Consider the following 230,686-nt stretch of genomic DNA (forward strand, 5'->3'; position numbering starts at 1 on the left):
TATTTACAAGATGCTCACTGATTAAGAATTATTTGGAACCGTTTTAACCTTAGTAATCATAATCTTTCGAATCTGATGGGCTTCCATTTTCTTAACCTCAAAAGTCACATGATCATAATTAAGGGTTGAGCCAACTTCGACATTTGGATCCTCGGCAAGAATCCATCCGCCGATTGTATCGATTCCTTCTTCTTCGATGTCAATTTGAAATTGCTGATTCACATGAGAGATCAGTAATTTGCCATCAACGAGAGCCTGATCAGGATTAATACGTTTAATTAGCGGCTCTTCGCCTTCGTCGTACTCATCTCGAATTTCTCCGACGATTTCTTCCAGAATATCTTCAACGGTGACAAGACCTGATGTGCCGCCATACTCATCAGTGAGAATGGCCATATGAATGCTTTCTTTCTGCATGCGTTCAAAAAGCGTGCGAATCGGCATCGTTTCAAGCACGGATAGAATCGGACGAATATAGTGATCCATCGGTTGAAGATCTTTGTTCAGCACATCGGTGAACATGTCCTTAATATTAATCATGCCGACGACATGGTCTTTATCTTCTTCTACAAGTGGGAAACGAGTAAACTTTTCGTTATGCAGCGTTTGAAGCGACTCTTCAAACGGATCTTCTTTGTAGATACAGACTATTTCGGTTCGCGGCACCATAATTTCTCGAGCAGTTCGTTCATCAAAATCAAAGATGCGTGTCATATAACGTAATTCGCCTTGACTGATTTCCCCGCTTTTAAAGCTGTCGGCCAGTGTAAGCCTCAATTCGCCTTCGGTCAGTGCGCTGTCATGCTGATCTTCAGGTTTAACGCCAAGCAGGCGGATAACTCCGTTTGACAATGTGTTAAGCAGCCATACAAATGGGAAGAGCAGGCGATGTATCCAAATAAGAGGATAGGCAATGTTCAGTGTAATTTGCTCCGCTTTGTGGATCGCAATTCCTTTAGGTGCTAATTCACCAAGAACCACGCTGGCAAACGTGATCAGGAAAAAGCCGGTCAGCACTGAAAGGGTATGAATTAACGCGTTATTCAAGCCAAACAACTGAAATACAGGATTAAATAGGTGGGCAACTGCCGGTTCCCCAATCCAGCCGAGGACAAGCGCAGTAACCGAAATACCGAGTTGTGTTGTTGACAGGTAAGCATTTAATTCATCTACAATTTTCTTTGAAGCAGCAGCACGCTTGTTGCCCAGCTTGATTAGTTCATTCAAGCGGGTGGGGCGAATTTTAACAATCGCAAATTCTGCAGCTACGAAAAAAGCAGTTAATATAATTAAAAAAATGACGATTAATAAGCCAATGGTATCGTCCAAATGAGCCCTGAGTATTGTCATGAATACCCAGGTTTCACCTCCAAATAAATAATCGAATTACACTATTTCAGTATACACGAAAAATGGAATGCTTTGAAAGAAGAAACACAATCTTTGCAAGTGGTTACTCATTTTATAGAAAAATGCCCGACGGTTGGATACCGTCGGGCATTTTCATAATCTGTTAATCAGCAAACAAATGCAGCGCCAACAATAATTAACAGGATGAACAATACAACGATGAGCGCAAACCCACTACCGCAGGATGTGCCACCTACAGGATAAGAAGGGTAGCCGCCACCGCAGCCGCAGCCTTCACTTGCACCACCATATGGAGCATTTGACGGATATCCGCCGAAACCAAAGTTGCCCATTCAAGTCACTCCTTTATCACGAGATATGATATTCTATGTTAACCAGGGGTATTTGGCGATGAAATAAACGCCCAATCCTTGAATCTATGCGAATGCCTATTTGTTGGTTGAACATTTATGTTCCCTTTTTTATTTTAGAAAAGGGAAAATCCGAGTTTCAAGCAGCACGCAAAGGCGCGTTGTTTCGTAAGATTTCATCGCCAGTTGCTTGACAAGAGCGTATGATTACCCCAACCTTGTGATTGAGTATGTTGTGATTTGGAGGAATAATAGATGGGAAAAATGGATGAACAAATAATTGTTGTAGGCAGATCTGATTTATTCGGAGCTGGAGACAGCAGCCTTGTTTTTCAAGGAACAGAGCGATACGAACAATCGGTTGCCACGTTAAAGAAAAGAATGTCTGACCACTTTTTGGTTATGCGACGGGGCGATGCGGAAGAGAATCCGTTATACAAGCAGCCTATTCCATATGCAGTGTTGAAGAAAGGTGAGCGCTATTTTACATATAAGCGGTTAGGCGGAGGCGGCGAAGAACGCCTTTATGGAAAATTATCGATCGGGGTCGGAGGACATATGAATGAAGTTAAGGGCGCAGATGATTTTCAGCAAGTCCTTGCTCAGAATTTGGATCGAGAAATCAATGAGGAATTAATTGTACAGAATGCCGAAACCGCAGACATGAAAACCATTGGTTTAATTAATGATGATAAATCTGAAGTCGGCAAAGTTCACATCGGAGTTCTTGTCGTCATCGTCTTGCCGAATGATGCTCAAGTCGATGTTCGTGAAAAGGACAAATTGGAAGGAAGCTGGAATACACTTGATGAATTAAGAAACCCTGATGTTTATGATCGAATGGAGAGCTGGTCCGGCTTTGCAATCGATGCACTGTCTCATGTGTGAGCGTCAAACAAACCTAATTTTGTGAAAAGAATTTCATTTTGCTTTTAGCAATCGAGTGCAGCGCTATACTAAAATGGCTGACAAATAATGGCCTGCAGATTTGTATGAATGAACATGCAAAATGGCAGGGGTGCCAAAAAGACAGGCGGATATTTATGAACGAAGAACTACTACTCTGCATTATTGTTCCTTGTTTCAATGAAGAAGCTGTACTGCCAGAAACAATAAAGGTATTGACCGGGATCCTTAATTCTTTGTCAGAGACGGGCACGATCAGCCGGAAGAGTTTTATCCTCTTTGTCGATGACGGAAGCTCGGACAAAACGTGGCAGCTTGTAAGTGCACGCGCTGAAACTGTTCCGTCAATACAAGGATTAAGGCTGAGCAGAAATTTTGGGCATCAGAATGCGCTTATTGCAGGTATTGAAACGGTGAATAAAGAAGCGGATTGTGTCATCACTATTGATGCTGATTTGCAAGATGATGCCCGAATGATTCCTGCGTTTGTTTACAAGTATCTGGAGGGATCTGATGTCGTCTACGGAGTACGGAAACGGCGTGATCAAGATACATTCTTTAAAAAAAATACTGCACGTGTTTTTTATAAACTCATGGCTAAAATGGGAGTTAACCTGGTACCGAACCATGCGGATTTTCGTTTGCTCAGCCGAAGAGCGGTACAGGAATTCATGCGCTATCAAGAAGAGAACCTCTTTATTCGAGGCATTATCCCGTTGCTCGGCTTCAAATCGTCTAAAGTGTATTATGACCGCCAAAAACGGTATGCAGGTGAATCAAAGTATCCGTTGAAGAAAATGCTTGCATTCGCAGTCGACGGCATTACTTCATTCAGCATTGTGCCAATTAAATTGGTGATGAGTATCGGCTTTCTTTTTGTATTGATTGGAGGCGCAATTGCTGCTTATGCGTTGATCAATTGGTTTCTAGATCATACAATTAGCGGCTGGACTTCACTGATTTTGTCGATCTGGATGATTGGCGGTATGCAGCTCATGGCAATCGGCGTGATTGGCGAATACATTGGCAAGATCTTCACGGAAACAAAAAAGAGACCACGGTATACTATAGAAATCAATACACTGCACAATAAAAAATTAAGTGAAAAGGATAAGTTCCATGAGTAGCCGAAGTAGAGGGCAGTACATTGATCAAAAAATAAAAAAAGATAATTTAAAATGGCGATGGATCAAACAAGCATTTATTTTTGGCTCCGTTGGCGTGAGTAACACGGCAGTTGATTTTATTGTATTTTTTGTACTGGCACATTTTTTCTCCATTTTTTATGCAGCTGCACAGGTTCTGTCGTATGGCGCCGGTATGCTGAATAGTTATATTTGGAATTCCAAAATTACGTTCTCAGAATCCAAACGGTCGCTTTCACGATTGATTCGATTTATTGTTCTGAATCTCGCTGTACTGGGCATCACTTTGCTGGCTATGCACAGCATGTTGTTTCTGCCTCTGTACATAAATAAATTAATCAGTACACTCATTGGTTTAAGTGTTAACTTTTTGTTAAGTAAATTATGGGTGTTTAGAGCCTAAATGCGGCGCACCGATTGACATTTAGGGACGCAAAATGTAGAATGCTTGTATTCATACGTGCCATTGAATTAGAGCTTATGTCGAACCATTAAAGGTGAGTGTTTGACAGGTCATATAAGCCTGTATTTTTGATTTGATAAACTGCGTTTGGGCAGAATAAATGTTGTGTAGACACTTTAGTTACTGTTATGGATTGATGGGCTTGCGCACATTGTGATTTTTAAGGAGAGCGAATTAAATTGAAAAGAATTTTAACCTACGGCACCTTTGACTTATTGCACTATGGACATATCAATTTATTGAGACGCGCGAAGGAACTTGGCGATTATCTAATTGTCGGGCTCTCGACGGATGAGTTTAATGCCGTGAAACATAAAGAGGCCTACCACAGCTATGAGAACCGCAAGTTGATTCTCGAAGCGATTCGCTATGTCGATAAGGTAATCCCTGAAAAGGATTGGGACCAGAAGATCGCCGATGTTAAAGATAATGATGTGGATATCTTTGTCATGGGTGATGACTGGAAGGGAAAATTTGATTTTCTGAAAGATTATTGTGAAGTTGTTTATCTGCCGCGTACAGTTGGTATTTCAACCACAAAGATCAAACATGATTTGTTTACTGTGAAAAATGGCTAAGGAATTTCTGATTAACTGTTATCTTGTTTTTTTTAAAGTCATTTTTACGCTCTGCAAAATTTTTAGGCTTCACAGGAAGATCGTTTTTGTCTGTTCTTATACAGACAATAATCAATTTGTCTATGATGAAATGAAGCACAGAGGATCTGAAACAGAAGTTGTTTTTCTGTGCCGAGGAAAAGCTGTTTTCACTCATTTCGGCAGCACAGGTGAAATGGTGATTCCGTTTGAAACCATGAATATATGGCAGTTTGTTCGCTCAGCTTATCATTTGGCGACAGCGAAACTGGTTGTGGTTGATAATTATTTCGGTTTTCTTTCGGTGGTCAATTTTAAAAAAGATGTATTATGCATCCAGCTTTGGCATGCATGCGGAGCTTTTAAGACGTTTGGTTTAAAAGATCATTCAGTTACCTTTAGGTCTGCGCGTGCGCGTGCGCGGTTTTCAACCGTATATCGGCACTTTGATAAGATTGTTGTCGGTTCCGATGCCATGGAGGCGATTTTTAGGCAGTCCTTCGGTTTAGGTGATGCCCATTTCATTCATTTGGGGATACCGCGAACCGATCTTTTTTTTGATTTAAAGAAGCAGGCAGAGATAAAAGATTCGTTAAACAAAATGAGTTCGGGCAAGAAAATCATCTTATATGCACCAACTTTCAGAGATCAGCCTCTGGAGGAGCTTGGACTCGATTTAAATAGGATGGAGGAAGAACTCAGCAAAGATTACGTGCTGATTCTTCGTCTGCACCCTTCTGACAGAGGAAAAATGATTAATCTCAGCTGGGATCATAAGTTTTTAATTGATGGTTCCAAATGGAACAGCGTAAACGAGTTACTGCTCGGTACGGATCTTTTAGTGACTGATTATTCATCCATTCCCTTTGAATTTGCATTGCTGAATCGTCCGATGATCTTTTTCCCATATGATTTGAATTCTTATGAAAAAAACAGGGGATTATGGGAAAATTATGAGCAAATGGTTCCAGGGCCAGTTGCGAACTCCACTGATGAAGTCATTCGGCTGATTAAGCGTGACACCTTTGACTTGCGGCAAATTGCGGCTTTTTCGGAGAAATGGAATCGCTATTCAACGGGTCAGTCGAGCAGTAAGATTGTGGATTATTTGACTGCCTGTATGAACAAATGAATGGAGTAATGGTCATAGTGGTTACAACCAATAAAAAAAACAAGAAGAGTAAAAATGAATGGATAGATCCTACTACATCTAGGAGGAGCAGGGGAAATGATCAGTGAGCAAGCCGAAAAACAGATAAAAAAATTAATAAAACCACGGATTTTAAGTTTTGAGGCGAGTCCGGGAGAATGGAACGTCACCATTCGTTTCAATCCAATGGCAGATGAAAGTTACATAAAACGCATGGAAATACACGTGTGCGATCGTTTTGGCGATGCTGCGTTTGTATTTCCTATTGAGTCTGTGAGCAAAGACGAAAATGACTATTGGGATGCAAAGATCAAAATTATGTTGCCGGCAATTCAGAATCGCTTGTTTGAACGCGACTATTGGGACTTTTTCATATCTGTACCTGTAGACCAGTCGTTATTAGATCAGGTCTATTCAAATTTGGACGAAGCTCAGACTGAAGAGATGGAGATTGTTGATCGAAGTGAGCTCGAAGAGGGTTTTCGCTTGACTATTCGCTTGCATGCACTGCGACCGCTGCAACCGCTCGATTTGTTTAGCCTCTATAATGAAGAGCAAGACAAAATGCTCATTCCTTTTTATACAAAAAAGAATGGCCTTTCACTGCGTGTTGAGGAAGTTCACGTAATGGCTCGAATTGATCGTGCGGAGATCAGCAGAACTTTTATGCTTACTCTCGAAGGACATGTTGTTTTCCCGTTTTCTGATGTGCTTTCGCAGCCTGATATCCAAAAGAAAATCATGCTTTTAAACAGCGAAGAAGAGGTCATTGCGGAATGGCGGACTGAGAATGTAGAACGTCCGGATTTAACAGAGGCTGCCGCATCTTTAAATCGTAATTATGATTGGGCAGGTTTTTCTCTTGCCATTGATCTCAAGCCCATTGCATCGCAGTTTGCTGATATCGAAGAGCCCGTTTATCTGTATTTCAGGCTGGAACTGACTCACAAAAAGAACGGGATGCTGTATTCTGAACGTCCAGTGCGTATTCTTGCCAGACATAAGGTGATCACTGGCCGCCACATCATTAAACTGAATGGATTGAAGAAGAGCCTGATTGTGAAGCGAAATCGCAATCACAGCCTTGCTTTCCGCATCGCGCCGTATACCGTGGCTGATGCACTTAAAGGGAAAGCAAGACGCGGCTTGAATCGTGTAAAGAAGAGCAGAGTATTTACATCTCTTTATCACCGAACATTTCAAGCCCTTTCTCATCTGCCGATGAAAAAGAATTTAGTGATGTTTGAGAGCTTTTTCGGTCGCCAATACAGTTGCAATCCGCGTGCGATCTATGAGTATATGCGTGAGCATTGCCCTGAATATCAATTGATCTGGAGCGCTAACGCCAAGTATACAGAATTGTTTGAACAGCATCAATTGCCGTACGTCAAGCGTTTTTCATGGAAATGGCTGATGCTCATGACCCGTGCTAATTATTGGGTGACGAATGTGCGCTTACCGCTTTGGATGTCAAAACCGAAACACACGATTTATCTTCAAACATGGCATGGAACACCATTAAAACGACTAGCTTTGGATATGGAAGAAGTACACATGCCAGGAACAAATACTGAGAAGTACAAACGGAATTTTCTGGCAGAGTCTGCTCGGTGGGATTATTTAATATCACCAAACCGGTATTCATCGGAAATTTTTGCTCGTGCGTTCGGCTTTGAGAATACAATGATCGAGTCCGGCTATCCACGCAACGATTTTCTATATCAGAAGAATAATCAAGAAACGATCGATGCAATTAAGGATCGAATTGGCTTGCCAAAAGATAAGAAAGTTATTTTATACGCACCGACATGGCGTGATAATCAATTCTATGGTAAAGGTCGTTATCGTTTTGAATTGGATCTGGATCTGCGACGCATGCAAAAGGAACTTGGAGAAGATTTCATAATCATCATGCGCATGCACTACTTGATTGCTGATAACCTTGATTTAACTGAATATGAAGGATTTGCTTATGATTATTCACATCATGAGGACATTAGTGAACTTTACATGATCTCTGATCTCTTGATTACGGACTATTCATCCGTTTTCTTTGATTTTGCGAATTTAAGACGGCCAATGATTTTCTTTACGTATGATATTGATGACTATCGTGATCACCTGCGCGGCTTTTATTTTGAATTTGAACAGAAAGCACCAGGACCGCTTGTTTTGACAACAGAGGAAGTAATTCAGGCTGTGCAGAACATTGCAGCATCCGGATTTGCCGTATCTGATCGTTTTGATGCATTTTTTGATAAGTTCTGCTCGCTTGAAAACGGGCATTCTTCGGAAAAGGTAGTGAAAACTGTATTTAAATAAGATTGATTAGTTCAAATGGAATCAAGCAATGTTAAAGAAGTTGTTCCTAAGTCGAATATTTGGCTTTGAAACAGCTTTTTTTTCGAAAATCGGAAATTTTAATCATTGTTATAAGTGTAGAAAAAATGTCATAAAATTAGGGAATTATTGTCTTAAAATACGCTTACAAATTTTGAAAGGTGGTATAGTATAGGTGTAGTAAGTTAAAGAGTTTTGGAAGGTTGGTGATGATTATGTATAAGATTCTCGTTCCTGTTGATGGTTCTGAGCCGGCAAACCGCGCTGTTCATGAAGCAGTTTCGATCGCTTCAGGAAAGAAGGATGCCGAAATTACATTACTTTATGTGAGCCCATCTCCAGTCTATTTTCCTTTCTATTCTATGGTCGGTCCATCACTGGATGCGGATGTCAAAGAGGTTGAAGAAAGAGAAGGAAATCAGATGCTCGACGACACTATCGAAAAAGCATCTAAAGATACATCTGTGACGTTCCGCAAAAAACATCTTTACGGTATTGCGGCACAAGAAATTTGTGATTATGCAAATGATACGAAGAAAGATTTAATTATTATGGGCAACCGAGGAATGGGTGCATTTGGACAGATGATCCTAGGGAGTGTCAGCAATAAAGTGCTTCAACTCGCGCAATGCCCGGTTATGATCGTCAAATAATTAATTTTTACTGATATGGTTAACAACCTTTGCAAATATCGTCATTGCAGAGGTTTTTTATTTTTTTATCCTTTATACTTGAAAGTCAAAGAAGGTCAGATTATAATATAGTCATAAGGTCAAATAAGGTCAAAAGAATCCAAATCCTAATTGACATTAAATCAAACTGAAGGAGGTTTGATCTTATGCTTTGTGATGAGTGTAAATTAAATCAAGCAGTTGTTGAAATGAATGTAATGATTAATGGACAGCAAAAACATCTTCATCTTTGTGAGGAGTGCTACGCAAAAATGAAAAATAATTTTAATATGCCTTCATTTTTTCAGGGCGGCGGGTCGCCATTTGATGATTTATTCCGCAGCTTTATTCAACCGTCAATGGCCTCCGGTGAAAATAGAGCTCAGGAAAACGGTTTGAATTTTGACGGGATGAACGGAAAGTCAGCGGGAGGTGGCGGCGGTGGTCACCGTCGTGGCGGATTTCTGGATCAAGTCGGAAGAAATCTGACCGAAGCTGCACGACAGGGAAAAATTGATCCGGTCATTGGTCGTGAGCGCGAAGTTCAATTAGTTATTGAAACGCTAAATAGAAGAAATAAAAATAATCCGGTCCTTATCGGAGAGCCAGGTGTTGGTAAGACAGCGATTGCTGAAGGACTCGCTTTAAAGATTACCGAAGGAAAGGTACCTGCAAAGCTGGCAAATAAAGAAATTTATCTGATTGATGTTGCTTCCTTAGTTGCGGGTACAGGAATCAGAGGTCAATTTGAGCAGCGAATGAAACAGTTGATGGCTGAGATTGAAAAGCGGAAGAACTGCATTGTCTTTATCGATGAAGTACACTTGCTCGTCGGAGCCGGGTCTGCAGAAGGCGGATCTATGGATGCAGGAAATATTTTGAAGCCGGCACTTGCTCGTGGCGAATTGCAAATTATCGGCGCGACGACCTTGAATGAATACCGCAAAATTGAAAAAGATGCAGCTTTGGAGCGGCGTTTCCAGCCGGTCATTGTCAATGAGCCGACTCAGGAACAGACCATTCAGATCTTAAAAGGCATTCAATCGAAGTATGAAAAGTACCATCATGTTCGGTATACGGATGAAGCAATCAAGGCATGCGTGGCGCTGTCGGCGCGATACATTCAGGATCGTTTTCTTCCGGATAAAGCAATTGACCTAATGGATGAGTCGGGGTCTAAGGTTAATTTGAATCTTACTCCTGTTGATACAGAGAGTGTTAAGAAGAAAATTGAAGAGATCTCTGCGGCTAAGGCAGAAGCGACAAAAAATGAGCAATTTGAAACTGCTGCACGTCTTCGTGATCAAGAACATGCGTATCAGAAGCAGTTGGAACAGTTGGAGAAAATCAAAGCCAATGGTTCTGAATTGCCCGTTACCGGCAAAGATGCGGTTGTTGATGATGTACTGATTCAGCAAATTGTTGAGACACGTACAGGGATTCCGGTTCGCAAATTGCAGGCTGATGAACAAAACAAAATGCGTAATTTGGCTGACCGCCTCAATGCAAAAGTAATCGGTCAAAGCGAAGCCGTCCAAAAAGTATCACGTGCCATTCGCCGCAATCGCACAGGCTTTCGCAAAACAACACGTCCAATTGGTTCGTTCTTGTTTGTAGGACCAACCGGTGTCGGAAAGACCGAGCTTGCAAAAACGCTTGCTGAAGAAATGTTTGGTGAACGCGATTCAATGATCCGTCTTGATATGAGTGAATACATGGAAAAGCACTCAGTGTCTCGTTTAATCGGAGCACCTCCGGGTTATGTAGGCCATGACGAAGCCGGACAGCTTACTGAGAAAGTTCGTCGCAAACCATACAGCATTATTTTGCTTGATGAGATTGAGAAAGCACATCCGGACGTAATGCACATCTTTCTGCAAATCTTGGATGATGGTCGCTTGACAGACAGCCAGGGAAGAACGGTAAGCTTCAAAGATACGGTTATTATCATGACAAGCAACGCCGGGATAAAGAATAAATCTGCTTCGGTCGGTTTTGGAACAACAAGCAGTCGTGAAGATATGATTAAACAGCTTGAAGATTATTTCCAGCCTGAATTTTTGAACCGTTTGGATGGAATTATCAAATTCAATGCATTGAAAAAAGAAGATTTGCTTTCCATTGTCGATCTAATGTTAGGTGATATCCGCGTGGCAGCTTCTGAACAGGGCATCGAGTTGAGTGTCACGGATGCAGCGAAAAAGAAATTGGCAGAGCTCGGTTACAATCCCGAATTTGGCGCACGACCATTGCGTCGGGTTCTTGAAGAGAAGGTTGAGGATCAAATTTCCGACTTGCTTATTGACCATGGTAATGCGAAGAAAATGAACGTTGATGAGAGTGATGGAGACATCAAAGTAACTGTTGAATAAATCAATTCGAAAAAAGCACTTGCAAAGCAGTGCTTTTTTCTTTTACTGAAGCAAATAGTTTCAATGATAAGAACGCATGAATAAGATTGTAGGATAAGTCAAAGTTTACGAATCAGTTCGTTATTGAAAATTTGACAGGAATCAAAAAAAGTGGCAGAATGACTATACATTATATAGTGAAAAACAATGACAGGAATAAGTAGCGGTCGAAACGGCTATTAAGAGAGCAGGCGGTTTGGTGCGAGCCTTGCAGCAATCGATGCAGCGAATTACCTCCTCGAGTATCTTCTGTGAACATATATTCAATTAGTAGCAGAGGACGGTTGCAGCCGTTATGAGTTAATTAAGTGACTGTTTTTTTATCAGTTAACAAGGATGGTACCGTGCGATCAGCGCTCCTTTTTAAGGAGCGCTTTTTATTTTTTTAACTTTTAGCAGTAACTTTTTTAACATGAAAGAGATTCAATTTAATTAGGAAAGGTTGAACCAATTATGGATATTATTGATGATTTAAAGTATCGAGGTTTAATTAATCAAGTATCGGATGAAACAGCATTGCGTGAGGCATTGAAGAAGCCGCTGACCTTCTATTGCGGTTTTGACCCAACTGCAAACAGTCTGCATGCAGGAAACTTACTCGTCATTGTAATCATGATGCGTCTGCAGAAAGCAGGGCATCATCCAATTGCTGTTGTCGGTGGCGGTACAGGTATGATCGGCGATCCAAGCGGTCGTTCAACGGAAAGGCAGCTGAATACAAAAGAGGTAGTGGACAGCTATGCAGAGAGCTTGAAAGGTCAATTGAATCGTTTTCTACATTTTGATGAAGGAAATGCGACCTTTGTTAATAACGCAGAATGGCTTAATTCATTGTCCGCAATTGAATTTCTACGAGATGTCGGCAAATATTTCACACTGAATTATATGCTGTCCAAAGATTCCGTGCAGACAAGGCTGGAAGCAGGTATTTCGTTTACTGAATTCTCATATATGCTGTTGCAATCTTTTGATTACCTCAACCTTTATGAGAAAAAACATTGCAGAATGCAGGTCGGAGGCAGCGATCAATGGGGCAACATCACTGCCGGTTTGGAATTAATTCGGAAGCGCGGCCATGAAGAACAAGCATTTGCCATGACCTTTCCTTTAATCACAAAGAGCGACGGTACTAAATTCGGCAAATCAATGGGCGGAGCAATCTGGTTGGATCCTGAGCGCACAACCCCGTATGAATGGTACCAATTCTGGTTCAATGCATCAGATGATGATGTCGTTAACTTCTTAAAATATTTTACGTTCTTAACGAAAGCTGAAATTGAAGCATTGGCTAAAGAGGTCAAGGAACACCCGGAAGAACGAAAGGCTCAAAAAACACTTGCTAAAGAAATGACCATTCTGGTCCATGGTGAACATGCATTGCAGCAGGCAGAACACATTTCAAAAGCGCTGTTCAGCGGCGATGTTGCACAACTGAGCGGAGAGGAAATTAAGCAGGGCTTTAAAGATGTACCGACATTTAACGCGACAACCAAAGAGGCGGTCAGGCTGCTTGATTTGCTTGTTGAAGCTGGTGTTGTATCTTCCAAACGTCAAGCACGCGAAGATATTTCTAATGGCGCAATTTATATTAACGGGGTGCGTTGCATGGATTTGAATGCACAGGTGACGAATGATGATCGAATTGACGATGAATATGTTATTGTCCGCCGTGGCAAGAAAAAATACACATTAATACAATTCTAATTTTTTCTAAGTTATGCAAAATAAATTGAAGTTTTAGGACGGGATTGTATCACATGGTATACTAAGTGTAGTTGATACATGCTTTAGAGCTATGGGTATTCAGCTACCAATTCAGATTGCGGTTAAGGAGGGGCTAAATAATGGCTTCAGAAAATGAAAAGTGTACATGCAGCGGTACTGGCATTAAGGAGCTGGTGCTTGGCGGAATTATTGGCGGCGCGATCGGTGCATCTATTGCTTTGCTGTTTGCTCCGAAATCAGGAGCTGAGATGCGCAAGGACCTTTCTGTAAGGGAAATCGTAGACAGCGGTGTTGACAAAGTAAAACAAGCGACAACGAGCCTGCTTCATAAAGATGACGAGCCGTTCAGCTAAGTTAGAATCATTAAGCAAATAATAAAAGAGCTCTTCAAGCAGACAGTGCAAATCTACTTGGAGAGCTCTTTTTAACATGGCCGCTGTTAGGGTTCATACCTTTAATCACTTTTATTAGCTCATTATAATTTAATAAACCGTTTTAACTAGCCGAGGAATCTCTACTAGCAAATAAATCAATTGTTTGCTTCCTATTTTACACAATAGGTCGTTTTGGAGGGAAGTTCCAAACAGTTTAATTGGCCACCGAACACGCAGCCGCCATCTATGCCGATTATATTATTCTTTCCAAAAAAAACGTCGCTCGTTTCGTGAAGATTCAACGTTGGCGTATGCCCGAAAATAACAGTCTTATCCCCCTGATAGCCCTCAAAGAATGGTGTGCGAATCCACAAAAAGGTTGTCTCATCGGTGTCCTTTAACTCTTTTTCAGGATCGACTCCTGCATGAACGAAAAAGTAATGTTCCGTTTCAGCATAAACGTTTAAGTGCTGAATCCATTCTAAATCGTCCTGGAGCTCATCCGGTAGCGAAAGCGTTCCATTCTGAACGTCCTTATAGACATTCTCAATGGATAAACCGTAACTCGACAAGGTTTGTGCGCCGCCATTTGCAGCCCAATGAGAAACAGCTTCAGTGCTTTCCCCGACAAGCGCTTTTTCCATCATATCCTCGTGATTGCCCTTTAGAGTAATCGCACCTTCTTTTTCAAGTTGGCGTGCTTTTTTTATTACTTCTTTTGGATTCTGTCCACGGTCGACATAATCCCCTAACAAGAAGAGCAGATCCTCTTCAAGTGAATAATTAACTTTATCGAGTAACGCATTAAACGCGTCGATCTGACCATGCATATCACTGATTACAAGCAAGCGTTTGACTGTCTGCAAACCAATAACCTCTCTTTCTATAACTATCATAGACAAATTACAATCTATTATGCAAGCTTTGATAGAACCAAAGAGAAATATACCTCATCATCAATAAAAATTGATACCTTTTCATTTTACCAAGTACTCACCTTTCAAAAAGTAAAAAAAAGAAAAGCCCTGTTAAGGGCTCGTTATTTTTTCGTTTGAGTGGAAGAGACACCGTAGTTTGAGTCAGGTGGAATCTTTTGATCAGTATTATAGTTGATTTTTGATACATCAGGTGCAACAAATCCTTTAGGATGATAAAAGCGCAGCAGGTCACCATAAATAACCTTGTCTGAGTAGTCAAGCATCTTTTTAGCCATATCTTCATATGGCTTTCCAAGTGAGTCCTCAACTTTCTTGCCATCGTTATTAGCATAGACATTTCCGCCGACAATTGAATATTTGTTCGTAATGACATCACCATTGCGGAAAGGAATAATTTGACGATGTTGCTTTGAAAAAAGATCTGTTCCAAACTGAATGTAGTTTTTGGTATTAATACCGAGCAGACTCATCAGTGTCGGTCTTACATCAACTTCTCCGCCATAGGTTGAAACTGTACCACCTGCTACCTTAGGAATATGAATAAACAGTGGTACTTTCTGCAACTGAGCGTTATCGAAAGGAGTTATTTCATCTTTGCCTAGTACTTTCGCCATGGCATCGTTATGATTTTCTGAGAGACCATAATGGTCACCATACATAATAATCACCGTGTTATCAAAGAGACCGGCCTTTTTTAAGTCTGTGAAAAATTGCTCAACAGCCTGATCCATGTAATTGGCAGACTGAAAATAATTATTAACAACACTGTCACCAAAGTCTCCAGGCTGAAACGTTGTGTCCTCTTTGTCCATGCCGAACGGGAAGTGATTAGACAGAAGGATTAATTTGCTGTAGAACGGCTGCTTCAGATTCGAAAGATAAGGTATTGTTTCCTTAAGAAACGGTTTATCCTTCATGCCGTAATTCTTTGTGTTTTCAGCACTCATATCATAATACTTAGAATCGAAGAAACGCTCATAACCAAGTGATTTATACATTTGATCACGATTCCAAAATGACTTGACATTACCATGAAATACCGCAGTCTCATAGCCGCGCTGATTCATCATTGCAGGAGCAGCCTGATACGTATTTAGTCCTTTCATCTGGAATACAGGTCCCTGCGAGAGAGGAAAGAGCGAATTTTCCATCATGAATTCAGCGTCGGATGTCTTACCTGAGCCGGTTTGATGATAAAAATTCTTAAAATAGGTGGTGTCATCGGCGCCTGCCGTTAGCTTGTTTAAAAAAGGCGTAACTTCTTGACCATTAGGCATTTTGTAGTTGATGGCAAAGCTCTGCAAAGATTCCAAGGATATATAAATGACATTCATTCCCTTGGCTTTTGCATAATAGTTCGGGTTCGGAGCGGCGAAATTTGATTTGGTGAAATTTTGAATATCATTAATATCGCTGCTGTCTGCCATCGCTCTCTGAGCATTTGAGCGGGCATTCTGAATGGTATCATAGATTGCAAAATTATAAGCGCCTAAATATTTTACAATATAGTTCCGATCAAATGTTCGGCTAAGCAGTTCCGGCCGGTCGGTTTCCGCAAGGCTTAAGTTAACAATGAAAACCATGACTGCGGAAACAAAGACAGTAAAGATTGCGCGAATGTTCCATCGCTCAGCAGACGGGCGAGCGATTCTAAAGAGAACGAGACTAAGAACAATTAAAGTATCGATGAAAAATAAAACGTCGTATCCATTCATCAACGACGCAATGCTTCCTCCTAAGTCACCGGCATTGCCCGTTGATTGAGTCATCGTAGAGAATGTAATGAAATCACTAAAGAAGCGGTAGTAAACAATGTTTGCATACAGCCAGAATGATAGGACAAAATTAATAATGATTAGCAGCCATTGCTGCAAGCGTCCCTTAAAAATAATAGCGATACCAAAAAATAAAAGTGCAGAACTTACCGGATTTAGAAAGAGCAGAAATTGCTGCATCTTATCGTTGACACCGAGGTTAAACTGAGTTAAGTAGACAAAGTAAGTTTTTAGCCAAAATAGGATGACTGTGAGCAAGAAGAATGCATATTTTTTTGTTAGTATACGTTGTCCGCCAGTAAATAATTGCTTCACGTTTGTTCAACCTCCTGAAATCAAGGTAAATGATTCAACTAAGGTACTATTCACATCTAAATTTAAAATCGTTATAGTCCCAAATTATATCATACGGATTAATATGAAGTTATATTAAAAATGTGTAAAAAAAAATACACGGAAAACCTTCAATAATTTTATATCATTTTAATTTAAAGTCAAGAAATGTATGCACTAAATCCTGTACCATTATTTAAATTTCAAAAGAAGAACTTGTCCAACAGCGAAATTAACATTATATATAGGAAAGAAGTGGAATTTTGTCATAATCTTGGATTAAAAAAATCAATCCGGAACATCAGATTGATGTGTGTTGTTTGGTTGATGGATGCCGTTAACCTTTATGTGGTTATCGTGCTTCACGAAGCCGTTTTAATTTCTGCTCATTTTTTCCAACATTTTTCAGCAGTGAAGGATATCGAACCATTAGCATCGTGTAACGACCAAATAAAAATCCAGAGATAAATATGAAGTAAATAATAAAGCTCGAAGAACCATTTAATGAAGGAGTCATTGACAAGTAATGGATTGATAGGGATTTGAGCGCAAAACGAATGGGTATTGACAGCGACCAAGTTAATACCGACATGATGGATCCAGAAAGATACCATGCGCCGTCATGATTTAAAAGCGGGGTAAAACGACCTTGGATCAATCCGAGCCCGAATGAAAAACACAAAGTTGTAACGATCATGATCCAGTCAATGAGCGGCAATGGCTGCATAGTGGAAAGTGCACAAACCGCGCAAAATAACAATGCCAGTGGTTGCCGATAAAGACGGCCGGTTAATGGTTTTTCTCTAAACTGGTTGTAGAGAACAGTTGTCAGCAAAACCGAACCAAAGATAAGAAACATGGCATTTACCTCCGCTCATTTTGTTCTACTTAGTTAATGTATGTCACGTTCAAATTGTCCTATTCCTTTCATTTGTTGTCCCAATAAATTCTTTTTCTGAAAAATTTATTTAAATGACAAATTTATTACAAAGGAAAAATGATTTAATTCGTGGGATATCGAGCTAATGTTACAATTATATTTCATTTCGACATATAAGCTTAATATCAGTTTGAAAAGGTAGGGTGCTATAATTAAAAAGTCGATAAAGAGAAAATAATAGAACCTAATAAAATGTACGGTAAAAAAAGAGAATGATTGTTTTGGGGAGGAACTAGGCCGATCATGAAAATGAATAAGAAAAAAGCAACCGTGACACTGGCACTGACGTTCGGACTGACATATACTTCGATTGCTCCATCAGTTACATACGCTTCACCATCATTAAGTGATATTAATAACAAAACTTCTGCTCAAAAATCACTGAGAGATCAGCTGACTAAGCAGCAGCAAGCCATTCAGAATGAACTTGCCGAGATGAATAAGAAACAGTTGAAACTGACAAGCGAAATCAGTGATGGACAGGCACAGATTAATCAAAATAATGATCAGATTAGTGCCTTGAAAGCTGAAATAACTGAAATCAATAAACGAATTGAAAAACGAAAAGCACTGTTAAATGATCGTTTAGTTTCGATCTATAAGAATGGCGGATCTGTAAATTACTTAGATGTCTTACTGGGTTCCAAAAATTTCGGGGATTTTATTGACCGTACCTTTGCACTAACAACGATTACGAACCAGGATCAAAAAATTATTACTGATCAAAAGAATGATCAAGTCGCTGTGAAAACAAAGAAAGCAAGTGTTGAGAGAAAACAAGCAGCCAATGTTGCACGTTTGGAAAAGCTGAAGAATACGTTAACTGAAGTTGTTGCACTTCAGGAAAAGAAGAAAATTGCTTCTAAGGCATTGGATCAAAAGCAAGCCAGTGTATCAGCTCAACTCGCTTCTTTAGCAAGTGCTGCAGAAGACCTGAAACGTGCATCGATCAAACCGGTTTCTTATAATCCATCCAGTGAATCTACTGATTCGAACAGTTCAAGCAGCTCAAGTAACTCAAGCAGTTCAACAGCTAGTGATTCTTCATCAAATAGTAGCAGTTCATCAAATGATTCAGCACAGTCTCAGCCTGTTAGTCTGTCAGCATCCGTTGCGACAGGGGGCATTTCCGGTATCCTTGGTTATGGCAATCGATTTATTGGCAGGTCGACTTACGTATTTGGTGCTTCCAATCCTGCAGCTGGTCAGTTTGACTGCTCTGGCTTCGTTCATGCTGCATTTGCGGCAAATGGCATTGGAGTCGGTCGATCAACAGGTGCACTGGTAAGTCAAGGCAGTGCGGTAAGCTTTGCCTCTGCACGTCCTGGTGATCTCGTATTCTTCGATACATATAAAACGAATGGTCATGTTGGTATTTATCTAGGTGGCGGACGCTTCATTGGTTCCCAGAGCAGCACCGGCGTTGCCATTGTAAGCATGGACAACTCATACTGGAAATCACATTTCCGCGGTGTAGTTCGTAGAATCCTTAACTAATTCATTCCCAAATATAAAATTTTTAAAACACAAGCTTAGTTGCTTGTGTTTTTTAATTTGTCATAAAATCAGCGAAATATAACAAATATGACAGCTGTCATAAAAGAAATATGATATGTGAGACTATGCGTGCTGCAAATCATTGGCTATTCTTTTTGTAGTGGTATTATTTCAATAATAAAGAAGGCGGAATGATGAACACTTTTCCGCTGGTTAAACATTTTTTGCGTGTCATGATGTATTACAAAATTAATTTGATCTTTACCCTCGGAGTGCCAATTGGATCAATCATTTATACGATGCGTCCCTTTATCTTCCATACGTCGGATCAGCAGATTGTCCAGAATCATGTGTTTTACTGGATTAGCTACATGGTTGTTCTTTATGCCATAATTAACAGCGGCCCTTCATTAGTTGTTCTAAGAGAAGATCAATTTCTAAAAATGTTTCTATTCATTTCAGGGAATGTCTGCTCGATCATTTATGCCAAATACATATCACAATTTATTTTACTCACTCTATCCGTTCTAATCTTGGATATTCTTAGCTGTTTTTTATTCGATCTGCCAATAATAAAACTGTTGATTCAATCCTTTCTGCTGATTATTCTAAGCAGTCCGCCAATATTTTTTCTCTTTCTTTTCTTTGCAGCTCTACGCTTGCGACAGGAAACAATGATCCCGTTAACTAATATACTGATTTTCTGCTTTATTTTCATGTCGGTCAATCAAATAAATCGTGCTTTATCATTCATCAACCCCATTGATTATGCCTTTCAGATCGCAAGATTTTTGTTTGATGGAACATCTATCCATGGGTTTCAGATTTGGCTTTCGATCACAATAACTTGTTTCTATTTGTTTATTGGTTTATTTTCTTTAAAAAAAATACAGTTCTTACCGATTTTTAGAAATTGAGGTGAAACGCATGAAAATAGAACATTTGAATTTTAGGTATCGGCAAAATGATCGCTTAATTTTTGACGATCTATCATTTAATCTCGTGCAAGGGAAGACGCATTTTTTACTTGGAATGAATGGAGAAGGAAAATCGACTCTTCTTGATGCCTTCGCAGGTTTGCTCAATGTTGATGCGGCTATTCTGAATCCAATCCAAAGAAATGAAATACTCTATCAGATCCAAGGAGTTCCTATTCTAAGCACGATAAAAGGTAAAGATCTTGCTGAATTGATTTTATGCGGGAGCGGTCAATACAGGAGTGGGGATTTATCACCAGAGATGTGTAGCGAACTTTTTGATGATCCGAGTGCATTAAGAAAAATCACCTATTTGTGGGATATGCAATATGGCAAGATGTCCCCTGGAGAGCGTCGCTGGCTGACTATCGTTCTGTATTGTCTGATTGATAAATCCTTGTATCTTTTTGATGAGCCAACCGCCGGTGTTGATCTCTATTCCGGAATGCAAATCGCACAGTCGATTCGTCGATTGCAGGAGAGGAGAGGAAAGACAGTGGTTTATGCCACCCATCAGCTTCAAGATCTTAAATGGTTTGAAGATTACCAGGTGCATGTTCTAGATAAAGGAAAAATCATCATTGACGAAAATGAACGGCATTGGATACAAGCGTGCAGAGAAAATAAAATGCCTATTTGCGTGCGTATTATCGATGAATGGGAAATGTCATGAGATTAAGCTTCAGTTTTTTTGAAAATAATCGAATTTTTATTTAACTTGTTTACTGACTTTTTATTAACATGTATTCTAAAGAAAAGCCGCTTAGAGAGAGGGCGCGAAGATTGAAAATATTTCCAAAAGCGACAGGCCCATATCCCTATCTTTGGATACTGATTATTTTTCCTCAATTCTTTATTAATGTTTGGCAGGCCGATCATTTATCGGAAAAAGTGATTGGGTTGATTGCAGGACTTGTACTGCTTTATGTCTTTCGGCAGATGTACTGGCTTGAGTACACGACGCTACTTGTCCATTTTTTATTAGGTGTCGCTGCACTCGTCGTTGCCTCAGTAACTCTCGATTCTGCCATAATGCTCCTTTACGGCATTAGTTTTGTTTTTCTTTTCGGTTATATTGAACGTGTGAGAGACTTGGCGATTGGAATTGCGGGACTAGCCGCGGCTTACCTGTCGGTGTCGCAAATCATTGATGGTTGGCCGTTAGCTTTTATTTATCATGATCAGGTCTTTTTTTTCCTATTAGAAGCTGCCATTCCGATCGCAATTTTTCTTCACGAGCGAACAAAAAATTTGCATCATCAGCTTGCCCAGGCGAATGAACAGATTGTTGCCTTGGTTAAGGAACAAGAGCGTGGACGTCTTGCACGTGATCTTCATGATACACTGGGGCACACGTTGACGATGATTATTCTTAAAAGCGAGCTTGCCTTTCGATTGATTGATAAGGATGCGGGTCGTGCCAAATCAGAGATCGGAGAAATAGAACGAATTACTCGATCGGCTTTGGGACAAACGCGGGAGATTGTTGCGTCCATTCGTCATCATTCGCTAGCAGAGGAACTAAATGAAACGAAGTATTTTCTTGAAACAAAAGGCATTTCAGTGATTATTCATAATCCGGAAAAATGGCCGCGGCTTCAGGCAGCCGATGAGACAATGCTGAGCCTTGCGTTCCGTGAAGCAATCACTAATGTCGTCAGGCACAGTGCTGCCAAGCATTGCATCATTCAGGCGGCGATTGATGGTCATAAATTAATTCTTGAGGTTATTGATGACGGGATCGGCATTCGAAACAAGGATACAAGAGGAAACGGCTTGCACACAATGCAAGAACGAATGCATTTGATTGGGGGAGCAGTGGATGTGCGGACAAAAGATAAAGGAACGCTCCTTCGTTTTTCTCTGCCGTTAAATGAACAAAAGGTGGTTGAAGAAAAATGAAATTATTAATCGCTGAGGATCAAGGAATGCTTCGTGGCGCGCTTGCTCAGTTGCTCGAAATGGAAAAGGATTTTGAGGTTGTGGGCCAGACAGGTAATGGCAGAGAAGCATTTGAGCTCGTTCGACGGTTGAGCCCGGATCTTATGATTGCAGATATCGAAATGCCGGAGATGACTGGACTCGAGATTGCCGAAAAACTTAAGGATGCGGATACGCCGTGCAAAACAGTCATTGTGACGACATTCGCACGCCCAGGTTACCTTGAACGCGCAATGAAAGCTGGGGTAGCAGGATACATATTAAAGGATGAACCGATTAATGAGCTTATTGCGCATTTGAGGCTCATAAACGATGGAGGCAGGTTTATTAGTCCTGAACTGGCGACAGCTTTTTATTTTTCCGATACAAATCCATTAACGAATCGTGAACAAGAGGTCCTGTGTCAAGCCTTCTCCGGTTACGAAACGAAGCAGATTGCAAGCATACTTCATTTATCAGGCGGAACCGTCCGCAACTATTTATCAACCGCCATTCAGAAGCTTAACGCGCATTCGAGGCAGGAGGCTGCCAAAAAAGCGAAAGAAAATGGCTGGATTTGAATGCAAAAATCAAAGAAACCAGTGCAAAACAGGTTGAACTTATAGTCACCTTTTCTCTTTTTTTAATTATATTGCTCTTTTAAAATGTTAGCGAACCTTAACATGTAGCGGATTAACTGCGTTCTTTATAATTTCATATATCCATTAGGTACTTCACAGTGATGATGAAAACAGATCTGAGTTTTTGTCGAAAAATGTGCAAAGGCCGCTGCAGAAGTGGACATGACCGAATAGGATATAGAAAAATAGAGGGGGATGCAGTATGTTTATTCTCATCGTTGTCATGTTTATTCTCCTTGTCATCGTTGGTCTTTTCTATTAAATAGGGAAAGATTTAATGATAAACCGGTGTTCATTTAAAAATGAAATTCCGGCTTTTTTTTATGCAAAATTTTTATGAGAGTATGGAAGACATGGTATCAATAAATTTTTTATGAACTGCTTCTTCCAAACTAGTGTTTAGTCGACAAAAAAACCCCGTTCAGTATTTGCGTGAAATGTGTGACAATAAAGGTATCTTATTTAAGCGAAAGGAAGTGCCAACTGCTATGCCAAACATCGTTTCTTTCAAATTCAACCCAAGGGAACTGAAACTAAACAAATTCATTGATTTTTATGGTTATTGCGCGCAATGGAATCAAAATATTTATGTTTATGGGAAAAATGAAGCACAAAAGGTTCATCGTCTGTCAGAGCTGCTCTCCTTTATTTTGTTTTCCCATGATGAGGAGTGCCTGATCGTTATCGAAGGAAGCGGAATTGATCAAACAAAGGACTATATTACAAAACATTTAGCAGGTGTTCAGACTGCCTGAGCAAAGATTTCCTGACCAAGACGGATGCATTTGAAAATGTGACAAACTCGTGAATTATCTTTTCAATATGGTATAGTATGAGTAGTGTAAATTCATATTGAAAGGCTAGGAGTTGCATGACAACAATTGAACAGATAAGAACAGCACCGATCAGTCCTGAAAATGATCCGTGGGAAGCTTACTTTGATATGGAGCATTACGGACACTTAGAACTGACGAATGTGGAGTTTACCACGACGACGCTCTGCAACATGCGATGTGAGCATTGCGCGGTAGGATACACATTGCAGAAACGTGATCCAAATGCTCTTCCGTTAGACTTGATTTTCAAACGACTTGATGAAGCAAAGAATCTGCACGCTTTAAGTATTACAGGTGGCGAACCGATGCTGTCACTCAAGTCAGTAAAAGAATATGTGGTGCCCATCTTAAAGTATGCGCACGAACGCGGCTTGAGAACTCAGATCAATTCGAACCTGACGCTTGACCTTGCGCGGTATGAACTGATTATCCCATATCTTGACGTGCTTCATATTTCCTTTAACTATGGAAGTTTCGAAGATTATTCCAATATAGGTTTCGCAGTAATGGAGAAGAAGCCGAAAATTGAAGCACAACAATTGTTTTTTAATCGTATGATTGAAAATGCACGAGAATTGACTGCTCGCGGAGTGATTGTTTCAGCGGAAACGATGATTAATAAACGAACTCTGCCGCATCTTGAACGGATTCATGAACAAGTGGTGGCGATGGGGTGTCAACGTCACGAAGTACATCCGATGTATCCTAGCGATTTTGCCAGCGTATTACAAGTTGCTTCGCTTGATGAAATTCGATCAGGTATTCATCGTTTGCTTGATTGTCGTGATCAGAACGTATGGATGCTGTTTGGGACCTTGCCTTTTTACCCATGCAACAAAAATGAGAAAGATCTGGCGTTACTTGAACGTCTGTATCACGAGAAAAATGTGACTGTTCGTAATGACCCTGACGGCAGGTCAAGACTTAACGTCAACATTTTTGATGGAAATATTATTGTCACTGACTTTGCCGATGCACCGGCACTGGGCAACATTAAAACAACAACACTGGAAAATGCCTATCAACACTGGTTGACGACTCCACTTGCAAAATCGTTGAATTGTCACTGTCCAGCAGTAAAATGTCTTGGTCCCAATGTGCTTGTCAAAAATACTTATTATAAAGATGTTGATTTTATGAAACGGAAAGCACTTATTTCGCGGTGATTTCCGCATATATAAAAAGGTCCTCTGCATGATTTGATTGCAGAGGACCTTTTTTCTTATTGAATACCTAATACTGCTCTGAGATAAAGTCGGAGCGCATCAATCTGAGTTGGGGCACCAACCGTTTTATGCCCCAGTAGAGCTGCTTCTAAAGCAATTCCATCTGTTGTGTTAATGAAAAAGCGTGTAATGTCTTCAATAGGCTGCTGCGGAATGAACTCACCACGACGGACACCTTCTTGAAAAATGCGAGAGAAAATGTTTTGTCCCTTCAGGTAACGATTTCTTAAATACGTTTTTCGTTCTTCATTGCGCCATCCGGTGACGAAGTATTCATAGACCGCTATAGAAAAAGGAGTGCCTGCCTCATGTGATAGTGCTTCTAAATAATCTTGAACTGCATCCCACATTTTTGTGTGTTTCTGTATAAGTGAATTTATAAATTTCTCGAAATCTGTGTTGTTTTCTTCCAATAATGCGCGCATCATGGCCTCAGTGCTTGAAAAGTATTGATAAACCCCGCCGCGGCTCATCCCGGTTTCATTTACAATATCCTGCATCGTGGCCGGTTCAAAACCTTTATTGGAAAAAACAATTTGAGCGGCCTGAAGAATTTGCTTTCTTCGTTGCGCAAAATGAGCTTCACTCACCTTTGGCATCGTCACCCCTCCTGCTTTTTCAGTATATCACAATCAACTCTTTATCGATCATGAGCTTGGTGTATCACCGGCGCGAGTTTCACTCAAATTAAGGCTATATGTTCCTGTGCCAAGTTTATCTGGTTCAGGCATCTGGCGCAAGATCGGCAGAACGAGCCAATAGAGAGAAACAAATAAGAGACTTGCCCCAATACTTATGAAAATAGGACCAACACCCCATAGATGTGCTATTTGTCCTCCAAATAAAGATCCAAGCGGCATGGCACATCCGCCTGCACTGATCATTATGGTATAGATTTGTGCTAAGTGTTTTTGTGGAACAGCCTTCTGCAACGCTGAAACAAAAAGAATATTAGTCATGCCGGTTGGAATCAGACTTGCTGCATATAAGATAAGTGACAGACTGTTCAATGGTGTAAAATAAGAGATCAGCCATGAGATTCCAGATAAGAAAAAACCGAAAATAATTAGCTTTCCTAGCGAGCATTTTTTGAATAATGGCGCAGTCGCCGCGCCGATGAGTATGCCAATTGTTTCCGCCGATTGATAAAAGCCATACCATTGCGCGCCGCCGCGTTCTGCGGCATAAGCGGGCAATGTGGCGTTGAGCATTCCGAAGACCAGATTGGCAATAACGGTTGCCGGTATAAATTGGATAATAAATGAGCCGCATACCATTTTTAATCCGGAAGTGAGATTTTTCCAATACTTGTATAAATTTTTCTTCAGATCTGTTGATTTATCCGCTTCCTTTTGGATTTCCATTGTTCTTTTAATCAGAAGAAAGCAGACGATACTGCAGCAATTGAAGATAATTGACAAAAGATAGAGCGTTAAGGGTGAAATAAAGACAATCAAAATACCTGCAAGACTAGTGAAGATGATGGAGAATGCTTGATAACTCACGTTCATCAGAGCGTTTGCTGAGGCGTACTTTCCTTCTTGAACAAATTCCGGAATTAAGGACATTTCCGCAGGATTACTGAACATACCTAAAACAGCGACGACAGGCGTGAGCACGATGAGCGCTGCTGCAGAGTGCCAAAAAACAGTAAACATTACATAAGTGATGACTACTGAGATAATTTGACCGAGCTCGGTCATCCAAAGCAATCTTTTTTTATTCAACCGATCAACAAGCGGTCCGACCAAAAATTGAAACATCATGGGAGCGAGCGCAAGAAAGCCGACTATGCCAGTGTAAAAAGTGTTTTGAGTCAGGTGGTAAATGGACCAAATCAGTGAAACGTTGTACAAACTCATTCCAATTGTACTGAGTGAGCGTCCTGAAAGCAGTTTCCAAAAATTAATCGACATATAATTCATCTCCAACAAAGTAATAATGACACCGATGTCGTTATTATAAACGACACTTGTGTCATTTTCAATGCGTATTTAGAAATAAATTTTGTAAACGTATTATGTTGTTTTTATTTCAATGAGCAGCAAATAAGATGAAAAAATAATTCCGTGTTTTAAGATCGTTGAGAATGAAACCGCATAATTGCTGGTTAATGTGAATTTCGTCGAAAAATGTGTTAATCTTTTTTTAACAATTCGAAAACGGATTGTAAATCTATTGTGTTCTGTTAAAATGGAAATTGGGCTCTTTTTCAGTCGTGATGGCATTGAAATTGAATGTTGTAAATTTTTTTCTGTGCGACTCGTTAAAAAAATAATTTTAATTATGATATGGAGAGGTGGACTTTGTGCACTTTTTGTCGAAAAATGACAAGTTTTTGAATATGCTTTCAATCATCTCACTTAATCTAGAGGATGCAGCTAAATTTTTTGATGAAAGTAAAATTAAAAATGAAGCTGACTTACACGAGTTTTCTCAGAAAATGAAAAACTTTGAACGTAAAGGAGATTCTTACGTTCATGAACTTATCATTGCTCTAAATAAGACCTTTGTCACTCCTTTGCAACGTGAAGATATTTTGGAATTAGCAATGAAAATGGACAGTGTCCTGGATGGATTTGAAGAATGGTCAATGCGACTTGAAATATATGGGATTTCTCATGCTGATGAATATATGGTTGAGTTTGTCGGCATTTTATATGAATCCTGTAAGGAAATTAATCAGGCCATCACATTGATGAGTAAAAAGAACTTGTCAGGTATTCGAAACAGCGTCATCAAAATCAATGATTATGAAACTCAGTGCGACGATCTGCTTGTTAAATGCATTACAAATTTATTTAAGAATGAAAAAGATGCAATTAAGATCATTCAGTATAAAGAATTATACGAAATGTTGGAAAGCGTTGCCGATAGCTGTGAAGATGTTGCCGACACATTGGAAACAATCATGATGCGAAACGCATGATTCCGTCTTTGTGCCCGTTTCTTTGTGGGGAAATCTTTCCGCAATGATTACGATTGAAAATCAATGAATGACTGAGCAATTCCTGAAAACCACGCATTCATTTTTTACGAGGAAAGGGTTTTATGATCATGGAAAGTTTGTTTGCGTTGACGCTGATGATTGTGTTTTTGGCGTTTATGTTTGATTTTATTAATGGCTTTCACGATACTGCAAATACGATAGCCACCTCTGTTTCTACACGTGCTTTGCGCCCAAGGGTTGCAATTATTTTGGCAGGTACCATGAATTTCCTTGGGGCCATTACATTTACGGGTGTAGCCCAAACAATCAGCAAGGGGGTTATTGACCCATTTACCATTAAAGATGAAACGACTGGTTTAATCATTGTAATGGCGGCGCTGATCAGCTCAATTTTATGGAATCTTGCAACATGGTATTTAGGTGTGCCCAGCAGTTCGTCTCATGCAATTATCGGTTCCCTGGCGGGTGCGGGGATATCTGCGCTTGGCTTTGGCTCTTTAAACTATCAAGGATTTATTGAGATTTTCGAAGCGCTGATTTTCTCACCGATTGCGGCGTTTACAATTGGCTTTATTGTCATGAAACTTTTCACGCTCATCTTCCATAACTTTTCGTTAGTGAAGACAAATCGTCACTTTAGGATTTTTCAAATATTCACAGCGGCATTGCAATCTTTTGCTCATGGAACAAATGATGCTCAGAAAACAATGGGGATTATTACGATGGCTCTGGTGGCATCAAATTATTTGACAAAAGTTGAAATACCTATGTGGGTACGTGTTGCTGCCGGACTTGCTATGGCGATGGGAACATCGGTAGGCGGCTGGCGTATTATTCACACGGTAGGAAGTAAAATCATGAAAATTCAACCGATTAATGGAGCAGCTGCCGATCTATCTTCTGCTACAATTATTTTTGGATTTACATTTATCCATTTTCCGGTCAGTACAACGCATGTTATTACTTCTTCTATATTAGGCGTTGGTTCAGCGGAACGTGTTAGAGGCGTAAACTGGGGAATGGCATTGAATATTGTCATCACGTGGGTCATTACGCTGCCTTTTACAGCGATTGTTGCTGCTGTGATTTATCGGCTATTGAATTGGATTCTTTAATTAAGTATGTTAAATCGGCTCGTTGATACGAGCTTCTTTTTTTATAAGATAAAAGAGTATATAAATAAATGGATAGTTTTTAGAATGAGCTCTGCTGAAAACATGCCGAGCGAGTAATCACAAATAATAAAATTCTTCTCATAGTGGGTTAATATTTCATGATAACGATTACAAAAAGAGGCAAATAAAAAATGAATGCCGGCCAGAAGCCGGGAAGAGCTAGGGGCGAAAGGAAGTACGGTGACTCTATCTCAGACCTGTGCGCTTTGAGAAATCGCTGAACATTTTTCTTGAACTTCAACAATCATTAAATCAAGTTCTTGACTGCAAAGTAACGTTTGTTCGGCATACAGGCCATACTTTTTAGCGGTATCCAATAAATTTTTCCGCTTATTCTCAATAGCTTCAGAGTAAACGCTACTATTTTCCTGGTAAATAAGTACCTCTGATAACTCAGACATGAACAAAAAGCCCTCCTTGAGCATCAACATCTAGCAATATTAAATATATTATAGCATGTCTCTTTTGTTTGTCTACCAAATGTAGCAGGCATAATGAGAATGGGGAGGTTCAGCTAAGAGATTGATCACGTATCGTTGGAGGGAAAGACTTTGAAATTATCTGATCTTGAATTAATTACTGTATTATCGGACGAAGGAAGTATGAGAAAAGCCTCTGAACGACTTTTTGTTTCACAACCTGCATTGAGTCAGAGACTGCAGTCTATTGAGCGCCAATGGAATGCTCAATTATTCATTCGATCAAAACGAGGAGTTGTACTAACATCAGAAGGTGAGATTGTCGAACAATTTGCACGGGAAATGCTTGAACGTGCTGCAGAGACACGTGCCGAGATTCAAACTCATAAATCTGAGATTCATGGTACGTTAAAACTGGCTGTATCATCGGTCAATGGGCAGTATTGGCTTCCTGATGTGCTTAAGGCTTTTGTTGAACAGCATCCGCTTGTGAAAATCTCCTTGACGACAGGCTGGTCAAGCGAAATATTGGAGCATATGTACCGTGCGGCTTGCCATGTAGCAATTGTTCGCGGAATGCCGAAATGGGGTGGAGGAAAGCTGCACCTGTTTTCCGATCCGCTTAATTTTGTGGATTCGAAGATTTCAACGTTGGGTGAATTGAATTATGAAGAAAGACCCTATATTCAATTCCGCAGCGACTCATCCTATGATCAAGTGATCCAGAATTGGTGGCATTCACAAAACCTCAGGGTTCCGGTACGCACAATAATGGTTGATCAGATTGAGACGTGTAAACTCATGGTCACACACGGCATTGGTTATTCAGTTCTGCCGTCACTCAGTCTCACGGAACAGGACATCATTAATCGCATACCGTTGTTAGACGCCCATAGCAATCCTATTTATAGAGAGAATTGGCTGCTGTACGATCAAGAAACGCTTAGCCTTAAACAGGTGCATGCCTTTGTGAGCCTGGTAAAACATAGACTTTTCACATAAAATTCGATAATATAGCAAGTGAAACGACTAATTAGGAGGAACAAAAATGGAGCAGATGGATGCTTATGAAATTATTTCATTTTTGAAAAACAGTGTTAAGAAAACACCGGTAAAAGTTTACATAAAAGGCGATTTAGCGTCTTTATCCTTCGGTGAACAGGTTCATGCGTTTATTAGCGGACATGCAGGTACAATAATAGGCGACTGGCAGGAAATTGAGCCTGTACTCACAGCGAATAAGGACAAGATCGAAGATTATATTGTAGAAAATAATGCGCGTAACTCAGCGGTCCCGTTACTTGATCTTAAGGGAATTGAAGCACGTATTGAACCTGGAGCGTTAATTCGTGAAAAAGTTGAAATAGGCAAACAAGCAGTTATTATGATGGGAGCCGTCATAAATATTGGCGCAGTAGTCGGGGATGGCACGATGATTGATATGAACGCAGTTCTTGGCGGACGAGCAACGGTAGGAAAAAATTGTCATATTGGTGCAGGAGCAGTTCTCGCCGGTGTTGTTGAACCGCCTTCCGCACAACCTGTTGTCATCGAGGATGATGTTCTTGTCGGTGCGAATGCGGTTGTTCTTGAAGGTGTGCATATCGGCAAAGGAGCGGTTGTTGCTGCAGGAGCAATCGTAACAAAAGATGTTCCTGCAAATACCGTAGTCGTCGGTGCGCCAGCACGTGTGCTGAAAACAATTGATGAGAAGACACGTTCCAAAACAGAAATTATGCAGGACTTGCGTCAATTATAATAAATACGGGTGATTGCTCGCATAATGGGAAGGGATCAACAATGGATTATATTGCGATCAGGCGCGCGTTGCACCAGATACCGGAACTTGGATTTGAAGAAGTGGAAACGCAGGCATTCCTGCTGGATCAAATTAAGAAACTTCCGCAAGATCGAATACAAATAAAAAAGTGGAAAACCGGATTGTTTGTCCACATTTCCGGTACTGATCCTTCAAGACTCATCGGATTTCGTACTGACATTGACGCGCTCCCGGTCAAAGAAAATACTGGGTACTCGTTTCAGTCAAAGCATGAAGGAAACATGCATGCGTGTGGGCATGATTTCCATATGACCATTGCACTTGGCGCTCTGGAAAATATTGTACTTCATCCGGTTAAAGAGAATGTCTTATTTATTTTCCAGCCCGCTGAAGAAGGCCCAGGTGGAGCACTTCCGATGATGGCCAGTGAGGAATTTAAGGCGTGGAAACCGGACTTGATTTTCGCTTTACATGTGTCACCGGATTTTCCGGCTGGTACAGTTGCCACAAAGGAAGGTATTCTATTTGCTAATACATCCGAATTGTTTATCGACTTCCGTGGAAAAGGCGGACATGCAGCTAATCCGCATCTGACTCACGATACAATTGTTGCGGCGAGCCAATTTATCGTCGGACTTCAAACAATTGTTGCCCGACGAGTTAATCCGCTTCATTCAGCGGTGCTCACAATCGGGAAAATAACAGGCGGCTTTAAACAGAATATTATTGCAGAATATGCCCGCGTTGAAGGTACGATTCGAACATTAAGCCAAGACACCATGACATTGATTAAAGAGGACATTGAGCGCCATGTAAAGGCAACTGAGATTGCTTACCAATGTAAGGGCGTCATTGATTACGGAGCAAATTATTACCAAGTATTCAACCGCAAAACATATGTGGATCCATTCATCAGCTTTTGCGAAAAGAACAAATTTCCATATGTGATTTGCGATGACGCAATGACCGGAGAGGATTTTGGCTATTTCTTAAAAGAATTGCCGGGATTCATGTTCTGGCTTGGTGTTGGGCAAACATCAAGTCTGCATTCTGCTGATTTCAAGCCTGATGAGGCAGCACTTGCCCAAGGAGTGAAGGTAGTCAGCACCTATATAAGAGATGGCGTTTAATTAAATCAGTACATTTCCAGAGCGAATTTATTTTTCGCTCTTTTTTTATTTCACCTTTAAGCGTATTAATGGGAGAACAACGTGTAACGTGTTATCATTTATCTTGAATGAATCAAAGAAAATGGGGAATCATATTATTTGATAATATTTATTTTAAATGATAATATATTTTACTGATTACATTTATTAATTATTGATACATAAGTATTTTATGCTAATTTAAATTAATTATTAATTAACATTGACTTAAAATAAAGTCCATACTATAATAATGTCATAGCCTCATTTTGAGTGAGGAAAGAAGATAATTTTCAGGAGGAATGATTAAAATATGGTAGAACGTCTTGTAAGTGCAAAGGCCCCTTTGTTTAATCTTGATAGTGTGAATGCGGATGGCTCTTTCGGCAAAGCAAATTTGGAAGAGAACATCAAAGCCGGCAAATGGACGATCTTCTTCTTTTACCCAATGGATTTCACATTTGTATGTCCGACTGAAATTACTGCCTTCAGTGATCGTTACGATGAATTCAAAGCACTGGGAGCAGATATAATTGGATGTTCCTGTGATACAATCTATACACACCAAGCATGGATGAAGACTTCAAGAAGAGAAGGCGGCATTGGTAAAATCAACTTCAGTTTAGCTGCAGACCACACACATGAAGTTGCTGAAAAATATGGCGTACTCATTCCTGAAGAAGGCGTTGCACTTCGTGGATTGTTTATTATCAGTCCTGAAGGCGATCTTCGCTACTCAGTTGTTAATGACAATAACATCGGCCGCGACGTTGATGAAACACTTCGTGTACTTCAAGCGCTTCAATCAGGCGGACTGTGCCCGGCAAATTGGCATCCCGGTGACGAAACGCTGCATGTGTGATTTCAGATATTAAAATCAATGATATAAACTGGCAGCTCATTGCTGCTCATAAAAAACAGGGTAATCGGCTTAAGATTGCCCTGTTTCTTTGCGTATAAGAGTTACTGCACTAGATTTCTCCAGGGATCGAGTTCGCTGACGGGTCAGATGTTTAACCAGCCAAGCAATTAAATTTTTATTAGTCTGAATGAAAGGCTTGGAAGGCAGGTCATTAATGAGCCTATAAAATTCATAATCAGTAGTTCCAAAGATTACAAATAAGAGCGAATGACTTGTTGTTTGCTCTCGTTCTGATAAAATTGTCGTTATTGTAAAAGATATTTATATTTTTTAACCTGCGTTTTATGCATGGGCAGGGTAGGGAGAGGAAGGCGTACATTGGAGATATTTAAAAAGCTTAAGCAATTTTATTGGCCGGATCGTCATTATTTGTTCGGCTCACTTTTATTTCTGATACTGAGCAGTGCGATTACAATTGTTTATCCGATTGTCTTGCAGCTTACAATTGATCAAGCGGTGATTCGTCAGAGATTTTCACTTGTTCCAATGTTATCTTTAGGATTTGTAATTATCATGGCTGTTAAGGGATTATCAAGCTATTTCAGCCAGTATTGGGGCGATATGTTCGGAGTGAGTTCGGTTTTTCGCTTGAGAGAAGCACTTTACAAGAAACTGCAGTATCTGCCGTATCACTACTATGACAATGCGAAAACCGGAGATTTGATGTCACGTCTGACAGCTGATGTCGAGGGCTTTCGTTTTTTTCTTTCGGCAGGATTTACTCAGCTGGTTAATTTTGTTGTTCTTGTAGGATTCAGCCTTGCTCTGATGTTTTATTATTCTTGGGAATTGGCGCTTGTTACTTTAGCAATGACGCCTTTTCTCTGTGTCAGTGTATTTCGTTTTGATAAACGTGTACATCCGGCATTTCGAAAAATTAGGCGTTCACTTGCAAGCATGAATACACGCGTTCAAGAAAATATTAGCGGCATGAATACAATTAAATCACTCGGACGAGAAAACTTTGAAATTGATCGTTTCGCTAAAAACAATCAAACATACAGAACGAGAAACCTAATAACAGCAGATATTTGGGCAAAATACTTTCCACTCATGGAACTGATTGGCAATATCAGCGTGGTTCTGCTGCTTGCTCTTGGTGGTTATTTTGTCATGAGCGGAAGACTGGCTCCCGGTGCCTTGGTTGCCTTTTTCAGTCTTGTCTGGTATATCATGGATCCGCTGATGAATCTCGGATTTATGATCAATACCTTCTCTCAGTCGAAAGCGTCGGGAGAACGGTTGCTGCAAATTCTTGATGAAAAAAGCGATATTACGTCACCTGATCACCCTTTTCAAAAAGAACATCTTGCTGGGGATGTTGCATTCCGTAATGTGTCGCTGATCTACCCGAATGAAAAAACGACAGCACTCAGTCATATAAGCTTCGAAGCGAAATCAGGAAACATTATTGGACTGATGGGAGCAACAGGTTCTGGAAAAACAAGCATTACTCAATTAATCGGCAGATTTTATGATACGACCAGCGGCGAGGTATTGGTCGATGGATGCCCGGTTAAATCGTATGATTTAAAGTGCCTTAGGAAAAATATCGGCTATGTGTTCCAAGAAAACTTTCTCTTTTCTTCAACCATTCGCGACAATATTGCTTATGGCAAACCTGATGCGACACTGGATGAAGTGATCAGAGCGGCAAAGCGTGCTGAGGCGGATGAATTTATACAAAGCCTTCCAAACGGTTATGACACCGTGCTGGGAGAAAGAGGTATGGGACTGTCCGGTGGTCAAAAACAGCGAATTTCTATTGCACGTGCGCTTCTTGTCAATCCAAGTATTTTAATTCTTGATGATGCAACAAGTGCCGTCGATATGCGGACGGAAGGATTAATTCAAAAAGCATTCAAAGAATTAATGAAAGGGCGAACAACGTTTATTATTGCCCATCGTATTTCCTCGCTTCAGATGGCAGATCAAATTCTCGTACTTGAGCATGGACGAATTAAAGAGCGCGGTACGCATAAAGAATTGGTACAGCAAGAAGGAATCTATCGGCGAATTTATAATATTCAGTACAAAGATCGCGATCTTGTGAAACAACAAGTCGTCCGAGAAGGGAGAAGTCGATGATGAAGAGCGGAACACAGAAAGAACGATTCTTTTATCCGGAAGATCGGGTCATTGAAAAGCCATTTAACTGGAAACAACTGCTTCGTCTTTTAAATTACTTGAAACCTTATTTGAAAACGCTGATTCCTAAAGCAATTGCAGCAATGATTGTCTCGACGGCTGTTCGGCTGATTATTCCGATTATCATTGGTGTTTATGCGTTTGACCGAGCGATTAACGCGAAGAACTACACCTTACTTTATTGGCTGGTTGCGATTACCGCACTACTCTATGGAATATCATTTGTGAGCAATTGGTACCGGATTCGTACAACAAATCAACTTGGTCAGTATGTGATTCATGATTTGCGTGAACGTTTATTTAATCATATTCAATATCTTTCACATCGCTTTTTTGATTCAAGGTCTGCCGGTTCAATTCTCGTCCGAGTCATAAATGACGTGAATTCAATGCAGGATTTATTTACGAACGGTGTCATTAATACATTGATGGATGTTGTTACTTTGATTGGTATCTTTGTGATCCTCTTTGTACTCAGCCCACCATTGGCAGTTGCGGTATTACTTGTTATTCCGCTGATGTTCTTCATTTCAACGAAGCTGCGACGCAGTATTCGACGTTCATGGCAAAAGGTACGTATGAAAATGTCGAAGCTGAACTCTCATTTGAATGAGAGTATTCAGGGTATACGTGTGACGCAGTCATTTACACAGGAAAGAGAGAATCGAGCATATTTCAACGGTGTGAATACGGAGAACTTTTTGGCATGGCAGGAAGCATCTAAGAAAAATGCAATGTTTCGTCCTTTTGTTGATTTGTCCAATGCAGTAGGATCGGCTATTCTCATCTGGTTTGGTGTATTTCTCATTCACAGGAACTCAATAGAAATAGGCACATTCGTTTCGTTCGCATTTTATCTCGGTATGTTCTGGGGACCGATTTCCCGACTTGGTCAGGTGTATAATCAACTGCTTGTTGCGATGGCTTCCTCAGAGCGGATTTTTGAATTTCTTGATGAAAAGCCAAGTGTGCCTAATAAAAAAAATGGAATAAGCATGAAGAACATCTATGGAACAATTGATTTTGATCAGGTAGAATTCAGGTACGATGGGTCAAGAAAAGCACTCAAGGGAATTACGTTCCATATTCCGGCGGGAGCGACTTGGGCATTGGTTGGGCATACCGGTTCGGGGAAAACAACAATTGCGAACTTGATTAGTCGCTTCTATGATGTGACGGCCGGTCAAGTGCGTTTTGATGGTGTGGATGTCCGTGACCTTGATTTGCGTGAACTGCGTGCAAGTGTCGGAACGGTGATTCAGGAAACCTATGTATTTTCCGGTACAATCATGGAAAATATTCGTTTTGGCAAGCCTGATGCATCTGACGAAGAGGTAATGCAAGCGGCAAAAGCAATTGGTGCGGATACTTTTATTCAAGGATTGCCTGAGGGATATCAGACTGAGGTTGAGGAACGTGGGAATATTCTTTCGGTCGGAGAGCGTCAGCTGCTTTCATTCGCACGTGCGCTGCTCTCAGACCCGAAAATTCTCATTCTCGATGAGGCAACAGCAAGTATTGATACGGAAACAGAAATGGTCATTCAAACGGCTCTAAAGCAACTGCTTAAGGGAAGAACATCCATTATCATTGCCCACCGATTGTCCACAATTCGCGACTCTGATCAAATTGTTGTGCTTAATGAAGGTGAAATTGTTGAAAAAGGCAACCATCAAGAACTTATGGACCTTCGAGGCAGGTATTTTGATTTGGTACTCAGTCAGTATAATGCTCTTGATGGGGTCTCTTAATTTCAAGTAAACTAAGAGCACGCAGCGATGGCCATTGGTTGTTTTTTCTACTTACGGATGGATCAAGCCGGGAACGATTTATTTCTCGTTGTTTTTAAGACGGTGAAATAAAACCGTACTTGACAAGAACAATTCACTACTGGATGAAGATTATCAATTCTTTGGTATAATGGGAAGGCAGGTGTCGAAGGATCTTTTGACCTGCGGACTGGAGTGGAAGGATCATGATGCAACAATTGATCCTGGTTGTGCTGTGGGTAGTCGTTTATGGGTATATGATTACGGCATCCATTGATTTTGGCACAGGATTCTATTTATTTTACGGTCAGAGTATTAAGCATTTGGACTATCTCTATGCACCGCTTCAAAAATGGCTGTCACCAGTATCGGAGTTAATGAATATAGGATTCGTTTTGATTTTCACGGCAATTATTGGTTTGTCTCCAGAGATGATTCTCAATTTCCAAACACCGCTCGTATTCTGCGGAGTACTGGCTATCTTTTTAACAGTACTCAAGGGAACATTCTTTGCTTTGACTGAACTGTTGCCAAAAGAGAATAGGATGCGAAGCGTTTTTTTAGCTGGAAATGGTATAACCGGTATCTTAATTCCTGCGGTTCTGAGTATCGCATTGGTGATTAGTGAAGGCGGTTTTTCCGATGTTGGTGCAAGAGGGCTGCTTCCATTTATCATACGCCTTCTTTCTAATTTCTATTTTTGGTCGGTCATGATTGTTGCGATCATCAGTATCTTTTACATAAGTGCCATGCACTTGGTTCTCTTTGCTTCGAAGATTGGAGATCATGAATTAACCGTGCATTTTAGAAATAAGGTACTTTTTCTGAGTATGCCTATGGTTTTTGCTAGCGGATTAGTTTTTCTTGGACTTGAAATGCAAAACCCTGAACATTTCTTGCGTACGTTAGACTATTCATGGATGTTCATGTTTTCGCTTATCAGTCTGCTTAGTGCTGTGACACTTGTATTCCTGAAGAAGTATCAGTGGATTTTTACACTTGTCATGCTTCAGTATTTTTTTGCGTTGTTCGGATATACGGTTTCTCACTTTCCTTATTTAATCTATCCGGATATTCTGATGGATCATCAGCTGTCTGCATGGGCACAATCACCTTGGTTTTTCTTCATCGCGTTGATCATTGCGATTGCAGCACTCATAGGAATGATCGCTTTGAGAGAGAAGCGGGTATTGCGCGAGCTTGCCATCCCAAAATATAAATAATACAAAAGCACAGCGACCCTTTATCAGGCTGCTGTGCTTTTTTGTTCTTCTGAATTTATTTACTGTTTTCGACTTGCTTATTTACCTTTTCATCGACTTCCATAATAATCGGAAGAATCATTGGTCTGCGACGTGTTCGTTCATAAAGAAACGGAGCTAAACTATCTGTAATTTCTCCTTTAATTTCCGACCACTGCAAAGACTTTCTTTGAATAACTTCTTGCAAACGAGAGGCAAGCAAGCTTTGCGCTTCATTGATCAGATCGCCGGATTCGCGCATATAAACGAAGCCTCGAGAAATAATGTCAGGCCCAGCCAGTATCTTGTGTGCCTCAATATCAGCACTGACAACAACAATGACCAGTCCTTCTTCCGAGAGAATTTTACGATCACGCAAGACGATGTTGCCGATGTCTCCAATTCCACTGCCGTCGATATAAACGGAACCTGATGTTATTTTTCCAGTGACTCTTGCTGAATTTTGGTCAAGGGCGAGCACATCACCAATATTCATAATAAACGAGTGATCATACGGAATACCGCAAGCATGAGCTGTCTCAACATGCTTTTTCAGCATTCGATATTCGCCGTGAATCGGCATGAAGAACTTTGGCTTCAGCAAACGAAGCATGAGTTTTTCTTCTTCTTGACCGCCATGCCCTGAGGTATGAATGTTGCTCAATTTTCCATGAATGACGTCAGCACCTGCTCTGTAAAGCTGGTTAATTGTACGATTGATGCTGACCTTGTTCCCCGGAATCGGAGAAGAGGAGAAAATCACTGTATCGCCCGGCTGGACTTGGATCTGGCGATGTGTACCGTTCGCGATTCGAGACAAAGCAGCCATTGGCTCGCCTTGACTCCCAGTACACAAAATAGTGACCTCCTGATCAGGTAAATGATTGATTTGCTGGTGTTCAATAAACGTATCCTTTGGAGCTTGAACATAGCCGAGCTCTTCGCCGATTGTTATTGCAGCTTCCATGCTGCGCCCGAACACAGCGATTTTACGCCCCGTAGCAACCGCGGCATCGACAACTTGTTGAAGCCGATGGATATTGGACGCAAAGGTAGCGAATATAATTCGACCGTCCACTTTGCGAAAAATATCTTTAATATTCTCGCCGACTTCCCGTTCAGTCATCGTGAATCCGGGTACTTCAGCGTTTGTGCTGTCGGACATGAGGCAGAGGACGCCTTCTTTGCCGATCTCAGCCATTTTCGTCAAGTTGGCAATTTGTCCGCCGACGGGAGTGAAATCAAATTTAAAATCACCGGTTTCAACAATATTACCCTGAGGTGTCTTCACAACAACCCCATAGGAATCGGGAATACTGTGAGTCGTTCGAAAGAAACTGACCGATGTTTTTTGAAACTTGATGACATCGTCTTCCGTGATTTCGTGGATCACGGTTTGACGTAGAAGATTATGTTCATCCAGTTTATTTCGAATTAATCCTGCCGCAAGTTTTCCGGCATAGATTGGTACATTAACCGCACGCAACAAATAAGGAACACCGCCAATATGGTCTTCATGACCATGCGTGATGAATAGTCCCTTAATTTTATCGGCGTTCTTCACCAAGTAGCTGTAGTCAGGAATCACATAATCAATACCAAGCAGTTCATCCTCGGGAAACTTGATGCCGGCATCAATAACAATGATTTCATCCTGAAATTGAACAGCATAGGTGTTCTTGCCGATTTCTCCCAGTCCGCCAAGAGAGAATACGGCAGTTTGATGGTTTTTAACAAATTTCATAGGGTTACAGCTTCTCCAATTTGAATTCAGCAGACTTTTTTTCATATTCGAGAAATTTACCTGTAAGTGGTTGAATAAATTCTACGTTATATGGTTTGTCTGCCATTTTTTTGCGAACGTCGCGAACGTCGCTTGCTTCAAGATAGAGTGTCTCTGTTTGCTCGCGTACCGGGACCTCGTCTCTTGATTCTTGATACAATACTTTATAAATCATGGTTCATACTCCTTCCAGAAAAATGTTCTACAAATCATTATATATGAAATGCTGATCTTTTTCACTGTCTAGCTCTGTTTCTGCGTGAATTCAAAAGATTTGATTGTCATTTTTGCCAGTTTGAATTTAGCTTTAACAAGCAATAAAAAATCATACCCGATTTACGAAAATAGTCCTCGGAACTGATATAATGAATTGGGAAAAAGATTCTAAATGCTGTTATGCGTGTTGGATTGGCCTAATCGTCTTATTCAACAGAAGGAGGATTATACGTTTGACGAAGCCTAAAATTGTTTTTTTTGATATTGATGATACTTTGTACGATCAGAATAAATCGGTTCCGGATTCCACAGCGGAAGCGATTAATAATTTACAAGAGCAAGGAATAATTACTGCGATTGCAACCGGTCGTTCCCCGTTCATGTTCCGAGCATTGCGTGAGCAATTAGATATTCACTCTTTTGTCAGTATTAACGGCTCCTATGTCGTTCACAATGACGTGCCGGTGTACACGAATCCATTAGCTTCTGATGTATTGGATGCACTCGTGTCACAGACTAGAGAAATTGGCTGGTCGCTGGCATTTGTAACTGAAGAATTGTTGAAAATGGATGGCGAAGCTGATAGCAAGGCACGGATAAGCATTGAAAGCTTAAAGCTCCCGATTTCCTTTCCTGAAAGTGATCCCCATTTTTTTGAACACCACGAAATATATCAAGGTTTGCTTTTTTACTCAGAGAATGATGATGCGCGCTTTCTTCAAAACGCACCGTTTAATCAGTTTCGTTATGTACGCTGGCATCAATACGGGGTGGATGTTATTCCAAAATTGGGATCAAAAGCTGAGGGGATCAAGCAGCTGTTAAACAAGCTGAATCTTACACCTGATGAAGCTTGTGCTTTTGGCGACGGTAATAATGATGTTGAGATGCTTTCTTATGTGGGTACCGGTATTGCAATGGGGAACGCAGTTGAAAAAGCTAAAAAATCTGCGGATCTTGTGACCACTCCGGTTCACCAGAACGGAATTTATAATGGATTAAAGCAGATTGGCCTGTTGTAATTTTATTAGTAAACAAAGAGGATCGCAAAACGCGATCCTCTTTGTTTGTCAAACATTTAATAAATATCTTTTTCCATGACGTGATCCGGAATTTTAAACGGATCTTCTTTATTAATCCGATCATAGAAGAGAATACCGTCCAAATGGTCAATTTCATGCTGGATTGCAATTGCAGGATAACCTTTAAGACGAAGCGTAACAGGCTTACCATCAATATCGAATGCCTTAACTTTGACTCGAGCATGACGCGGTACAAAGCCCGGCACTTCACGATCAACAGATAGGCAGCCTTCACCGCCCTCCAAATAAGTGTTTTCAATTGAATGGCTGATGACTTTCGGATTAAAGAGCATGTATTCATAATGCTTGCCGTTTTCATCATCCAAGTACAGTGCAATTATCCGTTTGCTGAGTGCAATTTGAGGGGCAGCTAACCCGATCCCCGCGCGCAGTCCATATTTTTTAGCAACTTTTTCATCCTGACTGTTTTTCAGAAATTCCAGCATCTGTCTCACTGTGTTTTTTTCTTCATCCGTTGCCGGGAGGGGAACTTCTTTCGCAACTTGTCTCAGAATGGGATTTCCTTCCCTAATTATGTCGTTCATTGTAATCATGAATTAAGTCACTCCTTCAACCAATTCAATAAAGCGTCGAAAATGTCTGTTCACTTTATTTCTAATCTGTTACTAGTGTATCATTAATAATTCCTAATGTTTACTCTCCTGTTTTGATTTGTGCTTTTATTTCTAAGAAGGTATGAAATAACCGTTAAACCGTTACGTTTGACTTCATTGAATGACATATTATAAACTAAAATTAGAAAAGAATGATGGATTGATCACATATCTACGGAGTTATTTATCCACTTTTGATTGAAGATGAATTGAAGGCGTGAATGATGAAATAGTTATGTTGAGAAATCTTTATCGCTGTAAGCGCTTAAGTGATATATGTCTCTTTTTAAGATCGCAAGAAAACACGCATACTGATGGGAAGAGGTGAGGGACTTGCCTGTGAATTATTCTGGAAAGATCGAAGACTTTTTTCCAACGTTACGTATTCTTAACGTGCAAGGGCATGTCGTAGACAATCAAAGAAAGCCTGAAATGACTAATGACCAATTACGGGAACTAATGCGGCGTATGGTCTATACGAGAATCTGGGATCAGCGTGCGCTTTCATTGAATAGACAAGGAAGGCTAGGATTTTATGCACCTGTGGCCGGTCAAGAAGCGTCAATGGTTGCCAGTCAATTTGCAATGGACAAGGGAGATTGGCTGCTCCCTTCTTATCGTGATATTCCACAGCTTGTTTGGCATGGCCTCCCGCTTTATAAAGCGTTTCTTTATTCGAAAGGACATTTTGAAGGCGGACAATATCCGAAAGAACTTAATGCAGTTATGCCCCAAATCATTATTGGAGCCCAGGCAACACAGACTGCAGGAATCGCACTTGGTTTAAAGAAACGCGGAAAATCACAAATTGCGTTTTGTTACTTTGGCGATGGCGCGACGTCGCAAGGCGATGTTTATGAAGCAATGAATTTTGCTGGCGTTTATAAGGCACCGGCTGTGTTTATCTGTCAAAATAATCGATTTGCTATTTCTGTACCAGTGGAAAAACAGACGGCAGCAGAGACGTTGGCACAGAAGGCCGTTGCTGCCGGAATCAGAGGTATTCAAGTTGACGGAATGGACCCGCTTGCTGTCTATGCTGCGGCAAAAGAAGCACGTGAGCATGCAATTGCCGGAAAAGGACCGACATTGATTGAAACACTAACCTATCGTTATGGACCACATACGATGGCCGGCGATGACCCGACACGATACCGTACAGATGAATTAACAAATGAATGGGAGAAGCAGGATCCGCTCGTTCGTTTTCGCCTATACCTTGAGCAGCAAGGGATCTGGTCGCGTGAAGATGAAGAACAAACGTCAGAGCAGGCAAAAAAAGACGTGGCAAAAGCACTGAAACAAGCGGACGGCGTTCCAAAGCAAAAAGTTACCGATTTGCTTGGCAATATGTATGAAAAGCCAACGCAAGCTATTAAAGAACAGATTGAGCAGTATAGTGCGCGGGAAGGGGATCAGCGATGACACAAATGACGATGATCCAAGCGATTACGGACGCTATGCGAACGGAACTTCGCAATGATGAGAATGTACTTGTATTTGGAGAAGACGTGGCGAAAAACGGCGGTGTTTTTCGAGCAACGGAAGGACTCTATGACGAATTCGGCGAGGAGCGTGTTTTTGACACACCTCTAGCCGAATCTGGTATTGGAGGACTTGCACTTGGGCTCGCGCTGCAAAACTATAGGCCAATCATGGAGATCCAGTTCTTTGGGTTTGTATTCGAGGCAATGGACAGTGTTGCCTCGCAGCTTGCACGTTTGAGATATCGGTCCGGCGGTATGTATCACGCGCCGGTTACGGTTCGTTCGCCATTTGGAGGAGGAGTGAAAACCCCGGAACTGCATGCGGATAACCTCGAAGGACTTTTCGCGCAATGTCCCGGTCTAAAGGTTGTTATTCCATCAAATCCTTATGATGCTAAAGGTTTGCTGATTTCTGCAATTCGCGACAACGACCCTGTTATTTTTTTGGAACATATGAAGCTTTATCGTTCGTTCAGGGAAGAAGTACCTGAAGATGCATATACAATTGAAATCGGCAAAGCCAAAATTGTCCGAGAAGGAAAAGATATCTCAATTATTACCTACGGAGCAATGGTGCGTACCGCATTCAAGGCGGCTGAGCAACTAAGCAAAGAAGGCATTGAATGCGAACTAATTGATCTTCGGACAATCAGTCCGCTGGATACGGAGACAATAACGAATTCAATTAAAAAGACAAATCGAGCAGTTGTTGTACAAGAAGCCCAAAAACAGGCGGGTATTGGGGCTCAAGTGATTGCGGAAATAAATGATCGGGCATTGCTTCACCTTGACGCACCGGTGGGAAGAGTAACTGCTCCGGATTCCGTTTTTCCTTTCGCTGCTGCGGAGGATGTCTGGCTGCCGAATGAAAAAGATATTATAGACAAAGTGAAAGAAACAATAACCTTCTAATCCTTTTATATAAGCATCTGTCGAGATACCACATCGCGCAAGAGACGGATCTTTTCATTACTGCCGCAACGTGAATGTGCAGAGGTATTGTCTTTTAAGAAAAATGGTTACGCAGATATATTGTTCGAGGAAGCGAAAGGAGTGTGACGCCGTTGACCTACTTGTTTAAATTACCGGATATCGGTGAAGGGATTCATGAAGGCGAAATTCTTAAGTGGTTCGTAAAACCAGGCGATATGGTGCATGAGGATGATCCCTTGGCAGAGGTCCAAAACGACAAGGCAGTTGTTGAAATTCCCTCTCCGGTGAATGGAACGGTTCTGGAATTAAAGGCTGAGGAAGGCCAAGTTGTTGAAGTAGGAACAGTCGTTGTTACACTTCAATCTGATGAAGAAGGTGCTGAATCTGTTGATGAAAGCACTGCTCCTAATGAGGAAAATGTTCAACATTCAGCTGTAGAAACCGAGCGAGACGAAATAAAGGTGAATCGTTCCGGTAACACAGATGGCAGCAATCGTGTCATTGCCATGCCGTCCGTTCGAAAATATGCAAGGGACAAAAATATTGATTTGAATCAAGTAAACGGGACCGGTCGGAATGGTCGGGTACTCAAAGAAGATATTGATCAATTTCTCATTGCTCCGGAGGAAAAAGAGGAGACAACTCCATCGCTTCAAACAGAGGCCATTGACGAGAGCAGTGAGGGGCATCAGACTTCACCTGACGTTAAGAGGAGTGCTTTGGAAACCCGTGAACGATTCAGCGGTATTCGAAGGGCAATTGCGCGAGCAACAACACACTCGATGCAGAATGCGCCGCATGTCACAATTATGGACGATGTAGATGTAACGAAACTTGTTGCACATCGCAAGCAATTTAAAGAAGAGGCACAGGATCTTGGCGTAAAATTAACCTATTTACCGTATATTGTAAAGGTGCTTGTTTCCGCGCTGAGGGACTTTCCGGTGTTGAATGCCTCACTTGACGAAGAGAACCAGGAAATAATCTATAAACATTACTATAATATCGGCATTGCGACTAATACTGATGCGGGGCTGGTTGTTCCGGTGATCAAGCATGCCGAATCAAAATCGTTGTACGCGATCGCAACTGAAATTCAGCAGTTTGCAGAAAAAGCGCGTAACGGTAAATTGACTTCTGAGGATATGAATGGCGGAACCTGTACGATTTCAAATATTGGTTCAGAAGGCGGCCAGTGGTTCACTCCTGTTATTAATCAGCCCGAATCCGCTATCCTTGGGGTCGGAAGAATTTCTGAAAAAGCCATCGTTCGCGATGGGGAAATTGTTGCTGCACCTATGCTTGCTCTGTCTATGAGCTTTGATCACCGTCTCATCGATGGTGCGACTGCTCAGAGGGCAATGAACAAAATAAAAAGGCTGTTATTCGATCCGCAACGCCTTATTTTGGAGGGGTAGAGATGGTAGTAGGGGAATTTACAACAGAAGTGGATACGGTTGTCATTGGTGCTGGTCCCGGCGGTTATGTCGCGGCTATTCGAGCTGCCCAGCTGGGACAAAAAGTTATTGTCATTGAAAAAGAGCACGTTGGAGGTGTCTGCCTGAATGTCGGCTGTATCCCTTCAAAAGCATTGATATCAGCGAGCCATCGCTTTGAACAAATGAATCACTCTGAGACCTACGGCATTAAAGCTGAGCATGTAACTGTTGATTTTCTTAAGGTTCAGGAGTGGAAGGGCTCGGTCGTGGAACGGTTAACTGGTGGTGTAAAAGGCCTTTTTAAGGCACATGGTATTGAACTCGTTGAGGGCGAAGCTTTGTTTGTTGATACGGATGTTGTGCGCGTGAACCATGGCTATGAGTCTTCACGATATAAATTTAATCATTGCATTATTGCTACAGGTTCGAGTCCAATCGAAATACCTGGTTTTAAATGGAGTGACCGAGTCCTTTCATCAACTGGAGCACTTGCTTTAAAAGAAGTTCCTAAGAAAATGGTCGTTATCGGTGGCGGTTATATTGGTATTGAATTAAGCTCGGCATTTGCCGGATTTGGCACTGAAGTCGTTATTCTTGAAGGAACCCCATCCATTTTGCCGGCATTTGAAAAGCGGTTAATTGCTCCGGTGAAAAAGAAACTGAAACAAAAAGGAGTGACCATTTACACGAATGCGCTTGCCAAAGGCGTAGAAGAATCGGCAAGTGGTGTTTCAGTGACTGCGGAAGTGAAGGGCAAAGCACAAGTTTTTGATGCGGACTATGTGATGGTGACTGTTGGGCGACGTTCAAATACAAAGGACCTTGGTTTGGACTTGGCAGGCATCGAGTTGGCTGAGCGCGGATTAATCAAGGTTGATAAACAAGGCAAGACGACGAATGATAAAATTTACGCAATCGGCGATATTGTAGCAGGCTTAGCCCTGGCTCATAAGGCATCATACGAGGGAAAAATTGCTGCTGAAGCAATAAGCGGAGAGGCTTCCGAAGTTGATTATCATGCCATGCCGGCCGTCGTTTTCTCGGATCCTGAAATTGCTTCTGTTGGATTATCTGAGGAGGAGGCAGTTAAAGAAGGTTATGAAGTGAAAGCCGGACAGTTCCCGTTTGCTGCAAATGGGCGTGCACTCTCACTTGGCGAATCGGACGGTTTCTTGAAGATCGTTTCCCGTGCTTCAGACGGGTTGGTACTCGGCGCTCAGATTGTCGGTACAAACGCAAGCGATATGATTGCAGAATTCGGCTTAGCGATTGAATCAGGAATGACCGTTGAAGATATCGCGTTAACCATTCATGCACACCCGACATTAGGTGAAATTGCAATGGAGGCAGCGGATGTGGTGCTCGGACATCCGATCCATATTGCAAAATAAACAGATATAGTTTACGGCCTGGGTACTTTTGCACCCAGGCCGTTTTTCATCCAGTGTATCTTCAAGAAACCGTGACTTCGGAGCATGTTCGTGCCAATGTATAAAGCGGCTTTAATGTTTCCGTTTGTTCTTCCAAATAATCGGCTAGCTCATCAATGTTTTTCTTAATCGCTTCATTCTTTGGAATGACAACGCCGCAAAGTAATTCCGCCTTTTTTACCGTTTTCAGGCGAAGAAACATTTGACTCAGTTTTTCTTCATTAAGATCATGGTGAAGGCGATATTCATCTTTCATATGATCTGCAGACCAGGCATAATGGGCCGGTGTTTTTCTCATAAGTTCTGGGACCTTGCTGAGCAACGCTTCACCGAGGCGAGCTTTATCAGGATATTCCTCAATGACTGCCAGCCAGAAGAAGAGGTGCGTCGGCCAAATACCAAATTGGAAATGGGGATATTTTTTGTATCCGCGTTTGTCCTGCGCGAGTGCCAGCCAAGTGCTGTCCGGTGGATTAACCGTTCGGCGTGCATGACGAGCGATATGCGGATAAAAAGGCATTTCTGCATCGGCACTTTTATTCAAATACGGAATCACTCGATCGGCGATCATACTGAATTTTGGCTGCACATTTTCACGAATTGCGTGCATTCGGTTTTCCAAACCGGGCAAGCTCATAAGTTTAAATTCTTGCTCTGTAAAGCCATTTTGTGACATCATATCCACTCCTTTTGCGGGTGATCTCTTTTCATAGTGTACCACAGTCCCGCATGCAAAAATGGGTTTGTCACTTTTCAAGAACCGTCAATTTTATGGCAATACGCACGGTCTTTCAGCATAAACTAAAGAAAACAGTATCCATCGTTCAGCTAAGTACAGTATTGAAACAAAGAACCCCCTTTTTGAACTAAAAATTGAAGGGATGTGGCATCCGCCATGAAACAGATTAGTCAGACTCTGAACAGGAAGGATGCGGAAAGAAGAATTCCCCAAGTGCGTATTGCAATTGATCGGGAGCTGACACTGCTGCATAAAGCGCTGATAAAAAAGGATGACAAAACAATTCATCGATGCAAACAGAAGCTTGAAGTTCTTCGTCGGGAAATGTTGCTTCTCGAAATATAATTAATAGACAGACCTGTATTTATTGATTTAAATAATAAACAAATTCAATGACATGATCACCGCTGGCCGAAGCGGTGATTTTTCTTTTTTTTATTAAATGATGTACTATTATTTTAATGAACCAAATGCAAGCATCAGAAGAACGTGCAGGAACGGAGTGACAACAGATGGTAAATCGAGACTGGACAGTTCTTGGAGAAAAAGTGACCAGTTGGATCAATGAAGCAGCGGATCAATTACGTGCGTCATTATCCAAACCGCTTGAAGTCAGTGAAAAAAGTGCTCATAACGATCTCGTAACGAATATGGATCGTTCGATTGAACAATTTTTGATCGGAAAAATCCGAGCGGATTATCCTAATGACAAGATTATTTCTGAAGAAGGTTACGGAGACGGGGTAAAAGATAAACGTGGTGTTTTATGGCTTCTCGATCCGATTGACGGCACCTTGAATTTCGTAATGCAGAAGCGATTTTTTGCTATATCGATTGGCATCTATGAAAATGGAAACGGAAAAGCAGCGTTCATTTATGACGTTATGGCTGATGAATTATTTCACTGCATCACTGGAAGCGGTGCCTATCAAAATACAAGAAAATTGTCTGCTCTTACAGACATTGCAATTGACGATGCGCTGATTGACCTCAGTCCGACGTGGTTGAAACCAAATCGGAGAATTCACGAAGAAATAATGACTGAGATTGTCAGGCGCAGCAGCGGAACCCGAGCATACGGTGCAGCATCTCTGGAACTCGCTTATGTTGCAGCAGGTTATTTGGATGCCTACTTCACAATGCGACTCTCACCGTGGGATTATGGGGCGGGCTTAATACTCTTGACGGAAGTCGGTGGCCTTTGCTCTAGAGCAGACGGCAGCCCTATTGATATTTTGACAAAACAATCTGTGCTTGCCGCACGTCCTGGTCTTCATCAGTATATGTCCGATCATATTCGTGAACAAGTGAATCAGGGCAGATTTATTAAAGAACCTGAATAATTTTGTATCCTGTTACTGTTTGTTTTCGTCATTTTTTTGTTGCACAGCCTTTAGCAGAAAACCGAGCCACATGAAAAGAATGACGGCAAATGCGCAAAGCAGAGTAAAAAGCGGACGTGTGAAGATCATTCCTGCAACGATTCCGACCAAACTCATAGCTACAAGAAAAATAAGCAAATATATTGATATACGGAACATGTGATCACCTCATAAAGATATGATAAAGCGTATTAGGAAAAAGCACAAAGAAAACAAATAAAATGAAATTAAATTTCGATGGCAACAGAAAAAATTGACAACTAACGGTTTCTTGTGAGAGAATAATTTGCATGTGTATGTTTCGGCTATCTCACGCGAAGCGATTGGATATTATGAGGAGAGTAAAGAATAAATGACAAAATTTAGGGAAGAATTGCGGAATATCGCGATTATCGCACACGTCGACCACGGAAAAACCACTTTGGTTGATAAATTGTTGATGCAATCGGGAACTTTCCGTAAGAATCAGCACATTAACGAACGCGCAATGGACTCGAACGCAATTGAACGGGAACGCGGCATTACAATATTGGCGAAGAACACGAGTCTTTCTTACAAAGACCATACAATAAATATTGTGGATACGCCCGGGCACGCCGATTTTGGCGGTGAAGTTGAACGAATTATGAAGATGGTAGACAGCGTTCTTTTACTTGTTGACGCTTATGAAGGATGTATGCCGCAAACACGATTTGTATTGAAGAAAGCCTTGGAAGAACATCTGAAGCCAATTGTTGTCGTCAATAAGATCGATAAGCCAATGGCAAGACCTGCTGAAGTTGTTGATGAAGTTATTGACTTGTTTATCGATCTCGGTGCTAATGAAGATCAACTGGAATTCCCTGTTGTGTATACATCAGCTGTAAATGGTGTTGCGGGTACAGATCCGGAACATGTTGATCAGGATATGAGTGTTGTTTTGGATATGATTCTGAAATATGCACCTGCTCCGGTTGATAATCGTGACGAAAGCTTGCAGTTCCAAGTTACGATGCTTGATTATAACGACTATGTTGGCCGTATCGGGATCGGCCGTATTTATCGCGGCAAGATTAAACTTGGTGAAGAAGCTGTTTTGGTTAAAGATGCTGGAAAAAGTGTTGAAAAGTTCCGAATCACTAAGTTATTCGGTTATCATGCTCTGAAAAGAACAGAAATTGAAGAAGCATGCTCCGGAGATATTATCGCGATTACCGGTGTTTCGGATATTGATATTGGTGATACGATCAATGATGTCGACAAAGTGGACCCGCTGGCCCCACTGCGTATTGACGAACCGACCTTAAAAATGACCTTTCTGCCTAACACGAGTCCATTTGCGGGTCAGGAAGGCGATCATGTAACGAGCCGGAAGATTGAAGATCGTCTGATGTCTGAAATGGAACGTGATGTCAGTCTGAAAGTTGAATCCGCATCTGACTCTCATGATTCTTGGGTAGTGTCTGGACGAGGCGAACTTCATTTGTCCATCCTGATTGAAACGATGCGTCGTGAAGGCTATGAATTGTCTGTCTCGAAACCAAGCGTTATCACAAAAGAAGTTGACGGAAAGCTATGTGAACCTTATGAAGATGTTCAAATCGACGTACCTGAAGAATATTTAGGCGCAGTCATTGAATCAATGGGCAAACGTAAAGCTGAATTGAAAGACATGAGGCAGGAACAACCAGGACAGACACGTCTGACTTTCATAATTCCTTCTCGTGGCTTGATTGGCTATAACCGTCAGTTCATGGCCGATACACGCGGTTATGGAATTCTGAACCATACGTTTGATCACTTCGCACCGTTCATCAAAGAAGAAATTGGCGGACGCCGTAATGGTGTGCTCATTTCAATGGATCAAGGTCAGACAACTGCTTATTCTCTGGCGGCTCTTGAAGATCGCGGTGAAATGTTTGTTGGTCCTGGTGTCAATGTATATGAGGGCATGATCGTTGGTGAACATAACCGCGAAAGCGATTTGACGGTAAACGTAACGAAAGCAAAACACGCATCCAACGTACGTTCTTCCAATAAGGATCAAACGGTAACGTTGAAGGAAGCACGTAAATTGTCTCTTGAAGATTCACTATCCTATTTGAATGATGATGAATATTGCGAAATTACACCGAAGAGTGTGCGTATGCGCAAAAAAATTCTGAATAAGGGTGAACGTGAACGTTTCGAAAGACGTGGAAGCAAAATTCCTAAGTTTAATGGCTGATCTTCAAAACTTAAAACATAAAAAACGGCTGCGACTTTTAGTCGGCACCCAACAAAGAAGCATCAAGGAACATTCAGATTGGGCAGTCGGCAAATGTCAAGGAACGTATAAAAAAAACGGACAATCGGCGTAAAGCTGTTTGTCCGCTTTTTTTTCAGGCGAAGAAAATTTAGCGTTTTGCCTTGCTGGTACGACATTAAGGTCATAAGATCCGCGATTGGGTGATCAGGTTAGAGGCCAATCTGAGAAATAAACGGAAAAATTCCGCTTATCGAATCGAAAAACGTGAAAATGGAGGGCTTTTCTGTGCATAAGCGGAAAAATTACCCTTATTTACCTGTAAAACAGGCGCCATGATGCAAATAAGCGGAAAATCTCCGCTTATTTTACTCGTGTGCGCCCGGCATGGACGACAGCTTGGCGGTGAAAGTCCGCTATAGGCTTGGCAGTAGGGACTGTTAGCTAAAGGTAAGGGGTCCATTGTGAGGAGGAATCTGAAGGAAGCCGGAGGCAAAGCTAGGCATTGATCATGATGAATCCTTGAAACTGGCGGCGAGCCGAAAGGGATACTGGCGTCTTTCTCAGAAAAACGATGCACCGGGCTGTGACGAACAAAAAGCTCACTTGTTGGGGTATGAAAGATTGGCTTCAACAGTATGAGCGTCTGCACGCAAGCTAAGGAACCGCCGTATACGGATCCGTACGTACGGTGGTGTGAGAGGTCGGAGAAATTATCTCCTCCTACTCGATTAGTTAATTAAGGTTCAAAATGATTTGTTAGAAAACTTGCCGATTGGCAAGCCTTGGCGCAGACAGAGGCTTGGTTACGCTTACGCTCGTTTCTTTTAAATGTTGACTTATACTTTCCTACCAGTGTGAAATAGAAATGTCTGTTCAAGCACAGTAAAAACCGGGCGATTTCTGTCCGGTTTTTCTAATGAGGGGAGGATTAAGCTGTAAGGGTGACTGCCTCTATTATTTCTTTTCTATATTATGCATTTACAATTGGTCCGCAATTTGTGAATTGAAAATGATCAATTTCAAACTTTTCATTCTTTTGATTTATAACTTTGTGAACCATTTGTCTGCTTTCGATAAATTCATCGGTAACGATCACAAAAAATTGCTTGTCTCCTTTCAACACCAAATAAAATTCCTTATCTATATTTTTCACGTTGTTGATTATGTTAGGGATTCCGAATGGCGCATCAGTCAAAAATCCTACTAAGTTATCAATTATTTTTTCCTGTTTCGTATTCTTCTGAATTCCCATCAACGTATGAATTACGGCATTTGGATATTTTTCCCGCACAACCTTATCTTTTATTACTTTTTTTCTCTTCCTGCCGTATTGAGACAGGGTAATTGATTCCCTAATTATGGATTTTTCCAAACGTTCTTTATCGTCTAATAAATAATCAACACTAATGCCAAGTAAGTTTGAAATTAATTTTAAGTTTTCAACATCTGGAATGCCTTTGTCTGTTTCCCATTTTGTAACAGCCTGGCGAGATACCATCAGCTTGCTTGCCAATTCCTCTTGAGTAAGTCCACCCGCTGCTCTTGCCTCTTTAATTTTTTCACCTAAAGTCATAAAGTACTACCTCCTTAAATCGAACGATTCGAGCATTTAACTTGCTACACGTTCATTGTACTATGGAATTAATTTTTATTAAGAAACGCTTTGTATCATCTTTGCAACGTTGCGTAGCATTCCAAAATTAATATTTGGATGCCTACGCAAAGGTGAAAGGTGGCGGCATGGCAGAACTGACTGGGCACGAAGAACAGGCTCTGGCGTCGACTGTTTCCTTACCACGGGGAAAACACCTACCGAAATCAATGAGTCATTGTTCACGCTCCAGACAAGGGCAGCCGAAATTAAGTGCAGCAGGTAGAAGTCTATTATAGCTGTATTGGTGTGATTGTACTTCTGGAAATGAACGAAAGAAACAGCATACGCCATAGACCCAATTGACTATGGCGTATGCTGAACAAATACTTCTTTATTGTGGACGTAGCTTATAGCGCAAACTTTTTCTGTTCTCATCATAATTGACTGTTCTTTAATCAGGAACGTTTGCTTTTCTTTTTCTCTTCGCTTATAGGAAGGTGCAACGTAAACTTTCCGGTCGCCCAACGAGCGCGGGTCCGTTCGCCAATTCTTTTGTTGCACGAATCACAGAGATACGTATGAATCGGCCGATTTTTGAGCCGCTTAGCGATCGCGGATTGATTATCGATTTGACAGAGCTTTTCACATAGAGCGCATTTAACTTGCATGAAAAAACCTCCTTGGAGATAGTATAGCAGGTTTTGGTATAGTTAGTGAAGTACGGCAGGCTAGAGCCGTGTGACTAGTTGATCATATACAAAGGTGAATTGTGATTAATCTTGCATTTTAGCATAACAGAGGGTAAGATAAAATTTAGGCAAGCAATTGAGACAAGGGGGGAGCAGAATGTCAGTCGAAATAAAGATAGGCAAACGAGAAAAAGCCTATGAATTGTTGCAGGCCGACGCACAGAAAATTCTGAAGCTGATAGGAGTGCAGATGGATAATTTGACTATGCCCCAATGCCCCCTGTATGAAGAAGTATTGGATACTCAAATGTTCGGTTTGTCCCGGGAGATTGACTTCGCGGTTCGCCTCGGTCTTGTGCGTGCAGATGAAGGCAGAGAATTGTTGAGCTCACTTGAGCGACAGGTTTCCGCGCTTCACGAAGCATCGACACAGAAATAATATCAAATTGCTCAAACTTGCAGCCAAATCGTTGGGTGTAGTTTGGGCTTTTTTGTCTGCCGAACATTGAAATAGTGCCAGGTACCAGATGTGTTGAGCTGGTTGCTGATTTGAAAGCGAACAGAACCAATCAATACGTGTAACAATGATCTCTGGAGGTTTCCCGGGATGTAACGATTATGGATCAGACAGGTGAATCTCATGTTGAAAAAGCTGTTGCATCATTATGATTATTCTTTTCTTGTGGTTATGGTGCTACTGGTTGGCTTCGGTTTAATAATGATTTATAGCGCCGGTTCTGTTTGGGCGGGTCTATTTTTTGAGCAGCCACAGCCACCTAGTTACTTTTTTCTTCATCAGCTGATGTGGGTAGTAGCAGCAATGCCTGCAGCACTTGTAGGCTTACTGCTTCCCTATCAAGCGTATCGGAAACTGGTCAAACCGCTGATTATTGTATCACTGTTTTTACTTTTAATGCTTTTTGGATTAGGAAACACTGTCAACAATGCACAATCTTGGTTTCATCTAGGTTCGTTTAATATTCAGCCTGCGGAGCTTGTAAAAATTACGGTTATTTTATATTTAGCATCTACTTTTTCTAATAAGCAGAATGCGATCGCCGACTTTAAAACGTCGGTTCTTCCGCCGCTCATCGTTGTTATGATCTTTTTCACTTTGATCGCTGTTCAACCGGATTTTGGTACAGCAATGATTCTGATCAGCATCTCAACGATTATGGTTCTTTGCGCAGGCCTTAGGACAAAACATCTTTTGTTTTTAGGCGGATTTGCCCTGCTTTTCGTTATGATCTTTTACAACAAATTTCTGAGCAGTAACCAATTGGGGCGTTTTACCGCTGCATACGATCCCTTTTCAGTTGCAGATTCCACAGGTCGTCAGCTGATTAATTCATATATCGCTATCGCCTCGGGCGGACTAACCGGGAGAGGTCTAGGGCAAAGTATCGAGAAAACAGGCTTTCTGCCCGAACCACAAACAGATTTTATTATTTCAGTAATAGGTGAAGAACTGGGTCTGCTCGGTATTTTGTTCGTTATTCTCTGTTTGGCTTATCTTGTACTTAGGGGTTTTGTAACGGCGATTCGATGTAAGGATGTGTTCGGCAGCCTGCTTGCGATTGGTATTTCAAGCATGTTGGCCATACAAACATTTGTCAATTTGGGAGCGGCTACGGGACTGCTGCCGATTACGGGTGTCACGCTGCCGTTTGTTAGTTATGGTGGTTCATCATTAATAATGATGATTTTTTCTGTATGTGTATTAATGAACATATCTGCATTTGTTAATATGAAAAGGTCGAACAGCAAAATAGAAGGGAAGAGAGAGATTGTTAAAGCAAAAAATTAAACGATTGTTGATTGCTAACCGAGGCGAAATTGCCATTAGAATTTGCCGTGCCTGCACGGAACTTGGTATTCGAACGGTTGCCATTTATTCCAAGGAAGACATTAGCTCGTATCATCGTTATAAAGCAGATGAATCTTATTTGGTCGGCCAGGGAAAAAATCCAATTGAAGCGTATTTAGATATTGAAAGTATTATTGAAGTGGCAAAAGCGCATCACGTTGATGCGATTCATCCCGGTTACGGATTTCTTTCTGAAAATGCTGACTTTGCGCGGCGTTGCGCAGAAGAAGGAATTATTTTTGTTGGTCCGAAATCGGAACATCTGACTACTTTTGGCGATAAAGCAGCGGCAAGAGAAGCAGCAGTCAGTGCAAATATTCCAGTCATTCCTGGTTCCGGCGGTCCGGTGACTTCGGTAGATGAAGTGAAAGAATTTGGAAGTACCCATGGTTATCCGATTATTATTAAAGCTGTGCTTGGCGGCGGCGGCCGTGGTATGCGAATTGTACGCAGCGCTCAGGGCGTTGAAGAAGCTTATGCAAGAGCGACCTCTGAAGCAAAGCAGACGTTCGGCAAAGAAGATGTCTACGTTGAAAAATATTTGGATCATCCACGTCATATTGAAGTACAGATTATGGCGGATCAATCCGGCGAAATTGTTCATCTCTATGAACGTGACTGTTCCGTGCAGCGACGACATCAAAAAGTTGTCGAAGTTGCTCCTAGTCGCGGACTTGGAGACAAATTGCGCCACGATATTTGTGATGCCGCTGTCCGATTAATGAAAAGTGTCAATTATTTGAACGCCGGGACTGTAGAATTTCTTGTGACACCATCAGGAGAATTTTACTTTATTGAAGTCAACCCGCGTGTTCAGGTTGAACATACAATTACAGAATTGATTACCGGTATCGATATTGTATCTTCACAGATACTTATTGCGGAAGGCTATGGATTGCACGAAGATCCTGTTCTTATTCCTGAACAGAAAGAAATCCGTACTTATGGTTATGCGATACAATGTCGCGTGACAACAGAAGATCCTAGCAATCAATTTATGCCGGATACAGGGAAAATTGTTGCTTATCGAAGTGGCGGAGGTTTTGGCGTTCGACTTGATGCCGGCAATGCTTTTACAGGATCAGTTATTACGCCGTATTATGATTCGTTACTCGTGAAGCTTTCTACCTCTGCACGTACATTCAAGAGCGCTGCGGTCAAAATGCTTCGCAACTTGAAGGAATTTCGGATCAGAGGAATTAAAACAAACATTCCTTTTTTAATCAACGTTGTCCAACATCCGGATTTTCTGGAGGGGAATGTGTCTACAACCTTTATTGACACAACTCCGGAACTTTTTGTATTTGATAAAATCCTTGATCGCGGAACGAAAATGTTGTCCTATATCGGCAACATTACAATTAACGGTTATCCTGGTATTCATAAAAATAAAAAGCCGGTTTTTGATGTTCCGCCGGTACCTGATGTTAAGTTGTCCGAGCCGTTTCCTGGGGGCACAAAGCAAATTTTGGAGCAGCATGGCGCACAAGGTGTAGCTGATTGGGTTAAAGCCCAAAAACAAGTGCTCTTAACGGATACAACGTTTCGCGATGCACATCAAAGCCTGCTCGCCACTCGTATGCGGACTAAGGATATTGTGCGGGTCGCAGCACAAACAGCGCATCTGCTACCGAATTTATTCTCAGAAGAAGCATGGGGCGGTGCGACCTTTGATACAACCTACCGTTTTCTAAGAGAAGATCCGTGGGAACGATTGAACAAAGTAAGAGCAAAAATGCCGAATGTTCTTCTCCAGATGCTGCTACGCGGATCCAACGCAGTGGGTTACAAGAACTATCCTGATAATTTGATTAAGGCATTTGTTAAAGAAGCAGCAAAGCATGGTGTCGATGTCTTTCGCGTGTTTGACAGCTTGAATTGGCTTGACGGTATGCGTGTCGCTCTTGATGCGGTTATTGAAAGTGGAAAAATTGCTGAAGGAACCATTTGCTATACAGGCGACATTTTGGATGCATCTCGGACAAAATATAATATGGACTACTATAAAAAAATGGCGAAAGACTTAGAAGCGGCCGGAGCCCATATTCTCGGAATCAAGGATATGGCAGGTCTTCTTAAGCCTGAAGCTGCTTATCGATTGATCTCAGAATTAAAAGATACAGTTTCACTTCCGATACATTTGCACACACATGATACGAGTGGAAATGGCATTTATACCTATGTTCGGGCAATTGAAGCCGGTGTCGATATTGTCGACGTTGCCATTGAAGCGATGGCAGGCATGACTTCTCAACCAAGTATGAATTCCTTATACTATGCGCTCGGTGCAAATGATCGGAAACCGGATGTTGATATTAATGCATTAGAATCGCTGAGCCATTATTGGGAAAAAGTTCGTCAATACTACTACCCATTTGAAAGCGGAATGAAAACATCGAATGCTGAGATTTACAAACTAGAGATGCCTGGCGGACAATATAGCAATCTTCGTCAGCAAGCAATTGCCGTTGGACTTGGCGATCGATTTGAAGAAGTAAAGGATATGTATCGCCGCGTTAATCTTTTGTTTGGCGATATTGTCAAAGTAACGCCGTCATCCAAAGTTGTCGGTGATATGACACTTTATATGGTACAGAATAATTTGAATGAAGACAGTATTTATGAAAAGGGGCAAACGCTAGATTTCCCTGATTCTGTAGTAAACTTTTTTAGTGGTGAATTGGGTCAGCCCTACCAGGGATTCCCAAGAGAATTGCAGCGTATTATTCTTAAGGGCAAGCAACCCTTGACGGATCGCCCAGGCAAACATCTTGAACCGATTAATTTTGCAGATATCCAAGCACGATTGGAAGAAAAATTTGAACGCAAGTTCAAATTTCATGAAGTTTTATCTGCGGCGCTCTATCCAAAAGTTTATACGGATTATCTGCATTTCTGCGATACGTATGGGCAGACTACTGTCTTGGGATCGCCAACATTCTTTTATGGACTCCGTCTTGGAGAAGAAGTTTCTGTTACCATTGAAGAAGGAAAAATGCTCGTTGTAAAGTTGATTTCAATTGGTCACCCGCAAAAGGATGGCACACGGACGTTGTATTATGAATTAAACGGTCAGCCACGCGAACTGTCTATAAAAGATATAAATGTCCAAGCATCCGAAGTAGCACACGCAAAAGCTGAAAAAGACAACCCAAATCAGATCGGTGCATCAATGCCGGGGACGGTTGTTAAAGTGCTGGTCTCCTCAGGCGAACGCGTAAAGAAAGGCGATCACCTGCTTGTTACAGAAGCGATGAAGATGGAGACAACCGTTCAGTCGCCAATTGACGGAACGATCAAAAAGGTGTATGTCAACGAGAACGATGTAATCGAAACAGGCGACTTAATGATTGAATTAAATTAATCCATTTTAATAAATGACAGACAAAAAGAAGAACCCAAGCGGATCAATGCTTGGGTTCTTCTTTTTACTAATGAATGATTTACTGAACGGATTCTCTGTGCGTTCTTGGTCTCCATCCAAAAAGAACAAGTATGGTCATCACTCCAAAGTAACCAGTGACAAATAGTGCGTGAAGGAGCAGAAACAACAAATTCATTTTTGTGGTTATGATGAAAATTCCCGATACTGCTTGCAGCGCGACAAAGATCAAAGAGATAAAGAGTAAATTGGACAGCAACAATTCATTCTTATATTTCTTGAGTGACACAACCAGGTTCCAAATCAGCCAAATCAGCAGAATTAGTGCGAGAACCCGGTGCAAATACTGAACACCGGCTTTGCTGATTAGCGGCTCAGGAAGCACATGCCCATTACATAGAGGAAAGTCTGTACAGCCGAGACTTGATTCCGTATGGCGAACAAAGGCACCGGAATAGATCAACACATAAGAGTAAATGCCAAGGAAAATAAAATTCCATTTCATTGGTCTACTCAAGGTGAGTCTAAACAGATGACGATCAGGTTCGATACTCTCGAAAACAAGACAAGTAAGGAGCAGCATACTTGCAAACGAAAGAAGTGATATACCGAAGTGAAGGGCAAGCACGACTGATGATTGTCCCCATACGACGGCGGCCATTCCAAGAAATGCTTGTAAAAAAATGAAGAAGACCGAGGCGATGACGAGAAAACGTCCGCTCCAGACGTGCTTAAAGCGAAACCATAGCCAGATTGCTTGAATGACAACAAGAATGGATGCGACGCCTGAAACTGCACGGTGACTGAACTCAATCCAAGTTTGGTGAGCATGTGCATCAGGAATAACTTGACCGTTGCACAACGGCCAGTTATTCCCGCACCCGTATTCAGAACCCGTATTGGTTACAAGGGCACCCATGAGGACCACAATTAGAACCGAAAGGCATCCTGCAATACTTAAAATTATTAATAAACGATCTTTCATATGTATCACCCGATTTCAAATTTAAGCATCGCTGTTTTTATGCTAAGCTCTGCATTCCTATTCTAGCAGAATGCGGAAGGATTCTAGAATGATTCGCTCAATTTGTTCGGAAAGATCCATGAATAGACAAACAATATACACATTTGCAAGCCATATGGTATTGACAATGTGATAATTATCATTGAGTAAAACAAAAGACAAAAGCTATTTGATCGTATATAATGTTAATTGAACAGAATTGTTGCTTCAAAGTACTTCTGAAAGGCTCTGCTGGCAGTTCATGTTTTGTCATGTACGTCAACGTCAGAGCTTTGATTAAATTGGCACTATACTATGCCTCTAAGAACAACAGTTAAATGCAATACCACCTTTTGATAAACGGTTAATGATTGTAACAATAGAGAAAGAAGGCTGTTTAATGAGAATAATCGGATCGGATGAACAGGCATTAGAATCAATTGATGTGACTCCATGTAGAAAATTTGTTCATGATGTACTTACTACTGTAAAAATAGGCATTGTAAATTCCAATTTGATGACTGCATTTACTGGTGTATGGCTTGCTTTATTTTTTAATGGAGAAAGTATTGGGACATGGACAGGATCTGTAGTTTTTGTTTTAATGGGTACTGCACTTGTCATCGCCGGGGGTTGCTCATTAAATAATTTTATTGATCGAGACATTGATCCTCTAATGGAACGGACACATGAACGACCGTCCGCAACGGGGAAGATGAGTGGCAGAACTGTTTTGATCATGGGCTTGTCACTCTCAGTTATCGGCCTATTAGCCCTGTTTGCTGCATCGGTAACTGCAGCGGCATTTGGATTATTAGGGCTTCTTGTCTATGTACTTGTCTATACGATGTGGTTGAAAAGAAGCCATTCTATGAATACGGTTGTGGGCAGTGTTGCCGGTGCTGTACCGCCGATTATTGGTTGGGCGGCAGTGGATCCTTCACTTCAATCGCCAATACCATGGATTTTATTTCTTGTTTTGTTTTTATGGCAGCCGCCGCATTTTTTGGCTCTTGCAATCAAACGTGTTGAGGAGTATCGTCGTGCAGGTATCCCGATGCTGCCGGTTGTCGCTGGTTTCGAGATTACAAAAAGACAAATGATTTTTTATGTAGCAGCACTGGTACCAACCTCTTTGCTTCTTTACTCTCTTGGCCCTGTGTACGTTGTTAGCGCATTGCTATTAGGTTTTACATGGCTTGGACTCGCTATTTACGGATTGATGGCAAAAAATACCGTGAAGTGGGCACGGCTCATGTTCGTTTATTCCTTGAATTATATGACACTCTTATTTCTCATCATGATCGTTTCAACCTTTTTTTAATAAAATCAAACCTGAAGGTCGGAGGACTATTCTTCCGGCCTTTTTCACATCTTTTTGCCTGCTTAAAGGATTGTTCGCTTGATAAATAGAGATGAAAGTTTCTTCACTTTTTGTCTGATGATGAGCTATTAATTGAGTTTTTTCGCATACACATCAGGGACTAACCATACATTTAGGTGATTGTTTCTTGAAGGGGGTTCAGCGGTGCTGATTTTAACGGAGGCGCACGAACAAGATGCGGAACGGCTTTTTAGATTATATTGTGACATACACGGAGTGAGGAAAGAGCTAGGTTTTGAAATTGGAAAATTGAGCACTCAAGGATTTACAGAATTATTAAGCACAGCATCTCAGAGACGAGCTGCCTATTTTATAGCACAACACGAACGAACTGATATTGGCTTTGCTGCGATTCAAGGCCACGCAGCCAGTGAGATGGCACATCTTGCTTCTTGCAGCGTCGCCTTACGAGAACAATGGCAAGGCAGAGGATTTGGCAAAAAGATACTTAAAGATCTCGAAGAATGGTCCATGGATCACGAGCTGCTTAGGATCGAGGCATGTGTCGGTTTTGACAATCGAGCAGCTCTGCTTCTGTTTGGTACAACAGGATACAGAGTAGAAGGGATTCGAAAATCAGCATTTATGAGCAACGGGAAATTAAAAGACGGTTTTTATATGGCAAAGCAACTAACCACGCAAATCGAAGAAACAAAATAAATATAAATAAGGAACCTTTTTAGATAATTATAGTAAATGTATCATACAAAGCGGTCGGATGATTCGAATGTTTAGGAGCGTGAATTTTTGGAAAGGATGGGACTGGAAGTTCAAGGAGGAATTCGATTCGATGAAACTACCAGTCTTGTTCAAAGAACATCGTTCAATAATTATTATTCTTTCAATAGGTTTCATTGCTGTTTTAGCTCTCTACATTGGAACCTGGCATCCTGCATCAGCAAAAAAAGAGACGTATGGTCAAGTTGATCGGCAAATTTCTCCAGTTAATCAGCAGGAGAGGGAACTATTTACGATCATTAAACAACAAAAAACAGTGCATCAAGCCCTTACGGCGGACTGGAATTTGTTCCGAGTTGCAAGACTAGAAGCGAGACGAATAGCGTCTGGTCATGCAAAAAGTACAGAGGATGCAAGAACGATGCTTGGTTCACTTGGATACGATGAAAACACAGCTCAAATTTTAATGCTACAATCTGGCAATCCCGATGAATCGATAAGAACACTATGGCGAAATTCGAGACAGTCTGATTCGATCAAATCAGTAAGTACTGGCAGAAGGATCGGAACTGGTTTTGCGACAGGACGAGCAGGAAAAATATGGGTGGTTCTGCTTGCCAATGAACCGAAAAACAATTAACAGAATCAACAAAGAAAAACAGTGTAACAGATGAACTATCTGTCCGTTCAATACCAGGCTTGTTATAATGGAAGAAAGTTTTTGAGATTTAGAGGGGGAGAAGATGATGAGAAAAACAAATGTTATCATTTTCGCCATTGCGGTGATTGTATTTGCAGGCACATTTTTAATTAGTTTGGTAAGTCTCCCCTCAGATAGTACAACCTCTCCATCGAACAAGAATCGCCAGATGTCATTGACTGCTAATAAAGACTTTAAAGTTCCGGAGAGCGGTATACACACTTTGATGGGTAAAACGGAAAAACAAATAGTGCGTACATTAGGAAAACCTGAACGCGTTGATCCCAGTAAATTTGGTTATCGCTGGTTTGTTTACGGCAGAGCAAGTGAAAACTACTTGCAAATAGGCATCGATAATTCGACAAATCGCGTTACCACGATATACGCACTGGGAAAAAAATTGAAGACCAATCCGTTTACAATCGGTGACGAATCACAGAAAATATATGAAAAGGTGCCGATTGCGGACGAAGTCTCTTTAACTTATAAGGGAACAAAGATTGATTTTGAATTAAATGAAGAGGACATGATGGTGCGCCCGTTAATGAAATTCGGAAAAATATGGGTTCAGTTAAATTTTGACCATCTTTCTGATCGTCTAATTGGTGTTCGTTACATGAACACCGATGTTTTGGCTGTGCAGCATCCGTATTCAATGACCTATCAAGGAAATTTGCCCGAAACACCAACGCTTACCGAAGACCAATGGGCAGCCGTGAATCAAGGCGAGGATCAGGAGATCTTTGATGTCAGCAATGTACTTCGAATGAGATTCAAGAAAAAAATACTGCAATGGAACGAAGCGGCATATCAAGCTGCCTATAAGCATAGTAAAGAAATGAAAACTAAAAATTATTTTTCGCATGGATCCAAATGGTCAGGAGACCTTAAAGCACGATTAGAGCGTGAGAATATTAATTTCCAGACAGCCGGTGAAAATATAGCGGCCAAATATCCGGATGCCATTGCAGTAAGCCTTGGATGGCTAAACAGCATTGATCATCGCAAGAATTTATTAAATAACGATTTTACGGAACTCGGCGTTGGCTCTTATAAAAATTATTACACACAGGATTTCGTCAGGCCACTTATTCCCTGAATGAAACCTGTTTTTTTAATCATGATGCACACCTAGATCCACTGTTGCTTAAGATAATCTTAGGAAAACCTTTGGGGAGGTGTGCCCTTTGGCAGAAGAAAGAACAAATGCGGCAATTAAAAAATTTAAAAGCTTTTTACGCAGTCATCCGGAAATCGTTGAATATGTTCACGAAAACGGTATAAAGTGGAGCAACGTTTTTGATGACTGGGTAATCTTCGGTGAAAAAAACGATGTGTGGGAAAAATACGGCATGAACAGGGAAGAAACTGAGGAAGCTCCGGAGAAAAAAAAGAGTTCATCCTTTTCGCTTAATAAAATGCTAAAAGTGGTTGACACTATTGACACGAAACAATGGCAGGAACGCCTTGACACAATCAGCGGCGCTTTGACTGGAATTCAGTCGTTTATCGGTCAATTTCAACAAACGAATGAACAGGAAAAGCAGAATAATGGAAGTGGTCAGGATTCTGCAGGACAAACGTCAACTCAATCATCTGAAAATTCGCCCGGTCAAAATCCATTTTTCTTTTGAAAGGATTGATTTGAGATGAGAACTGAAATTCAAGAATACTTGGATAGCCGGCCTGAAGAAAAATTATTTGTGCGAATGCATCCGGAATGGTATCGGAAATTAAGCCGGGCTCCTTGGGAGTTGAGCCAGCTCAAACCGGCGGCAAATCAATTCTATGGTCGTACATTCAGTCAGCGTCTGGATCGGTTTAATCAGCGGGCAAGTATGATGTCAATGCTTGTTTCAATGGCTCAGGCCATGAGTGCACAGAAATCTAAGGATTAAGAGAACGAAATAAAATCTAGAATAATGGCGCTTTAGCTCTATTTGTTGTATATTTTAATAGAACTGGGGGTGGCAAAGTGATTGGAACGTTAGAAAATGCTTCTCTGCTGGACCACGCTGAAGAACTTGCTTCAATGGTGCTCCATTCGGATTGCTACGCATTGTATCAGGAAAGTAAGAACAATTTAGAATGCGACGAACAATCGCAGCAATTAATTAAAAATTTCTTAATGGTCAGAGACAAGTACGATGAAGTTCAGCGTTTTGGAAGATATCACCCTGATTATAAGTCGGTTATAAAAGAAATGATGGAGTGCAAACGAGATTTGGATGTCCATCCGCTTATTGCCGATTATAAGAAAAAGGAAAACCAATTGAACGAACTGTTGGGTGAGTTAAGTACAATCCTCGCGCGTTCAGTTTCATCATCGATAAAAGTACCCACCGGCGATCCGTTCTTTGATCGCTCATGTGGCACAGGTTGCGGATCTGGAGGAAAATGCGGTTGCCACACACGGTAAAGCAAATTCGTCGATTGGCAAGCACAAAGTGCAAAGACAGAGGCGTAGTTGCTCTTACACTAAATACCTTTAAATTATTTTCTTGAAAATTTGTGTAAAGAAAACTTGTCGATTGGTGAATATGCATCATTTAGTGACTTCCGCATGTGTACTGAACTTTATCATGCCTCGCGGAAGATCCTTTTACATAATTAAATAGTTGCTATGTGTTTGTCCGCAGGATGTTTGCAGACTTCTAAGTATAAACGTGACGTTTTCCATAGACCTATCTAATATCTGCGATGATATGAGTCAGTGTAGATAGAGATTGAGATGTTGCACGTTTATGCAGCTTAAGGCAGCCTAGAGAAAAATAGAACGGAAACAAAAGGGGTGGTGTGTTCCGGTGGACATACAAAAAAGAGACAGTATTATTGTTTGGCTTTATAATACAAAATATTTGAGAGTACTCAGACGCTATGGATATGTGCACTATATATCAAAACGAATGAAATATGCGATTCTTTATTGTGATCATGAACAGAGTGCAGCAACGATCAGCCAGCTGCAGAAAATGAAGTTTATTAAAACAGTGGATGTTTCTCAATTGCAGCATGTTCGAACAACTTATGAAAAAGGCAAATCAAAATTTGAAGAAAAAGATGAAGTGTTTAATTAATCAGGTGACACTATAACTTTAGGTATGTTTAGAAAATCTGACTACGGATGATCCATCGTCCTGCGGCCTGCAGGACACATTTTACTGGACTGCTGACACGAACTCCCTAAATAACAACTTCTTTATTTGTGTAAAAAAAAACCCGCAGACAAACTGCGGGCTGTCTTTACGCATCAGAGGATGCAAGACAATGGGAGAGGAGAAACCGGCGGAAAACTTATGGGGAAACGTAAGTATCCGCGGTTGGGCCAACATCTCAAACGATGTTGCCAGCAACTATTATGTACGAGTTGCTTGAATGCTATACATCTTTCATAACTTTTATTGCTAGATGTAGTATTCACAATGATTCAGAGCCTAGTCGGCTATTTCGACTCTTTAGAATATAAATGAGGCATGCCCTTACAAGGATATTTATCAATATGATCAATCGACGTAAAGGTTAACATCATCTATGACTATGGAGTACCTCTTCATGTAAGGAGGGACGTTTATTGAGAGTCATCTCAGGAGAAAATAGGGGACGAAAATTAAAAGCTGTCAATGGAAGAATGACAAGACCTACAACGGATAAGGTTAAAGAAACCATTTTTAATATGATTGGTCCTTTTTTTGATGGAGGATCGGTTCTTGATCTGTACGGAGGGAGCGGTGGACTGGGCATTGAGTCGCTCAGCCGAGGCATTGATAAAGCCGTATTTGTTGATCGCGCAAGTGCAGCCTGCCAAATCATTCGAGATAATACACGTCTGTGTGGCTATGAAGAGTGTACACAGATCTTGCAGCTTGAAGCAACACGAGCACTTGATAAATTGAGCGAAAATGGACAACACTTTGATCTTGTTTTTCTTGATCCGCCTTATGCGAGACAGCATATTCAAAAAGATATGGAAACATTGTTGCAGAAAAACATGCTGTCAGATCGTGCCATAATTGTTGTTGAGCATGAGGAAAACGTGAAACTTCCTGACGTTCTCGATGGCAGGCTGATTCGAGAGAAATACCGAACCTATCAAGGACAGACAGCAGTATCTATTTATTATTTCCAACCTGAACAGGGAAGTGATTCAGTTGAGTGAACGTATTGCAGTATATCCGGGCAGTTTTGATCCTGTAACTTACGGTCATTTAGATATTCTTCAGCGGGGATTATCAGTGTTTGATAAGATTATCATTGCAGTTCTGAATAATTCGTCTAAGAATCCACTCTTTACTGTTGAAGAACGTGTTGATCTGTTGAAAAAGGCTACCGCTCATCTCGATTCAGTGACCGTTGATTCATTCGAAGGGCTGCTCGTTGATTATGTACAAAGGAAAAAGGTAAGTATTGTACTAAGAGGATTGAGAGCAATTTCTGATTTTGAGTATGAGTTACAGATTGCCGCAATTAACAAAAGTCTCAATCCAAAAATTGAGACATGCTTTATGATGACAAGCAATCATTACTCTTTCTTGAGTTCGAGTATGGTTAAAGAAGCCGCCATGTATGGCGGTTCAGTGCATGAACTTGTGCCTGTTTCTGTTGAAGATGCCCTGGTTAAGAAATTCGGGAAAAAATCATCTGTTTAATGGATGAGTATGTGTGTTGAAGCGTCTTAGTAGAATGAAAATAAAAACGATCAGAATGGAAAATGTGATCATTGGCCCAAATTCAGCGGTTTGATGTGTCAGTGTCTCGAAAGGTTCACCCATAGCAAATGCGGTCTGTGCGGCTGATCGGTTGCCCATTTGAAAGATATGAAAGAGAAAAAAAGCTGCTATCGATGAGAACATCATTTGAAGCAGCCGGCCGATTAAAAAGAGTCGTGAACTTAGTCCTGCCTGTGAGAGAACACTGACCGCTTGTGCTTGTATAGAAAGGCCACAAAACCCGAGCAGGCCACTCACTACAATAACACGTTCAATAAGAGGGACAATAACTAATTCACCGACCTTGTTATCTCCGATCGTCAGCTCGAACAGCCCTGGAATCACGGCGGAACCAAGCTCAGGTGAAAAGCCGATGAATTTGAAACATGCACTCAGTCCAAAGCCTAAGAAATCTACAAAGCCAATTTGAGCAAGTAATTGGTAAAGCATGGAAAACAAAGTGATAAAACCACCGATCGCCAGCAGCGTGGAAACTGAAGAGATGACTGCGTCGCCTAATTTTTTTCCAAACGGTTGATCACGTGAAATACGCTCTTGATGCATACTGTTCAGAGCATGAATGAATAGGAAGCGCGAAGGGGTGGACCTCGCTTTATTCGTTTTTTTACCAAGAAATCGAAATGTCAATCCGACACATATATTGCCGATGTAGTGAGCAAGTGCAAAAACAATGCCTAATGATGCCTGATGAAAAAATCCAACTGCGGTTACGCTAAAGAGAAAGAGCGGATTGCTGAAGTTCGTGAATCCGGCTAACCGCTCAGCTTCTGCTTTCGTAATCTTTTTTTCTCTATAGAGATCTGCTGTAATACGTGCACCGGCGGGAAAGCCAGAGACAATCCCCATCATAAAGACGAAGCCTCCTACGCCAGGCAGCCGGAAAAGCGGACGCATCAATGGTTCCATAAGGATACCGGCAAACGTGACAATCCCAAAGCCAATCATAAGTTCTGTAAGAACAAAGAATGGAAAGAGAGCGGGGAACACTTTATCCCACCAAATCTGCATTCCTGTAATTGAGCCTTTGACGGCAATATCAGGATAACGTACCATGAGATATGCAACTGCGAGTGAGCCGGAAGCCAGCAGATAAGTTAAGCTCTTTGAATGTTTCATTAATATATCTCACCTACAATTTTTCAGCCAATTGGAAGTACTTGTCCATTACTTTTACTATACGGTACTGCGACGACAGATAGACCAACAGGAATTCGAAATAAATAAGCATCAATGACATATAATCAGAAGTGTTGTGTTTTTCAATTGTAGGGGGCGATAAACTTGCGAAAAAAAGTCACTCAATGGTTGGTGATTATCATTGCGATCTTATTAATTGGATTGAACTTTTACCGAACACCCTATTACGTGCAGCGTCCTGGCAAAGCTGAATCGATGTCAGGAATGATCAAGGTTAAAGGTGCAAAAAAAATTGATGGAAACTATAGACTTGTGTACATATATCTAGGTCAGGCAAATGTCTATCAGTATCTCTGGGCGAAATTTGACGGCAATAAATATACAACCTTGGTAAAAGAAAATCAGGTGAAAATGCCTAATGAAGATGAGCAGGATTACAACCTCCGTCAGGAAAACTATATGAGCAGTGCGCAGCAATCGGCTGCGTATGTCGCTTATAAAGCTGCGGGCAAGAAACCGACGCTTTTGGAAGAGGGCGTTTTAATACTTGGTGTAATGAAATCAATGCCCAACAGCAAAATATTGAACACAGGTGATTTAATTATTGGGATGGACAATCATAAGATTGCAACTACTGAAGATATGAATCGTTTGATTAAACAAAAAAAAATTGGGGACCGATTTGTTTTGACACTTGTTCGAAAGAACAAAGTGAAACAAGTGACTGTTCAAGCTGCTCGTTTTCCTAAAGCTTATACAAGTTCAGGAAGAGGGTGGGGCATCGGCATTTATCAGGACAACCATGTTAAGGTGGATGTTGAACCAAAAGTGAAGTTTTCAATTAAGAATATAGGTGGACCGTCGGCAGGGCTCATGATGACACTTGAAATTTATGATCAGCTGGATAAGCAGAACTTAGCAAAGGGCAGGGACATTGCTGGTACAGGAACGATTGAAATGAATGGAGATGTTGGACCGATCGGAGGAATTTCCGATAAGGTGGTTGGTGCCAGCAAATCAGGTGCGGACATCTTTTTTGCTCCTGTTGCTGATCATGAATATCAAACAGCAAAAAAGACGGCCAAGGAAATTGGCACAAATATGAAAATTGTACCTGTTAAATCATTTGGGGACGCAGTGAACTATTTAAAACGATGAAGGTGCACTAACTAAAGGACGATTTTTGAATGAGAAAAGTTACTCATTCAAAAATCGTCTATTTATTTCATCATATCGAATGGGTGGATGACTCGTTTCTGTATACTTCATTGGTTTATGATCTATATTTATTAAATAATCATAGATTTGGGCGGTTTTAAGGTCGATGTTAAGCATGAGCGAGCGATGATTTCTTACTTTCGAAATAATATCAATGGATGCTCTTTTTCGAATATCAGCTAAATAGGCCTGGCCTCTGCCATTCATCCCCAGCAAACGAGTTGAATCCGGATCACTGTTAAGAGCAAGAGGTTTGGCCTCTTCTTTCAAAGTATCCGTCAGAATATGTACGGCAAGGCGCTGCAGTCTCGCCCATGTATACCGTTTTGTTTTTACTGCCGAAATGAATTCATGGAAAGTCGATGCTGTCCGGATACATTCAAGCAGTCGATGCTCGATCCCCTCTTCCATTTCATAGATCAGTTTCAGTCGATCCCCGCTGAAGGAAAGAAGCTTGTATTTTAAAAAAGGGTAAAAACGCTCCCAATTTGCATAGCCGTTTTTCTTTTTGGCATCAATTAAGGCTTCCGCCACGTGCACGGGCAGTTTAGTGTAGATCGAATCGGCATGTCCCCCAGTCATGAGGTGCAGGCGGATGCTTGAGGCACTAGCAATCACTGCGTCGTCGTCAAAGGTTTGATCATTATGCTCTGCCTGTTTGCGCTTGATCGTTATTGGTTTCATAGTGCTGTTGCGCTGTTGGAGTGCTTTGATATATTGAAAGCCGAGACTGTTATTTGGTAGCGATAAATCAACGAGTTCTTTTCCATAACCTTGAGCAATGAAACGGTAAGCAGCTGCGTGAGCATTCGGATAGCTGATCCCTTTTGCCATTGATTCGGCTAATTGTGCTTCATAAGCCGTTTTATGATTGCTAATTAATGAGAGGCTGTTGAAAAAGGGCTCGATTCTTCCGCATTCACTGCTGAAGAAGAGTCTGTTGACCCCAAGACGATCAAGAATAGTGACAGCGCCACGAGCAAATACATCTGCTTTACCAACTGCAAAAACATAGGGAAGCTCAACTACTAAGTCAATACCTGCTTCGAGTGCCATCCGCGCTCTTGTCCATTTTGATACGATAGCCGGTTCACCGCGTTGGAGAAAATCGCCACTCATAACGACAACGACTACATCAGGGTGCACTGTCTTTTGCAATGTTTCAAGCTGATAGAAATGTCCGTTATGAAAAGGGTTATATTCAGCGATAATTCCGGCAATAATCATGACGACTACTCCTTTTTCTTTTGAAATCATGAATGGCCTTATTTTATCATATTCTTCGTTAGAAAGAGAAATTGCCAACGATTCACTTGATGTGATAATCTTTACTTAATGGCCGCGCAGCGGATTGACATTCCGTTATGCGGGGCTTATAATAACATTTGTTGTCTAGAGGTGGTTCAGTATGTCTTTATCATGGTCAGTGCCTGAACTGATGCAATTTAGGGAAGAGGGACTGAGTTTTCACGAAGAAGTTGTATTACCTCTGGAATTGTTTCGCGCGGATCCTGAAATACGAAGCATATTACCTGTTGATGTTAAGGGTGTCGTGGAATTTTCTAAACGATCGCTGACTTTTCATTTACGGCTGGCGGGCAAGATGGTGTTGCCATGTGCCGTTACTTTGGAAGATGTCGATTATCCCTTTCAGATCAATACCGCAGAGACATTTTTGCTGTCGGCGGGAACTGAAAATGAGGATGAGGGAGAATTCGTTCATCAAGTAGAGAATGAGCAAATTGACTTGATCCCTTATCTTGTTGAAGCGATTTTGGTTGAGAAACCAATGCGCGTCGTCAGTGAAAAAGCTCGTGATTCAAGTCGTCTCTCAGGAAAAGGCTGGACACTTGTAAATGAGGAAACGTCGAAGCAGCAGATTGATCCAAGGTTAGAAAAACTGAAAAAGTTTTTTGACGATTAATTATTGTCCGAGGAGGTGTCAAACGTGGCAGTACCGAAAAGAAGAACGTCAACTACTCGCAAAAATAAGCGGCGTACACATTTCAAACTTGCCGTTCCAGGCATGGTAAAATGTGATAACTGTGGTGAATATAAATTAGCTCACCGGGTGTGCCCATCATGTGGCTCATACAAAGGTGAAGAAGTCGTTGAGAAATAATTGAACATTTTTTTAGAGGAGCTTGCAGCTTCTCTTTTTTTTGCATTTTTTCTCTCAAAATGGTTAAGAAATCCTTGCGTTTTATTCTATCGATCCTATCATCGGCATAAAGTTTAAAACAAGGACTGTGTTCCAATCAGATTTGAGAGAAAAGAGGGAAGAAGATGCCATCCATAAGACAAGATGCGTGGACACATGCAGAAGACGGGAAACTCGCGGAAATTGTTCTTCGGCACATTAAAGAAGGGAGCACGCAACTGGCCGGTTTTGCGGAGGCAGGCCGATTGCTCTCGCGCACATCGGCGGCATGTGGATTTCGATGGAATTCCGCAATCAGAAAAATTTATGAGCAGGCATTGAAAGAAGCAAAAGAAATACGAAAAAAGAATAGGAAAGAAAAGAAAAAAACACTGATTTTAACAGACGATTCAGGAACGGAACAGCATGCAACTGTTCCGAATACACGAACACTAGGTAAAAGGGCTGCTGAAACGGATATTGATCAAGTGATTTGTTTCCTTAATCAATTAAAGACGCAATCTGCCGCCTTGGATAACTCGGAACAGGTGAATGAGCAGCTGAGAAACTTGAAAATCGAGAATCAGTTATTGGATGAAGCCTATCAAAAACTGCAAAAAGATTATTCTAATGTAAAACGCAATTATGAGTCACTGCTTCATGTGCTGAAAGCCGTTGATGAAGCAAGAAAAGAAATACCTGCATTGAATGAATGAACATTAAAAGTATGAAAAGCGCCCAATTTGGGCGCTTTTTTTTAAGCCATAGATGTGAAATTGAGTGCTGTTATTATTTTTTCTAAATTTAAGAAGGGATGGGGACTAAAAAGAGCGAATTTAGAAAATGATGTGGTGGAAAGTGGGGGATTGTGGTAAAGTAAAACAAAAGAGGAGGCGTCTCTGATGTTTATGGGAGAATTTAATCACAGCATAGACATAAAAGGGCGTCTCATCATTCCCTCGAAGTTTCGCGATGAACTTGGCGACACATTTGTTATTACTCGCGGCCTTGATCAATGCCTTTTTGTTTATCCCATGAGCGAATGGCACAGAATAGAAGAAAAACTAAAGGCGCTTCCTTTTACGAAAAAGGATGCTCGAGCATTTACTCGGTTCTTTTTTTCGGGAGCCAGTGAATGTGCATTGGACAAGCAGGGGCGGGTATCAATTAGTAACGGTCTTCGAGACTATGCGAAATTGATGAAGGATTGTGTGGTCATCGGCGTTTCCACTCGACTTGAAATTTGGGATCAGGAAATGTGGACACGTTATTTTGCACAATCTGAAGAATCATTTAATGACATCTCAGAGAGCTTGCTTGATTTGGACCTGTAAACCCGGTGCCAAATGAATTGTTCTGTGTGACAGGAGTCGGTGTCAGTGTTTGAACATGTTACGGTTTTAAAGAAAGAAGCGATAAAAGGACTTGATCTAAGTCCTGATGGCATTTATGTGGACTGTACGCTCGGCGGTGGCGGACATAGCGAGGTCATTGCTGCACAGTTGGAAAAAGGCCATCTCTATGCATTTGATCAAGATGATGAAGCGCTGAGCGCTGCATCAGAACGATTGAAAGCATATTCTGGAAAAATAACGTTTATAAAATCAAATTTCAGGCATCTAGAACAAGAACTGCTGCAACGCGGCGTGTTCCAGGTAAACGGAATACTATTTGATCTAGGCGTATCCTCTCCACAATTCGATCATGCAGATCGAGGATTCAGCTATCAGCATAATGGTCCGCTCGACATGAGAATGGACCAGCAGCAGCAACTTACAGCTGCCGCCATTGTGAATGAATGGCCGACTGATCGTCTGGCACGAATCTTTTTTATGTATGGTGAGGAGCGTTTTTCAAGGCAGATCGCTAGAAAAATCGAGAAGTACCGCGAAAATAAGCCGATTGAAACGACGGATGAACTGGTAGAAATCATCAAGGATGCCATACCGGCACCTGCAAGAAGAAAAGGCGGGCATCCTGCAAAACGAGTTTTTCAAGCCCTTCGTGTTGCTGTGAATGACGAGCTTGGAAGCTTTGACGAAGCATTAATGCAATCGCTTCGTGTGTTGGCGATTGGCGGACGGATCGCAGTGATCACTTTTCAATCACTTGAAGATAAGCTGTGCAAGCAGTTTTTCAAAAAATACAGCGAGCCGCCGGAACTTCCTCCAGGGCTTCCAGTCGTACCGGAAGCATTTTTACCGGTGCTAAAGAAAATAGGTAGGAAACCGGTTGTTCCTTCAGAAGAAGAAGTAACGGCAAATAATCGATCCCGATCAGCAAAACTCAGGATTGCAGAAAAAGTCAGGGAAATTAAGGAGGATGAGAAGCAATGAATCAGAGTCAGCAAGCATTTAAGGTACAGAGAGAAGAGTATGTGGAGCACACAACTCAGCAAGAACAAATTGTTATTACGCGACGGATAACTAAAGGCGAGAAGGGTCTTTGGATTATGGCAGGTGTGGTCACCTTTTTGCTGGCACTCTGTATTGTTGCTAATCAAGCAAAGCTTTATATGGCCTCGCAGGATGTTGCATCGCTACAATCGAAGATAAACGACCAATCGAAAGTGACACAGCAATTAAAGGCGGAGACTGATCGTTTAAGTTCTCCTGAACGAATTGTCCGTTTTGCAGAAAAGGAATTGGGCCTAAAACTAGATATTCAAAATATAAAGGTACTTCCTTAAGGTGGTTTGTTCCCATGTTTCAACGCAAACGAAGATTAATAAGTTTTTGGGCGGGTATAGTCGGCGGTCTTTTTATGCTGGCTTTTTTTGTCATTATCGGCCGTTTCGTGTTTATTGCTCAAGGTAAAGAAATTGATAATCATCAATTATTAAAAGTTGGAGAAAAGCAATGGTCTCAATATAAAACTGTCGATGAGAAGCGCGGTACGATCTACTCTGACAACGGACGGATTCTTGCGGAAGATGTTCCCGCTTATACACTTTATGCAATCATTAGTCCTAAAAGTGATAATCATGTGAAAGACAAAAAAAAGACTGCAGCCGCTTTAGCACCTATTTTGGAAATGAAGGAGTCTGATATCCTTAAGGAACTCAATCGGAACGTTTACCAAGTGGAGTTCGGTTCGAAGGGCAAAATGCTGAGCTATGCTAAAAAGAAGCAGATTGATCGCCTAAACTTACCGGGAATCGGGTATCTTACCGAATCGAAACGCTATTATCCTGAACAGTCGAGTGCCGCTTATACCTTAGGTTTTACACAAACAAACCAAGAAAACAATCAGCAAAAGGGAGTATTTGGTGTCGAGCAGTCTTTAGATAAGTATCTCACTGAAAAAGACGGATCGGTGCGCTACTATCGCAGTTTGTCCGGAGTACCCATTCCGGATGAAAAACAAAAGATTAAAAAGGCATCTCCGGGAAAAGATGTCTATTTGACGCTGAACACACGAATTCAAACGGTGCTTGATCAAGCGATGTCCAGAGTGAATGAAGACTATTCGCCGGAAAGTATGATCGGGATCGCTGCCGATCCAAAAACTGGGAAAATACTTGCCATATCCTCATATCCGACATTTAATCCCAATAAACGTGATATCAAGAATTTCAGCAATACCAGTATTTCTGAACCCTATGAACCAGGTTCGGTGATGAAAGTATTTACCGTTGCGTCTGCTATAGATGCAGGTGTTTACAAGGGATCTGACACCTATCAATCCGGGGATTATAAAACCAGCGGAGGTACAATTCATGATTGGAGACGGCAGGGCTGGGGAACGATTACGTTTGACCAAGGCTTTGAACTGTCTTCAAATGTTGGCATGTCGGTACTCACGGATAAGTATCTAGGAGTAGACAGATTCAAAAATTATTTAAAAAAGTTCGGGTTAATGGATAAGACGGGAATAGATCTTCCGGGAGAGCGTTCAAGTGTTGTCAACTGGCAATGGAAGATTGATAAATTAGAAGCTTCATTCGGTCAGGCCTCCGCCTTTACGGCAATGCAAATTGTTCAGGCGGCTACGGCCATCGGAAATGATGGAAAGATGATGCGCCCTTATATCGTTGATAAAATTGTTAACCCGGCAACAAAAAAAACGATTCTGAAGCATCAGCCTGTTGTGGCAGGCAATCCCATTTCTGCATCTGCTGCTGAACAGACGCGTGCGCTCATGCGTAAAGTAGTTACTGAAAAAAAAGTGGTAAACGGATACAGTGCAACAGGTCTTGCCTATGACCTCCCAGGTTATGATGTGATTGGAAAAACGGGAACCGCACAGATATCCCTAAACGGTCAATATATGGTTGGTAAAAACAATTATGTGTACTCATTTTTGGGGATGGCTCCGCAAAAAGATCCTAAATTAATTGTGTATGTGGCAGTCAAACAGCCGCATCTCAAAGCTACCGATCTTGGCGCGGAACCTGTGGTCGATATCGTGCGTCCGGTCATGACAAGTGCACTCCAATATCTTCAAGTTGACAAAAAAGCAAGCGAATCTAAGGAAAAATTACAGCTGCCATCACAAAAGTTTGGAGATTATACAGGTACTGATATGAATGAAACCGTTGAAAAATTAAAAGGTCAAGGAATTGTTCCGATCTCGATAGGTTCTGGAACGATTCAAAAACAGCTGCCTTATGCGGGGGAACGGCTTTACTCTGGTAATAAGGTCATTTTATCCGGAGAAGGTCAAAAAACAATGCCCGATCTTACCGGTTGGACGCTTGCCGATACGATGAAACTGGCAGATATGGAGAATCTAAAACTCAGTGCTAAAGGTGAAGGATTTGTTACAGGACAAAGCATCGCGGCTGGTGCAGTGATTAAATCAGGCAGTGATTTAATCATCACCATGCAGGCAGAAAAAACCGAAAAAACAAATTCAAATACAGGTAATTCATCGCCTGACACAAAAAATCCATAATACGCGAATAGCTCGTTCTATTATGCCTTGTCCCTTCATATGGGTAGGACAAGGAACGATGGGAGGGGCTAAACGTGCGTGTGTCGAAAGTTACCGTTAGAAGGCGGTTGTTGTTTTTCCTGTCCGCAGGGCTCATAATCTTTGCGATTTTTATTGGCAGACTGGCATATCTGCAAGTTTTTCATAATAAATGGCTGATGAATTATGCACTGAAATCTTGGAGCAGAGAGATTCCTTATGAGGCCGAACGAGGCCGTATTTTGGATAGCCGAGGAAAAGTTCTGGCGACAAATGTGAGCAGCCCGTCTGTTCTTGTCGTACCGCGACAAGTGAAAAATAAAAAGTTGACAGCGGAAAAACTGGCATCTGTTCTGAATATGAGCGAAAAAAAAGCTTACGAAAAAATTTCGAAAGTGGAATCAATCGTGCGCATAACACCTGAAGGAAGAAAAATTTCGAATGAGAAGGCAGCACAAGTTAAAGCGTTGGGCCTTCCCGGTGTATTTGTCGCTGAAGATTTTAAGCGTGATTATCCAAAAGGCAATTATTTGTCTCACGTGCTTGGGTTTGCAGGTATTGATAATCAAGGGTTGACGGGACTTGAGTCATATTATAATGATGGACTGAAAGGGAAAAACGGCCATGTTGACTTCTTTTCTGATGTGAACGGCAATCGAATGTCGGATCTGAAAGATAAATATGTTCCGCCAACCAGTGGCTCAAGCCTGAAGCTGACCATTGATTCTCGGGTGCAGTCAATTATTGAACGTGAATTAAATAATGCGGTAGCTACCTATAATCCTGACAGCGCCATGGCGATTGCAATGGACCCGAACACGGGTGCAATTCTTGGCATGTCAACGAAACCTGATTTTAACCCTGAAAATTATAAAAAAGTTTCACCAGAAGTGTATAATCATAATTTGCCGATCTGGAAGACCTATGAACCAGGATCAACCTTTAAGGTCATCACACTTGCAGCTGCTCTTCAAGAAAAGGCGGTTGATTTGAATAAGGATCATTTCTATGATTCAGGAGCGATCGAAGTTGCCGGATCGAAGCTTCATTGCTGGAAAAGAGGAGGCCATGGATCTGAAACATTTCTGCAAGTCGTGCAGAATTCATGCAACCCTGGTTTTGTAGCACTTGGGGAACGGATCGGCAAGGATAAATTATTTTCCTATATTGATAAATTTGGTTTCGGGGAGAAGACGGGCATTGATCTTCAAGGTGAAGCGAAAGGTATCTTATTTAATAAAAATAAAATCGGTCCGCTGGAAGCAGCTACAACGGCATTTGGTCAAGGTGTATCGGTAACCCCGATTCAGCAAATCACTGCAGTTTCTGCAGCGGTCAATGGCGGTTATCTCTATCAACCGCAACTGGCAAAGGCATGGATTGATACGGATACGGGCAAAACGATCAATCGGATCGAACCTGTGATGAAAAGGCGTGTTATTTCAGAAGCAACATCAAAAGAAGTTCGGAGTACTCTAGAAAGTGTCGTGGCGCAAGGTACAGGACGCAATGCCTATGTTCAGGGCTATCGGATTGGTGGGAAAACCGGAACGGCACAGAAGGTCGATCCAAAGACGGGGCGCTATATGAGTAATAACTACATTGTATCGTTTATGGGATTTGCACCGGCCAATAATCCGAAAATCGTCGTTTACGTCGCGGTTGACAATCCTAAAGGTACAGTCCAGTTCGGCGGTACAGTTTCCGCACCGATTGCCGGACGTATTATCAGCGACAGTTTGAGCGCAATGGGTGTCAAAAAACAAACGGGTGGATTAGAGAAAGAGGCTCGCTGGCCGGACCAGCCGATGATTACTATTCCGGATTTAAAAGGAATGGATAAAAATGACTTACGAAACACTTTAATTGATCTGAAGCTGAAGACTGAAGGAAGCGGCGATGTTGTTACCATGCAGTCTCCGAAAGCTGGGGTTAAGGTCAAACAAGGTTCAACAATAATGATATACTTAGGTGACAAAAAGAAAGCAGACGATTAAAATAAGCAATGGACGCAAGGGAGCCGCTGTGTTTTTAAGCTGGTTCTTGGGCATACATAAGTCCTGAGGGATGATCAGGAAATATTTGATTGCCCCTTGCCTCGCTCAGGTATCTGATGTTTGAAGAGACCAGCGGGTTATGTATGTGATTCAGATAAAGTTGAGGGACGTGTCAATCAATGAAACTTGCGGATTGCCTGACGGCGCTTGCTTTTTTTCAGCAAGAAGGAATGGGAAATCCAGAAATTAATGATCTCATTATCGATTCACGGCTTGTTAAGCCTGGATCCTTGTTTTTTTGCATCAAGGGTCATCATGTCGATGGACATCATTTTGCAGCCCAGGCAGAAAAAAGCGGTGCAGCTGCCATCATTGCTCAGGATCGTATTGATGTTTCGATTCCTGTAATTTATGTGAGTGATACACATAGAGCTTTGGCAATGGTTGCTGATCACTATTACGGACATCCGAGTCACCATCTGCACATGATCGGTGTTACAGGAACAAATGGAAAGACAACGATCACGTATCTCGTGCAATCAATTCAAGAGGCAGCGGGAATGAATACCGGTCTGATCGGTACGATGGGGATGCGTTATAAAAATGAATTTATTCCGGTACAGAATACAACGCCTGAGGTTCACCTTGTCCATAAAAATTTAGCTAAAATGAAAGCTCAAGGGGCTGTCTCCGCTGTCATGGAAACGTCATCGAACGCACTCTATGATGGAAGGGTTCACGGTTGTGATTTTAACATCGGTATTTTTACCAATTTAACAGAAGACCATTTGGACCTTCATGGAACAATGAAGGACTACATGTATGCAAAAAGCCTGCTCTTTTCACAACTTGGCAACAGCTACGGCGGTCAAAAAAAAGCCGCGGTCTTGAATGTAGACGATCCGGTATCTGATGTATACAGACATATGACGGCTGTCCATGTCATTTCATATGGTATTAATAAGGCCGCCGATTTCCGTGCGACATCGATTCAGATAAAACCATCAGGCACGGATTTTATTTTGGAGACCGCAGGAAAGTCTTATCCGGTATCGATGAAATTAATCGGTAAATTCAGTGTGTACAACGTCCTGGCGGCTCTGGCCGCTTGTTCCGTTAGCGGACTCGACATAATGGAAATGATTCACACAGTCGAACAAATAAAAGGTGTCTCCGGACGCTTCGAACCTGTTGATGCCGGTCAGAAATTCACTGTAATTGTGGACTATTCACACACACCGGACAGTCTGGAAAATGCTCTTGATACAATCAGGGAATTCGCAAAAAAACGTGTAATCGCCATTGTTGGGTGTGGGGGAGACCGTGAGCGAGGAAAGCGTCCGATCATGGCTAAAATTGCTGTAGACAAGAGCGATCTAGCCATTTTGACGTCAGACAATCCGCGCACTGAGGACCCTGATGCTATACTTGATGAAATGGAAAACGGTGTGAAAGGACGTTCTTATAAGAAGATTATTGACAGACGCAAAGCAATACAGTTTGCGATGCAACATGCCGAAAGCGGCGACATCGTACTCATTGCAGGTAAAGGTCATGAAGATTATCAGATTATCGGTACGACAAAACATCATTTTGACGATCGTGAAGAAGCGCGCTCAGCAATTCTTGAACGTAATACTATTAAATAATCGAACATCAAGTGTTCGCATGACATTAGGAGAGAGTAATCGATGAGTATTGGAGTAGATATTGTCAGAGGCCAGGCGATTCAGTCAATCGGTGATGCCGGACACATTGATCGACTGAACATCATGACCGACAGCCGCAAATCAAATGAAAGCGGCCTTTTTGTTCCTTTGGTAGGTGCAAACTTCAATGGTCACCAATTTTTAAGTCAGGCAATAGCGAATGGGGCAGTTGCTGCACTTTGGATGGAGAGAGAACCGCTGCCTGATGCATTGCCGGCAAATTTCCCTGTTTTTTTTGTTCGCGATACATTAACTTCTTTGCAAAGTATGGCAAAAAGTTATTTGAATCAAGTTCGGCCGAAAATCATTGCTGTCACTGGATCGAATGGGAAAACGACAACAAAAGATATGATCTACAGCATTCTTTCTCAGATGTTCAGAACAGTGAAAACGCAGGGGAATTTAAATAATCATATCGGTGTTCCGCTGACCATATTATCGATGTCCGAAGATACGCAAGTTCTCGTGCTTGAAATGGGAATGAACCATTTTGGTGAATTGACCTTTCTAAGTCAAATGGCAAAACCGGATATTGCAATCATCACCAACATCGGTGAATCACATATTGAGTATTTAGGAAGCAGAGAAGGAATTGCGAAAGCAAAACTCGAAATTGTCAATGGGTTAAAAAAACGAGGCACTCTGATATTGGACGGCGACGAACCGCTTCTTGCAAACATTCAGACATATGCTTATCAGATTGTGCGTTGCGGTTTTGACGTTCAAAATAATTGGTGTATTACGGACATTTCTGAATCTGTGAATGGAAGCCGTTTTTCACTGAATAGGCAGAAGGATTGCTTTAAAATCCCGGTGCTTGGCAGACATAATGTGAAAAATGCAGTTCTCAGCTTTGCTGCTGCCAGAATTTTGGGAGCAGATATTGAGACCATCCGCAATGGATTAGAACATCTACATTTGACAAAACTACGTTTTCAAAAAGTTGATGGGCTGAATGGGTCGACTCTAATTGAAGATTGTTATAATGCCAGCCCATCCTCAATGAAAGCTTCTCTTGAAACACTGAAGAAACTGCCCGGTTTCAGACGCAGAGTGGCGGTGCTTGGCGATATGTATGAGCTTGGAAAAAATGAGGAAAATCAGCACAAAAGTATTGCTAAGTTTTTGACAGCTCCATTGACCCATGTTGTGACGATCGGTGAAAAAGGAGCTTGGATTGCGGACGGTTTGCGTGAAATTGGCGGAGATCAGGCAATAGATGTGCAATCATTTGAAACAAAAGCAGCGGCGCAAACTTACCTTGAATCGTTGCTTGATGACAAAACGGTGATGCTGTTCAAGGCATCAAGGCTTCTTAAGCTTGAAGAGTTATCAGCAGGTTTGCACGCTTAAAAATCGAATCATTTAATTTGATGACCTGATAAAGAAAACTTGCCGATGGGTAAGACTAGGCGAAATATTAACATCATCATAGAACAATTTCTTGTGTTTAGGTAATGGGCAGCGCGCATTAAAAGGAGCGAAAGGATTCATGACATTGACCTTATTATTTGGATTGGCTATATCTTTTCTAGTGACACTTGTTTTTGCACCTTTTTTCATTCCGCTTTTAAGGAGATTTCATTTCGGGCAGTATATCCGAGAAGAAGGGCCGAAGAGCCATCAAAAGAAAAGCGGGACACCGACAATGGGCGGCATCATTTTTTTAATCGGATTACTCGCAGGTATTCTTGTAATGGGTTTAAAGTACCATGTTAACTCACAAGATACTTACATGTTGCTGTTTGTAACATTGGGGTTCGGCCTTGTGGGGCTGCTTGATGATTTTATTAAAATCTCAATGAAACGCAACATGGGCCTGACATCGAAGCAGAAAATGGCGGCGCAAATTGTCATCTCGCTTATTTTTTGGTTCATTGTTACGCGATATGACTACTCAACTTATTTGTCCTTCCCAGGGACCAACTATATGATCAATCTGCACTGGTTTTATCCGGTTTTTGTTATCTTTCTATTAATAGGTGTCCCTAACGCAACAAACTTAACTGACGGTATGGACGGACTCCTTTCCGGACTGTCCGTTATAGCCTTTGGTGCTTATGCGGTGATCGCTTGGTTTGCAATGAACCTAGGTGTGGCTGTATTTGCGACAGTTATGCTTGGTGCACTTCTAGGCTTCTTGATCTTTAATGCACATCCGGCACGCGTGTTCATGGGTGATACTGGCTCGCTTGCGATCGGCGGTGCACTTGCAGGCATGGCCATTTTAACAAATACGGAGATTTTGCTTGCCATTATTGGCGGTGTCTTTGCTATTGAAACATTATCTGTCATTATTCAAGTAATTGCCTTTAAGACGACGGGACACAGAGTATTTAAAATGAGTCCGATTCATCATCACTTTGAACTGTCAGGTTGGTCGGAGTGGAAAGTCGTAACCGTATTTTGGGTCGTTGGGCTCATGCTCGCTGTAATTGGTATCTATCTGAAGGTGGGGGTTGTCAGTTGAAAACATCGAATGAATTTACGAACAAAAAAATTCTTGTCTTAGGTTTGGGCAAGAGCGGTTATGCAGCTGCAAAACTGACCAAAAGCATGGGCGCTGATATTACGGTTAATGACCGCAGTGATTTAAGTGCAAACGATCATGCACGCGACTTGAAATCTGCTGGAATCCACGTTGTTGGAGGCGGACATCCTCTCGAACTTCTTGACGGCATTGACTTAATGATCAAAAACCCAGGCATTCCCTATACAAATCCTATGGTTCAAAGAGCCATTGAACTGAATATACCCATTGTGACTGAAGTGGAAATTGCAGGACTATTATCCGATGCACAGTTTATTGGAATAACAGGTTCAAACGGGAAAACGACAACGACGATGCTGATCGGTGAGATGATGAAGGGGTCGAAATATGAACCCATTGTCGCCGGAAACATCGGTACGGCACTGACTTCAGTTGTTCAAAAAGCAACCGAAGAAGACGTGATTGTAGCGGAACTTTCAAGTTTTCAACTTTTAGGAACAAGAAAGTTTCACCCACATACAGCTGTTGTCCTGAACATATTTGATCATCATTTGGATTATCATGGAACGGTTAAAAATTATGCTGAAGCAAAGGCGCGTATTACTACCAATCAGACTGCGGAGGATGCGCTCGTTTATAATGCCGACAGTGAGCGCGTCGTCGCTTATATCGCTGAAAAATCAAAGGCACGAAAAGTTCCTTTTTCATTGAAAACAAAGGTGGAAGATGGGGCTTATGTCTCTGAATCAGTTATTTATTTTAAAAATGAGCCAATCATGAAGGTGGATGAAATGGGTCTGCCGGGCGAGCACAATTTAATGAATGCACTTGCGGCAGTGGCTGTTGCCGGTGTATATGGGGTTCCGAAGCAGCATATGGCTGACGTGCTGCGTTCTTTTAAAGGCGCTCGTCATCGTCTGGAATATGTGGATGTCGTGCAGGGGCGAACCGTCTACAACGATTCTAAAGCAACGAATATTATTGCAACAACCAAGGCACTGCATGCTTTTCCAGGGAAAGAAATTGTTCTTCTTGCAGGCGGACTCGATCGCGGGAACACATTTGATGCGCTGATTCCTGAATTAAAGAAGGCACCGATTAAAGCAGTGCTTCTTTTCGGTCAAACGCAGAAGAAATTGCTTGATGCTTGTGAAAAAGCGTCAATTCCCGTGATCAGGGAAGTTGAGAATGTCGAGGCTGCTGTTCCGGAAGCCTTTGCTTTATCCAAACCAGGCGATGTTATTTTGCTTTCTCCAGCATGTGCAAGCTGGGATCAATATAAATCTTTTGAGCAGCGCGGTGACATTTTTATCGCAGAAGTGAATAAGTTTAGATAAGGGGACAGGCCGGTGATGATGAGCTTCGGCAATCCGTGTCCCTGATCTGAACGGAGTGATGCTCATGCGCAAGTATCGTCAATCACCTGATCTCGTGCTGCTGATCATAACTTTTGCTTTGCTCACTATAGGGTTGATGATGGTTTATAGTGCAAGTGCTGTAAAGGCGGCTAACGAATTCGGCGATTCACTGTATTTTTTGAAACGGCAGTTGCTATTTGCTTCGATCGGGGCAGCCTTGATGTTTGCTGTCATGCAGATTGATTATCACTTTTGGAGAGCATGGGCGAAAATAGGCTTGATTGGCTGCTATTTTCTGCTTGTGATTGTTTTAATTCCGGGTGTAGGTCTCGTTCGCGGCGGGGCGAGCAGCTGGCTCGGCGTCGGTGCATTTTCAATACAGCCGTCAGAATTTACCAAGGTCGCACTGATTTTATTTCTTTCGAACTATCTTTCGGAGCATCAGTCACGTCTGCCGAACTTTCGCAAGGGACTCATTCCGGCACTCATGCCGGTAATCTTAGCGTTTGGGCTGATTATGCTACAACCTGATCTTGGAACTGGGATGGTGCTGGTGCTTACCTGCGTGCTCATGATCTTTGTTGCAGGGGCGCGCATCAAGCATTTTGTTCTTATGGGCTCAGTAGGTATACTTGGTTTGGCAGGTTTAATCCTTTCTGCTCCGTATCGCTTGAAACGCTTGTCAGCATTTTTTAATCCGTGGCAAGATCCTAAGAATGGCGGCTTTCAAATCACGCAGTCCTTGCTTGCGATTGGACCAGGCGGTCTGCTTGGATTCGGATTGGGACAAAGCAGGCAAAAATATCAATATCTTCCGGAGCCGCAGACCGATTTTATTTTTTCTATTGTTTGCGAAGAACTTGGGTTTATTGGAGCAGCTTTTGTACTTCTGCTCTTTTGTCTCTTGCTCTGGCGCGGCATTTTGATCGCCATAAAGGCACCGGATCTTTTCGGAACGCTGCTCGCTGTAGGAATTACCGGCATGATTGCAATTCAAATTATGATTAACATCGCGGTTGTAACCGGGCTGATTCCTGTAACAGGGATTACCTTACCGTTCCTCAGTTACGGTGGGTCATCACTGACGCTAATGCTTGTGTCGATCGGTATTTTGTTAAATGTCAGCAGCCACATAAACTGACTGTCTACACACATCAATGGTCTAATCGCAACCCTGTTTTTCAGTAAACAGGGTTTGCTGTTTTTTTCAAAAGAAAATACAATAGAAGGTGCCGGATAAGTGAGAAATTAAATGCCCGCAGGATACCGGTTGTATTTTCAGTTCAAGGTATGCGGAGGAGAGAATGCTATGGACAAGAAGAAGGTTGTCGCGCTTGAGGATCGACTGCCCCAATTAAAGAAGGAACGAAAACGGAAAGCGAATCGGCGTTTTGCTTTTTACGCTTCTCTATTTTTTTTCTTGATACTTATTGTCGTTTATTTTCAATCTCCTCTAAGCCGAGTACACTCAATTGCTGTTGAAGGCGAGCAAATAGTGAGCAGCGATAAAGTCATAAAAGCGAGCGGCATCACGAATAAAACACATATATGGGATATCCGTAAGAAGGCTGTTGCTCAAAGCATTGAAAAATTACCAACAGTAAGAACAGCTGTGATCGAGAAGAAATTTCCAAATCAAGTTAAGATCATAGTTACCGAGTACACGCGCAAGGCCTATTTGCAAAAGGACGGCAGCTTTTATCCCATTCTTCAAAATGGCGCGATGCTGAGTAAACTTCAAAGCGGTAAACTGCCTGTCGATGCACCTGTTCTGTTTGGATTTTCAAAATCTGGTCCCCTTAAAAAAGTCGCTGAAGGGCTTTCTAAGGTTTCCAAACAGATGGCACATAATATTTCTGATATTCATTACATAGGAAAATCAGGAAGCGGAGACGATCTTGTTTTATATATGAATGACGGAAACAAAGTCATCGCCAGCACACAAACCTTTGCGCAGAACATTAAATTATATCCTGAGATCGCTGCTAATTTGCCAAAAGGGAAGCTCGGAACCATCCATTTAAGTGTTGGTACCTACTTTATTCCAGATGATTCAGATCAGGGTACGACTCAGGATGCAAACAAAAAATAAAAGCATGAAAAATCTCCTCAGTCATTTCGCAAAACAAGCAAATTAATCTTTTCTAGTACTTCAAGTTGGTGTAGACTATTAAATAGTTAAGTATTTAATAGTATTAACTTTTTTCGGCTCTTTCAAATGAATAGGTCTATATATCTATTCACTTTGTCTGAATAAATGCCGATATATTTGTGAAATACGATCAATTTAAATACGCTTTGAAATTTTAAAAGGGAATTGCTCCATTTTGTAGAATACAAACAGTACTAAGGTTTGACTCTATTTAACCGGAACAGAAAAAAGTATTGGGTTGAAAATAATGTCTCCAAAAATGAATTGCAGATATTCGTATGTTACTTGCTCGATCCAATCATCCCTGAATAGAGAAATCATCAAAGATATTCAAGAAAAAGGGGGTGCCACAGAATGAACAGTGAGGATGTTTTTGTCAGTCTGGATATCGGCACGTCCAGTATAAAGACCGTGATCGGCGAGATGGCAGGGGAACGTTTAAATGTTATTGGTGTTGGTGAAGCGTCTTCGTACGGGATAAAAAAAGGGGCGATCGTCGACATTGATGCGACGGTCCGCTCGATTGGCAATGCTGTTGAACAGGCTGAACGTATGGTTGGTATCGGCATTAAAAGTGTGATTGTCGGCATTTCCGGAAATCATATCCAGCTCAGAAGCTGTCATGGTGTTGTTGCAGTTTCCGGCGAATCTCATGAGATAGGGAATGAGGATATCGCAAGAGTAATCGATGCTGCCCAAGTGATGTCAATACCTCCGGAGCGAGAGATTATTGATGTTATCCCTGAGCAGTTCATTGTTGACGGCGTTGATGAAATTCATGATCCGAGAGGAATGATCGGTGTTCGTCTCGAAATGGAAGGAACACTGATCACAGGCTCAAAGACTTTGCTTCATAATCTTCTTCGATGTGTCGAACGTGCGGGATTAACTATTTCGGATGTTTGCCTCCAACCGCTCGCATTGGGCTCTGTCGCGTTGTCGAATGACGAGAAAAATTTAGGTGTCGCGCTTATTGATATCGGTGGCGGCTCCACAAGTGTGGCAGTATTTGACCAAGGCACATTGGTTTCGACTTTTGAACTTCCTATCGGCGGAAATCATATTACAAAGGATATATCCATTATCCAAAAAATCCCTATGGATGAAGCAGAAAATGCAAAAATAAAGCATGGCGTAGCTTATTTAGGTGCGGCTTCTGATGAAGATACGTTTACCGTATCGCAAATTGGAAGCGACAAAAAGCAATCACTGAATCAAGAAGATTTGGCTGAAATTATTCAAGCGCGTATGGAAGAACTATTTGAAATTATACGCGAGGAACTGCGGCGCATCGGTATTTACGATCTTCCCGGTGGCTATGTGTTTACCGGCGGAGTCACTGCGATGCCTGGTGTAGCAGATTTAGCAGCACATCATTTAAATTCCAGTGTGCGTATTGCCTCGCCTGATTACATTGGCGTGCGCGAGCCTAAATATACAGCTTGCATCGGTTTGATCCAATTTGCCTACCACAACGTCAAAATACAGGGGAAAGAGATTGCAGCTGCTATTGCCCCTGAGCATGAGCGTTATGAAGCTGTACAGAAACAGCACAAACAGAAAAAATCAAAACAGACCCCAAAAGAGCATGAAGGCGTCACGACCAAGGTAAAAAATTGGTTTAATCTGTTCTTTGATTGATCGGGCAGCGGAATGATTAAATGGGAGGAAATGAACAATGTATGATCACGATACGGAGATGGAACATCTAGCCAAAATAAAAGTCATTGGGGTTGGCGGCGGTGGAAATAACGCAGTTAACCGAATGATTGAAAGCGGGATTCAAGGCGTTGAATTCATTTGCGCGAATACGGATGCCCAAGCACTTAAACTTTCTAAGGCAGACGTTAAGCTTCAGCTTGGAGAAAAGCTGACGCGAGGACTAGGGGCAGGTGCTAATCCTGAAGTTGGCAAAAAAGCGGCTGAGGAAAGCCATGATCAAGTGGAAGAAGTGCTGCAGGGAGCGGATATGGTTTTTGTAACTGCTGGCATGGGTGGCGGTACAGGTACCGGTGCTGCACCTGTCATTGCTGAAGTTGCAAAAGAAGTCGGGGCACTCACTGTTGGTGTTGTTACCCGTCCGTTCACATTTGAAGGCAGAAAGCGTGCAAAGCAGGCCCAGAGCGGTATCGGCAATCTAAAGGAAAAAGTTGATACACTGATTGTGATCCCTAATGATCGGCTTCTGGAAATTGTAGACAAGAACACACCGATGCTTGATGCCTTTAGAGAAGCAGATAATGTACTTCGTCAGGGTGTTCAAGGCATCTCGGATCTTATTTCGGTTCCAGGTCTGATTAACCTTGATTTTGCCGATGTAAAGACAATTATGACTGAAGGCGGTTCGGCATTGATGGCAATCGGCGTTGCTTCAGGCGAGAATCGAGCTGCCGAAGCAGCAAAAAAGGCAATTTCCAGTCCACTGCTTGAAAAATCAATTGATGGGGCCAAAGGTGTGCTGATGAACATAACCGGAGGCACGAATTTAAGCCTTTATGAAGTCAATGAAGCGGCGGATATTGTTGCAACGGCTGCAGACGAAGAAGTGAACATGATTTTTGGTTCAGTTATTCGCGAAGAACTTGATGATGAGATTGTCGTTACAGTAATCGCCACCGGCTTTGAGGAACGCGAAAAGTCCGGAGAAGCTCAACAACAGACTGAAGGAGATCTTTTCCTTCGCAGAAGGCAAAGTACGGAAGGTTTGAACCAAACGAAACTTCGTGAGCACCATCGGGATGAAACGGCAAGCCCGGTTCAGCAACCGGTACATCGCTCACGCAGTATCGTTGACGATGAAGAGACGCTTGACATCCCGACCTTTCTGCGTAATCGCCGCAGAAAAAATGAGTAACACTGGAATTTGATCGTTGTTTCCGGTTTATTTTCTCCCAAATGATAGAAAACAAACTCGCTGTTCAGGATTGATGTCCTGACTGCGAGTTTTTTTGTGTAAGTTATAAGAATGATGTATCCACTTTTATATTCCTCAAAATAATTTTTATATTCGTTTCATAGGCGTTTCTTGTGATAATTTTTTTTCGGTAAATCGTTCATCTTGTTCAAAAATTAATTGTTCAACGGTGCGACAAAAGCAGCCAAAATAACAGTAAAATTCCACCCACAGTGTGACAGACTTTCCATACTACTGCCCGTATACTAATCCTAAACATGCGAAGAAGGTGGGACGTTGGTCGTCTATCTGGATGCAGTTTGGGCACTTAACTTATTCATTGACGCTTGTTTGCTGAAATTAACCGCACTCATGCTCAAACGGCAGACGAGCAGGCTGCGGCTTTGGTCGGGTGCCATCATTGCCTCGGCCGTCGTACTGATACTCTTTACACCTGCGGCCTTCATTGTGGATCAACCGCTTGGGAAACTGTTGTACTCTGCTTTAATCATTCTCGTTGCCTTCGGCTTTCATCGAGTTTCCATTTTTCTTCAGAATCTCGCTGCCTTTTATTTTTCGGCTTTTGCGACCGGTGGAGGATTGTTCGCCGTACACTATTTCTTTCAAGACGCTTCATTTTATGCGAGCAACCGCTTTTTAAACACAACGAATTATGGTGATCCGATCAGTTGGATCACTGTATGTATTGGGTTCCCAATTCTATGGGTTTTTTCAAAGAAGCGGATTGATCAGACTGTGGTCAGAAAGTGGAACAGCACAACGCTTACAGATGTAAGACTACGCTTTTTCGATATCTGTATTGATGCAAAAGCAATGATTGACAGCGGCAATAAATTGGTAGATCCGTTGACTCGCGCTCCAGTGATGTTTGTTGAAAAAAGTGCCTGCGGAGATCGTATTCCAAAAGTTCTTTTTCAAATGGACAGTCGGCAGTTAGTGCCACCGGAATTAAACAGCATACCGGAAGAATGGCGAAATAGGATCGCATGGATTCCATATCGAGCTGTCGACGGATCAAATCAATTGTCGCTAGCTGTACGGCCGGATCAAGTCGTCATTATGTTTGAGGGAAAGAAAATGGAATGCACGAAATCGCTCGTTGCATTTGTTGACCATTCACTAAGCTCATCCGGAGATTTCAACAGTATCTTGCACCCGGACATGCTGCTCCATGGAAATGTGATTGATACGGCTTCATGACTTTGTACAAAAATAAGGAGGTCACTCAGGATGAAAATCAGTTTTTTAAAACTTTGGCATTGGGTACTAATAAAGCTAGGTGTTAAACCTAATGAAATATACTATATCGGCGGGAGCGATGGGCTGCCTTCTCCATTGTCAAAGGAAGAGGAAGCTGAATTAATGAAAAAACTTCCCTCGGGAGATCCTCAAGTGCGAGCAACCCTTATCGAACGGAATCTCCGACTCGTTGTCTATATTGCACGCAAATTTGACAATACGCGAATTAATATTGAAGATCTCATCAGCATTGGCACAATCGGCCTAATAAAGGCTGTAAATACCTTCAATCCTGAAAAGAAGATTAAGCTCGCCACATATGCTTCGCGTTGTATCGAAAATGAGATACTCATGTATTTGCGCAGAAACAGTCGAACACGTTCCGAGGTGTCGCTCGATGAGCCTTTGAATGTCGACTGGGATGGCAATGAATTGCTTTTATCAGATGTGCTTGGTACAGAAAATGATGTCACAACGAAAAATATGGAACGTAAAGTGGAACGGACTCTGTTAAAAAAGGCGATGTTGATGCTCAACGATCGTGAAAAGGAAATTATGACGCTTCGTTTCGGATTATCTGGAGGAAAAGAGAAAACTCAGAAGGATGTCGCCGACGAATTGGGGATTTCGCAATCATATATTTCGCGGCTTGAGAAACGAATAATCAAACGGTTAAAAAAAGAATTCAGCAAAATGGCTTAGCATCAAGGGTTCTGATTTGTACTTTTTTTACCGTGCATAAAATGGGTTCCTACGGAGATACTTGACCATATAGCAGAGGTTGAATAAGTAGCTGAATATGATATTTGATGTTCGGCAATTTTCGACCAGCTATCGCAAGTTTTCGACAATGGGGGGTCATCTTCTATGGCACGGCACAAAGTGGAAATCTGCGGAGTGGACACATCAAAACTTCCGGTATTGACCAATGTGGAGATGCGAAAGCTTTTCGCTGAGCTTCAATCAGGCAAACATGAGGCTAGAGAAAAGTTGGTAAATGGGAACCTCCGACTTGTCTTAAGTGTCATCCAACGCTTCAATAATCGCGGTGAATCCGTGGACGATTTATTTCAAGTCGGTTGTATCGGATTAATGAAATCCATTGATAATTTTGATCTGGGTCAGAATGTCCGCTTTTCAACATACGCTGTTCCCATGATCATTGGTGAAATTCGTCGCTATCTGAGAGATAACAATCCTATTCGCGTTTCAAGATCACTACGAGATATGGCCTACAAAGCGCTACAGGCAAAAGAGCGTTACATAGCAAAACACTCGACAGAGCCGACAACGGCGGAACTGGCAAAGATGCTTGATCTGCCTGTAGAAGATGTTGTGTTCGCAATGGATGCCATTCAGGATCCAGTATCTTTATTTGAGCCGATCTATAGCGATGGCGGTGATCCAATATTTATTATGGATCAAATCAGTGATGATAAGCATAGAGACAGGGAATGGGTAGATAACATCTCGTTAAAAGAAGCAATGAACAAACTTCATGATCGGGAAAAGCGAATTGTTGCGATGCGCTTTTTTTATGGCAAGACGCAAATGGAGGTTGCTGAAGAAATTGGTATTTCACAGGCGCAAGTATCAAGACTTGAAAAAATGGCAATTAAAGAAATGAACCAAGAAATCGGACCCTAACACTTGCTCAAGCAAGTGTTTTTTTGTTAATTAATAATGAATAAACGACCAAACCCGAAACAACTATTTCCTAGGTAATGAAACTGTCAAAATGACTTCTCAATACCGCTGCTTGCCCATATATTAGGGACAGTAGGGGAGGAATGAGTATGCCTAGAATTTCTGATTTTCAGACAAAAGAAGTTGTTAATGTCGAGAACGGCAAACGATTAGGACATATCGGTGATCTGGATGTGAATTTATCTTCAGGAAAGATTGATAATCTGATCATTCCAGGGGCAGGAAAGATTATGGGCTTTTTTGGGAAAGAGGAAGATATTGTTGTGCCTTGGAGCAACATTGTCAGAATTGGAGCAGATGTGATTCTTGTTCGTTTCTACAATGATCACGATTCGACGATAAAACGCGAGGATTCATGAAGTGAAGAGTTTTTTTGTTGATTATGGTAGAATAAAAAGAAAAGATCTGTCACAGTGACGATGAGAGGAAGAAATGTGGTGAATGAGCCTTTTTCATTTCGAGACGGTCCGTTATTGAATCTGAGAACAGAATCAAGTGAAACCCATGAAATTTATTCAGGGATCACATTGAGGGCAGAGGGGATAAGTCAAGGCGCCTTCTCTTCTATGAATTTAGGTCTTCATGTCGGCGATAATTCTGAAGATGTCATCGTAAATCGAGGACTTGTTGCGAAAAAAATTGGATTTCCACTTGAACAATGGGTTTGCGCCGAGCAGGTACACCGTACGAAAATTGCCAAGGTTACAGGGAAATCTGCAGGAGCAGGGGCATTTTCTATTGATTCAGTTGTTCAGGGTGTGGACGGATTGTTTACGACCGAGCCGAATCTTTTGCTTGCACTTTGCTTTGCTGACTGTGTACCTATCTATTATCGTACGTATCAACCGGATGCAATTGGAATTATGCATGCAGGCTGGAGAGGAACAGTGGCCGGCGGTGCAGCCTGCATGACGGAACGCATGTGCCGTGAACTTGGCTTATCTCCATCCAAGATTCACATTGTCATTGGTCCCTCAATCGGAGTTGAAGATTACGAGGTCGATCAAAACGTGATGAATGGAGTTCAAAAGCTGGATCGCTCTGTGTGGTCAGCTTCTGTAATTGACAAGGGAGAAGGGCACTATCTGCTTAATCTGAAAACACTAAATCGATCAATTCTTGTTGCAAGCGGAGTGCCTGCGGATCAGATTCAAATGAGCAGTTACAATACTTATGCACATCCTAACTTATTTTATTCCTTTCGTCGAGACCAAGGAAAAACAGGGCGAATGATGGGCTATATTGGAATGAAGAAAAAGGAGAACATTTAATCGTGAACGTTGCGGATAATTTTAAACATGTGAAATCGACGATTCATGCCGCTTGTGAGCGTTCCGGACGGAATGCAGAAGACGTTACCGTGATTGCTGTCACTAAATATGTCTCGGCAGAACGAGCTCAGGAGGCAGTGGACAACGGGATCTTCAATCTTGCGGAAAACAGAAAGGAAGGCCTGCTCGAAAAACAGAAATTTATTCATGATGATCGGGTAACTTGGCATTTGATTGGTACCTTGCAGACGCGTAAAGTAAAAGATGTTGTGGGAAAAATCGATTATTTTCACGCTCTGGACCGTCTGAAATTAGCGAATGAATTAAATAAAAGAATAAAAGAAGGAACATTAAATTGTTTTGTCGAAATGAATATCTCTGGTGAGGAGTCTAAGCATGGTATTACTGAAGATCAGCTTGATTCATTTATTGATGCGTTAGCCAACTATGAGCATCTCCGCGTTATTGGTCTTATGACAATGGCGCCGAATACGGAAGATCTTGATGTGATACGTCACGTTTTTCATCGGCTGCGTGTTCTGCGTGACCGGATTCATGATCGCAAGATTGACTACGCTCCTTGCACAGAGCTTTCTATGGGAATGTCGCATGACTATGAGATTGCTGTTGAAGAAGGCGCAACGTTTGTGAGAATCGGAACGTCACTTGTAGGTAATGAATGAAAGGAGAAGGGAATCATGGGTCTTAAAGGCACATTTAAACGATTCTTTGATCTTGAGGAGACAGTGGAACGCTCAGAAAGCCAAATGTCCGCAGCTCATGAATCGGAAGGAAACAAACCGGTTCAAGAACAACAACGCAGAATGGAAAAGAGCGGCAGAATTGTTGCGATCCAAAATGTTCACCAGCAAAGTAAGGTCGTTCTTGTTGAGCCTAAGCGTTTTGAAGAGGTCGAAGAGATTGTCGGCTATCTGAAAAATAAGCAAACGATTATATGCAGCCTCCAAGGGACAAGTAAAGAACATGGTCAAAGAATTCTTGACTTTATGGGAGGAACTGCGTTCGCACTAAATGCTCAAATACGAAAAATCGGAAAAAACACCTTTCTTTTCGCTCCAGAACAAGTGGATATATCAGGTATGATCAGTAATTGGCCAGAAGACTAATTAAAATTTGAGGTGAATGGATTGGTAGTAGCTTATTATCTCTCGCAAGTCATTAATATTTATTCTTGGATATTAATTATATATATTTTAATGTCATGGGTTCCAAGTGTTCAGGACTCATCCATTGGTCGGCTGTTTGCCAATGTTTGCGAACCCTTTTTGTCGCCTTTTCGCAAAATAATTCCACCGATTGGCGGCGTCATCGATCTTTCACCGATTATCGCATTTTTTGTTTTACGACTTGCGACTAGGGGCATTTACTACTTAGCCTACCTTTTTGCATGAGGCGTTCATCATGTCCATATATGAGCATTTTAGACCAGAAGAACGCAGCCTGATTGATCATTTCTTAGATCTGAAAGATCGCGTTGCAGAGCAATATGTGCCTAAACGAACTGATTTTTTAGATCCAAGGCAACAGATTATTTTGAAATCGGTGATTGGAGACCAGGAGGACATTCGTCTTTCTTTTTTCGGCGGCTATGATCATGCGGAGCGCGCTCGGGCTTTAATTCTTCCCCAGTATGCTGAAGAAGAAGACAACCCCTTCCAACTCGCCTATCTGGAAGTTCGCTATCCATCAAAATTCGGCTTAATTACCCATCCTCAATTGCTTGGTTCGGTAATTGGAACGGGCGTTTCGAGGGATAAAATCGGTGACTTGCTTGTCAAAGAAGGGAACGCTCAATTTATTTGTGCAAAAGAGTTGGAGAGCTATTTTATGCTCAATCTTACTTCTGTCGGAAAAATGAGTGTTTCCTGCGAACCGATTAAAAGACAAGCACTTTTACATAGTGTTGATGAATGGCAAAATTTTGATGGAACAGTGTCTTCATGGCGACTTGACACTGTCTTGTCTGAAATTTATCATTTGCCTAGAGCAAAGACTTCGGAACTCATTACTAAAGGACTTGCAAAAGTTAATTGGGAAGTCGTAGAGAAACGCGACTTCGAAATTTGCGAAGGCGATTGTTTGTCACTTCGGGGATTCGGCCGCAGTAAAATATTATCAAGCGGTGGCTTGACAAAAAAGAACAAAATTCGTATACAATATGGTAAACTTAAATAAACGAATTGTTTGTAAAATGACTTGGAGGTGACCAGGATGCCATTGACACCCTTGGATATTCATAATAAATCGTTTTCACGCGGATTTCGCGGATATGATGAAGATGAAGTAAACGATTTTCTTGATCAGATTATCAAGGATTATGAAGCTCTGATTCGTGAAAAAAAGGATCTTGAGCAAAAAATTAAGAATTCGGATGAGAAACTGAGCCACTTCTCCAATATCGAAACGACTTTAAACAAAAGTATCCTTGTAGCTCAGGAAACGGCAGAGGAAGTTAAGCAAAACGCGAATAAAGAGGCTAAGCTGATTGTGATGGAGGCAAAGAAAAACGCAGATCGGATCATTAATGAAGCTCTGGAAAAATCGCGCAAAGTCACTTTGAATATTGAAGAATTGAAAAAAGAAGCGAATGTATATCGGACTCGTTTCCAAATGCTGATTGAGGCACAGCTTGAATTGCTTAAAAGCGACGATTGGAAGAGTATGTCCGCGGGAAATGACGACGATAACGAAGAAAATTCGCAAAAAGACGGAATGATTCAGTCACAAGCTTGACGCAAGGCATTTGATTGCATATACTGTCTTACATAAACATTGTTGAGGTCAAGAATCCTAAGATATCGTGGCAATTATATTATTGGCTATTTCTATGAGAGGGAAAGTACTCATTGCAAGGTCACAAAGCGAGCCGGGAGAAGGTGCGAGCCCAGCGCGGACGGCAATGAAGAAAATCACCCTTGAGTTTGGTTCTGAACGCACGGCACTGCCGCGTTAGTAAGATCCGACGTTGATTCGCGTTAAGATAATCATGAGTGGCAGACTTTGTCTGTTATTAGGGTGGTACCGCGGTCCTTCCGTCCCTTTGGGATGTAAGGGCCTTTTTATATAGGGTGTAAAAAAGAAAAACAGAAAGACGATGGAGGCGTTCTACATGGAATACAAGAAGACACTACTGATGCCGAAAACAAATTTCAAAATGCGCGGCAGTCTTCCGACCAAAGAGCCACAAATGCAGGAACAGTGGGATCACGATCATATTTATGAACAATCTTTAAAGGTGAACGAAGGGAAACCAACATTTATTCTGCACGATGGGCCTCCTTACGCAAACGGCAATATCCACATTGGACATGCTGAAAATAAGGTGTTGAAAGACATTATCACTCGGTTTAAGTCAATGACCGGTTATAAAGCTTATTACGTTCCCGGCTGGGATACGCACGGATTGCCGATCGAACAGCAGCTAGCCAAGAAGGGCATTGACCGCAAAAAGATGTCGGTTGCTGAACTTCGCGAAAAGTGCAAAGAATATGCGCTTGGACAGGTAGAACATCAAAAGAAGCAATTTAAAAGACTGGGTGTTCGCGGAGACTGGGATCATCCATATCTGACCTTGCATAAAGAATATGAAGCAGAACAGATCGAAGTCTTTGGTGAGATGGCAAAGAAGGGCTATATCTATAAAGATAAAAAAACTGTTTATTGGTCTCCTTCCTCTGAATCCGCGCTTGCCGAAGCTGAAATTGAATACAAGGATGTCAAATCTTATTCCATTTATGTTGCTTTTCATGTAACTGATGGAAAAGGTGTTCTGAATCCAGATGAAGAGGTCATTATCTGGACAACAACTCCATGGACGATGCCGGCAAACCTTGCTATTGCTGTCAATCCAAAATTTGAGTACAGTGTCGTTCACGTTGCGGATCATAAATATGTCGTTGCAGCTGACTTAGTTGAATCACTGACAAAGACGTTCGACTGGGAAAATCCTCAAGTGCTGCGCACGGTCAGCGGCAAGGATTTGGAAAATGTCGTTTGCCGCCATCCGTTCTATGATCGTCCTTCATTAATGATTCTCGGCGATCATGTGACCCTGGATGCAGGTACCGGCTGCGTGCATACTGCCCCAGGTTTTGGTGCTGATGACTTTTATGTCGGCAAAAAATATGGATTGGATATTCTTTGTCCTGTTGATGATCGCGGCTGCATGACTGAAGAAGCACCTGGATTTGAAGGTATGTTCTATGAGAAAGCAAATGAGCCTGTCATTGAAAAGTTAAAAGAAGTCGGCGCACTGCTCAAGGTCGGCACGTTCACTCACTCCTACCCACATGATTGGCGAACCAAAAAACCGGTCATCTGGAGAGCGACAAAACAATGGTTTGCATCAATTAAGGCTTTTCGCGACGATATTTTAAAAGCGATTCACGAAGTGCATTGGGTTCCGTCATGGGGCGATGTACGCATGACGAATATGATCAAAGACCGTGAAGACTGGTGTATCTCGCGACAGCGCGCTTGGGGCGTTCCGATCCCTGTATTCTATGGCGAAGACGGCGAACCGATCATCACTGATGAAACCACTCAGCACATTGCCGATCTGTTCCGTGAACATGGATCGAACATTTGGTTTCAATGGGATGCGAAGGAATTGCTGCCGGAAGGATTTACATCGGAACACAGCCCGAACGGCATCTTCAAGAAGGAGACAGACATCATGGATGTTTGGTTCGATTCCGGCTCATCGCACCAAGGTGTCCTGACAACGCGTGAAGGATTGCGTCGTCCTGCAGACATGTATCTTGAAGGATCCGATCAATATCGCGGCTGGTTCAATTCTTCATTGGCTACATCGGTTGCTGTTACCGGTCATGCACCTTACAAGCAAGTGCTCAGCCACGGGTTCACTCTTGATGGCAAAGGACTGAAAATGAGCAAATCCGTAGGAAACGTCATTGATCCAATGAAAGTGATGCAGCAATATGGAGCGGATATTATTCGTCTTTGGGTAGCTTCGGTTGATTATCAAGCCGATGCCAGAGTATCAAATGAGATTCTTGGTCAAGTGGCAGAAGTTTATCGCAAGATCCGCAACACCGTTCGTTTTATGCTTGGCAACCTGAGTGATTTTACCGTCGATAAAGTAGTTCCTACACAAGATATGCCGGAACTTGAGCAATATATGCTTGTAAAACTGAATCACTTTACCGAAACGTGCCTGAAAAATTATGAGGAATATCAATTCTTGAATGTGTACAAAGCTCTTCAGAATTATTGTTCGCTTGATTTGAGTGCATTTTATATGGATATCGCAAAAGACGCGCTCTACGTTCAACCTAAAGATTCGTTAGTTCGCCGTTCAGCACAAACAGTTCTTTATAAGACGGTTGTAGCGCTTACCAAATTACTGTCGCCGATCATTCCGCATACTGCGGAAGAAATCTGGCAACACATTCCTGGTGCGAATGAAGCTTCTCATTATGTACAGCTTACCGAGATGCCGAAGCTGGAGAAAATTGCTGATGCAGAAGCACTCGAACAGAAATGGGCATCGCTGGTGGCGGTGCGCGACGATGTGCTCAAATCGCTGGAAAAAGCGCGCGATGCTAAGCTGATCGGAAAATCACTGGAGGCTTCCGTAACGCTTTATGTAAAACCGGAAACAGCGTTCCTAAAAAATGTTACTGACCTTGACAAACTTCTGATCGTCTCACAGGTATCCGTTGTAGAAAATGAAACGATTCCGGAAGCAGCGGATCACTATACGCGGCTTGCTGTTCTTGTGACTGCTGCCGAAGGAGAAAAATGTGAACGCTGCTGGGCAATTTTGCCATCGGTTGGTGAAGACAAAGAGCATCCGACTTTATGTAGCCATTGTGCGGAAACCGTTCGCCATGATTATGCCGGCGTAACGCTTGACTGAGTAACATTGCTCGGCTTTTGATGATCGTGTTCATGGTTCATTAAGAAAATCATTCCCAATCCACGTAAATATTACGCGGTCTAAAAATCCTCCTTTATCCCACACTAAGGAATGTGCGCGGATGCAAAGGGGGATTTTTTATAGATGTGGGGTTACAGAAAAATAAGAAAAAGATTGCTCGATCGAAAACAGGAACTGGAACAGAAGTTAAATCATGATATGGAGACTGCTGCCGAACTTGGTTCAGTTTCAGATATTGCTTCCGGAGAGCTGTCTGCTTATGACAACCACCCGGCTGAATCGGCGACGCAGCTTTATGATCGGGAAAAGGACCTGGCATTTCACAAGCTGGAGCAAAAAGAATATGAAGAGATTAATCATGCTTTAGAGAAAATCCACAATGGCACATATGGATACGACGAGAAAACCGGCGAGAAAATACCCCGCGCACGGTTAAACGCTTTACCGACAGCACGTACGGTGGCAAGCCATTCGGATGTTGTTCACAACAGATCAGTGCGTCCTGTTGAAGAATCAGTGATTATGGATTTAGAAAAACAGGGAGCAACTGATTTTGAGAGCGACGGATATAATGAGCAGAACGCCTTTGACATCGTCTCTCAATACAATGATCAGGAAGGCGTCTTTGAAGATGCGCCGTATTGCGATGACGAGGAAGGTATTGGATTTGTCGAAGAACTGGAAGCTTTTGCGGCTACAGATATTAATGGTTTTTCCGGAGACGATGAAATTCAAATTATGAAAAATCATCATTATGATGATTGGTCGGCAAAGAATGAGGATGAGGATCTGAATCCGACTGAGCGATAATTCAGATTGCAGCAGCAGACCAAAGGGTCTCTGCTGCGTACATATATCTTTTAAACAATCTATGCTAAAATTTAGGGTAAACTAGGAAAAATTTAATTCTGCACGATTGGTGCAGAAAACAACGCGTTTTGGAGGAACTTATTCATGATTTATTACGCACTTGCATTCATTGTTTTACTCATCGACCAGCTTTCAAAATGGCTTGTCGTACATAATATGGCAATTGGTCAAAGCACGCCGATTGTTCCCGGCTTTTTCTACCTGACGTCAATTCGTAATAACGGAGCAGCATGGAGCATTTTGGAAGGACAATTTGTTTTCTTTTTCATTATCACCATTGTTGTCTTGGCTGTCGTTGTGTACTACATGCAGAAATTGGGCAGAAAGCAGCCAATCTTAGGTACATCACTGGGATTGATTATCGGCGGGACGCTTGGAAATTTTATCGATCGGCTGTTTCGCGGTGAAGTCGTCGATTTTATTCACGTCTATATTGTCCGTTATAATTTTCCGGTTTTTAACCTTGCGGATTCCTCGCTTTTTATCGGTGTCGTTCTGCTCATCATTTACTTGTTTCTCGACGGGAAGAAGGAACATTAATGCCTGATATCATGCGGTCAGTTGAAGGAAAGGATGAAGGCAAAAGGATTGACAGTTGGGTGAGCGATGAGATTGCAAACGAATCAAGGAGCAGAATTCAGCAGCTCATCAAGGATGGGCATATAGTGGTCAATGGCAAAGCAGTCAAAACGAGTTATCGGATGAAGACAGATGACCAAGTTTCTGTACACTTGCCGGAACCTGAACCGCTTGATGTTGTGCCTGAAGACATTCCACTTGATATAGTTTATGAGGATTCTTCGGTAATTGTTGTTAACAAACCAAGAGGGATGGTCGTTCATCCGGCACCGGGGCATATGAGCGGCACTTTAGTTAACGCTCTGCTTAGTCACTGTCATGATTTATCAGGTATTAATGGCGTGATGCGTCCCGGAATTGTACACCGCATTGATATGGAGACCTCAGGGCTGTTAATGGTCGCGAAGACGGATGAGGCACACCGGTCGCTCGCTGCACAGTTAAAAGATAAGACAACAAAGCGTATGTATTTAGCAATTGTTCATGGGAGCCTTCCGCATGATGAAGGAACCATTGATGCGCCCATTGGCCGAGCTGATAAAGATCGAAAGAAAATGGCCGTAACAGATAAGAACAGCAAGCATGCAGTGACCCATTTTAAAGTACTTGAGCGATTTGCAAAATACACGTATGTCGCATGCAGACTTGAAACGGGCCGCACACACCAGATTCGTGTCCACATGGCTTACATTGGGCATCCACTTGCCGGCGATCCTAAATATGGGCCACGAAAAACGCTGCCCATTGAAGGACAAGCTCTTCATGCCGCAGAACTTGGTTTCAGCCATCCGGTCACACATGAATTCATGCTTTTTCAAGCACCGCTTCCTGGCGATATGAAGAAACTACTTGAAGATCTTCGAGCAGGCAGATATATGTAAAAAAAATATTTTCATTAAACAAAGCAAAATGCTCATTGTGCATTGACAAATCATCTCTCATTTGGCATACTTGCAATAGCTTAAATGAACTGAATGATTTCCTTTTAATTTTAGTCCCGAGAGACTAAGAAGGGTGATGATTGTCAATGACTATTGGCAACACTGCGGTCTCTTGCTCTAAACGGCAAGACTTTTTTTATGCCGTCAGCAAGAAAACATTTAAAAGCAATTTCGCGAATGACCGCACGCAGACGGCGGGTGATGAACTTTTGGAAGAGAAAGAAATATTGGACGAAAAGGCGATCGCACGAGCACTGACTCGACTTGCGCACGAAGTGATTGAACGCAATGAAGGTGTGGATTCGGTAGTTCTTGTCGGAATTAAGACAAGGGGTATTTATTTAGCCAAACGTCTAAGCGAACGCATCAAAAAAATTGAAAAAAAGGAAGTTGCCGTCGGTGAGTTGGACATTACGCTCTATCGCGACGACTTAAAGAAGAAATCAAATGATCCGGAACTGATTGGAAGCATTCTTCCGATGTCGATTGAGTCAAAGACAGTGATCTTGGTCGACGATGTCCTTTACACGGGTCGAACCATACGAGCGGCTATGGATGCTTTGATGGATCTTGGCCGTCCTCAACGCATTCAATTGGCGGTACTGATTGATCGCGGTCATCGTGAATTGCCGATTCGTCCCGATTATATTGGAAAAAATGTTCCTACTTCTAAAGAAGAAGAAATTGCAGTCCAGCTGACCGAAGTGGACAGCAAGGACACAGTAACGATTCGAGCGACAAGTTAATAATTTGAAACAGAACGTTGAACACCTTTTAAAGGCAGTCCAGAGAGACTGATAAAGAGTGATTGAGCGCAATACGGCTTTTTTTGCAAAACCTCTTTGTCAGATTTTTGATGAAGAGGTTTTTTGTATGCCTATAAGGGCTTATTGGATCAGAATTTGTTTGCAAAAAGTTTATGCAGCGCAATTAGGCGCACATTAAAGACTAGAGGGGGATTTTCAGATGGCTAATCTGCTTAGTTTGAATGATCTTTCAACAACGGAGATCAATTCAATTTTGGACCGTGCGCAGCAAATACATGAGATGAATGATGAGGGATGGGCTGCACCGAATCATACTTTGGTTGCCAATCTGTTTTACGAACCAAGCACGCGCACACGCTTCAGTTTTGAAACAGCTGAAAAGAGGCTGGGCTATCAGGTCCTTAATTTCAGCAGCAATACATCAAGCGCACTAAAAGGTGAAACCCTTTATGATACGGTACGCACGATGGAATCGCTTGGAGCAAAAGCAGTCGTTATTCGCCACCAGGAGCTGGGCTACTATAAGGCGCTTGGTAACATTGATCTCTCGATTCTTAATGCAGGAGACGGGGCAGGAGACCATCCCACACAAGCCTTGCTGGATCTTTTAACTCTGCGACAGGAATTTATGATGCTGCGAGGTTTAACCGTTGCGATCATCGGCGACTTGCGCTACAGCAGAGTTGCAAAATCGGATGCAGAAGTATTGAATCGAATGGGATGCCGAGTGCTGCTCTCCGGACCGGCTGAATGGCAGAATGAATTACTTCCGGGCACGTATGTGACAGTCGATGAAGCGATTGAAGAGGCGGATGCCGTAATCATGCTTCGCATTCAGCATGAACGTCATGAACAAGCCATGAAAATGACAAGAGAAGACTACCATGAACGATACGGACTGACTATGGAACGCACTCTGAGAATGAAACAGGGAAGCATTATCATGCACCCCGGTCCAATTAATCGCGGCGTGGAATTGGACGATGAACTGGTTGAGAGTGAACGTTCCCGGTACTTCAAACAAATCAAAAACGGTGTCTTTGCACGGATGGCTGCATTGGAATGGGCAATCAGTACTGAAGCTAAGGTGCTTGTTGAACCAGTTGCTGAAAAAATGTGATGTACTAAATTTTCGCAAACAAATGGGATTGTGCCCATTTGATATAAAGGAGTGGCAATCAATTGAAAAGACAGCTGATATTGGAAAACGGAGCAGCATTTGTCGGTGAGGGATTCGGCAGCAGCTCCGAGATGAAGGGTGAGGTCGTCTTTAATACAGGAATGACCGGTTACCAAGAATTGATTACCGATCCGTCTTATTGTGGACAAATTGTCACAATGACTTATCCGCTAATTGGAAACTATGGAATTAATCGTTCAGATAATGAATCCGGTCGTCCCAGCATTTCAGGGTTGATCGTTAAGGAAGTCGCAAAAACACCTTCTCACTGGCAAAAAGAAAAAACGCTCAGTGAATGGCTGAACGAATACGATGTTCCGGGGATCGAAGGAATTGACACACGCAAGCTCACCAAAATTATTCGTGAATACGGGACATTGCGCGGAAAGATTGTATCTGCTGATGCCGATCCGGCTAAGGTTGCTGCAGAGCTCAAGCAATGGCCGCTTCCTACCGATCAGATCAGCCGAGTATCAACGAAATCCGCTTATGTCACACCGGGTTCAGGACCGCGTGTGGTGCTGGTCGACTTTGGTGCGAAACAAGGTATTCTTCGTGAATGTATTAAAAGAAACTTTGATGTTGTCATCGTTCCTTATCAAACAACGGCAGACGATATTCTGAAACTTCGCCCGGACGGCGTCTTGCTGAGTAACGGACCTGGGGATCCTAAAGAAGTGCCAGATGCGGTAGAGGCAGTTCGGAAAATTCTCGGGAAGGTTCCTGTTTTCGGCATTTGCCTTGGTCATCAGCTATTCGCACTTGCTTCGGGAGCTAATACAGTTAAAATGCGCTTTGGACACCGCGGCGTTAATCACCCAGTGAAAAATCTAAGATCAGGAAAGTTTGTCATTACTTCACAAAATCATGGCTTCACAGTGGAAAAAGAATCACTGAACGGTACAGATCTGGAAATTACTCATGTAGCGATTAATGATGGAACAATAGAAGGTTTGCGTCACACGAAGTATCCGGCGTTCAGTGTTCAGTATCATCCGGAAGCTTCCCCGGGACCGGATGACAGTCAGGATCTTTTTGATGAATTTCTCAGCATGATGGAAACGAACAAGAAAGAGGGTGCAGAGCTTGCCTAAGCGCACAGATATTAAGAAAGTATTAGTCATCGGTTCAGGACCGATTATCATTGGTCAAGCAGCGGAATTTGATTATTCCGGCACGCAGGCTTGCCAATCCTTGCGAGAAGAAGGCTATGAAGTCGTTCTTGTCAACTCCAATCCGGCAACAATCATGACGGATACCGATATTGCAGATCGCGTATATATTGAACCTTTGACCGTTGAATTTGTCAGCAAGATTATTCGTAAAGAGCATCCGGACGGCCTGCTTGCAACATTAGGCGGTCAAACCGGCTTGAATCTTGCGGTGCAGCTGCATCAATCAGGTGTACTGGATGAGTTGAACGTTCAATTTCTTGGAACAAACCTCGATAGTATTGAACAGGCCGAGGACCGTGAGAAATTCCGTAACTTGATGATTGAACTTGGCGAGCCTGTTCCTCCAAGCGAAATTGTTACCAGTTTGGAAGAGGCGCGTACTTTTGTTAAAAAAGTGGGCTTGCCGGTTATTATTCGTCCAGCGTTCACTTTGGGCGGAACAGGCGGAGGAATTGCCTCAACGGACGAAGAACTGGACACGATAGCAGAAAATGGATTGAAGCTAAGTCCAGTAACTCAAGTATTGATTGAAAAGAGTATTGCCGGTTTCAAGGAAATTGAATTCGAAGTGATGCGTGATGCCAATGACGGCGCAATCTCAGTCTGTCACATGGAGAATATTGATCCGGTTGGCATTCACACCGGTGACTCAATCGTTACTGCTCCTTGTCAGACATTAAGTGATCGTGATCTGCAGCACCTTAGAAGTGTATCGTTGAAGATTGTGCGTGCGTTAAAGATTGAAGGCGGCTGCAATGTGCAGCTTGCTCAGGACCCGCATAGTGATCGTTATTTTATCATCGAAGTTAATCCGCGTGTCAGTCGATCATCGGCACTTGCCTCGAAAGCAACAGGGTATCCGATTGCTAAAGTAGCGGCAAAAATTGCTGTCGGTTATCATTTGGATGAAATTAAGAACGCCGTAACGGGTACAACATATGCCAGCTTCGAACCGACGCTGGATTATGTTGTAACGAAAATCCCGCGTTGGCCATTTGATAAATTCGATGATGCCAAACGGACGCTTGGTACGCAGATGAAAGCAACCGGTGAGGTTTTGGCGATGGGCCGTAATTTTGAGGAATCGATTTTAAAAGCAGTTCGCTCACTTGAGAATGGTACCTTGCACTTAGAACTTAAAGAAACTGAAGATATGAGCATGGACGATTTGTTCAATATTATTAAGAAAAAAGATGACCGTCGATTATTCTTGATTGCTGAAACATTGAGACGCGGAGCTGACATTGAAGAAATTTGGGCATGCACGCAGATCGACCGCTTCTTCTTGAACAAAATCGCAAATATCGTAGCGATTGAAGAAGAGCTTGCAGCATCACCAAATAACGAGACTATTCTTCTTAGAGCGAAAAAGCATGGCTTTAGTGACTGGAAAATTGCGCAATGCTGGAAGACAACGGAAAAAGCTGTCTCCGAGTGGCGCAAAGAGATCGGTATTCGGCCTGTTTATAAAATGGTTGATACCTGTGCAGGAGAATTCACCTCGGAAACGCCTTACTACTACAGCAGTTATGAGGATGAGAATGAATCTGTGGTCTCTGAACGTGAGAGCGTCATCGTACTGGGTTCTGGTCCAATCAGAATTGGACAAGGTGTTGAATTCGATTACGCGACCGTGCACGCTGTATGGGCAATTAAGCAACAGGGCTACGAAGCAATCATGATTAACAATAACCCGGAAACCGTGTCGACGGATTTCAGTATCTCGGATAAGCTCTATGTTGAACCATTGACGCTTGAAGATGTCATGCATGTGATCGACTTGGAGAAACCAAAGGGTGTTGTCGTTCAGTTCGGAGGTCAAACAGCAATTAATCTTGCATCAGGGCTTGCAGCAAATGGTGTCAAGATTCTTGGAACAACACTGGATGCGATGGATCAAGCGGAAGATCGTGACCGCTTTGAACAGCTGCTTCTTAAACTCAATGTTGATCATCCCGCAGGCGATACAGCTTTCTCAACGAAGGAAGCTGTAAAGATTGCCAATCGACTTGGCTATCCTGTCCTTGTTCGTCCTTCCTATGTACTCGGCGGACGCGCAATGGAGATTGTTTATAATGAAGCTTCTCTCAAGCACTATATGGATCATGCAGTTCTGATTAATCCGGATCATCCTGTGCTGGTTGACCGTTACCTGATTGGAACGGAAATCGAACTTGATGCCTTGTCTGATGGGGAGAATGTGTACATTCCAGGTATCATGGAACATATTGAACGTGCAGGCGTACATTCAGGAGACTCCATTGCGGTTTATCCGGCGCAGACTTTAAATGCTGAAGTAAAACAAGAGGTTGTCAACACGGCAATCAAAATTGCTCGAGGTCTCAAGGTTGTCGGTATGATGAATATTCAATTTATCATTCACAATAATCATGTATATGTGATTGAAGTAAATCCAAGAGCAAGCCGTACTGTTCCATTTTTGAGCAAAATCACAGGTGTTCCGATGGCAAAAGTTGCGACAAAGCTCATTCTTGGCGAAAAACTAGAAAAACTTGGTTATAAAACCGGTATTCATCCGGAACCTGAGCGCGGCGTCTATGTCAAAGTCCCGGTATTCTCATTCGCCAAACTACGCCGTGTCGATGTGACACTTGGACCGGAAATGAAATCGACCGGAGAAGTCATGGGGCAGGATGTCACGGTAGAGAAGGCACTGTACAAGGGATTACTGGCAAGCGGAATGACGATTCCGGCACATGGATCTGTACTCTTCACCATTGCTGATAAAGACAAGGAAGAGGCGCTTGCACTAGTTAAGCGGTTCTATGATATCGGCTACAATATACTGGCTACTGAAGGCACAGCTGCAATGATTGCAGAACGTAATATTTCAGTCACAACCGTTAACAAGATCGGAGGAGAATCACCGAATCTTCTCGATGTGATCCGCCACGGCGGTGCGCAATTCGTTGTCAACACATTGACAAGAGGTCAGCGTCCCGCTCGAGACGGATTCCGTATTCGCCGTGAATCGGTTGAAAACGGCGTTGTTTGTCTCACATCACTTGACACGACCGAGGCACTCCTTACCGTTCTTGAATCACTCGCTTTCCAAACCGAATGCATGCCGCAGATGGATGATCACTCGACGGTTAAGGAAGGGAGCGGCAACAAAGCAGGTGTCGTTCAATGATGCAGGAAAACATGCGGGTGCTCGCGCATGAAGAAATCGCCGACAGCGTTTACGAGTTAAAGCTGGAAGGTGAGCTGGTTCAGGCAATTACTGAGCCCGGACAGTTTGTCCACATAAGGGTTGCAGGTCGTACGCAGACCATTGCGCCGCTTTTGCGACGACCGATCAGCATTAGTTCGGCAGATTCTTCGACAAATACGATAACGTTGATTTATCGAAGCGGTGGATTAGGAACGGGTCTCTTGTCTGAGACCAAGATTGGCGAAAAGGTTGATGTACTTGGACCGCTTGGTCATGGTTTCCCTGTTGACGCGACGCCATCAGGCGGCAAAGCGTTGATGATCGGCGGCGGTGTAGGTGTGCCTCCACTTTATGGGCTTTCGCAGGCATTAATTGCACGGGGTGTACAAGTCACACATGTTCTTGGATTCCGCTCTGCAAAGGATGTCTTTTACCAAACGGAATTTAATAAAATGGGACAGACGATTGTGATGACTGAAGACGGGACAAGCGGGAAGCAGGGCAGAGTCACCGATGTGCTCGATTCAGTTGACTTTGATGTTGCATACGCATGCGGACCGATTCCGATGTTAAGAGCGCTTGAGCAAGCGATTACTGAAAAACCGCTTTTCGTTTCATTGGAACAGCGTATGGGTTGCGGCATCGGCGCATGCATGGCATGTGTTACGCATACAACTGATCCGAATGATGCAAAAGGCTATCGACGTGTTTGCTGCGATGGACCTGTTTTCAAAGCGAGGGAGGTTGAATTATGCTAGAAGTTCAATTGCCCGGGCTAGATTTAAAGAATCCGGTTATGCCGGCCTCCGGATGCTTCGCTTTCGGCGCGGAATACAGCAACTTATATGATCTAGAGGTACTTGGCGCGGTTACGATTAAAGCGGCGACTTTGGCGCCACGCTTTGGTAATCCGACACCGCGTGTTGCTGAAACTCCGGGAGGTATGCTGAATGCGATTGGTTTGCAGAATCCGGGAGTTAACGAAATCATTCGAAAAGAATTACCTCGATTTGAGGATATTAAGGTTCCGGTCATTGCCAATATTGCGGGCAGCGAGATGGATGATTATGTCTTAACTGCAGAAAAAATGTCAAAGCAATCCGTCGTCAATGCACTGGAGCTCAATATTTCATGTCCGAATGTAAAACATGGCGGAATCGCTTTTGGCACAGTTCCCGAAGTTGCTGCAGAATTGACAGCAAAGGTAAAAGCCGTTTCGGAAAAGCCGGTTTATGTAAAACTTTCGCCGAATGTCACCGATATTGTCGCTATGGCGAAGGCAGTTGAAGAGGCAGGAGCAGACGGGCTGTCGATGATCAATACGCTGCTCGGTATGCGCATCGATTTGAGAACGCAAAAACCGGTTCTGTCTAATCTAACCGGCGGACTAAGCGGTCCGGCGATCAAACCGGTTGCCATACGCATGATTTATGAAGTCAGCAAAAAAGTATCGATTCCAATCATCGGCATGGGCGGTATTCAAAACGCCGATGATGTCATTGAATTCTTCCTGGCAGGAGCGAGTGCAGTTGCAGTAGGGACGGCTAATTTCGTTGATCCTTTTGTCTGCCCGAAAATTATTAAAGAGCTGACCGAGAAACTGAATGCAATGGGAGTTTCGGATATAAATGAACTCGTTGGAAGGAGCTGGAAGAAATGAATGAAGAAAAACAGGTGATCGTTGCCTTGGATGTGGCATCAAATGATGAGATGCTGCAGATGCTCAAGAAAATCCATCGTCCCGGCTGCTATGTAAAGGTAGGCATGGAACTTTATCTTCAAAATGGTGCGGATATCGTTCGTATACTTAAATCAGAAGGCTATTCGGTTTTTCTCGATTTGAAATTGCATGACATCCCGCATACGGTTTATCGGGCAATGAAAGGGCTGGCTCGCCTTGGAGCAGATATGATTAATGTCCATGCAGCAGGTGGCGCGGAAATGATGCGCGCAGCTGCTGAAGGACTTGGCGAAGGTGCACAATCCGAACGTCCGATCTGCCTTGCGGTCACACAGTTGACGAGCACTGATCAGACAATGCTTGAAAATGAGTTGTTAATTAAACGGCCGATTGATGAGGTCATCACTCAGTATGCTTCGCTTGCTTATTCTTCCGGAATGGACGGCGTTGTCTGCTCGGCTTGGGAAGCACAAAAGATAAAAAATCAAACATCGTCCGAGTTCCTTGCGGTGACGCCGGGAATTCGATTGACCGATGATGATGCAGGAGATCAAAAGCGCGTCGCGTCTCCTGCACAAGCACGTCACCTTGGAAGCGACTATATCGTTGTCGGCAGAAGCATTACAGCCGCGGCTGATCCTGAAGAGGCTTATCAGCGGGTACTTGATGACTGGAGGAATCAAACATGGAAAACAACAAACTAATTGCACAAGATCTTTTAAAAATAAACGCCGTCGTCTTGAGTCCGGACGATCCGTTTACATGGGCATCCGGTATCAAATCTCCGGTTTATTGCGATAATCGATTAACACTTGCCTATCCCGATGTTCGCAAGGATGTCATTAACGCATTCGTTGCGCTCATTAAAAAAGATTATCCGGATGCTGAAGTCATCGCCGGAACAGCGACAGCGGGTATCCCCCATGCGGCATTGATTGCTGAGGCGATGGGACTGCCAATGGCTTATATTCGTTCATCAGCTAAATCGCATGGCCGTAAGAAACAAATCGAAGGCATTATTAATCCGGGACAGAAAGTCGTTGTTATTGACGATCTGATTTCAACAGGCGGAAGTGTATTGACTGCAGTTCACGCGGTTGAAGCAGCGGAAGCAGAAGTACTGGGTGTTGCCGCAATTTTTACATATCAATTACCACAAGCAACAATTAATTTTGAAAAAGAAAATGTGCGATTAACTACGCTTACCAATTTTGACACGCTCATTCATTTGGCGGAAGAACAGGGCAAAATCAGTGGCACACAACTTGAACAGCTTAAACTTTGGTACGCAGATCCTACATCAGAAGACTGGCGTGCGCAAAAGAAATAAAATAAGCGGATGAAACATAGAGTTTCGAGAAAGAGCCTTCTTTGAGGAGGTTCTTTTTTTGTTACATGCGGATAATGTGCAGATACGCACGGAAAAATGCGTGATCACGCATCAAGTGTGCGGGTTTTCATCGTGAAAAATAGATTACAATGAAAGAAAAAGAACGGGAGGTACCTAGTGAAACATTTAAAACGGATCCTCATTATGGTTCTCATGCTTACCTTTTATATCTTCGCCTTAAACAACTATATTGGTCTACATTCGTTTATTGACTTTTTTAACAGCATGCTTGCTGCATCCATTATTTTTACACTCTTTTTTTTGTTAATTAACGGCCTAACAATTTACTTTTATCGATCTTGGAGGCAATGCTGGAAATGGATGATCGTCCTGATTTTATCTGCGCTTCCCTATGTTAACTGGCTTTATGTTTATCCATGGACAGCTGCTAAAACGTATCCTTATTTCGTGAATTATCTAGCAGAGCAGGGGCTTTCAACAGCAGACATCACCAGATACAGAGCATTTCCCGATCTGAAAATGGGCGGGTATAATTATGAGGCTTACTTTAAACAGGACAGCAAATATGCGTATAGTTATACCCTTGATGTACATGGATTTCTGATTTTTACTGCTTTTAAAGATAGTGACTTTAGAAATTATAAAGATGCGAAAATTCGCGAAGTCTACAATGAAAAAGAATTCATGCGATTAAAGAAGGATTCGATTACAGAGGCGAAGGATTACAGAAAATGGACAAAAGATCCGGTTTCAAACAGCGTTCAACAACAAAAACGTCGAGAGTCGCAAAAGCATCGGATTGGCTTATATCAGTCTAAGGACATCAATTGAGTGGTTGGACCAAGGAGTGAACATGGGTAAGATTAAATGGCTGCTTTTAGAACATTACGCTCCACATATACTTGCCTCTCATTTCAATGATCATTCTGGAAAGGAATCTTTTATGAAACACTATTTTGAAACGAAGAATATTAAGGTGATCGGTCTTTTTTCTGTTGCAATTTTCTTGTTCTATTTAATTGGCTTTTTGATTGTGGGATTTGATCATTAATATGATCATTGAATATCTGGCCACTTTGTTTAATCTCATTATGTTTACGCTGATTTTTTTGCTCATTACAAGGAAAATAATCATTCGCGGGATCAGTCAAACGCTGTTTTTCTTGGCTTTTCAACTATACGCGTGGATTGCGTTTTGGCTGCTACTGGGCATTGATGCACATCAGCTATGGTTCGGATTATTTGATGCTGACTATGAGCGTAATTTATCGATGATGGTCAATTTGATCCCCTTTCGTACCCTCGTAACTCAGTTTGCCAATTTTCCTTCTGCCTATTATGCGGTACATCAGATTATCGGAAATATTATCGTTCTGACTCCTCTCTGTTTTTTTCTGCTCTATTTTAGACGAATCACGTTTAAACGCGCGTTTCCCATTATGTTCGTTTATTCGCTATCGATTGAGGCACTACAATTCTTATCGGATCTCCTCTTTTTTCAGGCTCGCGCAATGGATATTGATGATGTGATTCTTAACACTTCCGGCGCTGCTCTAGGAATCTCTGGATATTTAGTATATTTAGGGCTGGCCGCACTATCCAGTCATTTCATACGAAAAAAATTGATCAGCCACTATTCATCCAAAAAATTATAGTCTGATTCCTAATTGTGATACCCCTTGGACAACTACCTTCCATTCTTCAATACTTTGACGAAGATAGCCTTGACCCGTATTGGTAATCTCATAATATTTTCTCGTCGGTCCGGACGGTGATTCTTTTTGCGTGACACATGTGTATCCGGTGGCTTTAAGTCGCCGGAGAATGGTGTAGACGGAGCCCTCATAAACATCAGGGAACACTTGGCGCACTGATTTCATCAATTCATAGCCATAAAGTGGTTCATCCTTCAGCTTAAAAAGAATGCACATTTCTAGAATACCTTTTTTCATCTGAGTATCCATAACTGCTCTCCTTACTCTTTCGTGACGATTGTGTCTGCCAGCATATCATGGAGCGTCTTGTGTTCTTTCGTGAATAATAGAGTGAACAATGAGGCAAGCGGGATAAGCGGAATGGAATTAATCAGTACTTTTCCTAGGAATTCGCGATAAAAAATGGTCCATTTAGATGCTGGTTCTGCGGTTGCAGTGCGTACACGGATGTGCATCAGTTTCTTTCCCAAGGTCTGTCCATGCAGCAGCCAGGTACAGATCAGTGCGTAAAAAAGATAAAAAGCGACTGAAAGGTAGTTAAATGTAATCATTAGTGCGCTAGGCTTTCCGATCGTTCGATTCTCAGTTACTACGTTGTGTCCATCAAAAACTGTTGTTGATGTTTCTTGATAATAGGCAGCTGTTCCACCGTATATGGACACACCCCATGCAGGACTTGCATAGGAAAAGATAAGCATGAAAAGAACAGGGACAGCTATTTTGCTCAAAAGAGAGAATAATAAGGCAGGGAGAACTGCAATCACTGCATCAATCAAAAAGGCACATAGACGTTTGCCAGGATTGGCGATATTCTTATTAATTGTTCGTCCCTGTTGACTTTGCTCATCTCTGAGCAATTGTGCAAGATAGGATGGAGAACCAAGCTCTGCGGAAATCTCATCGTCTGCTCTGCCTTCTTCTCTGCCTGAAATGAAAAAGCTTTCGTAATCGGACAGAACTTCCCTCAAATCTTCCTCAGAGATGTTACCTTTAAGCTGAATCTCTAATTCGTGTATAAATTCGGATTGTTTCATTCTGTTCATCTCCTGCGATACTGTTCAATAAGCAATAGCGGCATCTGCATATCTATGGAACTTTTTTTCTGTGTGTACCTATCTTAAGAAATCCTTCATTTTTTCCAATTGTATTTTTTAAGAACATCCCTTTACAATAAGTACAGTAAGCTGACGTGCGGGGAGAGTAAATGATGGAAGCGTATAATGTGCTAGTTGTTGACGATGATAAAGAAATTCGTGATGTTATCGGCATTTACTTAAAAAATGAAGGGATTCATGTGCTGAAAGCAGAGGATGGGCTTGAGGCGATCGAAGTGCTGCGTTGTCACACGGTGCATCTTATCTTACTCGATGTTATGATGCCGCGTATGGACGGAATTCAGACCACGTTCAAGATTCGTGAACAGAAAAACATCCCGATTATCATGATCAGCGCGAAAAGCGAGGACATGGATAAAATACTCGGTCTGCAGGTCGGCGCGGATGATTACGTGACGAAACCTTTCAATCCGCTTGAACTCGTTGCACGTGTCAAATCACAGTTGCGAAGATACGTGACACTTGGTACATATGAGAAGAAAAATGAAGTGATTGATTTGAACGGGCTTGTTCTCGAACAGGCAGAGAAACGCGTTTCTGTGAATGGTGAACCGGTTCGCCTTACGCCAATTGAGTACCGAATTGTTGATTTACTGATGCGTCACGCCGGTCGTGTTTTCTCTATTCATGAAATTTATGAACGTGTCTGGGAGGAACCCAGCTATAACGCAGAGAACACGGTCGCCGTACATATACGTAAAATCCGAGAAAAAATTGAAATTGATCCGAAAAATCCAAGATATTTGAAGGTGGTGTGGGGCATTGGCTATAAAATTGAAAAATAAAAAAGCAGGGTATCTGTTCACCTGGCTTACGATATTCGGTCTCTCGCTGCTTCTGCTTGTAATCACGGTATACAGGCCGATGATGTTTGGCACTTTTGAGAATTTCAGTGGTTTTAAGAGTGCATATGAGCAATTTAAATATGAGCTGGCGATGACGAAACTCATTCATCCATTACCTAGCCAGATAAAGACCCTCCCCATCACAAAGGATGATATTCACGAATTTCGTTATCGTTACGGCGACCTGCCCAAGCAGTTATCAAATGTCCGCAGTCAGTACTCGGATGTGATTGCAAAAGCGGAGAAAGCCGAAGATAAAAAAGCTGTATCCTATTATAAAAAAGAACGAGATAAGAAAATCAGTGCGATCGAGAAGAACTTTAAGAATGATGCTCATGTGATCGAACAGATACGCGACGAGCGATTAGCACTGATGAAAAAGTTTAAGGCAACCTCACTTTCCAATGAACAAGAGAGTTTTAATCAATTAGCAAAGGTCTTTAAGTATCGTTTTGAAAATAAAAAAACCGGCGGCGTTTTTTCAAATGCGACAGATGCTCAAGGAACAGATAAGCAGTCGGAAAAGCGCTTTGAAAAACGTTTTAAAAACTTTTATCCTGATCATTATTTGAGTACTGGGGATAAACGCATTACTCGAATCTTAACGCTTTGGAACGCTGATTATTCCGGAGAGATTTATATTAATAAAAATGCCCAGATGGATCAATTGAATTCTAATTATCGCGCTTATGTTCAAAGTAAGCTATTTGGCTATGTTTTACTTATACTGTCGATTGCCATGATTGGTTATGCGTTGTTTCTTGTTTGGAAACAGAGGGTATTTTCACTCGTTGGGTTTCAAATAACAAGTCGGTTGTATCGTCGTATTCCAATTGAATTGCGGTTTATGTTTCTTGCACTGGAACTCTTTATTTTTTTGGCTGTTCTTATCAACATTGGATCAACTGCAAATGGATTGGATTATGGATATGCGTATGCATTTTTCGGCAGTTTCGGAGATTTAAGCGCATTTGCTCTTTACAGTGTTGGCATTCTATGTGCGATGACAACCGTCCTTTTCCAAATTCAATGGCTCTGGCAGATGATACGTGACCCTGAGCAAAGAGCGGAGTGCCGAAAGGGGAGCATCGTCTCGCAGTCAAGAGAGATTATTAATGCCTTTTTCATTGCACCCTTTACCGGCTTGAAAGTTATGTTTTTCGTTGCGGCAATCTTTTTCCTTGGCATGTCGGCTCCACTTTTTTCTATTAGTGGCAGCGTTGCCGCAGCATTCTTATTTTTGATTTTTACTGCACTGCCTCTGCTGTGGTTCTCATTGAAACGTGCCACACAGTTCAATCGCATTTTTAATCAAATGAATGCCTTGGCGGCAGGAGAGGAGCAGCCTGATCTGCCCGTACATGGAAGGAGCAATATTAGCCGGTTGTCTCAATCATTAAACACATTAAAACATGGCGTGAAGTCATCACGGAACGCGCAGTTGAAAAGCGAACGGCTGAAGACGGAGCTCATTACCAATGTCAGTCATGACCTGCGTACGCCGCTGACTTCAATCATTACCTATAATGATCTGTTAAGAAAATCGGATGTGAGCGATGAGGAACGGCAGGACTACCTAGCCATCATTGATCGAAAAGCGAAGCGTTTGAAGCGGCTGATTGATGATTTATTTGACGCCTCTAAAATGGCAAGCGGTGCAATTGAATTGCACAAGACCAAGGTTAATTTGAATGAGTTGCTGACTCAAGCACTTGCTGAATATGATGAAGCCATTCAACAATCAAAGCTTAACTTTCGTATAAAAACTCCGGATGAAGGGATTCCGGTTATTGTCGACGGTCAGAAATTATGGCGTGTTTTTGATAATATGATTGGAAACATTCTTAAATATTCAATGGAAGGAACGCGCGTGTATATCACACTCGAAGTGAAAAACGGCGAGGCGATGGCGACGTTCAAAAATATTACTAAGTACGAACTTGGCGACAATGTTGATGAATTATTTGAACGCTTTAAACGCGGGGATGCGTCACGCCATACGGAAGGCTCAGGGCTTGGACTAGCGATTGCTAAGTCGATCATCGATCTCCATGGCGGCATTTTTGAAATTGACTTGGATGGCGATCTATTTAAGGTTGTCATCAGACTCCCAACAAACTGAGACCTTTCTTGACTCGGAAGCGCGCCAAGTGAGACAATAGAGTTCGGTATTTAATCGGAAGTTGAAAAGCGAGCAGCGAATGCCCGCTTTTTTTGGAAGTGAGGAATGCGCCATGTCTTATGACGGTATTGTTACTCATGCTGCTGTTCAAAGTCTGCAAGATTTTACAGGTGGCAGGGTAGCTAAAATATATCAGCCAACTCCTACGGATCTTATTTTTCATCTGCGCGCACGCGGGGTACGCGGAAAATTGCTCATTTCTATTAATGCAGCATTTGCACGCATGCATTTGACAGAGCAATCGGAAGGTAACCCTCAGGAGCCGCCGATGTTCTGTATGCTTCTGCGCAAATATCTTGAGGGAAGCGTCATTGAGCGGATCGAGCAGCTAGGCTTCGAGCGTATCGTACACATTGATCTTCGTTCACGCAATGAATTGGGTGATCTTACAGAAAAAGAATTGATTATTGAGCTCATGGGCAGACACAGCAATGTAATTCTGATTGATAAAGAGAGCAAGCGAATTATTGATTCAATGAAACATTTGACTCCTGCGGTCAATCGTTTCCGTACGGTGTTACCCGGTGAAACTTATGTTCTGCCGCCGGATCAGGGGAAGCTTAATCCGCTTGAGATGAGTGTGCAGGATTTAATCGGCCGGATTGAATGGAATGCCGGACGCATTGATCGCCAGATTGTAGGTATGGTCAGCGGATTTTCACCGCAGATTGGTGCTGAAATTGTTCATCGCGCCGGACTCCCTCACCAAGAAGCGATTGCACAAGCTTTTCTTGAGATTCAGACAGAAATACGAAATCATGATTATCATCCGATGATTGTTTTTAATGATAAGGGAAAAGATGACTTTCATGTGTTGCGGCTGACCCATGAATCAGGGAAAACGGAAAACTTCACCACTGTTCACCAGATGCTTGATCGTTTTTACGCGGTTAAAGCACAGACTGACGCGGTCAGACAGAAGGCAGGAGATCTCAGTCATTTTATCAGCCTTGAATTGAAGAAAAACAAGACAAAGCTCAAGAAATTGGAAAAAACACTGCGGGACGCTGAAGATGCGGATAAGTATCGTTTATATGGAGAATTGCTAACGGCAAGCATGCATGTCTTTAAACGCGGCGACTTGCACGTAGATGTGATTAATTATTATGATCCTGATCAGAAACGAGTGACGATCAGCCTTAATCCAAATCGGACTCCTTCGGAGAACGCACAAGCTTATTTCAAAAAGTATAATAAAGCAAAGACAGCAAAAAAAGTTGTTACAGAACAAGTTCGGCAAACGAATAGCGAGATCGTATATTTTGAAGGACTGACGCAGCAGGTTGAATCCGCTTCAATGAAGGATATCGAAGAAATTCGCGAGGAACTAGTCGAAGGCGGTTATTTAAGAAAGAAGCGCTCAGTTAAAGATCGGAAGAGAAAGAATAAACCGGTCATAGATCAGTATTTTGCCTCGGATGGTACATTGATTCTCGTTGGGAAGAACAATAAACAGAATGATTACTTGACAACGAAAGAAGCGGCACGCGAAGAGATTTGGCTGCACACAAAGAATATTCCCGGATCGCATGTTGTGATTCGATCGCAGAACCCAAGTGAAGATGTGCTGAAGGAAGCGGCTAATCTTGCAGCTTTTTACAGTAAATCACGCATGGGCAGCGGTGTTCCGGTTGACTATACCAAAGTGAAATATGTCAAAAAACCAAGCGGTGCCAAACCTGGTTTTGTTATCTATACGGATCAAAAAACGCTCTATGTAACACCAGATGAATCGCAGGTTCTGAACATGCGTGAAAAGCCAAAATCTGAGACAAAATAACGGACTTGGCAGTTCATCTCAATTTATTTATCGTCAGTACTTGCGACAACTCGATAAAAATGTTTAAAATGAGATAGTGGAAGTGATCGGATGATTAAAAGTATGACAGGCTTTGGTATGTGCGATCAAACCCAAGACGACACACAGGTACACGTTGAGCTTAAATCAGTCAATCATCGATTCTTCGAGCTTACTTTCAACGGGCCGAGATCACTCGTCTATCTTGAAGATAAACTGAGGGAGATTGTTCATTCTTTTGTGAAGCGAGGCTCGCTCAACTTATATCTCTCAGTTGAAGGTAATCAAGCGAACGAGCCACATTTGAAAACGAATTGGTCGCTCGTTGATCAGTATATGAGTGCTGCTAAAGAAATGCAGCGGCGCAGCGGATTCCAGCTGAACGATCTCAATGCGATTCTACAGCTTCCCGGTATCTTTTCATTAAACGATGGAGACAATTGTGATGCAAAATCAGTGGAACCACTGGTGCTTGAATCCGTTCGCTATGCAGCAGAACATCTTATTGCGATGCGTGAAAAGGAAGGCGAAGCACTGAGAATTGATCTTTTAGATAAAATTCAGGGGATCCAATCCGAGGTTGACCAGCTTGAGGCGTTTATGCCTGAAGTTCGTGCCCAGTATAAGCTGAGGCTTCATGCCGCGATCACCGATTTTCTTGGGCAGAATCGAGGAATTGACGAGGATCGTTTCATGAACGAAATGGCCGTATTCGTCAATAAGACGGCCATTGATGAAGAAGTGACGCGCTTGAAAAGCCACTTAAATCAATGCAAAGTCTTATTGGAGGAGCATTCGGACATGCCCGTTGGTCGTCGTTTCGACTTTCTCATTCAAGAAATGAATCGTGAAGTGAATACGATTGGCTCAAAGGGCAATCATGCTGAAGTAAGCCGCTTTGTTGTGTCCTTGAAAACCGAGATTGAAAAATTACGTGAACAAGTGCAAAATATAGAATAGATGAATGGTTGATGTGCAACGGTTGGAGGCAAAGTGATGAGCTTTAAAGAAAAAGGGTTGCTGGTGGTTCTTTCCGGACCTTCCGGTGTTGGCAAGGGGACCGTGTGCAAAGCGCTGCGCAAGCGCGGCACACAATTAAAATATTCCATTTCAGCGACGACGAGAAAGCCAAGAGAAGGCGAGATCGACGGCGTCCATTATTTTTTTAAAACACGGGAGCAATTTGAGCAGATGATCAAACAAGAGAAGCTTCTGGAATGGGCAGAATACGTGGGCAATTGTTACGGCACACCTGTTGATTACGTCCGAGAATCGCTTGAATGCGGTGAAGATGTCATCTTGGAGATTGAAGTTCAAGGCGCACTTCAAGTGAAGAAGAAGTTTCCGGAAGCACTGTTCATTTTTCTCGCTCCGCCTGATTTGGATGAACTGAAAAATCGAATTGTCGGGCGCGGCACAGAAACCGCGGATCTGATTGAAAGTCGAATGAGTGTGGCAAAATCAGAAATGGAATTAATGCAGAATTACAATTATGTTGTGGAAAACGATCAAGTTGAAAAGGCCTGTGATCGAATAGAAGCCATTGTGCTTGCCGAACATTGCAGGGTAGATCGGCTGATTGAGAAATATATTGAAAATGGAAGGGGATGACGGAATATGATGATCTATCCGTCTATTGACAGTTTGCTTGAAAAAGTGAATTCTACTTATACATTGGTGACACTCTCCGCGAAACGTGCGCGCCAGCTTCAGGATGGTTCCGGACATTTACTCGTTGAACACCCGCGTTCTGTAAAAGAAGTCGGTCAAGCATTGGAAGAAATCAATGCTGGACTTCTCAATTACAAACGTTAACATGCACCGCCAAACGGCAAGGCAACAACCTTTATCAGGTTGTTGCCTTTTATATAGGTTTTAGCCTGGAATTTAAGATATCGGCAATTTGCTCGGCAGCATTTTCTTGATAATGGGATGCCAACGACCAAGAAGTAATTTTGTAAGACAGTAGTCAGATATTGATAAGGAAGTGTTTTCATGACTCTTCAAGGGAAAAAAATCGTGCTTGGTGTAACTGGAGGAATCGCTGCATACAAGGCAGCGGACTTGACGAGCCGGCTGGTTAAATCAGGAGCAGATGTTCATGTTTTGATGACGGAATCTGCAAAGCACTTTGTCGGATCAGTTACTTTTCAAGCGCTCACAAGGCATACCGTTTATGATCGCGTCATCTTGGATGAAAAGGAGGGACAAATTGCTCATATTGACATAGCGGATGATGCCGATGCATTTATTGTAGCACCGGCAACCGCCAATACCATTGCCAAAATGGCGTCGGGTATCGCTGACGATATGCTTACTGCGGCGGCACTCGCTTCAAAGGCGCCGTTATGGATCGCTCCGGCTATGAACGTCAATATGTATGCACATCCCGCTGTTCAGAAAAATTTGCACGTCCTTCAAAGTTACGGTTATCACTTAATTGGTCCGGAGAAAGGAAGATTGGCGTGCGGATGGACAGGTTCAGGAAGAATGACTGAGCCTGAAGATATTGTCCGTGAAATCGACGACTTTTTTACTCGTAAGTCACTTGTTGGGAAAAAAATTCTCGTTACCGCCGGCGCAACAAAAGAATCGCTTGATCCGATCCGCTTTTTCAGCAACCGTTCCAGTGGGAAGATGGGCTATGCGATTGCTGAAGCTGCAAATCAGGCGGGTGCTGAGGTGACGCTTATTGCCGGAACTGACCTGGCTGTTTCTCCTGAAATCAAAAGAATTAAGGTAACCTCTGCACGTGATATGTATCGCGAGGTCATGAAACGTTATCCTGATGCGGATGCAGTAATAAAGGCAGCCGCTGTCGCGGATTATCGCCCAGAGCAGGTGAGCGAGACAAAAATTAAGAAATCAGAAGGTCCGCTGACGGTCACCATGGTCAGAAATCCGGACATACTGAAAGAGTTGGGCGAAAAGAAACAGAATCAATTACTCATTGGCTTTGCGGCTGAAACCGATCATTTGGAAGCAAATGCACTCAAGAAACTTGAAGCGAAACATTTGGATCTGCTCGTCGCCAATCATGCGTCCGACAGCTTTGGAGAAGATACAAACAAAGTAACGTTCTTTTTTGCGAGCGGGAAGCAGCAGGAGTTTGATACGATGCATAAACAGCAAGTTGCATCAACTATTTGTGATGCCCTTGCCGAATTGTTTGAAATGAGTGAAACGAAGTGATTGCTGAGGTTTATATTGATATTCCGGCAAATCCGGTGAATAAGCCGTTTGATTACCAAGTTCCGGAGCCGTTCAGCGATATTTTAGCACCAGGAATGCGTGTAACCGTACCTTTTGGGCGGATGCACCGTCTTGGCTTTGTGACGGCACTCAAGGAAAGTTCGGAATTTACTCGATTAAAGTCGATTGATACAGTTGAAGATCATCTGCCTGTCCTAACAACGGAACTCTTAAAATTGGGCCGCTGGCTGGCGGACACGACGGTCTGTGCGACTGTAGCGGCTTATCAAGCAATGCTTCCAGCAGCGATGAAAGCTGATTATAAAAAAGTGATTAAAGTTGAGGACCCAGAGCAGTTAGAAAATGATGATCCGAATTTGGCTGAATTTTTCAGATCGAAGAGACAAGCGCTTTGGTCGGAAGTAGTAAGAAACGATTCGGAATTATTAAATCCGATTAATCGAGCATTACGAAGGGGCAGCCTTTCCATTCATCAGCTGGTACGCAACCAAGCGACTGCGAAACAAGTGGCTGCTGTTTCAGTTGCTGTTTCTAAAGAACGATTGAACCTTGAACTTTTACAACTTAATGATCGAGCCAAACGCCAAAAAGAAGCACTTAACTATTTTATTCGGCAATCCGATTCCGCAGCATTCCATCCGACAATGCGTGCTCTCATTGATGAAGGCTTAAGCAGAGATGCAATTTTGAAACTTGCGGAAAAAAGGTTGCTCCGCATCGATCAGATCGAACAATTACGCAATCCCTATAAACGATCAATTGAACACACCGAACCGCTAAAATTAACTGATGAGCAAGCGAATGCACTTGCACCTATTTTGCACTCAATGGATAAGCCGGAGCATCGCGTGTTTTTATGCCATGGTGTCACAGGGAGCGGAAAAACGGAAATCTATCTTCAATCCATTCAGCATGTGCTTGAGAAAAAGCAGCAAGCCATCGTTCTTGTTCCGGAAATTTCATTGACTCCGCAAATGGTTTTACGATTCAAAGGCCGCTTTGGCGATCATGTGGCTGTGATGCACAGCGGATTGAGTCGAGGAGAAAAATATGACGAATGGCGAAAAATTCGTGAAGAAAAGGTGCAGGTTGTTGTCGGTGCTCGATCGGCAATTTTTGCACCTTTCAATAATCTAGGATTAATTATTATTGATGAGGAGCATGAATCCAGTTATAAGCAGGAAGACATGCCGCGCTACCATGCACGCGACATTGCTATTCACCGAGCGCAAGGCCACCAGTGTCCGGTCGTCCTTGGGAGTGCAACACCTTCGCTCGAATCTTTTGCGCGTGCACGTAAACAGGTTTTCACACTACTTTCTTTGAAAGAGCGCGTCAATCACCGTCCGCTTCCTTCTGTTCATATTGTTGATCTCCGAGAAGAAATGCGGCAGGGAAACCACTCGGTATTCTCTAAGGAACTGCTTGAGAAAGTGAAGGATCGACTTCAAAAGAAGGAGCAAACGGTGCTCTTTTTAAATCGACGCGGGTATTCGACTTTCGTTATGTGCCGATCATGCGGGACCGTTGTCGAGTGTCCTCATTGCGATATATCCTTGACTTACCATCGCGCGCAGCATCTATTAAAGTGCCACTATTGCGGGTTTGAGCAAAAAGTCCCTGACACCTGCCCAACCTGTGGCAGCGATGCGATGCGCTTCTTTGGGACGGGGACACAAAAAGTTGAGGCAGAACTTAACAGGCTGATTCCTGAAGCGCGCGTTATCCGTATGGATGTAGATACAACACGGAAAAAAGGAAGCCATGAAAACTTGTTACGGCAGTTCGGTGAAGAGAAAGCGGATATACTGCTCGGGACGCAAATGATAGCGAAGGGATTGGATTTTCCAAAGGTGACGCTCGTAGGGGTACTGGCAGCAGATTCATTACTGCATCTTGCGGATTTTCGTGCATCGGAAAAAACATTTCAGCTTGTTACTCAGGTGGCCGGACGTGCAGGAAGACATTCATTACCGGGCGAAGTTGTCATTCAGAGCTATAGTCCAGATCATTATGCGGTGTTAGATGCTGCACATCATGATTATGAAGGCTTTTACAATCAAGAAATGGCGCTCCGTCATCGAGGAGGTTATCCTCCGTTTTTCTATTTGGCAATGGTTCGACTCACCCATCCGGAACCTGCAAAGGTAGCGGAAGCGGCCGAACGAATTGCAATGATTTTGAAAAAACAGCTGTCCGGTTCTTCTCAGATATACGGTCCGGTCGTGCCGGCTGTCTCAAAGATAAAGGATAGATATCGTTACCAGTGCATGGTAAAATACAAAAGGGAACCTGCTCTTCTGCCTGTGTTGCATCAGATCATGCAGCATTTTCAAGAGAGCGGAAAGAACGGTTTGCAAGTGTCTATTGACCTTAATCCTGTTGCACTTATGTAGAAGAACGTGTTCGAATACCGGGAAGAATGGCTTCCCGGCTTTCGAATAGGCTCTAAACCAGGATTTAATTTTGCTGAAGAGGATGATTCAATGAAAATAACATTTATGGGAACGCCGGATTTTGCGGTACCCGTCCTGAAACATTTACTGGAAGATACGGCTTACGATGTGGTCTGCGTTGTAACGCAACCGGACCGTCCCAAAGGCCGAAAGCATAAATTAACTCCTCCTCCGATCAAGGTGCTCGCTGAGAGCTACGCTGTGCCGGTTCTGCAGCCGGAGAAAGTACGCAAAGCGGAGGCGGTTAAAGAAATTCTAGACTTCGATGCGGATTTATTGGTTACCGCTGCGTACGGGCAAATACTGCCTGAGTCCCTGCTCAAGGGCCCACGGCTGGGGTGCGTGAATGTTCATGCCTCATTACTGCCCGCTTATCGCGGAGCAGCTCCGATTCAGCAGTCGATCATTGACGGACAGAAAGAAAGCGGCGTTACGATCATGTATATGGTGAAGCAGTTGGATGCGGGGGATATCTTATCACAAGTGCGAGTGCCTATTGAGGATCAGGATACATTTGGAACTTTGCACGATAAATTAAGTGCCGCCGGAAGCACCCTGCTTATGGAAACCTTGCCGAAACTTGCGGCAGGCTCGCTGAAACCCCAGAAGCAGGATGAAAACAAAGTCACATTTGCGCCGAGCATCCAACATGAAGACGAGGAAATTGTATGGGAGAAATCCGCTCCGGCGGTACGCAACCTGATTCGCGGACTGAATCCGTTTCCAGGGGCGTTCACCCGACTTGGAGGTTCCGTATTTAAAATCTTTGCTGCTGAGTTAACAGATCTTAGGTCAGCTGAAAAACCAGGCACTGTAATCAGATGCGACTCGGATGGACTTTTTGTTGCAACAGGCGATGGTCAAGCTGTACAAATTGTTGAGTGCCAACCTGCGGGGAAAAAAAGAATGAAGACTGCTGATTTTCTTAGAGGCACACGTGTAGAGACCGGCACTATACTTGGAGTGAAATTATGAGCAAACCGACAGCTCGTGAGACCGCATTAGATTTGCTGCTTGCAATAACAAAAAAGCATGCGTACAGTCAAATAGTTTTGAACGAGACACTTAACGCCGGACACTTATCGGATAAAGATAAAGGATTGGTTACTACTCTCGTTTATGGAGTATTGCAGCAAAAATTGACATTGGATTATTATTTATCATCTTTTGTGGAAAAGAAAAGAAAAATAGATGATTGGGTGGAACAGCTGCTTCTTATTTCAATTTACCAAAAAGCATTTCTCGATCGCATTCCAGACCATGCACTTGTGAATGAAGCTGTTACGATTGCAAAGAAGCGGGGGCATCGGGGGATATCCGGATTTGTCAATGGGGTACTTCGTCGGATTCTGCGTGAAGGTTTGCCTGACCTGTCACAAATTGAACCGGAAAGAAAAAGGAATGCAATTATGTATAGCCATCCAGAATGGCTGATGGATCTTTGGGAAGCACAGTGGGACCGTGAAACAGCAGTTAAAATTGCTGAAGCCGACAATCTTCCGCCCAATGTTTCCATTCGAGTGAATCGTTTTAAGGCTACAAGGCAGGAGCTGGCAGATCAATTAGCGGCAGAAAATATAGAAACGCTTCCTGGAATACTCTCTCCGGATGCTTTGATTGTCAAGAGCGGAAATGCTGTTCAGTCGCAAGCATTTCGAGAGGGCTATTTTACCATTCAGGATGAAAGCTCGATGCTGGTAGCAGATGCAGCAGCACCTAAGGAGGGCATGCTTGTTCTCGATGCATGTGCGGGACCTGGGGGAAAAACAACCCACTTAGCTGAACGAATGGCTAATCGCGGCCGAATTGTTGCGCTTGATTTGCATCCGCACAAGGCACAATTAATAGATCATGCGGCCGAACGGCTTGGTTTAACCAATATTGAGACTCACGCTATGGATGCAAGATCGGCACGAAGCAAACTTGGCGAAGCATGTTTTGATCGTGTTGTGCTCGATGTTCCATGTTCCGGTTTAGGGGTGATCAGGCGGAAACCTGAGATTAAGTGGACCAAATCGGCAGATGAGATCAAGGGACTGATTCCCATTCAGCAAATGATTTTGGAAGAAGCCGCTTTACTCGTAAAACCTGGCGGCTGGTTAATTTACAGCACATGCACGATTCATAAAGATGAAAATGAAAAACAAATGGCCGTTTTTTTGGCGAATCATCCAAACTTTTGTGCGGAAAAGTCCTTTGCAAAACGAATGCCAAAGGCCATGATTGATACACGTGACGGCATGTTGCAGATTATGCCTTATATGTTTCAAACCGATGGCTTTTTCATTTGCTGTCTTGAACGCTTAAAAGATGGACTTTCTTAAAGGAGTGAACTGCGTGAAGGCCGAGTGGTGTACAAGTTCCGGGAACGTACGAGAACAAAATGAGGATAGTTTGGATGTGCTTTATGGCGACGACTGCCTGCTCGGAATCGTTGCTGACGGTATGGGAGGACATGCCGCAGGCGAAATTGCCAGTAAAATGGCTTTGGAGCTGACATCCGCCAAGTGGTCGGAGCATTCAGGTGTTTTTACTAAAGAAGAAGCAGAGACATGGCTGAATCATTTAGTTCGCAGTGTGAACCTGCGCTTATATGAATATGCGGAGACTCATGATGCATGCCGAGGTATGGGAACAACCTTCGCCGTCGCACTTTGTACGAAAGAATTTATCGCCGTTTCATCTGTTGGAGACAGCAGGATATACATATGGAAACAGAATTGCATTGTCAAACAGATTACAGAAGATCATACATTCGTTAATGAATTGCTGAAATCCGGGCAAATAACAAAAGAAGAGGCTGAAGATCACCCAAAAAGAAATATTTTGATGCGTTCTTTAGGAACTGAACCGACAATCGCTCTCGATACGTCAGTTATTGATTGGGCAAACTGTTCTCATCTTTTGATTTGTTCCGATGGATTAACAAACAAGCTGTCTGATGAGACATTGAGTGAAATTATGGAGGGTACAATGAATTTACGAGAGAAAACAGAAATGATGATCAGTGAGGCAAATCATGCCGGCGGAGAGGACAATAGTTCAGTGATCATTATTTCCAAAGATGGTGATGGTGAAAAGCTATGATAGGAAAACGAGTTGGCGGAAGGTACCAAATTCTATCCCGTCTTGGTGAAGGCGGAATGGCGATCGTATATAAGGCGAAAGACTTAATTTTGGAACGCTTTGTTGCGGTAAAAACACTACGTCCCGAATTGTCCGGAGATGAGGAATTCGTCCGCCGCTTTCATCGCGAGGCAGAATCGGTCGCCAGTCTTTCTCATCCGAATATTGTTGCAATTTATGATATCGGTGAAGAGGACTGCTATTACATTGTCATGGAATATATCGAAGGAATGACACTTAAAGAATTCATAAAAGATTATTCGCCTATATCTATTGATGAATCAATCTATATCATGAAGCAGATTTTACTTGCCATTACGCATGCACACCAGCATGGCATTGTACATCGAGATATAAAGCCTCAAAATATATTAATCAATGAATCCGAGCGGGTGAAGGTAACTGATTTCGGAATCGCTCTTGCTGTCAGCGGGGCTACCATTACCTATACTCATTCGATCATGGGATCAGCACATTATCTTTCTCCGGAACAGGCACGAGGCGGGAAAGCCACAATTAAATCGGATATTTATGCAATCGGAATTGTAATGTTTGAATTATTGACAGGAAAATTGCCTTTTCCCGGGACTTCTCCTGTCTCTGTTGCATTGAAACATCTCAGCTCGCCTATGCCTTATCCGCGTGATTTTCGATCGGATATTCCTCAATCCATTGAAAATGTGATGATTCGCGCTCTCGCAAAAAATCCGTCTGATCGCTATGACCAAGTAACGGATATGTATAACGATTTAATCACTGCGCTTGATCCGGAACGTGCCAATGAACAAAGACTGATTCTTGATGAACCTGTTCCGGAAGAGGAGAACGAGGATCTGGAAAAAACGATCAAAATGGCGCCGATCAAAAACCAGTCTAACAAAAGTCAAGAAGCGACAGCGGAAAAAAATGTTCCTGCACCATCTCAAACAGGCGGAAAAAAGAAAAAATCAAAAGCTAAGAAATGGCTAACGATTTCAGGTATTCTCATCTTGTTAATCGCAGCAGGATTAGTGCTCGGAACGACACTTTTACCTAAGTTGTTCTATGTCTCCAATGTTCGGGTCCCTGATGTATCAGGAATGACGTATCAAAAAGCCCAAAAGACATTGTCTAATCAGAAGCTGAAGACTATCCGAACGGATCGCGTAAGCAATTCCGTCGCAAAAGGAAAAGTTATCAGTCAGAATCCTGAGGCAGGCGCAGAAGTGAAAGAAAATGCGCAGGTATCGCTTGTCGTAAGCAAGGGTTCTAAAACAGTGGCACTGGACAACTATGTCGGTTACAGTCGGGATACGGTTTCTGATGTAATCAAGGATGCCGGCTATAAAGATGTGGTTTGGCATGAAGAACAGTCGGCATCAATACCTGAAGACCAGATTATACGTCAAAATCCGGCTGCAGGAGAAAAAGTTGTCCCATCGAAGACAATTTTGGAACTCACCTACAGCACAGGAAATCCGCAGGCAACTGTTCCCAATCTGAAGGGGAAAACAAAAAATGAGGCAAGTAAACTGCTTAAAAGTCAGGGGTTGACAGCTGATTTTTCTGTTGGTGATTATTCTGACGATATTGAAAAGGGCAGTGTGCTTGATCAAGATCCTGCTGCCGGGAGCCAAGTGGACAAGGATTCATCAGTCATCGTCACATTGTCGAAAGGAAGCGAAGCAAAACCAAAGGAGATTGATCAGCCGATCAAAGTGGTGTATCCGGGAACAAGCGGTGACAGCACATCCTCCGATTCAGGGGAAGGCACACCGATTCACGTACAAATATATTATACCGATGCCAACCACGACAACTCTGTATTTACCGATGAACAAATAACTGAAACGAAAACATATACGATACCATTTACGATCAATCCGAATGAGAAAGGTTCTTACAGGGTATTAATTGATAATGTCGAAAGAAAAACAGGTACGGTTGATTATCCAAATTAACAGAGAACATTTTTCTTAACGAATAAGGAGTCTTGATATGCCTGAAGGTACAATAATTAAAGCATTAAGCGGATTTTATTATGTGAAAAATGGTGATCAGCTGGTTCAATGCCGAGCAAGAGGGGTGTTTCGAAAGCGCGGTGTGAGCCCTCTTGTTGGCGATCATGTTGTTTACGAGGCGGCAAAGCCGACAGACGGTTATATTTTATCGATCAGTAAGCGTAAGAATGTATTGAAACGTCCCCCGATCGCCAACATTGATCAGGCTATTTTGGTGTTTTCCGTCGCGGAACCAGCTTTGGATTGTCAGCTTCTTGACCGTTTTCTTATTTCAATGGAAGCTCATAGAATCGATCCGGTTATTTGCTTCACAAAATGGGATCTCTTGTCTGAAAAAGATATTGAAACATTTCGTTCGCAAATGAGTGTTTATGAAAAGATCGGCTATCCTATTTTGTTTACCTCCAGTCTGAAAAAAGAAGGACTCGCTGAACTCAAGCAGCGCATGGAGAATCGAATCAGTGTTGTCACCGGACAATCCGGTGTCGGTAAATCGACACTTTTAAACTATTTGGGCGATTCCTTAAACATTGAGACTCAAGCGATTTCGCATGCTTTAGGCCGTGGAAAGCACACGACCAGACATGTTGAATTATTGCCGATTTCAATAAATGGCTATGTGGCAGACACTCCGGGATTCAGTTCGTTGGAACTTCCAGATATAGCCCCTTCCGATTTGGAACAATGCTTTCCTGAATTTGACGAATTTAGAGAAGGCTGTCGTTTCAGAGGCTGCATGCATTTGGCCGAACCTGATTGCATGGTAAAGGATGCGGTTTCCAAAGGTAAGATTGATCGCTCGCGGTACGAGCATTATCAAATTTTCTTAGCAGAACTCAATGAGCGTGAACGAACAAAGTATTAACGGTCAAAGTTAATAAGTAAAGAACGGAGGCAGCTGTAATGAAGCTGGCAATTGTTGCAGGAGGTCCGGAATCACTTCTGCCCGATCTGAATGCTCCTGAATATGAGGATTTTGAATGGATCGGCGCTGATCATGGGACAATCGTTTTGTTAAAAAATAGGATTCGACCAATTCGCGCATTTGGTGATTTTGATTCGTTGACTGCAGAAGAACGAACAAAGATTGACAAGGACGGGTTCGAACTTTGTTCCTATCCTCCTGAAAAGGATAAAACAGATTTAGAGCTGGCACTTGACTGGGCGCTTAGTCTGAATCCAGAGCAATGTTATCTGTTCGGGGTGACTGGCGGAAGGATGGATCACGCGCTTGCAAGTATACAATTGCTGATGAAATCGACTGACACTTCTTCTGAACTCGCTATTATTGATAAAAAAAATTGGATCACTTTATTGACTCCAGGCGCATATCCTATAAAGAACAATCCATCATACCGTTATCTTTCATTTCTTGCTTTGACTGAAAAAGTAACCGGGTTGAGTTTGTCATGTGTTAAGTATCCGCTTAATGATGCAGAGCTTCGTCTAGGATCAAGTCTCTGTATCAGCAATGAAACGCATGCTGCCGTTTTTCACGTTTCCTTTTCGCATGGCCTTCTATTGATGATGCGCTGCAGTGATTAACTTGTCTAACGAAACGGTCATAGTTTTCATAATCGCTTCATATATTCTAGAAGCACGTGATAAAGGATGACGGCGCTTGTGACAAGGAGGAGCAGTATAATGAAATTTTATACGATTAAGCTGCCGAAATTTCTGGCAAGTATTGTGAGAGCCCTCCTCGGTTCCTTTAAGAAGGGGTAAATAAACTCACATCATCAAAAAGGGCATCTACAAAGATGTCTTTTTTGATTGGCAAACAAAAAAGCCAATTCCCTAAAAGGGCTTGGCTTTTTTGTTTCGGTTTCGTGCGAATTAAGTGGTTGATCATGCATTAAGCACGTTCAACTTTACCTGCTTTAAGCGCTTTTGCAGATACATAAACGCGTTTTGGTTTTCCGTCAACAAGGATACGGACTTTTTGCAGATTCGCTTTAAATGTTCTTTTCGATTTATTTTCAGCAAATGAACGGTTCTGACCGAACTTCGTTGTTTTGCCGGTAACAAAGCATCGACGTCCCATATAGATGACCTCCTTGACCATGCAATTCATTAACGCAATAACTCTATACTAACACGTACGAACGTGACACGCAACTAGAGATCGCAGAAAATTGATTGGGTCAAATGGTACATGCACATGCATGACTTTAAAATTAGGGAAAGCTAGTGTAAAATAACGATAAGTCGAATAAGATTACGGATAGAAGAGAAGAAGAATAAGATTGACTGTCCCTATAAAAAAATTAATAGAATTTCACTTGGGAGGTTTTACAAATGACTGTATCTATAACGAACACCTATGGACAAATTGATATTTCAATCGATGTTATTGCAAAAATTGTCGGTGGTGCTGCAATGGATTGCTTTGGTATCGTGGGCATGGCTTCTAAAAATCAATTGAAGGACGGTTTTACCGAGCTGTTGAAGAAAGAGAACTTCAGCCGCGGCGTTGTTGTTCGCTTTGATGAAGATCAGAATTTGCTTATTGATATGTATATCATCGTGAGTTATGGCACCCGTATTTCAGAGGTAGCAGGAAGTGTTCAAACAAAGGTTAAAGAAACTTTAAATGAAATGCTTGGATTGAATGCCGCTTCAATCAATATCTTTGTACAAGGTGTTCGCCTTACGGATGAAGAAGCGTTACCTGAAGATCAATCATTACAAGCATAAGGGGAGTCATGCGACATGAAGTATCGAAGTGTTTTTGATATTATTGGTCCGGTTATGGTTGGACCATCAAGTTCGCATACTGCCGGTGCGGCGAAAATTGGGCGAATGGCCAGAAAACTGCTCGGTGTCATGCCGGAGCATGTGAAAATAACTTTGTACGGTTCCTTTGCTGAAACATACAAGGGCCACGGAACGGATGTGGCAATTGTTGCCGGATTGCTGGATTTTAATGAAAGTAATGCAAATTTGCCTGATTCAATTAAAATTGCGCAGCAAAAGGGAATGGACGTGCAATTTAGTGTGGATAAGGAAACACAGGTGGAGCAGCCGAACACAGCGCGAATTCATTTATCAGCAGGTGATCAAAGCCTTGAATTAGTCGGCGTTTCCATAGGCGGCGGGAAAATTGAGATTACAGAAGTCAACGGCTTTTCTATTTCTCTATCCGGAAGCAATCCTGCACTCCTTATCCTTCATCATGACAAATATGGGGCTGTTGCTGAGGTTGCTGTGCTGATTGCCAAATACGAGCTGAACATTTCCTATATGGAGGTTTCACGACAGGAAAAGGGACAGCTTGCGCTTATGGTGATTCAAACCGATGAAGAAATCAGCGATGGGCTTGCTGCAGAAATTTCAGGACTTCCTAATATACTCAATGTTGCAGTATTAGCTTAATCAAGTATCTTCCGGAAAAGAGGTGTCTTTATGTTTCAATCAATTGAAGAGTTAGTAAACATCGCGAACAGCCGCAATTTGCCTATCTATGAAGTAATGATTCAAACGGAGATAGAAACGACGGGTAACAAGCGTGATCAGATTATTGAAAAAATGTCTGGCCAGTTGAACGTCATGGAACAGGCTGTCCAAAGAGGAATTCATGAAGACATTAAGTCACGCTCGGGACTATCGGGAGGAGATGCCCGTCTTCTGCAGAGTTATTTGGAAAATGGTGACACATTATCAGGTTCGGTACTGCTTGACGCTGTAAGTAAAGCAATGGCGACGAATGAAGTAAACGCAGCAATGGGGACAATTTGCGCGACACCGACGGCAGGATCTGCCGGCGTGGTTCCCGGCGTACTGTTTGGTTTGAAGCATAAACTGAAACCGAGCAGAGAAGAGATGATTCACTTCCTTTTCACAGCCGGTGCATTTGGCTTCGTTATTGCTAATAATGCTTCCATTTCCGGGGCAGCAGGTGGCTGTCAAGCAGAAGTTGGATCTGCTACCGGTATGGCTGCAGCGGCGGCAGTTGAAATGGCAGGCGGCACTCCTGAACAGTCGGCGCATGCAATGGCGATGGCGCTGGGCAACATGCTTGGCTTGATTTGTGACCCCGTTGCCGGGCTGGTTGAAGCTCCTTGCGTGAAACGTAATGCAATTGGCGCTTCAAGCGCACTTGTTGCTGCTGACATGGCCCTTGCCGGAATTAAGAGTATCATTCCTTGTGACGAGGTTATCGATGCAATGTATCGAGTGGGACGCATGATGCCTCCTGCTTTAAGAGAGACCGCGCTCGGCGGACTTGCTGATACTAAGACTGGACGTGAGCTGAAAAAACGAATATTTGGAACGGATGATCAATTGTCCGTGACTGAAGAAAAATGATGAACACTACTTTGCGTTTTCCAATTACGGAACTAAGAGGCGTTGGCCCGAAGCTGGCAGAGGACTTGGAGCAGCTTGGAATAACAACCATTGACGACCTTTTTGCCCATTATCCATATCGTTATGAGAACTATGAGTTAAGAGACTTGGCGAGTGCTCAGGACCAGGAACAGGTTACAATTATGGGGAAAGTGCAAAGTGAGCCGTTACTTAATTATTACGGGAAGAAAAAGTCACGCTTGACTGTGCGTGTGCTGTCCGGCAGTTATTTAATAACCGTTATATTATTCAATCGGCCTTATTTAAAACGAAGTTTGAAACTTGGCGACATCGTTACGGTAACAGGAAAGTGGGATCGAAATCGTGCAACGTTGACTTCAACTGATTTTCATAAAGGACAGCCGGATCAAGAAGCACAATGGGCACCGGTTTATTCTGTGTGCGCAGGTGTTTCGGTTAGAAAACTTAGGAGCCTGATCAATCAGGCATTTAATCGTTTTCCCAATTATATAGAAGAAGATCTACCCCATGAATTGCTTTCGGCTTACAAACTCGTTGGCAAAAGACAAGCGGTTTATACAATACATATTCCGAAAGATCAGGCTCAACTTCATCAAGCGAGAAGACGGCTTGTTTATGAAGAATTCTTAAATTATCAATTAAAATTGCAAGCTTATAAGCAAATAAGACGTTCATCGTCCAAAGGAATCCGAATTTCTGCGGATCGTGAAAACGTCCGACGGTTTATTAGCTTGCTTCCTTTTTCATTGACACAAGCACAAAATCGAGTAGTCGACGAAATTTTAACAGACATGGATTCTGACTCGCCAATGAACCGACTTCTTCAAGGTGATGTTGGCTCCGGAAAAACGGTGATTGCGGCGATTGCGTTGTACACGGCAGTAAGCGCCGGCTATCAAGGTGCGCTGATGGCTCCTACAGAAATACTTGCGCAGCAGCATGCTGAAAATCTTGATGAATTATTTCGCCCTTTTAATATATCTGTCGGATTGCTGACTGGAAGCGTGCGTGGTACTAAAAGAAAGATATTGCTTGATCAGCTGCTTCATGGTCATATTCAAATTCTGATTGGTACCCACGCTTTGATTCAACCTGAAGTTGAGTTTAAACAACTCGGGCTGGTGGTAACCGATGAACAGCATCGTTTTGGCGTTCGTCAGCGTGGTGCGTTGCGGTTGAAAGGAAAAGAGCCGGATGTATTGTATATGACCGCTACTCCGATTCCGCGCACCTTGGCACTTTCTGTTTTTGGAGATATGGATGTGTCTACAATTGACGAACTTCCTGGCGGCAGAAAGAAAATTAAGACCTATTGGGTACAGGAAAATGCGATTGGCCGTATCATAACTTTTATGAGAAAAGAACTTGATCAAGGAAGACAAGCCTATGTCATTTGTCCTTTGATTGAGGAATCTGAACAGCTTGACGTTCAAAATGCTCTTGATGTTCATGCGCAGCTTTCTCAAGCACTTCCCGGTTACAAGGTCGCCTTGATGCATGGCAAATTAACTCCTGAAGAGAAAGATCAGGTTATGGATTCTTTTAAAAGGAGAGAGGCCCAAGTACTTGTATCAACCACAGTTGTTGAGGTAGGTGTCAACGTTCCTAATGCATCGTTGATGATCATTTACGATGCAGATCGATTCGGCTTGTCCCAGCTGCATCAACTGCGTGGTCGTGTAGGAAGAGGCAGCGATCAATCTTATTGTGTTCTTCTTGCAGATGCCAAGTCGGAAACGAGCAGAGAAAAAATGCGAATGATGACAGAGACCACGGATGGTTTTAAATTGTCTGGATACGATCTTAAGCTTCGCGGACCCGGAGACTTTTTTGGTAAAAAGCAAAGCGGTTTGCCCACTTTTAAGCTCGCTGACATGATTCATGATTACCGAACATTAGCTACTGCGCGAGACGATGCGGCACGGCTTGTTCGGGATCCGCAATTCTGGCGTGACGAACGTTACACAGGACTGCGCGAGCCATTAACAGAATCAGGATTGACTAAGCTCCTTCATTTAGATTGAAATGAAACCAAAAAACTTGCGCCGCGTATGTTATGAGTCGATGATTTAGCACCTTGTTTTGTCTGTGCGCCTCTGCCCTACCCGCGATAGATAAGTTATGATATACTAACTATTATTACCTAGTCTTAAAAAGAAGATGTTTAGTATTCATGATGAACATAAAACGGCGGTGTCCAGTTTATGAGAAAAAGCAAAAAAGACAGACAAGCATCTCTGAAACAAACGATCGACGATAATCCGTTTATTACGGATGACGAACTGGCAAAGAAATTCACGGTTAGTGTTCAGACGATTCGACTTGATCGTTTGGAATTATCTATTCCGGAGTTGCGAGAACGGATCAAACATGTGGCAAAGAGGCAATTTGATGACGTCAAAGCCCTTCACAAAGAAGAAGTGATTGGTGATATTCTTGATCTTCAGTTGGATATCAGTGCAATTTCTATCCTAGAAATAACACCGGATTTTGTTTTTTCAAGGACAGGAATTGCTCGCGGGCATCACTTGTTTGCACAAGCGAATTCGCTCGCTGTAGCCGTAATCAACGATGATCTCGCTCTGACTTCGAAAGCTGAGATCCAATTCATCCGGCCTGTCAAGTCAGGTGAACGAGTGGTCGCAAAAGCAAAGGTTTTGCGCAAGGAGCGTGTACGTACCGTCGTTGAAGTGGATAGTTATTCAGGGCATGATCATGTTTTTAAGGGCGTATTTACCATGTACCGTGCTCATGGAGGAAAAGATAAATCAGAAGTGTAAACGGCGGCAGAAAGCCGTCTGATTTGCTTCAAACAGTGGTAATTCGATATGTTGCGGAGGTTGATGTATTTTGAGTAAGATTGCATTTGTTTTCCCCGGACAAGGTTCTCAAACAGTCGGCATGGGTGCTGATCTGATTGCTACCTATCCTGAAGCCAAAAAAATGTTCGAAACGGCGGACAATCGCTTGTCATTCTCCTTGACCGAACTGGTTATGAACGGTCCAGAGGAAGTACTAAAAAAAACAGAAAACACGCAGCCTGCGCTTTTGACAGTAAGTGCCGTGCTCTGTGCGTTGCTGGAAAAACAAGGGGTTAAGCCGGATTATTTGGCTGGCCACAGTCTTGGTGAATATAGTGCATTATATGCGGCGGGTGTCCTCGGATTTGAGGATGCCGTTTACGCAGTTCGTGAACGAGGCTTGCTCATGGAGGCTGCCGTTCCGGCAGGAAAAGGAACGATGGCAGCTGTCCTTGGATTGGATGCAGATCAATTGAAGGAAATTTGCACTGCCATTTCAGAACAGGGCGAATCCGTGCAAACGGCAAACATTAATTGCCCGGGACAAATTGTTATTTCTGGAACCGTTGAAGGTGTTGAGAAAGCTTCAAAACGTGCAGAGGAAGCGGGAGCACGACGTGTCGTACCCCTTTCTGTGAGCGGACCATTTCATTCTTCATTGATGAAACCCGCGGCTGAAAAAATGCGGGAAGTTCTTGATGCACTGCCCGTTAAAAATGCCGTTGTTCCTATAATTGCCAACAGCACGGCGCAAGAAGAAGCAACCGCTGAAGACATTCGTGATCATCTAATTGAACAGCTGTATTCACCGGTTCGTTGGACTGAATCTGTGGAACGGCTGACGCAGCTTGGTGTAGACACTTTTGTTGAAGTTGGTCCAGGAAAGGTGCTCTCGGGATTAATTCGAAAGATTAATCGCAAGCTAACGGTTTATCAAGTTAATGATGCGAAGAGTCTGCTTGATGTGTCTGAAAAACTGAAGGGGCGTGTATAATAGAATGGGACTGGATGGAAAAACAGCATTGGTTACCGGTGCTTCCAGAGGAATCGGCCGCGCTATTGCCATTAAACTGGCTCGGCTTGGCGCATCCGTGATCGTCAACTATTCAGGCAATAAAACGCGTGCGGAGGATACAGTTGCAGAAATTGAATCTGCGGGCGGCAAAGCGCTTATCTGGCAATGTGATGTTTCAGACGAAACTGCAGTGCAAGCCATGATTAAAAAATCGATTGAGCAGTTTGGCCATATTGACATTGTTGTCAACAATGCAGGAATTACGCGTGACGGACTGCTCATGCGTATGAAAGAAGAGGACTGGGACGCAGTTCTGAATACAAACCTTAAAGGAGTCTTTTTAGTTACCAAAGCTGCGCTTCGTCCAATGATGCGTCAGAAGGCAGGCAGAATCATTAATGTGGCATCGGTAGTCGGTCTTTTGGGCAACTCTGGACAAGCGAATTATGTAGCTGCCAAAGCTGGAGTGATTGGACTAACGAAGGCTACCGCCCGGGAAGTTGCATCTCGGGGGATAACCGTTAACGCTGTTGCTCCGGGATTTATTATTACTGATATGACCGACCAGCTTTCGGAAGAAATTAAGGATAAAATGAAACAAGATATTCCACTTGGACAATTAGGTGCACCAGATGACGTAGCAAATGCTGTTGCATTCCTTGCTTCTGACGATAGCAAGTACATGACCGGACAAACATTAAGTATTGACGGCGGAATGTCAATGCAATAAAATGATTGAGGTACGCTTAAAGAGAGTTTCATTAAGTGAGACGGGTAGTTCATCAGTTTCTCACTGCGAAAGCTTTTCAGGGCGTTGTGCCCACTCCTTTTACGGAGAGCTAAAAAAATGTAAATGCCCTCGAGAGGAGGTGACGACATGGCAGATGAAGATGTTTTGACACGTGTCAAGAAAATCGTTGTCGACCGATTAGGCGTAGATGAAGCAGACGTTAAACTGGAAGCTTCATTTAAAGAAGATTTGGACGCAGATTCTCTTGATATTGTAGAACTTGTCATGGAACTTGAAGACGAATTTAATTTGGAAATCTCCGATGAAGATGCGGAAAAGATTCAAAGCGTTGGTGACGTCGTATCTTACATAGAGAGCCATAAATCCTGACATTCTAACCATGAGTCCCGTTTTTATAAATCCGTTTATAAGGACGGGGCTTCTTATTATTTTCGGAAGTTATGGAAAAAATGGATTTTGGTTTCTTAGTTAGCGGAGGTGAAACGTGTGCCAAGTTCAAAAAAGATGCAAGATCAGGAAAAAGAAGTAACTGAAAGGCTTCATCATTTTCTTGATGATTTTTCATTCTCATTTCAAAATGAAGACTTATTAAAGCAAGCATTTACCCATTCATCTTATGTGAATGAGCACCGTCGTGCGTCACAAGACGATTATGAGCGACTTGAATTTCTTGGGGATGCTGTTCTTGAGTTATTGATCTCTCAATATCTTTTCAAACATTATCCGGATCTTACTGAGGGAGACATGACAAAGCTGCGTGCGGCCATTGTGTGTGAAGGCGGATTATTTCAATTTGCGTCATCGCTGTCTTTCGAGGATAAGATTTTTCTTGGACGCGGGGAAGAGGTAACCGGCGGACGAAAGCGTCCATCGCTTCTAGCGGATGTCTTTGAAGCGTTTATCGGCGCTCTGTATCTCGATCAGGGATTGACTGAAGTCGAGCGATTCCTAAAAATAGTTGTTTATCCGAGAATTAACGACGGCACTTTTTCCCATGTGATGGATTACAAAAGCCAATTGCAAGAGACAATTCAGAGGAGAAATCTGGGTGAACTGGATTATGAGCTGTTGTCCGAAAAAGGACCGGCACATCATCGCGAGTTTACGTCAAATGTATTGCTGAATGGTGAAATCGTCGGTATGGGCAAAGGACATTCGAAAAAAGATTCGGAGCAAAGTGCGGCATGCAAAGCGCTTAAGAATCTTGCCGAGTAACAAAAGCAGCCGGGCGCTCTCGGCTGTTTTTGTTACTCGTTTTGTGGTTTATTCATGATGTGCAAAATCAGGCTTAACCATGAATTTAATCAAGGTGAATTATAGAAGGGTAAGAAACGGAGGGATCGGGATGTTCCTCAAGCGATTGGATGTCTCAGGCTTTAAATCATTTGCCAACAAAACATCTGTTGAATTTGTTCCGGGAGTTACTGCGGTTGTCGGTCCGAACGGAAGCGGTAAAAGCAATATCACAGAAGCTATTCGCTGGGTACTCGGGGAACAATCGGCCAAATCGCTGCGCGGATCCAAGATGGAAGATATTATTTTCTCGGGAAGTGATGCGAAAAAGGCAGTCAATATGGCTGAAGTGACGCTCACGCTGGACAACAGCGATCACTACATATCAATGGATTTCAGCGAAATCAGCGTCACACGACGTGTGTTTCGTTCCGGGGAAAGCGAATTCCAACTCAATAAACAAAACTGTCGGTTAAAAGATATCGTTGATTTGTTTATGGATTCCGGACTGGGCAAAGAGGCATATTCGGTTATTGGTCAGGGAAAAATCGATGAGATTCTGAATAGTAAAGCAGAAGATAAACGGAAAATTTTTGAGGAAGCATCAGGTGTCCTCAAATATAAATTACGCAAGCAGGCTGCTGAAAAGCAGCTGAATGATTCCGAAGACAGCTTAAATCGTGTTGAAGATATTCTGCATGAGTTGGACGATCGGCTTGAGCCGCTTGAGAAGCAGGCGTCAATTGCCAAAGATTTTTTAGAGAAAAAAAGCGAACTAGAGGAAGTGGACATTGCACTGCTTGCTCATGATATCGATGAAGTTCATAGTCAATGGGAGCTTGCGAAAAATCAGGTAGATGAACTGAACCAATTAAAAATAGAATTATCCGATAAAGTGAATACCAGTGAGCATGATTATCGGCAACATCGTTCAGCACTTGAAGAATTGGACCATTTAATTGAAAAAAGGCAGACTGAATGGGCAGAATCTGCTGAGAAACTGGAAAAATTGTTAGGCAGAAAGCAAGTCATAGAGGAACGACACAAGCATGCACAAAGCAGTGCTGATGAACTGAGAGAACGTATCGCACACTTGGAACATCAATTGAACGAGGAACGGCAAGTACTTGATCAGGCACTTGCCAACAGTAAATCGGAGCGTATCTTTTTGACGCAATTGCAGCAGAATCTAGTGAAAAAACAAAATGAGTATCATAGTTTTGAACAGAATTTAGATGAACTGATTGAAAAGCTTAAAGGCGAATACATCGAGATCTTAAATCAACAAGCCTCCATGCGCAACGAGCAGCATTATCTATCTGATCAGGCAAAAACCTTGGAATTGAAGAAAACGCGCATTCAATCAAACACAGTAGAAATACAGACATCTGCAGAAGAGGCCGGCAAGAGAAAGCAAATACTTACGGCTAAATTGGAAGCGCTGGCTAGTGAAGGCAAACGTCTGAAGGACCGCTATGATAAGCTCCGTACCCGATTGGAAGAGGGAAGAGAACGCTATACTAAAGAAAAAGATGCTGTAAATAAAATCAGCAATTATATTGAACAAGCGCGATCAAGAAAAGAATTGCTGGAATCTCTTAAAGAAGATTATGCCGGCTATTATCAAGGCGTTAAGGTTATTTTAAAAAATCGAAAAAGACTGTCCGGAATTCACGGTGCGGTCGCTGAACTCATTCAGGTGAATAAAGAGTACGGCACGGCAATTGAAACAGCTCTTGGCGCCTCTTCCCAGCATGTGATTGTTTCTGATGAATCTGCCGGCAGGCAGGCGATTCAATTTTTACGGCAAAACAAAGCCGGTCGCGCAACTTTCCTGCCCATTTCTGTTATTCGGCCGAAGGCAATTGCTTCATCAGAACGCAATCGTCTTCAATCAAATTCAGCTTTTATTGGTGCAGGATCTGAATTACTGACATGCGATCCTCATTATAAACCCATAGTTGATTTTTTACTGGGTTCTGTGATCATTGCAAAGAATTTGGAGGGTGCAAATGAACTTGCACGTCAAGTGAACTATCGGTATCGAATCGTTACTTTAGCAGGAGATGTTGTAGCTCCTGGTGGTGCCATGACTGGAGGCAGCACGAAGCAGCAGCAAACAAGTCTGATCAGCCGAAGTACCGAAATTGAAGAATTGAGCCGGCAAATCGACGAGATGCAAGAAAAAAGAAAGCAGCTGCAAATCGATTTCTCCAATTTAAAGAATCAGATTGCAGCAGACGAGTTGGAATCCGATTCAGCACGCAAATCTGTGGAGGAGGCGCTTAATCAGTACCGCAGCATCGAAACACAAAAAAGAGATGCAGAAACTGAAGAAAAAGCAAGTCTTGATAAGTATCATTTATTGACAAGGGAAAATGGTGATTTCAGCACAGAGCAGAAAAAAATTGCAGAACGGTTGCGGATTATCGATGCTGATGTTTCGAAGAATGAAGAACGCGGTAAAGCTCTGACAGATCAAATTGAAAGCTTAACGAAAAATCGAAAAGATATCGATTCTTCAAAACAAGAGATTCAGTCGGAGATAACAGCACTTAAGGTCCAAATCGCAGAACAGAGCCAGATTACTGCGCATCAACAAGAAAAAGCAGATCAATCAAAACGACGGGTCGGTGAACTAAAAGAATCACTCGATACGCTTCGTTCTTCTGCTGACGGGATCGGCTTTGAGATTGAGAACCAGAATGATAATGCGGAGAAGCTGGATCAGCTCATTGAAGAAGCAAAGACGTATAAAGAAACGACTATGACGGAATTGATGGAAATGCGTGATTCCCGGCGAAATAAGCAAAAGGCCTTGGCGGAGGAAGAGACACTCATGTCACAAGACCGTACAGAATTAACCAGGATCAGCAACTTGTATCAAGAGAAAAACGTTCTTCTTGGGCGAATGGATGTTCAGCTCGATCATCTTTTAGACACACTAAGAGAAGACTATGAACTGACCATTGAAGCGGCAAGAGACAAGTACAAACTAAATATGGATGTTGACGAAGCACGAAAAAAAGTCAAATTAATAAAATTGGCTATCGAAGAACTCGGGACCGTTAATGTAGGCGCGATTGAAGAATATGAAAATGTTCTTGAACGCGAACAATTTCTCTCTGCACAGCGGGCAGATTTGTTAAAAGCACGCGAAACACTTAACCATGTTATGTCGGAAATGGATCAAGTGGTCGAGCAGCGATTTACTGAGACATTCAATAAAATAAGAACCCATTTTCAAACGGTTTTTCAAGAACTGTTCGGTGGGGGACGTGCCGATTTGCAGCTCATTGAACCAGATGACATGCTCACGAGTGGTGTAGATATTCTTGCAGAACCGCCCGGAAAGAAGCTTCAGCGGCTCTCTCTTCTATCCGGCGGAGAGCGTGCGCTGACGGCGATCGCACTGCTCTTTGCTATTCTGAAAGTGCGCCCAGTTCCATTTTGCGTCCTTGATGAAGTGGAAGCTGCTCTTGATGACGCAAATGTTGACCGTTACGCGGCCTTCTTGAAAAAATTCAGCCTTGATACGCAATTTATTGTTGTGACTCACAGGCATGGAACTATGGAACGATCTGACGTCCTTTATGGGGTCACCATGCAGGAATCAGGAGTTTCCCGCCTTGTGTCTGTGAGACTGGAAGAGACGGAAGATTTATTGACCGCAGGTAACGTTTAATAAGCAGCAATCTAAAGAATAATTTACAGACAAGGAGGAAACACCATGAATTTTTTTAATAAGCTGAAGAACCGTATCACCGGCAGCACGACTGCGGTTACTGATAAATTCAAAGACGGCTTGTCCAAAACAAGACAGTCATTTGCAGAGGGCATGAACAATTTGGTCAAGCGCTACCGGAAGGTTGACGAAGATTTTTTTGATGAATTGGAAGAACTGCTGATTGAATCTGATGTTGGAATGACCACCGTAATGGATCTGGTTGATCGGTTAAAAGATGAATCGCGTACGAGAAACATTAAGGATACGGCAATGTTAAAAGACGTGATTGTTGAGGTTCTTTCTGAATTTCTTACTAAAAGCAAGGAAGAAACAAAACTTAATATAAATCCTTCCGGACTTACCGTTATTCTTATGGTTGGTGTAAATGGTGCGGGTAAAACGACGACCATAGGAAAACTCGCCGGTAGACTTAAAAATGAAGGAAAGACAGTACTGCTTGCAGCGGCAGACACATTCAGAGCAGGCGCGATTGATCAGCTGCAGGTTTGGGGCGATCGTACGGGTGTTGATGTGATTAAGCATCAAGAAGGATCAGATCCTGCTTCAGTCGTCTTTGATGCCATGCAAGCTGCAAAGTCGCGCAAGGTGGATGTTCTGCTTTGTGACACAGCAGGAAGGCTTCAAAATAAAGTTAATTTAATGAAAGAACTTGAGAAAATCAAACGTGTGATCACTCGCGAATGTCCGGGTGCGCCGCAGGAGGTTTTGCTAGTTCTGGATGCAACGACAGGACAGAATGCGCTTAACCAAGCGAAATTATTTCGGCAAGCGTCAGAGGTTACAGGTATTGTTCTTACAAAACTGGATGGAACGGCGAAAGGCGGTATTGTGCTTGGTATCCGCAATGAACTGAACATTCCTGTTAAATTTGTTGGACTGGGTGAACAATTGAATGATCTTCAGGCTTTTGATGCGGATGCATTTATTTATGGACTGTTTTCTGAACTTTTTCAGGCCGACGATGAAGCGTCCCAATCGGAATAAAATGTGTATAGCACGGACTAACATTCGTTGCTAAGGAAAAAACTTGACACACAAAGAAAAAAAAAGTAATATTTAATCTGTAAAGTAAAATGCCTTTACAGCCAAGGGGATTTGCTATGCTTGAGAAGGTTTTGAGAGTTAACGCCCTATACGATTTTTATCAGCTGCTTCTCACCCCAAAACAGCAAGAGTATCTGAATCTTTACTATCTTAATGATTTTTCTCTTGGTGAAATTGCGGAAAGAAAACAAGTTACAAGACAAGCTGTTTATGATAACCTCAAACGTGCTGAGAACGCTCTTGAAGCGTTTGAAGAAAGGTTAGGGCTTTTTCGTAAATATGAAGTCAGGCTTTCTGTTATTTCGAAAATGAGGGAATTGGCTGGTCATTTGAATAGTAAAGAAAGCCAAAAACTAGATTCTTTTATTGATGAATTAGAGAATTTAGATTAGGAAGTGAGAAGTATGGCATTTGAAAGTCTGTCGGACAGATTACAGGCGACGATGAAAAAGATTCGCGGCAGAGGCAAGGTGACCGAGGCCGATGTCAAACAGATGACGCGAGAGATTCGCTTGGCACTTCTTGAAGCGGATGTTAATTTTAAAGTCGTAAAATCGTTTGTTAAAAGCGTTCAGGAACGTGCAGTTGGTCAGGAAGTTCTAAAAAGCCTTACTCCCGGACAGCAGATTATTAAGGTTGTTCAGGAAGAATTGACCGAGCTGATGGGTGGAGAGCAAACAAAACTTAATCTCGCTCTGAAGCCGCCGACCGTTTTGCTGTTTGTCGGGTTGCAGGGCGCTGGTAAAACAACGTCTGCTGCAAAACTTGCCAATTATATTCGAAAAACCCATAATAAGAATCCACTGATGATTGCTGCGGATATTTATCGTCCTGCTGCAATTAAACAGTTGCAAACTTTGGGCGGACAACTGAATATACCCGTTTTTTCACTTGGTGATCAGGTCAGTCCGGTGGAAATTGTGCGTCAGGGACTGGAGCAGGCGAAGACGGATCATCACGATTTAGTATTGATTGACACCGCAGGTCGGCTTCATATTGATGAAGGACTGATGGACGAACTTGATCAGATCAAAGCAGTCAGTCATCCGGACGAGATCTTTTTGGTTGTTGACGCAATGACCGGACAGGATGCAGTCAATGTCGCAACTGCGTTTAATGATCGACTGGATTTGACCGGTGTTATCATGACCAAGCTCGATGGCGACACAAGAGGCGGCGCTGCATTGTCTGTTCGTTCCGTAACGGGAACACCTATTAAATTCGTCGGCATGGGCGAGAAGATGGATGCCCTTGAGCCATTCCATCCGGATCGCATGGCTTCGAGAATTTTAGGAATGGGTGATGTACTTTCTCTGATTGAGAAAGCACAAGCAACAATTGATGAAGAGAAAGCGCGTGATATGCAGCAAAAGTTGCTTTCCGTCAGCTTTACTCTTGATGATTTTCTGGATCAAATCGGTCAGATTCGAAGTATGGGTCCACTCGAAGATTTACTTGCAATGATGCCTGGAGCGAACAAGTTCAAGGGCATGAAAAATATGCAAATCGACGAGAAGAAAATTGGCCAGACCGAAGCGATCATTCGATCGATGACTTCCCAGGAAAAAACGGATCCGGATGTCATTAATGCAAGTAGAAAGAAGCGCATTGCTCTTGGCAGCGGGACATCGGTCGCCGACGTCAACCGGTTGCTGAAACAGTTCAAGGACATGAAAAAAATGATGAAACAGTTTATGGGCAAGGCAAAAGGCAAAAAGCGAAATCCATTTAATTTACCATTTATGTAAAATCATTAAAAAAGTAGGAGTTGTTTTATTATGTCAGTTAAAATTCGTCTAAAACGTATGGGTGCAAAGAAACGTCCATTTTACAGAGTAGTTGTTGCTGATTCACACGCACCTCGCGATGGCCGTTTCATTGAAGAAATCGGCACATACAATCCGGTTGTCACACCAAAAACATTCACAGTTGACGAAGAAAAAGCGCTTGATTGGCTGCAAAAGGGTGCTCAACCTTCAGATACCGTACGCAACCTGTTCTCCAAGGAAGGCATTATGGAGAAGTTCCATCTTGCTAAACTGCAAAAATAATGACGAGGGGCGGCAGATAAATGGAAGAGTTAATCAAAGCCATTGTATTTCCGCTCGTTGACGATCATACGCATGTTATGATTGAGAAACAAGAAGAATCTGATCATGTGACTTATATACTTGTCGTAGATAAAAAGGATATGGGAAAAGTGATTGGCAGACATGGTCAGGTTGCTGAAGCTGTACGGACGATTGTGTCCGCTGTCGGAAGCGCTGGCGGTGTGCCGACACGATTCTTAATTCGTGAATAATAAAGAAAAAGAGAAGGGGGAGAGATCAGCCCTTCTCTTTTTCACCGTACATAGAGATTTTTTACAGATTGCCAAATGGTAAGGAGGCTGCATAATGACTGAGCAATGGTTTTATGTTGGAAAGATAGTCAATACCCAAGGAATCAAGGGTGAAGTACGTGTTGTCAGCATTACCGATTTTCCGGAAGAACGCTATGCGATTGGCGCAACCTTGTACGTGCGAAACCCAGAGACAGGCACGCACGACCTGCTGAAAGTAAAAACGTATCGCCGTCACAAGCAATTTGACTGCTTGAGTTTTGAGAATTATCCTTCGATTAATGATATAGAAAAATATAAGGGCTGTTCGCTATTTATTCCAAAAGAACAGCTGTCGGAACTGGAACAAGGCGACTTTTATTATCATGAAATCATCGGATTAAAGGTAATCACAGATACTGGACGCGAACTGGGTGAAGTGAAGGAAATCCTGTCTCCCGGTGCGAATGATGTTTGGGTCGTTGATACGGGAGTAAAGGATATCTTAATCCCGTATATTAACGATGTAGTGAAAAATGTCGATGTTGCGCAAAAAAAAGTGATCGTTCACTTGATTCCGGGGTTGGTGGACGATGAAGATTAATATTCTTTCCCTTTTTCCTGAAATGTTTGATGGCGTTCTAAACAGTTCTATTTTGGGGAAGGCAGCCGAGAAAGACGTTGTTTCCTTTAAAATTACGAATTTTAGGGATTTTACGACCAACAAACATAATAAAGTTGATGATTATCCATTTGGAGGCGGAGCCGGAATGGTTCTGATGCCTCAGCCCCTTTTTGATGCGGTTGATGCGGTGCGTCATGAAGAACATACCAAACCGCGTGTTATTTTGACTTCACCGCAAGGAAAGCCCTTTAAGCAGCATGATGCGGAAATGCTCTCCAAAGAAAAAGAACTCATTTTTATTTGTGGGCATTATGAAGGATTTGACGAACGTGTTCCTGAGTTCCTTGTTACGGACGAATATTCCATTGGCGACTTTGTCATGACAGGCGGAGAATTGGCAGCGATGGCAATGATCGACAGCATCGTGCGACTGCTTCCTGGTGTGCTCGGCAATGATACATCGGCAGTGACCGATTCTTTTTCCACAGGATTGCTGGAGCATCCGCATTACACGCGGCCAGCGGATTTTCGTGGCATGAAAGTACCGGAAGTATTGCTTTCGGGAAACCACGAGAAAATCGCTGAATGGCGCCTGAAGGAATCACTCAGGCGTACCTATGAACGTAGGCCTGATTTGTTAAACGGTTATAAATTGACCGAGCAGGAAAAAAGATGGATCAAACAATTTGAGCAAGAAAGTTAACCCTATTAAGCAATTCTTCACTTATTTAAATGCTTGCATGAACACTTTCGATTGTGATATGATAGTCGTTGTGGCAAATGCCAGTGAATACGATGTTCCGCTGCTTTCTTCGGGAAGGTAAGAGCATTTGTACGGAAGGAGGCCATTTTGTTATGTCTAACATTCTTGATGAAATTACTAAAGAACAGTTGCGAACGGATATTCCGGAATTCAGACCTGGTGATACGTTGAAAGTGCACGTGAAGATTACTGAAGGTACACACGAACGTATTCAGGTGTTTGAAGGTGTTGTGATTAAACGTCACGGCAGCGGTATCAGTGCAACCTTTACGGTACGAAAGATTTCTTATGGTGTCGGTGTTGAACGTGCATTCCCGGTTAACTCGCCGAAGATCGACAAGATCGAAGTGGTACGTTACGGTAAAGTTCGTCGCGCGAAACTTTATTATCTGCGTGCTCTGCGTGGTAAGAAAGCACGTATTAAGAGCAGATAATCATAATTGGAAATTGAATGTACACAGCAATGAAGAGGAGGGGCTTGGGATGACCAAGCCTCTCCGATTTTTTATACTATAAGAAAGTTTAAAATTCAGCGGAGTATAGTATAAGCGGTCCGGCAAAACGCCGCGTCCTGCGGCTCACCGGACACTAGGCCATCCATGGCCGTCGCAACTAAGTCTTCGCCTTTTCCGGAGGCTTGGCGAAGCCAAGTTTTCTAATACAAAAAGAAAGAATAAGAGATTAGCGGTCCCTAGTACAAAGAAGACTAAGTTTTTTTGAATACGTTCGAACAAGATAAAGTGAATCAACTCTTAGATTGAAAAAGAAGGGGACAGGAATTATGACCATCCAATGGTATCCGGGACATATGGCGAAAGCAAAGCGCCAAATGATCGAGAAAATTAAGCAAATTGATGTTGTAATTGAGCTTGTGGACAGCAGAATTCCCGCATCGTCAAGAAACCCGCTTGTTGAAGAAATATCATCCGGCAAGCCGAGGCTTCTTGTCATGAATAAAATAGATATGGCAGATCGTCAGGCAACAGCAGAGTGGAAAGACACATTTGAGAACGAGGGTGTAAAAGTCCATCTTGTTAACAGCCAAACTGGACAAGGGGTCTCAACATTACCTGATGCTGTTCATCAATTAACTGCAGATCGACGAAAAAAATTGGAGAGTAAGGGTTTTCGACCTCATGCTGATCGCGCATTAATCTTAGGTATTCCTAATGTCGGCAAATCAACGCTAATTAATCGTTTGGCCGGAAAAAAAATTGCAAAAATCGGTGATCGTCCGGGAGTAACTAAAGCGCAACAATGGATCAAAGTCGGAACAACGATGGAATTGTTGGATACGCCAGGCATACTTTGGCCGAAATTTGATGATCCGCGTGTCGGCCTTTGCCTTGCCGCAACGGGAGCGATTAAAGAAGAATTGCTTGATTTTCAAGAAATCGCGTTGTTTCTATTAAAAACCATGCTGCAGCACTACCGAAATTCGCTGACTAAGCGCTATCAAATAGAGGAACTCCCTGAGTTAAAAGGAACAGAAGAGGATCAACAAATGCTGATCAGTCTTTTTGATGAAATTGGCAAGAAGAGGGGTTGCTTGATGAGCGGCGGATTCATTGATTATGATCGCGTGTCGGAAATCATTATTCGTGATTATCGTAGTCAGAAACTAGGTCCGCTTACTCTTGAATGGCCGCAATGATTTGAATTTAATGCGAAAGTAAAAATAAATTGGACTCTGCCGATATAGATAATAACAGGGGAAATAGATGATGAAACGAACCACAATTGCAGAAATTAAAGAGCGATTATCTGAAACAACTGAGCTGTCTGAGCAAGAAATGCAGCAGCTTAAATCGGATACGCGAATCGGTGTTCGATCCTTGCTTCGTAAATGGGAAGAGCGGAAAGCCCATTTTCAAGAACTTGTCGTTAAATATCATCAAATGAATCGCTTCGAAGATGAACTCAAAAGCGAGGGTGCGCAATGTATCGCAGGCATTGATGAGGCAGGAAGAGGCCCACTGGCAGGACCTGTTGTTGCAGCATGTGTTGTATTGAAGTCGAATGCGATTATTCCCGGAATCAATGATTCCAAGCAATTATCGGCCGGAAAACGGGATTACCTTTACAACCGCATATGCGAGTCAGCGGCTGCATTTGGTGTGGGTATCGTTTCGGCCCATGAAATTGATCAGATCAATATCTATCAAGCTGCTAAAAAAGCAATGGTTCTTGCGGTCGAAAAAATGGAGATGGTTCCAGATCATCTGTTGATTGACGCAATGGAACTACCACTTGATATGCCTCAAACCTCCCTTATTAAAGGAGACGCGCGCAGCAATTCAATTGCCGCTGCGTCTATTCTGGCAAAAGTGACTCGTGATCGGCTGATGTGTGATTTAGATCGGGTGTACCCAGGCTATGATTTTGCCAAACACAAAGGTTATGGAACTCAGGCACATTTGCGGGCAATCGAGCGCTTGGGTACCTGCCCGGAACATCGCATGACATTTGCGCCACTAAAACCCTTAGAAGATGCATGAGAAGGTGATCCTGTGAACTTCCAACCTTATGCGATCAATCAGAGTCAAATGATCGGTACTTATGCACCAGAACAGATTTTGCGGGGCAAGGTCCTGGATTTGCTCCCGGATCGTACTGCTCTTGTTCGCCTTGGTGCAAAGCAAGTCGTTGCTAAAGTTGCTTCTGCTGATCCACCATTGAAAGTAGGTCAAGATTATTTATTTCAGATTAAGCAAGGTACGAGTCCGCTTATTGCAAAACTTATTGAACGACAACAGGCAAATCGTTCATCCAATATGATCGACGATGTCTTTAATACGCTTCAATTAAAAGAAGACTCATTAACAAGACAAATTGTTCAAACTTTTCTTGATCGTGGTGATCCGCTCACGCGTGAGTCAGTCCTTCAAGCAAAAGCATTGTTAAAAATGAGCGGCAATTTTACTGGAGATATGCAAACGATTCGATGGATGATGAACCGACAGATTCCGTTGGATGAATCATTATTTAACATTGCAAAAGGGTTGCAAGATTCCGAATCGATCAGTTCAAAACTTGATGCAATGTCCAAAGAGATTCAGCGTTCAGGTGTTCAAACTGCTTCCGTAGACCAATTGAAAAATGCACTAAGTAGTTTTTCAATACTGAAAGACGGAAATCGTTTTGCTCAACTTTATCATGAGATTGGAGATAACAAAGGAGATAAACTGCTCACATCATTTTTGGCTGATCAGACATCTCTTCATTCTAATGCTGCTCAAAAAGCAGTTAAAGAATTTATGGCAAGTCCGATGGCGCTAAATGATATGACTCATTTAATGAAGGAATTGAAAATAAACCAACCCATTAAGACGTTTATTAGTGCATTCCGTAGTTTTGCGCTCGAACAGATTCCGAATTTGACTGATCAATTAGTCGGGTCGTCGGACAATAAAAATCTTCTGTTTGATGTTTTAAAACAATTAGGATTTGATTATGAATTCCAAATCAGTGAATGGATGACAAACGATTCAAGTGCAGAAAGACAACAACCGGAAACGTTAAAAGGGCACTTGCTTGCCGTTATTCAGGATCAGGATGCTCCTTATGCATTGAGAAAGGCAGCACAAGAAATTGTTCAGAAAATTACAGGTGAACAGTTGCAGATGGTGTCTGCTGACCCATTTGTTGCTCAATTTTCACTGCAGATCCCCATTCCATATAAAAGAGATTTCACCAATGTTTCTGTATACTGGGAAGGAAAGCGAGATAGAAAAGGGGCGATCGATCCGGATTCCTGTACAATTGTCCTTTGGCTTGATTTGACTCATTTAAAGGAGACGTTAGTGACCATCCATGTGCAAAATCGTTCTGTGACCTTAAATGTGCAGAACGGTGAGGCCGATCTGCGTTCTCTGCTTGCTTCCGGAGAGCCTGCATTGAGGGATCAGCTATCGAAAGCGGGCTATCAGTTGCTCTCGCTTACGCAAACGGAGAAGATTGATCCTCATCTAATGAAAAAAGTCACGGACCCGCTTACCCAAACAAATTACAGGATGGATGTGAAAGTGTAATCATGACTTCTGAGCAAAGAAAAAAAGCAGTTGCTTTAACATATGTCAGTGGTTCTGATCAAGCCCCTCGTGTTTCAGCAAAAGGCGAAGGGGAAATTGCACAGCGTATTATTGACCAGGCAAAGCTGCATGATATACCCATTCAAGAAGATCCGGCACTGGTCTCAATGCTGGGTAAACTTGACCTAAACCAAATGATTCCTCAGGAACTCTATCAAACTGTTGCAGAAATTTTTGCATTTATCTATACTATTGATGAGCAGGCAGGTAAAAAAAACTCATAAGAAAGCTCAGCTTTATTGCAATATCTTTTTAGATGGCTCAGTTATAATGAAATTATTTTTTACTGTTTTTGAAACCTAACCATTATTATCATTTATTTGTGAAACACTCATACCTCATTCGCTTTAAACGAACATGATGGCTAGAAATGTAACCTCCCTTCTTTTATCTTTTATTCCATTACCTAAGATGCTTATCCTATCCTAACTACTCAATTAAATATGCTGAAGAAGGTGCGCCGATGGATCCTCTCACACTTAAATTAGTACTGCTCAATCATTGCCGAGGCATTGGAAGAAGAACGGTATGGCAAATGATTCGGATAGATCCGGATCTGAATAGGATACACGCTTATTCTCTGAACGAGCTGCAATCATTGTTTCGGCTCTCCTCAGCTAAGGCAAGGCTTTTTATTGAGGATCGCCATGCGATAAACCCAAGGAACCTAGTAGAGTTATATCAAGATGAACAGATCACGCCGATCCCTTTTTATCATCCGCATTATCCCCGTTTACTAAAAAATGTGTACGATCTTCCTTACTTAATCTACGGAAAGGGCAACCTCTCACTTTTGAATGAAAAGAAATTGTTAAGCGTTGTGGGCACGAGACATCCGAGCAGTGAAGCTGGCAGGATTACGAAACAAATTATTGAACCTTTGAATCAGCATGGTTGGACGATCGTCAGCGGCATGGCAATGGGTATCGACGGCATGGCCCACCGGCTTGCATTGGGCGGACGAACGATTGCCGTCCTAGGATCCGGATTGCAGTGCCCCTATCCCCATCAACATCATGGGCTGTATCAGCAATTGTGCCAAGCACAGCTGGTTATAAGTGAATATCCGCCTTCAGCTCTGCCTGAACGATGGCGTTTTCCAGAACGAAATCGAATCATCAGCGGTATGACCTTGGGAACGCTGGTTGTTGAAGCGAAGGAAAGAAGCGGATCATTGATCACTGCGGATCAGGCGTTAGAACAAGGACGCGAGGTGTTCGCAATCCCCGGCTCAATTTTAAAGGGTACAAGCAGCGGGACAAATCGTCTCATACAACAAGGCGCGAAACTGGTGTGTGATTGGCAGGACATTGTTCAGGAATTAAATTTGGTTCAATAATGAACGTACTTATGACTTGATGTGGATACAAGCACGGCATTCACATCTAGAAAAACGCATTAATGAATGCGAATTTTATACACAGACAAAAAAATAATTCGTTTTTATGAGAGGAAACACCCCAAAAAAGCAAATCATTTTTCGGAAATTATATTGATTAAGTTTGACAAAGCTCTAATCAATCATTAAGATTAGTGAAGATTTGAATATTCACAGAAAGGGGGAGAAAACAACATGAATGATTATTTGGTCATTGTGGAATCTCCCGCTAAAGCAAAAACAATAAAACGTTATCTTGGTCCTAAATTTGAAGTTAAAGCATCAATGGGGCATGTTCGTGATCTGCCTAAAAGTCAGATGGGTATTGATGTTGAAGATGAATTTAAACCTCGTTATATTACAATTCGAGGAAAAGGTCCCGTTTTGAAAGAATTAAAGAGCGCGGCCAAAAAGGCAAAAAAAGTATATCTCGCAGCTGACCCCGATCGTGAAGGGGAGGCAATTGCTTGGCATTTGGCCCATAGCCTTGATATCGATGATCACTCGGCTTGTCGAGTCGTATTTAATGAAATTACGAAACCAGCGATAAAAGAAGCGTTCAAGACGCCAAGAAAAATCAATATGGATTTAGTCGATGCACAACAAGCAAGACGTGTTCTTGATCGGCTTGTCGGTTACAACATTAGTCCGCTCTTATGGAAAAAAGTTAAAAAGGGATTAAGTGCCGGCAGGGTTCAGTCAGTTGCACTTCGGATGATTATTGAACGTGAAAAAGAAATAAAAGCGTTCACTCCTGAGGAATATTGGACAATCAGCAGTAAATTTCACGTTGATGATGCAAGCTTTGAAGCTGCATTTTATGGAGTTGGCGGAAAAAAGCAAGCGCTTAAGAATGAGGCAGATGTTAAGGCAGTACTTGAAAAACTCAGCAGTGATCGTTTTGACGTAAAAAATGTACAAAAGAAAGAGCGTCTGAGATATCCTGTCGTTCCGTTTATTACGTCCTCACTGCAACAGGAAGCTGCACGAAAACTGAATTTCAGGGCAAGAAAAACAATGATGATTGCGCAGCAGCTTTATGAAGGAATAGCACTGGGTAAGCACGGAAGTACTGGATTAATTACTTATATGAGAACGGACTCAACACGAATTTCGGATGTTGCCCGAGCAGAAGCTAAGGACTTTATTGTTGAAAATTATGGCGAAAATTATTACAATAACCATCCGCAAAAGGCAAAAAAATCAGAAACAACACAAGATGCCCATGAAGGTGTTCGACCGACATCTGTATTGCGGCAACCTAAAGAAATTAAAGACTATTTGAGCCGTGATCAATATAAACTCTATAAACTTATTTGGGAACGATTTGTCGCGAGCCAAATGGCTCCGGCAGTACTCGACACGGTGCGTGCAGATCTGGAGCAGAATTCAGTTGTATTTCGCGCATCTGGTTCAAAAATTAAGTTTCAAGGTTTTATGAAAGTTTATATTGAAGGAAGCGACGATCAAAAGAAGGCAGATGCGGGGTCGAAAGAAAATTATCTGCCCGATCTTGAGAATGGAATGACCGCAATTCAAGATCAAACGGATCCGAAGCAGCACTTTACGCAGCCGCCGCCACGGTACACTGAAGCAACACTTGTGAAATCGATGGAGGAAATCGGCATCGGGCGTCCTTCAACCTATGCGCCGACAATTGATACAATTCAACGACGCAACTATGTCACCATGGATGCGAAACGTTTCATACCAACCGAACTCGGTGAAGTGGTTCTGAAACTGATTGTTGAATTCTTTCCGGAAATAATTAATATTGACTTTACTGCACAAATGGAAACTGATTTGGATGAAGTTGAAGAAGGAAAGAGAAATTGGATCACTTTAATCGATCATTTCTATCAGGATTTTTCGAAGCGACTGTCTACAGCGGAAAAGGAAATGGAATCTGTATCAATTAAGGATGAACCAGCAGGTATAAAATGTGAAAAATGCGGTCATGAAATGGTGTATAAGATGGGAAGATTCGGCAAATTTCTGGCTTGCTCCAATTTTCCTGAATGCCGCAACACAAAGCCAATCTTAAAAAAGACTGGCGTACCATGTCCAAAATGCGGTAAAGGAGAGGTCGTTGAGCGGCGCAGCAAGAAACGTCGTGTCTTCTATGGCTGTGATCGGTATCCTGAGTGTGACTTTGTATCTTGGGATAAGCCTATTCAACGTCAATGTCCGAAGTGCAATTCTTATCTTGTAGAGAAGAAATCAAAGAACGGCAAAACAGTTGAATGTCCGAAATGCGATTATAAAGAAGTGACACAATAAAACGTTATTGAATGAAAGAAATGAGGAAAAGTAATGGCGAGACAGGCGATAAATGTCATTGGGGCAGGACTTGCTGGTAGCGAAGCAGCCTGGCAAATTGCTAAACGCGGGATAGAAGTAAATTTGTATGAGATGCGCCCAAAAAAACAAACGGCTGCGCATCATACAGACCAATTTGCAGAACTGGTGTGCACCAACTCGCTTCGTTCCAACAGCTTGACTAATGCCGTTGGAATTTTGAAGGAAGAGATGCGTCATCTGGATTCATTAGTCATGAAAGCTGCGGATACTGCATCCGTTCCTGCAGGAGGTGCGCTTGCAGTTGATCGACACGATTTTTCAGGAATTATAACAAAGACGCTTAAAGAAATGCCAAATGTTACTGTTGTGGGAGAAGAGGCCGCGACAATTCCTGAGGGACTCACGATTATTGCAACCGGCCCGCTGACATCCGATAAATTGTCAGCAAGCCTTAAACAGTTAACGGGTGAAGAGTATTTTTATTTCTATGATGCAGCTGCTCCAATCATTTCGGAAGAAACGATTGACCGTGAAAAAGTATATTTGAAGTCTCGATATGACAAAGGCGATGCCGCTTACTTGAATTGTCCGATGGAGAAGGATGAATTTGATGCCTTTTTTCATGCATTGACGACGGCAGAGACTGCTCCACTGAAGGAATTTGAAAAAGAAAAATATTTTAGCGGCTGTATGCCGATTGAAATAATGGCGCGCCAAGGTGCAAAGACACTATTGTTCGGGCCATTAAAACCGGTTGGACTTGAAGATCCGCGCACCGGAAAAAGACCGTATGCTGTGGTGCAGCTTCGCCAAGACAATACAGCGGGTTCGCTTTTCAATATTGTAGGCTTCCAAACCCATTTAAAATGGGGAGAGCAGAAAAGAGTATTCCAAATGATTCCTGGATTGGAACATGCAGAGATCATTCGTTATGGAGTGATGCATCGCAATACCTTTTTGAATTCACCATTGCTGCTCGAGCCTACTTATCAAACAAAAGCGAGACATGATCTGTTTTTTGCTGGGCAGATGACCGGTGTTGAGGGGTATGTTGAGTCTGCTGCATCGGGGTTGATCGCCGGAATAAATGCAGCTAAGCTTTATTTAGGAAAGGAACCGGTAATATTCCCAGATGAAACAGTAATCGGTAGTATGGCTCATTATATTACAAGTACAAACGCAAAAAATTTTCAACCGATGAACGCCAATTTTGGTCTTCTACCGCCACTTGCTGAACGAGTTAAAGACAAAAAGCAACGAGCGGAACATTATGCGTCAAGAGCTTTGGAATCAATCCGGAATGTTATTATAAAATTGTAAATATTATTGCTAATTCAAAAGCCTTGTGCTAACATGAATAGGCAGGAATTGTCAGCATTCATGAAACAATGAATGAAAACAATCGTTCTGATGTTTGATTTACAAATAGTTAAGCACATCATTATTGTTTTACCGATAAACATTGAGAAGGCTCAATACGATGCTGGTCAATCGTATTGCGGCTTTATTTTATGAATGTGTATAAAGATTTAATATTCTGACGAAACTGCAAATGACTGACACGACTTTTTAAGTGTCCAAGCAATATTAGATAACATTGGTACGAGAAGGTTACATACAATTTTGGGAAAATTGTTTTATGGTGCCCGTTCGAAGCAATCGACTGCTTTTTTATACTATGTCTTGCCGAAATTGTGAACAATAGAATCTCTGATCATTGTACAAGCCATAATCTCAACCAGTTTATTAATAAACCAGAATCTACGTTACCTAGGAGGAATAATGATGACTCTATTAGAAAAAACAAGAAAAATTAATCAACTGCTTCAAGGAACAAAAACACAGGTCGATTTTAATGAAATGGCACAAACACTACGTGACGTCATTCAAACAAATACATTTGTGGTAAGTCGTCGTGGTAAAATACTCGGACTTTCATTGAAACTTGAATTTGAGAATGAACGCATGCAAAAGATGTTTGAAAGCAGGCAGCTTCCAGACACATATACACAAAATCTTTTTATGGTAGCACAAACATCCCCGAACTTGGATGTCAACAGTGAATTTAGTGTGTTCCCTGATGAAAACAAAGATCTGTTTGAAAGTGGATTGACAACGGTTGTGCCGATTGTGGGTGGAGGAGAAAGACTCGGCACCTTGATCCTTTCTCGACTTAACGAAACGTTCACAGATGAAGATCTGATACTTGCAGAATACGGGGCAACGGTTGTCGGTATGGAAATTTTGAGAGAAAAAACAGATGAAGTAGAAGAAGAAGCTCGTGAAAAAGCTATTGTTCAAATGGCAATTGGCTCGTTGTCTTATAGTGAACTTGAAGCTATTGAACATATTTTTGAAGAATTGGACGGCAAAGAAGGATTGCTGGTTGCCAGCAAAATTGCTGATCGCGTCGGTATCACACGTTCGGTTATTGTCAATGCGCTGAGAAAATTGGAAAGTGCAGGAGTTATTGAATCACGTTCTCTCGGAATGAAAGGTACTTACATTAAAGTACTTAACGATAAATTTCTTTATGAGTTAAATCGCATCAAGGGAGAATAAGTTTTCAAGATTTGAAATGAATTATTAGGTAAAGCAATGGGACTTATGGTCACTGGACTTTGTGACCATAAGTCCTTTTTTGTGACATTTTTTTCACATGTAGTCGTCATGAATACAATATAGTGCTCATGGCCTGTTTTTTGATTGCAAAAGAATAATAATTACGCTTACATTAAGTGTTTATTAATAAACATGAAATATAATAGTGAAATATATAAGACTATATGACTATTATCGATCCTGAAATAAAGGTTGAATAAAGTCGAATCGTATACATTCACGTAGACAATGGTCAAAAAGTTGATAAAATAGACATAGGTACTCTAACTGATCTAGGCTATATTGAAATAAGGAGGATATTGAACGATGTTTTCAGTCACTCCACTGAACGCAATTGAACGGGCATTGAACGGATCAATGGCGGAGCAGAATGCAATTGCACAAAATATCGCTAACGTTGATACGCCTAATTACAAAGCACAAAAAGTTACTTTTAACGATGTATTGCAGACTAAGCTAAAAGCAAATCGCACCGATGAGTCGCAGATCGATTTCTCATCCTCCGAAGACTCAGGATACAGAACGGTGACTGACAATTATGGATCAGTTCAAAATAATGGTAATAATGTTGATCTTGATCATGAGATGTCTGAATTGGCTCAAAATCAATTGCTTTATCAGACGCTTAGCCAAGCTGCCAGCGACCAATTTAAAAAATTTAATATTGTATTAGGAGGCTCTTGAAAATATGGGAATGTTCAGCGGCCTTGATATTTCTGCCTCAGGTCTTACAGCACAGCGGTTTCGTATGGATGTTGTTTCTGCAAATATTGCTAATCAGGATACAACACGTGGACGCTATGTCGATGGAAAGTGGCAGCCTTATACGAGGAAAGTAGTGAACTTAAAAACGATAGGATCCAATACCTTCAACTCTATGCTGCAATCTTCTCTTGGAAGTTCGGCGGGTGGTGTTGAAGTTTCGTCGGTCAGCGAAGATCCTACTGCTTACCCAGTTAAATATGATCCGGAAAATCCTGATGCTGATCAAAACGGCTATGTACAAGAACCCAATGTTGATCCACTTAAAGAAATGGTCGACTTAATGGATGCTAATCGTTCTTATGAAGCCGGAGTTACAGTGATGAATGCGAATAAAAACATGCTTACGCATGCGTTAGATATAGGAAGGTAGGTTTTAGACAGTGAACATTACACCTATCAGTATCAATTCAACAGCGGATACTGCAGCATCGTCCGGGAAGCAGACAGCTGCTCAAGCCCAGCAAGGATTTGCAGGAGCGCTTGAAAATGCGCTCGGCTCAGTGAACGCGTCGCAGCAGTCTGCCAATCAAATGGTTACCGATTTGGCGAATGGAAGTACCGATGTTGATTTACATAATGTAATGATTGCCATGCAGAAGGCTGATGTCATGCTTAAGACAACCGTACAGGTTCGCGATCGAGTGATCGAAGCATACCAAGAAATCATGAGAATGCAGGTTTGATTGATACTGGTATTCAAGCATCCGGCGCGAAGATGAACGGAGGAAGAAGACATGAAAGAACGATTGTCGGCATGGATTCATCGATTAAGAAATTTTTGGATCGAATTGCCGAGAAAAAACAAGATTTGGATCATTGGCGGCACTTCAGCAATCATATTTGCGATTATTGTACTGTTGCTTTTAACTAATATAAAACATTACACACCATTGTACAGCGATCTTTCAGAGAGCGAAGCAGGTCAAATTACGGATACTCTTGATAGTAAGAAGATTCCTTACAAGCTTTCGGACGGTGGAACGACGATCAGTGTTCCGAAGGATCAGGTCGATCAGCTCAAGGTTGATCTCGCTTCAGAAGGTCTTCCTAAAACGGGACAGATCGACTACTCGTTCTTTAGTCAGAATGCGGGTTTTGGAATGACAGATAAGCAATTTGACGTTGTTCAGCGCGCTGCGATGCAAACGGAACTGGCTAATTTAATATCTAATACAAAAGGTGTTAAATCCGCAAAGGTTATGATTACGCTGCCGCAAAATGATGTTTGGGTAAGTGATCAGAACAATGAAAGCAAGGCATCAGCATCAATAGTATTGAACCTTGCAACAGGGAGTCAGCTAAGTTCGGATCAGGTAAATGGGTTGTACCATCTGGTTTCGAAGAGTGTTCCTAACCTGCCTACTGATAATATCGTCATAATGGATCAATATTTCAACTATTATGATCTAAAAAATAATACATCCAGCGGATCGGTTACATCAACATACGATCAACAGCAGTCAATCATTCGCGATGTTGAAAGCAATGTACAGCGACGAGTGACACAGATGTTGACGATGATGATGGGCGAAGGCAAAGTGATGGTAAATGTTACTGCCAACGTTGATTTTACCCAGTCAAAGGAAAAACAGGATCTTGTTGAACCTGTAAATCAACAGACAATGGAAGGCCTTCAGACCAGTACGGAACACATTACGGAGACCTATACCGGTCAAGGCGCTGAAGGGCAAGCAGGAACAGGTACGAATGATGTGCCGACGTATCAAAATGGTGAGAGCGGGAATGGAAGCTATCAGAAAGTCGAAGATCGAGTAAATAATGTATTTAATAAAATACATCGTGACGTGGTCAATAGTCCTTATAAGGTTACGGATCTCGGTATTCAGGTTATGATCGAGCCTCCGACAGCCGGCAACAATAATTCTTTGTCAGCTCAGAGGATTAATGATGTCCGCTCCATCCTTAATTCGATTATAAAAACGTCTGTCTCAGATTCGCAGGGTCAGGAACTATCTAATAATCAAATCACTCAAAAGACATCGGTCACTGTTGGCCGGTTTAATGGAAAAGCTGCAACACAAACACAAAACAGTGGATTAAATTGGTTCTATGTCATCGGAGGAATTGTTCTGGCGTTAGTTGTCGGTCTTATCCTTTGGCTCGTAATGCGCCGGAGAAGAATGACTGAGGATGCAGCTGTTGATCAGACTGTTGTACAGGATATACCTCAACAGGAAGATTATGAAGCGATGTTGAACAAGGAAAATCCGGAAAAGAAGAAGTACAACGAGCTTGAAAAGATGGCAAGACAGAAACCAGATCAATTTGTCAAACTGCTTAGAAGCTGGATGGCTGAGGACAAATAAAGGAGAGTTGGCCGTTATGCCTGAACGAAAAACAAAATTAACCGGAAAACAAAAAGCGGCTATTCTGATGATTGCGCTGGGAACGGATGTCTCTGCCACTATTTTTAAGCAGTTCACGGAACAAGAAATTGAAGATATGACATTAGAAATTTCTAATGCACGAAAAATAGATGCAGACACCAAAGCACAAGTGATCGACGAATTTTTCCAGACCGCTCTTGCACAAGAATACATATCTCAAGGCGGCATCGGTTACGCAAAACAAATTTTAGAGAAGGCACTTGGTTCTGATGAGGCAAACAAGGTCATTCAAAGACTGACCTCGACACTGCAAGTCAAACCCTTTGACTTTATGCGTAAAAGTGATCCGCAGCAAATATTAAATTTTATCCAAAACGAACATCCGCAAACTATTGCGCTTGTTCTTTCTTATTTAGATCCTGACCAGGCAGGCGCAGTTTTATCTGCCTTATCTGTTGAACAGCAAGCAAATGTTGCTCGGAGAATTGCGCAAATGGATCGTACATCGCCGGAGACGATTACACAAGTTGAGCGGATTCTCGAGAAGAAGATCTCTAACTCGTCAGTAAATGAAGATTATACTCAGACAGGAGGAATTTCCTCGATTGTCAGTGTTTTAAACGGAGTTGATCGGACAACTGAACGCAATATATTGGAAAAATTGGAGACTCATGATCCGGATCTGGCAGAAGAAATTAAAAAGCGTATGTTCGTCTTTGAAGATATTGTTGTGTTAGATGATCGTGCCATTCAGCGTGTCATTCGCGAAAGTGAGAATGAGGATTTGATTCTTGCGATGCGAACAGCCAGCGACGAAGTTAAAGATTTGCTGTTTAAAAATATGTCTGAACGAATGGCTGCCAGCTTCAAAGAAGAAATGGAATATATGGGCCCAGTTAGACTGCATGATGTTGAAGAAGCGCAAACCAAAATTGTCAACACAATTCGTAAGCTTGAAGATGCTGGAGAGATTGTGATCGCTCGTGGCAAGGGGGATGACGTGATTGTCTAATTTGATCAAACAGGCTCGCTCTGAGGGAAAAGCAAAAGTCGTTCATATTTCTGCTGTCATCGATCCTCACTTAGATTCATTAAATGCCGAAATGGATCAAGACGCAATTGAAAAAACACTGAGTGAAAAGATTGATGAGACAAAGCGAGAAGCCAATCGTTTGATTAAAGAGGCAGAATCAAAGGCAGATAAAATTAGACAGCAGATTGCTCAGGATGAAGAATCAGCAAAGCGCAGCCAAGCAGAAGCGTATGAGCAGAAACTGAAAGAAGGCTACGCAGTCGGGTTCAGCAATGGAACAAAAGCGGCAAAAGAACAATTCGCTTCACTTGTGGATCAGGGCAACCAATTTGTTGATCAAGCAAAAAATTTTTTTAATGAATCCATAAAAGAAGCTCAACCTGAAATTTTGAAATTGTCAATTGCTGTTGCTGAAAAAATAATCGGTACTTCAGTGGCTCTTGATGAAGACAAATGGTTTGCTCTAGTTGCTAAAGCGGTTCGAGAAGTCCGAGAGCAAGAAACAATAAAAATAACCGTTTCCCCGAAACATTTTGATCATCTCAATCAAAATAGATGGGAATTCGATAAGATCGTGCAAGATGCAAAAGTGTACGTCTATGCTGACAGCGACTTTTCAGATGATGCATGCACGATTGAAACCTCTTTCGGAAAAATTGATGCCAGTGTTGATAGTCAGCTTCAGGTTATTAAAGAAAAACTTGCTGAATTGATGGAGGAGAAAGGCTGATGAATGTAGACCATCTGATTGACGAGCTCGCAACCATTGACAGCTATCGGCGATATGGGAAAATCAATCGGGTTGTTGGGCTGCTGATTGAATCCAAAGGGCCCTCAGCATCAGTTGGTGATGTTTGTTTAATACATATCCAGTCAGGTCGAAGAAAAATAATGGCAGAGGTTGTTGGATTCAAAGATGAAAACATTTTATTGATGCCGTATACATCGGTCGCTCAGATCGCACCTGGCTGTTTGGTAGAAGCAACGGACAAACCTCTTGAAGTAAAAGTGAATGAAGAACTCCTCGGACAGGTTTGCGACAGCTTGGGACGACCGGTCTCTGGCATGACATTCTCAAAACCGGTTGATAGTGTACCGACGAATCAAGAACCGCCTGACCCAATGACGCGGCCACGTATTACGACACCGATCGAATTGGGTATTCGATCAATCAATGGTTTGCTTACGGTTGGGAAAGGGCAGCGCGTTGGCATTTTCGCCGGGAGCGGTGTTGGGAAAAGCACGTTGATGGGGATGATTGCCAGAAACACATCAGCTGACTTGAATGTTATTGCTTTGATTGGTGAACGGGGAAGAGAGGTGCGAGAATTTCTTGAAAAGGATCTTGGACCGGAGGGTATGAAGCATTCCATTGTCATTGTTGCGACCAGTGATCAACCTGCATTAATGAGAATCAAAGGTGCCTTTGTCGCAACGGCAATTGCCGAATATTTTCGTGCAAAAGGGAAAGACGTTCTGCTCATGATGGATTCCCTGACTCGTGTTGCCATGAGCCAGCGTGAAATCGGTCTTGCAATCGGTGAACCGCCTACGACAAAAGGATATCCGCCATCGGTGTTTGCTTTGCTTCCAAAATTATTAGAACGGGCAGGTACCAATGCAAATGGAACAATTACTGCATTCTATACGGTCTTAGTTGATGGGGACGATCTTGATGAACCTATCTCTGATACAGCACGCGGTATTTTGGACGGGCATATTGTACTCGATCGTGCGCTCGCACAAAAGGGGCAATATCCGGCTGTCAATCTATTAAAAAGTGTCAGCCGTGTCATGAACGAGATCTGTTCACAAGAACATTTGCAGGCAGCACAAAAATTTCGAACGCTGCTTTCTCAGTATACTGAATCAGAAGACCTTATTAATATTGGAGCATATAAGCAGGGCAGTTCTTCAGCGATTGATGAAGCCATTCACTTTCATCAGAAGGTGCTGGACTATTTACGTCAATCAGAGAAGGTTCGTGTGACGCTCAAAGATTCAGTCAACCAATTGTTTCATGATTTCGGGCAGGAGATGAGCACCAATGGCATTTGAGTATCGCTTTGAACGTGTGATGAAGCTGGCAGAGAGTGAAAAGCAAAATCTTGAAGCTCAATATAAACGACTGTTTGACGATTTCGAACGTCTAGCTCGAAAATTAATTGAGTTAATGGACCTTAAGGAAAAAGCACAAACGGATCTTCAGAAGCAAATGAGTCAGGCGATTACAATCGATCAGATGAAGATGGGAATAACGGATGTTAACACGATGGATTCCCTTATTGATGTTACAAATAAACGATACATAAGAGCAAAAGTCAGATTAGAAGACTTTCAAACAAGATTACAGGAGAAAGCAATGGAAGTAAAAAAATATGAAAAGATGAAGGAAAAGCAGCAAATGATTTATCGGCGGTTGATGCAAAAGGCAGAAATGAAACAGATGGATGAAATTGCAAGTCAACGTACGGTAAGTCGGTGAGGAGGTACTGAAGAATGGAAGAAACGAAACATACGAGTTTTGGACTGAAATTAATAAAAGTAGTTTCAGCAATTCTAGTTCCTATCATTTTTTTATTGCTGCTTGCGGCCTTATTCTTAAAATTATCCGGCCTTAATCCAGTCGATGAAGCCAAAAATTTGATTTTTCGTAATAACAACAATGCCGTTCAGCAAACGACATCTGCGGACGCTTCACAAACTGCACAGTTAAAAACGGATAATACTGCTCAGCGATCAACCATTAAGAAATTGCAAAGTGACAAAAATAAATTGACGGATCAAATTGCAGAGCTGAAAAATCAATTAAAACAGGCGCAAAGCGAGGCAAATGCAACAAATAAACAAACAAAAAGTCAGGCGTCCTTAGCGCGTCAGGCAGTGTATGCTCAGACGTACAAGTCCATGGATCCGGCAAAAGCTGCAGCTATTTTTAATAAGCTGTCGGTCAAACAAGCCGCTGAATATATTAATCTCCTTGATGACAAAACGAAGGCTGCGATACTTGAAAATATGGACGTAACAAAAGCCGCTGCACTGACACCGTTATTAAAAGCAAACACAACCAGTACAGATTCTTCATCGTCGGCAGCAGCGACTACAAGTACGACACCATAAAAATTAGAACTCTTTGAAAGGAGGTGAAACTATGAATGCGAATGTGATCGATATCAAAGCTGAAAAATCAGAGGCATTGTCTACCGTAAAAAGAAAGAAAAAAAATTCTAAAAACGCGGAGCATTCCTTTCTTTCAATCATGCATCTTTTTCAGCAAGCCGGGATTGCTGAAATCAGTGGTAAGGCGGCTCAATCTGATTCTTCACGTGCGCAGCTTGAAAAAGATAAATCTCAATCATCTGAAACAGCTTCAGCAGCAAAAAATACGCAAAAAGATAACTTATTATTGAAATCTGTACCTGCTAAGAAAAAAAGTTTGGAGCAGAAAACAGCTGTGCATGGGTTAGCTAAGGAAAATGTGACTAAAAAATTTGGCTCCATTCACAAGAATGATGACCTTCAAGGAGTACATGTAACGAGTTCGACTCATCCGTCGGATCCGACTCATCCTTCAAGCATAAAGAGCAATGTATTATTAATACCCGAGTCTGCAGATCTAAAACAACAGCAGGTAAAGACAAACTCTATCGGTGATGCTCAGTTAAGCAAAAGTGATCAGAACCATGCGAATGCTGAACAACAAATTGTGAATCATTCCTTTGTTACAGATAAACAGCAACACAGCATGCAAGGCAACCATCAACAGAATGTTGAAACAGCTGCTTTAATTGCAACAAAACAGCATTCACAGCAACAAAACAGTCAGTTAAAAGATCATGTGAAAGATGGAAAGATTTTGAACGGTAGTCAACACGGGTCATTGAACAGTCAAAAAAAAGAATCTTCCAATGAAAATAATCAAATCTCATTGAAAAAAGTCAATGCAAATGATGAACAAGGACAGGCGGATCATTCAAGAAATCAAAGCCGATTAGAACACCATCGCGCTGCTTCAGGACAAATGAGCAAGTTAGAGCTGTGGACTGCTTTCCAGTCAGGAAAAAGTGTGGAAAACGAAAAATCTGTTCATGATCAAGTCGCGGATCATCTCAGTGAATGGCTCGGAAAATCATCGTTCAAGCTCGAAAAAAATGGCATGCAGTCCTATACAGTCACTTTGTATCCTGAACATCTTGGTAAACTGGTTATTTCTGTCAGTCGTGGTGAGCAGGGCCTGACAGCGCAATTAACTGCTGAAACGCAGAAAACGAAAGAACTGCTTGAGAGCGGTCTGGGACAGCTGAAGCATGATTGTGCCGGTCGAGGAATCAATTTGGCACAAATTGATGTAAATCGGCAGCTCTATCAAACTTCCGCTGAGAATGCCTCAAACCAAGGGCAGCAACATGACTCATCCCAGCAACATGATGATTCTCAAGGGGAAAATCAGGAACAGCATAAACAAAGAAATCATACAGACATGGAAGCGGATCAGAATGATCATTTATTTCTTGATTACATGATGGGAGGAGGGATTTGAAATGAGTACTGGTACGACAGTAAACGGGACAACAGCAACAACGAGTACCCAATCGTCAACATCGAGTGTCAATAGTGCTCTTGATAAAAATTCTTTTTTAAAGCTTTTGATTGCGCAGTTAACCAATCAAGATCCGACGTCACCTATGGATACGTCGCAATTTGTGTCACAGATGGCGGAATTCACGACACTTGAACAGACACAGAATATGAGTGATGCGATTGACAAGCTGGTAGCAACGCAATCGAATCAAGCATTATCTGAACAAGCATCGATGATTGGCAAACAAATTAGCTGGAACGAAACAACTACGGACAGCGACGGAAATCCGGTGACTGATTCATTAAGTGGAATTGTACAAGCCGTGACCTTAAAAGACGGCTCAGTTTCCTACCTGACAAGCGATGGGGATCAAGTTGATCCGGATTCGATATCGGAAATCAGCAATGTAGGAGAAGGCGTTTAAGGTGACTAAAGTAAATACTTTTACCTACAGTCCGCTTCCGCTTTCAACGTCTGTTCATACACAATCAAAAACGGATACAAAACAAAATCAAACGTTCTCGAAAAGCCTTGAAACCGAATGTGAACGATTGCCCGTAAAATTGTCAAAGCATGCGCGTGAACGGATGGATTTACGCAATATTCATATTTCAACGACTGAATGGCAGCTCATCCATTCTAAAATGCAGGAAGCAAGAAAAATGGGCATCAATGATTCACTTGTTCTGACAAAAGATGCGGCATTAGTTGTCAATACATCAAATCAGACTGTTATTACAGCAATGGGACTTGATGAAGCAAACACTCGAATTTTTTCGAACATTAACGGAACGATTGTCATTAACCAATAAGACAGCTGGACCTTTTTAAGGAGAGCTGAGACTGCCGACTGACTGAAGCAGTCAAAAAAAGGGAGGAATTCATTATGTTATTAAGATCATTAGGAACAGGTGTGACGGGGCTTAAGAATTTTCAAACGTATCTTGACGTTGTAGGCAACAATATTGCAAACGTCAGTACGACAGGATTCAAAAAAGGACGCATTAATTTTGAAGATGTGTTCAGTTCGAATCTGCAAGGGGCAACTCAAAATAAAAACGCCATCCAGGTCGGACTTGGTTCAGAGTCCAGCTCAATTGATAATATCCTGACCGGAGGGACCGTAAATTCAACGGGGAATCCATATGACCTTGCTATCAATGGTGAAGGCTATTTTCAAGTAACAGACGGCAATAATACTTACTATACAAGAGCAGGCGATTTTAAACTCAATTCTGAGGGTAATGGACTTGTCAATTCGCAAGGCATGACGCTTTCTATTACTGGCGCTGTTGACTCATTTGCAGACGTGTCTTCTTTTACCGTAAATGACTCCGGGCATATTACCGGTGTTCGAACAGATAACGGTGCCGCTGCAAACTTGGGAAATATAAATCTATATGTATTTTCGAATCCAGCCGGTTTGGAAAAAGCAGGTAATTCATTGTATCAACAAACAACAGGATCTGGTAATGCAACGCTAGTGACTGCTGATAATGGACTTGGATCATCCACAAAAATCCAGCAAAATGCTCTTGAAGGCTCTAATGTTGATTTGACGGATGAAATGACGGCTCTCATTGAAGCGCAGCGTGCGTACCAGGCTAATGCGCGCACCATAACGACTGCCGATCAAATTCTTCAAGAATTAGTGCAATTGAAACGATAAATAAATGAAGGAGATGATGCGCTGGGCTTTTTTGTGCCCGGCACATTTTGTTACGAGAATGATTCAGTTAACTCATTTTAACAACCAATCGTTTATGCTTAATCCTTTTTTAATTGAGCAAGTGGAATCACTTCCGGATACGACCATTACTTTGACCAATGGGAAGAAGCTTATTGTTAGAGAATCTCCGGAAGAAGTCAGCAGGATTATGATTCAGTTTCTTAAGCAAATTTCACTAGTGTCGGGCTTGTCTGCGGAAGAAGGTGTGCTTAAATGTTCAAAAGCCGAGGAATGAACATACTTTTTATCTTTATGGTTCTCGTGATCATCGGAACGGTTGCAGCCTTTTTCATTATGTCGAATATGAGTCATAATGGTGAGACGGAGAAAGATCCGGATATAGATGAAATTGTGAAAAATCTAACCGTTGCAACCGGTGAAATCACGACGAACATAAAAGGCGATCACTTTATTAAACTCGATTTTAACATTCAAGTTTCAAGTAAAGATACGAAAGAAGAACTTGAAAAAAGGTCTTTTCAAGTAAAAAATGCAGTCATTTATACGGTATCCGGAATGACTCCGGATGATTTGCAGGATCAGAAAGGTATAGCAAATCTAGAAGATTTGGTAAAGAAGAGAATTAATGGTTTCCTAAAGAACGGTACCGTGACACATGTATACACAACAGAAAAGATTGTGCAATAATCCTAGGCAAAGGCGGAGGTGGTGAAAAAATGGCCGATATACTTTCACAATCTGAGATAGACGCATTGCTTTCCGCACTCTCAACAGGAGAAATGAATGCAGAAGAATTAAAGGATGAAGAAAAAAAATCAAAAGTTCGCGTTTACGATTTTAAACGTGCGCTTCGCTTTTCGAAGGACCAGATTCGGAGTTTGACACGTATTCATGAAAATTATGCACGGCTGCTCACTTCCTTTTTTTCCGCACAATTGAGAACCTATGTTCAAATATCCGTTGCATCGGTTGATCAATTGCCGTATGAGGAATTTATTCGTTCAATACCGTCAGCGACAGTCTTGAATATTATCGAAGCACCACCGCTAGAAGGACACTTAATTATTGAGGTGAACCCGAACATTGCCTATGCGATGCTTGACCGGCTGCTTGGCGGCAGTGGTGAGAGCATGAACAAGATTGAGAATTTGACTGAGATTGAAACGGATTTAATGAAAGGATTGTTTGAAGGCAGTCTTCCTGCTCTAAAAGAAGCCTGGACTTCTGTCGAACATGATATTAATCCCTTTCTTGTTGAACTTGAGACGAATCCGCAATTTCTTCAGCTCGTATCACCAAACGAAACAGTTATTGTCATTTCGCTGTCAGCAATGATTGGGAAATCAAGCGGTATGATTAATCTCTGTTTGCCTCATGTGGTGTTAGAGCCGATCATTCCAAAATTATCGATGCACTATTGGATGAGCGAGAAGAAAAACGATGCGACAACTGAAGAGTACCATGCACTGAAAAAAAGTGTTGAACATTCGTATGTTAATGTGACTGCTAATCTTGGTCAATCGCAAATAACGGTAAATGAGCTATTGAACTTGAATATCGGGGACGTCATCAAATTGGATCAGCATTTGGAACAGCCGATGATTGTTGAGGTCGGCGGCCTCCCGAAGTTTACCGCCCAAGCAGGTAAACGCGAGAAGCGAATTGCTGTCCAAATAATAAAAAAATTAACAGAGGAGGATGACGTCGATGAGTGACGGACAACTTTCACAAGAAGAAATTGATGCCCTTCTTGGAAAACAAGCGGAATCAAATTCAGGATCATCCGTAGATGGTCAGCCAGAACAACAAAATGGAAAAATAGAAGATGATATGTCCGATTTAGATGAAGATGTACTTGGTGAGATTGGAAACATCTCATTTGGCAGCGCAGCAACGGCATTATCCACTATTTTAAATAAGAAAGTCGAAATTACGACACCAGAAGTACATTTAGTTAATCGAAATAACCTTTCGGAGGAGTTTCCGGTCCCTCATGTTTCTGTTCTTGTTAATTATACGGAAGGTTTTCAAGGTTCATGCATGCTTGTCATTAAAACACATGACGCAAGCGTTATTGCTAATTTAATGATGGGTGGAGATGGAACCAATATCACTGATCAAATCAGTGATATGGAAATGAGTGCGGTGCAGGAAGCAATGAATCAGATGATGGGCTCATCATCGACTGCAATGTCGACTGTTTTTAATCGTCGGATCGATATATCGCCACCAAAGCTGACTCTTATGGATGTGAAAGCAAAGCAGGGGATTGACTATCTTCCAAAAGATGAGACTATGTTTGAAATTTCATTTCAGTTGAAAATCGGCGATCTAGTTGACTCACACATTATGCAGTTGATTCCGATAAACTTTGGTAAACAGCTTGTGAATTTGTTAGTTGCAGAGACCGGTGGGCAGAATACATCGGAGTCATCGGAAACAGCAGTGCAGGAACAAAAAACAAGCGGAACGCAGAACACTTTGCATGGTACGGCACATGATGAAGCGGCCGCAACAATGACCCCGGAAGCTGCGGCTTACCAAAATGTTAATGAGCATGCAGTACCTAAAGAAGATGTTCGGCCTGTACAGTTTTCTGATTTTGAAGAGCAAGCTCCTTCCCAGGATCAAGTAATGCCGAGAAACATGAATTTGCTTATGGACATACCACTTGATGTCAGTGTTGAACTCGGACACACAAAAAAAACGATTAAAGAGGTATTGGAGCTTGGCCCGGGATCAATCATTGAACTGGATAAACTCGCGGGTGAAGCTATTGATATTCTGGTTAATCAAAAATATATCGCAAAAGGCGAAGTTGTTGTTGTTGATGAGAACTTCGGCATTCGTATTACGGAGATTCTTGATCAAAGTGATCGCTTGAAAAATCTATGAATCTCTATTTACAAGAGTTGATTGGTTTTTCTCCTGATAGTTTCGCTTTTATGCACTGTCAGATATACTATATTTCATATGAATGTAACTGGAGGGATTGACGTGGCAGGACGCATACTTGTTGTTGATGATGCTGCTTTTATGAGAATGATGTTGAAAGATATCTTGACAAAGAATGGTTATGAGGTTTGCGGTGAAGGCGCAAACGGTAACGAAGCGGTAGCAAAATATGAGGAATATAAACCTGATTTAGTAACACTTGACATAACGATGCCTGAAATGGACGGAATTAATGCATTGAAGAAAATTAAGAGTGTTGATCCCAATTGCAAAGTGATTATGTGCTCCGCCATGGGACAACAGTCCATGGTCATTGATGCAATTCAGGCCGGGGCAAAGGATTTTATTGTGAAACCATTTCAACCGGATCGTGTTATCGAGGCAATAAAGAAAGCGATTGGATGAGTATCTGTGAAGAAGTCTCATTGGTATAAAATAATTATTACGCTCTTTATTCTATTATTTTTCTGCATCGGTCATAGTTCCATTTCTTATGCGGATTCCGGGAATGGTACCGTTAAGGATTGGATTGAAAACGGACAGAAAGAACAAAAAACATCGACGAAAAGCGGCAGCACACAAAAAACAAAATCAGTGAATGATACCGGTACGAATTTATTCGTTACTTTTATTAAATTGTTTTTCGCTTTATTGATTGTGTTAGCACTGATTTATTTGCTGTATCATTTCGTCGCGAAGCGTTCAGGAAGATTTGCTCAAGTTACAGCTCTGAAAAACATGGGCGGCGTCTCACTAGGCACAAACCGCTCCCTGCAATTGATTCGTGTCGGAGATGAGGTCCTTGTAGTCGGTGTTGGCGAAACCGTTCAACTGCTCAAAGAAATTAATGACCCACAAGTCATTGAAGCACTGACACAGAAAAAGGACGCTCCTGATCCTCTTGAAGAAAATGTGATGAAAGCCTTAAAATGGACGACGGATCACACGCTTCGCCGTCCAGTAGAGAGGTCAGAAAAAAAAGGAGAATCGACTGCCAGCGACGAGGATCTTCATCAGCAGCTGGTTTCGGTAAATGAAGAACGTTCAAAGAAATTAAGCGCTCTGATTCGGGAGGTCGTGAAAAAATGAACAGCATACCCGGTATATCCGCCGATTTTTTCACGAATCAGCCTCAGGATGTTGCAACAACCTTACAGTTGCTGCTTGTCTTGACCGTGCTCTCGCTTGCTCCGGCTATTTTAGTACTGATGACATGTTTTACACGGATCATCATTGTCCTTTCATTCGTCAGGACGTCGCTTTCAACTCAGCAGATGCCGCCGAATCAGGTTTTAGTTGGTCTTGCATTGTTTCTTACATTTTTTGTTATGGCTCCTGTTTATGGACAAATCAATACGGACGCTGTACAGCCCTATATGAAGAAAGAAATCACGCAGCAACAGGCATTGACAAGAGCTCAAATTCCTATAAAGGAATTCATGGCAAAAGAAACGCGAGAAAAGGATTTGCAGCTGTTCCTTGATTATGGGAAGTACAAGCAGCCGAAAAAGGTAAGCGCCATTCCGCTTACTGCATTGGTTCCTGCTTTTACAATCAGTGAATTGAAAACGGCTTTCCAAATGGGGTTCATGATTTTTATTCCTTTTCTGGTCATTGATATGGTAGTGGCAAGTATTTTGATGGCAATGGGCATGATGATGCTCCCGCCGGTCATGATTTCGCTGCCCTTTAAAATTCTGCTCTTTATCATGGTGGACGGCTGGTATCTGATCGTCGAATCATTGCTTAAGAGTTTCTAAGAAAGGTGAGGCACGATGAGTTCTGAAATGATCCTTTCTATTGCCGATCAGAGCGTCATGGCGATTTTAATGATCGGTGGTCCGATTCTCATTCTTTCACTCGTGGTTGGCTTGATTGTCAGCATTTTTCAAGCGGCAACTCAAATTCAAGAGCAGACACTGGCATTTATTCCTAAAATTGTCTCAGTTCTGTTCGGCCTAATCTTGTTCGGGCCATGGATGCTTTCGAAAATGCTCGCATTCGCTCAAAATATTTTTGCAAATCTACCGAACTTCATTCGATAGAAAAGGAATTGAGAAATCTTGTCATTAGTTAATGCGATCCCACTATTTTTATTAATCTTAGCGCGAATGACAAGTTTTATTGTCACGATGCCTATTTTTTCATATCGGACGATTCCTGCGCCGGTGAAAATCGGACTTGCAGCGGTACTTGCACTGCTCGTCGATGTGACCCTGCTTAATGGCCAGTCTGTTCCGCTTGATGGGCGTTTCATTTTGCTTTTGTTGAAAGAAGTGTTAGTCGGATTAACGATGGGATTTGTTGCCGGGATCATTACCTATGCAGTACAGCTCGCCGGTGCATTTATTGATATGCAGATTGGATTTGCGATTGCAAATGTCATCAGCCCGGAGAGCGGTGTACCTACACCTCTGACCGGTCAGTTCCTTTATGTTTTGCAGCTGCTTTTCTTTCTTGGCGTTAATGCACATCATATGCTGATTAACGGTGTTCTTTACAGCTTTCAATTGATTCCGGTGAATGAGCTTGGTGTTGCGTTTGGCAGCGGCTCAACGGCTGAATTCGTTTCCCGTGTTACAGCACAAATGTTTCTGATCTCAGCACAGCTCGCAATACCTATTGTCGGATGCCTTTTTCTTGTGGATGTAGCCGTCGGACTGGTTGCACGGACTGTACCGCAAATTAATGTTTTCGTTGTCGGACTGCCGCTTAAATTGCTGGTTGGATTTGCCGTGATGCTGGTTGTTTTTCCGGCACTGATCGGGCTGTTTCAAATTATTTTTGAATCGATGACATCAATATTTAGTGATTTTATGCGCCTTTTAGGGAGTTAGAAGGATGATGAAACTGCGCTATTCGGTAGACCTGCAGTATTTTGCTGGTGAGAAAACTGAAAAAGCAACGCCGCATAAACGTGAAGAGGGCAGAAAAAAAGGACAAGTTTTTAAAAGCGCTGATTTGTGTACGGCAGTTAGTCTGCTTGCCTTTTTCTTATACTTTCGATTTGCCGGCGGTGGAGTCATTGAGCAGCTCGCAAAAATGATGGGGCAATTCTTTAATGTAAACTTGGGTATGTCCGTAACTGAGCAGAATTTACACAAGATGTTCACTGATCTTTCAATCCAGGTATTGAAACTGCTTTTGCCAATTCTGATCATTGCGTTGGTTGTCGGTGCGGCATCACAAATTTTTCAAGTGGGCTTCCTTTTTCTTCCCGAGTCATTAATGTTTAAAGGTGAACGGATCAGCCTGCTCAAGGGACTCAAAAGAACTTATTCACTTCGTGCGATTGTTGAATTACTTAAGTCAATGCTTAAGATTGTTTTCGTCGGTATAATCGCATTTGCTATTCTGTGGATGAATCGTCAATCAATAGTCCAATCGGTCAGTCAGCCGCTTCTGGAGAGTGTCCGTTCCTTGTCGCAAATCATGTTGAACATGGGAATTGCTGTTTCAATAGCGCTGATTGCATTGTCGCTGCTCGATTATCTCTATCAGAAATATGATTATGAGAAAAACATGCGTATGTCCAAACAAGATATTAAGGACGAATTCAAAACTATTGAAGGAAACCCGCAAATAAAATCAAAGATTAAGGAACGGCAAAGGCAGATGGCACTCAACCGTATGATGCAGGAAGTGCCGAACGCGGATGTTATTATTACAAATCCAACACACTTCGCCGTTGCACTGCAGTATGACGCAGAAGAAATGACTGCGCCGAAAGTGATCGCAAAAGGAGCGGATCTTATCGCTTTGCGGATCAAGGAAATAGCCAAAGAGAATCAAATTGTTATTGTTGAAAAAAAGCCGCTTGCACGGGCACTTTATCATCATCTTGAGATAGGCGACAGCATACCTGAAGAATTCTTCAAAGCGGTTGCTGAGATCCTTGCCTATGTATACCGTTTAAAAGGCAAAGCCTGATCGGAAAGGAGGAAAAACGATGAAAACGAGAGATTATATTGTGATGATCGGTGTCGTGTTAATCGTGATGATGCTGATCATTCCATTACCGTCATCTTTATTGAGTTTCTTAATTATCATAAATATTTCCCTTGCACTTGTTGTTCTTCTTGTCACACTTAATGTAACGGAATCTCTCGATTTCTCGGTGTTTCCTTCACTATTATTGATTATGACTTTGTTCCGGATCGCCCTTAACGTGTCAACGACTCGCTTAATCCTTACTGAGGGTGATGCCGGCCGTGTTATCGAAGCGTTCGGGCAATTTGTTGTAGAGGGAAACATCATTGTCGGCCTCGTCGTTTTCTTGATTCTTATTATTGTCCAATTCATCGTCATTACAAAAGGTGCCGAACGTGTGGCAGAAGTAGCCGCCCGTTTTACATTGGACGCAATGCCTGGAAAACAGATGAGCATTGATGCTGACATGAACGCGGGACTGATTAACGATCAGGAAGCCAAGCGCCGTCGAGAAAAGATTACACGTGAAGCCGATTTCTACGGGGCGATGGACGGAGCCAGTAAATTCGTCAAGGGCGATGCAATTGCCAGTATGATCATTGTGGCCATTAACCTGATTGTCGGTATGATCATTGGTGTCATGCAGCAAGGGATGAGTCTCGCTGATGCGGCGCAAAATTTCAGCTTATTGTCGGTTGGTGATGGAATCGTCAGCCAAATCCCTGCTCTTCTGATTTCGACGGCCACTGGTATTATTGTGACACGTTCGTCTTCTGAGAACAATATGGGAAAAGAAGTGTCAGACCAGCTGATGGCCTACCCGATCATGCTGATTATTGCTGGTTGCGTGATTTTCATTCTTGGTTTGACTCCAATTGGTCTGTTGTCCACGCTTCCAATCGCGTTAATTCTTGTCATCTCAGGTCTACTTATTCGCAGACGCAGGGTCAATGTCGAGCAGGACGCGACTGCTGAAGAAGACAAGAAAGCTGAAGAAACATTTAAAAGTCAAGAAAATGTGATGAATCTTTTACATATGGATCCTGTCGAATTCGAGTTTGGCTATGCACTTGTGCCCCTTGCCGATAGTTCACAGGGCGGGGATTTGCTTGATCGAATCGTCATGATCAGACGTCAATTAGCGCTGGAGCTTGGGTTCGTGCTGCCGGTTGTTCGAATTCGTGATAATATACAGCTTGAACCAAGCAGCTACCGAATTAAAATTAACGGCAGTGAGGTTGCAAAAGGCGAATTGCTTCCTGATCACTATCTTGCAATGAGTCCGGGAATTGAAGATGAGTCGATCAAGGGTATTGAGACCCTCGAGCCTGCCTTTGGGCTTAAAGCACTTTGGATTGATGAGCAAACGAAGGAACAGGCGGAGCTGTCAGGTTATACTGTAGTTGATCCTCCATCTGTTGTATCTACTCATTTAACTGAAGTTATGAGAAAGCATGCTTATGAACTCGTTGGTCGGCAAGAGACGCAGCAGCTCGTTGATCATTTGAAAGAGCAATACCCAGCTTTAGTTGATGCCGTGATTCCTGATCCTTTATCGGTTGGTGATGTACAGAAGGTCTTAGTTAATTTATTGAAGGAAAATTTGTCAATTCGAAACTTGCCGATTATCTTTGAGACGCTGGCGGATTACGGACAGATGACTAAAGAGACAGGACTGTTGACAGAATATGTACGGCAGTCCCTGTCACGACAAATTACGGAACAGTTCACTAGTCAAGGAGAAACATTAAAGGTACTGACACTCAGTCCTGATCTTGAACGAAAAGTGTCTGATTCTGTACAGAAGACGGAGCATGGAAATTTTCTTGCATTAGATGGATCGACAACGTCACAATTACTGAAGAACTTGTCTGCCTCCATTGAAAAATGGGCGGATTTGGAAAGTGATCCGGTTATACTCTGTTCACCAGCCGTACGTATGTATGTCCATCAATTAACCGAACGATATTTTCCAAATGTTCGAGTCCTATCTTACAACGAACTAGAGACGAATGTTGAAGTTCAAAGTATTGGGGTGCTGAGCGCAGCATGAAAATGAAAAAGATTATTGCACCGACCATGGCACAAGCAATTGAAAAAGTAAAACAAGAATTGGGCAGCGATGCAGTTATTTTCCACACAAAAAAGGTGACCACAGGAAAGTTTTTCAATTTGTTCAAAAAGGAAAACGTTGAAGTGTTGGCTGCCAGTGATTCAGAAATGGATGTGCCGATTAATAAACCAAGAAAAATAACCGATGTAAGAGATAAGGAAGTTATGTCTCATCATCGTTCAGCAGCAGATAGCGGAATGCCATTTAGACGCGTAAGTGAAAAAGTGGACCGACTTTTTACTGCACCTGATTTAATTGAAGAACTGCGCGGCAAACTTTTAGATCAAGGAGTAATTAGCAGTGATCTAGATGCATTAACTCAGGTGTTGATCAAAAAATGGTATCAGAGTGACGAGCGTATGACTCGAGAAGAAATGATCCAAGTAATAAAGGGCCGATTGGTTCAAAATCTTGATCCCACCCGCTTTCAAACATCTGTACTTAGTAATCGCTATATTATGCTCGTCGGGCCAACCGGTGTTGGCAAGACGACAACCTTGGCGAAACTTGCCAGTCGTGCAGTTTTGGACGAGGGGAAAAAAATAGCTTTTATAACTACGGATACGTACAGAATTGCAGCTATTGATCAATTAAAGATGTATGCAAATATTCTCGGCGCACCAATTGAAATTGCATACACAGATCATGATTTTCATGAGTTGATGCAAAAATTAGCCCACTATGATCAGGTTTTTATTGACACTGCAGGGCGCAACTTTAAAAATGGCGCCTATATAAACGATTTGATCCGCTTGATTCAAGATGAGTCTCAAATTGGCATGTTTTTAGTCCTCTCGGCGACTATGAAACTTGAGGATATGAATATGGTCATTCAACAGCTTGATCCATTACATCTTTCACAGTTAATTCTCTCTAAAATGGACGAGACTTTATCTTATGGTGCGATAATCAGCATGCTCTTGAAGCATCGGCAGTTAAACGTTTCATACATAACAAACGGACAAGATGTACCTGATGATTTAAGTAATCCGAATCTTCGAGAATTGATTAATCTATTATTGGGTGATTCAAATGATAAATGATCAGGCAGAGAAATTAAGAATGCGCATTTCCCAAGAAAAAGATACAATTCAGACCGCGCCAATCATTGGTATTGCCAGTGGTAAAGGCGGAGTTGGAAAGTCTGTTTTTTGTGTCAATTTTGCTTTAGCACTTGGAGAATTGGGCAAAAAAGTTTTGATTATTGATCTGGATATTGGAATGGGAAATATTGAACAAATAATAGGCAGAAATGCAAATACTAATATTGTGGACGCGATAAAAAGCGAATGGCCATTCCAGCAGGTTCAGGTGGGTGTAACCCCAAATTTTTCATTCATCGCTGGCGGTTCTGGACTTTCCAACTTGTTTCATATGAATCAAAATTATTTAACTTTCTTTGTTGAACAACTTGAATTAGTGAAACGCCAATTTGACTTTATTCTTTTCGATTTTGGAGCGGGTGCGTCTGAGGATATGCTTCATTTTATGCTCGCAGTAAATCGCTTGATTCTCATTACAACGCCTGAACCACCGGCAATGGCAGACAGCTACTCATTAATGAAAATGGTGTACGGCTTGAAGAAAGACTTGGAGATCTCATGTGTTGTCAATCAAATTTTTAATCGCAGAGAAGGCATGGATTCGTGGCAGCGGCTGTCATCAGTCGCTGAGCGGTTCTTAGGTAATTCGCCGACATGGCTTGCTTCTTTGCCAAAAGACCATAATCTTTTGATGTCCGTACGAGAACAAGTTCCGTGCATGCTCAGCAGGCCGCGTGCCCACTACTGTGTTAACATGAGGCTGCTTGCTCGGTCCTTTCTTGTTCAGTGCATTGGGCAGGCGGAGCATAAAAAAACGGGATCATTTACGGATAAAGTCAGAACTTATTTTGGGTTGCTAAGGAGGAACGAGCGATGAATCAGATTAAGGTGCTCGTTGTTGATGATTCTGCATTTATGAGGCAAACGATTAAAGCAATGATTGAAGAAGACCCTATGTTGCAAGTGGTGGCGACGGCAAGGGACGGCAAGGACGCTCTTGAAAAATTGTTTCATTATCATCCTGATGTGATCACCCTTGATATTATCTTGCCAGGAGACAAGGATGGGCTTGGGGTTTTAAATGATATTATGGGGCTGCAGCCTACACCGACAATTATGGTCAGCGGAGCTTCAGATGAAAATGCAAATTATGTTATTGAAGCAATGAGCAGAGGCGCTTTCGACTTTATATTTAAGCCATCTGGGAAGCTTTCTGATATGGAACATATTGAGCATGAACTGCAGGCCAAAATCAGACAGGCGGCAGTATCAAGGATTAGAGTGGGAGAACCTGTACGGATTAGTGAAAAGAAGGACGTATTAGAGATATCTCGAAAACGTTCGTTGAGCAACTCAATAAAAAGCTCTCCCATTGTACTCATTGGTACTTCTACCGGCGGACCAAAGGCATTACAGTCTGTTGTGCCTAGACTGAACAGCAACTTGCCGGCGCCAATACTTATTGTGCAGCATATGCCGCCTCGATTTACAAAATCGCTTGCTGATCGGCTCAATCGAATGTCACCTCTTTCTGTAACTGAGGCTGCAGAAGGAGAACTGCTTGAAAATGGGCATGCATACGTTGCACCCGGCGGTTTGCATTTGCTGATTGAAGAAGACGAACAAAAACGCCTTAAAGTGCGTCTGTCCGATTCACCGCCTGTAAATGGTGTGCGTCCATCTATAGATGTTACACTGCAATCACTTGCAGCATTGCATGGTTATTCCTATGTTGTCTCGATACTGACTGGAATGGGTAAAGACGGTGCTAAAGGAATTACCGAACTATGTGCCGCGGGAAATGATGTGCACGCCATCGCTGAGTCCGAAGAGACATGTACAGTGTTTGGCATGCCAAAAGCAATGATTGAGACAGGACAGGTAAATGAAATTCAGCCTTTATACCATATTTCCGAAGCGATCTGCAGTCAATTCGGATTACAGGGAGATGAATAATCATGGATATGAGTCAATATTTAGGCGTGTTTCTTGACGAGGCAAGAGAACATTTGCAAAACTTGAATGATAAACTGATGACACTGGAGCAGAATGCGGACGATCCTGAACTGATTAATAGTATTTTCAGATCTGCACATACATTAAAAGGCAGCTCCGGACAAATGGGCTTTCAAAACATGATGGAACTGACGCACATCATGGAAAATGTATTCGATGCACTTCGTCATCAAAGTATTCGTGTCAATTCAGAGATGATCGATGTTCTTTTTGAAGGAATGGATCATCTTGAAGCAATGGCCGACTCAATTGAGCAGAGCGGCAGTGATGCATGTGATGTAGCCGCTACCGTACAGAAGCTTCAAGCCATCACTTCGGGTGGACAGACCAATTCGAAACAAGCAGAAAAGAAAACGGAAACGAGTAGTTCCAATGCATCCATTCATGGAGAAACTATAAATCTAACGGATTATGAAAAAGAAGTTATTTCTCAAGTCCAGGAACAAAAAATGCAAGTGTTTGAAACAGTTGTCGTGCTAAATAAAGATTGCGTGCTCAAAGCGGCAAGAGCGTTAATGATCTCCAATGCTATAGAAGAGATTGGGACAATCATCGGCACACGTCCTTCAACAGAAGAAATTGAGAAAGAAGCATTTGATCAGCAACTGGGCTTTCTAATTGCAACGGATACTGAAGAACAGCAAGTTCTGGAAAAAATAAATGGAGTTTCAGAAATTGCAAAAGTTACAGTAACCCCTATAACTACTGTAGAAGAAAAGCAGCCAGTTGAACAGAGTCCGCTGGCACAGGAGATTGGTTCGAAGAAACAGGAAAAACAAGCAAAGGCTCCTAATAAATCGGCGAGTGCTCATCAGCCGGTTGCCGTAGCTAAAACGATTCGTGTAAATCTTGATCGAATTGACCAGTTGTTGAATCTATTTGAAGAATTAATTATTGATCGCGGACGGCTTGAAAAAATAGCTTCCGAAATTGATAGTGGAGATCTTAAAGACACGGTTGGTACAATTAAACGCGTGTCAAATCAGCTTCAGGAAACCATTCTCAATTTGCGTATGGAGCCGATTGAACAAGTATTCAACAGGTTTCCAAGAATGGTTCGCAGTCTGTCTAAGGAACTGAATAAGAATGTAAACTTTGTCATAAAAGGCGCTGAAACTGAACTGGACCGCACAGTAATCGAAGAATTAGGCGACCCACTCATGCATATGATTCGAAATTCAATGGATCATGGCATTGAAACACCGGAAATTAGGATAGAAAAAGGAAAAGACCCTCAAGGAACGCTGTCGCTCAGTGCTTTCTATAGCGGAAATCATGTTTTTGTAGAAATTGAGGACGACGGTGCAGGGATTAATCGAGAAAAAGTACTTTCTAAAGCGATTGAGAAAAATGTCGTCACGAAAGAAGCTGCGAAAAAATTGACTGACAAAGATGTATATCATTTACTTTTCGCTTCCGGCTTCAGTACTGCGGACAAAATTTCAGACATTTCAGGTCGAGGTGTTGGTCTCGATGTAGTTGAAAGCAAGATCCACTCATTAAGCGGCACCGTTGAAGTAGATTCTGCACCCGGAATTGGATCAAAATTCACGGTGAAATTACCATTGACTTTATCGATTATAAATGCACTGCTTGTGCAATGCCATGAAGAAATTTATGCAATTCCTATCTCATCGATTGCTGAAACAGCACTAAAACGAAATATTGAGATGCTGACAATCCATGATCAGGACGTTATGGAATACCATGAACAAATTGTACCGATTGTTAATCTTGATGAGTATTTATCAATTCGCTCTGAAGTTAAAGAGGGCAGTCAAGAGGACAACCAGAGAGGTTCATCTGTAGTAATGGTTCATCATGGCAATAAGCATGTTGCCTTGACTGCAGACAAATTACTTGGCTATCAGGATATTGTCGTGAAACCGCTTGGCAAGTATCTGAAAAATGTGTCGGGTTTTTCAGGCGCAACGATACTCGGCGACGGCAAGGTTGCCTTGATTATTGATTGCCAGGCAATCATCGCAAAACAGAAGAAAAAGTACTTGAAAGAACAAGCTTGAGGAGGGTGTCACATGGCAGATCAGGATGAAATCATGAAGGTAATACTGTTTGAAATGAATGCTGAAACGTACGGAGTACCGGTAGAACAAGTATTGTCCATTGAAAAAGTAGATACCATTACACGTCTTCCAAATGCAGCTTCATTCATTGAAGGTGTGATGAATTTGCGCGGATTAATCATACCCATTGTTGACGTTCGCCGGCGCTTTCAAATGGGTGAATCTGAAGTAACAAAAGAAAGCCGAATCATCGTTGTTGACGTAGAGGAAATGAAAGTCGGGTTGCTTGTTGATACTTCTAAAGAGGTCTTAGATATTGAAAAAGGTAAGATTGAAAAGGCACCGGAAATTATCGGCGGACCGTCTGCGACCTATTTAAATGGCGTCGCTCAAATTGGAGAAAACAAATTGCTGCTCCTCCTGAATCTTGATCAAGTGCTTAATCGAGATGACGTTGCAGCTCTGCAGAAAATAGAGGGCTGATTCATGCACAACTTAAATGAATTGCGAACCCCGCATCTTGATTTGCTTAAGGAATCAGGGAACATCGGTGCTGCACATGCTGCTTCATCTTTGTCCGTTCTATTAAATAAACCGATTGACATGAGAATCCCGTCTGTTCACGTGATGCCCATTGCCGATTTAATTGATAACGACGCTGAAAAACATGTCGCTGCCTCTTACATTCAAGTGGATGGCGGATTTAGGGGCTTTTTCTTCATGATGTTTGCTGTTGATCAGGCGAATATGCTGATAGAAGAACTTGTTCCTGGCAGCAATGTACTTGACGATGCCATGGGCAAATCAGCGTTTTGCGAAATCAGCAACATTCTTTGCGGCTCCTACTTGTCAGCGTTGGCATCTTTTCTCAACATTCCTCTTACCCAGTCACCGCCGGTTTATGCAGTGGATATGGCGGGAGCAATTCTGAGTGAGGGCTTAGTTGAATTATCACTATATGATGAATCTGCACTGCTTATTGATGCTGTTCTCTTTGATCGACAGAGAGGAAGCAGACTGAATGGCGAATTCTTATTTCTGCCCTTTCCTGATTCTTTGGATGCGATTTTTGACATCGCAGAAGGGAAGTATTCCAAGTGATCCACGTCGGTCTGTCTGAGATTAAATTTGCCGAATGCCCGGAGACACTGAAAACACTTGGCCTTGGGTCATGTGTTGGCGTCGTGATTTACCATGATCAGAAACAAGTTGCCGGAATGGCCCATGTTATGCTGCCTGATTCATCGCTCGCTCGAACAACGACGTATCCACTTGGAAAATATGCGGACACTGCTGTCCCTGCATTACTAAAAAAGATGACGGAGTATTATGATTGCCCAATTTCTCAGTTGAAAGCAAAAATTGCCGGTGGTGCAGAGATGTTTAAAACGACGAAATTGCTTTCGATGGGGAGTATTGGAAGCAGAAATGTTGAAGCAGTTAGGAATCAACTCTCTGCGCATCATATTCCGGTAGTTGCAGAAGAAACAGGTGCTGATTATGGACGAACTGTTGAGTTTTTGACGGAAACCTGTAACTTGACGATTCATGCTATATTTAAGGGGAAACGTATCATTTAAGTAAACAAAGGAGGGAAGACAATTGGGAAAGCCCGAAACCATGGAATCAAAGTATTGGGACCGCTGGATTCAGTCCCATGATGCAGAGGCCGCAAATTGTCTTCTTGAACTCTATATGCCCCTTGTTAATTACCACGTACAGCGGATCGGGTCCGGATTGCCGCGAAATATCGACCGTGGCGAACTTCAAAGTTTCGGTTTGCTTGGACTTTACGATGCCCTGGAAAAATTTGATCGTCAGAGAGACTTAAAATTTGATACATACGCATCGTTTCGAATTCGTGGAGCAATTTTAGATGGATTGCGCAAAGAAGATTGGATGCCGCGATCAACACGTGAGAAAAGCAAAAGAATTGAAAAGGCAGCGGAGCAAATTGAACAAGCCAAAATGCGATCTGCAAAACTTGAAGAGGTAGCTGATGTTTGTGGCCTGTCTCCAGAAGAAGTGTCGCAGGTCTTATCCGAGAGCTTGCTGTCCAATCTAATTTCACTTGATGACAGCTCCTCAGGAAAAGGAGGCGAAGGTTCGTCGTCTTCTATTGAAGATAATCATGCGGTGCTTCCGGAAAAACGTTTGGTAGATCAGGAGGACCGGGCACAGCTTGCAAAAGAAATTGACAAACTCAGTGAGAAAGAACGGTTAGTTGTTTCTCTCTTTTATTTTGAAGAACTTACGCTAACTGAAATTGGGCAGATTTTAAATCTATCGACTTCACGTATCTCACAAATTCATAGTAAAGCGCTTTTCAAACTGCGCCAATATCTTAGTGCAAATGAAATGAAAACTACATAAATAATGTGAGGTGAATGCATTGACAGCTTTTTGGGTAACACTTAATTTTGTTTTACTGCTTTTAGCTCTATATCTCATTTTGCATCTCTATCAAAGAATCAGAATTCTGCAGCAAGACCTGTCGTCGCAAAACATTGAAGAAGCCAAAAAAACCTTTGCCGAGCACATTGAGGCAGTTCGCGTGGAAAATGAGCAATTTCTTTCAGAAGTAAGGGCACTGCTAACGAAACATGCTGCTGAACAAGCAAGCGTATCTAAAACTAAGCGTACAAGAAAAACAAATTCAAGAGCGAAAACAGCTGCGTCGAAACAGAAAGAATCTGATACAGAAGGATCAGATCAATCTTTTGCCAAAACGCTAAATAATGCTGAATTGGTGCAATCCATGAGGGAATCAACGAGCAAAAAAACAGACCCATCTGTTAATCTTGAGCAAAGTAACGAAGGATGGATGCCCCCGATCGAGGATATTAAGGACCAAGTAGAAGAATCTCCGTATCTGAAAGCAATGAAATTAAAAAATAAAGGCTATTCAAATACGGAAATTGCTAAAGAAATGAATCGTGGAACCGGCGAGATCGAACTGCTGCTTAAATTGCAAGGAAAAGTTCAATCCTAATCTTGCTATGTTGTTTAGAGTATGGTATAGTTACGTTTGGTGTCAATCACACACGTCTGTTGATTTATGCGCGGGTGCTGAAGCGATTCAGCCGCACACGAAAATGATGCAGACGGAGGAATAAAACCATATTAGGAGGAATTTTTTTCATGTCAGTTATTTCAATGAAACAATTACTTGAATCCGGTGTGCATTTCGGTCATCAGACACGCCGCTGGAACCCGAAAATGAAGCCGTATATTTTTACGGAAAGAAACGGTATCTACATCATTGACTTGCAGAAAACGGTTAAGAAAGTTGAAGAAGCCTATAATTTCGTTAGAGATATTGCTGCTGACGGAGGAAAGATTCTGTTCGTCGGCACAAAAAAACAAGCTCAGGATTCTGTTAAGGCTGAAGCGGAACGTTCAGGTCAATTCTTTGTAAATCAACGCTGGTTAGGCGGAACACTTACTAACTTTGAAACGATTCGCAAGAGAATCAGACGTCTGAAAGATATTGAAAAAATGGAAGCAGACGGCACTTTTGATGTGCTGCCAAAGAAAGAAGTCGTTGGATTAAAGAAAGAATGGGCTCGTCTTGAAAAATTCTTGGGCGGTATCAAGAATATGGAGAGTATTCCGCAGGCACTGTTTGTCATTGATCCGCGCAAAGAGCGCATTGCGATTGCTGAAGCACATAAATTGAATATTCCGATCATCGCAATTGTTGATACAAACTGCGATCCAGATGAAATCGACGTTATCATCCCAGGAAATGATGACGCGATCCGTGCTGTGAAACTGCTGACCGGTAAGATGGCAGACGCAGTTTTGGAAGCAAACCAAGGCGAAGAAACAGAAGAAGCCGCTGCTCAACCAGTGCCGGCTGAAGCTGCTGCTGAGGAACCTGTTAAAGCAGAATAATTAAAGTTAAAGCATTTAGTGGGGTGATAAGGGGCTAGCCCTTTATCACTCTTTTCACGAAAACTTAGGGAAGACAAAAAAGGAGGACTCTCATTGGCTGCAATTAGTGCAAAACAAGTAAAAGAATTACGTGAACTGACAGGCGCAGGAATTATGGATTGCAAACGTGCGCTTGCTGATGCAGAAGGCGACATTAAGAAAGCGATCGATGTGCTTCGCGAAAAAGGCATGGCTAAGGCTGCAAAGAAATCCGGACGTATCGCTGCTGAAGGCTTGGCAGAAATCAAAATAGACGGCAATAAAGCCGTTGCTCTTGAAGTGAACTCTGAAACGGACTTTGTTGCGAAAAACGCAGAGTTTAAGGCACTTATTGATGTGCTTGCTCAGCATCTGCTTGACAATGAACCTGCTACTGTAGAAGAGGCACTTACTCAGAAGACGGCAGCAGGTGAAACGGTAGCCGATACGATTACGGCTGCGATTTCTAAAATTGGTGAAAAAATTTCTTTGCGCCGCTTTTCAATTGTGGAAAAGACTGATGCTGAAGTATTCGGCTCCTATCTGCATATGGGCGGACGCATCGCGGCCTTGACAAAGGTTGCAGGCGCTGATGAAGCCGTTGCAAAAGACATCGCCATGCATGTGGCAGCCATTCGCCCACAATATCTTAAGGAAGATGAAATTCCTGCTGATGTTGTTGCCCATGAAAAAGAAGTGCTGACACAAGAAGCGCTTGGCGAAGGAAAACCGGCAAATATCGTGGAAAAAATGGTTGTCGGCAGAATCAAAAAATTCTTCAAGGAAATTTGCCTTGTTGATCAACCGTTTGTTAAAGACGGTGACGTCACTGTTAAGGAATATCTGAAGAGCAAAAATGCCGACGTCCTTGCCTTTGTACGTTATGAAGTAGGCGAAGGAATCGAGAAAAAAGAAGATAACTTTGTTGATGAAGTAAAAGCACAAATGAAACAATAATTGCGCCTGTAAGGTGACTGTTGAACGACGATATCTATAGCAACCGTCAAATAACCGTTTTGCGGTTTTCAACACCCGATGAAACAGAGCAAGGGATTACAATGGGGCACGGGTTACGTGCCCCTTTTTTTAAAATTATCCAATGAGAGGTGCAATGAAGATGCCGGAAAAGGCGAGATATAAGCGGGTCATTTTGAAACTAAGTGGAGAAGCGCTGGCAGGTGCAAACGGATTTGGTATTGAACCGAGCATAATCCGTTCGATTACAAAGCAAGTCAAAGACGTTGTCGGATTGGGTGTTGAAGTAGCCATCGTTTGCGGCGCCGGAAACATTTGGAGAGGCAAGGCAGGCAGTGAAATGGGCATGGATCGCGCACAGGCGGATTATATGGGCATGCTGGCTACCGTCCTCAATGCGCTCGCTCTCCAAGATTGCCTTGAAGGTATCGGGGTGGAAACACGTGTTCAAACATCTATTGAAATGAGACAAGTAGCAGAACCGTATATTCGCAGAAGAGCGATTCGTCACTTGGAAAAAGGACGTGTCGTTATCTTTGCTGCTGGTACGGGCAATCCTTATTTCTCTACAGACACAACTGCTGCTCTGCGTGCTGCAGAAATTGAAGCTGATGTGATTTTGATGGCGAAAAATAACGTGGACGGCGTTTACTCTGCTGATCCTAAAGTTGATAAAACTGCAAAAAAATATAAAGAAATTTCATACTTGCGTGTTCTTAATGAAGGACTGCAGGTTATGGATTCTACCGCTTCTTCACTAAGTATGGATAACGATATTCCTTTGATTGTCTTTTCACTTTCTGAAGAAGGAAATATTAAGCGTGCCGTTTTGGGAGAAGACATCGGCACAGTCGTAAAGGGGCGATAATTAATGGCTCAATCGGAACTATTTAAAAATGCAGAAGAACGTATGGAAAAAGCTGTTAAGGCATTTCAGCGTGAATTGGTTACAGTTCGCGCAGGCAGGGCGAATCCGTCATTGCTCAATAAAGTAACTGTTGAATATTACGGAGCTGAGACACCTTTGAATCAAGTGGCGTCAATTACGGTTCCTGAAGCACGTTTGCTGCTTGTGCAGCCGTATGATCGTACGGCATTGGCAAATATTGAAAAAGGAATCATGAAATCTGATCTCGGTATTACGCCGACAAATGACGGCAATGTGATCAGAATTGCTATTCCTCCGTTGACTGAAGAAAGGCGCGCGGAACTTGTGAAACTTGTACGCAAAATGGCTGAAGAAGCCAAGATTGCCATTCGCAACGTCCGACGTGATGCAAATGATCAAATTAAAAAAATGGCAAAAAATAATGAACTAACAAAAGATGATGTCAGAGAAGCTGAAGATGATGTTCAAAAGTTGACCAATGACACCATCAAGACGATTGATCAAGTTGCAACAGAAAAAGAAAAAGAAATGATGGACATTTAAGGTAAGAAATAAGCCAAACTGACACCATACACTATTCCAAGGTACATTGTTTGTTTTCAAATAAACTGCGCTCTGGATGTTCAGTATCAGTAATGGGGGAAAATCAATGTTTGAGAAATTTTCCTTACATAGGGAAAAAACGGAGAGTCCGCAGCATGTGAAGGAATCTGGCAGAATGCCGGAGCACGTTGCAATTATTATGGACGGAAACGGGCGTTGGGCAAAAAAAAGAGGACTGCCAAGAATTGCCGGACATCGCGAAGCAATGAAAACGATAAAAAGAGTTACAAGAGAGGCAGATCGGCTTGGCGTAAAGGTTCTCACCCTTTTTGCTTTTTCAACGGAAAATTGGAAACGGCCGAAAGCGGAAGTAGAATTTTTGATGAAACTGCCACAACAATTTTTAAATACCTATTTGACTGAATTAGTAGAACAAAATGTTCAAGTTCAGGCAATGGGTGATTTGTCACGCCTTCCGACATATACGCTGCACGCGATTAAAAGTGCAATTGAGCGTACAAAAGACAACACTGGTTTAATCTTGAACTTTGCACTTAATTATGGCAGCCATGCTGAGATTGTTCATGCCGTGCAGGATATTATTCAAGAAGTGAGCAACCATCATCTCAGTCTTGAAGATGTAACCGAACAGAAGATTGCAGAACATATGATGAGCCCTGCCCTGCCGGATCCTGATCTGTTGATTCGTACTGGAGGAGAGATCAGGCTAAGCAATTTTATGCTTTGGCAGCTTGCCTATACTGAACTCTACTTTTCAGAAGAATTTTGGCCTGATTTTAACGAACGCAGTCTGCAAGAAGCTGTGCATGTTTTTGCAACGAGACAGCGCAGATATGGCGGCTTAAAGGAAGGAAGCGAAAACGATTGAAACAGAGAGTTATTACAGGTATTTTGGCAGGTGCCTTCTATCTAGCTTTACTGTGGATCGGCTCCGTTCCTTTTGCCCTTCTTGCAGCGGCCATAGCAGTAATTAGTTATCTTGAACTTGCTGAAATGAATAAAATGCCTGCCTATTCGCCGGAGGTCCTTATCGGTGCATTAGCGGTTGCAATCATTGTCAGCGGTGAGTGGATATCTCCGCTCATCTTTCATTCGATTTGGCCAAAGCTGGTTGTGCTTTTGGTTCTTCTGCTTGTAAGTTTAAATGTCGTGACTAAAAATCGTTTTTCATTTGCACACTCTGCTTATCTGTTTCTTGCTGTTTTTTACATAAGCATCCCTTTCCAATTACTTGTTCGCATTCGGCTTGACAGCCTCGCTCTTGTATTTTTTGTTCAAATCATTATTTGGACTACGGACAGCGGAGCCTACTTTGTGGGGCGCAAGCTGGGCAAAAATAAACTTGCACCGTATATCAGCCCAAACAAAACACGAGAAGGCTCAATTGGGGCTATAATCGCGGCTTTAGTTGTTGCAGCACTGTTTCAGCTGATTATCGGGTATCCTTTATTTGGGTCATGGCCGATGCTGTTTATGGTTGCTTTACTCATTTCAGTATTTGGACAGCTTGGGGACTTGGTGGAATCTGCGATTAAACGGTTTTATGGTGTAAAAGATTCGGGTACAATCCTACCAGGACACGGTGGTCTGTTGGATCGATTTGACAGTTTAATCTTTGTACTTCCATTATTATATGTATTGGGATTCATCGGATAGGGGGGTCGCATTTTGAAGAAAATCAGCTTGCTAGGGGCAACGGGATCAGTTGGCATTCAAACTTTAAGGGTTGTTCGTGAACACTCGGATCAATTTTCAGTTGCCGCATTGGCATTCGGTCAGAATATTGATGCAGCACTGCCGATTATTCATGAATTCAAACCTCAATTAGTATCGGTTAAGGATAAGCAAGTTGCAGATAAATTGCGGATCCAACTCGATGATGGGATCAAACTTGTTTATGGTATTGAGGGAATGATTGAAGTGGCAGTTTTCTCGGAGGCAGATTTTTTGGTTAATGCTGTGCTCGGAAGTGTGGGACTTGAACCCACACTTGCTGCGATCGAAGCAGGGAAAACCATTGGTCTTGCGAACAAGGAAACGCTGGTTACGGCAGGGCATATCGTGATGAAACGGGCAAAAGATTCTGGTGTGCGTATCCTCACGCTTGACAGTGAGCATTCGGCAATTTTTCAATCCATGCAGGGTCAAGACCGCTCAGCTGTGTCACGCATAATCATTACCGCGTCTGGCGGCAGTTTCAGAGACAAGAATCGCGATGAACTTGCTGGAGTTACGGTTAAAGATGCTCTTAATCACCCAAACTGGTCAATGGGTGCAAAGATCACAATTGATTCGGCTACCATGATGAATAAAGGTTTAGAAGTAATTGAAGCGCATTGGCTGTTTGATCTGCCCTATGAAAAAATTGATACGGTTATTCACCGGGAGAGTATTGTTCACTCGTTAGTTGAATATGCTGATCATAGTGTCATTGCGCAGCTAGGATGCCCCAGTATGCTCGTTCCGATTCAATATGCACTTACCTATCCTTCTCGGCTGGCACTCAAGCAAACGAGAACACTGAATTTATGTGAAATCGGCAGTTTGCATTTTCAAAAAATGGATATGCAACGTTTTCCATGTGTATCATTAGCTTATCAAGCTGGCAAAGCCGGGGGTTCGATGCCAACTGTATTAAATGCAGCAAATGAAGTTGCGGTTCAAGCATTTCTGTCGGAAAAAATTGCGTTTCTTGATATTGAACGCTATGTTGAACAGGCACTTGGGCACCATCAACTTATTAAAGCACCTGATTTAAGGACTATTGAGGCTGTTGATAAGGAAACCCGAGCTTATGTCATGAATCAAATAAATTAAAAGGCAGAGGTGTCTCGCTCGTGGAAACTTTGATTATCGTTATTATCATTTTCGGACTGCTCGTCTCAATTCATGAATTCGGGCATTTGATCGTCGCTAAACGCTCCGGTATTATGTGCCGAGAATACGCGATCGGTTTCGGCCCGAAATTATTTGCGATCAAAAAGGGCGAAACAGTTTATACATTGAGGCTGCTTCCAATCGGTGGCTATGTGCGTATGGCGGGTGAGGATCCGGAAAAAATAGAAATTAAGCCCGGACAGCATATTGCCTTTTTCTTGAATGAACACAACCGTGTATCACGGATCGTGTGCGATCATCTTGAAAAATATCCGGATGCTCGTTTCATTACTGTTGAACATTGCGATTTGGAAAATGAACTTTGTCTCACTGGCTATGAAGAAGAAGAGGGACCGATCGCCCGTTACGCTATTGAGCGAGATGCGACCTATGTATCCGATAATCAAGAATTTCAAATTGCGCCGCGCGACCGCCAATTCGCTTCGCAACCTCTGCTGGCTCGTTTTTTAACTATTTTTGCCGGCCCTTTTATGAATCTGATTTTAGCGGTTGTTATCTTTGTTATTTATTTCAGCATTCAAGGAGTCCCTTCTGATACGCCGCAGCTTGGCAAAGTGATCCAAGGTTATCCTGCTGAGAAGTCTGGCCTGATGGCAGGTGACCATATTATAAAGATCGACGGAAAACAGACAAACAGCTGGGAAAATATCGTTAGCTATGTAAGTAAACATCCTAAAGAAAAAATAAATATTACGATTAAACGTGATGGGCAGCAGAAGCAAATTGATCTGATTACCGGGCAGCGCAAGGGTGAGAATGGCAAGGCGGAAGGTGTTATAGGTGTCTACCAACCGACGCACCATTCCTTTATCGAATCGGTCGGAGCCGGTTTCACACAAACCTATTATTGGATTAAAATGGAATTTGCCGGTTTGAAGATGCTGGTTACCGGTGGTTTCAATTTGAATAATCTTGCGGGACCTGTTGGCATTTATCACGCAACAGGTGAAGTAGTATCACAGGGCTTGTTTTTTGTGTTAAACTGGACTGCTTTTCTCAGCGTGAATTTAGCTGTCATCAACCTGCTTCCGCTTCCTGCTCTTGATGGCGGTCGACTTTTGTTTCTTATTGTAGAAGCTCTGCGCGGCAAGCCTGTTGAGCCTCAAAAAGAAGCACTGGTTCATTTTATCGGATTTGCATTTCTCATGCTGTTGATGCTGCTTGTGACTTGGAATGATCTGCAGAACCTTTTTACGCGTTAGATAATTGATGGAACAAAGAAATGATTTCAACGATTTGAGGTGGTCATTAATGAAACAAAGCCAGATGTTCATTCCTACGATGAAGGAGACACCGGCTGACGCTGAATCTGCGAGCCATCGGCTTCTGCTTCGTGGAGGCTTTATTCGTCAGAATGCGGCAGGCATTTATTCTTATTTACCGCTCGGTTATAAAATTATTAAAAAAATTGAAACCATTATTCGCGAGGAGATGGACGGTGCAGGTTCTCAAGAATTATTAATGCCGGCCATGCAGCCCGCAGAATTATGGCATGAAACAGGACGATGGGATGTATACGGTCCTGAATTAATGAGACTTAAAGACCGCCACGGTCGCTATTTTGCACTAGGTGCGACAGGCGAAGAGTTGATTACGAGTTTAGTTCGCGATTTCCTCAATTCCTATAAGAAATTACCTATGAATGTGTATCAAATTCAAACGAAATTTCGGGATGAAAAGAGACCACGTTTCGGCCTGCTCCGTGGGCGCGAATTTATCATGAAGGATGCCTATACATTCCATGATTCTGCAGAAAGCTTGGACAAGGCTTATTGGGATATGTATCACGCGTATTGCAGAATCTTTGAACGGTGCGGATTGAAATTCCGTGCGGTATTGGCAGATTCCGGGGCGATCGGTGGTAAGGATACGCATGAATTTCAGGCGCTTGCCGATATTGGCGAAGACACGATTGCTTATTCCGACAACTCCGATTATGCGGCTAATTTAGAAATGGCTGAGGTGCTTGACACGGATGCATCTGAAAAAAGCGATTCATTGCCCCTAGAAAAAGTTGACGGAAATCAAGAAATTGACGGAGAGATTAAGATTGCTGCACATTGGTTTAAAACTCGAACGGAGACAGTCGTTGTATTCATAAAAGCTGAAGATGAAATCAATGATGTCAAAGTTAAAAATGTGCTTAACACGGATTTGATTGAACCGCTTGAAGAGGTAAATCCGGACGCAATCAATCCTGAAAAAGGTGTTCTTATTTTCGCAGATAATGCGCTAAAACATCTGTCTTCTACTGTATTTTACAATGCAGCTGAGAATACGACTTATTTTCATCTTGATCCTGATCGTGACTTGGCAATTCAGCAGTATGGTGATTTGCGTTTCATTAAAGAAGGTGATCCGTCACCAGACGGACAAGGCAATATCAAATTTGCACGAGGCATTGAAATTGGTCAAGTGTTCAAACTCGGGACAAAATATTCTGAAGCCATGAACGCAACATATTTAGATGCCAATGGTAAGGCGAAACCACTTATTATGGGTTGCTATGGAATTGGTGTTTCCAGGACACTTTCGGCTGTATGTGAACAATATCATGATGATAACGGAATGATTTGGCCGAAATCATTAGCACCGTTTACTATTCATTTGATTACAGTCAATCCGAAAAATGATGAACAGTTTAAGTTATCCGATGACCTGTATCAGCAGCTTATTAATCAGGGCTATGATGTACTTTGGGATGATCGGAAAGAACGTCCCGGTGTTAAATTTGCCGATAGTGAACTGATTGGCTGCCCGGTTCAGGTGATTGTTGGGAAAAAGGCGTCTGAAAACATCATTGAACTTGCTTCACGCAGGGAAAAAGAACGTGTCGAGACGCCGGTCAGCGAGTTGCCATTAGCAATTAGCGACTTGCTGCAAACACTCGATTAATTTTTGAAATTCTAAGGAGCCGTCTGCGCTCCTTTTTTTATTCAATTAGGAAGTAACGGTTCGTCAATAGCAATCTCTTGAATGTTTTAGTAGAATTATAGAGAAAGGAGTTGGGACGATGTCCGACGCAACATCCAAAACGGAGCGCTTTGCAATGCTCCTTAATCATATTGAAACGCCACAGGAATGGATTGATCGCTACTTTGATCAGGGTGAAATTGAGAAACTCTCGGTATTTCGCACAGAGAAGCGATGGCATTTTGAATTTCAGCTTGATGATATTCTGCCATACCAGGTGTATGAATGGCTGGCAGCCAATCTTCAAAAGCATTTTCAAACCGTTGTTCCCAATGTCACTTTCACCATTCAGTCACGAAAATCTGAGGGTGCTGATCCGAACTTTGCTGATTATTGGAAGCCGATCAGTCAGCAGCTGAGTCAGGAGTTTCCTGCATTAAAGATGTGCTTGTGCAGGCAACAGCCTGAACTTCATGACCGCCAACTTATCTTTGCTGCAAACAGTGAAACGGAAGCGGGACTGCTAAAACGAAAAATACCCAAGGCACTAAATGAAAAAATTCGCGTTTTTGGATTCCCTCCAATTTCGCTGGATATAAAAATAAATTCTGAAGATCGTTCAAAAGCTTTTGATACATTTGTTAAACAACGTGAGGCTGAAGATCAGCAAAAAGTAGTAGAAGCGATGGTTGAACGGCAAAAGAAAAAGGATGCAGAGGATACATCAGGCGGTGTTGATTCAGGGCCGTTTAAAATTGGCTATGATATTCGTGATGAGCCTGTGTCCATAGAAACAATTCAGGATGAGGAGCGCAGAATAACCATTCAAGGCTATGTCTTTGATTCGGAAATTCGAGAATTGCGGAGCGGTCGTACTTTACTCCTTTTTAAAGTAACCGATTATACTGATTCGCTTATGGTCAAGGTTTTTTCGCGAGACAAAGAGGACGCGGCAAAATTTGGCACTATGCAAAAAGGTATGTGGGTTAAAGTGCGCGGCGGTGTGCAAAATGACAGCTTTGTCAGAGACTTGGTCATGATCGCAAATGATATTGAAGAAATTACGCCAAATAAAAAAGAAGACACGGCACCGGAAGGACATAAGCGTGTGGAATTGCATGCACATACTGTGATGAGCCAAATGGATGCCGTAGTTACTGCTTCAGCATTAATCAAACGCGCGAAGCAGTGGGGACATCGCGCTATTGCCATTACGGACCATGGTGTTGCTCAATCTTATCCAGAAGCCTATTCTGCCGGACAAAAGAACGGTATAAAGATAATATACGGAGTTGAAGCAAACCTGATCGATGACGGTGTGCCGATTGCTTATAACATGGCACATCGCCTTCTCTCAGATGATACATACGTTGTATTTGACGTGGAAACGACAGGTTTATCCGCAGTCTACGACACAATTATTGAACTTGCGGCCGTTAAAATAAAAAATGGCGAGGTATTGGAGAAATTTGATCAATTTGCTAACCCGCATCATCCACTACCGCAGAAAATTATTGAGTTGACCAGTATTACAGATCAGATGTTAGCGGATGCCCCTGATGCGGATCAAGTGGTTGAAGAATTCAAAGCGTTTGCCGGAGATGCAATTCTTGTTGCACATAATGCTACTTTTGATATGGGATTCCTGAATACTGCCTACCAAAAATTAGGACATGAAAAGGCGGATAATCCGGTCATTGACACTCTTGAACTTGGGCGCTTTCTTTACCCTGAGTTTAAAAATCATAAACTGGATACGTTATGTAAGGCTTTCAACATCGAACTGACCCATCACCACCGTGCGATTTATGATACAGAGGCAACAGGCTATCTTGCCTGGAAGATGTTGAAGGATGCTGCTGAAAAAGGAATGATCTATCATGATCAGCTTAATGATAATCTAGGTAAGGGAAACATGGATCGCATCCGTCCTTCTCACATCATTCTGCTTGTGAAGAATCAGACGGGACTTAAAAATTTGTACAAATTAATATCAATTGCACACGTTAAATACTTCTTTCGAGTACCAAGAATTCCGCGTTCCGTGTTAAGCAAATACCGTGAAGGATTGCTCATCGGATCAGGTTGTGACAAAGGTGAGTTGTTCGAGACGATGATGCAGAAGTCAGCTGAACTTGCCGAGAAGGTCGCAGAATTCTATGATTATATCGAGATTCAGCCTCCGTCCAACTATCAGCACCTTGTTGAAAAGGGCATTGTTCGCGATGAACTCGCACTTAAAGATGTCATGATTAAATTGGTGAAACTTGGCGAAAAAATGAACAAGCCGGTTGTCGCAACCGGGGATGTTCACTATCTTGATGAACATGACAAGATTTACCGGAAGATCCTGATCACTTCCCAAGCTGCCAATCCGCTTAATCGTCAAACTCAGCCGGATGTACATTTTCGGACAACGGATGAAATGCTCGACTGCATGAGTTTCTTAGGAGAAGAGAAGGCCGAACAGGTTGTTGTGGACAATCCAAACGCGATTGCTGATCAAATTGAAGATGTGTTGCCTGTCAAAGATAAACTTTATACGCCGACCATCGACGGTGCTGAAGATGAAGTTAAAGAAAAAACGTATAGCCGAGCACATGCGCTTTACGGAGAACACCTTCCGGAACTCATGGAAAAGCGGCTGAATAAAGAACTGAAAAGCATTATTGGTCACGGTTTTTCAGTCATTTATCTCATTGCGCACAAGCTTGTGAAAAAATCGCTTTCCGACGGCTATCTGGTTGGATCACGAGGATCCGTCGGATCGTCGCTTGTTGCGACGATGCTGGAGATTACTGAGGTCAATCCGCTGCCGCCGCATTACCTGTGTCCGTCATGTCATCATGTTGAATTTTTCACAGACGGCTCAGTTGCCTGCGGTTTTGATTTGCCGGATAAGGCGTGTCCTGAATGCGGCACGGCAATGACAAAAGAAGGCCATGATATACCTTTTGAAACGTTTCTCGGATTTAAGGGTGACAAAGTGCCCGATATTGATTTGAACTTTTCAGGTGATTATCAACCCGTTGCACATAACTACACAAAGGTACTTTTTGGTGAGGACAAAGTATTCCGTGCCGGTACAATTGGTACCATTGCCGATAAAACGGCTTACGGTTATGTCAAGGGTTATGAAGAAGATACTGGTGCAAGCTTCAGAGGCGCAGAACGTGACAGACTCGCGGCAGGCTGCACAGGAGCAAAACGCACAACCGGTCAGCACCCCGGCGGAATCGTCGTTGTTCCGCGTGATATGGAAATTTTCGATTTTACACCTGTTCAATTTCCAGCGGATGATAAGACAGCAGAATGGAAAACAACGCACTTCGATTTTCATTCGATTCACGATAATATACTGAAACTTGACATTCTCGGACACGACGATCCGACCGTGATTCGTATGCTTCAGGATTTGAGCGGCATTGATCCAAAGACCATACCGACGGATGATAAGGAAGTCATGAAGATTTTTAGTACAACTGAATCGCTTGGTGTTACTGGTGAACAAATTCGCTGTAAGACAGGAACGCTCGGCATTCCGGAATTCGGCACACGATTTGTGCGCCAGATGCTTGAGGACACTAAGCCGACGACTTTCGCCGAACTAGTCCAGATCTCAGGTTTGTCACACGGAACCGATGTATGGCTGGGCAATGCTCAAGTACTAATTGAAGACGGAACTTGCGTCCTTCGTGACGTTATTTCCTGTCGTGATGATATCATGATTGATTTGATGCACCAGGGACTTGAACCGTCGCATGCATTCAAAATCATGGAGTCCGTGCGAAAGGGCAAAGGACTAAATGATGAATGGATAGACGAAATGAAGGAGAATAACGTACCAAGCTGGTATATGGATTCATGTCTTAAGATCAAATACATGTTTCCAAAGGCGCATGCGACCGCTTATGTTTTAATGGCAATCCGGATTTCCTATTTTAAGGTACATTATCCTGTCTTATTCTATGCAACCTATTTCACTGTTCGGGCTGATGATTTTGACGTGGATGTTATGAAGCGCGGATCTGATGCGATTCGACTCAAGATGGATGAAATTGAGAAAAAGGGCAATGACGTGCTTCCTAAAGAGAAGAGCTTGTTAACCGTCCTGGAAGTTGCACTGGAAATGTGTGAACGCGGACTCAGTTTTCAATCAGTTGATCTATACCGTTCAGATGCGACGCGTTTTCTTGTCGAAGGAGATACACTCATTCCACCTTTTAATGCGATTCCGGGCGTCGGTACGAACGCTGCAAAAGCGATCGCCAAAGCACGAGAAGACGGAGAGTTTTTGTCGAAAGAGGACTTGCAGAGAAGAGCGAAAATATCGAAGACAGTTCTTGAATTTCTTGATGGTCAAGGCTGTTTGGAAGGTATGCCGGATGCGAACCAGCTGTCTCTGTTCTGACATTATGGTTTTCTTGCCTTGAGCAGATGGGTATGATATAGTGTTTATGGAAATACTGGAAATAGTTCGTCTGCAAAGAGTGGGAAATTCCCACTCTTTCATTTTCAAAAGGAGGCTGAAAATGGCTAGCGTTGTTGCGAAGATGACAGATGACTTGATTTCCCCGATTTTGCGCGAAATGAATCTGGAACTCGTTGATATCGAGTACGTCAAAGAGGGCAAAAACCGTTTTTTGCGCGTTTTTATTGATACCCCTCAAGGCGGCGTCGATCTGGATACGTGTGCGGCTGTCAGCGAAAAACTGAGTGAAGTTCTCGATGAGAAAGATCCGATAAAAGAAGCTTACTTTCTTGAAGTGTCTTCACCAGGTGCAGAACGCCCGTTGAAGAAGTTCGGAGACTTCGAGAAAGCTGTGGGAAAAGATGTCCATCTGACCACCTATGAACCTATTGATGGTGCCAAAGTATTCGAGGGCAACCTGACTGAAGTGAACAAGGATTATGTTGTACTCGCAATCAAGAACAAAACGAGAGTGAATCATGTAACTCTTCCCTTTGACAAGATTGCGAGCAGCAGACTTGCGATCATTTTTTAGTATAGAACTGCCGAGAAAAAGGGGAGAACAAAATGAGCAGTGATTTATTAGAAGCGCTCACCGCACTGGAAAAAGATAAAGGGATCAGCAAAGAAGTTCTGCTGGATGCTTTAGAAGCTGCACTTATTTCCGCGTATAAACGAAATTTTGATCAGGCGCAGAATGTGCGGGTGGATATTAATGAGGGTTTGGGACAGATCAAGGTATATGCCCGAAAAGAAATCGTTGAGGCAGTTGAGAACAATAACCTGCAAATTTCACTAGAGCAGGCAAAAGGCTTGAATCCTCATTATCAAGTCGGCGATACTGTAGAGATTGAAGTGACCCCGCGCAATTTTGGGCGTATTGCTGCACAAACAGCAAAACAGGTCGTCACTCAGCGCGTGCGAGAAGCTGAGCGCGGCGTGATTTTTTCTGAATTTATTGATCGTGAAGATGATATTATGACGGGAATTGTTCAAAGAATCGATCATCGATTTATTTACGTCGATTTGGGTCGTGTTGAAGCGCTGCTTCCACAGACAGAACAAATGCCGAATGAAACCTATCATCCGCACGACCGCATCAAAGTCTACCTGACGAAGGTAGAAGACGCGAAAAAAGGACCGATGATTACGGTGTCTCGGACTCATCCGGGTCTGCTTAAGCGTTTATTTGAATTGGAAGTTCCGGAAATTTATGATGGAACAGTTGAAATTAAATCAATCTCTCGAGAAGCTGGCGATCGCTCGAAAATTGCAGTACATGCAGCGGATCCTGCAGTGGATGCTGTCGGTGCATGTGTTGGGCAGAAAGGTGCTCGCGTACAAACCATTGTTAATGAACTGAAAGGCGAAAAAATTGATATTGTTCGCTGGTCAGAAGATCCGGTAACGTATGTCGCGAATGCACTGAGTCCTTCAAAAGTGGTAAAAGTGATTGTAGATGAAAAGGAAAAGGCGACAACGGTCGTTGTTCCTGATTATCAGCTTTCGCTTGCCATTGGCAAACGTGGACAGAATGCCCGTTTGGCAGCAAAATTGACCGGATGGAAAATTGACATAAAGAGTGAGTCCGAAGCAGAAGAGATCGGTCTCTTTGATGATGAAACTGTTTCAGAGACCGGCGAAGTTCAGTCTGAAGACTTGATTGATACATCTGCGGATTCTGAGGATTCACCTGAAAACGAGCAAGGCTAAGGAGGCTATTTCAATGCCGAAACAGCGAAAGATTCCGTTGCGAAAGTGCATTGCCTGCCAGGAATCAACCGAAAAAAAAGGCCTTTTCCGTATCGTTCGTTCTCCTGAGGGAGAAGTATCTCTTGATTTGACGGGGAAGAAAAACGGACGTGGCGCATACCTCTCCAAAAAAACAGAATGTGTTCAGAAAGCGAAAAATAAAAACCTGCTCTCCAGGCAATTAGGCGTTCCTGTGCCTGAACATGTTTTTGATGAAATGCTTGACTATTTGGAGACACATACGGCCGATGTCCAATAAAGAATGGATGCAATTTCTGGGACTCGCACAGAGGGCGGGAAAAGTAAGCTCCGGAGAGGAAACCGTTCTGCGTTTGATTCGCCAAAACAAGGCTGAGGCGGTGCTTTTATCGGCCGATGCTTCTGAGCGAACTAAAAAGACAATTGGAAATAAGTGCAGCTACTATCATGTTCCGCTTTTGACCGTACCGGATAGAGAGGTGCTCGGCCAAGCGATCGGTCAGCCTTCGCGCGTGATCATAGCGGTCACGGACAGTGGTTTCGCAGGCCGGCTGATCGAAAGGATCGGACCATCAACACGGGGGTGAATATATGAGTAAAATGCGCGTATATGAATATGCTAAAGAACATCATGTATCGAGCAAGGTTATTATATCGAAATTAGAAGAATTGGGATTTGACGTTAAGAGTCATATGTCTATTATTGCAGAAAATGCAATGAATCAGTTGAATCGAAAAATGAACGGAGGCGCAGTTTCTTCTGCACAGAAAGTGACTGCGAAACCGAATAAAAACAAAGCAGAGGGTCCAGTGAATCAAACAAAAACAAAAGAAAAGAAGCCAAGCCAGACAGAGTCGACATTCAGGAACAAGGATAAAAGTTCAAGACCGGTGAACGGACGGCCTAACGGAGCCGGCAGTAATCAAAAATCTGCTGGCAGCAACCGTAATAATAATGAGCGCAATCGTTTCGGGGGAAACGGCAATAGCAACAACAATAATAACTATGGCGGTGGACGACGAAACGGGAACAGATTTCGGAATAACAGGCGTAAAGGCGGAGCTCAGCAAGCCAATCGTCAACGCCTTGAAATCAAATTGCCGGAAAAAATTACGTTGTCCGGATCTCTAACTGTCGGTCAATTTGCTGAGAAGCTGGGACGGCCGTCCACTGATATTATTAAAAAATTGATGGCCCTTGGTGTCATGGCAACGAAAAATCAAGACTTGGACAAGGATACGATCGAACTCCTTGCCAGCGATTACGGTGTTGCGGTTGAAGAAGAGGTTATTATCGATGAAGCAAGTTTTGAAGATGACGGACTTGAAATCGATGAAAAAACCGCAATTATCCGCCCGCCTGTTGTCACAATTATGGGTCACGTCGATCATGGGAAAACAACCCTGCTCGATTCGATCCGTCATACGAAAGTAACCGCAGGCGAAGCAGGCGGTATTACACAGCATATCGGTGCCTATCAAGTCATGCATAACGGCAAAAAAATCACTTTCCTTGACACACCTGGCCATGCCGCATTTACTACGATGCGTGCACGTGGAGCGGAAATTACAGATATCACGGTATTGGTTGTTGCTGCGGATGACGGAGTGATGCCTCAAACAATAGAGGCCATTCATCACGCACGTGCAGCAAAAGTTCCGATTATTGTCGCGGTTAATAAGATTGATAAGCCAAATGCAAATCCTGATCACGTCATGCAGGAACTCTCCGATCAAGGTCTTATTCCTGAAGATTGGGGCGGAGATACCATTTTTGTGAAAATTTCTGCTAAAAAGGGTACGGGGATTGATGATCTGCTTGAAATGATCCTGCTCGTTGCAGAAGTTGAGGAATTTAAAGCGAATCCTGATAAATCAGCAAGAGGGGCAGTCATTGAGGCTGAATTGGATAAGGGAAAAGGGCCGGTTGCGACTTTGCTCGTCCAAAATGGTTCGCTTCATATCGGCGATCCTATTGTTGTCGGAAACACATACGGACGTGTACGTGCGATGGTCAATGATATTGGCAGGCGCGTGAAAAAAGCAACGCCGTCAACTCCTGTTGAAATTACAGGATTGAATAATGTACCGCAAGCCGGCGATCAATTTATTGTATTTGATGATGAGAAGAAGGCACGTCAAATCGGAGAAATTCGTGCAGAACGTGCGCTCATCACAGAGCGAAAGGAAACAACAAGCAAAGTAAGCCTCGACGATCTGTTCGAAAAGATCAAGGAAGGCGAAATGAAGGAAATTAATCTTGTTATTAAAGCAGATGTACAAGGATCCGTCGAAGCTCTGTCCGGTTCGTTAAAGAAGATCGATGTCGACGGAGTAAAAGTGAATATTATACATGCCGGTGCCGGCGGAATCAGCGAATCGGATATTATTCTTGCATCAGCTTCTAACGCAATTATCATCGGGTTCAATGTTCGTCCGGATAATCATGCTCAAAAAGTTGCTGAAGAAGAAAAAGTGGACATTCGCTTATACCGTGTTATTTATGATGCTATTGATGAAATGGAAGCCGCTATGAAAGGAATGCTTGATCCTGAATTTAAGGAAAAAGTTGTCGGTCAGCTGGAAGTCCGTACGACTTTCAAAGTATCCAAAATCGGTACCATTGCCGGTTGCTATGTTACCGACGGCTTGATTTCCCGCGATGCAGGCATTCGGCTTGTGCGCAACGGTGTCGTTATTTATGAAGGTCATGTCGACACATTGAAACGATTTAAAGATGACGCTAAAGAAGTTAAAGCCGGTTTTGAATGCGGCGTAACATTGGAAAACTTCAATGACATCAAGGAAGGCGACACAATGGAAGCCTATGTAATGGAAGAGGTCAAGCCTAAGTGATCGTCGGCATTGTACGTTGTGAATGCATGCTCTTCAGTGCGCACTCGTTGAAGGAAAAACGTTCGGTTATTCAGAGCATTTTGAGAAAAGCAGTAAACGGACATAATCTTTCAGCCAGCGAAGTGGATTTTCAGGATACATGGCAACGCACAGAGCTTGCCTTTGCTTGTATCGGAACTTCGAAGACAGCTGTTGAGCGTGAATTGGCACGTGCGCTTTCATTAATTGATTTCAAAACAGAAATAGAGCGAACGAATACAATTTACGAATGGTTCTAAAAAGGAGGCTGACTCCATGGCCAATTTAAGGGTTCATCGCGTCGCCGAACAGATGAAAAAGGAAATGACTGATATTATCGGCAACAGAATTAAAGACCCGCGTGTTGGTTTCGTGACTGTAACCGGAGTTGATGTGACAGGCGATCTTCAAGAAGCGACGGTTTACATCAGTATATTCGGCGATGATGAGAAAAAGAAAGCATCTCTCGAAGGCTTGAACAAAGCGAAAGGTTTTGTTCGGACAGAAATCGGGAAGCGAATCCGCTTGCGTAAAACGCCGGAAATTTCTTTTAAGGTTGACGAGTCTGTGGAATATGGCAGTCACATCGATCAATTGATTAATAAATTGCATCATAAAGATTAACAAATGTTTATAAACGTGCCTTTCAACCACGATGTTTTTAGTGTTTGAAGGGCACGTGATTTGGGAGGAAAAATGATGCCAGAGTACAACGGCTTGTTGCCTCTCTTCAAACCGAGGGGCATGACTTCTCATGACTGTGTCTTTCGGTTAAGGAAAATGCTGGGGTTTCGAAAAATAGGTCATACAGGAACGCTTGATCCTGAGGTCGACGGTGTTTTAGTTCTATGTCTTGGCAGAGCAACAAAAATTGCTCAATATTTATTAGATTTCAGCAAGGCGTATCAAGGCGTGATCCGATTAGGTACTTCGACCACAACGGAGGATGCAAGCGGCGATGTTATTGCACATAGGCCAGTAGAAAGACGCTTTGATAGGACTGAGATCGAACAAGTCATGCACTCTTTTCTTGGTGAGATTGAGCAATCTGCACCGATGTACAGTGCGGTAAAAGTAAATGGCAAAAAGTTGTATGAATATGCGCGTGCGGGTATTGACGTAACACCGCCTGTTCGAAAAGTGACCATTTATCAGTTTGAAGTGGACAGCGAAGAGGCATCGTTTTCAACAGATCTTCCATTTAAAGTAATGAGCAGCAAAGGAACCTATATTCGAACCTTGGCTGTTGCTGTTGGTGAGAAATTGGGTTATCCTGCGCATTTGCATCGGATGACACGTAGTCAAGCCGGACCATTTTCGATCGATGATTGTTTAACGTTTGAGCAAATTGAACAACTGCTTGAGGGAAAAAAGTTTAACGAAGCATTGAGACCGCTAGAGCATGGATTGAGCCTAATGAACCGCTGGGTCGTTGATGAAAAACTGTCCGCAAAGATTGCTCACGGTGCGGTGCTGAAGGCACCTGCCGATTTTGGAGAGGGCCCGCATGCTGTTTTCAATGAGCAGAATGAATGTCTGGCAATCTATCGTTTGCATCCGGAAAAACCGGGCATGATTAAGCCCGATAAAGTGCTTGCAAACGACGCGATGGTATGAATATACCGATCAAAGTATGAGTTTACAAGAATTGAAGGTGCTTATTATGGAGCGCGTTTTTTTAGACGGTCGGCCTTTTATTGAAGAAATGGACAATCAAGAGAAAGTGATCGCGTTAGGGTATTTTGACGGGGTGCATCTTGGTCATCAAAAGGTGATTAAAACGGCTGTCAAGATTGCTGCAGAAAAAGGTCTGGAAGCAGCGGTCATGACGTTCTACCCCCATCCGTCCGTTGTACTGAGTCCGGAATCAAAAAGAGACACTGAATTGACTCCTAACGGAATGAAAGCTGAACTGATAGAAGAGCTAGGCGTGGATATTCTTTATTTTGTTAAATTTGATCGCAGTCTTAGTCAATTGTCGCCGCAGAATTTTGTTGATGAATACTTGATTCGACTACATGCCAAGCATGTAGTCGCAGGATATGATTTCACGTTCGGCCGAAAAGCGATGGGGAACATGAGCAATATCGGTGAATTCTCTAGAAGTATGTTTAGTTATTCAATGGTTCCTAAGGTTGAATTGTTCGGAGCTAAAATCAGCACAACCCATATTCGCTCTTTAATTGAGCAGGGAAATTTGGAGGAAGCTGCGAAATTGTTGGATCATCCATATCGAACAACCGGAATTGTGGTCCATGGCGACCAGCGCGGACGCACTTTAGGTTTTCCAACTGCTAATGTTGACGAAGACGAGGCGTTTCTTTTGCCGCCAAACGGGGTTTATGCGGTCCAATTGATCGTAGACAATGAACCATTGAATGGCGTTTGCAGTGTCGGTCTCCGTCCCACTTTCTACAAAAAAGATGAGGCAGTAAAAACTGTTGAAGTCTATGTGCTCGACTTCAAAGGTAATCTTTATGATGAAAAAGTGGGAATCAATTGGTATAAACGTTTGAGGCCTGAATTAAAGTTTGACAGTGCTGAAGCTTTGATTGAACAAATGGAGACAGATAAGGAAGATACACGTAACTATTTTTTGTCTAAATAACGTCTTTTATTTATTTTGTTTCAGTTTCGCTTGAAATACAGGTTGTAAACATGTATTATTAACCAGTACGATTTAATCGTACAAGAACCCTTGCTTGGCTGTTTGCTCCACCGGCGACAGCGATGCATGCGGGGATTCGAGTTCAGGAGGTGAACATAAGTGGCATTATCAAAAGAAGAAAAAACGAACCTGATTCACGAGTTCGCAACTCATGAAAACGATACGGGTTCACCCGAAGTACAGATCGCTGTACTGACGAAGCAAATCAACGCGTTAAACGATCACTTGAAGCAGCATAAGAAAGATCATCATTCACGCCGAGGCCTTCTGAAAATGGTCGGCAAACGCCGTAACCTTCTCACATACCTTCGTGAAAATGATGTCAAGAGATATCGCGAGCTCATCACTAAATTGGGCCTGCGCCGATAAGTAAGTCAAAAAGCGGGAGCATTCCCGCTTTTTTATATAAGAGAAATTGCGCAAACAATCCGATTGAAAGAATAATCTGGGTACGCGCGATAAGGATGGGGAAAGAGGTGTTACGATAATGCAAACCGGTAAAAAAGTGTATTCGTTTGATTGGGCAGGTCGGCCTCTGCGCGTTGAAATCGGAGAAGTTGCAAAACAAGCAAATGGTGCAGCTCTTGTTTATTACGGGGATACAGTCATTCTATCCACGGTCACCGCATCAAAAGAACCTAAAGAAGGATCATTTTTTCCGCTGACGGTAAATTATGATGAACGTACATATGCTGTGGGAAAGATACCGGGTGGATTTATAAAAAGAGAGGGACGGCCGAGTGATATGGCAACTCTTTCCGCCCGTATGATTGATCGTCCGCTTCGACCGCTGTTTCCTGAAGGGTTCAGGAATGAGGTGCTGATTGGAAACATGGTGCTTAGTTTAGATCTGGACTGCAGCGCGCAGATGGCTGCGATGCTTGGTTCGTCTTTGGCACTTTCACTTTCAAACGTACCATTTGACGGACCGATTGCCGGTGTAATTATCGGTAGGGTAGACGGCGAATTTATTGTTAACCCAACTGTTGAACAAGCAAAAAAGAGCGATTTGCATTTGACCGTTGCCGGAACGAAAGCTGCCATTAATATGGTGGAGGCCGGGGCAGATCAGATTCCCGAGGAAACGATGCTCGACGCCATTTTGTTTGCACACGAACAAATCAAAAATATAATTGCATTCGAAGAACACATTGTTGCTGAGAACGGCAAAGAAAAGATGGACGTCAAACTCTATAAAGCAGCAGATGATTTGGAAAAGCGCATTCGTTCCATGGTAGGGGATCGACTAAATCAGGCGATGCGTACAGAAGAAAAGCAAGCGCGAGATGCTGCTATTCGAGCAGTGAATACGTCGATTATTTCTATTTTCGAAGCCGAGAATGGGGATGCGGAAGTTCCGGTTGATTTAGAACTTGTTGAAGACGTTTTACATACGGTTCTCAAAGAAGCGGTTCGACGAATGATTGTTGTGGAACACCTGCGACCGGATGGGCGCGCAATTGACGAAATCAGACCGCTTTCAGCACGCGTCGGACTGCTTCCACGTGCTCATGGATCAGGATTATTTACGCGCGGACAGACACAGGCATTGAGTGTGTGCACACTTGCCCCGCTTGGAGAGGCGCAAACTTTGGATGATTTCGAAGCAGGAGAGACGAAACGCTTCATCCATCACTATAATTTTCCGGGATTCAGTACAGGTGAAGCCAGGGCATCACGCTCACCAGGACGAAGAGAGATCGGCCACGGAGCGCTCGGAGAACGGGCTCTTGCTCCGGTCATTCCCGACGAGCAGGACTTTCCTTATATGATCCGGTGCGTCTCTGAAGTGCTTGAATCAAACGGATCATCCTCACAGGCAAGTATTTGCGGAAGTACTTTGGCATTAATGGATGCCGGTGTTCCAATCAAAGCACCAGTCGCAGGGATTGCAATGGGACTCGTAAAGCATGGCGATGACGTGGTTATTCTTACAGATATTCAGGGTATGGAAGACTCTCTTGGCGATATGGACTTTAAATGTGCGGGAACAGAAAAAGGTGTTACCGCTTTGCAGATGGATATTAAAATTTCCGGTGTGACACGTGACATTTTGAGCAAAGCGCTGGAGCAGGCAAGAGAGGGACGCATGAAAATTATGGCGACCATTTTGGAAACTATAGCCGCTCCGCGCGAACACTTGGCAGCTTTTGCTCCCAAACTGATTAAAATGACCATTAATCCTGATAAAATAAGGGATGTTATCGGTCCAAGCGGAAAAATGATTAATAAGATTATTGATCAGACCGGCGTTAAAATTGATATTGAACAAGACGGGTCAATCATGATTTTTTCGATTAGCGAGGAAAATGGGAAAAAGGCAAAAGAAATCATCGAAGACTTGGTGCGTGTCGCACATGTAGGTGACATCTTTGTCGGTAAGGTGAAACGAATTGAAAAATTTGGAGCTTTCGTTTCGCTATTTGGTCATACAGACGGGCTCGTTCATATATCCGAACTCGATACAAATCGTGTGGGAAACGTTGAAGATGTAGTTAAAGTTGGCGATGAACTTCGCGTAAAGGTGATTGATGTCGACCGTCAGGGTCGTGTTAAACTCTCACGCAAAGTATTACTTGAACAAAAAAAAGAAGCTGCAGAACAGGTAAAAAGCACGACACAGCCGTAACTTATCATTTTTTGGCATGACAGGATTACCTGTCTTTTTTTTTTGCCGAAAAACAGGCAGATTCTCTCATTGATGTATTTTTCAGATTTTCAATCATATAATTTTATTTATGAACTCATCAGTTTGGAAATAAACACCTAATGTTGGAAAAAGTCGAATCTATTTGTCTGCTTATTTTCATCGTGATATAGTAGTATAAAATAATAGATTAGCGGATTGATAAGGTTACAGGGGGATTAGTTAGTGGTTATTAAAAAGAAATTGCCAAACGGTGTGCGTCTATTGCTGGAGAATATTCCTACTGTGCGCTCGGTAAGTATCGGCATATGGGTTGGAACAGGATCCAGATATGAAAATGAATCGAATAATGGTATCTCGCACTTTATTGAGCATATGTTGTTTAAAGGTACCCAGACGCGAAACTCACGTGAAATTGCCGAAGCGTTCGACAAAATCGGCGGTCAGGTGAATGCGTTCACCTCGAAAGAAAGCACATGTTACTACGCGAAAGTGATGGACAAAGACGCAGGCTACGCGATGCGCGTGCTTGCGGATATGTTCTTCCATTCTCGTTTTGATAAAGACGATATGGAAAAAGAAAAACAAGTGATCGGTGAAGAAATCAAAATGTATGAGGATACGCCGGATGATTTGGTTCACGATCTGCTCAGTGCGACGAGTTTTGCTCATCATCCGCTCGGGTATCCGATTCTCGGTACACAAAAGACGTTATCTGATTTCGGACCGGATGATTTAAGAGCTCATATGCGAATGCATTACACACCTGACAATATTGTGATCTCAGTGGCGGGCAATGTGCCTGTAGAATTTCTCAATGAAATCGAAGGTATTTTTTCATTATATGAAATACCAGATGCGGATGAGCGCCAACCGGCACCGTCGTTCAATCCCGGCAAAATTGCACGCAAAAAGGAAACGGAGCAGGCACATATCTGTCTCGGATTCTCGGGATACAGCAGTCGTGATCGTTCGATGGCACCTCTGATGGTTATGAATAACACACTTGGAGGCGGTATGAGCAGCAGACTTTTTCAAGAAGTGCGCGAGGAACGCGGACTTGCTTATTCTGTTTTTTCATTCCATACTGCGTTCAAAGACAGCGGCCTGCTCACCATTTACGGAGGAACTGGCGCAAATCAAATTGAAGATTTGGGGAAAACAATACTTGAATCCATTCATCGTTTGACGGATCATGGTATTTCAGATAAGGAACTTGAGAGCAGTAAGGCACAAATTAAGGGCAACCTGATTTTCGGATTGGAAAGTACAAACGGCAGGATGGGCAGAAATGCTAAGAATGAACTCATTCTCGGTAGAGAGCGATCCATTGACGAAACCATTGCATTAATTGATGCGGTTACGTTAGGTGATGTGCATCGCGTGGCACAAGAAGTATTTGAGAAACCATACTCCTGTTCCGTGGTCAGTCCGACAGGTGACTTGCCCGTGGCACTTTAAGTCCTTTTAATACATTAAGCTTACTCTATATTTATTGCTGATCAACACACGGTCCAGTAATCGAATACGCAAAATGATCTAGACTCTTTCAGGCTCGGAATCAAACGATTCCGAGCCCTTTTTGCGCGCCCAAGAATTTCACACTACCGGGTCTTTGTCATACCATAAAGTGTTGGAAGAAAAAACGGCTATGCACGAAAAATGGAAGAAAATAGCCGAGCGGAGGGAATGTCGATGCTGACAAACAGACATATCGTGATCATGGGAGGGGACGCCCGACAGATTGAAGTCATCAATAAATTAACTGCGCTCGATGCTCATCTGTCGCTTGTCGGTTTTGATCAGCTGGATCGAAATTTTAACGGAGCATCCAAGGTTAATATGGATGAAATTAATGCTAAAGAAGTAGACAGCATTATTTTGCCCGTAAGCGGGACTGATCATGAAGGCAACGTAGAAACCACCTTCTCAAATGAAACGGTGAATCTTTCAAAAGAATGGCTTGCTGAAACACCTGAACATTGCACCGTTTATTCGGGTATTTCGACACCTTATCTCAATAAAGTCTCTGAAGATACGCAGCGTGAGGTTGTGAAATTGTTTGCCAGAGATGATGTGGCAATCTACAATTCGATACCAACCGTTGAAGGAACATTAATGATGGTCATTCAGAACACGGATATTACCATTCACCAAGCAAATGTTATTGTACTTGGGCTCGGCCGAACCGGAATGAGTATCGCCCGTACGTTTCATGCACTTGGTGCACACGTAAAAGTTGGATCGCGGAATCCGGAACAGATTGCCCGCGCCGTAGAAATGGGTGTTAAAGCCTTTTATTTAAAGGAATTAGAAAAAGAAGTGGAAGACAATGAAATATGCATTAACACGATACCTGCTCTGGTATTGACAAGTAAAGTACTGTCAAAAATGCCGGCAAGCAGCTTTATCATTGATATTGCGTCACTTCCGGGAGGAACGGATTTTCGCTATGCCAAAAAAAGAGGCATTAAAGCAATGATTACACCGGGGTTGCCGGGGATGGTGGCGCCGAAAACTGCGGGCAGAATTATCGCTAATGTGCTTACGGAATTATTACTTCAAAAGTTCTCAGAGGAGGATGAGTCATGAATCTGAAGGGAAAACACATTGGATTTGGCATCACAGGGTCTCACTGTACGTATAGTCAAGTTGTTCCTCAGATTGAAAAGCTGGTTGAGGCCGGGTGCAAGGTGTCTGTATTTGTTACGTATACTGTGAAAACGACCGATACCCGTTTCGGCAAGGCAAGTGACTGGATCAGCAAAGTGGAGGAAATAAGTGGGCAGAAGGTTGTCGATTCCATTGTTGATGCTGAGCCCTACGGACCGAAAAAACCACTTGACTGTATGGTCATCGCGCCTTTGACAGGGAATTCAATGAGCAAGTTTGCTAATGCGCAGACAGACAGCCCGGTTCTTATGGCAGCAAAAGCGACGCTTCGAAACGAAAGCCCGGTTGTTCTCGGCGTATCTACCAATGACGGATTGGGGTTGAATCTGCAAAACATTGCCAAATTGATTGTTTCGAAAAACATTTATTTTATTCCATTCGGTCAGGATGATCCGATTCATAAACCGAATTCGCTTGTCTCTCATATGAATCTCTTGATTGATACCGTGGAAGATGCAATACTTGGTAGGCAAAAGCAGCCGATTCTCCTCGAAAAATAAAGTGACGTTATCTTTTGATTTGGTTTATTGGATACTCATCTTCCCATGTTGTTTCAATAAAATTTGTGAATTGATCAGCTGGCTGAAGGTCACGAATGCTGAGGCTTTTTAATGCCCCCTCATAAGCTGATCATGAACATGATACGTAAATAAAGCTAAAAATAAAAAAAATAAATGGGTCTCTGCTTCTCTCTTGAATAAATTATGATAAAATTAAACTGTATTTTTCGGTGAAAAAGGACATTTTTTGATTTGTCCTTTTCTTTAAGCCATTATTAATTATATAATAATAGGAAAAAACAGTTAGGAAAATAGAGGAGAGATGGGTTTGCTTAAATCAGAAGGCTTGAATGTGGCAGTTGTCGGTGTCACCGGTGCTGTCGGTACGCGTATGCTCAAAATGCTTGAAAGTTCTCCTTTGCCGGTTAAATCGCTTTATCCGCTGGCTTCAGCACGTTCAGCAGGGAAAAAGGTATCATTTGGCGGCACAGAATGGACAATAAATGAAGCAAAACCCGAATCATTTGAGAACATAGACATAGCATTGTTCAGCGCAGGCGGATCAGTATCCAAACAACTTGCACCGGAAGCTGCAAAACGCGGTGCGATTGTTGTTGACAATACAAGTGCATTTCGTATGGATAAAGACGTGCCGCTTGTTGTACCAGAAGTTAATGAAAAAGCGCTGTTTGAGCATCATGGAATTATCGCCAATCCGAATTGCTCAACGATTCAAATGGTTGCAGCATTGGAACCGATTCGTCAGGCATATGGTTTGAATCGAATTATTGTCTCTACGTATCAAGCGGTTTCCGGCGCGGGAGCTAAAGCGGTCGCTGAGCTCGAGGATCAATCCAGAGCAGTTTTGAATGACGAGCCACCGGTAACGGCGATTATGCCTGTTAAGGGCGATAAGAAACATTATCAGATGGCATTTAATGCTATTCCGCAGATTGATCTGTTTCAACCAAATGATTATACTTTTGAAGAAATGAAAATGATAAACGAGACCAAAAAAATCATGGACGATCAGGAAATCAAAGTGTCGGCGACTTGCGTGCGGGTACCGGTAAGTATCAGCCATGGTGAGTCTGTATACATTGAGATCGACAAAACAGATGTTGAAGCATCGGACCTGAAAGATCTTCTGAAAAATGCTCCGGGTGTTGTTCTTGAAGACGACCCGGAACATCAAGTTTATCCAATGCCGTCCAACGCATCGGGCAAAAAAGAAGTGTTTGTCGGTCGTATTAGGCGCGATCCTGACGTAGCAAACGGTTTTCATATGTGGATTGTCTCTGACAATTTACTTAAGGGTGCTGCATGGAATTCGGTACAAATTGCAGAAAGCCTTCTCAAGCTTGGCTTGGTTAAGGTCTGAACATTGTGTCTGAACAATCGCCGCGAAGCTGATCGATGAATCCTGCTCCATGTTGATCTCCCTTACGCGAAAGGGTGGAATAATTTGAAGATCATTGTGCAAAAGTTTGGCGGAACGTCGGTCCAAACAGAAGAAATGAGAACTCGCGCAGTTGAGCATGTCGCGAGAGCAGTTAAAAAAGGTTATAAGGTTGTTGTTGTCGTCTCTGCAATGGGGCGCTCAGGTGATCCATATGCGACCGATACGCTGCTTGCACTCGTTCGTGATGGTAAAAGTTCCGCACGCGAAAAAGATATTCTAATGTCATGCGGCGAAACAATATCCATGGTCGTTTTTTCAAATTTGTTAAAGCAGGCAGGTATTCGTTCAGAGGCCATGACTGGAGCTCAGGCGGGTTTTCGTACAAACGGCGCTTTCAATGAAGCTAAAATCATTGAAATGAAAGTCACCCCGCTCTTAAATCGTCTGGAGGATTGCGATGCAATTGTTGTTGCTGGATTCCAAGGCCAAACGAGAGATGGTGAGATCACGACATTAGGGCGCGGAGGCAGCGATACCTCGGCTGCTGCACTCGGTGCGGCAGTTGATGCCGAATGGATTGATATTTTTACAGACGTGAATGGGGTCATGACTGCCGATCCGCGTATCGTCAGTGACGCGCGCAGATTGTCAATGCTTACGTACAATGAAGTATGCAATCTGGCTTATCAAGGAGCAAAGGTCATTCATCCACGAGCAGTAGAAATTGCCATGACAGCGAAGATCCCGATTCATATTCGCTCGACCATGTCTGACAGCTTAGGGACAATTGTTACAACGATGGACCGCTCAGGCAGAGGTCAGGATTTAGTAGAACGTCCGGTCACTGGGATTACTTATGTGCGAGATGTCACCCAAATAAGGGTACGTGCCGGAAAAAATGAATTTGATTTACAGGCAAAAGTGTTCAAGGCAATGGCTGAACAAGGAATTAGCGTAGATTTAATTAATATTAGTCCAAATGGTGTTGTTTATACGGTTAGTCAGCAGTCTGCCGAAAAGGCGATAGCCATTTTGGAGGCGAGAGGATATGCTCCCGAGGTTCAAAAGAATTGTGCCAAGGTGTCTGCAGTCGGTGCGGGTATGGCAGGTGTTCCTGGGGTGGCTTCGAAAATCGTCAATGCTTTAACAGAACAGGGAATCCGGATTTTACAATCTGCTGATTCTCACAACACCATTTGGGTTCTTGTCGAACAAGATAAAATGAAGGATGCAGTAAATGCGCTGCATAAAGCCTTTCATCTTGAGGCAGAACACGATGAATCAATCTTGGAACATCCTAAACAGGAGTGAGAAAAATGGATTTTGGGCGATTGTTAACTGCCATGGTCACGCCTTTTGATGAAAAGGGTAAAGTAAGTTTAGAACGAACCACCGACCTGATTGAACATTTGATCAAAACAGGTTCGGATGGCGTTGTGGTTGCGGGAACTACCGGCGAATCACCCACGTTATCACATGAAGAAAAACTGATGCTTTTTGAACATGTGGTTCGTGTCGTCGACGGAAGAATTAAGGTTATTGTCGGAACAGGCAATAACAATACGAAACTATCAGTTGATTTTTCAAAGGAAGCGGCAAAGCTTGGCGTAGACGCAGTCATGGCTGTGGCTCCGTACTACAATAAGCCGAATCAAGCTGGCTTGTACGCACATTATAAAGCTATAGCAGAACATGTGGATGTTCCGGTTATCATTTACAATATTCCGAGCCGTTCAAAGGTCAATATCTCAGCGGAAACGATTATTCGTTTGTCGCAGATCGACAACATAGTCGCTGTTAAAGAAGCAAGCGGGAACTTGGATCAGATGGCCACCATTATTAATGGAACAAAAGATGATTTTCATCTGTACAGCGGTGACGACGGACTGACGCTGCCGATCTTGTCGATTGGCGGTCACGGAGTGATTTCCGTTTCGTCTCATGTCATTGCTCCGGAAATGAAACAAATGATCAGTGCTTTTCTTGACGGTCGTGTTTCAGAAAGTGCGGAGCAGCACCGAAACATGCTCCCGTTTATGCGCGAGCTGTTTGCAGCGCCGAGCCCTGCGCCAGTGAAAGCGCTTCTTAATAAGCTGGGCATTAATGTTGGAAGCGTTCGCTTGCCTATGGTCGACCTTACTGAGCAAGAACTTGGTTCGTTGGTTAATATCTATCGGGAATTCAAGAAAACTGCAGATATAAGAATTGGCAAATAAATGAAAGATAAAAGATGAATCAGAGCAACCATTTGATTCATCTTTTTATTTGATCTTAATGGAGGAATCGGAGATGAGAGTGTTATTAAGCGGCTTTGCGCCGTTTGGGGGAAGTAAGCTGAATCCTTCATGGGAAGCTGTGAGACGATTGGACGGGGTGCAGGCAACGGATACCGTTGAACTTTTTGCAACGAAACTCCCAGTTTCCTATAGAGAAGCTGCGGATCGCTTATTTGCATCAGTACGCGTTATTTGTCCCGATGTCATTATTGCAGTCGGACAAGCTGGCGGACGTAAGGCAATTACTCCAGAACTGTTTGCGATGAATAAAAGCGACTCGGAAAATCCTGATAATGAAGGCGTCGTCCTCAATGATCAAAGCATCGTGGAAGACGGACCGGAAAAATATAAGTCCGCGTTGCCTGTTCATGAGATCATCCGTGCTATTCAAGAATTGGACATTCCGGTTGAATTATCTGAAAATGCAGGATCCTTTGTCTGCAACCATGTTTTTTATAGATTGATGCATGAACTCAGAAAAACTGAAAAGCCGAAAATCGGGGGATTCATACATGTTCCTTTTCTACCTGAACAGATCTCAAAAAACGGCGCACCAAGCGTGGCCATTGATCAGTTGACCGAAGCACTTAAACAGGCGGCTATTGTCTCTGCGGCGGCTTTTTCTGAGAAAGTTACTGTATGATAAGATTCCGGGTGTTGCCTGTTGCAATGATGAATTAATACTGTTGAGGGCAGCGGTGCACGCATACTGAGAAAAATAGGGGTGAAGGAATCCGGTTGATCTGAATTACAAGGCTTGGATTGCTCCTCCAAAATCAATGAGAAAAAATTGTACTTTGCGATAGGGATTGGGTATAATAAAACCAATGATTAGTTCGGGTCAATAGCGATGACTGCTCAACTTAATAGGAGGAATGCCCATTGACACATGCAAAGAAAGACAGCGTGAAAATTTATGCAATGGGCGGCGTTGGCGAAATTGGTAATAATATGACAGTCATTGAAGTAAATCATGACATTTATATTATTGATGCGGGATTAATGCATCCCCACGAAGATATGCTCGGAGTTGATACAGTAATTCCCGATGTCTCTTATTTAGCTGATCGCCGCGATCAGATCAAAGGTATATTTCTGACGCACGGCCATCAAGCGAATATTGGAGGCTTGCCTTACCTGATGAGAGATCTGAAGGTTCCTGTCTACGGAACACGTTTGACATTAGCCTTTGTGTGGGAAAGTCTCAGAAGAGTAGGTGTCAGTTTTCCAAAAGATTTATTTAATACCATTAATCCGGATAAGCGTTTAAAAATCGGGCAATGCATCATTGACTGTTTCAGAACCTATCACAGTGTTCCGGATTCTGTCGGTTATGCGATCCAAACAGCACAGGGTTATGTTGTTCATACAGGGGATTACAAATTCGACTTTACTCCGGTCGGAGGAGTCCGTACGGATGTCAGCAAAATTTCAGAAATAGGGGATAAAGGTGTTCTTTGTCTGTTGTCTGACAGCAAGCATGCAGAACTTCCTGGTAAAGCGCCAACCGATGCACTCATTGGCGATCGTTTCAATCATATTCTCTATTCCGCGGAAGGACGAGTAATCGTCTCCATCCATGCGACCAATATTCACCGTATACAGCAATTTTTTAATGCATGTGCGGAACATGATCGCAAGGTAGCCATTGATGGGAAGTATTTGGACCGCATCATCTCGATCGCTTCCAAAGAAGGCTTTCTCGACATTCCTGAAAGTATCATAATCAATTGGGAAAAATCGACAAAACAGCCGGCACAGGAGCTTGCCATATTGACAAGCGGTGCAGATGGAGATCCGTTAACCCCATTAACGAGTCTTGCTAATCATCTTCATAAGAAGCTGAGATTAAAGGAAAAAGATCTGATTATCTATGCGGCATCCTTAACGCCAAGTAATGAGAAAACAGTGACGAATGCGATCGATCAGCTTATGAGCGAAGGTGCTGAAGTTGTGTTTGGCAAGGATGTTCATATCTCGGGTCACGGTTCTGAAGAGGACATTAAATTAATGCTCCAATTAACTCGGCCAAAGTATGTTGTTCCGATTGATGGTGAATTCAAAATGATGAAAGCACATCAAGAGATTGCAGAATCTATGGGAATTCCCGCTAGCCGCACATTTTTGTTGGACAAGGGCGATGTTGTGGAATTCACAAACGGTGAAGCGAGATCGTCGGACTCAGTTCCCGCCGGGCAGCTGCTTGTTGACGGACTTGGTGTCGGCGATGTGGGTAATATTGTGTTAAGAGATCGCCGCTTGCTGTCTCAGGATGGTACGGTCATTGTTGTCGTAACTCTGGGACGCAGGACGAAGAAGATCCTTGCAGGTCCTGAAATCATCACACGCGGATTCGTTTATGTTCGTGAATCGGAAGATCTTTTAGATCAAGCTAATCATATCGTTTCCGATGTGCTGTCGAAATCACTGACACAGCACGTATCTGAGTGGTCATCGCTAAAAAGTGGAATTAGAGATTCGCTAGGTCGATACTTTTTTGACAAAACCAAACGCCGTCCAATGATATTGCCAATTATCATGGAATTTTAAAAACCGGGTCAATGCTCGGTTTTTTTATTTGCTCTCTGTTGAATTGATCAAGAAGGAGGATCAGTAATCCTTTGCCAAAAACAGGTATTTAGAGTAAATTAAAGACAGAAGAGCTTTAGGACAAGCATGTATGTAACAAGAAATAAATGAGGTGCACGTGAATTATGGCAAAGAAAAAAAGGAAGCGCACACGCGCAAGTATTGGCTGGAAAGAGACCCTGATCTATGAAGTAGGCGGTCTCTGCATGTTTGCGCTTACCTGTATTGGTATCAGTAATTTAGGCGTTGCCGGAGAAGTGATTAAAGAAGCAGCGCGGTTGTTCACCGGAAATTGGTGGGTCCTTCTTCTCCTCTATTTTCTTGTTCTTTCGGTATATTACATTCTGTTTCGAAAACAGCCGGAATTTTTTACACGAAGGCTTTCAGGTATTTATTTACTTACATTTACATTACTCTTGGTCAGTCATGTTCGGTTATTTGAGGCGTTGTCTTCCGTAAATGTGTGGCAGAATCGGTCGGTCATTTTGAATACGTTCCTGCTTTTTCGCGGTGAATTGTCAGGATCAATTCCAAGTCAAGGACTTGGGGGCGGAATGATCGGTTCTATTGGGTTCGCTTTTTTTTATTACCTCTTTTCTACGACCGGGACCTATTTTATGACAGGCTTTCTCTTCCTTGTGTCCATTATTCTGATCACCGGTCACTCACTTCGCGATATCATAAAGAAATTGTTTGGCGGCTTGTTCCGATCAATGAAAAAGAGTGCTGCTCATTTTAAGAACGGAATGACTAATTTTTTTGCGAGAGAACACAAACCGAAACAAAAGAAGGAATCACGACGTGAGGCTGAGCATGAATTGCCAATTATTGAAGACGCGCATGAGGAGAGATCATCAGAACCTGAAATTCATGATTTTAATGAAACATCCATGGATATGCAGGATCCGGTCACCACGGACAGCAAACAGATGTCGGCAGAAGATTATGAAGATGAACCGGCAGAAGATGTTACTCCTGATTTCTCGCAAATGCCGGTCGAGAATGCAGATTATCAATTACCGCCTTTATCTTTACTGAGAGCGCCAGGGAAAAATGCACAGAATAATGAACGCACTCATATTGCGGAGAATGTACGTACTCTGGAACGGACCTTTGAAAGTTTCGGCGTACGTGCAACTGTTAAGGAAGTTCATCTCGGGCCAGCCGTTACTCGTTATGAAGTGTACCCCGAAGCAGGGGTGAAGGTCAGCCGAATTCTCAGTTTGAGCGACGACCTTGCGCTTGCTCTAGCCGCCAAGGATATTCGTATCGAAGCGCCTATTCCCGGAAAATCAGCCGTTGGCATTGAAGTGCCGAATCAGGAAGTCGCTATGGTATGTCTCAGAGAAGTGCTTGAATCCAAGAATGCAAAACGTGCGTCATCAAAACTCACCATTGGGCTTGGACGCGACATCTCCGGGGAACCGATTCTTGCTGATTTAAATCGGATGCCTCACCTGCTTGTTGCCGGGGCGACAGGCAGCGGAAAAAGTGTCTGTATTAACGGAATCATCATTACACTTCTTATGCGGACGAAACCGAGTGAAGTTAAACTGTTTATGATTGATCCGAAAATGGTTGAACTGAACGTATATAATGGAATTCCGCATCTGTTGACGCCTGTTGTGACTGACCCTGCAAAAGCGGCACTTGGACTCAAAAATGTGCTTGGAGAAATGGAAAGACGTTATGAACTTTTCTCACAGAGCGGCACACGTAATTTGGAGAGCTACAATGAAGCGGTTCGAAAATTTAATCACGAGCACGAAGAAAAGCAGCCGCTGATGCCTTATATTGTAGTCATTATTGATGAACTTGCTGACTTAATGATGGTTGCTTCTAAGGATGTTGAAGAGACAGTGACTCGCCTTGCACAAATGGCACGTGCTGCCGGAATCCACCTGATTATTGCGACACAGCGGCCGTCAGTGGATATTATTACAGGAGTCATCAAGGCAAATATCCCATCTCGGATCGCATTCAGTGTTTCATCGATGATGGATTCAAGAACGATTTTGGATTCAGGTGGAGCGGAAAAACTGCTTGGAAAAGGTGATATGTTGTTTCTACCGATCGGTGCTTCAAAACCTGTCCGGATTCAAGGTGCTTTTCTGTCAGACGAAGAAGTCGAAGCGGTCGTCAATCATGTGATTAGTCAACAGAAAGCAAGTTACCGTCAAGATATGATACCGGCAGAACTGCCGGAACAGCATCAAGAGAAAGTCGAAGATGCATTATTTGACGATGCCGTACAGCTTGTCACCTCTAGGCAGACGGCGAGTGTCTCGATGCTGCAGCGCAAGTTCAAAATCGGTTACAATCGGGCTGCGCGATTGATCGATGCAATGGAGGAAAATCATATTGTCGGTCCTTATGAAGGCAGTAAACCACGTGCTGTGCTTGTGCCGAAGCAAAGCGATGAAGTCAGTGGAAGATAGGCAGTGAATCATGAAAACGGCGATGGAGTGGACAGAATGAAGAAAATTTTGATTACTGGCGCCAGCGGGGCAATCGGTGGCGCAGCTGCGCGAGCGCTGGCAGGTTCCGGGGCTTCACTTTTTTTGCATTATCATGAAGCTGAGGCGGCAGTTCAGAGTCTGGCCGCTGCATTGAGCAAAAATTATCCGGAACAGGATTTCACGTGTATTCAAGCGGATCTCTCTGAAGCAGATGGACCCGATATGCTGCTTAAGCAGCTGAACACACCAATTAACGGCGTTGTCTACGCCAGTGGCAACAGCGATATTAACCTCTTCCAGGATATAAAAGAAGAAACGATTCAGAAAACGATTCAATTGCAACTCACCAGTCCATTTCGCATTCTACAACAGCTTGTTCAGCCGATGATCCATGAGAAAACTGGGAAGATTGTGCTCGTTTCCTCGATTTGGGGATTGGAAGGTGCGGCGACTGAAGTCCTTTACTCTATGGTAAAAGGCGGACAAAACACCTTTGTTAAAGCACTCGCAAAAGAAGTTGCCCCAAGCGGCATTACTGTGAATGCAGTCGCTCCTGGTGCAGTCGACACGCCGATGATGAGCAAATTCAGTCAAGAAGATATTGAGTTAGTGAAGGAAGAAATTCCTATGGGCCGTTTGGCCGCACCCGAAGAAGTGGGCACATTAATCCAATTTTTAATGAGTCCTTCAGCGTCATACATTAATGGTCAAGTGATCTCAATAAACGGCGCCTGGTATTGTTGAATGCTCCTTATGAATAAGGTTGTGTACCTTTAGGAATTCTAAAGAGGATCACAAATAAGGAGGAGATCAGCATGTCAATTTTGGATAACTGGCAACATTGGAAAGACTTTCTTGGTGATCGGGTGGAACAGGCGGAAAACATGGGTGTCAGTGATGATACGATTGCATCATTTGCAAAGAAGATCGGTGATTATCTGAGCGAACATGTGGATCCGAAGAACGATCAAGATCGGGTGCTTAAAGACTTATGGACAGTAGCAGGTGAGTCAGAACGCGCAATACTTGCTCGACTGATCATGAAAATGGTTACTTCGGACTCATTAAACGTGCATCAATCTGTCTAATACCGGGTTTTTTTTAAGAGGCGTATTTGTACGTCTCTTTTTTCAGTGTCTGTATCGTTAAAATAATGAAGTTATGATAATATTAGTAGTGTACTTTACAATAATTGAACTGTGAATTTTGGCATCTGAACTTTTTCGAACATGTTCTGAAGAAGGGTCTTTGGAACAGTCTCTAATGGTGTTATGATACAGTAAGGGAACTGAGACTCCGAACAGTGAACCGATGGAGGAAACTTTATGTCCGACGGTAAAGAATGGTATATGGAGTACGAAATACATAAGAACAGGCCTGGATTACTTGGAGAAGTTTCTTCGCTGCTTGGTGTTCTCGGAATTAATATCCTGACCATCAATGGGGTGGATCATGAACGTCGCGGACTTCTGGTTAAATCTCAGAACGACGAACAAATCAAACAATTTTTAGCTGCAATCGAAAAGATGGAGACTATTCATCTGACCAAGATACGGCAGCCGACACTTGGTGATCGAATTGCTGTCCGTCATGGCCGATACATAGAGAGAGATACAGGAGATCGTAGAACATTCCGCTTTTCGCGTGATGAGATCGGCTTATTGGTTGATTTTATGGCAGAATTGTTTAAGATGCCGACACACCCCCTGCTCGGCATTCGTGGGTTGCCGCGAGTAGGCAAGTCGGAGTCGATTGTCGCAGCAAGTGTATCTGCAAATAAACGCTGGCAATTTATTTCATCAACACTTTTGAAACAGACGATTCGAACAAGACTTTCTGAAGAGGAGCGGTCTCGTGATCATATTTTCGTCATTGACGGAGCTGTTTCGCAAAGATCCGGTTCGGAAAGCCATTGGAATCTGATTCGTGAATTGATGCGGCTCCCTGTTACTAAAGTAATTGAGCATCCGGATATTTTTATCAAGGAAACAGAGTTTTCGATGGACACTTTTGATTATATCATTGAACTTCGAAGCCATCGCGAAGAGGAAATGACAAACGAAGTGTCATAGGACTCCTTGTTTTTCATGGCATTATTTTAATTCATAATGGCAGGTGTTAGGATTGAGTGAACTTGGTCAAGCGCTGAAGGAAGCCCGGGAACAGAAAAATCTGTCACTGGACGATCTTCAAGAAGAAACAAAAATTCAAAGGCGTTATCTGAAAGCCATTGAAGATGGCGATTACAGCCAGCTTCCCGGTGACTTCTATACTCGTGCTTTTATTAAAAGCTATGCAGAGGCAGTCGGACTGGATTTTAAAAATCTGACGGAACAGTATTCCAGTGATATGCCAAAGCTTGAACGCCAGCATGTGGAAACACGTATCACACCTCCTGATGGAAGTGAAAATGAACGATCACCGAAAAAACTACGTACAAATGCAATCCGATCAAAAAACTGGTCATCATTTGTTAACAAAGCAATTGTGGTTGTTTTTATCTTGATCGCGCTGATGATTGTTTATATTCTTGTGACACATATTGCAGGAAACGGATCCAAACAATCAGCAGATCAGAGCAGCAGCAATTCCGTTCAATTCAAAGGCGACAGCACGCCTCCGAATAGTTCGTCATCCAGTAGTTCCTCTGATTCGGCGAGTAATTCGGATTCTTCTTCTGAACAAGTCCTGAAGAAGGAAAAAGAGGAAGGATCAACAACAACATATACGCTTTCTGGGACCTCGACTTTTGATGTTACAGTTTCAGCTAAATCAGATTCCCCCGCTTGGTTTGAAGCGGTAGACAACACAACAAATAAACAAATTGCTCAAGGAACTGCGGCAAGCACCGGAAAGAAATCCTATCATTTTGATGCGTCAGATGTGCAGACGCTGCGGCTCAAATTTGGTAATGTGCCTGGAACGGAATTGAAAATTAACGGCCATAATGTTGATTTTTCAAATTCAAGTACAGTACAAACCCTTCTAATTAATTTCAGCAAGTGAACAAATTCATTTTATTGGAGCCAGCCCGCTGAGGCGGCTCACTTTTTTTGGTTACTGAACGGATTGATCCTTTATCAGAGGTATCGTCACCGTTTACCCGATCATTTATTTGTAGGAGGACTTCTCAATGAATATTGCCAATAAATTAACTGTTGCACGCATGTTCATGATTCCGCTTTTTTTAGTTCTGCTTTTGGCACCGATTCAACTCGGCAATCTTGGCGGGGAAGGTTATCAGCTTCCTGTTTCTCAACTGCTTGCTGCTATTATTTTTGTTCTCGCTTCTTTTACTGACTGGCTCGATGGAAAGTTGGCACGCAAGTATCACTTAGTTACAAATTTTGGAAAACTGCTTGACCCTTTGGCAGATAAGTTGCTCGTGATGAGTGCTTTTGTGGCTTTTGTGGGATTGGGAAGAATGGCATCATGGCTTGTGATCCTGATCCTTGCACGTGAATTTGCCGTCACCGGCTTGCGCTTAGTTGCTGTTGAAGAAGGGGAAGTCATTGCAGCAAGCAAGATTGCTAAATGGAAAACATTTTCACAAATGGTGGCGATCATCTTATTCTTGTTTAATAATGCACCTTTTGGCTTGAACGGATTCCCTCTTGATCAGATTATTCTCTGGATCGCGGTTGTTCTTACAGTGCTTTCAGGAACGGACTATTTTTATAAGAACCGCGAGATTATTTTCCGATCCAAATAAGCGGGCAGACTTGCACTACGAGTTCGAGTGCCCGATAATAAATGAGAGAATAATAGGTTTGAAAACGGATGATAGGAGTTCTTGCACATGAATGCGGAAATCATCGCGGTTGGTTCGGAACTTTTACTTGGGCAGATTGCCAATACGAATGCTCAGTTCATTTCCGAGCATTTAGCTGCGTTAGGTATTGATGTCTATTTTCACACCGTTTGCGGCGACAACGAAGCTCGTATGATTGATGTGATTAAGAATGCGGAAGCTCGAGCAGATTTGTTGATCTTCACCGGCGGACTTGGCCCTACAAAAGATGATTTGACAAAAGAGACAGTTGCTCATGTGTTAGGAAAACAGTTGGTAACTGATCAAGAAGCAATGGATAGCATCTTAAATTATTTTAAGGTGACCGGAAGGGAAATGACTGAGAATAATAAGAAGCAAGCGCTGGTGATTGAAGGAAGTCACGTACTGCCCAACCATCATGGAATGGCTCCAGGGATGATTGTAGATATGAAGAAGCATCTTTATTTGCTAATGCCCGGTGTCCCGTCAGAGATGAAGCCAATGTTTCTTGATTTCGCTCAACGCTATCTAGCTCGCCGAAATGAAGAACATATCCAATCACGCGTCCTTCGTTTTTTCGGAATCGGCGAATCTCAACTGGAGACGAAAATCATTGATCTGATCGATGCCCAGTCCAATCCGACCATTGCACCGCTCGCAAAAGAGAGCGAGGTTACCTTGCGATTGACTGCAAAGCATGAACGGTCGGATCAAGCTGAAGCAATGCTTGACGCGGTCGAGGCAAAAATTGATGCACGAGTCGGCCAGTATTTATATGGATATGATGAAACATCCCTTTCTGAGCTTGTGTTCAAGCTGTTGCGCGAAAAGAAGAAGACGATTGCGTTTGCAGAAAGTCTTACAGGTGGTATGGCGGCTGATTGGATGGCAGGCTTTCCGGGTGCATCTTCAGTTTTGAATGGCGGCATTGTTTGTTATACCAATCATGTGAAGCATCATGTACTTCACATTCCTGAAGAAGTGCTTCAAACAGACGGGGCCGTAAGCGCGATGTGCGCTAAACTATTGGCTGAGTCGGTCCGTAAACTGTGTGGCTCTGATTTTGGCGTTTCGTTTACAGGTGTCGCAGGTCCCGATAAAAGCGAAGGAAAGGCAGTCGGAACCGTTTATATTGGTTTTGCTGATAAAAGCGGCTCGAAAAGCTACCCATTTCAATTTAACGGAACCCGCCGAAAAATCAGGATTCAGTCGACAAAAACAGGATATGACATAGTCAGAAGATATTTAAAAGGTCTTCCGGTCCTTGCAAAACAACAATAGCGAATAAACATTCGCAGAACACTTGTGCTTATCGATAAAAAAAGGTATGATTAAAAAAAGAATGTTGAAGGAGATGAACCACTATCATGGCTGAAAAAAACGAACGAAAAGCAGCATTAGACAGCGCTCTTCGCCAAATCGAGAAACAGTTTGGCAAAGGTTCAATTATGCGATTGGGAGAACGGCCGGAACAGCGTGTATCCACAGTATCAAGCGGTTCACTGGCTTTAGATATAGCAATGGGTGTCGGCGGTTATCCGCGCGGGCGCATTATCGAAATTTACGGACCTGAATCCTCAGGTAAAACAACGGTTGCTCTTCATGCAATTGCCGAGGCTCAGCAAGGCGGCGGACAGGCGGCATTTATTGATGCTGAACATGCACTTGATCCGGTTTATGCCGAACATTTAGGTGTTAACATTGATGAGCTGCTTCTCTCTCAACCGGATACTGGTGAGCAAGCGCTTGAAATAGCTGAAGCACTTGTACGAAGCGGTGCAGTTGATATTATTGTTATTGATTCGGTGGCAGCCTTGGTCCCGAAAGCCGAAATTGAAGGTGAGATGGGCGATGCACATGTCGGTCTTCAGGCACGTTTGATGTCCCAAGCGCTTCGAAAGCTTTCGGGAGCAATTAGCAAGTCAAAGACAACCGCTATTTTTATCAATCAGATTCGTGAGAAAGTAGGGGTTATGTTTGGTAACCCTGAGACAACGCCAGGCGGCCGCGCACTTAAATTTTATGCTTCGGTACGATTGGAAGTACGCCGCGCAGAAACGCTCAAAATCGGCAATGACATTGTCGGAAATCGAGCGAGAATTAAAGTAGTCAAGAACAAGGTTGCTCCGCCATTTAAACAGGCAGAAGTAGATATTATGTACGGACAAGGGATTTCCCAAGAAGGTGAAATCCTCGATATCGGTGCTGATCTGGATATTGTTGAAAAAAGCGGTTCATGGTACTCCTACAATAATGAACGCTTAGGTCAAGGCCGTGAGAACTCGAAACTCTATTTAAAGGAAAATGAACCAGTAAAAGAGGAAATTAAACAAAAGATTCGTGAACATTATCAGTTGGACGGGGTACCGGAAGAAAGCCCTGAGGCAGAAACCGAACCGCTTCCAAATAACGAATGAGTTTGGTAATAAATCAAGTGTGAAGATGCGGTCTCTTAGTCATTAGTCGACTTTTGAGACCGTTTCTTTTTTAACTTAATATTGGAAAGCATACATGAAGAGTCAAATATGATCCGCCTTTTCGATAAGTGAACATATTGACAATTTTCTGACAGTGAAGCATTCGATAACTATTTGAATTATTTGAATAATAGACGGTGTCAAAATACAATCCAAAGGCCGTGAGGTTGACAACCCAAATAGGCAATTATACAATAAACTTGTAACTGCAAAGTTATTGATTACATGATTATGTAAACTTTTCGCATGAGAATGCTTATAAAGGCGACAGAATGGTGAAAGAAGCTGCCATGTTCCTTTCATGCGACCTACTGCATAAGGGCAATAGAATAGGAACATCTAGTTAAAACACTATTCCTACCTATCGTATCTTTGTTAAGCATCATTCAAAAGGTAAATGCAACTGTTTTACTTATTGACGATATGGAAAAGCAAGGAGGTGAAATGATGATAATCATTATTTTGATCATCTCCATTGTGCTTGTCTCTGTAGTTTGTCTGTTTGTTGGCTATTACATCCGAAAGAAATTTGCTGAGGCGAAAATTTCATCAGCTGAAACCGCGGCACATCAGATTGTTGAAGATGCGCATCGAGACGCAGAAGCATTGAAAAAAGAAGCTCTCTTAGAAGCAAAGGACGAAATTCATACGCTCCGTTCTCAAGCAGAGAATGAGGCGCGTGAACGGCGAAATGAACTTCAAAGACAAGAAAATCGCCTTTTGCAGAAAGAGGATTTACTCGATCGAAAAAGCGAATCTCTCGATAATAAAGAGAGTTCATTGGAAAAAAGGGAGGAAACTCTTAGCAAGAAACGTCGACAAATTGAAGAGATGGAAAGCAAAGTGGAGGAAACGTTGCGAAAGCAGCAGTCGGAGCTTGAACGCATTTCCGGATTAACGAATGACGAGGCGAAGGAATTAATTCTGAACCAAGTCAGACAGGAAACGGCTCATGAGGCTGCTCAAATCGCAAAGGATATCGAGTCAAGAGCGAAGGAAGATGCGGAAAAGAAGGCCAAAAGCATCCTTTCACTAGTAATCCAACGTTGTGCGGCAGATCACGTAACGGAGACTACTGTTTCAGTTGTCAACTTGCCAAATGACGAAATGAAGGGCCGCATCATCGGGCGAGAAGGACGAAATATTCGGACGCTTGAGACACTTACGGGTATTGATCTCATTATTGATGATACGCCGGAAGCCGTTATTCTGTCAGGATTTGATCCGATCCGCCGAGAGGTTGCTCGCCTTGCTCTTGAGAAGCTTGTTCAAGATGGGCGCATTCATCCAGCTCGTATTGAAGAAATGGTTGAAAAATCGCGGCATGAAGTTGATGAAAAGATCCGCGATTATGGTGAACAAACCATTTTTGAAGTCGGTATTCACAGCTTGCACCCGGATCTTATCAAGATTCTGGGTCGACTCCACTTCAGAACAAGTTACGGCCAGAATGTACTGAAACATTCTATGGAAGTCGCATTCTTAGCCGGAATGATGGCTGCTGAGCTTGGAGAAGACGAGAATTTGGCGAGAAGAGCAGGATTGCTGCATGATATCGGCAAAGCGATCGACCACGAGGTTGAAGGAAGCCACGTGGAAATCGGTGTTGAATTGGCAACAAAGTATAAAGAGCACCCGGTTGTCATTAACAGCATTGCTTCTCACCATGGAGATACAGAGGCTACTTCTGTAATCTCTGTTCTGGTCGCCGCAGCAGATGCATTATCTGCCGCAAGGCCAGGTGCACGTCGCGAAACACTCGAAACCTATATTCATCGGCTGGAAAAGCTGGAAGAAATTTCCGAATCCTTTGAAGGAGTCGAAAAATCGTATGCGATACAAGCTGGGCGAGAAATTCGTATTATTGTTCAGCCGGATATCGTTGACGATGCAAAATCTTTCCAGTTGGCACGTGAGATTACTAAGAAAATTGAAAATGAACTGGACTATCCAGGAAATATCAAGGTTACAGTAATTCGTGAAACACGAGCTGTAGAATATGCGAAATAAAAAAGGCGGCAAAGTGGCCGCCTTTTTTATTACCTTGATTGAATCAAGTGATGAGAAAAGAGCGTGAACAATGAAAATCTTATTTGTCGGTGATGTCTACGGACGCACGGGTCGAGAAATGATTGAAGGTTACTTGCAAAAGTTAAAAAGCAAGTATCAGCCCACAGTAACCATCGTTAATGCGGAAAATGCAGCACATGGAAAAGGACTGACCAAAAAAATCTACCGGCAACTGCTTGAAGCAGGAGCAGATATGCTTACCATGGGAAACCACACATGGGATAATCGGGAACTCTTTGAGTTTATTGACGATGCAAGTCAGCTTGTGCGCCCAGCAAACTTTCCTGAAGGTACCCCGGGAACAGGAATTCGCTACATCACACTGCCGCACAATGTGCAGGTGGCCGTAATCAATATTCAGGGACGTGTTTTTTTGCCGCCGTTGGACGACCCTTTCCGGATTGTCAAACAGCTTGTTGATGAAGCGCGCCAAAGAACGTCGATCATATTTGTCGATGTTCATGCAGAAACGACAAGTGAAAAACTTGCGTTAGGATGGTATTTAGATGGTAGTGTTTCTGCGGTAGTCGGGACGCATACGCATGTTCAAACAGCTGATGAACGCATTCTG

At 42.6% G+C, this 230,686-nt stretch carries 223 protein-coding genes, 1 pseudogene and 2 other annotated features (1 of these 226 cut by a window edge); of the genes and pseudogenes, 203 read left to right on the forward strand and 21 right to left on the reverse strand.

Going from position 1 to position 230,686, the window contains the following annotated elements; genetic code table 11:
* Nucleotides 1-21 precede the first annotated feature (21 nt).
* Both NOM01_RS02165 and NOM01_RS17100 read right to left on the reverse strand, forming a co-directional pair.
* Nucleotides 22-1,350: a hemolysin family protein gene (locus NOM01_RS02165; protein ID WP_255746027.1), complete on the reverse strand. Its 1,329-nt coding sequence runs from the start codon at nucleotides 1,348-1,350 to the stop codon at nucleotides 22-24.
* Nucleotides 1,351-1,517: 167 nt separating this feature from the next.
* Nucleotides 1,518-1,703: a YjcZ family sporulation protein gene (locus NOM01_RS17100; protein WP_304654739.1), complete on the reverse strand. Its 186-nt coding sequence runs from the start codon at nucleotides 1,701-1,703 to the stop codon at nucleotides 1,518-1,520.
* A gap of 273 nt (nucleotides 1,704-1,976) precedes the next feature.
* On the opposite strand from NOM01_RS17100, the gene NOM01_RS02175 reads away from it, so the two are divergent.
* The 10 genes from NOM01_RS02175 to NOM01_RS02220 all read left to right on the forward strand — a co-directional run bounded on the left by NOM01_RS02175 (nucleotide 1,977) and on the right by NOM01_RS02220 (nucleotide 13,481).
* The gene (locus NOM01_RS02175) at nucleotides 1,977-2,609 is read left to right on the forward strand and encodes a hypothetical protein (RefSeq protein WP_255746030.1); all 633 of its coding nucleotides are present in this window, start codon (nucleotides 1,977-1,979) and stop codon (nucleotides 2,607-2,609) included.
* A gap of 155 nt (nucleotides 2,610-2,764) precedes the next feature.
* On the forward strand, nucleotides 2,765-3,754 hold the full coding sequence (locus tag NOM01_RS02180) for a glycosyltransferase family 2 protein (protein ID WP_255746032.1): 990 nt from the start codon (nucleotides 2,765-2,767) through the stop codon (nucleotides 3,752-3,754).
* Complete coding sequence (locus NOM01_RS02185) at nucleotides 3,747-4,175, forward strand: GtrA family protein (protein ID WP_255746035.1); 429 nt, start codon at nucleotides 3,747-3,749, stop codon at nucleotides 4,173-4,175. Before NOM01_RS02180 ends, NOM01_RS02185 begins: the two co-directional genes overlap by 8 nt.
* Before the next feature lie 239 nt (nucleotides 4,176-4,414).
* Entirely contained in the window at nucleotides 4,415-4,813 is a 399-nt protein-coding gene (gene tagD, locus NOM01_RS02190; protein ID WP_255746038.1) for a glycerol-3-phosphate cytidylyltransferase, read from the forward strand.
* Complete coding sequence (locus NOM01_RS02195) at nucleotides 4,806-5,963, forward strand: CDP-glycerol glycerophosphotransferase family protein (RefSeq protein ID WP_255746040.1); 1,158 nt, start codon at nucleotides 4,806-4,808, stop codon at nucleotides 5,961-5,963. Before tagD ends, NOM01_RS02195 begins: the two co-directional genes overlap by 8 nt.
* Before the next feature lie 96 nt (nucleotides 5,964-6,059).
* The gene (locus NOM01_RS17105; RefSeq protein ID WP_304654740.1) at nucleotides 6,060-8,303 is read left to right on the forward strand and encodes a CDP-glycerol glycerophosphotransferase family protein; all 2,244 of its coding nucleotides are present in this window, start codon (nucleotides 6,060-6,062) and stop codon (nucleotides 8,301-8,303) included.
* Nucleotides 8,304-8,530: 227 nt separating this feature from the next.
* Nucleotides 8,531-8,974, forward strand: coding sequence for a universal stress protein (locus NOM01_RS02205; protein WP_255746041.1), 444 nt, complete (start codon nucleotides 8,531-8,533; stop codon nucleotides 8,972-8,974).
* A gap of 185 nt (nucleotides 8,975-9,159) precedes the next feature.
* Nucleotides 9,160-11,364 carry an ATP-dependent Clp protease ATP-binding subunit gene (locus tag NOM01_RS02210; protein ID WP_255746043.1) on the forward strand — a complete coding sequence of 735 codons (2,205 nt, stop codon included), beginning with the start codon at nucleotides 9,160-9,162 and terminating at the stop codon, nucleotides 11,362-11,364.
* Between the two features lie 177 nt (nucleotides 11,365-11,541).
* Nucleotides 11,542-11,767: a binding site (T-box leader), on the forward strand.
* 89 nt (nucleotides 11,768-11,856) lie between these two features.
* Nucleotides 11,857-13,107: a tyrosine--tRNA ligase gene (gene tyrS, locus NOM01_RS02215; RefSeq protein ID WP_255746045.1), complete on the forward strand. Its 1,251-nt coding sequence runs from the start codon at nucleotides 11,857-11,859 to the stop codon at nucleotides 13,105-13,107.
* A gap of 140 nt (nucleotides 13,108-13,247) precedes the next feature.
* Nucleotides 13,248-13,481 (forward strand): YtxH domain-containing protein, encoded by a 234-nt coding sequence (locus tag NOM01_RS02220; protein ID WP_255746048.1) that lies wholly within the window; start codon nucleotides 13,248-13,250, stop codon nucleotides 13,479-13,481.
* A gap of 191 nt (nucleotides 13,482-13,672) precedes the next feature.
* On the opposite strand, the gene NOM01_RS02225 is transcribed toward NOM01_RS02220, so the two are convergent.
* From NOM01_RS02225 to NOM01_RS02235, 3 genes are all read right to left on the reverse strand, one after another.
* Nucleotides 13,673-14,398 (reverse strand): metallophosphoesterase family protein, encoded by a 726-nt coding sequence (locus NOM01_RS02225; RefSeq protein WP_370645901.1) that lies wholly within the window; start codon nucleotides 14,396-14,398, stop codon nucleotides 13,673-13,675.
* Nucleotides 14,399-14,541: 143 nt separating this feature from the next.
* Nucleotides 14,542-16,530, reverse strand: a complete 1,989-nt coding sequence (ltaS, locus tag NOM01_RS02230) for a lipoteichoic acid synthase (RefSeq protein WP_255746053.1) — start codon at nucleotides 16,528-16,530, stop codon at nucleotides 14,542-14,544.
* A 370-nt stretch (nucleotides 16,531-16,900) separates the two neighbouring features.
* Nucleotides 16,901-17,407, reverse strand: a complete 507-nt coding sequence (locus NOM01_RS02235) for a hypothetical protein (RefSeq protein ID WP_255746055.1) — start codon at nucleotides 17,405-17,407, stop codon at nucleotides 16,901-16,903.
* A gap of 324 nt (nucleotides 17,408-17,731) precedes the next feature.
* Here NOM01_RS02235 and NOM01_RS02240 point away from each other — a divergent pair, with 324 nt between their 5' ends.
* The 8 genes and pseudogenes from NOM01_RS02240 (at nucleotide 17,732) to yfkAB (ending at nucleotide 24,525) form a co-directional block, all read left to right on the forward strand.
* Nucleotides 17,732-18,985: a coiled-coil domain-containing protein gene (locus NOM01_RS02240; RefSeq protein WP_255746058.1), complete on the forward strand. Its 1,254-nt coding sequence runs from the start codon at nucleotides 17,732-17,734 to the stop codon at nucleotides 18,983-18,985.
* A 194-nt stretch (nucleotides 18,986-19,179) separates the two neighbouring features.
* Nucleotides 19,180-19,902 carry a hypothetical protein gene (locus NOM01_RS02245; protein WP_255746060.1) on the forward strand — a complete coding sequence of 241 codons (723 nt, stop codon included), beginning with the start codon at nucleotides 19,180-19,182 and terminating at the stop codon, nucleotides 19,900-19,902.
* 10 nt (nucleotides 19,903-19,912) lie between these two features.
* On the forward strand, nucleotides 19,913-20,635 hold the full coding sequence (locus NOM01_RS02250; protein ID WP_255746061.1) for an ATP-binding cassette domain-containing protein: 723 nt from the start codon (nucleotides 19,913-19,915) through the stop codon (nucleotides 20,633-20,635).
* A gap of 110 nt (nucleotides 20,636-20,745) precedes the next feature.
* Nucleotides 20,746-21,864, forward strand: a complete 1,119-nt coding sequence (locus NOM01_RS02255) for a sensor histidine kinase (protein WP_255746062.1) — start codon at nucleotides 20,746-20,748, stop codon at nucleotides 21,862-21,864.
* Nucleotides 21,861-22,463, forward strand: coding sequence for a response regulator transcription factor (locus NOM01_RS02260; protein ID WP_255746063.1), 603 nt, complete (start codon nucleotides 21,861-21,863; stop codon nucleotides 22,461-22,463). Before NOM01_RS02255 ends, NOM01_RS02260 begins: the two co-directional genes overlap by 4 nt.
* Before the next feature lie 256 nt (nucleotides 22,464-22,719).
* Nucleotides 22,720-22,785: pseudogene (locus NOM01_RS02265) on the forward strand (YjcZ family sporulation protein); the annotation flags it as partial.
* Between the two features lie 226 nt (nucleotides 22,786-23,011).
* Nucleotides 23,012-23,278 (forward strand): hypothetical protein, encoded by a 267-nt coding sequence (locus NOM01_RS02270; protein ID WP_255746064.1) that lies wholly within the window; start codon nucleotides 23,012-23,014, stop codon nucleotides 23,276-23,278.
* Between the two features lie 116 nt (nucleotides 23,279-23,394).
* Nucleotides 23,395-24,525 (forward strand): radical SAM/CxCxxxxC motif protein YfkAB, encoded by a 1,131-nt coding sequence (yfkAB, locus tag NOM01_RS02275; RefSeq protein ID WP_255746066.1) that lies wholly within the window; start codon nucleotides 23,395-23,397, stop codon nucleotides 24,523-24,525.
* Nucleotides 24,526-24,581: 56 nt separating this feature from the next.
* On the opposite strand, the gene NOM01_RS02280 is transcribed toward yfkAB, so the two are convergent.
* Both NOM01_RS02280 and NOM01_RS02285 read right to left on the reverse strand, forming a co-directional pair.
* Nucleotides 24,582-25,184 (reverse strand): TetR family transcriptional regulator, encoded by a 603-nt coding sequence (locus NOM01_RS02280; protein WP_255746068.1) that lies wholly within the window; start codon nucleotides 25,182-25,184, stop codon nucleotides 24,582-24,584.
* Nucleotides 25,185-25,232: 48 nt separating this feature from the next.
* The gene (locus NOM01_RS02285) at nucleotides 25,233-26,501 is read right to left on the reverse strand and encodes an MFS transporter (RefSeq protein WP_255746070.1); all 1,269 of its coding nucleotides are present in this window, start codon (nucleotides 26,499-26,501) and stop codon (nucleotides 25,233-25,235) included.
* Between the two features lie 392 nt (nucleotides 26,502-26,893).
* On the opposite strand from NOM01_RS02285, the gene NOM01_RS02290 reads away from it, so the two are divergent.
* Together NOM01_RS02290 and NOM01_RS02295 are read left to right on the forward strand one after the other, a co-directional pair.
* Nucleotides 26,894-27,514, forward strand: a complete 621-nt coding sequence (locus NOM01_RS02290) for a DUF47 domain-containing protein (protein ID WP_255746071.1) — start codon at nucleotides 26,894-26,896, stop codon at nucleotides 27,512-27,514.
* Between the two features lie 128 nt (nucleotides 27,515-27,642).
* Nucleotides 27,643-28,650, forward strand: coding sequence for an inorganic phosphate transporter (locus tag NOM01_RS02295; RefSeq protein WP_255746619.1), 1,008 nt, complete (start codon nucleotides 27,643-27,645; stop codon nucleotides 28,648-28,650).
* 251 nt (nucleotides 28,651-28,901) lie between these two features.
* Here the strand turns inward: NOM01_RS02295 and NOM01_RS02300 are convergent, their stop codons facing one another.
* Complete coding sequence (locus NOM01_RS02300) at nucleotides 28,902-29,111, reverse strand: aspartyl-phosphate phosphatase Spo0E family protein (protein WP_255746072.1); 210 nt, start codon at nucleotides 29,109-29,111, stop codon at nucleotides 28,902-28,904.
* A gap of 150 nt (nucleotides 29,112-29,261) precedes the next feature.
* On the opposite strand from NOM01_RS02300, the gene NOM01_RS02305 reads away from it, so the two are divergent.
* The 7 genes from NOM01_RS02305 to NOM01_RS02335 all read left to right on the forward strand — a co-directional run bounded on the left by NOM01_RS02305 (nucleotide 29,262) and on the right by NOM01_RS02335 (nucleotide 38,119).
* Entirely contained in the window at nucleotides 29,262-30,131 is an 870-nt protein-coding gene (locus NOM01_RS02305) for a transcriptional regulator CcpC (RefSeq protein ID WP_255746074.1), read from the forward strand.
* 46 nt (nucleotides 30,132-30,177) lie between these two features.
* Nucleotides 30,178-30,888: a 2,3,4,5-tetrahydropyridine-2,6-dicarboxylate N-acetyltransferase gene (gene dapD, locus NOM01_RS02310; RefSeq protein ID WP_255746076.1), complete on the forward strand. Its 711-nt coding sequence runs from the start codon at nucleotides 30,178-30,180 to the stop codon at nucleotides 30,886-30,888.
* 41 nt (nucleotides 30,889-30,929) lie between these two features.
* Nucleotides 30,930-32,039 carry an N-acetyldiaminopimelate deacetylase gene (locus NOM01_RS02315; RefSeq protein ID WP_255746078.1) on the forward strand — a complete coding sequence of 370 codons (1,110 nt, stop codon included), beginning with the start codon at nucleotides 30,930-30,932 and terminating at the stop codon, nucleotides 32,037-32,039.
* A gap of 331 nt (nucleotides 32,040-32,370) precedes the next feature.
* Nucleotides 32,371-32,919: a peroxiredoxin gene (locus NOM01_RS02320; RefSeq protein WP_255746080.1), complete on the forward strand. Its 549-nt coding sequence runs from the start codon at nucleotides 32,371-32,373 to the stop codon at nucleotides 32,917-32,919.
* 378 nt (nucleotides 32,920-33,297) lie between these two features.
* On the forward strand, nucleotides 33,298-35,067 hold the full coding sequence (locus NOM01_RS02325) for an ABC transporter ATP-binding protein (RefSeq protein ID WP_255746082.1): 1,770 nt from the start codon (nucleotides 33,298-33,300) through the stop codon (nucleotides 35,065-35,067).
* A complete protein-coding gene (locus NOM01_RS02330) occupies nucleotides 35,067-36,878 on the forward strand; it encodes an ABC transporter ATP-binding protein (RefSeq protein WP_255746083.1) in 1,812 nt (603 codons plus the stop codon). Before NOM01_RS02325 ends, NOM01_RS02330 begins: the two co-directional genes overlap by 1 nt.
* A gap of 224 nt (nucleotides 36,879-37,102) precedes the next feature.
* Nucleotides 37,103-38,119: a cytochrome d ubiquinol oxidase subunit II gene (locus tag NOM01_RS02335; RefSeq protein WP_255746084.1), complete on the forward strand. Its 1,017-nt coding sequence runs from the start codon at nucleotides 37,103-37,105 to the stop codon at nucleotides 38,117-38,119.
* Nucleotides 38,120-38,174: 55 nt separating this feature from the next.
* Here the strand turns inward: NOM01_RS02335 and rnjA are convergent, their stop codons facing one another.
* Nucleotides 38,175-39,881, reverse strand: coding sequence for a ribonuclease J1 (gene rnjA / locus NOM01_RS02340; protein ID WP_255746086.1), 1,707 nt, complete (start codon nucleotides 39,879-39,881; stop codon nucleotides 38,175-38,177).
* Between the two features lie 4 nt (nucleotides 39,882-39,885).
* Entirely contained in the window at nucleotides 39,886-40,095 is a 210-nt protein-coding gene (locus NOM01_RS02345) for a DNA-dependent RNA polymerase subunit epsilon (RefSeq protein WP_255746088.1), read from the reverse strand.
* A 274-nt stretch (nucleotides 40,096-40,369) separates the two neighbouring features.
* On the opposite strand from NOM01_RS02345, the gene NOM01_RS02350 reads away from it, so the two are divergent.
* Nucleotides 40,370-41,158: a Cof-type HAD-IIB family hydrolase gene (locus NOM01_RS02350; RefSeq protein WP_255746089.1), complete on the forward strand. Its 789-nt coding sequence runs from the start codon at nucleotides 40,370-40,372 to the stop codon at nucleotides 41,156-41,158.
* 56 nt (nucleotides 41,159-41,214) lie between these two features.
* Here the strand turns inward: NOM01_RS02350 and def are convergent, their stop codons facing one another.
* Complete coding sequence (def, locus tag NOM01_RS02355) at nucleotides 41,215-41,772, reverse strand: peptide deformylase (RefSeq protein ID WP_255746091.1); 558 nt, start codon at nucleotides 41,770-41,772, stop codon at nucleotides 41,215-41,217.
* 393 nt (nucleotides 41,773-42,165) lie between these two features.
* Between def and pdhA the strand changes: the two genes are divergently transcribed.
* The 4 genes from pdhA to lpdA all read left to right on the forward strand — a co-directional run bounded on the left by pdhA (nucleotide 42,166) and on the right by lpdA (nucleotide 47,082).
* The gene (pdhA, locus tag NOM01_RS02360) at nucleotides 42,166-43,257 is read left to right on the forward strand and encodes a pyruvate dehydrogenase (acetyl-transferring) E1 component subunit alpha (RefSeq protein ID WP_304654741.1); all 1,092 of its coding nucleotides are present in this window, start codon (nucleotides 42,166-42,168) and stop codon (nucleotides 43,255-43,257) included.
* Nucleotides 43,254-44,231, forward strand: coding sequence for an alpha-ketoacid dehydrogenase subunit beta (locus NOM01_RS02365; protein WP_255746095.1), 978 nt, complete (start codon nucleotides 43,254-43,256; stop codon nucleotides 44,229-44,231). Before pdhA ends, NOM01_RS02365 begins: the two co-directional genes overlap by 4 nt.
* 152 nt (nucleotides 44,232-44,383) lie before the next feature.
* Nucleotides 44,384-45,670 (forward strand): dihydrolipoamide acetyltransferase family protein, encoded by a 1,287-nt coding sequence (locus tag NOM01_RS02370; protein ID WP_255746097.1) that lies wholly within the window; start codon nucleotides 44,384-44,386, stop codon nucleotides 45,668-45,670.
* Nucleotides 45,671-45,672: 2 nt separating this feature from the next.
* Complete coding sequence (gene lpdA / locus NOM01_RS02375) at nucleotides 45,673-47,082, forward strand: dihydrolipoyl dehydrogenase (protein ID WP_255746099.1); 1,410 nt, start codon at nucleotides 45,673-45,675, stop codon at nucleotides 47,080-47,082.
* Between the two features lie 61 nt (nucleotides 47,083-47,143).
* On the opposite strand, the gene NOM01_RS02380 is transcribed toward lpdA, so the two are convergent.
* Complete coding sequence (locus tag NOM01_RS02380) at nucleotides 47,144-47,797, reverse strand: YktB family protein (RefSeq protein WP_255746101.1); 654 nt, start codon at nucleotides 47,795-47,797, stop codon at nucleotides 47,144-47,146.
* Between the two features lie 219 nt (nucleotides 47,798-48,016).
* On the opposite strand from NOM01_RS02380, the gene NOM01_RS02385 reads away from it, so the two are divergent.
* Both NOM01_RS02385 and NOM01_RS02390 read left to right on the forward strand, forming a co-directional pair.
* On the forward strand, nucleotides 48,017-48,205 hold the full coding sequence (locus NOM01_RS02385; RefSeq protein ID WP_255746102.1) for a hypothetical protein: 189 nt from the start codon (nucleotides 48,017-48,019) through the stop codon (nucleotides 48,203-48,205).
* 167 nt (nucleotides 48,206-48,372) lie between these two features.
* Nucleotides 48,373-49,203: an inositol monophosphatase family protein gene (locus NOM01_RS02390; RefSeq protein WP_255746103.1), complete on the forward strand. Its 831-nt coding sequence runs from the start codon at nucleotides 48,373-48,375 to the stop codon at nucleotides 49,201-49,203.
* A gap of 12 nt (nucleotides 49,204-49,215) precedes the next feature.
* Here the strand turns inward: NOM01_RS02390 and NOM01_RS02395 are convergent, their stop codons facing one another.
* A complete protein-coding gene (locus NOM01_RS02395) occupies nucleotides 49,216-49,401 on the reverse strand; it encodes a hypothetical protein (RefSeq protein WP_255746106.1) in 186 nt (61 codons plus the stop codon).
* 193 nt (nucleotides 49,402-49,594) lie between these two features.
* On the opposite strand from NOM01_RS02395, the gene typA reads away from it, so the two are divergent.
* Nucleotides 49,595-51,448, forward strand: a complete 1,854-nt coding sequence (gene typA / locus NOM01_RS02400) for a translational GTPase TypA (protein WP_255746108.1) — start codon at nucleotides 49,595-49,597, stop codon at nucleotides 51,446-51,448.
* A gap of 991 nt (nucleotides 51,449-52,439) precedes the next feature.
* Here the strand turns inward: typA and NOM01_RS02405 are convergent.
* Together NOM01_RS02405 and NOM01_RS02410 are read right to left on the reverse strand one after the other, a co-directional pair.
* The gene (locus NOM01_RS02405) at nucleotides 52,440-53,042 is read right to left on the reverse strand and encodes a helix-turn-helix domain-containing protein (RefSeq protein WP_093671705.1); all 603 of its coding nucleotides are present in this window, start codon (nucleotides 53,040-53,042) and stop codon (nucleotides 52,440-52,442) included.
* 476 nt (nucleotides 53,043-53,518) lie between these two features.
* Nucleotides 53,519-53,731, reverse strand: a complete 213-nt coding sequence (locus NOM01_RS02410) for a YlaI family protein (protein WP_093671707.1) — start codon at nucleotides 53,729-53,731, stop codon at nucleotides 53,519-53,521.
* A 178-nt stretch (nucleotides 53,732-53,909) separates the two neighbouring features.
* On the opposite strand from NOM01_RS02410, the gene NOM01_RS02415 reads away from it, so the two are divergent.
* The 3 genes from NOM01_RS02415 (at nucleotide 53,910) to NOM01_RS02425 (ending at nucleotide 58,983) form a co-directional block, all read left to right on the forward strand.
* The gene (locus NOM01_RS02415) at nucleotides 53,910-54,191 is read left to right on the forward strand and encodes an Fpa/YlaN family protein (protein ID WP_093671709.1); all 282 of its coding nucleotides are present in this window, start codon (nucleotides 53,910-53,912) and stop codon (nucleotides 54,189-54,191) included.
* Nucleotides 54,192-54,392: 201 nt separating this feature from the next.
* Complete coding sequence (locus tag NOM01_RS02420; protein ID WP_255746112.1) at nucleotides 54,393-55,559, forward strand: FtsW/RodA/SpoVE family cell cycle protein; 1,167 nt, start codon at nucleotides 54,393-54,395, stop codon at nucleotides 55,557-55,559.
* Nucleotides 55,540-58,983, forward strand: a complete 3,444-nt coding sequence (locus tag NOM01_RS02425; protein ID WP_255746113.1) for a pyruvate carboxylase — start codon at nucleotides 55,540-55,542, stop codon at nucleotides 58,981-58,983. Before NOM01_RS02420 ends, NOM01_RS02425 begins: the two co-directional genes overlap by 20 nt.
* A gap of 79 nt (nucleotides 58,984-59,062) precedes the next feature.
* Here NOM01_RS02425 and NOM01_RS02430 read toward each other — a convergent pair whose 3' ends face one another.
* Complete coding sequence (locus tag NOM01_RS02430; RefSeq protein WP_255746114.1) at nucleotides 59,063-59,986, reverse strand: COX15/CtaA family protein; 924 nt, start codon at nucleotides 59,984-59,986, stop codon at nucleotides 59,063-59,065.
* A gap of 418 nt (nucleotides 59,987-60,404) precedes the next feature.
* Here NOM01_RS02430 and cyoE point away from each other — a divergent pair, with 418 nt between their 5' ends.
* From cyoE to coaD, 10 genes are all read left to right on the forward strand, one after another.
* Nucleotides 60,405-61,328 carry a heme o synthase gene (gene cyoE, locus NOM01_RS02435; RefSeq protein ID WP_255746116.1) on the forward strand — a complete coding sequence of 308 codons (924 nt, stop codon included), beginning with the start codon at nucleotides 60,405-60,407 and terminating at the stop codon, nucleotides 61,326-61,328.
* Nucleotides 61,329-61,532: 204 nt separating this feature from the next.
* On the forward strand, nucleotides 61,533-62,048 hold the full coding sequence (locus tag NOM01_RS02440) for a GNAT family N-acetyltransferase (protein WP_255746118.1): 516 nt from the start codon (nucleotides 61,533-61,535) through the stop codon (nucleotides 62,046-62,048).
* A gap of 130 nt (nucleotides 62,049-62,178) precedes the next feature.
* On the forward strand, nucleotides 62,179-62,706 hold the full coding sequence (locus NOM01_RS02445) for a hypothetical protein (protein ID WP_255746121.1): 528 nt from the start codon (nucleotides 62,179-62,181) through the stop codon (nucleotides 62,704-62,706).
* A gap of 106 nt (nucleotides 62,707-62,812) precedes the next feature.
* A complete protein-coding gene (locus tag NOM01_RS02450) occupies nucleotides 62,813-63,865 on the forward strand; it encodes a CAP domain-containing protein (RefSeq protein ID WP_255746123.1) in 1,053 nt (350 codons plus the stop codon).
* A gap of 79 nt (nucleotides 63,866-63,944) precedes the next feature.
* A complete protein-coding gene (gene ylbD, locus NOM01_RS02455) occupies nucleotides 63,945-64,400 on the forward strand; it encodes a spore coat protein YlbD (RefSeq protein ID WP_370645905.1) in 456 nt (151 codons plus the stop codon).
* Between the two features lie 15 nt (nucleotides 64,401-64,415).
* The gene (locus NOM01_RS02460; protein ID WP_255746125.1) at nucleotides 64,416-64,664 is read left to right on the forward strand and encodes a YlbE-like family protein; all 249 of its coding nucleotides are present in this window, start codon (nucleotides 64,416-64,418) and stop codon (nucleotides 64,662-64,664) included.
* A 77-nt stretch (nucleotides 64,665-64,741) separates the two neighbouring features.
* On the forward strand, nucleotides 64,742-65,185 hold the full coding sequence (locus NOM01_RS02465) for a YlbF/YmcA family competence regulator (RefSeq protein WP_255746126.1): 444 nt from the start codon (nucleotides 64,742-64,744) through the stop codon (nucleotides 65,183-65,185).
* A 385-nt stretch (nucleotides 65,186-65,570) separates the two neighbouring features.
* On the forward strand, nucleotides 65,571-65,843 hold the full coding sequence (locus tag NOM01_RS02470; RefSeq protein WP_255746129.1) for a YlbG family protein: 273 nt from the start codon (nucleotides 65,571-65,573) through the stop codon (nucleotides 65,841-65,843).
* Nucleotides 65,844-66,337: 494 nt separating this feature from the next.
* Entirely contained in the window at nucleotides 66,338-66,922 is a 585-nt protein-coding gene (rsmD, locus tag NOM01_RS02475) for a 16S rRNA (guanine(966)-N(2))-methyltransferase RsmD (RefSeq protein ID WP_255746130.1), read from the forward strand.
* Nucleotides 66,915-67,412 carry a pantetheine-phosphate adenylyltransferase gene (gene coaD / locus NOM01_RS02480; protein WP_255746131.1) on the forward strand — a complete coding sequence of 166 codons (498 nt, stop codon included), beginning with the start codon at nucleotides 66,915-66,917 and terminating at the stop codon, nucleotides 67,410-67,412. Before rsmD ends, coaD begins: the two co-directional genes overlap by 8 nt.
* Here coaD and ylbJ read toward each other — a convergent pair.
* On the reverse strand, nucleotides 67,401-68,609 hold the full coding sequence (gene ylbJ, locus NOM01_RS02485) for a sporulation integral membrane protein YlbJ (protein ID WP_255746132.1): 1,209 nt from the start codon (nucleotides 68,607-68,609) through the stop codon (nucleotides 67,401-67,403). The two genes, coaD and ylbJ, sit on opposite strands and share 12 nt — an antisense overlap.
* Nucleotides 68,610-68,774: 165 nt before the next feature.
* On the opposite strand from ylbJ, the gene NOM01_RS02490 reads away from it, so the two are divergent.
* Entirely contained in the window at nucleotides 68,775-69,788 is a 1,014-nt protein-coding gene (locus tag NOM01_RS02490; RefSeq protein ID WP_255746133.1) for a SepM family pheromone-processing serine protease, read from the forward strand.
* A gap of 39 nt (nucleotides 69,789-69,827) precedes the next feature.
* On the opposite strand, the gene NOM01_RS02495 is transcribed toward NOM01_RS02490, so the two are convergent.
* Nucleotides 69,828-71,105 carry a nucleotidyltransferase gene (locus NOM01_RS02495; RefSeq protein WP_255746134.1) on the reverse strand — a complete coding sequence of 426 codons (1,278 nt, stop codon included), beginning with the start codon at nucleotides 71,103-71,105 and terminating at the stop codon, nucleotides 69,828-69,830.
* Nucleotides 71,106-71,256: 151 nt separating this feature from the next.
* On the opposite strand from NOM01_RS02495, the gene NOM01_RS02500 reads away from it, so the two are divergent.
* From NOM01_RS02500 to NOM01_RS02700, 41 genes are all read left to right on the forward strand, one after another.
* Nucleotides 71,257-71,772: a YceD family protein gene (locus NOM01_RS02500; RefSeq protein WP_255746135.1), complete on the forward strand. Its 516-nt coding sequence runs from the start codon at nucleotides 71,257-71,259 to the stop codon at nucleotides 71,770-71,772.
* 24 nt (nucleotides 71,773-71,796) lie between these two features.
* Complete coding sequence (gene rpmF, locus NOM01_RS02505; protein WP_010026240.1) at nucleotides 71,797-71,970, forward strand: 50S ribosomal protein L32; 174 nt, start codon at nucleotides 71,797-71,799, stop codon at nucleotides 71,968-71,970.
* Nucleotides 71,971-72,134: 164 nt separating this feature from the next.
* Nucleotides 72,135-72,704 carry a hypothetical protein gene (locus NOM01_RS02510; RefSeq protein WP_255746136.1) on the forward strand — a complete coding sequence of 190 codons (570 nt, stop codon included), beginning with the start codon at nucleotides 72,135-72,137 and terminating at the stop codon, nucleotides 72,702-72,704.
* Between the two features lie 186 nt (nucleotides 72,705-72,890).
* Nucleotides 72,891-73,322 carry a division/cell wall cluster transcriptional repressor MraZ gene (gene mraZ, locus NOM01_RS02515; RefSeq protein WP_255746137.1) on the forward strand — a complete coding sequence of 144 codons (432 nt, stop codon included), beginning with the start codon at nucleotides 72,891-72,893 and terminating at the stop codon, nucleotides 73,320-73,322.
* 45 nt (nucleotides 73,323-73,367) lie between these two features.
* Entirely contained in the window at nucleotides 73,368-74,324 is a 957-nt protein-coding gene (gene rsmH / locus NOM01_RS02520; RefSeq protein ID WP_255746138.1) for a 16S rRNA (cytosine(1402)-N(4))-methyltransferase RsmH, read from the forward strand.
* The gene (gene ftsL / locus NOM01_RS02525; RefSeq protein WP_255746139.1) at nucleotides 74,321-74,677 is read left to right on the forward strand and encodes a cell division protein FtsL; all 357 of its coding nucleotides are present in this window, start codon (nucleotides 74,321-74,323) and stop codon (nucleotides 74,675-74,677) included. The genes rsmH and ftsL overlap by 4 nt, the downstream gene beginning before the upstream one ends.
* A gap of 14 nt (nucleotides 74,678-74,691) precedes the next feature.
* Nucleotides 74,692-76,884, forward strand: a complete 2,193-nt coding sequence (locus NOM01_RS02530) for a penicillin-binding transpeptidase domain-containing protein (protein ID WP_255746140.1) — start codon at nucleotides 74,692-74,694, stop codon at nucleotides 76,882-76,884.
* A gap of 74 nt (nucleotides 76,885-76,958) precedes the next feature.
* Nucleotides 76,959-78,899, forward strand: coding sequence for a stage V sporulation protein D (locus tag NOM01_RS02535; RefSeq protein ID WP_255746141.1), 1,941 nt, complete (start codon nucleotides 76,959-76,961; stop codon nucleotides 78,897-78,899).
* Nucleotides 78,900-79,078: 179 nt separating this feature from the next.
* Nucleotides 79,079-80,548 carry a UDP-N-acetylmuramoyl-L-alanyl-D-glutamate--2,6-diaminopimelate ligase gene (locus NOM01_RS02540; RefSeq protein ID WP_255746142.1) on the forward strand — a complete coding sequence of 490 codons (1,470 nt, stop codon included), beginning with the start codon at nucleotides 79,079-79,081 and terminating at the stop codon, nucleotides 80,546-80,548.
* Nucleotides 80,549-80,590: 42 nt separating this feature from the next.
* Nucleotides 80,591-81,961, forward strand: coding sequence for a UDP-N-acetylmuramoyl-tripeptide--D-alanyl-D-alanine ligase (locus tag NOM01_RS02545; RefSeq protein WP_255746143.1), 1,371 nt, complete (start codon nucleotides 80,591-80,593; stop codon nucleotides 81,959-81,961).
* Between the two features lie 139 nt (nucleotides 81,962-82,100).
* A complete protein-coding gene (gene mraY, locus NOM01_RS02550) occupies nucleotides 82,101-83,078 on the forward strand; it encodes a phospho-N-acetylmuramoyl-pentapeptide-transferase (protein WP_255746144.1) in 978 nt (325 codons plus the stop codon).
* Nucleotides 83,075-84,436, forward strand: a complete 1,362-nt coding sequence (gene murD, locus NOM01_RS02555) for a UDP-N-acetylmuramoyl-L-alanine--D-glutamate ligase (protein WP_255746145.1) — start codon at nucleotides 83,075-83,077, stop codon at nucleotides 84,434-84,436. The genes mraY and murD overlap by 4 nt, the downstream gene beginning before the upstream one ends.
* 64 nt (nucleotides 84,437-84,500) lie before the next feature.
* Nucleotides 84,501-85,598, forward strand: coding sequence for a stage V sporulation protein E (gene spoVE, locus NOM01_RS02560; protein ID WP_255746146.1), 1,098 nt, complete (start codon nucleotides 84,501-84,503; stop codon nucleotides 85,596-85,598).
* 168 nt (nucleotides 85,599-85,766) lie between these two features.
* Nucleotides 85,767-86,549 carry a cell division protein FtsQ/DivIB gene (locus NOM01_RS02565; RefSeq protein ID WP_255746147.1) on the forward strand — a complete coding sequence of 261 codons (783 nt, stop codon included), beginning with the start codon at nucleotides 85,767-85,769 and terminating at the stop codon, nucleotides 86,547-86,549.
* A gap of 414 nt (nucleotides 86,550-86,963) precedes the next feature.
* Nucleotides 86,964-88,250, forward strand: coding sequence for a cell division protein FtsA (gene ftsA, locus NOM01_RS02570; protein WP_255746148.1), 1,287 nt, complete (start codon nucleotides 86,964-86,966; stop codon nucleotides 88,248-88,250).
* 37 nt (nucleotides 88,251-88,287) lie between these two features.
* Entirely contained in the window at nucleotides 88,288-89,463 is a 1,176-nt protein-coding gene (gene ftsZ / locus NOM01_RS02575; protein ID WP_255746149.1) for a cell division protein FtsZ, read from the forward strand.
* 336 nt (nucleotides 89,464-89,799) lie between these two features.
* Nucleotides 89,800-90,723, forward strand: coding sequence for a sigma-E processing peptidase SpoIIGA (gene spoIIGA / locus NOM01_RS02580; RefSeq protein ID WP_255746150.1), 924 nt, complete (start codon nucleotides 89,800-89,802; stop codon nucleotides 90,721-90,723).
* 30 nt (nucleotides 90,724-90,753) lie between these two features.
* Nucleotides 90,754-91,464 (forward strand): RNA polymerase sporulation sigma factor SigE, encoded by a 711-nt coding sequence (sigE, locus tag NOM01_RS02585; protein ID WP_255746151.1) that lies wholly within the window; start codon nucleotides 90,754-90,756, stop codon nucleotides 91,462-91,464.
* Nucleotides 91,465-91,629: 165 nt separating this feature from the next.
* The gene (gene sigG / locus NOM01_RS02590; RefSeq protein WP_255746152.1) at nucleotides 91,630-92,409 is read left to right on the forward strand and encodes an RNA polymerase sporulation sigma factor SigG; all 780 of its coding nucleotides are present in this window, start codon (nucleotides 91,630-91,632) and stop codon (nucleotides 92,407-92,409) included.
* 149 nt (nucleotides 92,410-92,558) lie between these two features.
* Nucleotides 92,559-92,828, forward strand: a complete 270-nt coding sequence (locus NOM01_RS02595) for a YlmC/YmxH family sporulation protein (RefSeq protein ID WP_255746153.1) — start codon at nucleotides 92,559-92,561, stop codon at nucleotides 92,826-92,828.
* A gap of 78 nt (nucleotides 92,829-92,906) precedes the next feature.
* Complete coding sequence (gene pgeF, locus NOM01_RS02600; protein WP_255746154.1) at nucleotides 92,907-93,740, forward strand: peptidoglycan editing factor PgeF; 834 nt, start codon at nucleotides 92,907-92,909, stop codon at nucleotides 93,738-93,740.
* A 2-nt stretch (nucleotides 93,741-93,742) separates the two neighbouring features.
* Complete coding sequence (locus NOM01_RS02605) at nucleotides 93,743-94,423, forward strand: YggS family pyridoxal phosphate-dependent enzyme (protein WP_255746156.1); 681 nt, start codon at nucleotides 93,743-93,745, stop codon at nucleotides 94,421-94,423.
* 15 nt (nucleotides 94,424-94,438) lie between these two features.
* Nucleotides 94,439-94,867, forward strand: a complete 429-nt coding sequence (locus NOM01_RS02610) for a cell division protein SepF (RefSeq protein ID WP_255746158.1) — start codon at nucleotides 94,439-94,441, stop codon at nucleotides 94,865-94,867.
* Between the two features lie 21 nt (nucleotides 94,868-94,888).
* Nucleotides 94,889-95,152: a YggT family protein gene (locus tag NOM01_RS02615; RefSeq protein WP_304654742.1), complete on the forward strand. Its 264-nt coding sequence runs from the start codon at nucleotides 94,889-94,891 to the stop codon at nucleotides 95,150-95,152.
* Nucleotides 95,153-95,162: 10 nt separating this feature from the next.
* Entirely contained in the window at nucleotides 95,163-95,936 is a 774-nt protein-coding gene (locus NOM01_RS02620) for a YlmH family RNA-binding protein (protein ID WP_255746161.1), read from the forward strand.
* Nucleotides 95,937-95,972: 36 nt separating this feature from the next.
* The gene (locus tag NOM01_RS02625) at nucleotides 95,973-96,494 is read left to right on the forward strand and encodes a DivIVA domain-containing protein (RefSeq protein WP_255746162.1); all 522 of its coding nucleotides are present in this window, start codon (nucleotides 95,973-95,975) and stop codon (nucleotides 96,492-96,494) included.
* An 85-nt stretch (nucleotides 96,495-96,579) separates the two neighbouring features.
* Nucleotides 96,580-96,804 (forward strand) — a binding site (T-box leader).
* Nucleotides 96,805-96,870: 66 nt separating this feature from the next.
* The gene (ileS, locus tag NOM01_RS02630) at nucleotides 96,871-99,642 is read left to right on the forward strand and encodes an isoleucine--tRNA ligase (protein ID WP_255746164.1); all 2,772 of its coding nucleotides are present in this window, start codon (nucleotides 96,871-96,873) and stop codon (nucleotides 99,640-99,642) included.
* Nucleotides 99,643-99,786: 144 nt separating this feature from the next.
* Nucleotides 99,787-100,473: a TraR/DksA C4-type zinc finger protein gene (locus tag NOM01_RS02635; RefSeq protein ID WP_255746166.1), complete on the forward strand. Its 687-nt coding sequence runs from the start codon at nucleotides 99,787-99,789 to the stop codon at nucleotides 100,471-100,473.
* Between the two features lie 144 nt (nucleotides 100,474-100,617).
* Nucleotides 100,618-101,073 (forward strand): signal peptidase II, encoded by a 456-nt coding sequence (gene lspA / locus NOM01_RS02640; RefSeq protein ID WP_255746168.1) that lies wholly within the window; start codon nucleotides 100,618-100,620, stop codon nucleotides 101,071-101,073.
* Nucleotides 101,073-101,993 carry an RluA family pseudouridine synthase gene (locus tag NOM01_RS02645; RefSeq protein WP_255746170.1) on the forward strand — a complete coding sequence of 307 codons (921 nt, stop codon included), beginning with the start codon at nucleotides 101,073-101,075 and terminating at the stop codon, nucleotides 101,991-101,993. Before lspA ends, NOM01_RS02645 begins: the two co-directional genes overlap by 1 nt.
* 269 nt (nucleotides 101,994-102,262) lie before the next feature.
* Complete coding sequence (gene pyrR / locus NOM01_RS02650; RefSeq protein ID WP_255746620.1) at nucleotides 102,263-102,799, forward strand: bifunctional pyr operon transcriptional regulator/uracil phosphoribosyltransferase PyrR; 537 nt, start codon at nucleotides 102,263-102,265, stop codon at nucleotides 102,797-102,799.
* A gap of 220 nt (nucleotides 102,800-103,019) precedes the next feature.
* A complete protein-coding gene (locus tag NOM01_RS02655) occupies nucleotides 103,020-103,940 on the forward strand; it encodes an aspartate carbamoyltransferase catalytic subunit (RefSeq protein ID WP_255746172.1) in 921 nt (306 codons plus the stop codon).
* A 62-nt stretch (nucleotides 103,941-104,002) separates the two neighbouring features.
* The gene (locus tag NOM01_RS02660) at nucleotides 104,003-105,094 is read left to right on the forward strand and encodes a carbamoyl phosphate synthase small subunit (RefSeq protein WP_255746174.1); all 1,092 of its coding nucleotides are present in this window, start codon (nucleotides 104,003-104,005) and stop codon (nucleotides 105,092-105,094) included.
* Complete coding sequence (gene carB, locus NOM01_RS02665; RefSeq protein WP_255746177.1) at nucleotides 105,087-108,329, forward strand: carbamoyl-phosphate synthase large subunit; 3,243 nt, start codon at nucleotides 105,087-105,089, stop codon at nucleotides 108,327-108,329. Before NOM01_RS02660 ends, carB begins: the two co-directional genes overlap by 8 nt.
* Nucleotides 108,326-109,108, forward strand: a complete 783-nt coding sequence (locus tag NOM01_RS02670; protein ID WP_255746178.1) for a dihydroorotate dehydrogenase electron transfer subunit — start codon at nucleotides 108,326-108,328, stop codon at nucleotides 109,106-109,108. Before carB ends, NOM01_RS02670 begins: the two co-directional genes overlap by 4 nt.
* On the forward strand, nucleotides 109,102-110,010 hold the full coding sequence (locus tag NOM01_RS02675) for a dihydroorotate dehydrogenase (protein ID WP_255746179.1): 909 nt from the start codon (nucleotides 109,102-109,104) through the stop codon (nucleotides 110,008-110,010). The genes NOM01_RS02670 and NOM01_RS02675 overlap by 7 nt, the downstream gene beginning before the upstream one ends.
* Nucleotides 110,007-110,735, forward strand: a complete 729-nt coding sequence (gene pyrF / locus NOM01_RS02680) for an orotidine-5'-phosphate decarboxylase (RefSeq protein WP_255746180.1) — start codon at nucleotides 110,007-110,009, stop codon at nucleotides 110,733-110,735. Before NOM01_RS02675 ends, pyrF begins: the two co-directional genes overlap by 4 nt.
* Nucleotides 110,717-111,361 (forward strand): orotate phosphoribosyltransferase, encoded by a 645-nt coding sequence (gene pyrE / locus NOM01_RS02685; RefSeq protein WP_255746181.1) that lies wholly within the window; start codon nucleotides 110,717-110,719, stop codon nucleotides 111,359-111,361. Before pyrF ends, pyrE begins: the two co-directional genes overlap by 19 nt.
* A gap of 177 nt (nucleotides 111,362-111,538) precedes the next feature.
* A complete protein-coding gene (locus tag NOM01_RS02690; protein WP_255746182.1) occupies nucleotides 111,539-112,213 on the forward strand; it encodes a DUF3139 domain-containing protein in 675 nt (224 codons plus the stop codon).
* Between the two features lie 22 nt (nucleotides 112,214-112,235).
* Nucleotides 112,236-112,433, forward strand: a complete 198-nt coding sequence (locus tag NOM01_RS02695) for a hypothetical protein (protein ID WP_255746183.1) — start codon at nucleotides 112,236-112,238, stop codon at nucleotides 112,431-112,433.
* 1 nt (nucleotide 112,434) lies between these two features.
* Nucleotides 112,435-113,037: a VanZ family protein gene (locus NOM01_RS02700; protein ID WP_255746185.1), complete on the forward strand. Its 603-nt coding sequence runs from the start codon at nucleotides 112,435-112,437 to the stop codon at nucleotides 113,035-113,037.
* Here NOM01_RS02700 and NOM01_RS02705 read toward each other — a convergent pair.
* Together NOM01_RS02705 and NOM01_RS02710 are read right to left on the reverse strand one after the other, a co-directional pair.
* Nucleotides 113,032-113,346: a PadR family transcriptional regulator gene (locus NOM01_RS02705; protein ID WP_255746186.1), complete on the reverse strand. Its 315-nt coding sequence runs from the start codon at nucleotides 113,344-113,346 to the stop codon at nucleotides 113,032-113,034. The two genes, NOM01_RS02700 and NOM01_RS02705, sit on opposite strands and share 6 nt — an antisense overlap.
* 11 nt (nucleotides 113,347-113,357) lie before the next feature.
* A complete protein-coding gene (locus NOM01_RS02710; protein ID WP_255746187.1) occupies nucleotides 113,358-114,131 on the reverse strand; it encodes an RDD family protein in 774 nt (257 codons plus the stop codon).
* Nucleotides 114,132-114,304: 173 nt separating this feature from the next.
* On the opposite strand from NOM01_RS02710, the gene NOM01_RS02715 reads away from it, so the two are divergent.
* The 15 genes from NOM01_RS02715 (at nucleotide 114,305) to spoVM (ending at nucleotide 131,557) form a co-directional block, all read left to right on the forward strand.
* Nucleotides 114,305-114,997, forward strand: a complete 693-nt coding sequence (locus NOM01_RS02715) for a response regulator transcription factor (protein WP_255746189.1) — start codon at nucleotides 114,305-114,307, stop codon at nucleotides 114,995-114,997.
* Nucleotides 114,975-117,179: a histidine kinase dimerization/phospho-acceptor domain-containing protein gene (locus NOM01_RS02720; RefSeq protein ID WP_255746190.1), complete on the forward strand. Its 2,205-nt coding sequence runs from the start codon at nucleotides 114,975-114,977 to the stop codon at nucleotides 117,177-117,179. The genes NOM01_RS02715 and NOM01_RS02720 overlap by 23 nt, the downstream gene beginning before the upstream one ends.
* Nucleotides 117,180-117,291: 112 nt before the next feature.
* On the forward strand, nucleotides 117,292-119,019 hold the full coding sequence (locus NOM01_RS02725) for an Rqc2 family fibronectin-binding protein (RefSeq protein ID WP_255746192.1): 1,728 nt from the start codon (nucleotides 117,292-117,294) through the stop codon (nucleotides 119,017-119,019).
* A 90-nt stretch (nucleotides 119,020-119,109) separates the two neighbouring features.
* Entirely contained in the window at nucleotides 119,110-119,997 is an 888-nt protein-coding gene (locus tag NOM01_RS02730; RefSeq protein ID WP_255746194.1) for a YicC/YloC family endoribonuclease, read from the forward strand.
* Between the two features lie 36 nt (nucleotides 119,998-120,033).
* Nucleotides 120,034-120,648 (forward strand): guanylate kinase, encoded by a 615-nt coding sequence (gene gmk, locus NOM01_RS02735; RefSeq protein WP_255746195.1) that lies wholly within the window; start codon nucleotides 120,034-120,036, stop codon nucleotides 120,646-120,648.
* A 9-nt stretch (nucleotides 120,649-120,657) separates the two neighbouring features.
* Complete coding sequence (rpoZ, locus tag NOM01_RS02740; protein ID WP_255746621.1) at nucleotides 120,658-120,852, forward strand: DNA-directed RNA polymerase subunit omega; 195 nt, start codon at nucleotides 120,658-120,660, stop codon at nucleotides 120,850-120,852.
* Nucleotides 120,853-121,032: 180 nt separating this feature from the next.
* Nucleotides 121,033-122,229 (forward strand): bifunctional phosphopantothenoylcysteine decarboxylase/phosphopantothenate--cysteine ligase CoaBC, encoded by a 1,197-nt coding sequence (coaBC, locus tag NOM01_RS02745; protein WP_255746196.1) that lies wholly within the window; start codon nucleotides 121,033-121,035, stop codon nucleotides 122,227-122,229.
* A complete protein-coding gene (gene priA / locus NOM01_RS02750; protein ID WP_255746197.1) occupies nucleotides 122,226-124,646 on the forward strand; it encodes a primosomal protein N' in 2,421 nt (806 codons plus the stop codon). Before coaBC ends, priA begins: the two co-directional genes overlap by 4 nt.
* A 90-nt stretch (nucleotides 124,647-124,736) precedes the next feature.
* Complete coding sequence (fmt, locus tag NOM01_RS02755; RefSeq protein WP_255746198.1) at nucleotides 124,737-125,681, forward strand: methionyl-tRNA formyltransferase; 945 nt, start codon at nucleotides 124,737-124,739, stop codon at nucleotides 125,679-125,681.
* On the forward strand, nucleotides 125,678-127,030 hold the full coding sequence (rsmB, locus tag NOM01_RS02760; RefSeq protein ID WP_255746199.1) for a 16S rRNA (cytosine(967)-C(5))-methyltransferase RsmB: 1,353 nt from the start codon (nucleotides 125,678-125,680) through the stop codon (nucleotides 127,028-127,030). The genes fmt and rsmB overlap by 4 nt, the downstream gene beginning before the upstream one ends.
* A 13-nt stretch (nucleotides 127,031-127,043) precedes the next feature.
* The gene (locus NOM01_RS02765) at nucleotides 127,044-127,793 is read left to right on the forward strand and encodes a Stp1/IreP family PP2C-type Ser/Thr phosphatase (protein ID WP_255746200.1); all 750 of its coding nucleotides are present in this window, start codon (nucleotides 127,044-127,046) and stop codon (nucleotides 127,791-127,793) included.
* Nucleotides 127,790-129,772, forward strand: coding sequence for a Stk1 family PASTA domain-containing Ser/Thr kinase (pknB, locus tag NOM01_RS02770; RefSeq protein WP_255746201.1), 1,983 nt, complete (start codon nucleotides 127,790-127,792; stop codon nucleotides 129,770-129,772). Before NOM01_RS02765 ends, pknB begins: the two co-directional genes overlap by 4 nt.
* Before the next feature lie 37 nt (nucleotides 129,773-129,809).
* Entirely contained in the window at nucleotides 129,810-130,697 is an 888-nt protein-coding gene (gene rsgA, locus NOM01_RS02775; protein WP_255746202.1) for a ribosome small subunit-dependent GTPase A, read from the forward strand.
* Between the two features lie 38 nt (nucleotides 130,698-130,735).
* A complete protein-coding gene (locus tag NOM01_RS02780; protein WP_255746203.1) occupies nucleotides 130,736-131,377 on the forward strand; it encodes a thiamine diphosphokinase in 642 nt (213 codons plus the stop codon).
* A 99-nt stretch (nucleotides 131,378-131,476) separates the two neighbouring features.
* The gene (gene spoVM, locus NOM01_RS02785; protein WP_253065084.1) at nucleotides 131,477-131,557 is read left to right on the forward strand and encodes a stage V sporulation protein SpoVM; all 81 of its coding nucleotides are present in this window, start codon (nucleotides 131,477-131,479) and stop codon (nucleotides 131,555-131,557) included.
* 130 nt (nucleotides 131,558-131,687) lie between these two features.
* Here spoVM and rpmB read toward each other — a convergent pair whose 3' ends face one another.
* Nucleotides 131,688-131,876 carry a 50S ribosomal protein L28 gene (gene rpmB, locus NOM01_RS02790; protein WP_255746205.1) on the reverse strand — a complete coding sequence of 63 codons (189 nt, stop codon included), beginning with the start codon at nucleotides 131,874-131,876 and terminating at the stop codon, nucleotides 131,688-131,690.
* A 254-nt stretch (nucleotides 131,877-132,130) separates the two neighbouring features.
* Between rpmB and NOM01_RS02795 the strand changes: the two genes are divergently transcribed.
* The 98 genes from NOM01_RS02795 to NOM01_RS03280 form a co-directional block, all read left to right on the forward strand.
* A complete protein-coding gene (locus NOM01_RS02795; RefSeq protein ID WP_255746206.1) occupies nucleotides 132,131-132,529 on the forward strand; it encodes an Asp23/Gls24 family envelope stress response protein in 399 nt (132 codons plus the stop codon).
* A gap of 15 nt (nucleotides 132,530-132,544) precedes the next feature.
* The gene (gene sdaAB, locus NOM01_RS02800; RefSeq protein WP_255746207.1) at nucleotides 132,545-133,207 is read left to right on the forward strand and encodes an L-serine ammonia-lyase, iron-sulfur-dependent subunit beta; all 663 of its coding nucleotides are present in this window, start codon (nucleotides 132,545-132,547) and stop codon (nucleotides 133,205-133,207) included.
* A gap of 30 nt (nucleotides 133,208-133,237) precedes the next feature.
* Nucleotides 133,238-134,140: an L-serine ammonia-lyase, iron-sulfur-dependent, subunit alpha gene (gene sdaAA / locus NOM01_RS02805; RefSeq protein WP_255746209.1), complete on the forward strand. Its 903-nt coding sequence runs from the start codon at nucleotides 133,238-133,240 to the stop codon at nucleotides 134,138-134,140.
* Nucleotides 134,140-136,185 (forward strand): ATP-dependent DNA helicase RecG, encoded by a 2,046-nt coding sequence (gene recG / locus NOM01_RS02810; RefSeq protein ID WP_255746211.1) that lies wholly within the window; start codon nucleotides 134,140-134,142, stop codon nucleotides 136,183-136,185. Before sdaAA ends, recG begins: the two co-directional genes overlap by 1 nt.
* 180 nt (nucleotides 136,186-136,365) lie before the next feature.
* Nucleotides 136,366-136,941: a transcription factor FapR gene (gene fapR, locus NOM01_RS02815; protein WP_255746213.1), complete on the forward strand. Its 576-nt coding sequence runs from the start codon at nucleotides 136,366-136,368 to the stop codon at nucleotides 136,939-136,941.
* A 70-nt stretch (nucleotides 136,942-137,011) separates the two neighbouring features.
* On the forward strand, nucleotides 137,012-137,956 hold the full coding sequence (gene fabD / locus NOM01_RS02820; RefSeq protein ID WP_255746215.1) for an ACP S-malonyltransferase: 945 nt from the start codon (nucleotides 137,012-137,014) through the stop codon (nucleotides 137,954-137,956).
* A gap of 4 nt (nucleotides 137,957-137,960) precedes the next feature.
* Entirely contained in the window at nucleotides 137,961-138,707 is a 747-nt protein-coding gene (fabG, locus tag NOM01_RS02825; RefSeq protein ID WP_255746217.1) for a 3-oxoacyl-[acyl-carrier-protein] reductase, read from the forward strand.
* A 147-nt stretch (nucleotides 138,708-138,854) separates the two neighbouring features.
* On the forward strand, nucleotides 138,855-139,097 hold the full coding sequence (gene acpP / locus NOM01_RS02830; protein ID WP_255746219.1) for an acyl carrier protein: 243 nt from the start codon (nucleotides 138,855-138,857) through the stop codon (nucleotides 139,095-139,097).
* Between the two features lie 117 nt (nucleotides 139,098-139,214).
* A complete protein-coding gene (gene rnc, locus NOM01_RS02835; protein WP_255746221.1) occupies nucleotides 139,215-139,943 on the forward strand; it encodes a ribonuclease III in 729 nt (242 codons plus the stop codon).
* A gap of 130 nt (nucleotides 139,944-140,073) precedes the next feature.
* Nucleotides 140,074-143,646, forward strand: a complete 3,573-nt coding sequence (smc, locus tag NOM01_RS02840) for a chromosome segregation protein SMC (RefSeq protein ID WP_255746222.1) — start codon at nucleotides 140,074-140,076, stop codon at nucleotides 143,644-143,646.
* A 45-nt stretch (nucleotides 143,647-143,691) separates the two neighbouring features.
* Nucleotides 143,692-144,693: a signal recognition particle-docking protein FtsY gene (gene ftsY, locus NOM01_RS02845; protein WP_255746223.1), complete on the forward strand. Its 1,002-nt coding sequence runs from the start codon at nucleotides 143,692-143,694 to the stop codon at nucleotides 144,691-144,693.
* 116 nt (nucleotides 144,694-144,809) lie between these two features.
* On the forward strand, nucleotides 144,810-145,145 hold the full coding sequence (locus NOM01_RS02850) for a putative DNA-binding protein (RefSeq protein WP_255746224.1): 336 nt from the start codon (nucleotides 144,810-144,812) through the stop codon (nucleotides 145,143-145,145).
* Nucleotides 145,146-145,157: 12 nt separating this feature from the next.
* On the forward strand, nucleotides 145,158-146,501 hold the full coding sequence (ffh, locus tag NOM01_RS02855) for a signal recognition particle protein (RefSeq protein WP_255746225.1): 1,344 nt from the start codon (nucleotides 145,158-145,160) through the stop codon (nucleotides 146,499-146,501).
* A 30-nt stretch (nucleotides 146,502-146,531) separates the two neighbouring features.
* Nucleotides 146,532-146,804, forward strand: coding sequence for a 30S ribosomal protein S16 (gene rpsP, locus NOM01_RS02860; RefSeq protein WP_255746226.1), 273 nt, complete (start codon nucleotides 146,532-146,534; stop codon nucleotides 146,802-146,804).
* A gap of 20 nt (nucleotides 146,805-146,824) precedes the next feature.
* The gene (locus NOM01_RS02865) at nucleotides 146,825-147,055 is read left to right on the forward strand and encodes a KH domain-containing protein (protein ID WP_255746227.1); all 231 of its coding nucleotides are present in this window, start codon (nucleotides 146,825-146,827) and stop codon (nucleotides 147,053-147,055) included.
* Between the two features lie 94 nt (nucleotides 147,056-147,149).
* The gene (gene rimM / locus NOM01_RS02870) at nucleotides 147,150-147,677 is read left to right on the forward strand and encodes a ribosome maturation factor RimM (protein ID WP_255746228.1); all 528 of its coding nucleotides are present in this window, start codon (nucleotides 147,150-147,152) and stop codon (nucleotides 147,675-147,677) included.
* Nucleotides 147,667-148,401, forward strand: a complete 735-nt coding sequence (trmD, locus tag NOM01_RS02875) for a tRNA (guanosine(37)-N1)-methyltransferase TrmD (RefSeq protein WP_255746229.1) — start codon at nucleotides 147,667-147,669, stop codon at nucleotides 148,399-148,401. The genes rimM and trmD overlap by 11 nt, the downstream gene beginning before the upstream one ends.
* A 152-nt stretch (nucleotides 148,402-148,553) precedes the next feature.
* Nucleotides 148,554-148,895 carry a 50S ribosomal protein L19 gene (gene rplS / locus NOM01_RS02880; protein ID WP_255746231.1) on the forward strand — a complete coding sequence of 114 codons (342 nt, stop codon included), beginning with the start codon at nucleotides 148,554-148,556 and terminating at the stop codon, nucleotides 148,893-148,895.
* 347 nt (nucleotides 148,896-149,242) lie between these two features.
* Nucleotides 149,243-150,115: a ribosome biogenesis GTPase YlqF gene (gene ylqF, locus NOM01_RS02885; RefSeq protein ID WP_255746232.1), complete on the forward strand. Its 873-nt coding sequence runs from the start codon at nucleotides 149,243-149,245 to the stop codon at nucleotides 150,113-150,115.
* A gap of 70 nt (nucleotides 150,116-150,185) precedes the next feature.
* Nucleotides 150,186-150,959 carry a ribonuclease HII gene (locus tag NOM01_RS02890; protein WP_255746233.1) on the forward strand — a complete coding sequence of 258 codons (774 nt, stop codon included), beginning with the start codon at nucleotides 150,186-150,188 and terminating at the stop codon, nucleotides 150,957-150,959.
* 12 nt (nucleotides 150,960-150,971) lie between these two features.
* The gene (locus tag NOM01_RS02895; protein WP_255746234.1) at nucleotides 150,972-152,492 is read left to right on the forward strand and encodes a hypothetical protein; all 1,521 of its coding nucleotides are present in this window, start codon (nucleotides 150,972-150,974) and stop codon (nucleotides 152,490-152,492) included.
* A 2-nt stretch (nucleotides 152,493-152,494) separates the two neighbouring features.
* The gene (locus NOM01_RS02900) at nucleotides 152,495-152,776 is read left to right on the forward strand and encodes an EscU/YscU/HrcU family type III secretion system export apparatus switch protein (RefSeq protein WP_255746235.1); all 282 of its coding nucleotides are present in this window, start codon (nucleotides 152,495-152,497) and stop codon (nucleotides 152,774-152,776) included.
* A gap of 239 nt (nucleotides 152,777-153,015) precedes the next feature.
* Nucleotides 153,016-153,891: a DNA-processing protein DprA gene (dprA, locus tag NOM01_RS02905; protein WP_255746237.1), complete on the forward strand. Its 876-nt coding sequence runs from the start codon at nucleotides 153,016-153,018 to the stop codon at nucleotides 153,889-153,891.
* A 234-nt stretch (nucleotides 153,892-154,125) separates the two neighbouring features.
* The gene (gene topA / locus NOM01_RS02910) at nucleotides 154,126-156,210 is read left to right on the forward strand and encodes a type I DNA topoisomerase (RefSeq protein ID WP_255746239.1); all 2,085 of its coding nucleotides are present in this window, start codon (nucleotides 154,126-154,128) and stop codon (nucleotides 156,208-156,210) included.
* Between the two features lie 33 nt (nucleotides 156,211-156,243).
* The gene (gene trmFO, locus NOM01_RS02915; protein WP_255746240.1) at nucleotides 156,244-157,551 is read left to right on the forward strand and encodes an FADH(2)-oxidizing methylenetetrahydrofolate--tRNA-(uracil(54)-C(5))-methyltransferase TrmFO; all 1,308 of its coding nucleotides are present in this window, start codon (nucleotides 156,244-156,246) and stop codon (nucleotides 157,549-157,551) included.
* Between the two features lie 465 nt (nucleotides 157,552-158,016).
* Nucleotides 158,017-158,793 (forward strand): GTP-sensing pleiotropic transcriptional regulator CodY, encoded by a 777-nt coding sequence (gene codY / locus NOM01_RS02920; RefSeq protein ID WP_255746242.1) that lies wholly within the window; start codon nucleotides 158,017-158,019, stop codon nucleotides 158,791-158,793.
* A 366-nt stretch (nucleotides 158,794-159,159) separates the two neighbouring features.
* Nucleotides 159,160-159,537: a flagellar basal body rod protein FlgB gene (flgB, locus tag NOM01_RS02925; RefSeq protein WP_255746244.1), complete on the forward strand. Its 378-nt coding sequence runs from the start codon at nucleotides 159,160-159,162 to the stop codon at nucleotides 159,535-159,537.
* 4 nt (nucleotides 159,538-159,541) lie between these two features.
* Nucleotides 159,542-159,988, forward strand: coding sequence for a flagellar basal body rod protein FlgC (flgC, locus tag NOM01_RS02930; RefSeq protein WP_255746246.1), 447 nt, complete (start codon nucleotides 159,542-159,544; stop codon nucleotides 159,986-159,988).
* A gap of 10 nt (nucleotides 159,989-159,998) precedes the next feature.
* Nucleotides 159,999-160,301: a flagellar hook-basal body complex protein FliE gene (gene fliE, locus NOM01_RS02935; protein ID WP_255746248.1), complete on the forward strand. Its 303-nt coding sequence runs from the start codon at nucleotides 159,999-160,001 to the stop codon at nucleotides 160,299-160,301.
* A 51-nt stretch (nucleotides 160,302-160,352) separates the two neighbouring features.
* Complete coding sequence (gene fliF / locus NOM01_RS02940) at nucleotides 160,353-161,945, forward strand: flagellar basal-body MS-ring/collar protein FliF (RefSeq protein ID WP_255746250.1); 1,593 nt, start codon at nucleotides 160,353-160,355, stop codon at nucleotides 161,943-161,945.
* Nucleotides 161,946-161,961: 16 nt separating this feature from the next.
* Nucleotides 161,962-162,978, forward strand: a complete 1,017-nt coding sequence (fliG, locus tag NOM01_RS02945) for a flagellar motor switch protein FliG (protein ID WP_255746252.1) — start codon at nucleotides 161,962-161,964, stop codon at nucleotides 162,976-162,978.
* Entirely contained in the window at nucleotides 162,971-163,729 is a 759-nt protein-coding gene (gene fliH, locus NOM01_RS02950) for a flagellar assembly protein FliH (protein WP_255746254.1), read from the forward strand. The genes fliG and fliH overlap by 8 nt, the downstream gene beginning before the upstream one ends.
* Nucleotides 163,729-165,057, forward strand: coding sequence for a flagellar protein export ATPase FliI (gene fliI, locus NOM01_RS02955; RefSeq protein ID WP_255746256.1), 1,329 nt, complete (start codon nucleotides 163,729-163,731; stop codon nucleotides 165,055-165,057). The genes fliH and fliI overlap by 1 nt, the downstream gene beginning before the upstream one ends.
* Nucleotides 165,047-165,484, forward strand: coding sequence for a flagellar export protein FliJ (gene fliJ / locus NOM01_RS02960; protein WP_255746257.1), 438 nt, complete (start codon nucleotides 165,047-165,049; stop codon nucleotides 165,482-165,484). The genes fliI and fliJ overlap by 11 nt, the downstream gene beginning before the upstream one ends.
* Nucleotides 165,485-165,498: 14 nt before the next feature.
* Complete coding sequence (locus NOM01_RS02965) at nucleotides 165,499-166,119, forward strand: MotE family protein (RefSeq protein WP_255746258.1); 621 nt, start codon at nucleotides 165,499-165,501, stop codon at nucleotides 166,117-166,119.
* Nucleotides 166,120-166,150: 31 nt separating this feature from the next.
* Nucleotides 166,151-167,539: a flagellar hook-length control protein FliK gene (locus NOM01_RS02970; RefSeq protein WP_255746259.1), complete on the forward strand. Its 1,389-nt coding sequence runs from the start codon at nucleotides 166,151-166,153 to the stop codon at nucleotides 167,537-167,539.
* 1 nt (nucleotide 167,540) lies between these two features.
* Nucleotides 167,541-168,005 (forward strand): flagellar hook capping FlgD N-terminal domain-containing protein, encoded by a 465-nt coding sequence (locus NOM01_RS02975; RefSeq protein WP_255746260.1) that lies wholly within the window; start codon nucleotides 167,541-167,543, stop codon nucleotides 168,003-168,005.
* 1 nt (nucleotide 168,006) lies between these two features.
* The gene (locus tag NOM01_RS02980; RefSeq protein WP_255746261.1) at nucleotides 168,007-168,393 is read left to right on the forward strand and encodes a TIGR02530 family flagellar biosynthesis protein; all 387 of its coding nucleotides are present in this window, start codon (nucleotides 168,007-168,009) and stop codon (nucleotides 168,391-168,393) included.
* A 74-nt stretch (nucleotides 168,394-168,467) separates the two neighbouring features.
* Nucleotides 168,468-169,250: a flagellar hook-basal body complex protein gene (locus tag NOM01_RS02985; protein ID WP_255746263.1), complete on the forward strand. Its 783-nt coding sequence runs from the start codon at nucleotides 168,468-168,470 to the stop codon at nucleotides 169,248-169,250.
* 16 nt (nucleotides 169,251-169,266) lie between these two features.
* Nucleotides 169,267-169,545, forward strand: coding sequence for a flagellar FlbD family protein (locus NOM01_RS02990; protein WP_370645908.1), 279 nt, complete (start codon nucleotides 169,267-169,269; stop codon nucleotides 169,543-169,545).
* Nucleotides 169,524-169,958 (forward strand): flagellar basal body-associated protein FliL, encoded by a 435-nt coding sequence (fliL, locus tag NOM01_RS02995; RefSeq protein ID WP_255746265.1) that lies wholly within the window; start codon nucleotides 169,524-169,526, stop codon nucleotides 169,956-169,958. Before NOM01_RS02990 ends, fliL begins: the two co-directional genes overlap by 22 nt.
* A gap of 29 nt (nucleotides 169,959-169,987) precedes the next feature.
* Nucleotides 169,988-170,986 (forward strand): flagellar motor switch protein FliM, encoded by a 999-nt coding sequence (gene fliM, locus NOM01_RS03000; RefSeq protein WP_255746266.1) that lies wholly within the window; start codon nucleotides 169,988-169,990, stop codon nucleotides 170,984-170,986.
* Nucleotides 170,979-172,166, forward strand: coding sequence for a flagellar motor switch phosphatase FliY (gene fliY, locus NOM01_RS03005; protein WP_255746268.1), 1,188 nt, complete (start codon nucleotides 170,979-170,981; stop codon nucleotides 172,164-172,166). Before fliM ends, fliY begins: the two co-directional genes overlap by 8 nt.
* A gap of 102 nt (nucleotides 172,167-172,268) precedes the next feature.
* Nucleotides 172,269-172,631: a response regulator gene (locus NOM01_RS03010; protein WP_255746271.1), complete on the forward strand. Its 363-nt coding sequence runs from the start codon at nucleotides 172,269-172,271 to the stop codon at nucleotides 172,629-172,631.
* Between the two features lie 6 nt (nucleotides 172,632-172,637).
* Nucleotides 172,638-173,315: a flagellar biosynthetic protein FliO gene (locus NOM01_RS17185; RefSeq protein ID WP_255746273.1), complete on the forward strand. Its 678-nt coding sequence runs from the start codon at nucleotides 172,638-172,640 to the stop codon at nucleotides 173,313-173,315.
* Nucleotides 173,312-173,986: a flagellar type III secretion system pore protein FliP gene (fliP, locus tag NOM01_RS03020; RefSeq protein WP_255746275.1), complete on the forward strand. Its 675-nt coding sequence runs from the start codon at nucleotides 173,312-173,314 to the stop codon at nucleotides 173,984-173,986. The genes NOM01_RS17185 and fliP overlap by 4 nt, the downstream gene beginning before the upstream one ends.
* 15 nt (nucleotides 173,987-174,001) lie before the next feature.
* Nucleotides 174,002-174,271: a flagellar biosynthesis protein FliQ gene (fliQ, locus tag NOM01_RS03025; protein ID WP_255746277.1), complete on the forward strand. Its 270-nt coding sequence runs from the start codon at nucleotides 174,002-174,004 to the stop codon at nucleotides 174,269-174,271.
* A gap of 18 nt (nucleotides 174,272-174,289) precedes the next feature.
* Nucleotides 174,290-175,063, forward strand: a complete 774-nt coding sequence (gene fliR, locus NOM01_RS03030; RefSeq protein ID WP_255746280.1) for a flagellar biosynthetic protein FliR — start codon at nucleotides 174,290-174,292, stop codon at nucleotides 175,061-175,063.
* 4 nt (nucleotides 175,064-175,067) lie between these two features.
* The gene (gene flhB / locus NOM01_RS03035; RefSeq protein WP_255746282.1) at nucleotides 175,068-176,156 is read left to right on the forward strand and encodes a flagellar biosynthesis protein FlhB; all 1,089 of its coding nucleotides are present in this window, start codon (nucleotides 175,068-175,070) and stop codon (nucleotides 176,154-176,156) included.
* 19 nt (nucleotides 176,157-176,175) lie between these two features.
* Entirely contained in the window at nucleotides 176,176-178,209 is a 2,034-nt protein-coding gene (flhA, locus tag NOM01_RS03040; protein ID WP_255746285.1) for a flagellar biosynthesis protein FlhA, read from the forward strand.
* Entirely contained in the window at nucleotides 178,206-179,312 is a 1,107-nt protein-coding gene (locus NOM01_RS03045) for a flagellar biosynthesis protein FlhF (RefSeq protein WP_255746287.1), read from the forward strand. Before flhA ends, NOM01_RS03045 begins: the two co-directional genes overlap by 4 nt.
* A complete protein-coding gene (locus tag NOM01_RS03050; RefSeq protein WP_255746289.1) occupies nucleotides 179,302-180,189 on the forward strand; it encodes a P-loop NTPase in 888 nt (295 codons plus the stop codon). The genes NOM01_RS03045 and NOM01_RS03050 overlap by 11 nt, the downstream gene beginning before the upstream one ends.
* Nucleotides 180,186-181,268, forward strand: a complete 1,083-nt coding sequence (locus NOM01_RS03055; protein WP_255746291.1) for a protein-glutamate methylesterase/protein-glutamine glutaminase — start codon at nucleotides 180,186-180,188, stop codon at nucleotides 181,266-181,268. Before NOM01_RS03050 ends, NOM01_RS03055 begins: the two co-directional genes overlap by 4 nt.
* Before the next feature lie 2 nt (nucleotides 181,269-181,270).
* Nucleotides 181,271-183,352 carry a chemotaxis protein CheA gene (locus NOM01_RS03060; protein ID WP_255746292.1) on the forward strand — a complete coding sequence of 694 codons (2,082 nt, stop codon included), beginning with the start codon at nucleotides 181,271-181,273 and terminating at the stop codon, nucleotides 183,350-183,352.
* A gap of 12 nt (nucleotides 183,353-183,364) precedes the next feature.
* Complete coding sequence (locus NOM01_RS03065; protein ID WP_255746294.1) at nucleotides 183,365-183,835, forward strand: chemotaxis protein CheW; 471 nt, start codon at nucleotides 183,365-183,367, stop codon at nucleotides 183,833-183,835.
* A gap of 3 nt (nucleotides 183,836-183,838) precedes the next feature.
* On the forward strand, nucleotides 183,839-184,453 hold the full coding sequence (locus NOM01_RS03070; protein ID WP_255746296.1) for a chemotaxis protein CheC: 615 nt from the start codon (nucleotides 183,839-183,841) through the stop codon (nucleotides 184,451-184,453).
* Nucleotides 184,450-184,932 (forward strand): chemotaxis protein CheD, encoded by a 483-nt coding sequence (locus NOM01_RS03075; protein WP_255746298.1) that lies wholly within the window; start codon nucleotides 184,450-184,452, stop codon nucleotides 184,930-184,932. Before NOM01_RS03070 ends, NOM01_RS03075 begins: the two co-directional genes overlap by 4 nt.
* Nucleotides 184,933-184,972: 40 nt before the next feature.
* Nucleotides 184,973-185,725: a FliA/WhiG family RNA polymerase sigma factor gene (locus NOM01_RS03080; protein WP_255746624.1), complete on the forward strand. Its 753-nt coding sequence runs from the start codon at nucleotides 184,973-184,975 to the stop codon at nucleotides 185,723-185,725.
* A gap of 19 nt (nucleotides 185,726-185,744) precedes the next feature.
* Nucleotides 185,745-186,344, forward strand: coding sequence for a hypothetical protein (locus tag NOM01_RS03085; protein WP_255746301.1), 600 nt, complete (start codon nucleotides 185,745-185,747; stop codon nucleotides 186,342-186,344).
* Between the two features lie 149 nt (nucleotides 186,345-186,493).
* Nucleotides 186,494-187,249: a 30S ribosomal protein S2 gene (rpsB, locus tag NOM01_RS03090; RefSeq protein WP_255746303.1), complete on the forward strand. Its 756-nt coding sequence runs from the start codon at nucleotides 186,494-186,496 to the stop codon at nucleotides 187,247-187,249.
* 93 nt (nucleotides 187,250-187,342) lie between these two features.
* Nucleotides 187,343-188,224, forward strand: coding sequence for a translation elongation factor Ts (gene tsf / locus NOM01_RS03095; RefSeq protein ID WP_255746304.1), 882 nt, complete (start codon nucleotides 187,343-187,345; stop codon nucleotides 188,222-188,224).
* A gap of 160 nt (nucleotides 188,225-188,384) precedes the next feature.
* The gene (gene pyrH, locus NOM01_RS03100) at nucleotides 188,385-189,110 is read left to right on the forward strand and encodes a UMP kinase (protein ID WP_370645909.1); all 726 of its coding nucleotides are present in this window, start codon (nucleotides 188,385-188,387) and stop codon (nucleotides 189,108-189,110) included.
* Between the two features lie 3 nt (nucleotides 189,111-189,113).
* A complete protein-coding gene (gene frr / locus NOM01_RS03105) occupies nucleotides 189,114-189,674 on the forward strand; it encodes a ribosome recycling factor (RefSeq protein WP_255746307.1) in 561 nt (186 codons plus the stop codon).
* 106 nt (nucleotides 189,675-189,780) lie between these two features.
* Entirely contained in the window at nucleotides 189,781-190,563 is a 783-nt protein-coding gene (locus NOM01_RS03110; protein ID WP_255746309.1) for an undecaprenyl pyrophosphate synthase, read from the forward strand.
* A complete protein-coding gene (locus NOM01_RS03115; protein ID WP_255746311.1) occupies nucleotides 190,560-191,351 on the forward strand; it encodes a phosphatidate cytidylyltransferase in 792 nt (263 codons plus the stop codon). Before NOM01_RS03110 ends, NOM01_RS03115 begins: the two co-directional genes overlap by 4 nt.
* Nucleotides 191,352-191,363: 12 nt before the next feature.
* A complete protein-coding gene (locus NOM01_RS03120; RefSeq protein ID WP_255746313.1) occupies nucleotides 191,364-192,512 on the forward strand; it encodes a 1-deoxy-D-xylulose-5-phosphate reductoisomerase in 1,149 nt (382 codons plus the stop codon).
* 20 nt (nucleotides 192,513-192,532) lie between these two features.
* Nucleotides 192,533-193,795, forward strand: a complete 1,263-nt coding sequence (rseP, locus tag NOM01_RS03125; protein ID WP_255746315.1) for an RIP metalloprotease RseP — start codon at nucleotides 192,533-192,535, stop codon at nucleotides 193,793-193,795.
* A 49-nt stretch (nucleotides 193,796-193,844) separates the two neighbouring features.
* Nucleotides 193,845-195,488 carry a proline--tRNA ligase gene (locus NOM01_RS03130; RefSeq protein WP_255746317.1) on the forward strand — a complete coding sequence of 548 codons (1,644 nt, stop codon included), beginning with the start codon at nucleotides 193,845-193,847 and terminating at the stop codon, nucleotides 195,486-195,488.
* Nucleotides 195,489-195,606: 118 nt separating this feature from the next.
* Entirely contained in the window at nucleotides 195,607-199,917 is a 4,311-nt protein-coding gene (locus NOM01_RS03135) for a PolC-type DNA polymerase III (protein WP_255746320.1), read from the forward strand.
* 121 nt (nucleotides 199,918-200,038) lie between these two features.
* A complete protein-coding gene (gene rimP, locus NOM01_RS03140) occupies nucleotides 200,039-200,512 on the forward strand; it encodes a ribosome maturation factor RimP (protein ID WP_255746323.1) in 474 nt (157 codons plus the stop codon).
* 32 nt (nucleotides 200,513-200,544) lie between these two features.
* Nucleotides 200,545-201,690: a transcription termination factor NusA gene (gene nusA / locus NOM01_RS03145; RefSeq protein ID WP_255746326.1), complete on the forward strand. Its 1,146-nt coding sequence runs from the start codon at nucleotides 200,545-200,547 to the stop codon at nucleotides 201,688-201,690.
* 13 nt (nucleotides 201,691-201,703) lie between these two features.
* On the forward strand, nucleotides 201,704-201,988 hold the full coding sequence (rnpM, locus tag NOM01_RS03150) for an RNase P modulator RnpM (protein ID WP_255746328.1): 285 nt from the start codon (nucleotides 201,704-201,706) through the stop codon (nucleotides 201,986-201,988).
* On the forward strand, nucleotides 201,978-202,295 hold the full coding sequence (locus tag NOM01_RS03155) for a YlxQ family RNA-binding protein (RefSeq protein ID WP_255746331.1): 318 nt from the start codon (nucleotides 201,978-201,980) through the stop codon (nucleotides 202,293-202,295). Before rnpM ends, NOM01_RS03155 begins: the two co-directional genes overlap by 11 nt.
* Nucleotides 202,296-202,299: 4 nt before the next feature.
* Nucleotides 202,300-204,564, forward strand: coding sequence for a translation initiation factor IF-2 (gene infB / locus NOM01_RS03160; protein ID WP_255746334.1), 2,265 nt, complete (start codon nucleotides 202,300-202,302; stop codon nucleotides 204,562-204,564).
* On the forward strand, nucleotides 204,561-204,842 hold the full coding sequence (locus NOM01_RS03165; protein ID WP_255746337.1) for a DUF503 domain-containing protein: 282 nt from the start codon (nucleotides 204,561-204,563) through the stop codon (nucleotides 204,840-204,842). Before infB ends, NOM01_RS03165 begins: the two co-directional genes overlap by 4 nt.
* A gap of 16 nt (nucleotides 204,843-204,858) precedes the next feature.
* Nucleotides 204,859-205,206, forward strand: a complete 348-nt coding sequence (gene rbfA / locus NOM01_RS03170; protein ID WP_255746339.1) for a 30S ribosome-binding factor RbfA — start codon at nucleotides 204,859-204,861, stop codon at nucleotides 205,204-205,206.
* A 75-nt stretch (nucleotides 205,207-205,281) separates the two neighbouring features.
* Nucleotides 205,282-206,199 (forward strand): tRNA pseudouridine(55) synthase TruB, encoded by a 918-nt coding sequence (gene truB / locus NOM01_RS03175; protein ID WP_255746341.1) that lies wholly within the window; start codon nucleotides 205,282-205,284, stop codon nucleotides 206,197-206,199.
* Nucleotides 206,200-206,245: 46 nt separating this feature from the next.
* Nucleotides 206,246-207,190: a bifunctional riboflavin kinase/FAD synthetase gene (locus NOM01_RS03180; RefSeq protein WP_255746344.1), complete on the forward strand. Its 945-nt coding sequence runs from the start codon at nucleotides 206,246-206,248 to the stop codon at nucleotides 207,188-207,190.
* 159 nt (nucleotides 207,191-207,349) lie between these two features.
* Entirely contained in the window at nucleotides 207,350-207,619 is a 270-nt protein-coding gene (gene rpsO, locus NOM01_RS03185) for a 30S ribosomal protein S15 (RefSeq protein ID WP_255746346.1), read from the forward strand.
* 118 nt (nucleotides 207,620-207,737) lie between these two features.
* Nucleotides 207,738-209,879 carry a polyribonucleotide nucleotidyltransferase gene (gene pnp / locus NOM01_RS03190; RefSeq protein ID WP_255746348.1) on the forward strand — a complete coding sequence of 714 codons (2,142 nt, stop codon included), beginning with the start codon at nucleotides 207,738-207,740 and terminating at the stop codon, nucleotides 209,877-209,879.
* A 243-nt stretch (nucleotides 209,880-210,122) separates the two neighbouring features.
* Nucleotides 210,123-211,358: a M16 family metallopeptidase gene (locus tag NOM01_RS03195; RefSeq protein ID WP_255746351.1), complete on the forward strand. Its 1,236-nt coding sequence runs from the start codon at nucleotides 210,123-210,125 to the stop codon at nucleotides 211,356-211,358.
* A gap of 234 nt (nucleotides 211,359-211,592) precedes the next feature.
* On the forward strand, nucleotides 211,593-212,489 hold the full coding sequence (dpaA, locus tag NOM01_RS03200; RefSeq protein ID WP_255746353.1) for a dipicolinic acid synthetase subunit A: 897 nt from the start codon (nucleotides 211,593-211,595) through the stop codon (nucleotides 212,487-212,489).
* Nucleotides 212,486-213,070 (forward strand): dipicolinate synthase subunit B, encoded by a 585-nt coding sequence (locus tag NOM01_RS03205; protein WP_255746354.1) that lies wholly within the window; start codon nucleotides 212,486-212,488, stop codon nucleotides 213,068-213,070. The genes dpaA and NOM01_RS03205 overlap by 4 nt, the downstream gene beginning before the upstream one ends.
* 322 nt (nucleotides 213,071-213,392) lie before the next feature.
* Nucleotides 213,393-214,451, forward strand: coding sequence for an aspartate-semialdehyde dehydrogenase (asd, locus tag NOM01_RS03210; protein ID WP_255746355.1), 1,059 nt, complete (start codon nucleotides 213,393-213,395; stop codon nucleotides 214,449-214,451).
* Nucleotides 214,452-214,535: 84 nt separating this feature from the next.
* On the forward strand, nucleotides 214,536-215,783 hold the full coding sequence (gene dapG / locus NOM01_RS03215; protein WP_255746357.1) for an aspartate kinase: 1,248 nt from the start codon (nucleotides 214,536-214,538) through the stop codon (nucleotides 215,781-215,783).
* Between the two features lie 5 nt (nucleotides 215,784-215,788).
* The gene (dapA, locus tag NOM01_RS03220; protein ID WP_255746358.1) at nucleotides 215,789-216,688 is read left to right on the forward strand and encodes a 4-hydroxy-tetrahydrodipicolinate synthase; all 900 of its coding nucleotides are present in this window, start codon (nucleotides 215,789-215,791) and stop codon (nucleotides 216,686-216,688) included.
* Nucleotides 216,689-216,761: 73 nt separating this feature from the next.
* Nucleotides 216,762-217,391: a pyroglutamyl-peptidase I gene (gene pcp / locus NOM01_RS03225; protein WP_255746359.1), complete on the forward strand. Its 630-nt coding sequence runs from the start codon at nucleotides 216,762-216,764 to the stop codon at nucleotides 217,389-217,391.
* A gap of 239 nt (nucleotides 217,392-217,630) precedes the next feature.
* Complete coding sequence (locus NOM01_RS03230; protein WP_255746360.1) at nucleotides 217,631-219,298, forward strand: ribonuclease J; 1,668 nt, start codon at nucleotides 217,631-217,633, stop codon at nucleotides 219,296-219,298.
* Nucleotides 219,299-219,462: 164 nt separating this feature from the next.
* Complete coding sequence (locus tag NOM01_RS03235; protein WP_255746361.1) at nucleotides 219,463-221,775, forward strand: DNA translocase FtsK; 2,313 nt, start codon at nucleotides 219,463-219,465, stop codon at nucleotides 221,773-221,775.
* 36 nt (nucleotides 221,776-221,811) lie between these two features.
* Nucleotides 221,812-222,540, forward strand: a complete 729-nt coding sequence (gene ymfI / locus NOM01_RS03240) for an elongation factor P 5-aminopentanone reductase (RefSeq protein ID WP_255746363.1) — start codon at nucleotides 221,812-221,814, stop codon at nucleotides 222,538-222,540.
* A 71-nt stretch (nucleotides 222,541-222,611) separates the two neighbouring features.
* Nucleotides 222,612-222,884 carry a DUF3243 domain-containing protein gene (locus tag NOM01_RS03245; protein WP_255746365.1) on the forward strand — a complete coding sequence of 91 codons (273 nt, stop codon included), beginning with the start codon at nucleotides 222,612-222,614 and terminating at the stop codon, nucleotides 222,882-222,884.
* 237 nt (nucleotides 222,885-223,121) lie between these two features.
* Nucleotides 223,122-223,868 (forward strand): DUF3388 domain-containing protein, encoded by a 747-nt coding sequence (locus NOM01_RS03250; RefSeq protein WP_255746366.1) that lies wholly within the window; start codon nucleotides 223,122-223,124, stop codon nucleotides 223,866-223,868.
* 43 nt (nucleotides 223,869-223,911) lie between these two features.
* A complete protein-coding gene (locus NOM01_RS03255) occupies nucleotides 223,912-224,802 on the forward strand; it encodes a helix-turn-helix domain-containing protein (protein ID WP_255746368.1) in 891 nt (296 codons plus the stop codon).
* A 127-nt stretch (nucleotides 224,803-224,929) separates the two neighbouring features.
* Nucleotides 224,930-225,508 (forward strand): CDP-diacylglycerol--glycerol-3-phosphate 3-phosphatidyltransferase, encoded by a 579-nt coding sequence (gene pgsA, locus NOM01_RS03260; protein ID WP_255746370.1) that lies wholly within the window; start codon nucleotides 224,930-224,932, stop codon nucleotides 225,506-225,508.
* An 87-nt stretch (nucleotides 225,509-225,595) separates the two neighbouring features.
* Entirely contained in the window at nucleotides 225,596-226,849 is a 1,254-nt protein-coding gene (locus NOM01_RS03265) for a competence/damage-inducible protein A (protein ID WP_255746372.1), read from the forward strand.
* An 86-nt stretch (nucleotides 226,850-226,935) separates the two neighbouring features.
* Entirely contained in the window at nucleotides 226,936-227,985 is a 1,050-nt protein-coding gene (gene recA, locus NOM01_RS03270) for a recombinase RecA (RefSeq protein WP_255746375.1), read from the forward strand.
* Nucleotides 227,986-228,492: 507 nt separating this feature from the next.
* Complete coding sequence (rny, locus tag NOM01_RS03275) at nucleotides 228,493-230,055, forward strand: ribonuclease Y (protein WP_255746376.1); 1,563 nt, start codon at nucleotides 228,493-228,495, stop codon at nucleotides 230,053-230,055.
* Nucleotides 230,056-230,125: 70 nt separating this feature from the next.
* Nucleotides 230,126-230,686, forward strand: partial view of a TIGR00282 family metallophosphoesterase gene (locus tag NOM01_RS03280; RefSeq protein ID WP_255746378.1) — the 5' portion only. The gene runs 237 nt beyond the window's last position; 561 of the gene's 798 nt are visible here — the first part of the coding sequence; its start codon is at nucleotides 230,126-230,128; the stop codon falls past the right edge of the window.

It is taken from the genome of Sporolactobacillus sp. STSJ-5 (assembly GCF_024385605.1).
Classification (GTDB): Bacteria; Bacillota; Bacilli; order Bacillales; family Sporolactobacillaceae; genus Sporolactobacillus.

What these genes read in the sequence shown, in the direction of transcription:
- rny (WP_255746376.1), top strand. Translation starts at nt 228,493, where the DNA reads ATGATAATCATTATTTTGATCATCTCCATTGTGCTTGTCTCTGTAGTT.
- NOM01_RS02260 (WP_255746063.1), top strand. Translation starts at nt 21,861, where the DNA reads ATGAAATTATTAATCGCTGAGGATCAAGGAATGCTTCGTGGCGCGCTT.
- NOM01_RS02985 (WP_255746263.1), top strand. Translation starts at nt 168,468, where the DNA reads ATGTTATTAAGATCATTAGGAACAGGTGTGACGGGGCTTAAGAATTTT.
- NOM01_RS03245 (WP_255746365.1), top strand. Translation starts at nt 222,612, where the DNA reads ATGTCAATTTTGGATAACTGGCAACATTGGAAAGACTTTCTTGGTGAT.
- NOM01_RS03050 (WP_255746289.1), top strand. Translation starts at nt 179,302, where the DNA reads ATGATAAATGATCAGGCAGAGAAATTAAGAATGCGCATTTCCCAAGAA.
- NOM01_RS02610 (WP_255746158.1), top strand. Translation starts at nt 94,439, where the DNA reads ATGGGTCTTAAAGGCACATTTAAACGATTCTTTGATCTTGAGGAGACA.
- NOM01_RS02865 (WP_255746227.1), top strand. Translation starts at nt 146,825, where the DNA reads ATGGAAGAGTTAATCAAAGCCATTGTATTTCCGCTCGTTGACGATCAT.
- recA (WP_255746375.1), top strand. Translation starts at nt 226,936, where the DNA reads ATGGCTGAAAAAAACGAACGAAAAGCAGCATTAGACAGCGCTCTTCGC.
- NOM01_RS02410 (WP_093671707.1), bottom strand. Translation starts at nt 53,731, where the DNA reads ATGCAAGTTAAATGCGCTCTATGTGAAAAGCTCTGTCAAATCGATAAT.
- NOM01_RS02220 (WP_255746048.1), top strand. Translation starts at nt 13,248, where the DNA reads ATGGCTTCAGAAAATGAAAAGTGTACATGCAGCGGTACTGGCATTAAG.
- NOM01_RS02565 (WP_255746147.1), top strand. Translation starts at nt 85,767, where the DNA reads ATGGACAAGAAGAAGGTTGTCGCGCTTGAGGATCGACTGCCCCAATTA.
- NOM01_RS02595 (WP_255746153.1), top strand. Translation starts at nt 92,559, where the DNA reads ATGCCTAGAATTTCTGATTTTCAGACAAAAGAAGTTGTTAATGTCGAG.
- NOM01_RS02700 (WP_255746185.1), top strand. Translation starts at nt 112,435, where the DNA reads ATGATCATTGAATATCTGGCCACTTTGTTTAATCTCATTATGTTTACG.
- NOM01_RS02975 (WP_255746260.1), top strand. Translation starts at nt 167,541, where the DNA reads ATGAGTACTGGTACGACAGTAAACGGGACAACAGCAACAACGAGTACC.
- sigE (WP_255746151.1), top strand. Translation starts at nt 90,754, where the DNA reads ATGAAAATCAGTTTTTTAAAACTTTGGCATTGGGTACTAATAAAGCTA.
- rpsP (WP_255746226.1), top strand. Translation starts at nt 146,532, where the DNA reads ATGTCAGTTAAAATTCGTCTAAAACGTATGGGTGCAAAGAAACGTCCA.
- flhB (WP_255746282.1), top strand. Translation starts at nt 175,068, where the DNA reads ATGATGAAACTGCGCTATTCGGTAGACCTGCAGTATTTTGCTGGTGAG.
- NOM01_RS03065 (WP_255746294.1), top strand. Translation starts at nt 183,365, where the DNA reads ATGGCAGATCAGGATGAAATCATGAAGGTAATACTGTTTGAAATGAAT.
- NOM01_RS02725 (WP_255746192.1), top strand. Translation starts at nt 117,292, where the DNA reads ATGTCTTATGACGGTATTGTTACTCATGCTGCTGTTCAAAGTCTGCAA.
- NOM01_RS02280 (WP_255746068.1), bottom strand. Translation starts at nt 25,184, where the DNA reads ATGCCAAAGGTGAGTGAAGCTCATTTTGCGCAACGAAGAAAGCAAATT.
- fabG (WP_255746217.1), top strand. Translation starts at nt 137,961, where the DNA reads ATGGGACTGGATGGAAAAACAGCATTGGTTACCGGTGCTTCCAGAGGA.
- pgsA (WP_255746370.1), top strand. Translation starts at nt 224,930, where the DNA reads ATGAATATTGCCAATAAATTAACTGTTGCACGCATGTTCATGATTCCG.
- ftsY (WP_255746223.1), top strand. Translation starts at nt 143,692, where the DNA reads ATGAATTTTTTTAATAAGCTGAAGAACCGTATCACCGGCAGCACGACT.
- NOM01_RS03060 (WP_255746292.1), top strand. Translation starts at nt 181,271, where the DNA reads ATGGATATGAGTCAATATTTAGGCGTGTTTCTTGACGAGGCAAGAGAA.
- ftsL (WP_255746139.1), top strand. Translation starts at nt 74,321, where the DNA reads ATGAATCAGAGTCAGCAAGCATTTAAGGTACAGAGAGAAGAGTATGTG.
- asd (WP_255746355.1), top strand. Translation starts at nt 213,393, where the DNA reads ATGGGTTTGCTTAAATCAGAAGGCTTGAATGTGGCAGTTGTCGGTGTC.
- fliF (WP_255746250.1), top strand. Translation starts at nt 160,353, where the DNA reads ATGAAAGAACGATTGTCGGCATGGATTCATCGATTAAGAAATTTTTGG.
- NOM01_RS02890 (WP_255746233.1), top strand. Translation starts at nt 150,186, where the DNA reads ATGAAACGAACCACAATTGCAGAAATTAAAGAGCGATTATCTGAAACA.
- NOM01_RS02545 (WP_255746143.1), top strand. Translation starts at nt 80,591, where the DNA reads ATGAGTATTGGAGTAGATATTGTCAGAGGCCAGGCGATTCAGTCAATC.
- NOM01_RS03110 (WP_255746309.1), top strand. Translation starts at nt 189,781, where the DNA reads ATGTTTGAGAAATTTTCCTTACATAGGGAAAAAACGGAGAGTCCGCAG.
- NOM01_RS02320 (WP_255746080.1), top strand. Translation starts at nt 32,371, where the DNA reads ATGGTAGAACGTCTTGTAAGTGCAAAGGCCCCTTTGTTTAATCTTGAT.
- rnpM (WP_255746328.1), top strand. Translation starts at nt 201,704, where the DNA reads ATGCCGAAACAGCGAAAGATTCCGTTGCGAAAGTGCATTGCCTGCCAG.
- NOM01_RS02695 (WP_255746183.1), top strand. Translation starts at nt 112,236, where the DNA reads ATGGGTAAGATTAAATGGCTGCTTTTAGAACATTACGCTCCACATATA.
- NOM01_RS02300 (WP_255746072.1), bottom strand. Translation starts at nt 29,111, where the DNA reads ATGTCTGAGTTATCAGAGGTACTTATTTACCAGGAAAATAGTAGCGTT.
- NOM01_RS02780 (WP_255746203.1), top strand. Translation starts at nt 130,736, where the DNA reads ATGAAGCTGGCAATTGTTGCAGGAGGTCCGGAATCACTTCTGCCCGAT.
- spoVE (WP_255746146.1), top strand. Translation starts at nt 84,501, where the DNA reads ATGCGCAAGTATCGTCAATCACCTGATCTCGTGCTGCTGATCATAACT.
- rpmB (WP_255746205.1), bottom strand. Translation starts at nt 131,876, where the DNA reads ATGGGACGTCGATGCTTTGTTACCGGCAAAACAACGAAGTTCGGTCAG.
- NOM01_RS02175 (WP_255746030.1), top strand. Translation starts at nt 1,977, where the DNA reads ATGGGAAAAATGGATGAACAAATAATTGTTGTAGGCAGATCTGATTTA.
- NOM01_RS02670 (WP_255746178.1), top strand. Translation starts at nt 108,326, where the DNA reads ATGATGCAGGAAAACATGCGGGTGCTCGCGCATGAAGAAATCGCCGAC.
- NOM01_RS03155 (WP_255746331.1), top strand. Translation starts at nt 201,978, where the DNA reads ATGTCCAATAAAGAATGGATGCAATTTCTGGGACTCGCACAGAGGGCG.
- smc (WP_255746222.1), top strand. Translation starts at nt 140,074, where the DNA reads ATGTTCCTCAAGCGATTGGATGTCTCAGGCTTTAAATCATTTGCCAAC.
- ftsA (WP_255746148.1), top strand. Translation starts at nt 86,964, where the DNA reads ATGAACAGTGAGGATGTTTTTGTCAGTCTGGATATCGGCACGTCCAGT.
- ftsZ (WP_255746149.1), top strand. Translation starts at nt 88,288, where the DNA reads ATGTATGATCACGATACGGAGATGGAACATCTAGCCAAAATAAAAGTC.
- NOM01_RS03205 (WP_255746354.1), top strand. Translation starts at nt 212,486, where the DNA reads ATGAATCTGAAGGGAAAACACATTGGATTTGGCATCACAGGGTCTCAC.
- NOM01_RS02270 (WP_255746064.1), top strand. Translation starts at nt 23,012, where the DNA reads ATGCCAAACATCGTTTCTTTCAAATTCAACCCAAGGGAACTGAAACTA.
- rimM (WP_255746228.1), top strand. Translation starts at nt 147,150, where the DNA reads ATGACTGAGCAATGGTTTTATGTTGGAAAGATAGTCAATACCCAAGGA.
- NOM01_RS02405 (WP_093671705.1), bottom strand. Translation starts at nt 53,042, where the DNA reads ATGACTTTAGGTGAAAAAATTAAAGAGGCAAGAGCAGCGGGTGGACTT.
- flhA (WP_255746285.1), top strand. Translation starts at nt 176,176, where the DNA reads ATGAAAACGAGAGATTATATTGTGATGATCGGTGTCGTGTTAATCGTG.
- pyrH (WP_370645909.1), top strand. Translation starts at nt 188,385, where the DNA reads ATGCCGGAAAAGGCGAGATATAAGCGGGTCATTTTGAAACTAAGTGGA.
- trmFO (WP_255746240.1), top strand. Translation starts at nt 156,244, where the DNA reads ATGGCGAGACAGGCGATAAATGTCATTGGGGCAGGACTTGCTGGTAGC.
- NOM01_RS02295 (WP_255746619.1), top strand. Translation starts at nt 27,643, where the DNA reads ATGGAAAGTTTGTTTGCGTTGACGCTGATGATTGTGTTTTTGGCGTTT.
- dpaA (WP_255746353.1), top strand. Translation starts at nt 211,593, where the DNA reads ATGCTGACAAACAGACATATCGTGATCATGGGAGGGGACGCCCGACAG.
- NOM01_RS02705 (WP_255746186.1), bottom strand. Translation starts at nt 113,346, where the DNA reads ATGGATACTCAGATGAAAAAAGGTATTCTAGAAATGTGCATTCTTTTT.
- NOM01_RS02210 (WP_255746043.1), top strand. Translation starts at nt 9,160, where the DNA reads ATGCTTTGTGATGAGTGTAAATTAAATCAAGCAGTTGTTGAAATGAAT.
- NOM01_RS02395 (WP_255746106.1), bottom strand. Translation starts at nt 49,401, where the DNA reads ATGTTCCGTATATCAATATATTTGCTTATTTTTCTTGTAGCTATGAGT.
- yfkAB (WP_255746066.1), top strand. Translation starts at nt 23,395, where the DNA reads ATGACAACAATTGAACAGATAAGAACAGCACCGATCAGTCCTGAAAAT.
- topA (WP_255746239.1), top strand. Translation starts at nt 154,126, where the DNA reads ATGAATGATTATTTGGTCATTGTGGAATCTCCCGCTAAAGCAAAAACA.
- rimP (WP_255746323.1), top strand. Translation starts at nt 200,039, where the DNA reads ATGGCTAGCGTTGTTGCGAAGATGACAGATGACTTGATTTCCCCGATT.
- dprA (WP_255746237.1), top strand. Translation starts at nt 153,016, where the DNA reads ATGGATCCTCTCACACTTAAATTAGTACTGCTCAATCATTGCCGAGGC.
- NOM01_RS02335 (WP_255746084.1), top strand. Translation starts at nt 37,103, where the DNA reads ATGATGCAACAATTGATCCTGGTTGTGCTGTGGGTAGTCGTTTATGGG.
- NOM01_RS02180 (WP_255746032.1), top strand. Translation starts at nt 2,765, where the DNA reads ATGAACGAAGAACTACTACTCTGCATTATTGTTCCTTGTTTCAATGAA.
- NOM01_RS02710 (WP_255746187.1), bottom strand. Translation starts at nt 114,131, where the DNA reads ATGAAACAATCCGAATTTATACACGAATTAGAGATTCAGCTTAAAGGT.
- NOM01_RS02330 (WP_255746083.1), top strand. Translation starts at nt 35,067, where the DNA reads ATGAAGAGCGGAACACAGAAAGAACGATTCTTTTATCCGGAAGATCGG.
- fliP (WP_255746275.1), top strand. Translation starts at nt 173,312, where the DNA reads ATGAACAGCATACCCGGTATATCCGCCGATTTTTTCACGAATCAGCCT.
- NOM01_RS02380 (WP_255746101.1), bottom strand. Translation starts at nt 47,797, where the DNA reads ATGTCACAAAATGGCTTTACAGAGCAAGAATTTAAACTTATGAGCTTG.
- rbfA (WP_255746339.1), top strand. Translation starts at nt 204,859, where the DNA reads ATGGCCAATTTAAGGGTTCATCGCGTCGCCGAACAGATGAAAAAGGAA.
- ileS (WP_255746164.1), top strand. Translation starts at nt 96,871, where the DNA reads ATGGAATACAAGAAGACACTACTGATGCCGAAAACAAATTTCAAAATG.
- sdaAB (WP_255746207.1), top strand. Translation starts at nt 132,545, where the DNA reads ATGAAGTATCGAAGTGTTTTTGATATTATTGGTCCGGTTATGGTTGGA.
- flgB (WP_255746244.1), top strand. Translation starts at nt 159,160, where the DNA reads ATGTTTTCAGTCACTCCACTGAACGCAATTGAACGGGCATTGAACGGA.
- sigG (WP_255746152.1), top strand. Translation starts at nt 91,630, where the DNA reads ATGGCACGGCACAAAGTGGAAATCTGCGGAGTGGACACATCAAAACTT.
- NOM01_RS03235 (WP_255746361.1), top strand. Translation starts at nt 219,463, where the DNA reads ATGGCAAAGAAAAAAAGGAAGCGCACACGCGCAAGTATTGGCTGGAAA.
- NOM01_RS02165 (WP_255746027.1), bottom strand. Translation starts at nt 1,350, where the DNA reads ATGACAATACTCAGGGCTCATTTGGACGATACCATTGGCTTATTAATC.
- NOM01_RS02240 (WP_255746058.1), top strand. Translation starts at nt 17,732, where the DNA reads ATGAAAATGAATAAGAAAAAAGCAACCGTGACACTGGCACTGACGTTC.
- mraZ (WP_255746137.1), top strand. Translation starts at nt 72,891, where the DNA reads ATGTTTATGGGAGAATTTAATCACAGCATAGACATAAAAGGGCGTCTC.
- NOM01_RS03265 (WP_255746372.1), top strand. Translation starts at nt 225,596, where the DNA reads ATGAATGCGGAAATCATCGCGGTTGGTTCGGAACTTTTACTTGGGCAG.
- NOM01_RS02185 (WP_255746035.1), top strand. Translation starts at nt 3,747, where the DNA reads ATGAGTAGCCGAAGTAGAGGGCAGTACATTGATCAAAAAATAAAAAAA.
- lpdA (WP_255746099.1), top strand. Translation starts at nt 45,673, where the DNA reads ATGGTAGTAGGGGAATTTACAACAGAAGTGGATACGGTTGTCATTGGT.
- NOM01_RS02730 (WP_255746194.1), top strand. Translation starts at nt 119,110, where the DNA reads ATGATTAAAAGTATGACAGGCTTTGGTATGTGCGATCAAACCCAAGAC.
- NOM01_RS02445 (WP_255746121.1), top strand. Translation starts at nt 62,179, where the DNA reads ATGAAACTACCAGTCTTGTTCAAAGAACATCGTTCAATAATTATTATT.
- ylqF (WP_255746232.1), top strand. Translation starts at nt 149,243, where the DNA reads ATGACCATCCAATGGTATCCGGGACATATGGCGAAAGCAAAGCGCCAA.
- rpsB (WP_255746303.1), top strand. Translation starts at nt 186,494, where the DNA reads ATGTCAGTTATTTCAATGAAACAATTACTTGAATCCGGTGTGCATTTC.
- NOM01_RS02245 (WP_255746060.1), top strand. Translation starts at nt 19,180, where the DNA reads ATGAACACTTTTCCGCTGGTTAAACATTTTTTGCGTGTCATGATGTAT.
- NOM01_RS02850 (WP_255746224.1), top strand. Translation starts at nt 144,810, where the DNA reads ATGCTTGAGAAGGTTTTGAGAGTTAACGCCCTATACGATTTTTATCAG.
- NOM01_RS03130 (WP_255746317.1), top strand. Translation starts at nt 193,845, where the DNA reads ATGAAACAAAGCCAGATGTTCATTCCTACGATGAAGGAGACACCGGCT.
- def (WP_255746091.1), bottom strand. Translation starts at nt 41,772, where the DNA reads ATGATTACAATGAACGACATAATTAGGGAAGGAAATCCCATTCTGAGA.
- pnp (WP_255746348.1), top strand. Translation starts at nt 207,738, where the DNA reads ATGCAAACCGGTAAAAAAGTGTATTCGTTTGATTGGGCAGGTCGGCCT.
- nusA (WP_255746326.1), top strand. Translation starts at nt 200,545, where the DNA reads ATGAGCAGTGATTTATTAGAAGCGCTCACCGCACTGGAAAAAGATAAA.
- infB (WP_255746334.1), top strand. Translation starts at nt 202,300, where the DNA reads ATGAGTAAAATGCGCGTATATGAATATGCTAAAGAACATCATGTATCG.
- dapD (WP_255746076.1), top strand. Translation starts at nt 30,178, where the DNA reads ATGGAGCAGATGGATGCTTATGAAATTATTTCATTTTTGAAAAACAGT.
- fliG (WP_255746252.1), top strand. Translation starts at nt 161,962, where the DNA reads ATGCCTGAACGAAAAACAAAATTAACCGGAAAACAAAAAGCGGCTATT.
- NOM01_RS02795 (WP_255746206.1), top strand. Translation starts at nt 132,131, where the DNA reads ATGACTGTATCTATAACGAACACCTATGGACAAATTGATATTTCAATC.
- fliY (WP_255746268.1), top strand. Translation starts at nt 170,979, where the DNA reads ATGAGTGACGGACAACTTTCACAAGAAGAAATTGATGCCCTTCTTGGA.
- typA (WP_255746108.1), top strand. Translation starts at nt 49,595, where the DNA reads ATGACAAAATTTAGGGAAGAATTGCGGAATATCGCGATTATCGCACAC.
- NOM01_RS02675 (WP_255746179.1), top strand. Translation starts at nt 109,102, where the DNA reads ATGCTAGAAGTTCAATTGCCCGGGCTAGATTTAAAGAATCCGGTTATG.
- NOM01_RS02345 (WP_255746088.1), bottom strand. Translation starts at nt 40,095, where the DNA reads ATGATTTATAAAGTATTGTATCAAGAATCAAGAGACGAGGTCCCGGTA.
- sdaAA (WP_255746209.1), top strand. Translation starts at nt 133,238, where the DNA reads ATGTTTCAATCAATTGAAGAGTTAGTAAACATCGCGAACAGCCGCAAT.
- NOM01_RS02990 (WP_370645908.1), top strand. Translation starts at nt 169,267, where the DNA reads ATGCGCTGGGCTTTTTTGTGCCCGGCACATTTTGTTACGAGAATGATT.
- flgC (WP_255746246.1), top strand. Translation starts at nt 159,542, where the DNA reads ATGGGAATGTTCAGCGGCCTTGATATTTCTGCCTCAGGTCTTACAGCA.
- rpoZ (WP_255746621.1), top strand. Translation starts at nt 120,658, where the DNA reads ATGATCTATCCGTCTATTGACAGTTTGCTTGAAAAAGTGAATTCTACT.
- NOM01_RS02195 (WP_255746040.1), top strand. Translation starts at nt 4,806, where the DNA reads ATGGCTAAGGAATTTCTGATTAACTGTTATCTTGTTTTTTTTAAAGTC.
- NOM01_RS02285 (WP_255746070.1), bottom strand. Translation starts at nt 26,501, where the DNA reads ATGTCGATTAATTTTTGGAAACTGCTTTCAGGACGCTCACTCAGTACA.
- pknB (WP_255746201.1), top strand. Translation starts at nt 127,790, where the DNA reads ATGATAGGAAAACGAGTTGGCGGAAGGTACCAAATTCTATCCCGTCTT.
- rsgA (WP_255746202.1), top strand. Translation starts at nt 129,810, where the DNA reads ATGCCTGAAGGTACAATAATTAAAGCATTAAGCGGATTTTATTATGTG.
- fliQ (WP_255746277.1), top strand. Translation starts at nt 174,002, where the DNA reads ATGAGTTCTGAAATGATCCTTTCTATTGCCGATCAGAGCGTCATGGCG.
- frr (WP_255746307.1), top strand. Translation starts at nt 189,114, where the DNA reads ATGGCTCAATCGGAACTATTTAAAAATGCAGAAGAACGTATGGAAAAA.
- NOM01_RS02530 (WP_255746140.1), top strand. Translation starts at nt 74,692, where the DNA reads ATGTTTCAACGCAAACGAAGATTAATAAGTTTTTGGGCGGGTATAGTC.
- NOM01_RS02205 (WP_255746041.1), top strand. Translation starts at nt 8,531, where the DNA reads ATGATTATGTATAAGATTCTCGTTCCTGTTGATGGTTCTGAGCCGGCA.
- NOM01_RS02970 (WP_255746259.1), top strand. Translation starts at nt 166,151, where the DNA reads ATGAATGCGAATGTGATCGATATCAAAGCTGAAAAATCAGAGGCATTG.
- NOM01_RS02625 (WP_255746162.1), top strand. Translation starts at nt 95,973, where the DNA reads ATGCCATTGACACCCTTGGATATTCATAATAAATCGTTTTCACGCGGA.
- mraY (WP_255746144.1), top strand. Translation starts at nt 82,101, where the DNA reads ATGACATTGACCTTATTATTTGGATTGGCTATATCTTTTCTAGTGACA.
- NOM01_RS02645 (WP_255746170.1), top strand. Translation starts at nt 101,073, where the DNA reads ATGCCTGATATCATGCGGTCAGTTGAAGGAAAGGATGAAGGCAAAAGG.
- rnjA (WP_255746086.1), bottom strand. Translation starts at nt 39,881, where the DNA reads ATGAAATTTGTTAAAAACCATCAAACTGCCGTATTCTCTCTTGGCGGA.
- NOM01_RS03180 (WP_255746344.1), top strand. Translation starts at nt 206,246, where the DNA reads ATGGAGCGCGTTTTTTTAGACGGTCGGCCTTTTATTGAAGAAATGGAC.
- ffh (WP_255746225.1), top strand. Translation starts at nt 145,158, where the DNA reads ATGGCATTTGAAAGTCTGTCGGACAGATTACAGGCGACGATGAAAAAG.
- NOM01_RS02315 (WP_255746078.1), top strand. Translation starts at nt 30,930, where the DNA reads ATGGATTATATTGCGATCAGGCGCGCGTTGCACCAGATACCGGAACTT.
- pyrE (WP_255746181.1), top strand. Translation starts at nt 110,717, where the DNA reads ATGGAAAACAACAAACTAATTGCACAAGATCTTTTAAAAATAAACGCC.
- NOM01_RS02250 (WP_255746061.1), top strand. Translation starts at nt 19,913, where the DNA reads ATGAAAATAGAACATTTGAATTTTAGGTATCGGCAAAATGATCGCTTA.
- acpP (WP_255746219.1), top strand. Translation starts at nt 138,855, where the DNA reads ATGGCAGATGAAGATGTTTTGACACGTGTCAAGAAAATCGTTGTCGAC.
- NOM01_RS02965 (WP_255746258.1), top strand. Translation starts at nt 165,499, where the DNA reads ATGGAAGAAACGAAACATACGAGTTTTGGACTGAAATTAATAAAAGTA.
- fliI (WP_255746256.1), top strand. Translation starts at nt 163,729, where the DNA reads ATGAATGTAGACCATCTGATTGACGAGCTCGCAACCATTGACAGCTAT.
- NOM01_RS03080 (WP_255746624.1), top strand. Translation starts at nt 184,973, where the DNA reads ATGGAATCAAAGTATTGGGACCGCTGGATTCAGTCCCATGATGCAGAG.
- NOM01_RS03045 (WP_255746287.1), top strand. Translation starts at nt 178,206, where the DNA reads ATGAAAATGAAAAAGATTATTGCACCGACCATGGCACAAGCAATTGAA.
- recG (WP_255746211.1), top strand. Translation starts at nt 134,140, where the DNA reads ATGAACACTACTTTGCGTTTTCCAATTACGGAACTAAGAGGCGTTGGC.
- pcp (WP_255746359.1), top strand. Translation starts at nt 216,762, where the DNA reads ATGAGAGTGTTATTAAGCGGCTTTGCGCCGTTTGGGGGAAGTAAGCTG.
- pyrF (WP_255746180.1), top strand. Translation starts at nt 110,007, where the DNA reads ATGAATGAAGAAAAACAGGTGATCGTTGCCTTGGATGTGGCATCAAAT.
- ylbJ (WP_255746132.1), bottom strand. Translation starts at nt 68,609, where the DNA reads ATGAAACATTCAAAGAGCTTAACTTATCTGCTGGCTTCCGGCTCACTC.
- rsmB (WP_255746199.1), top strand. Translation starts at nt 125,678, where the DNA reads ATGAGCAAACCGACAGCTCGTGAGACCGCATTAGATTTGCTGCTTGCA.
- NOM01_RS03070 (WP_255746296.1), top strand. Translation starts at nt 183,839, where the DNA reads ATGCACAACTTAAATGAATTGCGAACCCCGCATCTTGATTTGCTTAAG.
- cyoE (WP_255746116.1), top strand. Translation starts at nt 60,405, where the DNA reads ATGAGAATAATCGGATCGGATGAACAGGCATTAGAATCAATTGATGTG.
- NOM01_RS02365 (WP_255746095.1), top strand. Translation starts at nt 43,254, where the DNA reads ATGACACAAATGACGATGATCCAAGCGATTACGGACGCTATGCGAACG.
- rplS (WP_255746231.1), top strand. Translation starts at nt 148,554, where the DNA reads ATGTCTAACATTCTTGATGAAATTACTAAAGAACAGTTGCGAACGGAT.
- gmk (WP_255746195.1), top strand. Translation starts at nt 120,034, where the DNA reads ATGAGCTTTAAAGAAAAAGGGTTGCTGGTGGTTCTTTCCGGACCTTCC.
- NOM01_RS02635 (WP_255746166.1), top strand. Translation starts at nt 99,787, where the DNA reads ATGTGGGGTTACAGAAAAATAAGAAAAAGATTGCTCGATCGAAAACAG.
- NOM01_RS02460 (WP_255746125.1), top strand. Translation starts at nt 64,416, where the DNA reads ATGAGAACTGAAATTCAAGAATACTTGGATAGCCGGCCTGAAGAAAAA.
- NOM01_RS17100 (WP_304654739.1), bottom strand. Translation starts at nt 1,703, where the DNA reads ATGGGCAACTTTGGTTTCGGCGGATATCCGTCAAATGCTCCATATGGT.
- trmD (WP_255746229.1), top strand. Translation starts at nt 147,667, where the DNA reads ATGAAGATTAATATTCTTTCCCTTTTTCCTGAAATGTTTGATGGCGTT.
- NOM01_RS02415 (WP_093671709.1), top strand. Translation starts at nt 53,910, where the DNA reads ATGTCAGTCGAAATAAAGATAGGCAAACGAGAAAAAGCCTATGAATTG.
- dapA (WP_255746358.1), top strand. Translation starts at nt 215,789, where the DNA reads ATGGATTTTGGGCGATTGTTAACTGCCATGGTCACGCCTTTTGATGAA.
- fliM (WP_255746266.1), top strand. Translation starts at nt 169,988, where the DNA reads ATGGCCGATATACTTTCACAATCTGAGATAGACGCATTGCTTTCCGCA.
- NOM01_RS02510 (WP_255746136.1), top strand. Translation starts at nt 72,135, where the DNA reads ATGCCATCCATAAGACAAGATGCGTGGACACATGCAGAAGACGGGAAA.
- fliJ (WP_255746257.1), top strand. Translation starts at nt 165,047, where the DNA reads ATGGCATTTGAGTATCGCTTTGAACGTGTGATGAAGCTGGCAGAGAGT.
- NOM01_RS02900 (WP_255746235.1), top strand. Translation starts at nt 152,495, where the DNA reads ATGACTTCTGAGCAAAGAAAAAAAGCAGTTGCTTTAACATATGTCAGT.
- NOM01_RS02540 (WP_255746142.1), top strand. Translation starts at nt 79,079, where the DNA reads ATGAAACTTGCGGATTGCCTGACGGCGCTTGCTTTTTTTCAGCAAGAA.
- NOM01_RS02450 (WP_255746123.1), top strand. Translation starts at nt 62,813, where the DNA reads ATGAGAAAAACAAATGTTATCATTTTCGCCATTGCGGTGATTGTATTT.
- NOM01_RS02430 (WP_255746114.1), bottom strand. Translation starts at nt 59,986, where the DNA reads ATGAAAGATCGTTTATTAATAATTTTAAGTATTGCAGGATGCCTTTCG.
- spoVM (WP_253065084.1), top strand. Translation starts at nt 131,477, where the DNA reads ATGAAATTTTATACGATTAAGCTGCCGAAATTTCTGGCAAGTATTGTG.
- NOM01_RS03055 (WP_255746291.1), top strand. Translation starts at nt 180,186, where the DNA reads ATGAATCAGATTAAGGTGCTCGTTGTTGATGATTCTGCATTTATGAGG.
- NOM01_RS02715 (WP_255746189.1), top strand. Translation starts at nt 114,305, where the DNA reads ATGGAAGCGTATAATGTGCTAGTTGTTGACGATGATAAAGAAATTCGT.
- NOM01_RS02655 (WP_255746172.1), top strand. Translation starts at nt 103,020, where the DNA reads ATGGCTAATCTGCTTAGTTTGAATGATCTTTCAACAACGGAGATCAAT.
- NOM01_RS02225 (WP_370645901.1), bottom strand. Translation starts at nt 14,398, where the DNA reads ATGATAGTTATAGAAAGAGAGGTTATTGGTTTGCAGACAGTCAAACGC.
- ymfI (WP_255746363.1), top strand. Translation starts at nt 221,812, where the DNA reads ATGAAGAAAATTTTGATTACTGGCGCCAGCGGGGCAATCGGTGGCGCA.
- NOM01_RS02390 (WP_255746103.1), top strand. Translation starts at nt 48,373, where the DNA reads ATGGTAAATCGAGACTGGACAGTTCTTGGAGAAAAAGTGACCAGTTGG.
- NOM01_RS02420 (WP_255746112.1), top strand. Translation starts at nt 54,393, where the DNA reads ATGTTGAAAAAGCTGTTGCATCATTATGATTATTCTTTTCTTGTGGTT.
- lspA (WP_255746168.1), top strand. Translation starts at nt 100,618, where the DNA reads ATGATTTATTACGCACTTGCATTCATTGTTTTACTCATCGACCAGCTT.
- NOM01_RS02385 (WP_255746102.1), top strand. Translation starts at nt 48,017, where the DNA reads ATGAAACAGATTAGTCAGACTCTGAACAGGAAGGATGCGGAAAGAAGA.
- NOM01_RS03250 (WP_255746366.1), top strand. Translation starts at nt 223,122, where the DNA reads ATGTCCGACGGTAAAGAATGGTATATGGAGTACGAAATACATAAGAAC.
- NOM01_RS02235 (WP_255746055.1), bottom strand. Translation starts at nt 17,407, where the DNA reads ATGTTTCTTATCTTTGGTTCGGTTTTGCTGACAACTGTTCTCTACAAC.
- fapR (WP_255746213.1), top strand. Translation starts at nt 136,366, where the DNA reads ATGAGAAAAAGCAAAAAAGACAGACAAGCATCTCTGAAACAAACGATC.
- fmt (WP_255746198.1), top strand. Translation starts at nt 124,737, where the DNA reads ATGAAAATAACATTTATGGGAACGCCGGATTTTGCGGTACCCGTCCTG.
- tyrS (WP_255746045.1), top strand. Translation starts at nt 11,857, where the DNA reads ATGGATATTATTGATGATTTAAAGTATCGAGGTTTAATTAATCAAGTA.
- codY (WP_255746242.1), top strand. Translation starts at nt 158,017, where the DNA reads ATGACTCTATTAGAAAAAACAAGAAAAATTAATCAACTGCTTCAAGGA.
- NOM01_RS02495 (WP_255746134.1), bottom strand. Translation starts at nt 71,105, where the DNA reads ATGATTTCAAAAGAAAAAGGAGTAGTCGTCATGATTATTGCCGGAATT.
- coaBC (WP_255746196.1), top strand. Translation starts at nt 121,033, where the DNA reads ATGACTCTTCAAGGGAAAAAAATCGTGCTTGGTGTAACTGGAGGAATC.
- truB (WP_255746341.1), top strand. Translation starts at nt 205,282, where the DNA reads ATGCCAGAGTACAACGGCTTGTTGCCTCTCTTCAAACCGAGGGGCATG.
- NOM01_RS02620 (WP_255746161.1), top strand. Translation starts at nt 95,163, where the DNA reads ATGTCCATATATGAGCATTTTAGACCAGAAGAACGCAGCCTGATTGAT.
- NOM01_RS02500 (WP_255746135.1), top strand. Translation starts at nt 71,257, where the DNA reads ATGTCTTTATCATGGTCAGTGCCTGAACTGATGCAATTTAGGGAAGAG.
- fliL (WP_255746265.1), top strand. Translation starts at nt 169,524, where the DNA reads ATGTTCAAAAGCCGAGGAATGAACATACTTTTTATCTTTATGGTTCTC.
- NOM01_RS17105 (WP_304654740.1), top strand. Translation starts at nt 6,060, where the DNA reads ATGATCAGTGAGCAAGCCGAAAAACAGATAAAAAAATTAATAAAACCA.
- NOM01_RS03135 (WP_255746320.1), top strand. Translation starts at nt 195,607, where the DNA reads ATGTCCGACGCAACATCCAAAACGGAGCGCTTTGCAATGCTCCTTAAT.